We start from the raw sequence: 230,686 nt of genomic DNA, 5'->3' as shown, positions 1-230,686 counted from the left end.
TCAGTTCGGCGGCGACTTCTCCGGTGAGGCGATATCTCAAATAATCATGAGACATTAGCACGGCACCGATATTGCGGTAACGCTCAGCATCATTGTCTTTGATCCAGCGAAGAATGGACACTGGGTGTCCTGTCCAAAGCGTTTGCAAAGTCATTGGGTAAATGGTGTCGGCAATGCCTTGATCTAACCAATGTTTGACAATCGGTAACGAGCGCGAATCGGAAGACATGATGCCATAGCCTAAGTTTTCCCCTTGCTTGTCTAGCAGATACACTCCTTTGCCTTGCGCAGAAATACTTAGACCTTCGATACGGTTTGGGTCAACGTCAGTGGTTGCTAACAACTGTTGAATGACGTCAACTGCGTTTTGCCACAGCGCATTCAAATCACGTTCTACCCAACCTTGTTGATCGTTGATGACGCTTGCTGAAACGCGAGCGAGTCCACATTGGGTGCCTTTAGCGTCAAATAACGCGGCTTTCATAAAGGTGCCGCCAGAATCAATACCGATGTAATAGTTCATTATTTGGCTTCCAGTAGGTCGTTATGAATTTTCACCACAAGTTTCCTTACTGGTTGGTCATCATCATTTTGGATATTGGTAATGTGCACGATATTGGGTGTAAACAAGTAAAATTGGTTTGGGGTCGCGTGAATGAAGTTCAGAGCAATGCCGTCATGGTTGTAGAATTGCAGATCTCTTTGTTGCAAATAGGGCTCTGCGTTTGTGTGTTTTCCCGTATCGATTGACCATGCCATGGTCTCGCAGCCCTCTAATACGATTTGCAAATCAGAATGATATTTATGAACCTCAGGTTTGAAGTTCGCCAACGGTTCTTTGTGGTACTCCAGTACAACAAACCACGCTTTATCAGAGTCAAAACCAGGCAGTTCGTGACGACCTAAGGAGAGAGAGGCGTGATCTAGGCCATTTAAGTATTCCAAGACGTTTTGGATAACGACAGGATACGATTTGGTTATTGATGAGGTTTGAGTGTTTCCAACTAACATAAAGTTCTCGATTTCTATTAATGAGTATTGAGAAAAAGTTGCCCTAATAGCTGTGCCAAACCCTGCTTATCGTCATTGGTTTTTTCGGTGATAAGGTCGGCGGTGCTTTTCACGGTGTCGTCAGCGTTTTGCATGGCGATACCCATCCCCACGGTTTTCAACATCGAGATATCGTTGTGGTTGTCACCAACGGCCACACACTCATCAAGTTCGATGCCTAAGGGCAAAATATACTGACACAACGCATTACCTTTGCTATTGCCTGTTGCGGCAAAATCGACTCTGTCAATCCAAGAACGTTCACCATTAAAATGGTTTTTTATGAAAGGCAGTTTTGCAAAGCTATCTACTTCACCCTCGACGACAAACTTCCACACGTAGTCTGAGCGTTCTGCTTCAAGTTGAAAATCATCTACCTTTCGAATGTTCGGGCGCTCGTTTTCTGGGAATGTTTGTGACCAGGTAAGCAAAGCCTCCATATAGTCAATAGGACGTGTTCGTGAATAGAGCATGGCATTACGAACATACATCACCATTTTTAGATCATGTGCGTGTGATAGCGTGATGAACTGATAAGCTGTGTTTTTGTCGATGGCATTTTCTTGAATCACGGAGTTGTTTTGGTAGTCAAAGATATAGGTACCGTTGCAACAAATGATTGGCGTCGATAGACCGAGTTGGTCGTAGTATGGCTTCGCGGCGACATGGTGGCGACCTGTCACTATCACCACATGTGTGTTCACCGCGATTTGTTGTATGATTTCGATCAACTCTTCGCTGATAGTATGCTCTGAGTTAAGTACTGTCCCATCGAGGTCTAACGCCAATAATCTGTACATAGGATTACCCTTACTTCTGCCCGTAGTATGAATTTTTACCGTGCTTACGGTTGTAGTGTTTGTCGAGCAATTCGGGTTGAATGGCAACCTCTGGGCTGATAGCACGAGTTGCAGTTGCCATCGCTGCAATTTCCTCCATGACGACGGCATTGTGTACAGCGTCAGAACCATCTTTACCCCACGTAAATGGAGCGTGACCAGCTATGATGGCGCCAGGCATTGCTTGAGGGTCTATATCTCTTTGGTTGAACTCTTCAATGATGACGAGTCCAGTGTTTTTTTCGTAATCAGTCTCGATCTCTTCCTTACTAAGTAAACGTGTGCAAGGGACATCGCCATAAAAGTAGTCAGCATGAGTAGTGCCGAGTGCTGGGATATCTCGACCTGCTTGTGCCCAAATCGTCGCATTGCGTGAATGGGTATGAACAATTCCGCCGATGGTTGGGAAGGCTTTGTAAAGCTCAATGTGTGTTGCAGTATCGCTTGAAGGATTCAGACTGCCTTCGAGACGATTGCCTTCAAGATCGATAACGACAATATCGTCGACTGTCATAACGTCATATTCCACACCTGATGGTTTGATTGCAATCACGCCAAGTTCGCGATCAATTTCTGATACATTGCCCCAGGTGAAGGTTACAAGACCATATTTAGGTAGTTGTAAATTTGCAGCGAGTACGCGTTGCTTTAATTCTTGGTACATAAGTAAACTGCCGTTGTTCGTGTTTTAGGAAGAGGTTAAAAGAAGGGTTACTCAGATAAGCTCTAAGCAACCCTGACAATGGTTACTTAGCCGCTACCTTGATCTTGTTGATCATGGTGTCGCCATTTTTCTCGATATATGCACTCCAAACTGGTTGGATAGCTTGTTGGAATGCAGCGCCGTCAACATCACGGTTTACTTGCATACCCTGTGCTTCAAGCTCTGCAATCATCTCGTCTTCTTTCTCAATGCTGAGCTTGCGTTGCATCGCTACCGCTTCTGCTGAAACCTCTTCGATGATCTTTTGCTCTTCTGGGCTTAGGCCGTTGAACTTACGTAGGTTCATAGTTAGAACCAAGGGAGAATAAGCATGCTGAGTGAGGCTTAAGTATTTTTGTACTTCATTGAACTTGAACGAAAGCGTTACAGAAATTGGGTGGTCTTGAGAGTCGACAACGCCTGTTTCAAGTGCAGTATAAAGCTCAGATACTGGAAGTTGTTGTGGGTTAGCGCCAAGCTCGTTGAACATATCATTCAGTGCTTTAGAGCCGTTGACTCGCATTTGAAGGCCTTTTACGTCGGCTGGGGTGCGAATAGGCTTCTCATTATTGGTCATGTTGCGATAACCGTTTTCAGGGAACCCTAGACCTTTCAGGCCAAATTTCTCAAACTTCGCTAGAACTTCTTTGCCTGGTTCGCCATCAAGAACCTTATACGCAGTCTCGCGATTTGGGAACATGAACGGTAGGGTAAATGCTGCCGATTCAGGCATTAAACCGTTGTAGTTGTTTAGGCCAACCATAGCCAAATCCACTATCCCTGCGCGAGAACCGTCGATCATTTGCTTATCACTGCCTAGCTGACCTTGTGGATAGATGTTGACTTTAATGTCGCCGTTAGAACGTGCTTCTACTTCTTTTTTGAAGAACAACGACAAATCTTGTTGTAAATCAGATTCAGGTGCTGCATGTGCCAATTTCAGTGTTGTTGCAGCAAGTACGTTAGAGCTCATTGCGATAGTTGAAGCAAGTAACGTGAGTTTTAGTAGGGTTTTCATTATGATTTTCTCCGTCGAGGGTTAACCAATGACAAATGACATTGGCACAGTGATAATGCTTGGGAATATGACAAACAATGCGAGTAGGGCCATGTAAGCGCCAATGAAGGGCAATACACCTTTCACAGCAGTAGACATTGGCACTCTAGCTACACCACAAACTACGTTTAATACGGTGCCTACAGGAGGCGTAATCAAACCTATCGAACAGTTAATAACGAACAGTAGGCCGAAATAAGTTGGGTCAATGCCAGCCATTTTTATTACAGGCATTAATAGTGGAACGAGAATTAGAATAGTTGGGCTTAAGTCCATCACCATGCCTACACAAAGTACGAGTAGCATAATGACCGCCATTAGTAGACGAGGACTATCCACAAGTGGGCCTAACAGTTCTGCCAATTGCTGAGGGAGTTGAGCAACCGTAATCAGCCACGCTGCTACCATGGCACAACCGACCAAGAACATGACCATTGCCGTTGACCGACCTGCGTTGATGACGATGTCGTAGAACTTTTTAAGCGTCAGCTCTTTGTACACAAAGGTTGAGATGAAAATCGCGTACGCTGCCGCAACAACCGCTGCTTCCGTTGGAGTAAAGATACCGAAGCGAATGCCAACAATGATGATCACTGGTAGCAACAATGCCCATACACCATCTTTAAGCGCAGCTCGTTTCTCTGCTTTGGTTGCTTTCTCAGATGTTTCTAAGTTCTCTTTCCGAACTGTCATACGCCAAACGAACATCAATGTCAGACCCATTAATAGCCCTGGAACAATACCGCCAAGGAACAGGTTTTTGATAGAGATGCCGCCGGCAACACCCACTAAAATAAGCGGAATTGAAGGTGGAATAACGGGGGCGATGATGCCGCCTGATGCAAGCAAACCCATTGATGGAGCTTCTGGATATTTCGCCGCTTTCATCATTGGATAAAGGATACTCACTAACGCTGCCGCATCCGCTACAGCGGAGCCTGATAGGCCTGCCAGTAGAACCGAAGTCATGATGGCGACGTAACCTAAACCGCCTTGACGATGACCAACGTAAGTGGTGGCTAAACGAACTATGCGTTGTGACAAACCACCAGACGCCATAACTTCACCTGCAATGAGGAAGAATGGAATCGCGAGCAGTGTAAAGCTGTCTACACCATTAATTAAAGACTGCGCAAGAATGTCTGCACTAAAGAAGTCCATGTGAAGCATCAGTGCTATTGATGACAACAGCAAAGCAAACGCCACTGGAAGACCCAATAAGATTGAGACAATCAATACCGATAAGAAAATGGCTAGCGTCATTATTCTTTCTCCTCTTCTAAGCTATCTAGTTGCCAGTCTGGCTTGAAGATTCGCACAAACGCGATCACCCCCATAAGCACACCCGACACCACGCCAGCCAAGTAAAATAACGCTGAAGGAAGCCCCGTTAATTGAGAAATATCTGACCAGTTAGACATCATCTGACGGTAAGAACCGATGTAGAGCATGCCTACCGATACGAGTACTACTACCCAACAAAGTCGTCTTAATACGGGTACTGCTTTTGGAAATAGTCGTTCTGAAAACTCCGAGACAGCTAGGTGCTCACCTCGGCGCAGCACAACCGCGGCGCCGAGCATAACTACCCATACAAGACCAAGGCGAGATAGTTCTACAGAGGGACGAAGACCAGATGAAAAGCCGTAACGTAATACAACGTTGGTAAATACGAGAACAATCATGCAAGTCAGTATGACTGCCATGATGACGTCGATGCTTTTCCAAATACTCTTAAATACACTTTGCATAAAGCTTTCCCTACCTTAGGCGAATTACAGAGAAGTAATTTGATCCCATATGCCATCGTTGATTTCGATGCCACCGGCTGCTTCGTGTTTGTTGATAAAGTTCTGGATTTCAGAACCCGCGATCATTACAGAGCCGGTCTCTGCTGGCTCAGACGCAAGGACATAGTCGCGAATTCGCTTCATCTCTTCACCATAACGGCCCTCGTCCATGGTTTTACTGAGATCGATAGCGATCAGGAACTGAGAAACACCAAATTCGCCGCCCATATCTTCAGTTAAAGCTGGAACAGAGTGACCACCTGTGATTGCCGTTAACATCATGTCTAGAACAATGGCCATTGAAGAGCCTTTCCAGAACCCCATTGGTAGAAGACGTTTGTTTTCCCAAAGAACATGTGGGTCTTTGGTTAGTTCACCGTTGTCATCAAATCCGCCAACTACAGGCAGTTCTTTATCTGCCAGAACGAAATTCTGTAGTTGTCCGTAGGAGAATTGGGTCATTGAGCAATCAACAACTACTGGTGGATCACCTGCAATGGCCATTATCAATGGGTTAGAACCGACACGGTGATCTTTACCGCCCCAAGCTGGCATAACAGCAATAGAGTTAGTTGATGCGATACCTGCGAAGCCTTCGCGCGCCATTTTTAGTACATAAGCACCACCACGCATCCAGTGGTTGGAGTTACGCATACCGACCATGCCGATTCCATAGTCACGGGCTAGTTCCATTGCGCGCTCCGCGCAAATTAATCCGTTGAGTACACCTGGTCCAAAGTTACAGTCCCACTGCTCTAACGCTCCCATACTATTCACACACTCTGGCTCGGCATTAAGCTTGATTTGCCCTTTGTCTACTTGGTCAATGAACACTGGGAACCGGTTAATACCGTGTGAATACGTCCCTTCATTTGCCATCTCTACAAAACCTGCCGCTAGCTTAGTTGCCATCTCCGGTTTCATGTCGCGAGCTAAAAGAATTCGTTCATATTCTTGTTGTAGTTTTTCTGTGGATACCAATGGCATTTGAGCTCTCCGCTAAGTTAGATTCCATAATACGGAATTAATTATGCGAAAGATTCCAAAATAAAACTGTGAGCCAAGTTGAGAAAATTTCTGCTATTAAGTCTTTTGCCAATAACTGTTAACTGGTTAAAAAAAGGAATAAAAAGATTCTGAAATTCCGTAATGCGAAACAATTAATGTGTTCTAGATCGACGTTATGCAGTTTATTTTGATGAAAATAAGGATTTCGGGGAGAACTTTGGCAGAAGAGGTGGGACGTTTAAACCGTAGTTTTACGGCACGTTATAAAATTGAAGTGGGTTGGTTGAATTGAAAGTCGTGTTGGAGCAGCGACAAAGTCAGATCTTAGCTACCCCAATAGGTAATTCTTTGGGTGAGAGTTTTATGGGATATAGAGTGAACGGTTTTTTAGTAGCTATTATCTCAACATCCCAAACAGCTCTCGGCATAAACTAAACAAACAACTTTCTTGCACATCTAGGGTGATGTTGTTGCGATAGTAGGGGCTCAGGTCGACGCCCATGCCGACGCCGTAGATCTCGATGTTATTACGGTGGGATTCTCGCTCTATGGTTTGCTTTAGGTGGTTGTCTAGATAAAACTGATCATTGGCGGTGCTGGTGGCAGTGTCCATAGGGCAACCATCTGAGAAGATGATGAGGATTTTTCGTTGTGCCCCTTGTGATGTTAAACGTTGGGCGGCGAACTGGACGGCTTCTCCATCGATGCCCTCTTTAAAAATATCAGCCTTTCGCAAGCTGGCGATGCCGAGTCGAGCGCGTCGCCAATGTGTCTCAAAGTCTTTGAATACGATATGTTTAAGCTCGTTCAGACGGCCAGGGTGTTTTGGCTGGCCTTGCTGAAGCCATTGTCGATATACTTTTCCACCATTCCAGTTACCGGTCGTAAAACCAAGGATTTCGAAAGGGATATCGGCTAACCCTACCGATTTAAGCAAAGTATCCATCAACAAGCTCATTTTGTGACTGTGCTTTTGCATAGAACCAGAGCAGTCCATTAGAAAGGTAATTGCACATTGGTGGGAGGTGCCTAATTCTGGCTGTGAAAAGATGCTGCGTTCAAGAGGTGACGTAACCAGCTTCGTGAGAGTGTCGGCGTTGACTACCCCCTCTTCGAGATGGTCTTGGCGCTTATTGTGCTGAGGAATTTGTACAATACTAGACAAGATAGCGGCCAACCGGCGAGTGTTCACTTGCCTAGCCATCATGTCATCTGTGAGTTTTTGCCGCAGATCCAGTAGTAATGCTCGTCTAACCAAAGTGTCGGCTCTAACCTCTCTGTCAAACTCCCGACTAAACACTTGGTAATTTGATCCAGCCAATTGAAAAGCTTTACTGTTGCCAGTGATGTCTGCTTCGACGTCATGATCTTCAATATCGCCGTCTACAATCAAGGCAAGTTGCGCGAGGATTTTAATGTCTTCCTCTACTGTTGGTGTGGGCTGGTTGTTGGATTGTTCCTGCTCTTGTTTTATGAGTTCACTGGCTAGCGCGGCAAGCTCCTTAGCGTAAGCAGCATATAGTTGTTGATCGCAACGGTGTTTTTTAAGCTGAACTAAACAGGTGCCGATTATCGGCACGATCCCTGCGCGAGTAGATTCTATCGCTTCGGCGATAGGCTCTGAAACCGGCACGCCAATCATACGTGTGTAAATGATTTGCATAAGAGTGAAAAGAAGCATCCCGAGACGAGACTCGGTAAAGCCGTTTTGATGATACTGCTCACTCCAATAACTGAAATTAAATCGAGTGCTGGTCTGAATACCAGCTAAGTAAAGCGGGATTTGCGACTCGATACGCACTTGTTCGCAAAAGTCGAATAGGAGCCGTTCTACTTCATGACTTGGGCGCAGTGAGTAATGCAATTTTGCGTCAGAAATCAATAGTCGGAATGCTGAAGAGTCTATCTTTCCCTGCATCGCCATTTTACTTTTTGTTAACTCATGTCGAGAAACAAACGTGAGATCGTTAGTATGTGCTGAGAGAAAGTAGCAAGGTTGGTCGCCTTTATACAATCGCTCACCACGGTAGTTTAGCGTTGCATCACCGCTGATCGCGCGGGCAACAGAAACGCTTAGGTCAAGAATATTCTTCTGTCGAGACGACACATTAGCCATGGTTTGTCTGCTCCATAGTAGAGGAGGAGGAAGTGCTCGCAATCAAAGGTACGCCGAAGCATCGGAAGTAGTACTCGCTAACAAGTTGCTTTTCTTCTTCTTCACATCGATTTAGGAAGGACAGCCGGAACGCTGTTGCGACATCATTAAAGATTCGAATGTTCTCTGCCCAAGTCAGCACGGTCCTGGGGGACATAACGGTAGAAAGATCGCCTGCCATAAATCCATTGCGCGTCATTCCTGCTGTCGCAATCATTTGCTCGATGAGTGCTAAGCCAAGCTCATTATTAAGTTCCGGATTCTTGGATAACACGATATTAGCTTCGTGTTTAGGGTCGAGATAGTTCAGAGTCGCAATGATATTCCATCGATCTAGTTGGCTATGATTGAGTACTTGAGTACCGGAATACAAACCAGAGAAGTTGCCAAGACCTAGGGTGTTACAGGTAGCGAACAACCGGAAATAAGGATGCGGAGTGATGACACGGTTTTGCTCCAGAGACGTGTATTTGCCATCTTGCTCTAGTAATTGCTGAATCACAAACATCACGTCTGGTCGCCCTGCATCGTATTCGTCCAATACCAAAGCGATAGGTTGTTGGATACTTTGTGGCAGAATCCCTTCTTTAAATTCGGTCACTTGCATTCCATCTTTTATAACTATGCTGTCTTTGCCGATGAAATCTAATCGACTTAGATGACCGTCAAGGTTGATCCTCAAACAAGGCCAATTGAGTCGGGCTGCAACTTGTTCTATATGCGAAGACTTACCGGTACCGTGCGTACCTTGAATCAAAGTTCGGCGATTAGATGAGAAGCCAGCTAAGATGGCCAACGTTACTTCGGGATCAAAACAATAGTTGGGGTCGATTTGTGGAACGTATTCTCCAGCTTCCTCAAACGCCCACACTGTTAAGTCACTATCAATACCGAAGTACTCTCTAACGCTAACCTGTTTAGTCGGTACCCATTCCTTTTCTTTCATTGCTCATTCCCTCTATATAGCGTGCAAATTTCCGGTAACGGTTGGTAATGTTCATCGATTATGAACAGCGTAGCTTGAGTTAACGATACTTTTTGTACAAAAAACTATCAATAATGTGATCTAGTTTTATTAATTGGAATGAATTATTCCAATTTAAGATAAAAAATTGACGCGCAAAAATTCTACTACTAAGGTGAATGTGAATTTAAAAAAGAGACAATTCATTCCGAAAAATGAAATTTTAGTTCAACTCAAGGAGAAGGGAAGGATGAGCGAGCAAGAAAAACGCACGGTTGTTTCCGGCAATACAACGATGACACCATCAGAAGCGTTTGTTGAAACTATGGTCGCCAATGATGTTACTGACATGTTCGGCATCATGGGGTCAGCATTTATGGACGCAATGGACATCTTTGCTCCTGCTGGCATTCGATTAATTCCAGTGGTTCACGAGCAGGGCGCTGCTCATATGGCGGATGGTTACTCACGAGTATCTGGTCGTCATGGCGTGGTTATCGGACAAAACGGTCCGGGTATCAGTAACTGTGTTACTGCGATTGCAGCAGCTTATTGGGCACATAGCCCCGTGGTTATCGTCACGCCAGAAACCGGAACTAAAACAATGGGATTAGGTGGTTTCCAAGAGTGTAACCAGCTTCCTATGTTCCAAGAGTTCACTAAATATCAAGGTCATGTGACGCACCCAGACCGTATGGCGGAATACACGGGTCGTTGTTTTGACCGCGCGATGAGTGAGATGGGTCCAACGCAATTGAACATTCCGCGTGACTACTTTTATGGTGAGATTCAAACGGAAATTCCAAAACCTGCACGTTTAGATAGAGGGCCAGGTGGCGAAAAATCTCTGAATGAAGCCGCAGACCTTATTGCTGAAGCGAAGTTCCCAGTCATAATTTCTGGTGGTGGTGTGGTGATGGCAGATGCTGTCGAAGAATGTGCTGCATTAGCAGAAAGACTTGGTGCACCAGTTGTAAACAGCTACCTGCACAACGATTCCTTCCCAGCAAGCCACCCATTATGGTGTGGTCCTCTTGGATATCAAGGTTCAAAAGCAGCAATGAAGTTGATGGCGCAAGCAGACGTTGTTATTGCTCTTGGTACTCGTCTCGGTCCATTTGGTACTTTACCTCAGCATGGTATGGATTACTGGCCGAAAAACGCGAAGATCATCCAAATCGATGCAGACAACAAGATGCTTGGCTTGGTTAAGAAAATCTCCGTGGGCATCTGTGGCGATGCTAAAGCGGCAGCAGTTGCACTAACAGAGCGTCTGGAAGGTCGCGAACTGCTATGTGACGAAAATAAAGCGTCTCGCCAAGACACAGTCGCAACAGAAAAAGCACTCTGGGAGAAGGAACTGGATGAGTGGACGCACGAACGTGACCCATTCAGCCTAGATATGATTGAAGAAAACGCGCAAGAAACGCCGTTCTCCGGTGGTGAGTATCTCCACCCTCGCCAAGTGCTTCGTGAGTTGGAAAAGGCGATGCCAGAAGATGTCATGGTCTCTACCGACATTGGTAACATCAACTCGGTTGCTAACAGCTATCTGCGTTTTGAAAAGCCACGTAGCTTCTTTGCAGCAATGAGTTTTGGTAACTGTGGTTACGCATTCCCAACCATTATTGGTGCGAAGGCTGCTGCACCACATCGTCCAGCTATTTCTTATGCCGGTGACGGTGCGTGGGGAATGAGCCTGATGGAAACCATGACATGTGTTCGTCATAACATTCCTGTGACTGCAGTAGTATTCCACAACCGTCAGTGGGGCGCAGAGAAGAAAAACCAAGTGGATTTCTACAACCGCCGATTCGTTGCAGGCGAGTTAGATAACCAAAGTTTCGCGGAAATTGCACGTGCGATGGGCGCTGAAGGGATCACGGTTGATAAACTAGAAGATGTCGGCCCTACTCTTCAAAAAGCCATCGACATGCAGATGAACGAAGGCAAAACGACGGTTATTGAAATCATGTGTACACAAGAACTGGGCGACCCGTTCCGTCGTGATGCGCTATCAAAACCGGTTCGCTTCCTAGATAAATACAAAGACTACGTATAGGTCACGGGAAGACTGTCCGGCCAATGTTTGGCCGGACAATACGAACACACGGAAAGGTGAGCGCGATGATTTCGAAAACCATGAAAATGCCGAGAACGCTGTATGGAGAAGCGACGGGTATCGCACCTGGCTTATTACTCAGCATAGTAATAGCTGCGGCCGCGACGTTCGTCTCCGACCATTATGGTGGTCCCAAATTTCTTTATGCATTGTTGCTTGGTATTTCTCTGCATTTTCTTTCTGACCATGAAAAATGTGGTGCAGGTATCGAGTTTGCAGCTAAAAAATTGGTGCGCATAGGTGTTGCTTTATTAGGGGTACGCATTGCATACAGCGATGTCAGCACTATCGGATTAGATGGCGTTGGTATTCTTGCTGGTGCGGTGGTGTTGACCATCATGTTCAGCCTACTTTTTGCCAAGCTATTGAATGTTTCTGGCACATTTGGATTACTTGCAGGTGGCGCAACGGGAATCTGTGGTATTTCTGCGGCGATGGCCATTTCATCTACGATACCGCAAAACAAAGAGAATGAGCAGTACACGTTAATGACTGCAATTGGTGTGGCCTCGTTTTCAACGATTGCTATGGTGCTTTACCCATTAGTGGTGACCTCATTGCAGTTGTCATCCAGTGAAGCAGGCATGTTCTTAGGTGGTTCAATTCATGATGTCGCTCAGGTTGTTGGGGCAGGTTTTATGTTGTCGACAGAGATCGGTGATGCATCAACGTTGGCGAAAATGTTCCGAGTAGCCATGCTAATGCCAGTGATACTGCTAATCGCATTGTCATTTCGAGCGCAAAAACAAAGTGACGGAAAGGAAAACCATATTAATGCGCCAATAATCCCTTTTTTCCTATTGGTGTTTATTGCTCTGATTGTTGTCAATAGCTTTAATCTTGTCCCTGATTCTGTCTCGGAAGGTATGTCAGAAATATCTAAGTGGTGCTTGGTTATTTCAATTGCAGCCTTAGGCGTAAAGACATCATTTGAGAAGCTTTTCTCATTAGGGTGGAAACCAATCATATTGCTTTTACTAAATGCAATGTTCATTGCCGGGTATATGTTGGCGGTAATTTACACCCAGAGAATGATTTAATTAGCTAATTCATATTTCGGTAGCAAGAGTGTTCATTATGAATGATAAGCATTATATAAATACAATAGACGAACTATATGAAATAGTGAATTTATTTTCTGAATGCAATAATAATGACCCTTTGATATATCGAGCGGAAGAATGTTCAAAAGGCGGACTAATTCCAAGCTTGGGTAAAGTAAATAGTAATAATCTAAGGCGAGTAGAACAAGAGCTTCTTTCAACTATGAAAGTTTACGGTGTGCCGATGTTGGACTCTCGTGACATCAATGAATGGCTATTAATGTGTTTATCCAATCAGCAAGGGTTTCCAACGCGTTTACTTGAATGGACTGACAGTCTGTTTAACGTAATGTGGTCGGTTTGTAATAGCTCAACAGAGGACTGTGTAAATATTCTTAAGGTCCGGGACTGTCATAAGGTGAATTTTGTAAAATCTCCCCATGACATTGAAAATACGAAAATATTTAAAGCGACCGACTGCGATTTTAGAACGACGAAAAACGATGAATGGTACTCAATTCATCCATTTGAAAAGGAAAGAAATAGCAGCCTTCTTTCTCTTTATGATGATCAGCGATATGTAACGGATTTGATATCTATTTACATATCGCCATCGGTAAAAAATAACTTATTAAAGGAGCTAATATCTATGAGTGCATTAAACAAAACTTCAATAACAGTTGAAGAAAAAATGGCGAATATAGATTCCAAACATAATTTAGATAATAACGGTAAGACTAATAAGGGTGAAATAAATAACGACCTTGAAGTAATTGTTCATGATAGAAAACTGGAACAATATGGACGTAAGTATCATCAAGATTTTGATTTCGACTAGAAAAAATTAGCAGAGAAAGCAAACGAGCGTTTGAATTATCAGTGAGTGATAAATGCTTTTAAATCTAACGAGATCAATAATTAAATTATAAAAAAAACTAAATCTGTGAGCTTAAAGTTTGTACATACCATAACTCAAAGTTAGAGTTGGAGTGATGTTACAAACTTGTTAAGTTGCTGTAATTCTAGTTTAAATACTCTAATAAAACGGCAGTCTAAAACTGCTTTATATTAAATCAATAACGAAAACATAAAAGGACCCTGGAATATGAATATGCAAACCAATGCCGCGACATTAGTGCAGGAAAACCAAGTCGATACGACATTTTTACAGTCCTTTAGTGATGCGTGGAATAACCACGATATCGAAGCCTTAATGTCATTTATGACCGATGATTGTGTGTTCCACACTGTTGCAGGTGATGGCTTGCTAGGAAACACCATTGAAGGGTACGAAGCGGTTCGCAATAGTTTTGAGTTGGTATGGCAAAACTTTCCAGATGCAGCTTGGAGCGACCCTGTGCACTTTGTTTGCGGCGATAGAGCAGTAACAGAATCTACATTCTCCGCAACTAACCCAGATGGCACTGTTATCGAAGCTCGTATGGTGGACGTTTTCACGCTACGTGAAGGGAAGATCAGTGTTAAGAACGCCTTTAGAAAAACTCGACCAGTAATCACTCCCAATAAGTAAACGCGGCAACCATTGTTCGTTCACGTGTTATGACTAGGAGAGTCGAATTATGAGTTTAGTAATGGAACAACCAGCAGTAGATGCTGTAGAAGCTAAAGCGAAAAGTACCCAAGCCAAAGATAAATACGACCCGAAATATGATCCTCTAAAAGACAAAACGCCAGGTCACGGTAAAGAGTATGCGCCAACATACTGGGTTGATACGGCAGGTGCACCACCAGAAGATGATGGGCCAATAATGTCCGATATGGACGTTGATGTTGCCATTATTGGTTCTGGATTTACTGGGCTGAGTACGGCTATACACCTTGCCGAAATGTACGGTATTAAAGCAACCGTTATTGAGGCGAATCGCTTAAGTTGGGGCTGCAGTACTCGAAATGGTGGTCAGGCTCAATGTGCTTCAGGGAGGCTAAAGCGCTCTCAGTGGATTGAACGCTGGGGTCTAGAAACGGCTTTGAAAATGCACCGCGAATGCGTTGATGGTATGAACACATTCAAAGAGTTAATCAAAGATATCGACTGCGACCCACAGCCTGGTGGTCACCTCTATGTGGCGCACCGACCCAAAATGATGCCTGGTTTAGAGAAAGAAGCAAAACTGCTGCGTGACACCTTCAATTACGATGCGCAAATTTTGGACGCTGAGACAGTAAAACGCGATTACGTCGGCGATCAAGAAGCCGCAGGTGCAATGCACGAGCCAGAAGGCATCGGCATTCACGCAGGTAAACTAGCGTTTGGCTACTTGAGAAAAGCACGAGCATTGGGTGTGAAAGTTCATCCGTCAAGCCCTGTTATGGGATGGGAAACTCGCGGAGGCGTGCACTACCTCAAAACACCAGGTGGTGTGGTAAAGGCTCGTTCAGTGGGGGTTTGCACTGGTGGCTACACTAGTCAAGGTCTGCACTCTGAGCTAAAAAACCGTTTGTTGCCAGTGCTGTCCAATTCAATGGTTACACGCCCTTTGACGCAACAGGAGATTGCCGCGTGTAATTTCAAAACCAATCAGGTGATTACAGATACGCGTGTTCTTCGTCATTACTATCGCTTGCTACCAGACAATCGAGTTCAGATAGGAACTCGCAGTGCCATTACAGGTAAAAATGCGCCAGAGAAGAAATATGAAGATATGTTGCGCGCCGATCTCACGCGTAAATTCCCAGCCCTAGATCAGATCAAAATCGATTACTCATGGTGGGGATGGGTGGATGTAAGCCACGATATGATGCCAAGGATCTATCAGCCCAATCCATCGCAATCCATATTCTACGCCTTAGGTTACGGCGGTAATGGTGTGATGTATTCCGCACAAGCCGGCAAACGTCTGGCTCAATGGATTGGCGGAGAAGGACACAAACTGGATCTACCCATATTCGAATCAAAACTTCCGTTTCCAAACGTGAGGGAAGTGGTGGAATCAGAGATGTTTGCACCATTTCGACGAGTAGGACAGCGATTCCTTTATCAGTGGTATTCGCTAAAGGATGAGGTGCTGTGACACTCAAAATATGTTTCCAAAATAGGGAAATAATGACGACCAGGAAAGTTGTACCAGGTCACCTTGTGAGCAAAGTACAGAGCGGATGTCTGTACGATATTAAAGGTTAAGACTATGAAACTTATTAAGAACAAAATCATTGCGGGTATGACAATTGCGGCGACGGCAGTGTTCTCATATACGGCTGCGGCAGCAAATTTCAAAATGGCTATTGGCGATGCCGCTGGCGGAACGCAATGGGAGCTAGCCACGACGTTCTCCGAGCTAATGGAGAAAAAGACGGATGGCAAAGTAAAGATTGACCTATTTCCAAATGGACAATTGGGTAATGAACAAGACACCGTCAATGATGCGGCTATCGGTCTATTAGACTTCTCTGTTCTAGCTATAAACAACGTAACGCCCTTCTCACCAACGGTTGGCCTACTAACCATGCCATATGTAATTCAAAGTCCTGAAGAAGCTGTGCTATTGACACAAGGTCAGGTTGGTCAGGAACTGGTTGAAAACACCATTCGTGATGCAGGCGTTCGCATTGTAGGTTGGGCGTACTCAGGCTTTAGAGTCTTGACCAACTCGAAGAAACCAGTGGCTTCACCGGAAGATTTAAAAGGGTTGGTTATTCGTGTTCCTCGTAACGAAATCATGATCGCGTCTTATCAAGCATGGGGCGTAAACCCAACACCAATGGCGTGGTCTGAGACCTTTACAGGTCTGCAACAGGGCGTGGTAGATGGTCAAGATAACCCATACATCACAGTGTATGCGATGAAATTTAATGAGGTACAAAAGTATGTCACTAATATTCGCTACATCTTCTCTCTTGAGCCGTTGATTGTCAGTGAAACTGTATTCCAGCAACAGACTCCAGAGATGCAAAAAACCATTCTGGAAGCAGGCCAAGAGGCGACAGAGCACAGCTTTGCTTACCTAGAGCAAACTGAAAGCAAGATCCGTAAAGACCTTGAAGACAAAGGCATGGTGTTTACCGATCCAGCGAACGGCGAAAAAGAGTGGATCGAGAAAGTCACAACGTCTGTTTGGCCAAAATTCTACTCAAGCATCGGAGGTAAAGAGAAGCTAGACAACGTTCTTGAGCTACTGGGTAGACAATAACGATTAGTTACGCCCTATCTATTGGTGACCTGATAGATAGGGTTTTTGCATGGCTTTACTCGTTTATCTGTTCATACATATTGAGCGACTGGTTGTCATGTAAAAATCAACATTGGAGGTTATATGTCAGTCGCTAAAATAATTAGAAAACACCTAAACAACATTGAGGAGTACACCTGTTGTTTACTACTAGCGAGCTTTGTCTTACTGCTGTTCACGCAAATTTTATCTCGTCAGTTGTTTGACTATTCCATTCCTTGGGGTGATGAAGTCGCCACCTACATGTTTGTTTGGTTCGCTTATTTAGGTGCGGTGGTTGCAGCGAAAATGTCCGCTCATAACCGAGTAAGTTTCCACTTCAAGTTCTTTCCACCCATTGTTCAGACCATCAGTGAAACCATCGCAGATTTCTTATGGCTGCTGTTCAACGGTTACTTTGTTTACCTCAGTTACGACTTTGTTTTCAACAAAATGAATCTATTTTGGAAATCACAAACGACTGGCATCCCAATGAAGTACTTCTACATGATTTTGCCGATAGCCTTTTCCCTAATGATGGTTCGAATCATTTGGAACAATTATGAGCGTTTATTCAAAGGGGCTCAAAATGAAGACCCCGAAGTAAAAGAGCTTCGCAAAATGACCGCTCAAAAGTCACTGCCATAGTCGTAACAGAGAGATGTAATTATGGAATCCTATTTAACTCTAATCTTATTTGGTGGTTTTTTAACGCTGTTAATCCTTGGCGCGCCAATTACCGTATCGCTCGCAGGTGCCTCCATGGCCGCGTATTTGATATTGGATAAAAACCCGATTGCACTTGTGCAAATTGCGTTTACCTCAGTGGGTAACTTCCCGTTGATGGCATTGCCATCGTTTGTACTGGCTGGTGCTTTGATGGAAGCTGCCGGTATCTCCAAACGCTTGGTAGACATTGCCGAAAGCTTAGCGGGGCCTGTAACCGGCGGCCTCGGAGCGGCAACCGTTATGGCGTGTCTATTCTTTGGTGCCATCTCTGGCTCTGGACCCGCAACCACTGCAGCAGTAGGTATGTTAATGGTACCGGCTATGGTGAAGCGTGATTATGAAAAAAGTTATGCTTCCGCGGTTACCGCGGCCTCCGGCGGACTTGGGATCATTATTCCACCGTCGATTCCGTTGGTCATCTTCGGTATCTCTGCAATGGGTTTGATGGCGCCGCCTGAGGCTATTGCTCAGCACGGCCAGTTTGCCTCGCTGTCGATTCCTAAACTGTTTGTCGCGGGTGTTATTCCTGGTTTGATCATGGCATCAACCTTGGTGTTCACCAATTACATGATTGCCAAAAAACAAGGCTATCAAGGGCTGACTGAAAACTGGTCTTTTGGTGAGATTCGACACTCATTGCGTCGGGGACTTTGGTCAATATTAGCGCCATTTTTGATTCTCGGTGGTATCTATAGCGGTATGTTTACTCCAACAGAGTCTGCGGTGGTTGCTATTTTCTACTCGCTATTTGTTGGTTTATTTATTCACCGCGAACTGTCATTCAAAAATATCCTTAAGTCCCTGTCGACGACAACATGGATTACTGGGCGCGTCCTATTGATCTTATTCGCGGCAACCGTGTTTGGTCGCTTACTGATTGAGCAAAAGATTCCAGTAGTGGTCGCCGAGTCATTGCTTGGCTTTACCGACAATATGTATCTCGTTTGGGCATTAACTATCATTTTATTGCTGTTTATCGGCATGTTTATGGAAACGTTAGCGGCAATCATGATTATCGTGCCTGTTCTGCTACCTATTATGTACATGCTTGGCGCTGATCCAACTCACGTAGGTATTGTTGTGGTATGTACGTTATCGATAGGGTTTGCGACGCCACCTCTCGGGGAGAATATTTTTGTCGCCTCAGGGATAGGGGGAGCCACGGTGGAACAGATTACCGCGAAGATCCACCCATTTGTGCTGGCTTCGGTAATTGGCGTGTTTGTTATTGCCTTCTTCCCACAAATTACGCTATGGCTTCCGTCATTAGTCGGCTATTAGGAGAGATATCCATGAACGTATTGAAACTGATGGTGTTAGGCTGTGCCTTGTCCGGCATGGTAACGAGTTTTGTTGTAAGAGCTGAAAGCAGCCCTGCCGTCAATGTCTTGGATATTACCGAGCCTCATGTCGCCAGTGACGCAGAAAAGCGTGCCAAAACCTTGTTGGCGAAAGCGGTGATACATGTACAAACCGAAGGGGATGAGAGTGTTAAAGATTTCATGAGTGACCCCGAATACATTGATGGAGAGCTCTATGTCTTTGCCTTAGGTATTGATGGCGAATTTCTCGCCAGTGGAGGCTCGTCTATGGTGTTGGTTGGTGACAGTGTGCTCGATACTCAAGATGTTTACGGTAAGCCGTTTTTCCGAGAGATGATCACGAAAGCGGTACATGATGGTTACGGTGAAGTGAAGTACAACTGGGCTAACCCTACCGACCGTATGGGGGAGCCCAAAACTACGTTCTTTGAACGTGTAGGTGATGTAATCGTTGCTGTGGGCTATTACCCCGAGCGTTCCAGTGCAGCTGAGGCGAAACGATTACTGGCTAGGGCAATGAAAGCCATGGTGGAATCTGAACAGAAAAGTATCGATGAGTTTAACGACACCGACGGTAGTTTCGTGGAAGGGGATTTATACGTATTTGTAATGGATATGAATTCGGGTAAGTTTCTTGCTCATGGTGCGTCTCCTGAATTAGTGGGCCGCTCACATGATGAGATCCTAAGCCCAGATAACAAACCTATTCTCACCGAATTACTGACTCTAGCTAAGGAAAATGGACGCGGCGTTTATACCTATAAATGGTTGAACCCTCAGTCGAACAAAGTTGAAACCAAACACACATACTACCGTGTGATCGACAATAAACTTGTCGCTGTGGGCTATTACGTTAAAACTGCTTCATCTTAATCCCATCCCCCTTCTTCATCGCTATCAGCCGTGTTGTATTGGTTGGTAGCGAACCCTTTAAATTCCTTTTTTATATTCATATAAAGCACAATAGTGGAACAATTTGTTTCATATACATTGATTATGTAGATCTGTGTCATGGTATTTAAAACAAATTATAACAATTACTGCATTTTTTATTGATTGAATTCCATGAAGTTACTAACAATATAGATATGCTCAAAATATAGCCAGCTAGAGGTCGCTTCATGTCACAGGAACGAACTGTTTCGAATGAAAAGGAAATGCAACTCATAGGAGAAGTGACGTGGTTGTTACTGCAATCTCCCTTACACAGAGAATACCCCCTTCACGTCTTGGAGAGTCGCTTCCTTAACGCGATTCGACTGGGACAATGCCGCATTTACTACGATAGCAAGGGTCCAATTGGTCTAGTGACTTGGGCTCAAGTGACTGAAGTCTGGCATCAAAAACTGATGGAACAGGATGAGTGGCTACCTGAAGAAGAATGGAACCGAGGTAACTATTTATGGTTCATGGACTTCATTGCTCCATTTGGTAACTGCACATCTATTCGCCGTTCGCTCAGTGCTCAATTTCGACATAAAACCAAAGCATGGTGTCGCCGAATAGGTGATGAAAAGCGAGCGGATCGCGTGTTCTTGCACCGCAAAGGTCATTTAACGGATGAACAAGAAGGATATTTGAATTGATGGCACTCGATGAGATGTTTCATCGAGTGGCGACATCAATGTAAGGCAACTTAAAAGTAAGGGAGAAATATGGGTACTCGAAATTACCGAGGTGGCAACGGCGCGGATAGGCTCCATGCGGGTCACGCCACACACAAAAGCATCATCTCTGGCGGAGGTGGTAACGACGATTTGAATGCTGGACACACAACATGGGAGTCGTGGATTTACGGGGGAGATGGCAACGATGTCATTGGTAACTACAACAAGGCCCTTAATCAAATCTACATCTGGGATGGCGCGGGAGATGACTACGTTAATGTCGGTGCTGTCAACGTAAACATCTATGCTAGTTCGGGCAATGATACCTATAAAGTGACGTCTGGTAGCAATGTGTATATTGAGCTAGGTACAGGTGAGAAGGATGTTACGGTTAACTACGTTGGTTCGAAGGCTACCTTAGTTGAAAAGGGTTACTGGTATGACCGCGATATTAATGTGAAGTCTGCCAACACCAGTGTCACGACTGGCTATGGTAACGATACGGTGTACGCCTTTGGTCTGTTCTCATGCAAAGTGGAAAGTTGGGGTGGCAACAATAACATCATTGCTGAGGGTGCTGGGGTTAACGTTAAAACAGGCAGTGGTCACGATACCATCACAAGCAGCGCTGTTTCCTCCTATATCCATAGTGGTGATGGCGATGATTGGATTGTATCAAAAGGCGCATCGGTCAAGGCTCATACTGGCTGGAATGGTAACAACTATGTCTATGCTGGAGGGGCTCACGCTGACATTTGGACTGGTAATGGGCACGATGAAATAGATGCGAGAGGCATTTACGCCAAGATCCGCACTGAAGGCGGCGATGACATAATTAATATCAATGCTGTGGGTGCCACGGTCAATGCCGGAAGTGGCAATAACGATTTATATATTCGCGCAGCAGGAGCCAATATCACCGCCGGAAATGGTAATGATTATGCCTATGTCGGGGCAGGTGTTGGGTTAGTGGACCTAGGGCACGGTAACAATACGGTTGATTATCGAGCTGTTGGGGGCACGGTACGTGTTGGTAATGGCAATGACCGTATTAATGTTCGTGCCGTCGGTGTCAGCATGAATGTTGAAGAGGGTAATAACCACCTCGACGTTAGAGCCGCAGGCGCAAATATTACCGCAGGTAACGGTAACGATTATGCCTATGTTGGCGCTGCAGTAGGCCTGCTCAACTTAGGACATGGCAATAATACCGTTGATTTTCATGCGGTAGGCGGGGAAGTGCGTGTCGGTGATGGTAACGATCGTATTAACGTTCGAGCTGTTGGCGTCAATATTGATGCGAAAGGGGGCAATAACCATATTGATGTGAGAGCGGCAGGTGCTCGTATTACCGCAGGAAACGGCAACGATTACGCGTACGTTGGTGCGGGTGTAGGGTTGCTCGATCTTGGTCACGGTAACAACCATGTTGTCTTACATGCAGCTGGTGGCAATGTGTTTGTCGGTGATGGTGACGACCGCATTGAAGTGAAAGCGGTCGGCGTAAAAATCGACGCAAAGAATGGTGACAATTCGATTTTTGTCAGCGCAGCTGGAGCGGAGATCAGTAGTGGTAGTGGCAATGATGTCATTGAATCGCTGTCTATAGGTGGTCAGTCGATAGATTCAGGTAACGGTAATGACGCTATCAAAGCTTATGGCGGCGTTAACGTGGTCTCTGCAGGTTGGGGCAACAATACCATTGATGCTCGTGGTGGCCTTAATGTGGTTCAAGTGGCTCACGGAGACAACTCAATTTATACCGCTGGTGGTATGAATGTTGTGCTGTCAGGGCATGGCCAAAACAACATTGATGCCTTTGGTGGTGGAAACTTTGTCTTTACGGGTAATGGCAGAAACACCATTCACGCAGCGGGCGGTCTAAATATCGTCTTTGCTGGTGACGGTAAGAATATTATCCGTGCAGAGGGCGGCTTTAATATTATTGGTACCGGCAATGGCGGTGGTTCGGGGGCTTCTTCAGTCGGGCAAGTTGCGCATGGTGAAGTCGCAGGTAATGAAATCCGAGCTTATAGCTTTGGTAACTTTATTTTGTCTGGTGATGGCGACGACAAAATTCGAGCAGGTGGATTACTATCGATCGTGACCGAAGATGGTGATGACTTTGGCAAAGACACTGGTGTCGACCATCTAAAAAATCTCGCTAACGTTACCAGTGCTGGCAACATTGTTTTGGCTGGAGAAGGGAATAATGTTGTCAAAGCATATGGTGGCGGCAACTTAGTGCAAACGGGCTCAGGTAACGACCTCATTGTCGCCTTTGGTTACGCTAACCTGATTATTGCTGGTGATGGCACCAACGATATTACGACCTTGGGAATGTATAACATCATCTGGGGTGGTTCTGGCGATGATACCCTTTGCTCTATGGGTGATGCCAACATATTTATTGCAGGTGATGGCAATAACACTATGACGGCCATAGGCACCAATAATGTGTTCCTTGGTGCTGGTGGTAACGATGATGTAATGGTTGGCGGCGCCAATAACATCATGGTGATGGGGGGCGGCGACAATATTGCTATCGCAGTGGGCGCGAATAACTTCTTCCAAGGCGCGAGTGGTAACGATACCTTCGCCGGGTTAGGTAATCTCAATGCTATGCTCGCTGGCAATGGTGACAACTTCTTGCTGGGCGTGGGAGCTAAAAACTTATTCTGGTCTGGCGATGGTGACGATACGCTCATTGCGTTAGGTCAACTAAACGTGATGCTAGCCGGTGACGGTGAAAACAGCGTGATAGTGGCCGGAATGGACAATATCGTTTTGACTGGTAGCGATGATGACTCTGTTGCGGCGCTCGGTTCCAAGAACATTATTTCTACAGCATCAGGTAACGACACCATCTACGCGTTTGGTTACACCAACTTTGTCCACTCAGGTGGTGGTGACGATGTTGCTATTATGGGTGGCCGCTACAATGTGGCACTCACAGGGTGGGGTAATGACATTGTTGCTGCTGCAGGGCAACATAACATTATGCTTACCGAAGGTGGAGACGATGTCGTATTGACTATTGGTCAAAATAACGTCGTTATGTCTGGCAGTGGTAACGATGTTGTTGCCGCATTCGGCAAAGAGAATTGGATCGCCGCAGGTGGTGGGGCCGATATCATTCTCGCTGTCGGTAAGCGCAATATGATCGCCGCGGACAATGAGATTACTTTTTCTACGGAAGAGATTACCGAGCTCAAAAAGGGCACTGGCAATATGTTCCAAGATAAGGATGAGAAAGGTGAGCGCAGTGGTGATCCCGTTGAAGGCAGCTTAGGTTCTGCAAGTTTTGAAGCAGAACTGCAAGCGACCGCTAACTTCAATGTCCTGTTCCCTGAACTAGACTTCTCTGATCCGAGTGTGCCTGATTGGAAAACCCCTTCCTTCACTATTCCTCAATATGATTTTGAGATTCCACCTATTCCCGAGGTGAAGTCTGCACCATCATACAAATATGGTTCTCTTGGCAACTATGGATTACCGGAAATTCATCTGCCTACATTAAGTACTCCTGAAATTGAGATTCCAAGCATCACGCTTCCATCGCTATGTATGCCTTCATTAAGTGGCTTTGGTGTTGAAGTGGATAGGTTTGATCTTGAACTCACTTATGAGTTGGATGTGAATTCAGGGATATTCAGCGGTATGGATTCGTTGATTGGTGATATTGCTGGCTATGAGTCGGGAGGCGGTCAGAGTCGCAACATTCTCAACTCTCAAGCGGAGTTTAAACCGAGAATCAACGACAACGGTGTTTTCCTCAATACCTACACACACCAGTCGGCAGATTTGGGCAATATCGACACCGCAACTAAAGCGGCTTCAGACAATTACTTTTTGTACGGAGATGAAGACACTCCAGCAGAAGCGGGAACCAATAATCATCTAATTAATGACACCTCTGTGGGGACTTGGAACACGCCGGACGACTTTGAGCTTCGTCATAAGGATGATATTACCCTCGGTGAATCCTCGGACTCTACGGTGGACAGTTCTGGCGATTCCGCACCTACTCCAGAATTTACTACGGTTCAACTGCCTACCTTATTGCTGCCTGAAATTAAAGTGCCAGAGTTCAATTTGAATGGTTTTGATTTGTCGGGCTTTAGCTTGTTTGGAACGGCATTGAGTGGTCGCGAATTTTACGGTTTCCAAATCCCAGATTTTGAGATACCAGAGTTTGGCGTGCCAGATTTTAGCCTGGGCGATTATGTGGAAATGGACTCGTTGACGATACCATCTCAGACGGTGAATATCCCTGCGTTCTCCATTCCCAATGTGATTGGTATTGATTGGTCACAGAGGTTGCCATCGTTTAACCATGACTACTATCTGTTGCAACAAAATCAAGAAGGTGACTGGGGTGACTTGATGTTGGCGTTAGGAGATACCAACCGCATGATGGGCGGTCGTGGTGACGATGTAGCCATTGGTGTCGGACGCGAGAACGTAGTCTACACCGGACGTGGTAACGATATTGCGCTGATGGTTGGCGCGAAGAATATCTGGCGTGACGACTACGGCTCCAATGTGGCGCTCGCGATTGGTGCTGAAAATACCTTAGCAGGTGGCTTCGATAATGACGTGATGCTGGCGATTGGTAATGAGAACAACCTAGCTGGTGGCACTGGTGAGAACTTGATGGCAGCGATAGGTAACAAAAACACCATTAAAGGCGATACTGCACCCGGCCTTCCGGGGGTGACCTCGAAGAACGTCATTTTTGCTCTAGGCAATGAAAATACCGTGAAAGGTGGTTTCGCCGTAACAACCGCCGTTGTTGTGGGTCGTAAAAATAATGTCAGTACGACGTTTGAAAATGACTATGTGGTGTCCATAGGCGTGGAAAATACGGTCTCCTTACATAAAGGTAGTGACGTTGCTTTCGTGATGGGTATTGATAACAAAGTATATGGTGACTATGTCGATGAGTTTGGATCTGCAAGTGATGTGTTGTTTGCCGCAGGCGTGCGTAATCTAGTCGATGGTGGTGGAGGCAATGACGGTATATTTGTTGGTGGCCTGTTCAACCATGTTGTAGGTGGTAATGGTGATGACCTCATAGTTGCCATGGGCAGTAAGTCGGTTGTCAGCGGCGGTAGTGGTAATGATGTGATTGCTACTATTGGTGGTGCTAACACGGTGACCGCAGGTTTAGGTGATGACTTTGCGATTAACATGGGACTGGCCAATGTGGTGTCCATGGGAGATGGCAATGACACCGTATTTAATATCGGTTTAGCTGGTGTTAGCTCTGGTGGTGAAGGTAATGATGTCTTCCTCAACCTAGGTTGGGAGACCTTCGACTTACTAACCTCAAGCGGCGCAACAATCATCAATAATGTGTTAGGTGGTATTACCGACTTTATGGGTAACGTTGTTAGTACTTTTGGTGGTGATAAGCACGATAGTATCGCTTCTCTGTTCAGCTTTGATGATCAGTCTGTATCTTTAGGGAACTCAGGAAATGACGTGTTCGTGTCTGGATTCGGTAGTGCTCAAGTAACTGGTGGCGAAGGCAATGACAGCTATCGGTTTACATTGGGAAGCGGCCGTTTTGATATTTATGAGTCGGATATTGTGTCTGAAGTTGACTCGTTATTTATCAACAGCAACAACACTCAGAATGACCTGAATTTTACCTTGGATAACCTCGTTCTTTCTGAAGATTACTCTCAGCTCGATATTGTTTTTGGCAATGAGTCGCTTGGCGAAATTGGCTTAAACAACTGGGGCGATAACGACGTATTTGAAGTCGAAGGATTGTCCAGCCTAACCTTCGCACAGCTAAAACAGCACTGGGATAGTATGGATGCGTCGGCATCTGAACAGCTGCGTGGCTTTGCTGCTTTTGATTCAGTTGCAGCGTTAGAGGCAGGAGCTGAAGCAACGGTAGCTTGGTTACAAGACGGAGAGGCAAATAAGGTTGACTTTGGAGATGTAAACAACGAGCTGTCGAGCGTTGTGGAAACAATACTTGGCGACATGCACGATTCTAAATCCAAAATTGATAGCGCAGTAAGTCTTGCGTAATCGGGAGCCTGACTCAGTGATTGAGTCAGGCCTTTTTTTTCTAAATAAGGAAAGCAAAATCATGGCAGATCAACATTACATTGATGGTATTGAAAACGTCGCAATCATCGCGGGCAATATTCGCATGGATTTTTACACCTTTGCGGTGGATCCAGAGACTAGCGGTAAAGAGCCTCCAAAGGAGCATAACTTGCGATTGGTGATGTCTCCCGATGCGTTTTTACGAAGCTGGCAAACCCACACTCAGCTACTCGAAGAATTGAAAAGTAGAGGTTTGATTACTGAGAAGCCGGCCGAAGGTACAAGCAGCGACCAAGAGAAAACCACATTAGCGCCAAGTTTTAGCTAATTGAAAAATAGTAGGAATAGATATGAACACAGCATTGGAGGCGTACGTTCTTATCGCTAGGTATTATCAGGTTTATCACTCTGTCGATACTTTAAAGCGGGATCATGAAATCAAGGAAGATGACATGAGTTCGCTCGATTTAACGCTGCTGATTAATCAAACTGGGCTTAATGCCAAATGCGAAAAACTGCGTTGGCGACAACTATCTAAGTTGGGCGCTGCGTTCCCAGTTATTCTTAAATTGAAGCACGGTGACTTTGTTATCGCTGCTGGCGTTCAGTCTACGTCTGAAGGCAAACTAGAAGTTCTGATTCAAGACCCTAAGGCAGAATCAACAGAATTGTTGTCGGTTGATGAAGCTACCTTTCGTCGCTGTTGGAAAGGAGATGTGATTTTTGTTAGACCTCTCGGTGTGGATGTTGGCATCGAACAACCCTTTGGTTTTGGCTGGTTGTTCCACGAAGCACTTAAGCAGCCAAGCTTACTTTACACTATAGGAGCAGTGTCTCTTTTTCTGCATATCATCGCCTTTGTCGTGCCGTTATTTTCCATGATTGTTTTCGACAAGGTTATTGGCTATTCCGGCTACGCCACTTTACACGTGCTTTTCATCGCTGCTATTGCCGCTCTTGCAATCAGTGGTGTATTGGCATTCATCCGCAATCTGATCGTTTTACACTCAGTGGCACGATTGGATATCGAAATAGCACACTTGACTTGCCGTAGGTTGTTTCGGCTACCGCTGGCTTTTTTCCACAAGGTGGCATCCGGCAAGCTCGCCAAGCAAGTTCAAGAAGCCAGTGGCATTCGTGAGTTTATCACTGGCAACCTATTGTTTACCCTGATTGAACTCACGTCAGTGGTGGTGTTGCTTCCTGTGATGTGGTTTTTCAGCCCTACGCTCACTTGGATTGTGGCTGGGTTTTGCTGCGTCATTATGATGGCATTATTCGCAATTCTTCGGCCTTATCGACGCCAGCTAGAGGCGCTTTATCTCTCGGAAGCAGAGCGACAATCCATAGTGGTTGAAAATGTGAAAGGCATGGAAACCATAAAAAGTATGGCGATAGAAAAACGTCAGCAACAAGAGTGGCTGGATGTCACAGCTGATGTAGTGTCTCGTCAGCACACCGTTGGCCGTTGGAGTGGTTACATCAATGAGATCAGTGGCTTTTTGCAGAAAGTGATGTCATTGGTGATTATTTGGCTTGGTGCTCAGTTGGTATTAGCAGGGGAGCTGACGATTGGTACTTTAGTTGCCTTTAATATCATGGCGAGCCGTATTGCAGGGCCTTTGGTGCAACTCATTGGACTAACTAGCAAGTTTCAACAGATATCCATTAGTGTTGATATGCTAGGTCGAGTGCTTAATAGTCCTCCAGAGCGGGTGAGAGAAGGAGGAGTGACGTCGCCAATCAAGGGGGAAATCGCCATCAGTCAGTTGGGATTTCAGTATGCACCTGATTTACCTGCCGCGATTAATCAGCTCAGCGTACATATTCATCAAGGCCAGAAAATAGGCATTGTAGGCCCTAGTGGTTCAGGAAAGAGCACATTAACTCGCTTGCTACTCGGATTTTATCGACCGAATCAAGGCTCGATTCGTATTGATAATAATGAACTACGCGAATATGAACCAGGGTATCTTCGCTCCCAAATCGGCATTGTATTGCAAGACAGCTTCCTGTTTCGAGGGACGATAAAAGACAATATCGCTAAAGCCAACCCGAGCAAATCGTTGGAAGAGATCATCGATGTTGCCAGACTCACTGGCGCCGATAGTTTTATCGATAAACTCCCTATGGGTTACGACACGGTGTTGGAAGAAAATGGCAGCAATTTGTCGGGAGGTCAGCGGCAGCGACTCAACTTTGCGCGTGCGTTACTAAATAGCCCTCCAATATTGTTAATGGATGAAGCTACGAGTGCACTTGATGCCGACAGTGAGCAGCACATACTTAACAACCTTCATGCGCTTGCTCGTGGGCGAACGCTAATTAACATTTCTCATCGTTTATCTTCCATGGTTTACATGGACAAAATCCTTGTTCTCAAAGATGGTGAGCTAGTAGATTTTGCACCTCATCAGGAGCTGTTAGCACGATGCGATTTGTATCAGCAGTTGTGGCATAAACAGCATGCGTCCATTGAGCATAAGTCTGCACAACCTAGCTTCGAACAACCTGAGGAGATCGTGGCCTCATGAATATTAAGCACAAGGATGAGCTGTTAAACCATGCTCCCTTATGGCAACAAATTCGTCATTCTTACCCTAATCGGCTGGTTTCGCTTTCTGTTTGGGTGATTCTAGGTGCTTTATTTCTACTGATTATTTGGGCCAGTGTATCTAAGGTAAACACCTTTGTTGTTGCTCGTGGCCACGTTAAACCTATGGCACAAAATATAGTCATTCAAAGTCAAGCCGAGGGCGTTTTAGAGCAGTTTGTCATTCAAGTTGGCGACCAAGTAGCAAAAGGTGATCTTATTGCTGTTATCGATGGTCGAGCGATCGATTCGGATATTCACGTTACTCGATATCAAATGACGCGCCTTAAAGAACGCATTCGTCGCTTGGAGGCAGAGCTTGCCGAGACGCCTTACTTAATAGAAAACCCGCCTCGCTCAGCGCAGAAATTAGAAATGACTCTGTTTGACGCGAGAAAAGGGGCATACGGTGCCACTATTGCGGCCAAAAAAGAGACCTTGCTGTCGCTGGATGAACGAATCCAAAGCTTGCACCAAGAGCAATCGGTGGTCATCGAACAAATCAGTTTGCAAACGTCGCTGGTTAAAGAGAGGCGACGTTTATATGAGCAGGAAAAGGACAAGTACAGACGCACGGGACCAAAGCGAGAGGCATTTCTAGATTCTCAAAAACAACTCCTTGAACTGCAAAGAAAAAAGACGTCACTTCTCAGTGGCATTACCTCTCTGACTACTGAAGCAAAAACGACGCTTAGTGATCTCAAGCGCTACATCAGTCAGCACAAAGTGGACGTTTCCGATCAACTGGTTAGTGCTACGCGAGAGTACATTGCGTTGAAGCAGCAATTAGTGTCGGCGCAAAGTCAGCAGAGACTTTCAAAAATCCATGCCCCCATTGACGGTATTATCCTTAAAGTCGCAGATAAGACTTCGGGAACCTATGTGGCAACAAACGAATTCCTATATGAGATTGTGCCTATTAACACGCGAATGGAAATCGTGGTTGATTTGAATCCAGCCGATATTAACCAAGTTACATTGGGGGATGAGGTGACCATTAAGTTGGATTCGTTACCTTTTACCAAATACGGCACCATGCAAGGCAAGCTGCGCCAAGTAAGTGAGGATGTGTTAACTGACGATGTCTATGGGAAAGAAGGGTTAGCGTATCGAGGTTGGATTGATATCACTAGTGTTGATGGTATTCGAAATAAACCGGAGGAATTTCGATTACAGCCTGGTTTGTCGCTTGAGGCTAATATCCAAACCGACAAAAGAGCATTGATCTCGTACATTTTGTTCCCGATTGCGAGAGCGCTCGATGAGAGCTTTAGGGAGCCATAAATGAATAGATTATTGGTGGTAATGGTGGTGTTGCTTGCCGGGTGCTCAGTAACACCAGACAAAGTATCTGATGAACAAATAGAGTTGCGAGTACTGCAGCAACTTAACTGGATTCAAAACACGCAGATAGAAATTAACAAGCCTCTCACACTGTCGGATGCGGTGATTTTAGCGCTGAAAAATAATCTGGAGATTGAGCAAGCGAGATACAAGAATTTAATCGGTCAATCAGCGTTAAATAACGCCATGTTTGGCTTTTTACCCAAGCTAGATTCGAACTCCAATCGCTATGTGCGCAACAACGATGGTGGCGCAGTAGACGTACTTCCTCCTGCCCGAGACAAAAATTCGTCATCCACTACTATTTCTTGGTCCTCGTTAGATCTTGGTCAAGCATATTTACGCGCGCAGCAAGCTGGCAATGACCTGTTAATGGAACAGCAGCAACAAAGAAGGGTGATGAGCCGCATTGTTAGAGAAGTACTAAGTGCCTACCTAGTAGTTTCTGCCATGGAACAAGAAGTGTCGATCTCTCGCCAAACGCTGCAGACATTAGGTGAGATGTTAGACCAAGCAAAAGCGCTGGAGCAGACAGAGCTGGTTGACCCCTTAGTCCTATTGCAATATCAAGAGCAAATATTAAGCCTCAGGGTACAACTGCAAGATGTAGAGCAGGAATTTCTGAGCGCCAAGCAAGACCTCATGGTACTGATAAGTGCGCCAAGCCTAGATATTCCTCTTGAGCACAAAGGTGTCAACACGTTGGGGCTGAACATTGAGGATATTGCCCTTCCGGAGCTTGAACGATTCGCGCTCTATCATCGTTCTGACTTAATGGAGTCGATGTATCAAGTTCGCAACGCCGGTCTTGAGATCAAAAGAGCTTGGCTTGAGGCACTGCCAAATTTCTCAGTGGGTTATTCCAGTTACTACGACTCTGATCCTAACTTGCGTAATAATGAGTGGTTTCAGGTAGATTTAAATTTAGCGATTAAGGTGATCGAGTTGCTGACATTGCCTGCAAAACTGGACGAGTTGGAGCAGAAACAAGCATTAGAGAAATTAACCTCGCTAGCCAATGCGGTAGCGATCATCGGGCAAGTTCGTGCGGCGAATATTGATTACCAATCAGATAGGCTGCGATTGCAGATTCAATCTCAACGCGAAAAAACGTTAGAGGAAATAGTGCAGCTTCGTTCAGATCGTTTGAGTTACGAGTTAATGGATGAACTAGAAGTGTACAAAGCCAAGGTACAGCTGATCATCGCAAGAGTGAAAAAGGCACAAGCACATAGTCAATATCAAAGCTCGACTCTCAAAATGTTGGAGCAAGTTGGTGTCGACCTATTTCCCACCACATCCAATGTGGCAAGCAATGAACAGTTCAAACAAACCGTCGAGGCATGGCTCGATGACCTGCCAGTTCGAGTTTCTGCAATGCTCACACAACACACTCCACCTCTTACTTAAACACCAAACAATAGGATGTAACTTAGAGGCGAAATGTTTTTTTGAATTTGTGGCTAATTGAGTCACGGCCCTTTTTATTATTGAATAGAGCCGAGATAATTTTAAATCATTCGAATCTGAGATAAATATTTATCAGTAAGTTAAATAATCACATTCCATATATTATCTTTATTTTCAATGTATGCCGAATGACAATCGCGTTCCTATATGAGGGATGTGTATGAAAAATAAACTATTAATAACAATGTTAGGCAGTGCGGTTAGTTTGGTTGGTTGTAATTATAGCGATGATGGGTACTTTGATGCTCATAACAATCAAGGTAGTCAACACTCTAATTCTCATACGGGGCGAGCGATAAATGAAAAGAGTTTCAGCACTCAATATGAAGTTAGCCCTGCTCAACTTCCGCGAGTGGATATAACTCCACGAGATATCACACCAATTGCTACACCTGATACGTTCGCATTCTCCGAGATGAAAATAGAGCAAAAAGGCGTAGATGCTCTATTGACGAATAGCACTCCGCAGCCGGTAAATCGTTTTATAGCGCGGATAGGCGACGACCAGCGTCTTGTCACAATTGTTTTGGACCAAGAAATTCCAGCGTATAGCCAAGCGAGACTGACCTCCGGAACGACGACATTAGAACATATCAAGGTTGTGAACCAAATGCGACTGTTTACACCTGAAGTAACCATGAGCGGTGAAGATTGTTCTTTAAAGAGTCCTGGCCAGGCATGTTATGCCACGCCAACGAAAGAGCAAAGACAAGTTTATGAAACCATGCTAACGAATATGCATAATTCATTTAATCGTAAGAGCTTTTTAGACAACTTGAACAAATATTTCGCCACTCCAGAGGAATGCCAGAAATATGATTGTAAGTCATGGACAGACAAAAAACTTAGCTATTCAGAAATGGCATTTTTAAAGTATGGCTCTAAAGGCCATCGCCTATCAATGCGTGTGATGACCGCCCACTATGCTGCCCACGGTATGGGCGGAGGGACATCACCTGATATAACCAAAGCCTTGTCAAATAGGGGGGGATGGGCATCAGCTTGGTGGGAGGTAGTGGACCCAACGGTTGATTCTAATCGGCCTTATACGAATGAAGCTTACAATGTCATATGGCATGAAGTAGCTCATGCTTATGGTTTCAGTCATGAGTCTGGAATGACCTATGGTGCCCAAGCTTCATGGGCATGGAGTGCCATTACGGGAGATAAGTATGGGAAAGGCGAGTCTTATATGGAAACTCATGTTACAGATCATGATAGAAAGAACGTAACCGAAATGAAGTTACCTTCCGTTCTTATAGAGAAAAAGACACTAGCAAAGAACGAAGTGATGCTAACCTTTTCTCGACCAGTAGGTGAAGATGAGGATGACACAATTGATGTGGACTTTTTATCTGCGTCTGAAGTAAGTTTTCAATCTTCGTATTCCAAAGGAACTAACTCAGTAGTGCTCAAGTTCTCCAAACTACCGGAGGCTCCTTTGTATGTTAGAGCGAAAGGTAAGGAAGATGATTATATGGGGACTATTCTTATACACAAAGATGATCTTATACCTTCTAAGACATACCGAATTGGAGATACAAACTATAAGGTTCTGGCCGATGAACTTTTGAATTATAAAGCCAATGCCTGGGACATTCGAAATACATGTAAGAGTTATGGTGGAATTCTCGCAAAGAAGGCTGAGTATCAAAAGCTATGGGACTTCCTAGGGGCTCATCAGCTAATTGCAGAACTTCCCAAAAAAGTATTCTTATCTCGAGACGAGCCTCATGGGTATCGAGTTTGGCAATTGACTTTCGGTGATAACGCCATGGACGCAGTAGAGGTTCCTATGGGAGATCAATTAGGAGAGAGTCGAGGTATTGTTTGTTTGTCCAAACGATTCAATTAGGCTCAGGCACACACTCCAGCTTTTCTTAAACATCAACCACTACTTGGTAATCACTTCCACAATTTACCAGACTCAGGGTACGTAAGGTTCGTACCCTGAAAACCCATTCTGTCCCCAATACTTGTTATTCGATTTTGCGTTAAGGACCAAAGCCTGAATGGTTTCCACGCGACAGCCTAGCTGTTGTGCTAATTCAAAGACACTGCCCCGAATCACCTCAGAAGTAGAAGTGTTAATTAAGCAATGTTCTTGCTGGTAATGGTTTGATTGTAAATCCATACATGCTCTCCTCTACGTTTGTGGTTCTGGGCGTGAGATCTGACGTTACAAGTATTGGATCTCGCATGGGAAGTTGTATAAATAACATACTATTAAATTATAAAAAATGAAACAAAATATTCCATTAAATTAAATATTGGCTTAATTTGAGTGTGTTGATACGGTGTAGATTAAACTGTATCAGTAAGGACTTCATGAAAAAGCCCGAGTGTATGAACTGTACGCTCGGGCTTTGTTTGTTGGCTGGCTTACTAATATCCCATCAACTGCAAGAGATTCTCAGCGGTGCTGATTGCTTCCTTACGATTTGCGATATTGAGCTTCTGATACAAATTACGGATATGTGTTTTAATTGTTGTACCTGCGACGTCCAGCTCTTGAGCAATCTGCTCGTTACTGAACCCGGAATATATCAAACCAAGAACCTGCCATTCTCTTTGTGTTAGAGGGCTAGTGCGTACTAACTCAGGGATATTCGGGTGGTTGATTAACTTTTCCACAAACTCTTCGTTAAAGTGGACGGAACGGCTACGCTGCGTGGTATTGATGTCTTTCATCAATAGTTGTGCGCGATGACGCTCCAAATCCCCTAATTCAGACTTAGAGACCAGTTTCTCAAGCAGATGGCCGATGGTTGCACCGTCGACTAAGAAATTACCAATCATGCCAGTTTGGTTCGTTAAGACTAACGCTTCTTTTAGCAGAGCTTTGGCGGTCTCTTCATCCTGGTTTTGCACATTGAGTACCGCTTCCACAATCAAGTTGCGGTTGCGATCGGTCACTAACTGGTGGGCTTCTGCCTTGTCATTGAGATAGTTTAGAGTTTGCTGAGCTTGCTCGAACTGGCCTAGGTTGATTTGGGCACGAGCGATGTTTCGCCACTGAAGCTGCTCGAAGTGGTTACAAGCGTTGTCTGGTCGAATCGCAGTTTCTAGCCATTGTTCGATGGAGTCCACGTCACCGCGTGCTTGCCAGTAGAGGAGCAGCGATAATGAGGCGTTTGCGGTCCAATCAACATGGTAAGTTGACTGTTTCATCAGATGTTGGATCTGCTCAATGAACTTAGCGGCTTTATCGAGCTCCCCGCGACCAATTGCGATGCGTGCAATCATCGAGTAGCTATGAAGGTGCTTGCTCGGTGAATGGTTGCCAAGTACATCAAGTCCTTTATAAGCACACTCTTCAGCTTCATCCAATCGGTTCCAGCACCATAATACTTGCGCACGAACACGCAGCAAGAACTCATGCAATGGGACTTGATGTAGCTGCTGTTCTTCGATGAGTTTCAGTGCGCTATCCTGAATTTCGAACGCGGCTTGTACGTAGCCTTGTGCAATCAGAATTTCACTCTGCTGAAGCTGGGCCCAAAGTGCTTGGTGATAGACATGGTACTGACGCGCGAGCTTTTCAGTCTGCTGCATCATCGACAAAGCACGGCTAAGCTGACCGATGACGTGATTCACTTCACCCACCACCGAGGTTGCCACGATACGGCTGCGATAAACAGAATGGTCGAGTTCACTCAATGCTTGCTCGGCAAGCTCAAGCGCTTTTTCTGGTGAGTTTTGGTTAATGGCAACTTGAGCTAGCAGCGCGTGGAATTCACCTTCTTGCTTCTTCGAGCGCTCAACGTTGCGCGTTTCCATTTCTTTGTCGGCTTTAGCAATCAGCTCGCCAACATCGTTGTAGCGGTGCTGACTTTGCGCCAACCACGCCTGCAACATACACAGCTTTGGCTGGCTATATAATTGGTCTTGGGTCAGGACCGCAATGGCTCCTTCCAGAGTCGCAAGCTCACCTTGGTTGAACATTTTCCAGCCAAACTCGCTTAAGATTTTTGCAACCAACTCACTGTTATTGGCCAGTTGAGCATGACGCAGTGCTTGGTGCGGCACTTTTTGCTCTAGCCAAGCTTCGGCTGCTGCCAAATGAAGCTCGTGTTCCTGCTGAGGAATACGTGCTTTGCGCTCATGGGATAAGAACTCGGCAAACAGATTGTGGAATCTAAACCAGTTATTTTCTCCCTCAAGCGGATAGATAAATAGGCCGAATCGGTTAAGAGATTCAATCATGCTTAGCGCATCGTCGCGCTTGGTTAGGGCGATAACCAGACTATCATTGAAGTGATCGAGTACTGAACACTGCATCAAGAACTTGCGGGTATCTTTGTCTAACAGGTCAAACACTTCCTCAACCAAATAGTCCCAAAGGTGTGCATGGTTGAATTGAGAAATAGTCTCGACCGATTGGGCAAGAGTACGTTTTTGGTGCTGTGCTTGTAGTGCAAATAACTGTAATGCAGATGGCCAGCCTTCAACGTAAGTACGCAATGAATCGGCGGTCTCATTATCGATATCGCTAGCGAGTCGTTGGCTAAAGAAACGCGTGGTCTCTTCGGTATCAAAAGCGAGTAGCTCGTTGCCAATCTCAATCATTAAGTCGCGCACACGGAGGTTTGCTGTGCCTAAAGGAGGGTTGCCTCGACTGGTAACCACGAGAGTAACATTATCTGGCATGTGCTTAAGGAAAAAGCGCATCGCTTCGTGAATCTCTTCGTCAGTGATTAAGTGGTAGTCATCAAGGACGATATAGCACTCGTTATGATAGCTCGTCAGTTCTGCAAACACTTCACTAAACAGGGAGTGGAGTGAAGAGAATTGACGACGCTCTGCCAAGGTTTGTGCATTTGGACACGTGTTATTCGTGGCTTTGTTGATGGCCTGCAATAGGTAGTTGACGAAGCGGAACGGGTCGTTGTCACTTTCATCGATGCTGTACCAGCCAACGTTTGGTTTATCTGATAGCCATTGAGCTGCCATCGTTGTTTTGCCGTAACCGGCGGGCGAGCGAAAAAGTACAAGCTTATAAAATGGAGCCTGTGCTAGCAGGTCCAATACTCGTGGACGCACAATCGCGTTATGTAAGCGTCCAGGTCGAGTTAGTTTTGAAGGAATCCACATAGATATTTCCTACCAATTTATTATGTTCTACTCCGTCGGGGAGTAGGGAGCGAGTCACCAAAGCTTTTTATTGCACGTTCGATGGTATGAGAGAGTGAGCTCTACATTTATTGATCGAGGGCTATATTTTGATTTTTAAGCTTTTTTCACAGCTACTACGCCTTATAAATGTGATTGATGTCACTTTTACTGCTTAGTGTGGAGTGTGAATGGCCTGTCATGTATACAAAAAAAACCTGTGATTTGCGGCTTTTTTCGAGGCTAATTGTGATCTGAACAGCAGAATTTGTATTTAGTCCGATAAGGGATAGCAAATGTTTCTTAATTAACGCTTAGAGTGAAATGTGAGCTTGGCGTGATCGTTATCACCAGAAAAAACAGAATGGTTAACCGGAATGGGAGATCGATCACTAAGTGGAGGGGAGTACGCCCTCTACGCCCTCCTCACTCATCCTCCATGGAGTCGGAACTAGGAGGATGTTTATGGAAACGTCACCATGCACGATATGGGACAGATGGATAAAAACTTAAAGTGAGATTTCTTAATGAAACCTACTCAGCAAAAACAATTTGATAAAGCTTCTTTCCAAGAAAGTGTTAAAAAGCACCTGTCTGCTACCTATGCAACGACTGTCGAGGCTGCTTCTGAGCGCCAATGGTATCTAGCGATGGGTCGAGCGTTAGCGGAATTAACTACGTTTGACCTTCTTGCCACTGAAGCGGACGAGCGCATCAAAAAAGCAAAAAGTGTTAACTACCTATCTCTTGAGTTCTTGATTGGTCGTTTGACAGGTAACAACCTGATCAGCATGGGCTTGTATGAGCAAATCACTGAAGCAATGGCTGAACTAGGTCATAATCTTACCGACCTTCTTGAAGAAGAGCGCGACCCATCACTTGGTAACGGTGGTCTTGGTCGTCTAGCGGCATGTTTCATGGATTCATGCGCCGCTCAAGAATACCCAACGGTAGGCTACGGTTTGCACTATGAATACGGCCTATTTAAGCAGTCATTCAAAGATGGCCGTCAACAAGAAGCACCAGACGCATGGCGCGGTGTAGAAGGTTATCCATGGGAAGTGGCGCGTCCAGAACTTGCGCAAGAAATTGGCTTTTACGGTCACGTTGAAGTTGTCAACGAGAACGGTAAAGAAGTTCGTAAATGGGTTCCTGGCATGACAGTAAAAGCGATGCCTTGGGATCTACCTATCGTAGGTTACGAGTCAGAAACAGTGTACCCATTACGTCTTTGGGAATGCCAAGCCATTGCACCATTCTCATTGGCAAGCTTCAACAATGGTGATTACTTCGAAGCACAGCACGCGCTAATTGACGCGGGTAACATCACTAAGGTTCTATACCCGAACGACAACCATGAAAAAGGTAAGACTCTGCGTCTAATGCAGCAGTACTTCCACTCAGCAGCGTCAGTGCGCGATATCCTGCGTCGTCATGAAGCAGCGGGTTACACGCTAGCATCTCTACCTAAGCAAGAAACTATTCAGCTAAATGATACGCACCCAACGATCGCAATTCCTGAACTAATGCGCATCCTTCTTGATGAAAAAGGCATGAGTTGGGATGACGCGTGGGCGATTTCTTCTAAGACATTCGCATACACTAACCACACACTACTTCCAGAAGCACTAGAGACATGGCCTGAGTCCTTAATCCAGCGTCTACTTCCGCGTCACATGGAAATCATCTTTGAAATCAACCACCGCTTCCTGCAAGAAGTACGTGCAATGTGGCCTGGTGATGGTGAGAAGCAAGCGAAACTGTCTATCATCCAAGAAGGCTTCCATCGTATGGTTCGTATGGCGAACCTATGTGTTATTGGTTCATACGCGGTTAACGGTGTAGCTGCACTTCACTCTCAATTGGTTAAGAAAGACCTATTCCCAGAGTTCGATGCAATGTACCCAACGCGTCTGCATAACGTGACTAACGGTATTACGCCTCGTCGTTGGTTGAAGTTCTGTAACCCTGGTCTATCTGCTCTGATTACTGACAAGATCGGCGACGAGTGGCCTGCGAAACTGGAACAGCTTGAAGGCATCGCTAAGTTTGCTGATGACGCTAAATTCCAGAAGGAATATATGGCTGTTAAGAAGCAAAACAAACAGCGCCTTGCGGATTGGGTTTCTGAGAACATGGGTATCGAGCTAGATACTAACGCTATCTTTGATGTTCAAATTAAACGTTTACACGAGTACAAGCGTCAGCACCTTGACCTTCTACACGTACTCGCGCTTTACCACCGCCTACTGAAAGATCCTTCTTTCGACATGGTTCCACGCGTTGTGTTCTTCGCAGCGAAAGCAGCGCCAGGTTACCACCTAGCGAAAGAAATCATCTTTGCAATCAACAAGATTGCTGAGAAAGTGAATAATGACCCACGTATTGGCGGTAAGCTGAAAGTGGTATTCATCCCTGATTACCGAGTAAGCATGGCTGAGATCATCATCCCAGCAGCAGATGTGTCTCAACAAATCTCTATGGCAGGTAAAGAGGCATCGGGTACAGGTAACATGAAGATGGCTCTAAATGGTGCTCTAACTATCGGTACGATGGATGGTGCGAACGTTGAGATTCGTGAAGAAGTAGGCGACGAAAATATCTACATCTTCGGCCTAGATGTTGACGGTGTTAAAGAAGTGAAGGCGGCGGGCTATAACCCTTACGACTACTACAACGCGGATCCTCTACTAAAAGCATCTCTAGACCTACTTCTAGGTGATGAGTTTACTCCAGGTCAACCAGGTCTACTGCGTGCTACCTACGATAGCCTACTAGATGGCGGTGACCCTTACCTATGTCTTGCTGATTTTGCTTCTTATGTTGAAGCACACGAAGCGATGGACGCGCAATACCGTGACCAAGCGGGCTGGGCTAAGAAAGCGATTCTGAACACTGCTCTAGTTGGTAAGTTCAGCTCTGACCGAAGCATCAGAGACTACGTGAATAACATTTGGAAACTAGAAGCAGTTTCTCGTTAATCACGATGACCAAGGTGCTCAGAGAGTGCCTTGGTCGCTTTAATTGCTTCATCTCTGTTTTAGCGTCATCCCTGCGCGGGCAGGGATCTTCTAACAGCGATAATGAATACTTTGAGTAGATTTCTGCCTGCGTAAATGCGCGATGAGCAGGAATGACGTAAATAGACTGTCGAGCGGCATAATAAGCTCGAATCAAAAATTACACTAACCCTACCGTTTTGAAGGTTAAAGAAGTCCTTCGGAGAGAGCGATGACAGAACAAACAGCATTAAAACAAGTTGCTGAAATGGCAAAAATAGCCGACAGCTACGTAAGTGCGTGGGGCAGTCCAGCGAAAGTAGAAGACGAAACAATTCTTCGTCTGCTAGCGTCTTTAGGCTATGACACCACAAATGATGAAACTTTGCTTAAATCTGCTGAGAAAAAGCATAAAAAAGAAGTGATTGAACCAGTTCTTGTTGTTAAAGACGAGGATGCGGTTGAAGTCGAACTTCATTTAGGTGTTAGCGCTCGCGAAAGCGATTTCAGCTGGCGTTTAGAGACCGAGCAGGGAGAAGTACTTGAAGGCTATCTTCAATCTCAAATCGTTCGTGATGAGCGTGCTGAGGGTGGCCCTTTAGTATTTTCGTTACCTAGTGACCTACCATGGGGTTACCATAAGCTTTACCTAGAGCGTAAGCGTCGCAAAGCTCCTTATGAAATGACACTGATTCGTACGCCACGTGCCTGTTTCAAACAGAGTGCCATTGACCATGGTAAGAAACTATGGGGTCCGAGTGTCCAGCTTTATACGTTACGCACTCAGCACAACTGGGGTATTGGTGACTTCGGTGATCTAAAACAGTTGGTGGCAGACATTGCTGCGCGTGGTGGTGACTTTGTTGGTTTAAACCCAATTCATTCACTATTCCCAGCCAACCCAGAAGGAGCAAGCCCTTACAGTCCTTCTTCTCGTCGTTGGTTGAACATACTCTATATCGATGTGAGCTCTGTCGCTGAATTCGCTTTGAGCGCTGATGCTCAGCAAATGGTCGGCAGCTCTGACTTCCAAGCTCGCCTTCAGAAGGCGCGTGATTCCCACTGGGTTAATTACACTGAAGTTGCGGATCTGAAAATGAGCGTGTTACCTCTTCTTTTTGAAGAGTTTAAATCTCGTCATTTGGATAAGCAGTCTGAGCGCGCAAGATTGTTCTTAGATTTTGTGGAAGAGGGTGGCGAAAGCCTTCTGCATCAGGCGGCATTTGACGCAATTCATGCCGAATTGCACGCAGAAGATTCAAGTGTTTGGGGGTGGCCTGTTTTCCCTGAGAAATATCGCCGTTTTGAAAATAGCGCTACTCAGAAATTTATCGCTGATAACCGCGATAAAGTTCAGCTTTACATGTACTTACAGTGGATCGCTGATGTTCAAATCAACGAAGCACAAGCACTTGCCGAAGAAAAAGGCATGGCTGTAGGTCTATATCGTGACTTGGCGGTTGGCGTTGCAGATTCTGGCTCTGAAACTTGGGCAGACAATGGCAACCTTGTGATGGATGCAAGCATTGGTGCTCCACCTGATATTCTAGGTCCGTTAGGTCAAAACTGGGGTCTACCTCCACTGAACCCACAAGTACTGCAAGCGACGTCCTATGATGCCTACATCAAGTTACTGCGCGCTAATATGAAACATTGCGGTTCACTGCGTATTGACCACGTACTAGGCCTGTTGCGTCTATGGTGGATTCCAAAAGGTGAAAATGCCACTAAAGGTGCTTATATCTACTATCCAGTGGAAGACATGCTAGCCATCTTAGCGCTTGAATCACATCGTCATCAATGTAGTGTGATTGGTGAAGACTTGGGTACGGTGCCAGATGAAATCGTTGAAATCCTTCGTGAAGCAGGCGTCCACTCGTACAAGGTGTTCTTCTTCGAAACAGCAGAAGATGGTGGTTTCATCTCACCAGCGCACTACGCCGATCAGTCAATGTCAGCACTATGTACGCACGACATGCCGACATTACGTGGTTTCTGGCATTGTGACGACCTAAAAATGGGTAGCGAGATTGGTCTTTACCCTGATAAAGAGCAACTTGAAGGCTTGTTTGATGACCGCCTGGAATGTAAACAAGGCATTCTTGATAGCGTAGCATGGCACGGTTATCTACCAGAAGGTGTTGGTCGTGATGCTAGCCTAGTGCCGATGGACGCTTATTTAAGTGAAGCACTTCAGTTGCATGTTGCTGCGGGCGCATCAACGCTATTGAGTGTCCAGCTTGAAGATTGGTTAGAAATGGATAAGCCAGTTAACATCCCTGGAACGGTGAATGAGTATCCGAACTGGCGTCGCAAACTGTCGATGAACCTTGAGGAAATCTTTACTCAAGAAGGGGTGAATCGTATCGCGAAACGTCTAACGGAAGTGCGCGCTAACGCAAGCAAATAATCCGCCTCAAAATCGCTAATCAAGCACGGCTTCTTCAGAGATTTGTTCTGTCATCTCTGGGAGTCGTGCTTTTCTTTTTATCGCTTGTCACTATTGGGATTTATATTGTAAAGAAGTGCGTAAAAATACCGTATTGCACCCGAAAATTAGGGTTAAATCACTTCCCGTATAGGTGCAATCAAGTACAATGAAACCTTGCTGGTAGCCCGCGCTTTGCGGGCTTTTTTATAGTGCCTCAAACGTCAGTGAAACCAACTATTGGTTTCGAAAAAATAATCATGGGGCTATTTAAGGTCGAGGGAGATGAACGTTGAATAATAAAGGGCTTAAAAAACTAAAACAGGCGTACGATCGACTCTCGAGTGCATCGTTTGCTGATCCATTTTCATTCTTAGGACCTTATCTACAGGAAGAAGGTATTGCCTTAAGAGTATGGATGCCAGGTGCCGATGGGGTAGCCGTTGAACTAGCATCAGGTGAAAGACTACCGATGGTGAGAGATGAGGCGTCAGGTTTTGTTCTCAAATCTGATTTGGACCTGCGATTTACTCACTATCAGTTAGCGGTAGATTGGAATGGTACTGAGCAAATGCTGGATGACCCATACCAATATCACGCTTTGTACGCTGAATACGATGAGTTACATACACCAAAAGAGATGTATCACCATATGGGCTCACAGTTTATCTCGCTTGAGCGAGACGGTGAAAACGTTGAGGGAACACGCTTTTTGGTTTATGCCCCACATGCTACAGCGGTCAGTTTAGTAGGTAGCTTCAATGCTTGGGATGGGCGCCGTAATCCAATGCAGCGATTGGATTATGGAATTTGGGGTATTTTTATTCCAAATCTGCCAGAAGGAGCACAATACAAATTTGAATTGAAAGGACCGAATGGTGAAGGCTTACCGCATAAAGCGGATCCTTGGGGCTTCTACTCCGAGCAATACCCTTCTTTTTCATCAGTGACTTACAATCATAACCGCTACGATTGGCAAGATGAAAAGTGGCAATCTCGACCTGTCACCGAAAAGCGTAAAGAGGCGCTGTCGTTTTATGAGTTGCATGCAGGTTCGTGGAAGCGCAATGATAATGGCGATTTCCTGACTTATCGTGAATTGGCCACCGAACTTATCCCTTATTTGACCGATATGGGTTATACCCATGTTGAGTTAATGCCAGTGTCTGAACACCCATTCTACGGTTCTTGGGGCTATCAACCAGTCGGGTTGTTCGCACCGACGAGCCGCTTTGGTTCCCCAGATGACTTTAAGTATTTCGTAGATCAGTGCCACCAAGCAGGCTTAGGTGTTGTACTGGATTGGGTACCTGCACACTTCCCATCAGATGATCATGGTTTGGCGAATTTCGATGGTACGCCTCTATTCCACGATCCTGATCCGCGTCGCGGCTGGCACCAAGATTGGAATTCTTATATTTACGATTTAGGTCGTGAACATGTTCGTCGCTTTTTAGTGTCCAATGCGCTTTATTGGTTTGAGCAGTTCCATATTGATGGTATTCGCGTTGATGCCGTTGCGTCGATGTTGTATCTAGACTATTCGCGTAGTCACGATCAGTGGATTCCAAACGTCGATGGCGGTCGCGAAAATTACGATGCTATCGCAACCCTTAAGTGGATGAACGAAGAAGTCTACAAGCACTTCCCGAATGCGATGACCATTGCTGAAGAATCGACCGCATTCCCTGGCGTATCGGCTCCGACCTTTATGGGTGGTTTAGGTTTTGGGTTTAAATGGAATATGGGGTGGATGCACGACAGTCTTTCTTATATTCAAGAAGATCCTATTAACCGCAAATACCATCACGATACCATCACGTTCCCGCTTGTTTATGCCCATAGTGAGAACTATGTTCTTTCACTATCACACGATGAAGTGGTATACGGTAAGCACTCTATTCACAATAAAATGCCGGGTGATGAGTGGCAGCAAACTGCCAACTTACGAGCGTATTTAGGCTATATGTATGCGCAACCTGGCAAGAAGCTTAACTTCATGGGAGCTGAGTTTGGGCAAACCGGTGAGTGGAACCACGATGACCAGTTACAGTGGTTCTTGTTAGATTTTGACCGTCATCAGGGCGTGCAAGCGCTAACGCGTGACTTAAACAAACTGTATCGTAATGAGAAATCACTGTTCGAACTCGACTCAGAACCTAAAGGCTTTGAGTGGCGTCTTCAAGATGCGGCAGAAGCGAGTATTCTCGCTCATGAACGTATCAGTGAAGAAGGCGAACGTATGTTAGTGATCAGTAACTTTACCCCTGTACCCCATGAAGCTTTCCGCTTAGGTGTGCCATTAGCAGGTAAGTATGAGCTGATGTTAAATACCGATGATTCTATCTATGCTGGTAGTGGGTTTGGTGCGGTGCAAACTGCATTGACTGAGCAAATGGAAAGTGAAGCACAACCACAATCGTTGTCGTTACGCTTACCACCGCTTTCAACGGTATTCTATAAGTATCAAGGTTAAGAGTACAAAAGCCCCAGCAAATTGTTGGGGCTTTTGTTTTCCAGTACAAGGCAAGTTAAGCCTCGCGAGCGAGGCCTATTCGTAATTGAGTATGAAAACCCGAGACAAAATTATCCAAGCCAGCTTGAAGCTATTTAATGAAAAAGGTGAGCGCGTCATTACTACCAACCATATTGCTGCCCACTTAGGTATGAGTCCTGGTAATCTCTACTACTACTTTCGCAATAAAGAAGACATCATCAAATCGATTTTTGATGAATACATTACTTATGTGCGTGAATCCTTTGTGCCAGTATCTAGTGATACACCCGCCGAAGTATACTTACAGCGATATTGTGAAGAAGTGTTTGGTAGTATTTGGCGATTTCGATTCTTTCATGCCAGCATGCCTGAAATAGTAATGCGAGACAAATCTCTGCATAGGGATTACTTGCAAGCACACGATATTTTGGTTGCAAGAGCCCGTGAGTCAGTGCTCAATTTACGTCGTGATGGGTTTATTATTATCGACGATAGCCAGATTGATGAGTTGATTGAATTGATGCGTGTAGTTGGTGGCTTTTGGGTAAGTTACTTAATGGCAAATTCAGTAAGCAAATCGATCACTAAAGCAGATGTTAATCGAGGTGTTGGTAAGTTTATCGTCTTACTATGGCCTTATAGTACCGACAAAGGCAAAGTAGTACTCACTAAGCTGAAACTCAAATATCAGTCTCCAACTTAACGTTAGAACTCGAAGTTGCTCCTTTCCTTGCTATCGCAACTTCAGTGTATACATATAATTGTCCCTTTTCAGTCATTCCCAAGAATTTTTAGGTGGCTCAATGCCACTTTTTTACTCCTCCAATCATTCGTCTGAAAACTTTCTGTGAATCCGATCACAGCTTTATATAAACCTCATAGAGTTTGTGTGATTAGCTTAAAAAATCACCATCAACCTTAGCTTCCATTTTTGAAAACGTGAAAAAGATCTCAACATGTAACATGAAATGAAATTAGAGTAATTACTCAAACATAGAGTAAATGCTCTAGAGTAAGATATTGATAAATAAGAATAATAGTAATGAATTTTTAGTTAAATATTGGTTTTATATAAAAATAACGTGGAGGTATTATGGACATACCAACCTGGCATTACGTGGTATCTATGTCTTCGTATATAGTCTTTTTGCTACTACTCATCGAAGGCATGCGCCGGACACCCCGGCTAACCGCCTTTATTTGGATTGCAACTTTATTTACCGCGCCATTGTGGGTTGAACAGTTGGATGGCTGGTTCCGCTGGGCAAAAACAGTGAGTGTGCTTATTCCTACGGCTTTGGTGGTTGGCCTTGCTCGGCTCGCTTGGTACTACCGAGAGAACCCTAACGCGATATTACGTTTCTTTCGTGGTGACTGGGTATTGAAAGTACTGTACGGAGTGCTATTTCTCAATATTGCTGAAGCGACACTGAAAGATCTGGTAACCGGCAACTACTTCAACTTTATCTGTGGCGTGATTTTATGTATCACCATCCCTTTCCCACGCTACAAGAACGGAGTGCGACAATACTGGCTTATCTCGAAAGATAAGCCAAATGATCTGCTGTTCTATTCCACTGCCGCTTGGAACTTCCTATACACCACGTGGAATCTTGCGTTTGTGTATGGTGAGAATACCGGCTATTTCGCTAGCTCATTCTGTATTTTGATTGCTGCTGAGCTGTATCCCGTCATCAAAAAACGTCCAGAGCTATACATCATTGCTCGTGTTTATACGCTGGCGTTTCACATCTTCGTGCGGGCTATTCACGATGTGTTTACCCCAGTCATGGACTCCAGCGCGTGGCGTAACGAAAGCGTGCTTTATTGGTGGGGTGCTATCAACCTCGCAATGCACATTCCATTTGTCATTTGGTACTTCAAAAAGCAGCGCGAGCAGAAGGAGCCACCGTATGGCGACAATCAGCCTCCATTGAAAACGGACTGCGTCAATGAGTACGACGAAGCTCCCGACAAAGTGGCGCTCGCCAAATAGTTAAAAGCAGATTGCTTAGAGGCACATAGCTTATAGGCAAGTAGCTAAAGAGCTTTCCCCCGGTGGCCTAGTTGATGACGACGTTATTAGGCCACCACTTCAAAACCTGACACAGGTGATGGTATGAAAAGATTAACAACACAGATTTTGGCGTTGTTGGTACTACTGTGCGCGGCGTTTATGTCTCCGCTTGCAGTAGCCGACCAAGGCTATAACGAACAACAACTTATTGGCGAAACTTGGCAAGGTACTTTTGATGGCGACCCTGGCGAGGGCAGTCTATTTTATCGCCTTGAGTTCCTAGCGGACGGCAAAGTCAAAGTGCTTAGACAGTCTGGTGGCTTTAACAAGACCGAAGTTCAGAATTGGCATATTGAAGAGGGTCAAGTCATGATCCGCAGCAATGCTGGCGATGAGATCACGGACTTTGATAACGCTACTTTTGCGTATACCGATCGCGATCAGATGCGCTTTACCAAGGATGGAAATCATTGCAACTTCCATAAACTGTATCAAACCCGTGCTTATCTGCATGTGCTGTTTGTCCTGGTTGGCTTGATTGCACTCAATGAGCTTTGCCGTCATGTGAAGTGGGCGAACTACCTACTTTGGTTCGTACTGCCGATTGCACTAATTCCACTATTTAGTAGTTATGGTGTTACCTACTGGTTCAAGTGGGTCAAGCTTTACTCGGTAGTCGGTGCCGCCGCGCTGTTTACCCTTATCCGATTTACCCCTATTGGCGATAAAAAGTGGGCACGTTTTGGCGCCGCTGCGTTCTTGGCGCTGAATATTTCAGAAGCGGTGCTGCAAGATTTCACCATGGGCAACATGGCCAACATTCTCAATGCGATTGGTGGTTTGCTCTCCATCATCACTCTGGCGGGTTGGGCACAGATCCACGCTGACAAATCGAAACAAAGAGACATGGTGTGGCCTGCTATGACCACGTTTTGGATCATCGCTTACGACATCTGGAACATCGTGTTTGTTTACCTCAACTTCCCTGGCAGCGCTACAGCACAGGCTATGGTTCTGGTGGCGGCGACCTTGCCATCACTGTTTATCAAGAAAGGTACTTGGTTGCAGGCGCGCGCCTTCACGCTTGCGGGTTCCTTTATGTATTACTTCAGTTGTCCATTTATGTACGAAAGCAACGTGGTGGTGCTGCCGCGCAACGATGAGCTCATGTTATTAGCGGGATTGGCGAGCTTTGTGGCAAACGGTATCTATGCCTGGTTGTTTTTTAGAAAAACGCGCGAACAGCGCATAACGTCAGTTCTTTCCTAACTATAAAAATATTAAATAAATCAATTGTATGACTAAATATTGTAGTGGAGCCTAATTATGAAATCTTACCTAATTCCAATGACCTCAATCGCTCTTGTTTGTTCTGGTGCTGTGCTTGCTGATGAAAAGAGTGAACAGCAAATTGACATGTCGAGTCCAACCGAAGCATATACCGCACTCGGCGTGGGGTATGGCAACGAAGGAATGAACCTTAAAGCCATGTACATGTTGTCTGACCCGAATGCCGATCGTAAGTCGGGGTTCATTCTAGAGTTTAACGATGTATTCGACCAAGAAGGAGGGGCGCCTAAGTTTTCTGGTACAACGGTCATGGGGGGAATGGTGGTTCCTCAAATGAACGACAAAACGACTAATCGAAATTACCGTTTTCGTTATGGTTCGGTAAACACAACTAATGGTTTAGGACATATGGTCGATGCGGTCGTCAAAGATCACCCATTCTATGGTCAAACAGCAGTAGTACAAGCGGGTGCGGTGGCAACATTACCGATTGGTGATAACGCCTTTATCTGGCCAGTGTTGATGGCTGGAGGAGTAATTATGGAAGATAACACCAGTAAACTTGCTAGCTATGACCCGGGATTGGTTGCTGCCAATAACCTGAGCAGTAGCGGTATTGATTGGGCTTCTACCATCTACTCCGTCAAAGTATATGGGCGCTATAAGTTTAACGACACTTGGTGGATTTTAGGTGCATGGACTTATACCGATGCGTTTGGTGGTAAGAGCTGGGATGCTCCTGTTTCTGAGGGCGGTTTAGAACTCAGCCCGCAGCAAATTGAACTGACCCTAGGTTATCAGATCACCAATCGCCAAAATTTGCGTCTCAACTTCCATAGTTATTCGGAAAGTGGTTCATCTGACAAATTCTGGCTGGAGTATAACTACGCGTTTTAACTTTCGTAGACTTAATTCCACCACATGACCCCTAGGACTAGGGGTCACAAGGAGCAACCATGAAATTTCCGAGATTAATAACCTTACTTGCTGCTGTGGTATCGGTTACCGCCGAGGCAAAAATCGTTAGTGGCGTAGATGTACCAGACACTCTGGCGATTCAACAGACAGAACTACAGCTCAATGGGGCGGGGGTACGCAGTAAGTTCTTTATGGATTTGTACGTTGGATCGCTTTTCACCTCTTTGCCTTCTACCGAGGCCGCTTCACTTATCAGAGGCGATCAACCTTCAGCAATACGGTTAAATATTACTTCTAGCATGATCACCAAGGAAAAGTTAGCTGATGCACTTAATGAAGGTTTTAACAATGCGACTGATGGGAATACCACACCAATAGATTCCAGTATTAATCGGTTTGTCGAAATGACCTTTGCAAATGATATATCAGAGGGTGACCAATTCACCTTAGTAAGTGCACCTGAAATAGGTATTTATAGCTACAAAAATGGTGAAATGCTTGTTTTAGTGGAAGGTGACGCGTTTCGGCGCGCACTATTATCGGTCTGGTTGGGTGACAAACCGACTGATAAATCATTGAAAAAAGACATGCTATCTCAATAGGTTGTTGCATGCTAAATCAATAAATAACAATAACTGACCCTATCTGCTGGGCAGGAGGTAAAAATGGAACAACGACAAGTTATTGAGGGTATAGATGTTCATATTGAAGGTGAGGGAGCGCATACCATTGTAATGATACATGGTTGGCCTGATACCTATCGTTTATGGGATCACCAAGTAGAGCGATTCAAGTCGCGCTACCGTTGTGTGAGATTTTCACTACCAGGATATGAGCATGGACAACCACGTCAGTATTATGACTTGAATACTATGTTGATGCTCTTCGACAGCATCATTGACAGAATCTCCGAAGGTAAACCGGTGACGCTACTTCTTCATGACTGGGGCTGCGTATTTGGCTATCAGTACGCGATGAGAAACCCTGAGAAGGTCGAACGTATTATTGGCGTAGATATTGGTGATGCAAGCTCTAAGGATTTGCAATTATCGGCAAAAGCTAAAGTTATCCTGCTGGGGTATCAACTTTGGTTGATGCTTGCATGGAACTTGGGAGGAAAGCTTGGAGATTGGATGACACGTAAAATGGCGCATGTATTTGGGGCACCGGGTGAAGCATCACGGATTCATTCAGGAATGAATTATCCTTACCATTGGCGTTGGAGTTCTGCGTTTATGAGGCGCGAACTTGGTACGATTCCTTTGGATATTCAGGTGCCATTTTTGTTTATCTACGGGAGAGAAAAAGTAGGAATGTTTCATTCTAAGTCCTGGCAGAGAAAAATGGCGAATATCGAAGGAAATAAAGTGGTGGGATTGTCCACGCATCATTGGGTTATGGCCGAGCAACCTGAGACGTTTAATCGCATAGTCGAGCAATGGCTTGCGGAATCGGATGCTTTATTGGCGCCATTAGATTTACAGACTTCGGCCTAGCGAACGATGTAAGCATCCAATTTTAATGAGTAAATCCCCCTGTCTTTAACGCCGCTGCTCTTGAGCTTCGCGGCGTTTTTTTCTTTTGAGTCTTATTTAAAGCTGTTGGCATTACCAGTGGAGATACAGAGATTCTTGTCTACACTCAATAGACTTAACTTAATAAAAAATAAGGTTTATTGATGATAACTGCGTTGTACGGCTCTCTTCTTGCTTCTTTAATGATCTGGCTGTCATTTCAGGTAATCAAACAGCGAAGATCGAATCAGATCGCTTATGCCGATGGTGGTGTGGAAGCCTTGCAAATTGCGAGAAGCGCACAAGGGAATGCTGTCGACTATATTCCTATTACTCTAATGCTCATGGCTTTTGTGGAGTATAACGGAGCGCCCGCGATTTGGATTCATGTTATTGGGGTGAGCTTTGTTGTGGGGCGCTGCCTTCACGCCCACGGGATACTTAACAAACGCTTCAAAGGTAGAGTTAGGGGAATGCAAATCACTATTTTTGCTATGGCAGGTCTTATTGTCTCAAACCTTGTGTATCTTCCTTTTGATAAGCTTTGGTAGTGCAGCGATTTTACTTTCTATTTCCCGGTGATAAGAGGCTAAAACCAGTAGAGTACTTAGCCTCAATCTCGACAATTTTCTTTTTCATATCTTGAAGTTGCTGTTTGAGAGTAGTTGTCCCTCGAAAGCCTGCAGTATGTTGTTGTCGACTTTAAATACCGAATCCACTATAGCGTTTTCTTCATCTAAGTCTTGAGCAAGATCTAAGGTGGTTAGCAATTTCAATCATTCATCACAGCGAATACTGTAAGTAGTAAAGTTATCTTCGACCGTATCGCCAAATCCCATACCCTGTTGGTTTCGATACCTGTTGTGTGACGAATCACGATTGTTGCCTACACTGAATAAAAACAGAGGGAGATAAAGATGACAAGAGCATTACTGCCGCCAGCTTGGATGATGGTCTCCATTGGTCTTATCCTTAATGTAATGGCTATTGTGCTTTCAAGCCAAGTGCTAGACAAAATGTCGAGCGATATTGCTCTCATTCAAGAGCGTAAAGAGACAAATCTGTATTCGATACAGCTCGCGTGGAACCAAGTGGAAACGCTTGAACGAAAGCGCGAAGCGCTACTGCTGCATCTTGATGGCGATGATATCTATACTGATATAGCGGATATGTTGAGAGGGCAGCTATCTCAATGGGTCGCAGTTCATGTCCCTCCTATTCATCGTAAACACCTCCCTGAATTAATGACTATCATCAATAGCGCGCAGGACACGCAGCGTGATTTGATTGATGAGCTTTATCTCGACAATTTAGGGCTGTCCGAAACGTTAGCAAGCGTCGAAGAAGACATGGTGTACTACAAAAACATCGCGGTATTTCTGCAAATTCTCGGGCTGGCATTGATTTTAGCTCGTGATCTTTCTCGCAGATCATTGCCGAATTGATATACTCTAAGGCATAACTTTTGCAATTTATGAAATAAATATGCTCACTCGTTCCGATGATCTGGAAATATTACTTTCTGTCGTAGATAGTGGCGGTTTTTCCGCTGCCGCAGAAGTGCTCGACATTCAAGTGGCGAAGGTGTCTCGCAGTGTTAGTAAGCTTGAGAGTCAACTTGGTGTCACGCTTTTAAACCGTACGACTCGCCGCATTGAGCTCACAGACGAAGGTCGTCAGTTTGTCGACGGAGTCCGTGAAGGGCTGCGTGTTCTGCAGCAGACCGAAGAGGAGATTATGGCTAGAGGTGAGCTGCCAAAAGGGCGATTGAGAGTCGATGCTGCAAGCCCATTTGTACTGCATCAACTGGTGCCACTTATCGCTGAGTTTAATAGAGAGTACCCAGATATTGAGCTTGAGCTGACCTCCAACGAGGGTTTTGTTGATTTACTTGAGAAGCGCACTGATGTTGCGATTCGTATAGGTAAATTAACCGACTCAACATTGCATGCCAAGCCGTTGGGAAAGAGTCTATTGTATCTCGTCGCGTCACCCGATTACCTTGCACGGCGTGGTTATCCCAAATCAGCTACTGACTTGAGCACTCATAGTTTGATTGGTTTTGTCGGAGCGAAAGTACTCAACCAATGGCCACTACCCGGCAACCCTACGATTCGGCCAAGTATGGTGTCGAGTAACGGTGAGACGGTGCGCCAGTTAACTCTGGCGGGTAATGGGATTGCGTGTATGTCGGGCTTTATGGTCAAACAAGATATTGAAGAAGGGCTTTTGGTACCACTTCTAGAGTCAGAAAAACTCACTACGACAGGTCGCGAGCAAGTCAATGCCGTCTATTACCGTTCGTCGTCGGTAGCGCGCCGCATTACGGCGTTTATTGAATTTATTCAGCCTAGACTATCGCTGTAGTCTTATCTCCCTTTTTGTTTTTTGTCGCCGTGGCTTTTGCATTTTTGACAAAAGCCATTTGTGATTATTGCTCTCAATCTAGAGGTGACTCGTCGCTAGAATGTCCCCATTACGATATTGAGGGCATACAACATGATCTTTTCTCACTTCAACTACGGCAAACTTGAACTAAGCAATCGCATTGCGATGGCACCAATGACTCGTTCTCGCACCACTCAGCCAGGCGATGTGCCAAATGACATGATGGCGACTTACTATGCACAGCGTGCAAATGCGGGCCTTATCATCACAGAAGGTGCGCCCATCTCGGCTATTGGTCGTGGTTACTCTCTGACTCCGGGTATCTATACCCAAGCGCACATCGATGGCTGGAAAAAAGTCACTAAAGCGATTCATGACCAAGGCAGTAAAGTATTCATTCAGCTTTGGCACGTGGGTCGTCGCAGCCATGAATCCATCACAGGTGAGCAGGTTTTGTCGGCATCGGCCATTAAAGAGGCTGACCAAGTATTTGGTCCGCTACCAGAAGGTGGCTTCGGTATGATTGAAACCGGCGAACCACGCGCGATGACTGAGCAAGATATTAAGCAAACTATTGCTGATTATGTGCAAGCCGCGAAAAACGCTATCGAAGCAGGTTTTGATGGCATTGAAATTCATGCGGCGCACGGCTACCTGCTAGACCAGTTCATGCGACTTTCTAGCAACCAACGTACTGACCAATATGGTGGCTCTCAAGAAAACCGTATCCGTTTTCTTGTTGAGGTGATGCAAGCGGTAGTGAATGAAATCGGTGGTGACAAAGTCGCGGTTCGTGTTTCGCCGCACGTCATGGAAGGTTTTGCTGAAGAAGATCCAGAGATTGTGGAAGTGGTGAAAAAGGCACTTGTCGCGCTGGCTCCAATGAATCTTGCTTATGTGCATTTCTCTGAAAACATCTCGCGTTATGTTGAAGCACCAGAGTTATTCCGTAAAGAGGTACGTGACATTTACCCAAACCCAGTGATGATTGCAGGCAAGTTGACTAAAGAGAGTGCCATGGCACTGCTTGAAAACAATTACGCCGACCTTGTGGCGTTTGGCACACCGTATGTGACCAACCCAGATCTTGTGGCGCGTTTTAAAAACAACTGGCCACTTGCTGAGTTTGATGCCGATGCAAGGCTGAGTCTATATGGTGGTGATGAGAAGGGGTATATCGATTATCCCGAGTATCAATAAGCTAAGCTGCCTATAACTGAAAAGGCGAGCATTCATGATTGAATACTCGCCTTTGTTGTATTCATAACTGGCATTAGGAGTATCAGCCGTTCTTATATTCCCGACAAGTTTGTCTTTTAACCAATGACACTGAGACGCAGGTTCGAGTGACGGTATCACCACCTTCGTTTATTGATTGGATAAGGTTGTGAATAGCAACTTTGGCAATCCGTTTATGATCGGTACGTATGGTGGTTAGTGGTGGGGTAGACAGCTCGGCGATATCGACATCATCAAAACCCAGTACAGAGATATCGTCAGGTACACGTATGCCTTGGGTTCTCAGTGCTTCGATTAACGTCATCGCGACCATATCACAGATACAGAATATTGCCGTACAATCCGAAAACTCACCGTTTCTTATCATCTCTGGGATCCACTTATGTGCGCCAAAATCGGTACCTAAGTGTTTTACGTCTTCAGATAAATTGCCCGTTTCTAAAATGTACGGAGCTAGGTCAACAATGGCAGAGCCTGGGGAGGTAATCCCTCTGCTCCAAAGACTGCGTTTGAAACCTTCAGTTCGTTGATAGACGGTGGGTTTGATGTTGGCTGTGATGCATTTTATTTTCTTGTGCCCGAGCTCAAAAAGATAATCAGCTGCAAGTTGACCACCCAAGTAATAATCAGGAGTCACGCTGGGGAACTGCATTTTGGGGTCGTACCCATTGATGAGTAGAACAGGCAAGTGCGTTGCGCGTAACATAGTCAGCAGCTCTTCATCATCCATCCCCAGTACGATGATTGCTTGAGCTCGTGTGAGGATTTGCTCGGTATCAGTGATACTGAGCTGCGAACGAAATACCAGTTCGATGGTGATGTCTAAATCCATGCAATGATGTTTTAGATCTCGCAGTATCGATCCGAAGAAACTATGAGGTGAGTTGAGGTCTTGCTCGCCAAGAACCATTATCTTGCTGACAGGCATTGGGATATTGATCTTTGGTTGTCTGCGTCGATAACCATTGGCATGAAGAGCCTCACGAACCCGTTTTACCACATTATCACTGACCAGCTCACTTTGATTGATGACTCGAGAGACCGTGGCTTTCGATACGCCACACATATTAGCGATATCAGTCAGAGTAGTTTTGTTTCTTTTTGCCATGTTCTGCTTCTCTTATCGGCTACCTGTTCTCACTATTCGAATGAAAAATTCCAATGAGAATTAGTTAGTTACTTGCCAAAATTCGATCTTTTCCGAAGTACAAATAGTGTAACGCCTCCAAAACTTTGAAACAGAGCGAGAACACGAGGTTTTTACTGAAACAATTCATGAAACGTTTCAGTGGATCTCCTTGTTTCAAACTCACCGATAGTCACGGTTTATCGATAACGAAGTCACTAACCTAATAATCAAACCAATGAATCGATTAGGAAGTAGTGAATCATGAGTTCTTTATATGAAACGATGAGCCAAGATATTTTGGCGAGCATTGAGCGTAATGCGCCGCGCATTGGACTGCGCAATCCAATGGTGGGGATGAGCCCAACCGATTATCAATGGCGTTATCACAAAGACATTTTTTGGACCGATTCTTTTTGGACTGGGCAGTTATGGTTGGCTTACATGGTTTCCGGCGAAAGTAAGTATCGTAATTTAGCAAGAATGCGTTACGGCCATTTGGAGCGCATTCTGGCAACACCTATTCAAATGAACCATGACCTTGGATTTCAGTTTAGCTTGAGTGCTGTCGCGGATTACAAGTTAACAGGTAATAAAGAGTCACGAGCGTTGGCGCTGCGTGCGGCGGAAGCGCTGCGAAACCGTTTTAACTGGAATGGTAACTATTTAGTCGCGTGGACAGCGGGCTCTGAGGGCAAGGAGCACGCAGAGCAAATCCAGGGCAAGATTATTATTGATTGCATGGAAAACCTGCCGCTTCTTATGTGGGCGTATTCTGAGACTAACATTGAGTCATTTAAAACTGTCGCTATCGCTCAAGCAGAAACCACGATCCAACACATCATTCGTGACGACTGGAGCTCGTATCACACCTTCGATTTTGACACTACGACCAATGAGCCTATCCGCGGCTGCAATTATCAAGGCTACGCTGACGAATCTTGCTGGGCGAGAGGGCAGGCTTGGGCTATCCATGGCTTTGCTCAGTTGGCATTAATGTCGGGTGAAAAGCGCTATGCCGACATCAGTGCCAAGCTGCTTGATTTTGTTATGGAACATATTAGCGATGACTGTATCCCTATTTGGGACTACCGCTTGCCAGAGCATGAAGTACCTTACAAAGACAGTTCTGCCGGATCGGTGACGTCAGCAGGGGCGTTATTGCTTAGCCAAGTGTTGGAGAAATTCGGTGATGGTGAGCGAGCGCAGCAATACCATCAGTTTGGACTCAAGATGCTTGGTGCGCTCAGAGACGAGTGCGATCTCACTAATATTCCAGAAGCTCAAGGGCTACTCAATCAAGCGGCGTCGTTTGTTCATGTCGCGCATGATCTTGACCTCGATTATCTGGCCAACTCAATGTTGCCATACGGCGATTACTACTACTACGAAGCCGTATTGCGTGCTATGGGGCACACGAACTTTTTTTGGTGATAGTACAATCACTTACATCCAATAAGGAACATTATTATGAAATTTAAGAACCTAGCGACAGTGATTATGTCGACCCTACTGCTGGTATCAGCACCAAGCGTGATAGCCAAAACCTTTAAGCTGGCATCTAACGTACCAGCGGACAGTGCGACAGGTAAACTGCTGCAGGAGTTTGCTCAAAACGTCACCAAAGAGACAGATAAGCGCGTCAAAATTAAAGTCTTTGCCAATGGCACTTTAGGTGGACAAGCGCAATATCTGCAACAGATCCAAAGCGGTGTAGTGGATATGGGACTGGTTAATAGTGCGATGATGGAAAACATCGAGCCTAAGTTTGGCGTACTCAATCTGCCGTTCATCTTCCGTAGCTTTGATGAGTTCAAGCAGGTGATGAACAGTGATTTGGTGCAAAAGGATCTGTTCCAGACCACGAATTCGAAAGGTTTTGAAGTGGTTGGGTTTATGGATACTGGTCCACGCAGCATTTACTCAACCAAGCCTGTTGAAACCGTCGAAGATATCAAAGGTCTTAAGCTAAGAAGCATGGCAAGCCCGACTTATATGGAGATGCTTAAGCTGATGGGGGCATCTCCAACGCCACTCGACTTTACGGAAATTTATTCAGCAATGCAGCAAGGCATGATTGATGGTGGTGAAGGTGGCCTTGGCACGCTTTGGGATATCAAGTTTGGTGAGTACGCGAAGTACGGTGTGCTAACGGAGCAAACTCGCATGGTTGATCTCATTGTCATCAATGAGAAGGCGCTGGGCAAGATGTCTGAGGAAGATGCTGCGACCGTCAAACGAATCATGCAAGCGACCAGTGATAAATCGCTAGAAGTCATCATGGCTGACGCACAAGAGTCTATGGATCTTGCCGAGAAGAATTTAGGGGTTAAGTTTGTCGAAATTGATAAACAACCGCTGATCGATTCAATGAAGCCCATCTATGAAAGAGCTTTTGCAGACCCCGACAAAGGCCCATTCTTGAAAGAGATGTTTGAGCTTCAAGAGCGTTCTCTTTAACCCCCTGGGGTGGGGTCATTGTCAGCAATGGCTTCACTCCTTTTTCCTCTTTGCGCAATCTAGGAGTGTGTTATGCGTGAAAAGCTCATGAGATTAGACGATAACCCCAACGAATCTGCGCTGGCTCGATTTGAACGTGCTCTTTATCAAATGTGTCACGTCTGTGAAGTGGCGTTGTTAAAAACTGTCACTGTCATATTGGGCATCATGAGCGTTCTGATCATCTATCAGGTGTTTACCCGTTATGTGCTCAATGACCCAAGTGGGTTGTCACAGGAGATGCTGATCTACTTGATGATTTGGTTAAGCTTTATCGGTTCATCGATATGCTTTTCCAAAGGATTTCATTTAAGTCTGCCTATCATTTATGACGCGCTTTCTGAGCGTCATCAGAAATGGCTCACTATCTTTAGCGCGCTGTTAACCGTGCTGTTGGCGGCAATCATCATCTACGGTGGTTATAACGCGATGCAGAAGAACTCGGCGTTTACCTCTCCGATGTTGCAGATATCTATGTCGGTTCTGCAAAGCATTTTGGTGCTGTCTGGTGTGTTTTTTGTACTGATGCAGCTTAAAAGAGTGATTGAGCTGGTGGGGCTTGGACGCTCAACCGTGATCACCGCAGCGGTGATGATCTCCATTGGTATCCTTAGCTATTGGGTGTGGGGAGCTCTGCAGCAAACGCAGTGGTATGAGTATTTAGTTGATGAGCATTTAGAAGTGACCTCTACTGTCTTGTTATTTAGTGCGTTTTTCTTTTTGTTGGCAATGAATATTCCCATTTCTGTAGGACTCGCCTTCTCTGGCTTGTGGGTATTGTCGCTGCAAATTGATGCCGATGTCTTGATGGTGACCGCGAGTGAAAAGTTGTTCGGTGGCCTAGAAAGCTTTGGGTTCTTGGCTCTGCCATTTTTCATCTTGGCAGGCAATATCATGAACCAAGGCGGGATTGCGAGACGTTTGATCGATTTAGCGATGTTGCTAGGCCGACGTATTCCGGGAAGCCTGTGGCAAGCGAATGTACTGTCTAACATGTTGTTTGGTTGTCTATCCAGTTCGGGCATCGCGGCTTCTACCGCTATTGGTGGCATTATTTCACCAATGGCGAAAGAGAAAGGCTATGACATGCCTATCTCAACTGCGATTAACGCCGCATCCGCGCCAACAGGGATGATGATACCTCCGACGGGGATATTCATTATCTACTCCATGATCACCGGTGGAAGTGCATCGATCGCCGCTATGTTCCTAGCAGGTTACTTACCTGGAATCATGATGGGGTTGTCTGTGATGATTGTGGCTTACTTTTATGCCAAAAAGCTCAAATACCCCGTCGACAATACGCAGTACCATTGGAAGCAGATAGCATTGACGGTATGGAAGACGTTACCAAGCCTTACGATGATTTTCGTTATTATCGGTGGTATTTTGTCTGGTGTATTCACCGCAATTGAAGCTGGTGGTATTGCCGTGCTGTATAGCTTGGTTCTGTCGTTTGCTTATCGCACCATGAGCTTGAAATCGTTGCCAAAGGTACTGTTTGATTCGGCGCTGACTTCTTCTGTGATTCTGTTCTTAATCGCTTGTTCCGGATTGATGAGCTGGAGCATGACGTTTGCGAGCATTCCTGATGCGATTGGTGAGATGCTCATCGGTGTGACTGAAAACAAACTGTTGCTGTTATTGCTGATGAACCTAACTTTGTTGGCTGTGGGTATCTTTATGGATATGGCACCCGCATTGTTGATATTTACCCCTATCTTCTACCCTGTCGCGATGATGTTAGGTATTGATCCGGTTCAGTTTGGCGTAGTAATTGTTTATAACCTCTGTATGGGATTAATTACACCGCCAGTGGGAACAGTACTGTTTGTTTCTTGCAGCGTCACGGGAGAAAAAATAACAAATATAATTAAACCTTTATTACCTATTTTTGCGCTGCAATTTATTGGATTGATGTTAATAACTTATTTTCCATTCTTTACCATGTATTTACCGCAGTTGTTCGGTGTCAATTGAACACAAGCTTATGAAGTAGTTAACTAAGGTACATTCAATATAGACTCAGGGTTAGCTTCGAGATGCTGTAATCAAATGTATAATTCCAAATAGCTAAGCAATGGTTCAAAGCACGATTCATTAATATTGGTAGAATGAAAGTATATGAGCGTATTTGGATACCAAAAGCCCTCAAAGATTAAATGAGGGCTTTTTTAGCCTTTTTCTAAACAGGATAATTGTGATAACCCAACTGCTCAGAAATGGTCCTTCCGGCATTGTGTAGGAGAGTGATGTATTCTGCTTTCTTCTCTTCGTCGAAACGGATGATGGGGAAGGAGACTGAGACTGCAGCGATAGCATGGCCGAAACGGTCGTAAACAGGGACAGCGATGCAACGTAGTCCAGGCTCTTGCTCTTCGTTGTCTTCACCATAATGACATTCACGAACGGTATTCAGCTCTTCAATCAGTTGCTCTGTGTTGTCGTGGGTTTTGTCTGTGTGTTTGATGAATTCGACCGTGTCTAATATTACACGAACTTCTGCGTCAGGAAGGTGGGAAAGTAGCACTTTACCTATCGCTGTGCTGTAGAGTGGATTGCGGCGGCCTACCCGAGAATGCATACGTAAGTGATAGCTTGAATCTATTTTGTGTAAATAGATGATCGAACCATCGTCAATAGAACCCAAGTGAACCGTTTCATTAGTCACTTTGTTAATCTCACGCATTTCTTTATCTGCAATATCAATAAGGTCGACAAACTCCAATGATTTCGAACCAAGTTCGAACATTTTAAGAGTAAGTGCGTACTTATCTGCTTCTCCTTCTTGAGAAACGTAACCGAGTGTTTTCATGGTTTGTAGGAAACGATAGGTCGTCGCTTTTGACATCATGAGTCTTTGTGATAGTTCTGAAACGCCAATTTCCTTTTGCTCGCCCAAGGCTTGCAGAATATTGAACACTTTGAGTACCGAGGACACGGCTTCTGGCTGCGTGGACTTATCCATCTATCTTCCTTTGATTTTCTGTTGTGGGCGCGATTATAGCTTTGCAACCTTACCATGTCAGTAATTTCAAAAAGGCTTTTCATAAAAATCAGAACCGAATAGTGAGATTGCCTTCACAAACTTGCATAAGTTAAAGATAAAAATGAAACGGCATTTCAAAAATAACTTTAATGCGATTCATTTTTTGTGTATGGTTAATTTAACAACAGTGAGAACTTTCTAAGGTTCATCCTCGAATACATCTATGAAGGAATAAAAAATGATTCTTGATTCATTCAAATTAGACGGGAAAGTCGCAATCGTAACTGGCTGTGATACTGGTTTGGGCCAAGGTATGGCATTGGGTCTTGCTAAAGCGGGTTGTGATATTGTCGGTGTGAATATTGTTGAGCCGACAGAAACGATCGAGCTTATCGAAGGGACCGGCCGAAAGTTCATCGATATTCGTGCTAACTTGATGAAGCTTGATGATATTCCGAACATTGTTGACCGTGCAGTTACCGAACTAGGTCGAATTGATATCCTAGTGAACAACGCAGGTATTATCCGACGTAACGACGCTATCGATTTCTCAGAGCAAGACTGGGATGACGTGATGAACATCAATATCAAGTCGGTGTTTTTCATGTCTCAAGCGGTAGCTAAGCAGTTCATTGCTCAAGGCGAGGGCGGTAAGATTATCAATGTTGCCTCCATGCTTTCATTCCAAGGTGGCATACGTGTTCCATCATATACCGCTTCGAAAAGTGGCGTTATGGGTGTAACGCGTCTAATGGCAAATGAGTGGGCCAAAGAAGGCATCAATGTCAACGCAATTGCACCTGGCTATATGGCGACGAACAATACTGCGGCGCTACGTGCAGACGAAAAACGTAATGCAGAAATTCTAGAGCGCATTCCTGCCGACCGTTGGGGCACGCCAGAAGATCTTGCTGGTCCTTGTATATTCTTAGCTTCACAAGCATCAGACTATATTAATGGTTATACCATTGCAGTTGATGGTGGATGGTTGGCACGCTAACCGGAGACGATTAGGTGATGGACGCGTACATTGCTGGGCAGATTTTAGGGTTTGTAAGTTATGGTTTAGGTATTGCTACCTTTTACCAAAAAAACGATAAACGACTTAAAATTTTGATGCTGGCACTGAACGTTAATCACCTTGTCCACTTTTTATTGTTAGGTTCGTTAACTTCTGCGTTAGCTGCTGCGCTTTCCGCGGTCAGAACAACAGCTGCCATTTACACAAACTCCAAAATTGTCGCTCTGATTTTCATTGCGTTAAGTCTCCTCTTAGGTGGCATGATTGCCGAAGACTTATCGCAGCTTTGGCCAATATTAGGAGCGGCAATTGGTACGTATTCGCTGTTTATGCTTCAGGGCATTGCGATGCGAATCGGTTTTTTATTAGGCGCAATGTGCTGGTTAACAAACAACATTATGGTGGGTTCAATTGGCGGCGTCCTGCTCGAAGCTACGCTTCTATTAACCAATTTAATGACTATTTTTAGGTTAACTCGCGATGGTCAGCGTACGGCTCATGATGTTTGAGCTGCAGCATGGTCAATGTATTGGTCGACGACACAGTTATTTAGTTTTAGGAAAATTCGCGGCTAATAAGGCCGTTGGGGAAAGAACATGAAAATTGCACTAATGATGGAAAACAGCCAAGCGTCGAAAAATGCTATGGTAGCGGCTGAATTAGATACAGTAGCGGGCGGTTTAGGTCACGACGTATTCAACGTAGGTATGACGGATGAAAATGACCATCATCTTACCTATATTCACCTTGGCATTATGGCGAGCATTCTACTGAATTCAAAAGCGGTGGACTTTGTCGTGACTGGCTGTGGCACAGGCCAGGGCGCGATGATGGCAAGCAACCTTCACCCAGGAGTGATATGTGGTTACTGCCTAGAGCCATCTGACGCATTTCTTTTCAATCAAATTAACAACGGTAATGCGATTTCACTGGCGTTTGCGAAAGGCTTTGGTTGGGCCGGTGAACTGAACGTACGTTATATCTTTGAAAAGGCCTTCACTGGTAATCGTGGCGAAGGTTACCCTATTGAACGTGCAGAACCTCAACAGAAAAATGCTGCGATTTTGTCAGAAGTAAAAGCTGCAGTTTGCAAAGATGTTGTGGAGTCACTGAAGGCAATTGACCAAGAGCTGGTGAAAACGGCGGTCGGTAGTGCTCAGTTTCAAGAATGCTTTTTCTCCAACTGCCAAGAACCGGAACTGGCAGAGTACGTGCGCACACTTATCGACTAATATATTGTGCATTGAAGTTTCAAAAGCCGACGTTTGGTCGGCTTTTTTGTACTGAGAAGCTGCTCATTGTTTACACAATAAACGCTTGTGGACATGTAAGAAGCGTTTTACTTTGGTATTTAACTTAAAGAATAATAACGAGTAATTTGATGCAATCTATTTATTCGCTTTCGGAGTTATTCCCAGCAGTAACAGTCCATTCCCTTGAGCAAGGTGATGGATTTTCGGAACGCTCTCCAATGAAAGTAAACGATTCGCAAGCTCCGCTTCGCTATCCTCATCGGCTCATTTCCGAGATATCCCACCCTGAACTACTTGAATTTCATCCGGAGCGAAGCAACGGTCACGCCATTCTCATTATTCCTGGTGGAGGCTATCAAATTGTATCGATTGATAATGAAGGCGTAGAGGTGGCAAAGTGCCTTAGCGAAATGGGTTATCATGCGTTCTGTTTAAATTATCGACTGCCTATAAAAAACAATGGCTCTGACATAGAAAAGCTTGCGCCCATCGTCGATGCAAGAGCAGCATTGACTTTGATTCGCCAGCTAGTCCCCATGGCAAGGGTAGGTATCATGGGCTTTTCCGCAGGTGGTCATTTAGCAGGATGGTTAAGTACCGATACGCGGTCTAACCGACCAGACTTCACTTGTTTAATGTATCCTGTGGTGTCAATGACCTCTGGTGTCACGCATCTGGGCTCTTATGAGAATGTCGTTAATGCCTTAAACGATGAGCAGCAAATAAGTTTGTTGTCTATTGATGAACGTATTTCCCCAGATGTTGCCCCGATGCTCATTATGCACGCTAAAGACGATGATGTTGTTGTAGTCGAACATAGCCTTAAGCTGCACAATGCACTAGTAGCAGCATCTGTGTCTAGTGAACTCACATTATTTGAGCGAGGTGGACATGGGTTTGGCGTCTATGTCCGAGAAGGAAGTGATGCCGACGATTGGCTACGACGTTTTGATGATTGGGTACGCAAGTTGGATTATTGTTAGTAATGGTCCACGAGAGCGATGGTTCAACCTAACGTTATTTCTACAAAGTAGCGTTATTCACACAAAGGTATCGTTGCGCTAATACAGGTCACCAAATTCGCGTAAAAAAATGTAAAGTCGTCTCAAAGGCTATTGTGTGTTGCAACTTGGATAGGTATCTTCAGACTCAGAATTTTTAAGTGTTTTTTCTACTTACTTGAATGAGACGTTGTGATGCTCGCTAAAAGCGTATCTACAATCTGTAGCTTGCTCGCGATCCTGGTAATACTCGTATTATCCAGTGGTGCTGTGCGTGCAGATGTCTCGTCACCGCAATCAACACTGAGCATGGCGCAAGTCATGCATGTGAAGTTCTGCGGTATCACCTCCGATACATTGCAAACTGAGGACTCAGGCTGTTGTGAGCCTGGAGGAACCTGCTTCGAAAAGCAGTGTTGTTCCCATGGTCACGCATCAGGCTCTGCTTTAGTTGAGACGCCACAAGATTCTCGCCTTGCTCCGTATCGTTATGAACTCACACAAAGACTGGCTAGTCTTTATACGAGCGCAGATATGCACTCGCTCTACCGACCTCCCATCGCCTAGTTCCTGTCTTACAGCGCTTCGCTGTTAACAATTTTATTGCGTGATTACTCACGCGGACTTGTTGTGCGTGCAAATAAAGCTATTTGCACCATCCTGTGATGGGAATAAAAAATGAAAACTAAATCCAAAGCTTGTGGCAAGCTCAATGCCACGCCTCTGTGCTATCTCATTCGTTGTAGTAAATTAGGAGGTTGTGATGTCGCATAAACAGCTACCTATTTTACTGTTTGTCTCAGTGTGCCTTATTTGGGGAACGACGTGGTTTGCAATGGAAGTGGCCGTTGAGACTATTCCACCAATTTTCGCAACGGGCATGCGTTTTCTCATCGCTGCGCCTCTATTGGTGATGCTGGCGAAATACCTAAAACAACCGTTATTCTTTCCTAAAGGAAAGCGAGCGTGGATGTATGTGGTCGCAATTTTCTACTTTGCGATTCCGTTTACGTTGATGATATTTGGCGAGCAATATATTTCCTCTGGGTTGGCTTCGATTATCTTCGCCAACATGCCGATTGCGGTGATGGTTATGTCGAGCCTGTTTCTTGGTTTACGCCTGCGAAAAGTTCAAATCGCAGGACTGCTAGTCGCGGTGTTAAGCCTCATTCTGATTCTGGCGACAGAGATGAAATTGGGAGGCAAAAACTACTTGGTTGGCTTTGCTGCCCTTGGGGGGGCGGTAGCGATTCATGCAGTTATGTATGTGTTTGTGGAGCGGTTTTGCAAAGGCACGCCAGTGCTTACCTATAATGCGGTACCAAGCTTTCTTGCGTCATTGTTTTTGTTGTTCACTTCTTGGGTGATTGAGCAACCAGACATAAGCCTGTTCACATTGGACTCGATGACAGCGGTGTTGTACCTAGGGGTATTTGCCAGTGTCGGCGGCATTGTGGCGTATTTCAAATTAGGCCAGGTGTCTACGCCGTTTACTGCTTCGATCTGTTTTCTGTTCTTTCCGCTTATCGCATTGAGTATTTCTACATGGATTGCTGGGAACTCGATCTCGTTAGTATCTGTGGGTCTACTTTTACCTTTGCTTGGCGGGATTTTTGTCACCAAAGCCGAACCTGAGTTTTGGTTAAAGTATCAGCGAACAAGACTGAAACCACAGTTGTGTGAGATGTGTATGAAGGAAATGATGGACTAACTTTCACTTACGTTTAGCAAAAAAAAGCCGCCCAGAGAAGACTCTGCGCGGCTTTCTGTTGAGTTCAATGATTAGCTCGCAATTTGCGCTTTTTTCGTTGAACCAGATTTAGATGCGTTAACCAATAGGATTCCCACAGTCAGTACCATTGAACCGCATAGTAGGAACAATAGGCGTCCTGTTGGTTCATTTGGAATTAGAGCCATAGCAAGGATACCGAAACCAGCCACACTGATAAGTTTACCTAGCATTGAACGCTGTTTAGTATCTAGATTCTGCTGCTCTTCACCTTCTGCAACAATCGGGGTATTCCAGTTGGTAAATAATTGTTCTACTTCTTTTTCACGCTCAGGCGATAGTCCTCGGTAGAATTTAGTCGTTAGGATGAAGAAACCACCAGTGAACACAACGTGTGCTGCTAAGCTCAATCCAACTTTAAGATCTCCCCACTCACGACCTGTTAGAGCTTGCTCCAAACCGAACAGGTGCTCAATGTCTTCTGCTTGTAGTGAGATACCGAAGATGTAAGAAACGAAACCACCGACGATAAGTGTTGCCCAACCAGCCCAATCTGGCGTTTTGCGAATCCACATACCAAGTAGCACCGGGATAAGCATTGGGAAGCCGATAAGCGCTCCAACGTTCAATACGATGTCGAATAAGCTCAGGTGACGCAACGAGTTAATAAACAAACCGATACCGATGATGATAAAGCCCATCATGATAGTGGTAAGTTTACTTACTATAACTAGCTCTTTTTGAGACGCGTGAGGGCGAACAATAGGGCTGTAGAAGTTCATCACAAAGATACCAGCATTACGGTTTAGACCAGAGTCCATCGAAGACATAGTCGCTGCGAACATAGCTGACATAAGTAGACCCACCATGCCTGCTGGCATTACGTTCTGCACAAATGCTAGGTATGCCGCGTCACCGCCTACTGAACCATATTGCTCAGCAAAGTCAGGCATAAATGCTGCTACGTACCATGGTGGTAGGAACCAAATTAGTGGGCCAACGACCATTAGGATACAGGCTAGACCAGCCGCTTTACGCGCGTTCTCACTGTCTTTAGCACATAGGTAACGGTAAGCGTTGATGCTGTTGTTCATAACACCGAACTGTTTAACGAAGATGAACACTACCCAAAGGATAAAGATGCTCACGTAGTTCAGGTTATTACCCATCATGAAGTCGCCTTGGAAATTATCTACGATATTTCCTAGACCACCACCGTGGAAGTACGCTGCAACTGCACAGGTGATTGTCACAGCCATGATGACCAACATCTGCATGAAGTCAGATGCTACGACCGCCCATGAACCACCTGTTACTGCCATTAGCATCAGTACTAGACCAGTAACAACGATTGTTGCTTCCATTGGGATGTTGAATACAGCTGCCACGAAGATTGCTAGACCGTTCAACCAAATACCGGCTGAGATCAAGCTGTCTGGCATACCAGCCCAAGTGAAGAACTGCTCTGAAGTTTTACCGAAGCGTTGACGAATCGCTTCAATTGCCGTTACTACTCGTAACTGACGGAATTTTGGTGCGAAGTAGAGGTAGTTCATGAAGTAGCCAAATGCATTGGCTAAGAATAGGATTACAACAACGAAACCGTCGTTGAACGCGCGTCCTGCGGCACCTGTAAACGTCCATGCTGAAAACTGTGTCATGAAAGCGGTAGCACCTACCATCCACCATAACATCTTACCGCCACCTCTAAAGTAATCACTGGTCGACGTGGTGAATTTACGGAACATCCAACCGATAGCGATCAGGAAAAAGAAGTAGGCGAGTACTACAAGAGTATCAATAGTCATGTTTCAGCCTTATATCATTCATACTGACGATTATAGTAAATAATCCTCTTGTAGTTTTGTATTACAATAAGCTTAAAGTGTGATGGGAGACGCATCTTTATTTTGTGTGGAAAACGATACATAAATCCTCACAAATTAACTCTAATACAAATCAACGAGTTATGAACGAGTTATATTTGAATTTGCTTTGCCTATTGTGCGGTTGTTACGCCTATGCTTTTTCAAACGGTGAAGACTTCAAGCGAAAGTGGGCAGATATGCACTTATTGTGGGACAAAAAAAGCGAGCCAATGGCTCGCTAATTCCCGAATTAAACTGCAAGGTCAATACGGATTAGTTTACGTGTGCAACTGCATCTTTAACCAGTTGACCGAGTTCTTCCCAGCGACCTTCGTCTATTAGGTTGGTAGGAACCATCCATGTACCGCCACAAGCCAATACTGACTTGATAGACAGATAGTCGTCGACGTTCTTGAGGCTTACACCGCCTGTAGGCATGAATTTTACTGGGTAAACCGCCGTAAGTGCTTTTAGCATGTTTACGCCACCTGAAGGTTCTGCAGGGAAAAACTTAAGTGTACGTAAGCCCATCTCCATTGCTTGTTCAACAAGGCTTGGGTTATTTACGCCCGGTACAATTGGTACGTTTTTATCCAAACAATATTGGACTGTTCGTGGGTTAAAGCCAGGACTTACGATGAAATCAACACCCGCTTCAATTGCTTGGTCAACCTGCGCGTTAGTCAGCACAGTACCTGCGCCGATAAGCATTTCAGGGAACTCTTTACGCATTACAGCGATAGCTTCAGCTGCACACTCAGTGCGGAACGTAATCTCAGCGCATGGCATACCGTTGTCAACCAACGCTTTGCCTAGTGGAATAGCGTCTTCAACTTTGTTGATGGCAATTACTGGAATTACTTTCAAGCTTGCTAGCTGTTCGTTTAATGTCGTCATTTTATTTGTCCTACTAATCAAGAGTTGGTGTTGCGTTCTTGGGAATAATGGCACCGCGATGCTGAATAACCGTACCTGCGACTTTGTGACCCATTGCGGCTGACTTTAGAGCATCGCCGCCAGTTAGGCGTTTCGCTAGGTAACCTGCGCTAAACGAGTCGCCAGCTGCAGTGGTGTCGATAATATTGTCAACTGGTTTAGGTGCGACGTAATTAGCCTGATCGTTCACAATAACCAAACAATCTTTTGCACCTCGCTTAATAGCAATCTCTGAGACGCCAGCTTCGCTTGTGCGTTCAATACATTGCTCAACAAACATGTCACCAAACAAGGCCTGTTCATCTTCAAATGTTAACAAGGCAGTATCGGTATAGCTAAGCATCGCTTTGTAAGTATTGATTGCTGTGAGCTGATCTGCCCACAATTTCGGGCGGAAGTTGTTGTCAAAGAAGACATGCCCGCCTTTTTCTTTAAATGCTTTTAGGAAGCCGAACAACTTATCGCGTCCTGAATCAGTCAGGATCGCAAGGGTAATACCACTTAAGTAAACCGCATCGTAACCTAATAAGGTGTCGATGAGTTGTTCTGATTCTTGTTGGTCGAAAACGAATTTGGCCGCTGCATCATTTCGCCAATAAAAGAAGGTACGCTCACCAGTTTCATCGGTTTCAATGTGGTATAGGCCCGGCATTTTGTCATTAAGGCGCAGAATTAAGCTTGTATCGATACCTTCTTGATTCCAGCCCTCTATCATCTCAGCCGAGAACGGATCGTTACCTAGTGCTGTAATGTAACTTACTTTAATGTCGTGAGCATGAGTTAGCCGAGATAGATATAGTGCAGTATTGAGCGTATCACCGCCAAAGGCTTGTTTTAAAAGGTCACCTTTGCGCTGTAGTTCTACCATGCATTCGCCGATGATGGCGATTTTGTATTGGTTCATTGTGTGCGATCCCACTTTGGAGTGATTAACTTAAAAAGTCTTCACGTGAAGGAGAAAAAATATCGAGTAGAACACTATCTTGTTCTAGTGCGGTGGTGCCATGGTCAAGAAGCTTTTTCACCATAAATGCATCACCCGCCTTTAACTCACGCTTTTGCCCATCGACGATGGCTTCAAAACGGCCACTGACGACATAAACAATCTGATCGTGTATTTCATGCCTATGTATCGTACCGCTTGCTCCTTTGTCGTAACAAAGATGCATCGCCATCAGATCATCGGTAAAGCCGACAATCTTACGTTTGATGCCTTGACTCACCTGTTCCCACGGGTGTTCATCAGCAGAGAAAAAACGGTGCACTAACTGCCTCCTAGACCAAGTTAATGTCTACTCTTAAATTCGTTGACGTCATAATAAGCAGATTTATTAATTTGTAATACAATAAGCTTACTGCAATGTGATCTTGATCTGTTTTATTATTAAAACGCCGTTTTAATAATGTGTAATTTACCAGTTTGTGCCCGTGAATAGTAGTGTTCATATCGCACATCCTTGGTTAAATGTGACTAATGTCCACTTTTGTCTGATTTCTTGTATGACAATAATGCATATTGTATTACTTTATATGGGTCGGATTTATAGATTCAATAGATTTTGAGGGTGAAAATGTCCACATTGGTTCAACCCATACTGTTAAACGAAGACGAAATAGAGCAATTACGAAGAGAGCTCGGTCGCGATACCTTAATGGGTAAAGCGATTGCAAAAGCCATCAAAGATGTTGAAGCATTCATGAAGCTTCCTCTTGAAGTACCAGGTCACGGTGAAGCAGGTGGCTACGAGCACAACCGCCACAAGCAAAACTATACTTACATGAACCTAGCGGGTCGTATGTTCCTCATTACGGGGGATGATCGTTACGCTAAGTTTGTGCGTGATTTACTGGCAATGTATGCAGACCTATATCTCACCTTCGATTTTCATGTTCAAAAGAACACGAACCCAACAGGGCGTCTGTTCCACCAAATTCTAAACGAACACGTATGGCTAATGTTTACTAGCCTTGCATACTCATGTGTTGCCGCAACCATGAGTGAAGAAGAACGCCAGAACGTGGTTGACCGTCTGTTTAACCCAATGCTGGACATGTTCACTGTGAAATACGGCCATGATTTCGACCGTATTCATAACCACGGTGTTTGGGCAGTAGCGGCCGTTGGTATTTGTGGCCTAGCGGTTAACCGTCGTGAGTTCCTAGAGAAATCCGTATTTGGTCTTGAGAACAACGGCACGGGTGGTTTCCTAGCGCAGATCACTCAGCTGTTTGCTCCGTCGGGTTACTACATTGAAGGTCCTTATTACCACCGCTATGCGATTCGTCCACTGTGTGTGTTTGCTGAGGTTCTTCATCGTCATATGCCAGAACTCGACATCTTCAATTACAAAGATGGTGTGATTGGTAACACGGTTGAGGCGATGCTAGCAACGGCCTACCCAAATGGTCAGTTCCCAGCACTTAACGATGCATCTCGCACGATGAGCATCAATGATGCGGGTGTGCAGGTCGCAGTAAGTCAGTACGCCAAGCACTATGGTATCAACGATAACCTACTCGGTATGGCGAAGATCCAAGACTCTGTGTGGGTGCACGGCTGTGGTCTGGAGCTATCACAAGCGTTTGAAAAAGCGACGGATGTGGGTCTTCCATTCTGGCCAAGCGTTGAGCTCAACGAAGGACCAAATGGTGACCGCGGTGCGCAAGGCTTTATGCGCGTGCAGGACAAAAACAAAGACGTATTCCAGCTAGTGATGAACTATGGTCAGCACGGTATGGGACATGGCAACTTTGATACGCTGGGTATTTCTTACTTCAACCGAGGTAAAGAAGTGCTTCGCGAATACGGCTTTGGCCGTTGGGTTAACGTTGAACCTAAGTTTGGTGGACGCTACCTAGACGAGAACAAAACCTATGCTCGTCAGACGATTGCTCACAACGCAGTGACGGTTGACGAAACGTGCCAAAACTACTTTGACGTAGAGCGTGCTGACAGCGTACACGGTCTGCCACACTTCTTTGCTGCAGACAACGAGCAGATCGTTGGTATGAGTGCTTTTGCTAATGAGCACTACGACGGTGTACAGCAGCAGCGCAGCGTGTTCATGTTGAAACATGACGATCTTGAAGCGCCATTACTCATCGATCTATTTCGCCTAACAGGCGAAGGTGAGCACCAGTACGATTATTCGCATCAGTTTGATGGTCAGGTGATCCGCACCAACTTTGAATACCAGGCACATAAAGAGCTCAACATATTGAGCGAAGAGCTTGGCTATCGCCACCTTTGGAATGTAGCACAAGGCGAAGCAAACGAGACGGCGCTAGTCAGCTGGCTACAAGAAGACAGCTACTATACTTGGCTAGGTACCAGCTCGAATGACAATGGCGAGGTTATCTTCACTCGCACGGGCGCCAATGACCCAAGCTTTAACCTACGTAGTGAGCAAAGCTTTATTCTTCGCACTAAGGGTGAAGACACTCTATTCGCATCGGTAATTGAGACACACGGTTACTTCAACGAAGAGTTTGAGCAATCGGTCAGTGCCCGTGGCAGCGTTAAAAATATTCAAGTTGTTGGTCACAACGCGCAAGCGTCAGTGGTAGAGATTGAGACGGAAACCTCTCGCTTTACGCTAATGGTGAGCAACAACCCACAAGTTACTAAAGATACAACCAACAATGCTGAGATCGCAGGCAAAACCTACTCTTGGGTTGGCTGTTTCGCGATTGAGCAGGAGACACTATAAATGAGCTATCAACCACTACTATTGAACTTTGAGGAAGCAGCGGAGCTGCGCAAAGATCTAGGTAAGGAAACCTTGCTAGGTAAGAAACTAGCGCGTGATATTGCTCAAGTGAATGACTACATGGCTGAAGTGGGCATTGAAGTCCCTGGCCACGGTGAAGGCGGCGGTTACGAGCATAACCGTCATAAGCAAAACTATATTCATATCGACTTAGCTGGTCGTTTGTTCCTTATCACTGAGGAAACTAAATACCGTGACTACATCGTAGAGATGCTAACCGCGTACGCGAATGTTTATCCAACACTGGAAAGCAACGTTAGCCGTGATACTAACCCACCGGGTAAAATCTTCCACCAAACGCTAAACGAAAACATGTGGATGCTTTACGCATCTTGCGCATACAGCTGCGTGTACCACACGCTTTCGGATGAGCAAAAGCAACACATCGAAACAGACCTATTCAAACAGATGATCGACCTTTTCGTTGTGACTTATGGTCACGACTTCGACATCGTCCACAACCACGGTTTGTGGGCAGTAGCCGCTGTGGGTATTTGTGGCTATGCGATCAACGATCAACAGTCTGTTGATAAAGCGCTTTACGGTCTGAAGCTTGACAAAGTAAGCGGCGGTTTCCTAGCTCAGCTAGACCAACTGTTCTCGCCAGACGGCTACTATATGGAAGGTCCTTACTACCACCGCTTCTCGCTGCGTCCAATCTATCTGTTCGCAGAAGCGATTGAGCGTCGTCAACCAGAGATCGGTATCTATGAGTTTAACGACTCAGTGATCAAGACGACTTCTTACGCGGTATTCTCTACAGCTTTCCCAGACGGTACGCTACCAGCACTAAACGATTCGTCGAAAACCATCAGCATTAATGATGAAGGCGTTATTATGGCGACAAGCGTGTGCTACCACCGCTATGAGCAAAGCGAAACGCTGCTTAGCATGGCAAACCACCAACAAGACGTCTGGGTTCAATCTGCAGGTAAAACTCTGTCTGATGCAGTTGATGCTGCGGATGAAATTAAGCCGTTTAACTGGGGTAGCTTGTTTGTCACTGACGGTCCTAAAGGTGAGAAAGGTGGACTTACTATTCTCCGTCATCGCGATACTCAAGACGATGATACGATGGCTCTTCTATGGTTTGGTCAACACGGCTCTGATCACCAGTATCACTCTGCTCTTGACCACGGTCATTACGATGGGCTTCATCTAAGCGTATTTAATCGTGGACAAGAAGTTCTGCACGATTATGGTTTCGGTCGTTGGGTAAACGTAGAGCCTAAGTTTGGTGGTCGCTATATCCCTGAGAACAAGTCGTACTGTAAGCAGACGGTCGCGCATAACACAGTAACAGTTGATCAAAGAACGCAAAACAACTTCGACACGGCAACCGCGGAGTCTCGTTTTGGCTCGAAGCAGTTCTTTAAAGCTGATGATGCAAAACTGCAAGGTATGAGCGGTAAAATCAGCGAGTACTATGAAGGCGTGGATATGCAGCGTTCAGTGCTACTGGCTGACATAGAAGAATTCGAGAAACCATTGGTTATTGACGTTTACCGTATCAAAGCGGACAAAGAGCACTCTTACGATCTCCCCGTTCACTTTTCTGGTCAAATCATTCGTACCGACTTTGAATACAGCACAGAATCTACATTGCGCCCAATGGGTGAAAACTTTGGTTATCAGCATCTATGGAACTTAGCTAGTGGTAACGTTGAAGGTAGCTCTCTTGTATCTTGGTTACACGGCAACAGCTACTACAGCTTGATAACAAGTGCAGTAGCAGATTCAAAAGTGTACTTTGCGCGCCTAGGTGCTAACGATCCAGACTTCAACCTACGCAGCGAGCCTGCACTTATCTTGCGTCAATCTGGTCAGAATCATGTATTTGCTTCTGTACTTGAAACTCATGGTTATTTTAACGAAGAGTTTGAGGCTTCAGTGGGAGCCCGTGGTCTTGTCGAAGCGGTGACAACGCTGGCTGATAATGACGATGCGACTGTCATTGAAGTGACAACCACAACAGGTAATGCATATCGATTTGCCATCAGTAACCGCGAAGCGGGGCAACAAGAGTTATTACATGAAATGACGATTGGCGACGAAAGCGTGAGCTTTACTGGCTCGTTTGCTCAACTCTAACTCTATATCTATTTCTAGCCGGGCATTGCCCGGCTTTTTGCGTTGACGATTTTAGCAATTTAAAAGGGGAACTATGGACACTCTTGATGGTGTGATTGTCATTGGCTATTTTGCTTTTGTGCTGTTCGCTGCGTTAGCTTTCAAGCGTTTTACTACTGACTCATCTGGCTTTATTCGTGGTGGTGGAGCGATGATGTGGTGGATGGCTGGCGCGACGGCCTTTATGACTCAGTTCTCCGCGTGGACATTTACTGGTGCTGCGGCAAAAGCTTATGAGGATGGCCTAACTGTGCTATTTATCTTCTGGGGCAACGCACTCGGTTTCTTTGTAGCGGCTTGGTATTTTGCCGAACGCTATCGAAAGCTACGCGTTGAAACGGCGATGGAAGTGATTAAGGTTCGTTTTGGTCGTAGTTCAGAGCAGGTCTACACTTGGATTTCTTTTCCTCTTACCATTTTATCTGGTGCAATATGGCTCAATGGCTTAGGGATCTTTGCTTCTGCGGTATTTAATATCGATTTAATGGTTACCATTATTGGTGTTGGTTGCTTGGTGACGTTTATTGCGGTGAGTGGCGGCTCATGGACGGTATCAGCGACGAATGTGATTCAACTGATTTTGCTGGTGGCTATTACGATGGCGGTTGGTGTTTACGCACTCATTGAAATTGGTGGTCCATCTGAACTAATTAATCAATACCCGACTGAAACGTATATGGGGCATGACATCAGTTATTGGCAGATCTTCTGGTTATGGGTCGTGGTTATGATGATGAAGCAAACCATGAACACCAATAACGCATTATCCTGTTACCGCTTTTTGGTGACAACCAATGAGAAAGAAGCGAAAAAAGCGGCTCTGGTTACGGGTATTCTTTTCATTGTTGGACCTGTTATGTGGTTCGTGCCGCCATGGGCAACAGCAGCAATGGGTGTTGACTTGATGGCGTATTATCCAACGTTAGGCACGAGTGCCAATAACGCTGCATATGTTTACTATATTGACCACTTCTTACCTGCTGGGATGTTAGGTTTGGTATTAGCTGCAATGATTGCTGCGACGATTTCTCCAATGACAACAGCATTGAACCGTAATGCAGGTATTTTCGTGCGTAATGTCTATCAATCCATTATTAAACCTCAAGCTAACGAAGTAGAGCAGCTTCGCGTGGGGCAAGTAGCCACATTAGTGAATGGTGTGCTTTGCGTTCTTGCTGCCTTGATGTTTGCGTCGATTAAAGAATACAGTTTCTTCGATATCATGATGTTATTTGGTGCGCTACTACAGACACCACTTTCTATTCCATCGCTGTTGGCGTTTGTGACGTTAAAAACACCAGACTGGTCTGGCTGGGCGACTATTGCTGTGGGACTCTGTGTGTCAGCATTTATGCAGTTCATATTCCAAGTGGATTGGTTGTTACCACTGTTCGATACAGCAAGCTTTAGCCATCGTGAAACAGTGGATCTGCAAGTCGCAGCGACCATGTTAGCTCACCTCTTTATTACCGGCGGGTTCTTCATGATGACACGTTATTTTTATCAAAAGCCGATTGGTGCGAGATTAGGTGAGTTGAATACGCTGAAAAAGAATTTACTCACGCCGATTAGTAAAGAAGAAGAGGCACCTGTAGATTTTCGTCAAGGCGCTTATCTAGGAAGAATGTGTCAAGTTCTAGGATTGCTGGTGGTGCTTATTTCAATGACGACTGACTCGTTACGTGATGGCAGTATTTTTGTTGTCATTGGTGCTCTTATAGTGTTGGCTGGTACTCATTTATATCGAACCAGACATAATGACGACAAGTTAGAAGATGCGACTTCACATTAAAATTACCGTATTAACAATACATTAGTTGAATTTTCACTCTAGGATAGAATTTGAGTGAATTTTATTTATCAGAGTGGCTAGTGTCGGTAAAGATCTATCATCTTGAGGGGCTGAAATAGTTGCTTCACTATTGAGATCCTTTTCCTCATACAGTTTTGGCATTATGGAAATATTTCAGCAGCAACACGAAGCGATTGCTTTCATTGGATTAGCGTTAGCTTTTGTTTGTGGATTTTCAGCAGTGTTTTGGCAAGCTCATCAATAAGGCAAATACATGTTCGATGTCCCGACTCTAGAAGCGCTAGCATTGGTATTGGTTGTCTTTATCGGCGGTTTTGTTTACCGCTCGAAAATTGAAGACTAATACGCATTGTCACGACGATCCAAAAGGCCCTAGTCATCACTGATTAGGGCCTTTGCTTTTATACTTGATTAGGTGTTTAGCTTAAATAGAGAAACTTCCGACACTAACTCTTCCATTCTTTGTTTCACAATGTGCATTTCTTTGTTCATTTTCTGAATATTACTATCGGTTTCCTCCACCATAGAGAGCAGGTTATCGATATCTGATTCAACCGATTGTGTGGTTTGTGCTTGTTCTTCAGTCGCTGTCGCGATACTGCTGTTGTAGTCTGTGATCTTCTTGGTGGTGCCAATAAGTGTTTCGATCATGGCATTGGTTTCCGATACCATAGATTGTGCCGAATAACTGGCATCACGACTTTGCTGCATGTTCTCAAATGAGGTTTTCGCGTTACTAGAGATATCATCCAGAAGGTTGCGGATGACTTCAGTTGATTCTTTGCTGCGCTGAGCAAGTGAACGAACCTCGTCTGCTACCACGGCAAACCCACGCCCTTGCTCACCCGCTCGTGCTGCCTCAATAGCGGCATTCAGCGCCAGCAAATTGGTCTGCTCTGAGATGGCATTAATGTTGTCGAGAATCTCAGACACGTTCGCCATCTTCACTTCCAACTGTTCTAGACACGTGTAAGTGTCGTCAACACTCGAAATTAACTTGGTCGTGGTCGAGAGTGAATGTTCCCCATGGCTTTGACACTGCATTGCATCATTCTGAGCGCTATCAGCGCTTTGTTGGGCTTCTACGGTAATGCCCGCCATTTCTTGACTGGTTTGGGCCATTTCTGTCATAGCCGTTGCGATATTGTCACAACGCAGATGAGTTTGCTGACTCACGGTTTGAGTCGAGGCGACCAACCTACTCATTTCTGCCATTTCTTGCTCAGTTTTTTGTGCGACATCGAGAGAGGTTTGTAATGCCGATGCAAAGCTGTCCGTTAGCTGATTAAAGTGGTGAGCGATGTTGCCAAGTTCATCTTTTTGCTCACAAGGCAGTTTTAGGCTCAAATCCTTGCTGCGCGCAATGGTATCGATTTGTTCGACAAAACGACTAACACGGCGATGTAGGCGATTGGTTGACATGAATGCGATGATGGAGAGAGGTAGCACCACAAATAATGTTAAAGCGATATACGCATAGACTAGTTGCTGTGCTTGTTGCTGGTTTTGTAACGCCAGTGCTGTCATATCGTTGGCAATGGAATCGGCCATAGACTTAATCTGTCCGATACGCTTAGTAGCAAGTTCAAACCAAAGAGAAGCACTTGGTCCTTGCAAGTTGTCCAGCGTTGTTTTCTGTGACAGGTAATCTTGTTGAATGGCATTCACGTCACGCCAGTTTGAACTGTTAGTCATTGCGGATAGCTGATGAGCTTGCTCGGCGGAAAACAGAAGCGTTGCTTGACGAAGGGCATAGGCTTCGGTTGCGATATAACTGGTGATGTTGGCGTATGCATCCAGTGTTGAACGTTGTCCGGCAAATGCACCATTGAGAGCGCCACGAGCTTTACCGGCTTCCTCTTTCATAGCTAGTAAGGCGTGTAGACCACGTAACTGCTGTTCAAGTTTTGGTGCGTCAACCTGAGTTAAAATTACCGATAGATTATCAAGCGCCATGCGGTTGATATTGGAGTAAAACGCAAAGGGTGAATCCTTGATATTCAGAGTATCAACTTGCTGGCGAATGCTATTGCGTTGTTCCAACTGTTGTCGAACATCCTGGCTTAAACGGTCTATCAGTTGTTTGTCCAACACTTGTGGTGCAAAGGCCAATAGACTTTGATACGCCTGATCGGCTTTCACCCTTTGCTGTTTAAGTGCTGTGACTTGCGGCCCTTGTCCTTTGGATGCTACCACACCTGCCGTTAATCCTCGTTCAACAGCAAATTGATGAGCAATGTTATCGAACAGATGGAACAGCTCGACTGCTTCTTGTGATGCTTGGGCATGGTCGGCACGTTCTTGGGCTTTGAAGATCTGGGTAGCGATGAGTCCCATCAAAAGTGTTGTTGGAATTAGAAAAACCAAGAGAATGGTGTTTTTAATATTAAGTAACTTAAGAAGGTTAGGCATTGTATAAACCGTGTATAAAAAACTGGATGCGTAACCTAAAGATTTTACAGAGTTCAATACACGTATTACACGTCAGGGTATTAGAACTTTGATACGATACGAGAAGCGTCAATGGTTTGATGAGTGTCAATTTTTTGGCTACCACTTTGTGGTTATAAAACAAAGTGATAGCCAATAAAATTGAGAGATTCTTCCAAGCTTCAACAAGGAGGAGATCATTTCTTGGCCATGTTAGGCTGCCTGGTGAGTACTAAAGTTACCTAACAATGCGTCATAAAATTCGCTGTCATCGAGAATGCCAACGACTCTACCAGACTCAACCAACAAAATCGGTAACCCACTACGCTGCTTAAGTTCTATTGCTTCTCTCATACCGATGTCTGGACTGGCGACCACGACGGTACTTTGATCAATATGGGTCAGATCACCTCGATTTGCATCCCAGTGGACGAGCTTTAGTTCCTCGTCTTTAACGATGCTGAGTTTGCCATTCGATTGATTGACCCAAACCGATTGATCGGAACAGATCTGCAAACGATCATGTTCTTGCTTTAACTCACTTGCCGGTTGCATTAATGAGCGGCCTTTAAGTACGTTAAGCGGGTTAGTGTGAGCAACAAAATCACGGACGTAGTCGTTTTCTGGTGTGAGGATAATTTCTTCTGGCTTCGCATGTTGAATTAGTTTGCCAGATTCCATAATGGCAATATTGTTGCCTATTTTTAGAGCCTCATCCAAATCGTGACTGACGAATAGAATCGTCTTATTGAGTTTCTCTTGGAGAAGAATCAGCTCATCTTGAAGCTGGGTTCGAATCAATGGATCTAGGGCAGAAAAGGGTTCGTCCATCAATAAGATGTCAGTATCCATGGCAAATGCACGAGCGAGTCCAACACGCTGCTGCATACCACCTGATAGCTCATGCGGGTACTTATCTTCCCACTCAGAGAGACCAACAAGCTCTAGCTGCTCGCGTGCTTTGTTTCGCCTTGTCGACTTCGACATGCCTTGCAGTTCAAGTCCAAAAGCTACATTGTCCAACACGGTTAGCCAAGGCATCAAAGCAAATTTCTGAAAGACCATAGAAACACGATGAGTACGTAGGTGACGTAACGTTTCGTCATCACAAGTGGCTAAATCAACATAATCGTCACCATTTTTCAGCGCTAATGAGCCTCGGGAGATGGTGTTTAAGCCGTTGACTGCACGGAGTAAGCTTGACTTACCTGAGCCTGAAAGTCCCATCAGGACGCAAATCTCACCTTCTTTTACGCTCATCGACACATTGTCGACCCCGACGACTTGTGAAGTTTGGTCGATGATTTCTTGACGAGTTTTACCTTGGTCAAGTTGCTCAAGCGCTAATTGCGGCTTATCACCGAAGACAACGTCTAGGTTTTTAATCGTAATGGCATCCATGACTAGGCTTCCTTTTGATTCGGCGATTTACAGAGTCGGTCTAGGATAATAGCAACTAGGACAATCGCTAATCCGGCTTCAAATCCTTGAGAAATATTGACCGTATTTAGGGCTCGAACGACGGGTTTACCCAGTCCATCCGCACCGACGAGAGCGGCGATGACCACCATGGATAAAGACAGCATGATGCATTGGGTCACGCCAGCCATGATGCTGGGCATGGCCGCTGGCAGTTCTACTTTAAACAACAGCTTCATTCGTGTGGCACCAAATGCCTTGCCTGCTTCCACCAACTCTTCCGGTACTTTGGTGATGCCAAGGTAAGTTAGTCTAATTGGCGCGGCGATGGCGAAAATAATGGTGGAGATCAATCCAGGAACAATACCCAGCCCAAACAGAACCAAAGTTGGAATCAGATAGACGAAAGTGGGGACGGTTTGCATTAAGTCGAGAATGGGGCGCAGCAACGTATACAGCCAAGGGCGGTGTGCTGCCATGATGCCAAGAGGTACGCCAATTAATACAGAAATCGTTGTCGCGGCAAACACCAAAACAAAGGTTTCTAGCATTTCTTGCCAGTAGCCAAGGTTCAAAATCGTCAGCAAAGCACCAATGACAAATAGTACCAAAGGGATACTACGGTGCAGATACCAAGCAATGGCTGCGGTCATAATGATCGGCATTGCAGGTGGCATCCATTTAAACACATCAACGACGAACAAAATGATGGTTTCAAGGAAGATAGAAATTGCGTCGAACAGGCCTGCGGCATTGAATGTCAGCCAGTCGACACCTGCTTCCATCCATTGACCCAGAGGGATTTTGTTGTCAGTAATAAAATTCACAATACAACCTTAGTGTTTTCGAGTGGACAGTTATGCCCACTCATTTTGAATTACGCTTTTGAGTCGATGTAGCTTTGTACTGCTGCGTTTGCGTTTTCACCCGATAGAGTTGTTACGCCAGATAGCCAAGCTTCTACTTGCTTTGGATTTGCCTTCATCCATTGCTGTGCCGCTTTTGACGGTTGTACATTTTGATTTAAGATGGCTTCCATCAATTGGTTTTCCATCTCAAGGCTGAACTCTAGATTTTTCAGCAGTTGCCCCACGTTTTGGCATTCAGATAGATAGTTGGCACGCACGTTGGTGTAAACGTTGGCACCGCCGTAGTTAGGACCGAAGTAATCGTCGCCGCCAGAGAGATACTCCATTTCGATATTGCTGTTCATTGGGTGTGGTGCCCAACCCAAATACACAATCCATTGGTTGCGGCGTGCAGCGCGAGAAACCTGAGATACCATGCCAGCTTCACTAGATTCGACTAAGTTAAAGTCCTTGAGGCCGAAAGCATCACTGTCGATCATGGATTGAATAAGGCGGTTACCATCGTTGCCTGGTTCTATGCCGTAGATACGATCGCGGAATTTGTCGGCATGTTTGGCTAGATCAGCAAAGCTTTTTACGCCAGCGTCATAGACATATTTAGGCACGGCTAGGGTGTACTTAGCACCTTCTAGATTGGCACGAACGGTTTCTACGGTTTTGGCTTCACGATATTTAGCGATATCTCCCTCCATCGTAGGCATCCAGTTGCCAAGGAAGATATCGATATCACCGTTCGCCATTGAAGAGTAAGTGACAGGTACTGACAGAAGATCGGTTTTGGTTTTATAACCCATCCCTTTTAGTAGTTCCGTAGTGACCGCAGTGGTTGCAGTGATGTCTGTCCAACCAACATCGGCAAAACGTACCGTTTCACATTGGTTGGCATAGGCGTTCATCGCCAGACTACTAAGAGCGAGTGCTGAGAGTGTTTTTGTCATCGTTGACATGCTATTTCCTTTTTATTTTTGGCTGACTTTGGTGGACTTAGTCCAGCTCTCTCAATGGAGAGCCAATTCGTTGTGTTTGTTCCCAGTTCGGAGCGAGCCAAACGGGTTGCTTGTCTTGTTGAAGAGGTTTACCCAAGATGATGTCGGCAGCGCGCTCGGCAACCATGATGGTTGGACCGTTAAGATTGCCGTTTGGAATCGTTGGGAAAATGGAAGAATCGACCACGCGTAGTGCTTTGATACCGCGAACGCGGCACTGCTCGTCGAGTACGGCTAGTGGGTCATTATCGGCTCCCATTTTGCAGCTGCAAGAAGGGTGATATGCGCTTTCTACGTTCCGCTTTACCCACTCATCGATAGCGTCGTCGCTTTGAATATGGAGCCCAGGTTGAATCTCATCACCGCGGTAGGCATCCATTGCGGGTTGATTTAGAATCTCACGAGTCAGGCGAATGCAGTCTCGCCAATCTTGGCGATCTTGCTCGGTCGAGATGTAATTGAACTCAATTAATGGCTTGTCATGTGGATTTGCCGAACGAATCTCTACGGTGCCACGGCTCTCGGGTTTATTAGGCCCCACATGCACTTGGAAACCATGCCCATCAAAAGCCGCTTGTCCGTCATAGCGCATAGCAGCTGGAAGAAAGTGGTATTGAATGTTGGGCCACTTAAGCCCTTTACGAGAACGAATAAACGCGCAAGATTCAAAGTGGTTGGTCGCACCTAAGCCTTTACGAGTAAGAATCCATTCTGCGCCAATAAGCCCTTTGCTCACCAAACCGAGTTTGCTGTTTAGCGTGATTGGCTGAGAGCAGTGGTATTGGAAATACACTTCAAGGTGGTCTTGAAGATTAGCACCTACACCAGCGAGGTCATGTTCTACCGTCACGCCTGCGCGCTCCAACACCTTCTTAGGACCGATTCCGGAAAGCTGCAAGAGCTGCACTGAGCCGATAGAACCAGCGCTAGAAATGACTTCCTTGTTCACTTTGGCATCGACGACAATACCAGACTTTTCATACTGGACGCCGACAGCTTGCTTTGCTTCCAATAAGACTTTATGAACCACGACACCTTTAATCAGCGTGAGGTTAGGGCGCTTGAGGGCACGTTTTAGATAGGCATTGGATGTAGAAGCTCGGACCCCACCATCAACGGTCATATGCATCGGACCAAAGCCTTCTTGCTGATAACCGTTATAGTCTTGAGTTTCAGGGTAACCGGCTTCTTTGCCTGCATCGATAAAGGCTTGATAGAGTGGGTTACGAGTCATGTTATTGCCATTGCAAGTGCCAACTGGGCCGTCCCCACCACGATACTCATCGCTGCCACCATCCCAAGACTCTGCGCGGCGGAAATAGGGTAAACAAGACTGGTAGTTCCAACCTTTTGCACCTTGTTGTTCCCATTGGTCGAAATCACAAGCATGCCCGCGAACATACACCATTCCGTTAATGGATGAGCTACCGCCAAGCACTTTACCGCGAGGACAATGTAGCTTGCGTCCATCTAGACCCGCCTCTTCAGTGGTTTCAAATTGCCAAGCGTATTTTTCGGTGTTCATTGGGTAAGAGAGGGCTGTTGGCATCTGAATAAAAATACTTTTATCGCTGCCACCTGCTTCTAACAGTAATACAGAGTGCTCACCGCTTTCCGTTAGTCGGTCTGCCAAAACACAGCCAGCCGATCCCGCGCCGACGATAATATAATCGTAGCGTTGTTCCATAATCTGTCTCCGTAAACTCATCGTTAGGCGTAAGGGCTGACGTATTCGCCAAGCTCGATTAAAACACTCTTAGTTTGGGTGTAATGCCTTAAGGTCTCAGGTCCATTTTCACGGCCAATACCAGAATGCTTATATCCGCCTACGGGCATTTCTGCTGGAGAATCACCCCATGTGTTCACCCAGCAAATACCAGCTTGCATTTGATGAATAACGCGATGTGCTCGCGATAAATCTTGAGTGAAAAGTCCAGCGGCCAATCCATAATCGGTGTCGTTAGCGCGTGCAATAACGTCTTGTTCGTCATTGAAAGTAAGTACTGACATTACAGGTCCGAAGATCTCCTGCTGTACATGCGGCATGTTGTCGTCACAATCGACGAAGACAGTTGGCACGACGAAGTTACCTTTGTCTAACCCATTTTCAGTCACCTGATAACCGCCAGTCAGTAGGGTTGCGCCACTTTTCTTAGCACTTTCAATGGCGTCTAAAACTTTAGATAAATGCGTTTTTGAAATGAGGGCACCAACTTGAGTTTTGCTGTCCATCGGGTCGCCAACGATCAGTTTTTCAGTGCGGGATTTCAGCTGCTCAATAAAGGCTGAGTATATAGATTGATGTACAAAGACGCGGGTGCCGTTAGTGCAGACCTCGCCTTGGGTATAGAAATTCGCGACCATAGCGGCAGATACTGCGTCATCCAGTTTAGCGTCTTCAAAGATGATCATTGGAGACTTACCGCCAAGCTCCATGGTGACGTGTTTAAGGGTTCGAGCACTATTAGCCATGACTTTCTTCCCTGTACCTGATTCACCGGTAAAGGAAACTTTGGCAATATCAGGATGTGCTGTCAGCATCTGACCAACCCGATGATCACCTTGAATCACATTGAACACACCATCTGGTACTCCCGCTTCACTATAGACTTCCGCAAGCTTTAGTGCGCTTAGAGGCGTTTCTTCCGAAGGCTTGAAAATCATGGCATTACCCGCAGCAAGTGCCGGTGCAGACTTCCACATAGCAATTTGAATCGGGTAGTTCCAGGCGCCAATTCCCGCGCAGATGCCTAAAGGTTCACGTCTGGTGTAGAAAAACTGATTCTCGCTAAGTGGTTGTTGCTCACCTTGCAATGCTGGAGCGAGACCAGCGTAGTATTCAATGACATCGGCACCAGTGGCAATATCCACTTCAATGGCTTCTTGTAGTGGTTTTCCGGTGTCAGTAACTTCGAGAGCAGCGAGTTCAGAATTGCGTTCGCGCAGCAATGCCACTGCCTTGAGAAGAATTCGACTGCGTTCAATGGGGCTCATCGCAGACCAAATGGCGAAGCCTTTTTTAGCAGATTCAATAGCAAACGCTAAGTCCTCAGAATTTGCTTGGACGATTTCAGCTAAGGGCTCACCGTTAGCAGGATTATAGGTCGTAAAGTATTCGTCGGATGAGCCTTGTTGAAGTTGTCCGTCGATGTAGAGTGTTTTCATATCCATTTGAAAGTCTGACTTATGATTATTTTAATGAGTAAAAAGTGAGTTGCTTATCTAGATAATCGTTGATGATGAAACGGGCTTTTTCAGCGTCAATACCTTCTGGGGTCAAGGTGCCTCTTAGCCAAATTCCATCGATAAGCGCAGCGATACCGTTAGCAACGACATCGGCTTGTTCCGGTGTGAGCAAAGTGTTGAGTTCAATCTTAAGGTGCGATAACAGGCGTTTTTCATTGACACGTTGTAGGCGTTTCAACTGGGCGTCATGCATTGAATAAGACCAAAACGCTAACCAAGTTTTCGCCACTTTATTTTCTGCCTGAAATCCTACGAAATTGGCGTCAATAATGGCATTGATACGTTTGACGTGTTCTGTTTTGGGGATTTGACTTAGGTGAGATGTCACGGTTCTAGAAAGCTGCCTTAGGATCTCTCGCATGGTCTCTTCGAGAAGGCCGTGTTTACCACCAAAATAGTGGTTGATGATACCTGTAGAGACGCCGGCTTCCTTGGCAATTAACGAGATACTCGCGGCGTGCAAGCCCACACGATCTATAACAGACATGGCTGCTTGAACTAGCTGTGGTTTCCTGACTAATGGCATGCCAACCTTCGGCATTTGAACTCCCTTTTATTTTTAATTGAACGTTCAGTTAAATATAAAATGCCTGAAAAAAGATTTGAGTTCAAATTAAATGTCTCTTTTTGCGTAACCAGTAAGTAAACATTTTTTAACACAACCAAAGAGTGGGTCTATCATTCGACACCAAAGAAACAGGTCAATAAAAGTGCTAAACCAAGCTGTATAGTTGATTTGTTGTCATCTAATTCATTGATTTAAAATGATTACTTTGGCTTTTAATTTGTCTGGGATTGAAAGGTTTGGAATTTCGGTTCAGCGGAAAAACAATATTGAGTAGGCTGACTTGGCTCAATAAATATTTAGAGTACGAACTATTAAGAAATAACAACGCAAGAGAGTCACTAAGAAGGGGCATTTGGAGAAGCGCAATGGGCAGTTAAGAGAGTCTCTACTGCCCATTGCGTTAGCGTTTAAATGAAGTCTTTACGCATTGGGGTAAAGTTATCAATTAAGATACCGGCTTTTAAGCACTTACAGCCGTGCATAATGTTTGGCACTTTATAAACAGTATCTCCCGATTTGACGATTTTTGTCTCTTCACCTACTGTGAATTCAAATTCACCAGAGACAACATAGGTAATTTGCTCGTGAGGGTGGTTGTGCATTGGTGCAACCGTTCCATCTTCGAAGTGTACTTCGACGGTCATCATGTTTTCACAATGCGCCAACACTTTGCGGCGTAGGCCGCCACCTTGATCTTCTAATGCTACATCTTTGTTGTATACGAACATTGCTGTTTCCTCTAAATCAGGTTTAAACTGCCTCTAATAGGGCAAGTCTTTGGTTGTGATCATCTAATAATTGGCGTGATGCGACTTTTGCAGAGTCTGCATCGCCAGTCATAATTGCGTCGTAAATATCCCCATGCTCTTCAATACAGAATCGCCCGCCCACGGCAGCTTCATCGATAAAAGTCTTAAAAAGCGATTCAAGAATATTGGCAAAAGGGACGTAAAACGGATTAGCTGTCGCTAAGAATATCGTTTTGTGAAAGGCATGATCGTTATGTGTCCACGCTGTGTAGTCGTGATTAAACGCGGCCTGTTTCATGTTTTGAAAACAGACAGACAGTGCCTTGCGATGCTCGATAGAGGCATTTCTCGCTGCCATGGAGCAGGCTTCTGGTTCAATCGCTTTTCGAAGTCCCAAAAATTGGGTGAGGAAGCGTTGGACATTATCAGTGTCTTTTACCCAGTCAAGAAATTGAGGGTCGAGAAAGTGCCAATGGTGACGAGCTGTCACATTGGTCCCGACTTTAGGTTTTGACTCGATTAAGCCTTTGGCAGAAAGCAGTTTAGTGGACTCACGAAGTGCAGTACGGCTGATGCCAAACTTCTCGCAAAGTTCTAACTCGCTCGGCAACTTTTCACCTTCTTCTAATTCACCGGTAAGGATTTTGCTGGCGATTTCTTTTGCCACTTGAACGTGAATTCTTCTGCTAGAGTCTGCCACGGTATGGAACGTAGCCATAGTTCTGACCTTGTTGGTTGTTAGGTTCACACGTCAATTAAGTTCACGTGTGTTTGTGTAATAACTATATAATCATACAATATCACTTAATGGCGTCAATGGACAAAATAGTAAAAAAACAATTCTAGGTCGCAAACTGAGCATGAGACTCGGATTATGTGATGGGTAACACGTAAATTAGCCGGTTATTGGGTAATAGGGTGGTTAATTGGGGCAAAACGTAAGACATTTACACTGAATAAATGCGATGTATCACATCTATTATGGAAAGTTTAGTGATAGAATAGCTGCTAAAATAATACATAAACACTTTAAGTAAGCGATAAAGATATGTCAGGTAAGTTTAATTCTATTACGGGTTCAAAGCGCAGTATCCACGTCCAGGTCGCTCGTGAAATTGCTCGAGGTATTCTCTCTGGTGATTTGCCGGAAGGTTCAATTATTCCAGGCGAAATGGCGTTGTGTGAACAATTTGGTATAAGCCGTACTGCACTTCGTGAAGCAGTTAAGCTATTGACGTCAAAAGGCTTGCTTGAATCTAGACCTAAAATTGGTACACGTGTTGTCGATCGCGCGTACTGGAACTTTCTCGATCCACAGTTGATCGAGTGGATGGATGGTCTTAACGATGTAGAACAGTTCTGCGGTCAGTTCCTTGGACTGCGCCGTGCTATTGAACCAGAAGCATGTGCGTTAGCGGCCAAATTCGCGTCTGCAGAGCAACGAATTGAGTTGTCTGCGACCTTCCAAGAAATGGTCGAAGTGTCTAAAGAAGAAAACTTTGAACAGTCTAAATGGTTAGATGTTGATACTCGTTTCCACAGTTTGATTTTTAATGCGACGGGCAATGACTTTTATCTCCCGTTTGGCAATATTCTTACCACTATGTTCGTTAACTTTATCCAGTTCTCTTCAGACGGCGGGTCGACGTGTATCAACGAACACCGAGCTATTTACGAAGCGATCATGGCAGGGGATAGTGACAAAGCTCGTGAGGCGTCAGCAAACCATCTACGCGAAGAAAACCACAGGCTTCCTGTAGCAAGTTAACACCAAGAGATGAGCGCGCTTGTTAACAATTTGAAGAAAAAGGCAGCATATAAGCTGCCTTTTTTGTATCCAAAGTGCACCATTGTGAAATTTCTATTGATATAATAATACAAAATGTCAGTTGGAGACTTCACATGCCTCACGCGCTTCTACCCAATATCACGCAATTTCTATGTAGCGTTGATCCGTTTGATAAACTTCCCAAAGAGCTGGTTCGTAAGGTAGCCGCGGAAATAAAAATCACTTATTTGGGTAAGGGTGAGGTGATTGACCCTTGTAACGGGCAATCTGGGCTTAGTGGAGAAGGGGAGAATTTGCCGAAAAGCCAACAGAAGTTTCTATATGTCATTCGAACTGGCTCTATGGAGCAACGCAAACCCGATGGCGTTCTTCGCGCAAGACTGGGAAGTGAAGATTTGTTTGGCTTTACTTTTCTCGATGATCAAGTTTCTAAAGAGTCGGGTTATCAAGCGGTTGCCATCGAAAATACGCTTCTATATTTAATCCCTCATTCTACGCTTGAAACCATCTTTAAACGTAATCCAGAGTACGCGGAACACTTTGCTTCTCAAGCGCAAGTTCGCCTTAAATCTGCACTAGATGTTGTTTGGTCCAATAAAGAAAAAGGTCTGTTTATTAAAAAGGTGTCTGACGTGGCGAGTGGAGTCATTGCGATTGTTGATGCCTCTATGTCGATTAAAGGTGTCGCACACGAAATGCGAGTTGTTAAACGATCTTCAACTGCGGTGGTGTGCGACAACGGCAAGTTAGTTGGCCTAATGACGGATCGTGATATGACCAAACGAGTCATCGCAGAAGGCCATGATAACAGCGCTCCTATTAGGGATGTGATGACGCCTAATCCACTAACAGTCAGCCCAAACGATCTGGTTTTGCATGCCGCATCATTGATGATGCAACATAATGTTCGGGGTTTACCCGTTGTTTCTGAGGGTAAAGTGGTGGGCCTGCTGACCACTTCGCACTTGGTGCAGAATCATCGCATGCAAGCGATATTTCTTATCGAAAAAATCAAATACGCTACCAGTGTTCGTAACATGGCGAGTTTCACCACGGAACGTCAGGCCATATTTGAAGCTCTAGTAGAAGGAAATGTCGCACCTGAGACCATAGGTCGGGTAATGTCGATGATTATGGATGCGTACAATCGTCGAATTATTCAGATTGCGATTGATAAACTGGGGGAGCCACCATGTCATTTTTCGTGGATAGTTGCAGGTTCTCACGCTCGAAATGAAGTTCACATGCTTTCGGATCAAGACAATGCAATCATTCTTAGTGATGAGGCGACCGAGAATGACAAAGTCTACTTCCGCCACTTATCACAGTATGTCTCAAATGGGCTTGCTGCTTGCGGATATCCCTTGTGTCCGGGTAAATATATGGCAGCTACGCCCAAATGGTGTCAGCCATTGTCGACATGGAAACACTATTATAAAAAATGGGTATCGAACCCTGAATACGAAAGACTTTTGAATATCAGCGTGTTCTTGGAAATTCGCTGTGTTTATGGTGAAGCGAGCTATGCCGATATATTACGCGATGAACTTCACTCCAACATTCGTAGCAACCGTGAGTTTTTAGGGATTTTGACTCGAGATGCTATTAATACGTCACCTCCTCTTGGTGTTTTTAACAGCCTAGTGCTGGAAAAAACAGGCGAGAACAAGAAAACTCTGAATATAAAAAAATACGCGATAAACCTCGTTATTGATTTAGCGCGTATTTACGGTCTTGCCGTAGAATGCGACTCGTCGAATACCGACGAACGATTCACTCAAGCCAATGAGCAAGGCATGTTAAGTGATGACTCATATAAAAACATTATCAATGCTTACCATTACATTCTTATGTTTAGACAGCATCATCAGCTACAAGCGCTAAAACGAGGTGAGCAGCCGGATAATCACATCAATCCCGATTCATTTGGCAGTTTTGAACGTGGCAACTTGAAAGATGCATTTAGAATCATTTCTACGTTGCAAGATGCGGTTAAACTCCGGTTTGGTGGGAGGTTGTAACTAGTGGCTGGTGTTTTGAAAAGCGTGATGAATCAATTTCACGTTTATAACCATTATCTCAAGCAAAGGCAGCGATATCTCGCCAATCAAAAGATACCCAATGAGTTGAGAAACTTGTTAAGTGAGCAACCGCCGAGAATGGAGGTATTAGCAACAGAAGTCGAGTACCTAGTGTTGGATTTTGAAACGACTGGGTTAGATGCCAATACCAACACCATTCTTAGTTTAGGTTGGGTAGAAATTGCCAACTTTACGGTCAATGTTGCTAGTGCAAAACAGCTGTTTATTGAGTCGCCAAATGAGGTTAAGGCGGAAACCGCGGTCATAAACCATATCATGCCTGAAATGTTGCAAGATGGAATTTCATTAGATTCTGCGATGACACAGTTATTTCAAGCAGCAAAAAACAAAATACTGATTGCACACGGTTCGATGATTGAAGCGGCATTCGTTGATGAATATTTAACTCAGAAGTATGGAGTGTCAGATCTGCCAGTGATGTGGTTGGATACACTAGCTATTGAAAAGTCGATGGCGTTAGCGGTGAATAAAGATGCTGAGATCGACGTTCGTCTGTCTGAGACTAGGAAGCGATACGGACTACCTGAGTATAATGGGCATGAGGCCTTAATTGATGCTATTGCAACTGCAGAGTTGTTTTTGGCTCAGTCGACTCGACTTTTCAACAAACAGCACCCTTGTATTGGAAAATTGTACCGACTAAGCCAATAAGGGGGTAAAAAAAGAGGTGCCTATCAAGACACCTCTTTTTACTGATTCTTGAATTACGTCTTAGAAACTGTATGTGACACCCAGTCGGCTACGTAGTTCGCGGCGATCTGTAACAGAATCGACGTTCACATCACCAAACTCAACGTACGGTGCCCATTGGCCGAAGCTACGACGTGCTGTGGCGTTTAGCTCGTAGTTTGTGTCTTTGCCGTTGTACAAGATATAACCATCTGTCGCTGCTTTATAATAGTTACCTTCAAGTCCAAAGCGCCACTCGTTTACTGAATAATTGATGTTAGCCGTTAGACGATGACGGCGTTCATTTTGTGCGTCTTCACCGTTGTTTTGACGAATGTCATAACGATAACGACCACTTAAGCTGAGTCCTTCAACACTATCCAGTGCGTAAGTCACGCGAAGCTGTGGTTTGTAAGTCATACCCGCCGAACGAGCTTCGATAGGCATACCTGGTTGGATAGTCCAGTTGTCGTTAATCTTAAAACGATAACCTAAATCCAGCTCCCAACCATTATTTTGCAAGTCTTTAAGAAACGCGCCATCTTCTCCTTTGAACTTTAACTCACCGCTATAGTAGAAGTTACCGATGCTGTCTCCCATTTTGATGCGCGTCGCATGTTGCTCCGTTGTGTGCTTGTACTCAGTACGTATATCTAAAGAAGCTGCGCTTACCGCTGCTGTCGCGAACACAGAAACTAATGCCACTGTTACTTTGTTTAAAGTGCTCATCTTATTTAACCCTTAAGATTTTTAGTTTGTGGTAATGTATGACAAATATGATAAGGGGTTTTCTATGTTTTTAATGTGATACGGATCGAGATTGGCCGTCCTTTGGCAATGCCTTTCATACGGCTTACTGCAGGAAATTGACTTATGCTATTGATATATAAGTTTTTATATGTTGTTGTGTAGTTGTGCCTCTATCGAATTTAACAATAAGATATGTGATGTAGGTAAAGTAATTTTTATATATATTTATACTATAAAATCACAATAACGATGTGATGCGGTTGATTTTTATCCAATTAAAGCCTTCGAATTATCCTATTGAGGGAGGTTTCTACTTCCAACTCAAATACCATTAAAGTTGGAATGTTGTCGAATAGATTTGGTCTCAGACCACAGCAACAAACTGTTGGTGATTTAGTTTGTTGTTAATGATGGGATAGAGACAGAGTATGCACAAAAATACACTCATGACTTTTATAAATACTACAAATATGCAAATTTTGACGTATTGAAAGAGAGGCGACAGTATTGAAAATACTTGGAAGGAAGTCTTCTATCGAGACTTAGGTTACGAGATTTGAGAATTAAATTGTTTTATTTCAGTATTTTAATGTGGTTTTTGTGGTGTGGTAGTCGCGAGAGAGTTCTACACCTTTCCAAAATATGATCTATGTCGCATTAATTTTATTTGTAATACATTAATATTAATTTGCTTTTGGTAGAGCACGGCACGAAGTGTCAGAATTAGCTTGGATGTGGCAAAGCAGCCAAGCGTTCAGATTATTCCATACGACCCCAAGCGAATGGGATGATTCTCCAAAACCTACTTGATAAGTATAAGAGTGTTGTTTACCACCTCACTCAAACACCCCCGGAGTTAATGTCGACGTCACTCTACATTGACAATGGATCTCCTAATGTCGTTTTAACCCTCGCATTATTACAGGTGATGCGAGGGTGTTTTTTTATGTCTTACAATAAATTGTCTCACTTACTTATGCTTTCCTTAATTTATAAATCATTAGTTTCGATTATGGTTTCATTTAACTGATTGTTTTTGCTTTTAAATTGTGGATTTGTCTCTCGGTTGTGATGTAGATCTCGATATTCTTTAAAACATGATACGGATCATATGTAATACAATAATGATGGTTAAATAAACGATCTTGTTCACGTAATAATTATATTGTACTACAAATTGTAAGGTGTGGACGTATAGTTAACGTAACCGAATAACATATCAAAAGGTTTCAAGATGGATCTCAATACCCTAATTGTAGGCATCTATTTCCTATTTCTTATAGCAATAGGCTGGATGTTTCGAACATTTACTAGCACTACAAGTGACTACTTCCGTGGGGGCGGTAGCATGCTTTGGTGGATGGTTGGTGCAACGGCATTTATGACGCAGTTTAGCGCTTGGACATTTACCGGAGCTGCGGGCAAAGCGTTTACCGATGGTTTTGCCGTTGCCATCATTTTTATTGCCAACGCATTTGGCTATTTAATGAACTACCTATACTTTGCTCCTAAATTCCGTCAGTTGCGTGTCGTCACTGTCATCGAAGCGATACGTATGCGTTTTGGCAAAGTAAATGAACAGGTATTTACGTGGTCAGGGATGCCTAACAGTGTTATCTCGGCAGGTATTTGGCTGAATGGTCTAGCCATCATCGCTTCTGGTATTTTTGGATTCGATATGACCACAACCATTATTCTTACCGGCCTTGTGGTTCTTGTCATGTCTGTGACCGGTGGTTCCTGGGCCGTCATTGCCTCTGACTTCATGCAAATGGTCATTATCATGGCCGTAACGGTAACGTGTGCAATTGTTGCGGTTTATCATGGTGGTGGTGTTTCCAATATCGTTGAGAACTTCCCAACCGAGTCATTTGTTACCGGTGATAACCTCAACTATTTAAGTATCTTCAGTATCTGGGCTGTATTTATTTTCCTAAAGCAGTTTAGCATTACTAACAACATGTTGAATTCATACCGCTATTTGGCTGCAAAAGACTCAAATAACGCTCGTAAAGCTGCACTTTTGGCATGTGTGTTGATGACGCTTGGGCCAATCATTTGGTTTATGCCTTCATGGTTTATTGCAGGTCAAGGTGTGGACTTGGCGGCACAATACCCAGAAGCTGGCTCTAAAGCGAGTGACTTTGCGTACCTTTACTTCGTTCAAGAGTATATGCCAGTGGGCATGGTTGGTCTTTTGATTGCAGCGATGTTCGCAGCGACCATGTCTTCCATGGACTCTGGTCTGAACCGTAACTCAGGGATTTTTGTTAAGAACTTTTATGAGCCGATTCTGCGTCCAAATGCCAATGAAAAAGAGCTAGTCGTGGTTTCTAAGCTGACGTCTACTTTCTTCGGCATTGCTATTATTCTAGTCGCGCTGTTTATTAACTCCCTTAAAGGTTTAAGCCTTTTCGACACTATGATGTACGTGGGTGCTTTGATCGGCTTCCCAATGACTATTCCTGCATTCTGTGGTTTCTTCATTCGTAAAACGCCAGATTGGGCGGGTTGGGGAACGCTAGTCGTCGGTGGCTTTGTCTCTTATTTCGTCGGTTTTGTCATTACGGCAGACATGATTCAAAACTGGTTCGGTCTTAATGAGTTGACTGGTCGTGAATGGGCTGATTTAAAAGTCGCTATTGGTTTGATTGGTCACATGATTTTCACCGCAGGTTTCTTTGTACTCTCAACGTTGTTCTATAAGCCTTTACCTGAGCATCGTGAAAAAGACGTCGACAAGTTCTTCAACAATCTGGCGACACCTCTTGTGGCAGAAAGTACTGAACAGAAGAAGCTTGATAATAGACAGCGTCGTATGTTGGGTTCATTGATCGCCGTTGCTGGTGTTGGTGTAATGGCGATGTTCGTCTTGCCAAATCCATTGTGGGGGCGTTTCGTGTTTGTTCTGTGCGGCAGCATCGTCTTTGCAGTCGGCTTACTGCTCGTCAAAGCAGTGGATGACAAAGTGGAAAGTGCGGCTGAAGCCAACGTAGCTACCGAAAACTAGAGTGCTTTATTCATAAATATTGAGCGGCTGATTCCAGCCGCTTTCAACCTTTCTAATGCTTGCAACGTTCAAGCAAGTCCATTGTTAAATCTAATCCAACAAGAATTCATAAAGAGAATCACATGAAAAAAAATGTCCTCGCTTTATCTTTAACGGCAGTATTCGCCTCAGTTGCGCTGGTTGGTTGTGGTAACACGAATGTTGACACTACTCACGCTAATAAAACAATGCTTCAAACGTCTGTGCCGATGGCGTTTAATGAAGTGACACGCGATTACCTTTTGTCGAGTGACAGATTGGTTGATGTTGATGGTGCGACACTGGAGTCCAAATCAGACCAACAGGTTAACGCACTTAAATCTCAACTTGAGAATGCAAAAGATGGTGAGGTGATTACGATTCCAGATGGAAAATATACCAATTTGGGGCATGTAACAATTGCGGCAAATGGTGTGACGATTAAGGCCGAAACTGCAGGAGCGGTTTGGTTTACGGGTCTGGTTCAATTTGAACTAACAGGTAACAACGTGACGCTAGATAGCTTGGTGTTCACCGAAGGCGGCCCGGCGGAACGTTTCGGCGGAGTTCGCATGATGGGTAACGGAAACACACTGCAAAATTCCACATTCTATTACTTCAATCATGATTATGCGTACGAACCTGATGAGCGTCGTTCTGAATATCCTAAATATCTGTGGGTGTCCTTATGGGGTAAAGATGGAAAAGTCATCAATAATCGATTTGAAGGAAAGCAGAAACGTGGCACTTTGATTGGTGTTCAGAAAGATGAGACGCCAGATAACCACCTTATTGCTCATAATATTTTTGTTGATCAGAAACAGAACCAGTTTAATGAGTTAGATATAAAAGAAGCCGTTCGTTACAACGGTAACAGCTGGGAAGCGATTCGAATTGGTGACTCGAAATCTTCGCAATGGGATTCTAGTTCTAAGTTTGTCGATAATTTGCTCGTAGATATGGATGGAGAACGTGAACTTATCTCGATCAAGTCGGGTGATAACGAGATTTCGGGTAACACAATATTCGAAAGTGCAGCGTTGATTTCATTGAGACATGGTAAAGGTAATAAGGTAGAGAACAACGTTATTCTTGGAAACAAGAAATTGCTAACAGGTGGTGTGCGCATCTACGATGAAGATCATGTGATTCGCAATAACTACTTTGCTAACACACGTGGGCGTGATGGACTAATTGAAGGTAACGCTGATCTTCGAGGTGGTATTGTCATTAATACAGGGATTATCGACGTAAAAAACGGCGAGCAGCTTGACCAGTCTGTAAAAGGAAAAGAGCTAAACAAGCAATGGACACCTAAGAACATCGACATAGAGAACAACACGTTTGTTGATACCGAGTGGGGCATTGTCTACGGTAATCAATCTCACCGTGTTAGCTTGTTCAATAATGCCGAAGTAGACAATATTTTTGCTGGTGTTGATATTCGATTTAACAACAATGTCGTCGACAATTCACAAAACCCAGAGTTTGTGAGTGTACGAGCTACAGAGCAGTTTCCTCTGGTTGATGCCAGTTACCATAATGAGTTTTACACCTCAACTATAGTAGGGCAAGAGCAGTTAGAAAATTACTCACTAACACTTCCAAACATGTCCTTGGAAAACGGGTTTAATCAATACCAAGGAGCAGGGGCAAACACCTCTGAGTTGCAATTGATTACCGCTGATAGTGCGGGGCCGACTTACGTATTAGTGAATAGCAACAAGTAACCTGTCAGGAAATTTCGTAAGGTAAAGTCAAAGCGGTCAAGTGGCCGCTTTTTTAGTGGTCGAGTACTCTGTTCTGATCGGCTAACTTAATACCATACTTTGATTTCTACCTCGGCTCTTTGCAATGTACAGCGCGTCATCCGCTCTTGAAAAAATATGATTATTTCGCTCCTGATAGCGAGCTTGGGTTATGCCAACGCTCAATGTTATCGAAAAGGTTTGCTGTTCATAGTGGAAAGGAGTATCGGCTATGGTACAGCGAATGCGTTCCGCAATCTCGTAAGCCGTGTGCTCTTCAATATCAGGTAGAAGCAGTGCGAACTCTTCGCCACCTACTCGGGCGAAAGTATCATCCGGCCGAATGATATCTTGTATTCGAGCAACCACTTCTTTTAGCGTGTTATCCCCAGCTAGGTGTCCATAGGTATCGTTGACCTTTTTGAAGTAATCAATATCCATCAACAATAAACAGTGTGGGGTCGTGCTTTTAGTTATGGTTGCTAATGTGGAGAAAAAATAGCGGCGATTAGCTATTTGTGTGAGTGGATCGGATTCACTCTGTTTACGGAGCTTTAGTTCAAGGCGATGGCGCTTCGATATGTTTCGAGTGAGCCAACAAACTACCCTTTGGTTTTTACAGGTAAAAGAAAGCGGAAAGATCTTGCCCTCAAACCTTAATGTGCCTGCTGGACCCGATTTGGGGTCAATGCCGTTAAGATCTTCAACGCATAGATCATATTCGACAGTCATGACCTGATTATTATCGAGTGATGTGATGATTTGACTGATATACCAGTCGGCTTGCTCGGAAGGCATTACCGAGTGCAGAGTTTGCCCAATCAGTACACTGCCGTCATGATACGACTGAGTATCAGTCCCGCCAAGAAAATCAACATATTCTCCTTCTTCACTTATTATGAAGACAGGGTCAGGTAAACAAGAAAGCACCTCATATACTTCGTCTAATTCAGTAAGCATGCTCTTCCACGAATATTTTTATAATTTACTTTATTAACAATAGAGTATATAAGCAAAAAATAAATAACAAAGGTGATAGAAAAAGCTGAGGTTGAGATCGAGAAATAGGTTTAAAAGCTATATGTGACAGCTAGTTGTATAAGCTATCACATATATTTACGACAAGCTGGAGAGCCTTGGTTTCCCTGTAAAACTAGTTGTCAGAATCTATATTCTCATCAGTTATGTCATCACTGAGCACATCTGAATCGTCATAGTCCACATCTTCATTGATTGTCTCTGGCTCAGATTTCTTACCATTTAATGCATGAAACCTTTTCCTATCGCGTGCAAGGTGTATGTATTTCAACCATGTTTTTTCTAGTTTGCTCTCTGCATGACTTTCGTCTTGGAGCACTTCTAGAAAGTGTTTTTCTGAATCCGATTCCGGAGATAGCTCGCCACTTTCTAGCAAACTCATCGTATCTCCAAAGCGAATCAAGATATCTTCTTCAGCTAAAGTAAAATCGCCAGATTTAGCAAATCCACGTCGAAACCGCTTGTTATCGTAAAAAGGTCTCTTTCCAAGACGAAAATCTACATTTGACATAGTCACCCTCATAAAATGACGTTAATCATCGAACTCAGCCTCAGTATAGACAGAGGATGTAAGGTTTTTGAAATTCTACCCATCGATTTTTTCAACGTTTTTTGGTTTGTTCATTAACTCATTGGTTAGACGCTACTTTTACTTGGGTTTTTTAATATTGTGTGATGGTTTGATGAAGATTTCATGTCGCCCTTGAGTTCCGAAAGTGGCTAGTAAGATGCAAAATGTGCGTTACACTGGCGATAGAGTAGGCAAGGTTAGAGGCATGTATGGAGTCACTTAGTAGAGAGCAATGTTCTGTTGCCCGATTATCAAGGGATCCAAGGTTTGATGGCGTATTTTTTGTGGCAGTGAAGACAACGGGCATTTTTTGCCGCCCTATTTGTCCAGCAAACTTGCCACGAGAGGAGAATGTTGAGTATTTCTCTACGGCGCCTGTAGCGTTGCAGGCAGGATATCGACCTTGTTTGCGCTGTCGTCCGGATAGTGCGCCTAATTCGTGGGCCTGGCTTGGTAAAGAAACCAGTTTTCGACGAGCATTAAGTTTGATCGAGCAGGGGGCGTTACAGCACTCCAATTTGGAAACGTTGTCAGATAGGCTCGGCGTTACCAGTCGATACTTGAGACAACTATTTCAAAACCACCTGGGTATGTCACCCAAGGTGTATGCTCAATATCATCAATTAATGTTTGCCAAACAACTGCTTCACAACAGTTCACTATCAATAACTGATGTTGGTTTTGCCAGCGGTTTTAATAGTACTCGACGATTCAATGATGCCTTTAAGAAGTATCTTAAATTGACGCCTTCAGAAATGAGGCGTCACCATGCAAGGCAAGATGACAGCGGTCGCAATGTGATTCATTTGGCTTACCGAGGTCAATATCACTGGGAGTCGTTACTCGATTTTTATCGTTTAAGAGCAATAGAAGGCGTAGAAGAAGTGACGCAATACAGCTACGCTCGTTATGTGGAGATTGATGGTAGTTTAGCTTGGTTCAAGTTACACGCTGATGTGGAGGGCAAGCAAACAATCAAAGTGGAATTTGAATTGGAAGATGTCACAAAACTGTCTTGGTTGATGAGCAATATAAAAAGAGTCTTTGATTTAAACACCGATGTGGCTTTGATTGAAGAGTTGCTATCGAAGTACGACGACCAATTAGTTATTAAATCAGGGCTGCGGCTTCCTGGTGTGTGGTCGACTTGGGAAGCGGGTGTTCGAGCTGTAGTTGGGCAGCAGGTTTCGGTAAAAGCAGCTATAGGGCAGCTTAACTTGCTGACTGACACTTTGGATCATACGGTATCTGGGCAGCGAGTTTTTCCTAGTGCGGATGTCGTCGCCTGTTCCGACCTTAGTTTTCTTAAAATGCCAAACAGTCGAAAAGAGACATTAGCCCGGTTGGCTCATCATATTACCAATTCGCCCGAGGACACACCAGATAACTGGTTGGCTCTAAAAGGCATAGGTCCATGGACCATTAGTTATGCAAAGATGAGGGGAGCCTCCGAGCCCAACTTGTTTCTTGATACAGATTTGATCGTTAAAAAATACCTTGCTGAGCACCCACAATTGAACGCTGCGAATGTGTCACCTTGGGGAAGCTACGCTACATTACATTGTTGGAGTCATTTTTCATGAACTACTACCTAATAACACCAAGCCCACTTGGGAATGTCACTATTCAAGCGAACGATGATGGTCTGCTAGGACTTTGGTTTGAAGAGCATACTACATTGCCCGATGTTCTGGGCTCACTAGCTCCCGAGCATCCAATTTTGGCTGAAGCTTCTAAACAGCTCTCTTGTTACTTTGAAGGCAAGGTACAGTCATTTGATCTCCCCTTAGCAGCTGAAGGAACTGATTTTCAAAAGCTTGTTTGGCGAGCGTTGTGTGATATCCCTTTCGGAGAGTCGATAAGTTACCAAGAGTTAGCGAATCGAATAGGCAAACCTAAAGCCGTAAGAGCCGTTGGAGCTGCAAATGGAAAAAACCCCATCTCAGTTATCGTTCCTTGTCATCGCGTAATTGGGAAAAGTGGTACATTGACAGGCTATGCTGGCGGAGTTGAACGAAAAAGAAAGCTGCTGGAGCTTGAAGGAATTAAGCTCTAACACAACAGAGAACCTAAAATGTTGGAGCATTGTAGGGTATTTAGTCTCTTATCTATTGGTACTGTTTTATAAATAGCAGGTTGCTTAGATACTGATTTCATATTGCTATGGTTTTTTTAATGCGTTTTTGCAAATATAGATAAGGGCTAATTGCAAAATGCATCTGTATTTGCAAAATGAAAATACTATATGAGTATGGTTTACATGAAATCGATACTTATCTGACCAGAATTATCTGAAAACAACGATTTAAAAAGTTGGCACGCTTGATGCATTATTTAGAGCGACCCTTTTTAAGCCGAGGGTCACCTAGCCAACTGACGTTGTTAGTGAACCTCTATTGTTCACACTTGTATATAGCCAGTCACACTATTTGGTGGCTGGCTTTTTTTATTTTTAGGCTAAGAGCTAAATCACTAAGGCTTACACAATATCGCCTAGTTCAACTCCCTTACTTTCAGCACAGCCTTCATAACAGCTTGGTTTTCTCGGACATGCTGCTCCTCTCGAACAAATTAACCGTGCATCGCCTTCAATACCTCGTTCAACCCAATTGATATTGAGGATTTTAGCCACTGTTTGCAGATCCTTTTTGATAGAACGAGGAATGCTGACACTGCCACCCCCTTCGACACATGATCGTTTTAGTTCACTGGCTATCTCCAATGCGTTGCCGCCTTGAGCATCTATCGCAGGATTTAGATCAATACCCGCGCAGAGTACTCGATTATTTCCAGCCGGGTCGGTCATGTTGATGGATTCACAGCAATAAATACGAGGTTCATCACCCACATTAAGAATAGAGATTTGTGCAGAAGAGCCGTTTTGAGGTTCAGATAAGCGCCTAAATACCGCCCAGTGTTGACACGGGTCGTTCACCATCCGCATATTTCCCCATGGCAGCGGAATACCGTTTCCTCGGTAGACGGCTTTGAGCTTTCCAGGCCCGTAGGCGTCGAAATAGTGCCAATGTGGATAGGGAGATACCACGGTCATACGACGCATGGCGACAGACGGAGATACGCCTGCACGTTTGTGAACGTCGATTTCATACCCACTTCTGTCTAGTAGTTGTCTAAATGGGACTTTAGGGCAAAGTAGGGCTCCTGCAAAAAAGCTGGATTCAAAATCTCTCCATGCTTGCAAAATATCTTGTGAGTTGAGAGCAGATGTGGACTGGTTGGCTGCAGAGTCTTCCCAGCTATTGTGATGACCAACACTGAGTACGCTTTTCAGCCCTTCTTCACTGTGCAAAATTCGGTGTCCGATATAAACCGCTAGATCATATTTGAGTCTTGTTGGGTATGCTTTGAGTATTTCGTTTAGGTAGATGGTACCTGGAGGCTCAAAAAACGAGGTAACGAGTTGCTTGGCATTAATTCCTAACTCATCCACCACATCTTTCGGTGTGCGATTGACCCATTGAACTCGCAAACCTAAATCGCCAGCAATATCGATCAGATCTTCTACAGATAGATTCAATCGCTTCAGTCCCACTTCTTCTGCAGCCCGTTCTAGATCGGGAAAGTGGTTTTGCAAACTTTCTTGGTGAGCGCGTATCAAAAGATGGGCGAATTGTCTTCCGGTGATTCCGGTTTGCGACAACATTTCCGGAATGGCAATTTGCAGTATGTCGTTTGAAAATAAAAAGCTTGGCTCTAAAGCCATGCCACTGATGCCTCCGCGATTGCCTTTAACCGGAGTAATTTCTTCTTGCTCAGGCTCATTATCTAAAAACCATGCTGGATCTTTTTGGAAAACTTCGGCGATAACTTCAAGCATATCGATGCTTGGGACGCGTTTTCCTCGTTCAATCATCGATAGATACGAAACAGAAGGAGCGTACTCTGGGTTGATGCGAATACAACGCGCAGAGAGGTCTTCCATTGTTAAATGGTTGCGTTTTCTAAGGTTTCTTACCTTAGTGCCCAAAAAATGGGACTGACGGATTAGACTTTTTGACAGAGGCATTTTGTAAAATTCACATTGTAAAATTTTTGTTGTGAAATTGTAGTCAAAAACAGGCTAGTCTACAAAGTATACAAATCACAAAACGAATATAAATTTAAACACTTGTTTAGGATATTTGCTCTAAATAGAACAAAAGGCCGTATGAGGGAAAGACTATGAACATGCTGACATTCGATAAAACAGAACTACATAAAAACCACTCAACGTTTATCGCAGAAGCTGTCTTTGCCGTGGAAATGGTGAAAGCCGACGAGCAAATAGAGAAACAAAAGATGGCGAAACAGCTGCTTGATACTTTGTTTCCACTAGAAAATGGCTCACACGAAGACGTGGTAAGTTACGAAATAGATTATCGTCACGTGCAAGCTTATTTTAAGAATGGTGAGCATACGGGGCTGAAGCGCGCAAAACACTTTGTGGCTTACGCCGGTGATAAATGTGCTCCTGAAGCAATTCTATTCCGTGATGAGAGTGGGACACACGTAGAAGTGATGATGGGTAAGCGCAAAGGAACCGGTAATCTAGAGCTTGTGGAAATTGAAGATATCCAACTAGAAACGTGCACAACCTTCGGCCAAACAGAGCAATGCCATGCGTCTGGTATTCGCCACTGGGTTAGCCTAGTTCAAGGTGATGATCAAGGCCGCCCTAGAGCTTGTAGTGAAGACAAAGAATTTACGGCGAAAAACGGTGACGATTATAACCTCGGATTTAGTTTCGCCTTTTAATACCCGCTAGCACTTTTACTTAAATACCGTTTTCCTTTGGTAGTGAAGCCCCACTTACGAGCAGTGGGGTATTTTTTTATATTATTTTTCTATATTTAACTTCTCGTCAATAGCTAACTCGACTAGTCTTATATTGTGTCAATTCAAAGTGTTAGTCGATATGCCAACCAGCTCGCAATCCAGTAAAAAGTTCACTCTGCCTTTGCATATTCATATCTCCGCAATTTTCGTCATTTTGGTGTTGGTGATAAGTGGTGTTCAGATATGGATTACTCAAACGAGCATGAATAAAGTTCTATTGAATGCGAATGAAAACTTATTTGAACGTATCGCCGGCGAGACACGCAGTAATATGTCCTATCACTTCGGCCCAGCATTTAGCATTGTCGATGCCTACTCAGCTGGAGAACTGGTTCGGGAAGTAGACCCAGAGCAGCGTTTTGCATTTGTCCCGGAGTTAGTGTCGCTCTTAAGAGCAAATAGACATATCTTCTCGCTAAAAGCGGCGTTTCCTGATGGTGAGTGGTTAGCGGTTGTTCGTTTAGCGGATGATCGGATGCGGACTCATTTAGGGATTGACCACAGCGCAGAGTATGCGGCGTTAAACTTTAATACAGATACAAATAAGCTAGAGGTCAGAACTTACAGTGCTCACCTTGCCTTGCTGCAATCTCGTGAAATGAGTAGTCCGCTTCGCGACCCACGAAAATTAGATTGGTTTCGCACAGCATCGCTGGTACACGCTCACGTATCTAAACCATATTTTATGCCGGTACTGTCGCGAACCGGTATCACTATTCATCGAAAAGCAGCTAATGGAGCGGTGTTTGGAGCGGATATTTTATTGGATCAAGTATCTGAAGTATTAAGGGACAGTGATGAAAACCGCGATGCACTTAGAGTGTTGTATGACGACGACTTTAATGTATTTGCTTACAGCCGACCTGAATTATTTGAAGTAAGAGATGCTTTAAGACAGTCGACACCTCTCAAGTTGGGAGAAATTAACCACCCTTTAATCTCAGGAACAACAAACATCGTTGAGTTCGGTCCGCAAGCCAAAGAAATCAACTATCAAGGAGAAAAGTGGGTCGTTAAAGTCGATAAGCTGCGCGGCACTCGTGACCAGCTATTTAACCTAGTGATGGCAGTAAAGTCAGAGCAGCTCTTGAAAGATGCCAATATTGTAGCGAAACGCTCGCTGATAGGTTCGTTCTTCGCATTATTAATCGCATTACCCTGCATTTACTATCTTTCGCAGTGGCTAGCACGGCCAATTCGTCAGGCTACTCAGAAAGCACGAGCCATACAACATTTCAACTTTGATGATGGTGGTCAGGAGCACTCTAGAGTCACTGAAATCAAAGCTATGTCGGATTCATTGACGGTGATGCAGGCGACAATAAAGCGTTTTCTTTCTCTGACCAATTCAATGGCAAAAGAGAATGACCTAGAGCGGATACTTGAATTGGTTTGTGTCGAAACCGCAGATGCAACGAGCGCAAACAGTACATATTTGTATTTATTGAGTAAAGATGAGAAATATCTCGAACCTAAGTTTATCAAGCTCAAAACCAAAGGCATTATTGATATCACTACACAGCCGCGATTACCCCTAGATGAACCTAGGCTTGCTCAAGATGTAGAGGTGTTTTTTAATCAAAAGCAACCGGTTTATTCTAAGTATTACGAGGCTAGGCCTTTTGTTGTTAAGGAAAATGAAACCGACAACTTATTGTTTATTCCTTTGATAGACCGCAACAAAAAAGTAATTGGTGGGCTGGGTTTAGGCTTTGATGAAGAGCATGAATCTCAAGTATTAATGGATAACAAAGAGTATCTAGAGACGTTGGTCGCATATGCCTCTGTTACCATTGAAACTCAAACAATGTTGGCTGACCAGAGAGCGCTATTGGACTCATTCATTCAAGTGATGGCAGGAGCTATTGATACCAAATCACCCTATACCGGCAACCATTGCCAGCGTGTTCCAGTGTTGACTGAAATGCTGACTCAAGCAGCTCAGGACTCTACTAGAGGGTCTTTCGCCGATTTTTCAATGAGTAAAGAACAGTGGGAAGAGCTGCATATTGCCTCTTGGCTACATGACTGCGGGAAAGTGACCACACCTGAGCATATTATCGATAAGTCCACCAAACTGGAGACCATCTACAATCGAATTCATGAAGTCAGGACTCGCTTTGAGGTATTAAAGCGCGATGTAGAACTAACCACTTATCGAGCTAAATTTAGTGGTCAAATAGATAATCAGGACTTGGAAGCGATTCGCTTGGCTCAGGAAGAGTTAGATAAGGAATTTGCACTGATTGCTGAAATCAATTTGGGCTCTGAGTTTTTAGATGACGACAAAGTAAAACGTTTAGAAACTATTGCTCAAAGAACATGGCAGAGCACGATTGATCCTAGATTAGGTCTTTCATGGGAGGAGCTCGCACGTTATTCGGACAATCCTTTTGTTGAAGGTAAACATGTTCCCGTGTTGGCAGATAATGAATCGCACTTGGTTGCGTGGGAAAAAGCGCCTCTTCGGGAAGAACGTTTTGTTTTAAAGGCTGGTGAGCATCAAAATAACCAAGGTGAGATGTACAACTTATCGATTCGCAAAGGCACGTTGAACCCTGAAGAACGCTACATCATAAATAGCCATATGATAGAGACACTGCGAATGCTAGAGAGCTTGCCATTCCCAAGACATATGAAAAATGTGCCTCTTTTAGCTGGTAGTCATCATGAGAAAGTGGACGGAACCGGGTATCCATTAGGTTTGAAAGCCAGCGAACTTCCCCTCCCTGCTCGTGCCATGGCTATCGCTGATGTTTTTGAGGCACTAACAAGTTGTGACCGACCATACAAGAAGTCAAAGATGCTTTCTGAAGCCATCAAAATCATGAGTTTTATGGTAAAGGACGGACATTTGGACCCAGCTTTGTTCAAACTGTTTTTAACCTCTGGTGTCTATCGTGATTATGCGCAGGCGCACATTGATAGTAAGCAAATAGATGACGTGGATATTTCTCAGTATGTGGATGAGTTAAGCTACTAAAATCGGTGGCGTAACCTATTATTAATTATCAGTTAATTAGTTTTAGGTACGTGAAATGGATTTCAAAAGGGCGGGCAAAAGCTGGTTCCGTTACCCACTGCACATCCACATATCGAGTTTGTTTATCATCATTGTGATGTTGGTGTGCGGTGTGCAGTTATGGCTTACGTATTCAAGCTTAAATAAAGTATTGGTTGACGCTAATGACCATCTATTTGACCGAATCTCTGGTGAAGCGAGAGCCAATTTGCTTCACCATTATAGTCCTGCATTTTCAACCGTTACTGCATTTTCCAAAGGGCAGTTGAGTCGTTTTTCAACGCATGACGAACGTCTCGGTTACGTTCCCGAAATCAGCTATTTATTATCTGCTAGCCCTTCTATTTTTTCCTATACCTTAACGCTACCTAATGGTGACCATTTCAGTGTCTATCGAGTATTTGACCGTAAGATCCAAAAGGGGTTTGAGGTTTCTCCTGAGGCACACTATGTGGTGTTTAGTTACTATGCTGACCAGCAACAATTACATAGATACGAGTACGATGAAGAGCACGAATTGGTTAACTTTACCTCACAAGATGGATATCAGACCGACTTAAGAGAGCGAGAGTGGTTTGGTATTGCTAACTCCGACTCCGTATCTATGTCTGCACCCTACTATTTCCAAAAGTTAGGAAAGATTGGTGTCACAGTGTCAAGGCGTTCCGAGAGTGGCGCAGTGGTCGCCGCGGACATCACCTTGGATCAAATTTCTCAGGTGCTTGCTGAAACCATCAGTCGTAAATCTTCATTTCGGGTGCTCTATGATGAAAGTGGGCGCTTGTACGCCTACAGCAACCCAAAACAAGTAATTATTCAAGAAGGCGCCTTGGATAGTGCCACCATTCTTATTGAAGATATTGATAACCCTGTTGTTCACGAAGCCGTTCTATTATTTGGCAATACGGTAGATACCGTACATGAATTTTATGTCGACGGTGAAAAATGGATAGGTAAAGTAACCAAGTCGGTCAATAACTCCGGTCATGACTTGTATTTGATGATGGTGGTGAAATCCACAGAGTTGTTGGATAAGTCTCAAGTTATCGCCAAGCGATCAATCCTGACCTCACTCATCGTTTTATTGATTGCCCTTCCTTTTGTGTATATTGCAGCGCAGCGTGTTTCTGCGCCAATTCGAAGGGCAACGCTACGAGCACAGAAAATAGAGAGCTTTGACTTTTCTAGAAAGACACCGCAAAAGTCACATATCAAAGAGATTCATGACTTATCTCAAGCTCTGTTTGGGATGCAGCAGACACTATCTAGATTCTTGCTATTGACCAATGCGATTGCAAGGCAAGACGAGTTGAAACCTTTGTTGGATTTAGTGGCTAACGGAGCACTAGATGCGACCAGTGCGAAGCGTGCTTTGTTGTATCTAAGTGATGATGACAACGTGTTGATTCCGCACAGTGTGGTTTCAAAAACGGACGATAAGTTTGATCTCTCTGAACTGTCACCACTTGATGCAAAGAACCGCGATGTAGCGTATTTATTCGAATCTTTAAATGGCACCCGACCAAAAGCGTTAGCGGTCGAATATCAGGACATCAAGCATGCTATTCCGCAAATAGGAACCCATGACGTGTTCTTGTTTTTACCGTTGTTAGACAGAGGTGGTCAGGTGTTAGGTGGCTTCGGTTTGATTATTGAAAGTGAACAGCTTGATACGTTGTCGACCACACGTTTGCCATTTATTGAATCATTAAGCGAATACGCTTCTGTTGCCATTGAGTCTCAGCAAATTCTTGCTAATCAAAAAGCGTTGCTTAACTCGTTTATTGAGGTCATGGCGGGCGCGATTGATACGAAATCTCCATACACGGGTAATCACTGTCAACGTGTTCCAGTACTAACAGAAATGTTGACCAAAGCCGCCGAGCAGTCTGAAACTGAGCCATTTAAAGGCTTTAAGCTGTCATCTGAAGAGTGGCAAGAGTTGCAGCTGGCAGCTTGGCTACATGACTGTGGCAAGGTAACGACGCCAGAACATGTGGTTGATAAAGCAGTGAAGCTAGAGACAATCTATAACCGCATTCACGAAATAAGAACACGATTCGAGGTGCTTAAACGTGACGCACATATCTTGATATTACAGCAGGCCCTAGGTGAACCTTTATCGTTTGAATTACAACAACAGCTTGACGCTAAATGGCAGCGCATTGATGACGACTTTGCCTTTATTGCCGCCACGAATGTAGGCGGTGAGTTTATGACGGATGATGCGGTGACACGTCTTCATTCTATCGCTCAGCGGCAATGGACTAAAACTATTGATGAAGGCCAAGGGTTGTCTTGGGAAGAGCGTCGACGTTATGAGCAAGCTGAAACAAAACCTGGTGAAAGTGAGTCGGTGTTGGCCGATCAGCCATATCATGCCATTCCATGGGCAGTTGAAACAGAGCCTTCGACTCGATTTACGCTTAAAAAACCGATGTATCAGAATAATTTGGGAGAGCTGTATAACTTATCGATTCGCAAAGGCACGTTAAACGATGAGGAGCGTTATGTGATTAACAACCATATCGTTGAAACCATTAAGATGCTGGAGAGTCTGCCATTTCCAAAAGGAATGCGTAATGTTCCTGCTATAGCTGGCGGTCATCATGAAAAAGTGGATGGAACGGGATACCCTATGGGGCTCAAAGCCGATGAAATGCCGCTTACTGCCAGAGTGATGGCGTTAGCCGATGTCTTTGAAGCGTTGACCAGTGCAGATAGACCTTATAAAGAACCCAAGACGTTATCAGAGTCGATTAAGATCATGTCTTTTATGGTCAAAGACCAACACCTTGATGCAGAGTTATTTAAGCTATTCTTGACGTCTGGGGTTTACCAAACATTTGCCATGAAGTTCTTAAACCCTGAACAGATTGATGAAGTAGATATAGAGCAGTATTTATCGTGACGTAATAAAAGGGGCAGAGAGTGAATTATCTGCCCTTGTTATTCTAATTTATGACTAGGGTTTTTACTGAGCGATTAAAAAGGCATAACTCGGTTGCGGCCTGCTCGTTTGGCATCATAAAGCATCTTATCTGCGCGATCGACCAGTGAGGTGTAGGTATCACCTGCTGTAAATTCAGCGACACCAAAGGAAGCGGTAATATTGCCGACCTTTGAACCATTTTTTCGATCTTTAATCGTCATTTTTTCAATGGCCAGACGCAGTGCATCCGCCATTTGTCTTGCCACTCTCAAGGACTTATTAGGAATGATCAATGCGAATTCCTCTCCGCCAAAACGGTAGGCAGTTATCCCACCTCGACAAGCTTGTTTTAGACGTTGTGAAATGCCTTTTAAGATCGTATCACCAAATAGGTGCCCGAATTCGTCATTGAATTTCTTAAAGTGGTCAATATCCAAAAAAATGAGGCTCATTGGCTGCTTAGCATCGCAGAACATGTTGAGGTCGGCGTCAAACGCTCCGCGATTATACAATGACGTCAAACTATCGAATAACGCATTGCATTGAACCTTAGCCAACTGTGATTTTAGGCGTGCTATCTCATCACTGGCGTTTTTTAACTGGTTATGAATGAAGTCGGTTGAATGGCGAATATCGTTTGCTTCGTCAACCAACTGTTGAATCAAAGGCATTACTTCATCAAGTGTCGGATCGCGCTGCGATTCTATTTGCGTGCTTAATCCGTCAAAACTTTGCTCAAGTACTTTGGAGAACTGTGATGTATCGGCGATGGCATCCGTCATTGAACTTGAAACTTCAGTAACTAGGGCTTCCATATTGTGCTTGAGATCTTGCAAATTGACTTCGGCTTTGCCGGCAATATGGTCGCGATAAAGTAGATTGGTGTTTGCGGGCGGTAAAATGTCGAAATCTTTGAGAATAGCGTCAACTTCAGCGTTCAGTTCTGGAATGGTCTGATCGACATAAGTATACCAAAGTGCATAATTGGCAGGCGTCGCGGGAACGTGGTGTTTTACCATCAATGGTACTGCTTTTTTTAAATTAGCCGCCGATTTCTGAAAATCGTTCTTTTTCATGATCTAACTATTGTCCTTGGCTCATTCTGATTGGCGAGGCTTGCACTTAATTTGAACTCAGACTCTTCTGGTCCGATTATTTATAATTATCCAACGAGTTCAGTAGTTTGTCACTTTAGAAAGTTCAGTTTTTGAAAACGGACTCAAATATTAACGTGATTTTGGTTCAATAATGGCGCTATTTATAAAATGCATTAAAATTAACGCCATTATTTGTTGGCTGTGTAAATTTGTAGCGCCTAATTGCTAATGCGTCTCTCTCGCCGTCTAACTACGGCCTCTTTCACGAAGTGGTCGAATAGCGGTGCGAATAAATTAGCAAATAATATGGCGAGCATAATACCTTCCGGATAGGCTGGGTTGAGCACTCTGATACCAACAGTCATAACTCCTATCAGTAAACCATAAGCCCATTTCCCTGTATCAGTAAACGCAGCGGACACTGGGTCGGTTGCCATAAAAAAGGTACCAAAAGCGACACCACCAATGACGAAATGCCAATAAACGGGCATCGAAAACATAGGGTTGGAATCCGAACCAATGGCATTCAGTAAAGTGGCGGTTACGGTGAGGCCAATTAAGACTCCCGTCACAATTCGCCAAGAGGCGATTCCGATTGCTATCAAGAATATACCCGCCAACATAATCAGTAATGTTGATACTTCGCCCATAGACCCAGGCAGGTTGCCAAAGAAAGCATCCCACCACGTTAATGGCTGCCCGGTTAGGGTACTATAAAGGGCACTCTCCCCACCTTCATACCATTGGCTTAGCGGTGTAGCGCCCGAATAACCATCTGCGGCGACCCATACGGCCCCTCCAGACATTTGAGCGGGGTAGGCGAAGTAAAGAAATGCCCGTCCAGCGAGAGCCGGATTTAGAAAATTGCGCCCTGTACCGCCGAAAACCTCCTTAGCGACCACAATACCAAAGGTTATCCCTAATGCTGCTTGCCAAAGCGGGATAGTTGGCGGGAGGATGAGAGCAAACAAGATTGAGCTGACAAAGAAACCTTCGTTAACTTCGTGCTTGCGGACGATAGCAAACAGGACTTCCCAAAAACCGCCCACAATAAATACGGTGAGGTAGACAGGTAAGAAGTAGCTAGCGCCAAACAACATTTTACTTGCCCAGCCCGCCGCAATCAGATCATTGGCAGAGCCAAATGCCAATGATAGGCGCCAGCTTTCGGCGATCATTTGATTGATTTCTTCTGGGGAATAGGTGACCGATAGCGCTGCGACAGTCTGGTTGCCAATATTAAACATCCCCCAGAACATTGCGGGGAATACAGCGATCCAAACCATTATCATGATGCGTTTGAGGTCAATACTATCCCGCAGATGTGTTTGTCCTCGAGTGACGTGCCCAGGCGTGTAAAACAACGTAGCGACTGCCTCATAAAGTGGATAAAAAGTTTGGTATTTGCCTCCAGCTTCAAAATGAGGAGCGAGTTTATCGAGGTTTTTTTTCAATGACATCCCAAAGCCCTCCTTGAGGTGTTGTTTATAGCTTCAACAAAGTTTCTACGTGATGGAATCACAGAATGACCAACTCTCTTCTAAGCTATCAAGGGTGTTACTGCGTATCAGATGTCTGGGAAAAGATGACGTTGGGAAATGGTATGTCAAAAAGAAGAGGAATTTATTGGTTCAACCATGATCTCCGGTTGCACGACAATAAGTTATTGCAAAAGGCCAGTGAGCACGTCGACAGACTGCATTGCGTGTACTTTGATGAGCTGAAAACCATGTATGACAGACGCTTTCTGCCGGTAGAGATAGACGATTCAGCGAAGCGAGAGTTTAAGATGCAGGCGCTGGGTGAGCTGAACCAATCTCTGATGCAACTCGGGCAAGTACTACATCAAGTTTCAGTAACCAGCCTTGATGAGGCCGTGAGCCAGCTAGAACAGATGTTCGACTATTATTCGATTACTGACCTGTATGTAGCGAACAGTGCAAGTTGGTACATTGACTATGTGGTCACTAAAGCGCTCCTCAAGCGCACCGATATCGTTTTGCATCGTGATGATACCGAGTCCTTATTTCACCAAACGTTACTGCCTTTTGACTTAGAAGACTTGCCACACTCTTTCACTCGTTTTAAGAATAAAATGGAAAGCATTGTAGTGCCGTCCCCATCTCAAACTACGACCCAGCTACCACGTCCAATGAATAATCGAGATGGCCTCCCTGCCAGCTATGGGTGCGAACCTTCTTCTTTGAAGCTTCATAGCAGCGTTCGTGGAGGTGAACTGGCGGGCTTAGGGCATGTGCGAGACTACTTTGCTACTCAGGCGGCGCTTAGTTACAAATCCACACGCAACGAACTCGATAACTGGAGCAGCTCGACCAAATTTTCTCTCTGGTTAGCCAACGGCAATGTGTCGCCCAGAGCAGTGGTGAATCAACTACACCGTTTCGAGCAAAAGCATGGTAGTAACGAGTCCACTTACTGGATTCTGTTTGAGCTACTCTGGCGCGAGTACTTTCATTGGTACAGCCACAAATATGGCGCCAAGCTGTTTGCATTTGGTGGGATACAAGACAAGCGTCCCCTGACCACTTTTTATGCCTCAAGATTACGTCAGTGGGTCGAAGGCAACACGCCGTTTCCCATTGTGAATGCTTGTATGAACCAACTCCGTGAGACAGGCTACATGTCTAACCGAGGGAGGCAACTGGTCGCGAGCTGTTTGGTGCACGAATTGTCACTCGATTGGCGTTATGGTGCGTGCTATTTCCAGCACGTGCTTATTGATTATGATGTCGGGTCGAACTGGGGAAATTGGCAATATTTGGCTGGGGTGGGTGCTGACCCAAGGGGGAACAGAAAGTTTGATTTAGATAAACAGAGCCAACTCTATGATCCTGAAAGTGTTTTTATCCGTAAGTGGAAGGGTGACCGGCCTAATTCCAGTTTGAACGCGGTGGATATGACGGATTGGCCAATTCAGGACTGATAGGAATGAAAATGGGATACAAAACGCTGAGACTCGTCTTGGGTGACCAATTGGATAGCCAACATTCATGGTTCTCTCAACTGGACAATGATGTCCTCTATCTAATCGCCGAACTAAAGCAAGAATCTGAATACGTGACGCATCATATTCAAAAGCAAGTGGCGTTCTTCCTATCGATGGAAAGTTTTGCGCAAAGCTTAATGCAGCAAGGGCATCACGTTCACTATCTCACTCTAGATGACACTTGCGACTTTGACTCTTTAACGGAGCTGGTTGCCTCAGTTGGTGAGCAATACAACATCGTTAGATTTGAGTATCAAAGGCCAGACGAATATCGTCTGCTTGACCAGTTGTCTCGCTTTTCTCACCCACAATTTTCAGCCACCTTGGTGGAGTCTGAACACTTTTTACTGCCTTTTTCAGAATTAGAAACCTATTTCGTTAGAGGCAAAGCATTAGTCATGGACCACTTTTATCGCAAGATGCGCAAGAAACATGGCATGTTGATGGAAAGTGATACCAAACCACTTGGCGGTAAATGGAGTTATGATGCTAATAATCGCAACAAACTAAAAAAATCCGACATAGAAGCTCTACCCACACCGTTATTGTTTGCGTCACCGACGAAGGAGACGGTGTCTCGGATAGAGCGTCACAACCTAACTTCGATAGGACGAATTGGTGAACAACTCATTTGGCCGATTAATCGTTCTCAATCTCTCACTCTACTGGCACACTTTTGCCAAGTTTGTTTGCCCAATTTTGGCCGTTTTCAAGATGCGATGACGGAACAGCATGAGAGTCAGTGGAGTCTGTACCATAGCCGCCTTTCATTCTCGCTTAACTGTAAGATGCTTTCCCCTTTAGAGGTGCTGTATGCAGCCATCGAACAGTATGCTCACTCTGATGGGCAGATCACGCTTGCACAGATTGAGGGCTTTGTCCGACAGATACTTGGTTGGCGTGAGTATATTCGAGGCATGTATTGGAGCAATATGCCAGACTACTCGACGGCCAATGCGTTAAAAGCCTCTAGGGCGCTACCTCAATATTTTTGGAATGGCGAGACAAAGATGAGTTGTATGAAGCGAGCCATCACTCAGTCTCTTGATTTCGCTTACGCTCATCATATTCAGCGTTTAATGGTGACTGGTAATTTCGCGTTGCTCACAGAGTTGGACCCAGACCAAGTAGAGCAATGGTATCTTGGTATTTATGTTGATGCGATTGAGTGGGTAGAAATGCCCAATACCCGAGGTATGGCTTTATACGCAGATGGAGGACTTATTGCGACCAAACCTTATGGTTCCAGTGGTGGTTATATCAACAAAATGAGTGATTATTGTAGTGGGTGTTTTTATAACGTCAAAGAGCGTTCAGGTCGACAGGCCTGTCCTTTTAACGGATTCTACTGGCGGTTTATGCATAAGCATCGTGAGTGGTTGAGTAAGAACCCCCGCACAGCGATGATTTATCGGACTTGGGACAGATTAGCTCCCGAAGTACAGGATGAACATCTTACAACGGCCGAAGCAAATATAGCTCGAATAGAGCGCCTGTGAGGTATAGATGCAGCCATTGAATGTTTTGATCGTTGGTGCTTCTGGAGGGATAGGGAGTGCGTTAAGCCAACATATTCTGACTCATACCAATGCCAATGTTTTTGCTACTTATCGCCGTGCTCAGCCTAGAGTGCAGCACGCGCGATTGCGCTGGTATGCTTTAGATGTCACCGTAGAAGATGACTATAGCTCGTTAACGACGTCACTCGATGCTGAGGCTGACCATCTAGACTGGGTCATCAATTGTGTTGGTGTCTTGTCGATAAATGAGCTTACTCCTGAAAAGAGTTTAAAGGCAGTTACCTCAAACAACCTTATGACCAGTATTCAAGTCAATACTCTGCCTACTTTGCTGTTAGCAAAGTACATTTTACCTTTTATCAGAAGGTCGGATGCTCCCCGCTTCGCTACTATCTCCGCAAGAGTAGGTAGCATTGACGATAATGAATTAGGTGGCTGGTATAGCTATCGCTGCTCAAAAGCCGCGTTGAACATGGCAGTGAAGAACATAAGTATTGAATGGGGTCGCTTAATCAAACGTTCCTGCACGATAGCTTTACATCCTGGAACGACGGACACCGAACTTTCTCTGCCTTTTCAAGCCAATGTGCCAGAAAAACAGCTATTCGCGCCAGATAAAACCGCAGGATTACTGTTCCACGTTTTGGAAAATCTTAGACCAGAAGACAACGGTCGGTTCATTGCTTACGATGGCAGTGATATTCGGTGGTGACAATGTTTAACATTCTGACGTTTTCTTAGCTCCACGCGCTTTACTTGAGCATCGCTTTGAGCAATAGCGAACTTGCTCCCAGCAGCGTTGCCATTTTTTTCGCCAAGTGAAAGGCTTGTCACAATGACCACAGATTTTTCTCGGAAGATGTGATTTTCGATGCATATTGATCGCGTCTTGGTTCTTTTTGATATCTACGAGTTGATAACAGACGAGATCATCACCCATAACATTTAAACTCTTCTCGCGATTATTTTATCTATCCTTTAAAGTAGTAACGGTCCATAAGGAGTCGTCATGCAGTTAGATATTTATCAGGTAAATGCATTTTCCAGTGAGCCCTTCAAGGGCAACCCTGCTGGTGTGTGTATTACTCAAGAACCGTTACCCGCATCGTTAATGTTGTCTATCGCTAAGGAAATGGCGATCTCAGAAACCGCATTTCTATCATTATCCGATAACCGCTTGCGTTGGTTTACACCTCAACTGGAAGTGGCGCTTTGTGGCCATGGCACACTAGCTACTGTTAATGTACTAGATGAAATAGGGCTGTTAGAAAAAGATGGAAAATGCAGTTTTCATACGCTTTCTGGGGAGCTTCATGCGCAGAAAGTTGGTGAACGTATTTCCTTAGATTTTCCACTTTATCCTGCCAATGAGGCTAACATGTCGCTTGCGAAATTGGAGGCTCTGGGTCTGAAAGAAGAGGATATCGAGTTCTGGGGTGAATTCGAAGGTGGTAAAGACTTATTGGTGATGAAAAGTGAAGAACGCCTGCATCATCTAACTCCAAATTTTCACGCTCTTAACCAATGTGAAGGTCGAGCATTGGCGGTAACGGCTAAATCTGAGCGTAGTGATGTGGATTTCATCGTTCGCTATTTTGCTCCTTGGGTTGGAGTCAATGAGGATCCTGTTACGGGGTCTGCCTATTGTGCATTGGCTCCTTATTGGGCCGATAAACTCAATAAGTGTTCATTAATTGGCTTCCAAGATTCTGAGCGCGGAGGCTACGTTGGTATGATGTTGAAACAAGACCGTATTGAGCTTAGTGGTCAAGCGATTACGCTTATCAAAGGTACTATCAGTGTTTAATGAGAAATGGGTTCCTCAGTTTCTGGACTTTATTCGAGCGGAAATGATCACTGATGCGGCGCATGATCTTAACCATGTATTACGGGTCGTTAATTGTGCTAAACGCTTATCAGTGACAGAAAATGCTAATTTGGATGTGGTTATTCCAGCGGCCTATTTGCATGATTGCTTTACTTATCCTAAAGATCATCCAGAACGTGCGAGCAGTTCAACTATCGCGGCACACAAGGCGTGTCAGTTTTTGAGATCAATAGGTTACCCAGAGTTGCATATTGATGCCATCCACCATGCGATTGTCGCGCACAGTTTTTCCGCTAATATCGCAACCGATTCTATTGAAGCTAAAGTAGTACAAGATGCCGACAGATTAGATGCATTGGGTGCTATAGGTGTTACGCGTTGTATTCAGGTTGCGACCAGTCTAGGTCGAACTTTGTATAGTACTGATGACCCTTTTTGCATTGAGCGTTCTGCTGACGATGCCAAGTTCACCATTGACCATTTTTACATCAAGCTATTTTCCATTGCAGACACAATGAAAACCGAAGCGGGTAAACAGGAAGCAATCAGTAGAGTGGCGTTTATGAAACAATATCTAGCGCAATTAGGGCATGAAATATCATGATTGAACATCAACAAGATAGACAGAGATTTGTACTCTCTTCGAACGGGCAAGACTCGGTATTGGATTACAAGCTTTCGGGTAATACGGTTAATTTTACTCGCACCTTTGTACCAGAATCACTGCGTGGAAAGGGCGCTGCAAAACAGTTAGTCGATCAGGGTCTTGCGTGGGCTAGAGAGCAAGGCTATCAGATTGAAGCCGACTGTTGGTATGTGGCTAGATTCTTGAGTAGATAACCGTACCTTGGGTTAGCTTAGCGACGGTTTTCTCACCGTCGCTGCAAGAGTGACGAAGGCTAACGTTCTGTGTCAAATGGATACGGGTCTAAGCCATTACTTTTACCGTCATCGTCACTGTCATTATAGATACCATCCACGGGGGAGCGTCCCCAAGCATCCAACTCTCTATTAATGGCTTTAGAGACAGAAACGTTGTCGAAATAGATTGTCCTAGGACTGCGAATTTCTGTATACATTCCGATCTTGGTGTAGCCATTATTGCTAATCAGCATGTTTTTACCTTTCCGGTCGAGCTTCAGCTCACCATTGACCCAGACTTTTACTCGTCCATCGTCGGCTAAAGACTTTTTAAAGTAGATACGAATATCAGTCCATTGGTCTTGTGGTGCAACGCCTAAATCGATCACCGGATAGTTAGGTGCGTGGAAGCTGAGTTTGAAAAGCCCATCATTGCTTAGACGCACTGCGGCGTGAGGACCAGAACTGAATGACTTCCACTGTGCCAAGATAATGGAGTACTTAGTGATGGTCTGCCAAGATGCATCGGGGCGAATACTGGCACTAAAATAGAAGTCATCTCCCGGTGCGTACTGATAGCGGCCATCCATAAAGGCTGTCTCGCTTCGATAAGCTGGTGGCTCGCCGTAAAACTTCATCACATGATTACCTGTGCGAGCCCAGTCTACTTGAGCTACCTCGTAATAGTGATAGCTGGCGGGTATTTTGGTGAGTGAGTCGTAACTACTAGAAAAAGAGGGGGTGAGTTCCCCAGGTAAGCCGGAATCTGCTAGACCGTTTTCCCAACCAGCAGTGTATATGGTGGCTGGATTTTCGATTGTCGTGGTTCGGTCGATTTGAATGTCGACCCAAGCTGGTTGCGATCGGTTAAATCCGTCTTCTACATGATAGAAGAAGCCATCTAAGCCGACAAAGTCAGCATTTGGCTGATATAGTATTTGTCCTTCGACAACGGTAACTGTTCCATAATTTGGTTCAGATGCAATGACGATGGTTAGTTCATCACCTTCAGGGTCTAGGTCGTTTGCTAACACATTGCATAGTAGCGCTTGGTTCTCTAAACCATTGCAGCTATCTGGAGAGATAATGGTGACCTCATTTTTCCACCTTTCTGGGTCAAGTGGATAATCATCGTCTATATCGACAACACCATCACCATCATCATCAATGTCCTTGTTATTTCCAATGCCATCGCTGTCCGTATCGACAGATTCGTTGGGGTCATAGGGAAAGGCATCTTCGGCATCAACGACACCGTCGTTATCAGAGTCTTTGGAAAGGGGCGATAAGTCAAACTGCAAGCGATCAATACGGATTGAACCTTCTACTGCTGCGAGCGTAAACGTATGTTCCCCTTTAGTTAACCAAATGGTTTGAGGTGAGGTTTGCTCAAATTCGCGAGTAATCTGGGTGGAGGAAAGGAACGGAATCCGGAACAACACCTCTGTGCCCTTACGCAGTTCTACATGTTTGGTTTTGTCGGCAGAAGAACCCAACCAAGCAGAGAATTCATAGTAGGCATCCTCTTCGATTTGTACGGTGTAGTTGATCCATTCGTCGCGCGCAAACCAGCCAACGTGTACCTGCCCATCACTGTGAGTAGAGATGTCCACACCATCGTTACGGTATTGCTTTCCCCCTCGGTTCTCTGGTTCTTTGTCGAAGTAGGCGATGCCTTGTCCACCAAGGTCATAATCTTCCGCTTCCACAATGGAAGGTAATCGGTGAATAGGTAAGGCAGACTTGGTGTCGTCCCAAGGATAAATATCTTCAAGGTCGGGAACTCCGTCGCCATCAGAATCGACATTGGCGAAGGTCAGTGAGGTATTCAGCAGCATCCCCAACATCAATGCGGGGAGAATCATTGTAGGGTAACTTAATCTTGTTCTCATAATATATTCCTTAGTTATTTACGCCTGTTACGAGCTCTGGTCGCAACATGTAATAGGCGGAGCAAATTGGAATTAAATGAGTGCACTCTTCAACACCTTAGAAAGTTTGGAATGCATATCAAACAGGTTTTATATTGATGAGGTGAATGTATGTTGGGAAAGAAAGGCTATTTCTACGCATTAGATAGAAAAATAGCGACTAAGGCTCAAAATTTACGAATAAGTTCTTTAGCCAATATATACGTGATACCAAGGGTTAATACGGCAGTAGTTTTGTTAGTGATGGACACATAAAAACAGTGAATATAATAAGATTTCTTTGCGTTCGGCGAGTAATGAGCGCATAAGTTTTAAATTGTTAGCTTTCACACTGCAGCATATTGAATAGCCGATTAAAAACTCAGCGGTACAGTGGTTTTTGGTTTTTTGTAAATTTACTTAGAATTGGAATGAAAGTCTTACAGAGATGGTGTAGAAGTGGTTAAACCACTTTGATATTCTGGGGGTGGTATCGAGGTTAGGAGGCGTGGAATGAAGTGGAAAGTCAGTATGGCAATATTGACCGCTCTTGCTCTAGTGGGTTGCAGTAAGCCGGAGATAGAAACCGTCGATAATGAACTAAATGCACACCACTTAGATCAAGTTGTTGTAGTGCACGGCTTAGCGAGAAGCGCTTGGTCGATGCAGAATATGTCAAAAGGTATTGCCAAACAAGGCTATCAAGTCTGTGTCGTGGATTATCCAACGCTTCGCCAGCCTATTGAAAATACGCTTGCCGAGAGTGCCAAGGAGCTCTCTCGATGTATTGACGAATTTAATCACTCAAAAAACCTTGTCACTAATCAGTCGAAAATTCACTTTGTTGGGCATTCATTAGGTGGATTGGTGATCCGCTCGTACTTGGCACAGCACCCTGATTTTGTCGACTCATCGGAGATGGGAAAAGTGGTGTTTGTTGGTACTCCCAACCATGGTAGTGATGTTGCTGATTTCTTTTCGGACACTTGGATGCTATCTCTAGTGGGTGGTACCGCTGAATCGCTAACAACCAGTCCTAATTCATTCCCAAACAGTTTGCCAATTCCAAACTACGATTTCGGTGTCATAGCAGGTACGCAAAGCTACCCGGTTTTTAGTGGCATGTTTAGCAAGAGCAACGATGGGCTAGTCTCAGTGGAATCGACAAAACTTGATGGTATGCGAGACTTTATTGAAGTAGATATCAAACACGATAGGCTACGTCGTGATCCTTATGTAACCTCATTGGTACTGAACTTTATTGAGACCGATAAGTTCGAATCGAAATAACGTAGCATTATAGAACGATACGATAGTGTTAGTTCTTTAGTGCTGCGGCATTTTGTCTCGTGACTTCGTTAGCTAATCGCATTTTGAGTGACATTCTTCAAAAAATAGAAAATTCATTTCATTAGATATTTATAATTATATATCTGAATAAATATCCAAATTCAAAAGTAGTTATCATTTGATATTGTTTTGTTTGCGAATATTCTTCAAAAATATCTAATTATTAATCCAGACAAATAATTCTATTTCAGCGGCCATTTAACTATTGCAAGAATAAGTGTGAACAAGGCACAAGAATAACAGTAAATAAAGGCGTATATTTTCTTTGAAATTATGATTAGTAATTCTTATGGCTTCAATGTGGTGATTGAATGTAAAACATACAGCTAAAGTAGCAGGATAGCCCTTCTACTAAGGAGAATACTATGACTACCCACGTCGTTCACGAGCCGAAAAAGTCGGGAGGCTTTTTTGCAAATTTCAAGTTTCCCTCAGCCTATACCATTTTATTTGTGTTGATTGCTATCGTTGCAGTCATGACCTGGATTATTCCTGCGGGTCAATATGAGAGAGTGATGAATGAAGATCTGGGCAGAGAAGTTCCAGTGGCTGGAACTTATTCTAGCGTAGAAAGTAATCCACAAACTCCAATCGACGTCTTAATGGCTCCTATTGATGGCTTCTATGATCACAATAGTTATGAAGCAGGTGCAATTGATGTCTCGTTATTTGTATTAGTCATTGGTGGCTTCTTGGGATTAGTGACTAAGACCGGAGCGATAGATGCTGGAATTGAGCGTGTAACTCACAAGTTAGAGGGTAGAGAAGAGTTGATGATTCCCATCCTTATGGCCTTGTTTGCCGCGGGTGGCACTGTCTATGGGATGGCAGAAGAATCTCTACCATTCTACACACTTCTCGTCCCAGTAATGATGGCAGCTCGATTTGACCCACTTGTTGCGGCCGCTACCATCTTATTGGGAGCTGGGATTGGAGTTCTGGGTTCCACAATTAATCCATTTGCTACAGTGATTGCTGCGAATGCATCCGGTATTCCTTTTACCGATGGTATTTTATTGCGTCTAGCCATGTTAGTGCTTGGGTGGATCATCTGTGTTGCTTATGTCATGAGATATGCTCGAATGGTCAAGGCCGACCCGTCTAAATCCATTGTTTATGATAAACACGAGGAGAACAAGGCTCATTTCCTCGGTAATAAAGGAGAGGAAAAACTCGATTTCACTACAACGAGAAAAGTGATTTTAGCGATCTTTGGTGGTTCATTTGCTGTAATGATATACGGTGTTTCGGTTGCTGGTTGGTGGATGGCAGAGATCTCTGCGATGTTCCTAGCCTCGTCAATCTTGGTTGGGCTTGTCGCTAGAATGAGTGAAGAATCTTTCATCAATAGCTTTATTGAAGGAGCGAGAGACTTACTCGGAGTAGCTTTGATTATTGGTATTGCTCGAGGCATCGTTGTTGTGATGGACCGAGGGATGATCACTGATACCATATTGAATTCTGCGGAACATATAGTCACTGGTCTTTCTTCGATCGTGTTTGTTAATGTTATGTTTTTCCTAGAAATATTATTGTCTTTCTTGGTGCCTTCGACTTCTGGACTGGCTGTGTTGACGATGCCGATAATGGCTCCTCTAGGTGATTTTGCCGGTGTTGGTCGAGAGTTGGTTATTACAGCGTATCAATCCGCTTCAGGGCTGGTGAATTTGATAACTCCAACCTCTGCTGTTGTGATGGGAGGTCTTGCTATAGCTCGGGTTCCTTACGTGAGATGGCTGAAATGGGTGGCTCCACTAATGGCTATTCTGACCGTATTCTGCGTGGTAATGCTTAGTATTGGTACGCTTGTCGGTTAAATGTTCGTTTGCCTAGTCTTTATACTGGCCCATTGCTATTAGCAGTGGGCTTTTTTTGTTGCAGTTTCTGAGTTAGCTGCGAAAGATAGTCGTCACTTCTATGCCCTTGTGACGAAATACCAATTTTTCTCCTTTTTGTTTGAATATGAGCAGCGTTCTATCGCTTATGTCCGACGGTCTCTTGAATGTGATATTTATCACGAAAATAGACTAAAAATTGTTAATGGATACAGAGGAGGTGAGCTAGGAATAGGTAACTAACAAAAGCCAATGCATATTCCTTCCAAGTAATCATATCCATTAGAATTAATAATGCGAATCAAGTTTCTTAAAAGAACGTAACTATGACTGCTTCACGAATAATCCATGCATACTATTTCATTTAATATGCGAGATTAATTCTCGGTAATTATATTTATCAAGGAATAAATATTGTTAACAGCCACTTTTATGACGTCTTTGTTTACATATATATTTGTGTGATCGGTGTCCAATATTATTTTGAATGATTGGTACATATTAATTACACCACAACGAAGCTATTAATATATTCCATAAAGAACGATTTTGGTTCTTATAATATTAGAGAGACATGATTATGAATAAACTATATGTTGGTTCTGAAGTTGGTCAGTTACGCCGTGTCTTAATACATCGTCCACGACGTGCTCTCACTCACTTAACGCCTTCTAACTGCCATCAACTGTTGTTTGACGATGTACTAGCGGTAGAGAAGGCTGGCGAAGAGCATGATGTTTTTGCCAAAACACTAGAATCACAAGGTGTTGAGGTTTTACTTCTAACAAATTTACTTGCTGAAACTCTCGCTATTTCAGAAGCAAAAGATTGGCTGCTAAATATTCAGGTTTCAGATTTTCGTTATGGCAATACCTTTGCCAACGATGTGAGATGTTATTTGAGTGATATGCCAAACATCGAATTAGCTAAAGTACTTACTGGGGGCTTGTCATTTGGTGAAATGCCGCTTGAGTCTTCGTCAATGTTGCAATCTTTATATAAAGCTAACGATTTCATTATCGACCCGTTGCCAAATCACTTATTTACTCGTGATACATCATGCTGGGTTTATGGTGGTGTCTCTATCAACCCGATGGCGAAGGTCGCTCGTCAAAGGGAAACAAATCATTTACGTGCAATATATCGCTGGCATCCGACCTTTGCTGGACAAGACTTCATTAAATACTTTGGTGATGAGCAGCAATCGTATGATCACTCGACTATCGAAGGTGGAGATGTACTGGTCATAGGTAAAGGCTCTGTGTTGATCGGCATGTCTGAGCGTACCACGCCACAGGGTGTAGAGCATTTAGCATCGAGCTTATTTAAGAATAACCAAGCTAAGCAGGTTATTGCTTTAGAACTACCGAAAGATCGCTCATGCATGCACCTAGATACGGTTATGACACACATGCGTGAGGATACGTTCTCCATCTACCCTAATGTTATTCCTGATGACGTGAAATGTTGGAGTCTTACTGGTGATGAATCCGGTCGAGTAACGGCTACGCAGCAGAGTTCGTACATTACGACGATCGAAAAAGCGTTACAGGTCGACAAGTTAAAACTTATCACTACTGGAGGCGACAACTTCGAAGCTGAACGTGAACAATGGAATGATGCAAATAACGTCCTGACGGTCAAAACCGGTGTTGTTATTGGTTACGAACGCAATACCTATACCAACGAGAAGTACGATAAAGCCGGCATTACCGTACTACCAATCCCTGGTGATGAGCTTGGCCGCGGCCGCGGTGGTGCGCGTTGTATGAGTTGCCCAATTGAACGTGATGGTATTTAGTCACTTCGCTTTTCATTACCTGTATTGGATAAAAGATTATGAAGAAACAAACTATCGTTGTTGCTTTGGGTGGTAATGCCTTACTAAAGCGCGGAGAGCCACTCGAAGCAGAAGTACAACGCCACAATATTGAAATCGCGGTTAAAACCATTTCGGAAATTGCCCTGCAATATAACGTCGTATTGGTGCACGGAAATGGCCCTCAAGTCGGGCTATTGGCATTGCAAGGACTGGAGTATAAGAAAGTGAGTCCTTACCCACTTGATGTATTGGGTAGCGAGACACAGGGCATGATTGGCTACATGTTGATGCAAGAGTTCAAGAATCAAATGCCCAGCAAGAATATCACCTGCATGTTGACCCAAATGACTGTGGATCCAGCCGATCCGGCATTCAAAGATCCTACCAAGTTTATTGGCCCTGTCTATGACAAGCAGGAGGCATGTGAACTGGCTGAGAAATATAATTGGACTGTGAAACCTGATGGTGATTATTTCCGCCGTGTGGTCCCAAGTCCATTACCAACTGGCATTGTTGAGCACGAAGCTATCACCTCCCTTATTGATGAGGGGCACCTTGTTATTTGCACTGGTGGGGGTGGTATTCCGGTCACGCATAAAGATGGCAAGCTGGTTGGAGTTGAGGCGGTGATTGATAAAGACATGTCGGCAGCTTTCCTTGCCAAACAACTTCACGCAGACCGATTACTGATATTAACTGATGCCGACGCCGTTTACCTAGATTGGGGTAAACCAACTCAACATGCGTTGAGAGCCACGACACCATCAGAACTGTCACGTTACCAGTTCGATGAAGGTTCAATGGGGCCTAAAATTGATGCCTCGTGTGAGTTTATTAATCAAGGTGGGCAAATGGTGGGGATCGGCGCGCTACAAGATGGTCTTCGCATTCTTGAAGGGACCGCAGGTACCACGATTTCAAAACACTAATTTTGTCGTCGAATACGTATTTAAATTAAAGCACGAGCGTGTCAGTAGCAGAGTGATGTCGTGACTGACACGCATAGATAGAAAAGGAACACAATATGGCTTTCAATCTTCGCAATCGCAACTTCCTTAAACTTCTAGATTTTACTCCTCGTGAGATTCAGCACTTGCTTGAGCTGTCCATTGAACTTAAAAAAGCCAAGTACAACGGATACGAACAACCTCGTTTAAAAGGCAAAAATATCGCGCTCATCTTTGAAAAAACATCGACCCGCACTCGTTGCGCTTTTGAGGTGGCGGCATTCGATCAAGGAGCACAAGTTTCTTATCTTGGGCCTACGGGATCGCAGATCGGCCATAAAGAATCAATGAAAGATACCGCTCGGGTACTTGGGCGTATGTACGACGGGATTGAGTATCGCGGCTATGGTCAATCTATCGTTGAAGAGCTTGGTGCTTATGCAGGTGTACCGGTTTGGAACGGCTTAACAGACGAATTCCACCCAACTCAAATTCTTGCAGACTTTATGACCATGATGGAGCATGCTCCAGGTCGTCCATTGCAAGATATTCGCTTTGCCTACTTAGGGGATGCTCGTAATAACATGGGTAATTCGTTAATGGTAGGCGCGGCAAAAATGGGTATGGAAATCCATTTAGTTGCGCCAAAACAGTTCTGGCCTGAAGAAGCACTTGTTGCGGAATGTCAATCCATTGCTAAACACACCGGAGCGAAAATTATACTCACGGAAGACGTACGTGAAGGTGTTCAAGGGTGTGACTTCCTATATACAGACGTTTGGGTTTCTATGGGTGAAGCAAAAGAAGCCTGGGCTGAACGTATCAAGTTGATGCTGCCTTATCAGGTCAATATGGAAATGCTCAAAGCGACAGGCAATCCAAACGTGAAATTCATGCACTGCTTGCCTGCTTTTCATGGCGAAGATACGACGGTGGGTAAGTCTTTATCAGCCGAATATCCAATGTTAGCTGATGGCTGCGAAGTGACCGACGAAGTGATTGAATCCGAGCATTCTATTGTCTTTGATGAAGCGGAAAACCGTATGCACACGATTAAAGCGGTAATGGTCGCGACCTTAGGTAGCTAAAGGGCTAGCATATTGCATGAGAGGAACAGGAATGTCCTCTCATCTTAACTAAAGTAGCAATAAGTTGCCGTAACAATGCGATTGGATCGGGATTTTTCAGAACGATTAATTGTTACGTTATACCAGCGAAACAAATACAAGATCACGAACCCACTCATGGATGAGTTTCAATATTTTACAGGTGATAACATGTATGAAACTCCAACTTGTAACGACATGCTCGATGTTGATCAAAAACTGACAGATGTATGTAAGAAGCTTCTTCAGCAGCAGAGCTTTACTACACAGAATAAGCTCCGCGAAGCACTGGTAGACCTTGGTTATGATGGGATTAGTCAATCGACGGTCTCTCGTCTATTGACCAACCTGGGAGTAGTCAAAGTTCAAAATGCCTGCGGTAAAAAGGCGTATTGTCTAACGTCGGAGAACAGCCCTGTTCGTGTTGACTCTTCTATTTCGTCACAGATCGAGCTGATCACTAACAATCAGTCTCTCGTTGTCGTGAAAACTCACCCTGGAAGTGCCCAGCTTATTGCTCGCTTGATTGATATTGACCCGCACGCTGATATTTTGGCGACTATTGGTGGCAATGATACGATTCTAGTGATCCCGAAACAGGCTTCTGAAGTGAGTCGATGTGAGCGTGTCGTTAGAGCCAGGCTTGGTGCACTGTAGCCATATTGATACAACACGATAACTGTTGTACCCCAACAAAAAAGCAGCGATGTTGTTAATCGCTGCTTTTGCTAAATTTGCCTTAGTTATTCAATATCAATGATCATGGCTTGATAAGGCTTCAATACTAGCTCGTGTAGTGAGCTTGGTGCATCATCATAGTTATTTAGTACGACTTGTTTCACACCGTATTGGTAGGTTCTCTCTAAGGTACTATCAGTAAAGTTAGCAATGATAAGCAAAGATTTTTCGCCGCTCGAGCGAATATATGCGTAGACTTCACTGTCTTGTGGGTCGAGTAACGTATGATTGCCATAAACCACAACATCCCCATATTCTTCACCTTGGCGCAGTTGGATAAGCTGGCGATAATGATGATAAATGGAATCCTCGTCGTTAACCGCTTGTTCTGCATTGATCTCCACATAGTTTTCATTCACTGGGAGCCAAGGCGTGCCTGTAGTGAAACCTGCATGAGCTTTTGTATCCCACTGCACTGGGACACGGGCATGGTCACGAGAGAAGTAGTTTAAAAACTCAATGGCATCATCATTGGAAACACCACGTTCAATCATTTTCTGGTAATGGAACTTCGCCATGAGGTCATTAAACTCTTCGATGTTATTGAAGTGCTTATTGGTCATGCCGATTTCTTCACCTTGATAAATATACGGGGTGCCGCTCATCATATGTAAAACCGTGCCGAGCATTTTTGCACTGATGATGCGATATTCAGGAGAGTCAGAGCCATAACGCGATACAGTACGAGGTTGGTCGTGATTACTCCAATACACACTATTCCAACCTTTCTGGTATAAGTCTTCCTGCCAGCGCGACATGATTTCTTTGTACTGAACTAAGTCAAAATCTTTTTTCACTGCATTGTGTTCTTCGCGGTCGATGCTGACATGTTCGAATTGGAAGATCATACTAATTTCATTGCGATCAGGGTGAGAGTAGTAACGGCCATCCAGTGTTGTGGTGAAGGGAGTTTCACCTACGGTGAGTACATCGTAATGCTTCAGAACTTTATCGTGCATTTCACGTAGATATTGGTGCACAAGTAGGTTATTTGACCAATGCTCCCAACCTGCTACTCCTGCGTCAAAAATAGTTGCATCTGGATAGTCTGACGGTTTGCCGATCATATTAATGACGTCCATTCGGAAACCACCTAAGCCCTTTTTCAGCCAAAAGTGCATCATGTCGTAGACCGCTTCACGTACCTCTGGATTTGCCCAGTTTAGGTCAGGTTGTTTATTGCTAAACAGGTGCAGATAGTATTGGCCGGTCGCTTCATCAAGTGTCCACGCTTTAGGCTTGAAGAAAGATTCCCAATTATTGGGTTCACTGCCATCTTCTTTGGGATCTTTCCAAATATACCAATCGCGTTTTGGATTATCCTTACTGCTTTTGGATTCGATAAACCAAGGGTGTTCATCTGAGGTGTGGTTTACCACGAGATCCATGACAATTTTGATACCGCGTTTATCCGCTTCGAATAGCAGCTTTTCCATATCGGACATGGTGCCAAATTCTGGTGCAATTTCACGATAGCCAGAAATATCATAGCCGTTGTCATCCATCGGAGATTTATACACAGGACTGAGCCAAATGACGTTCGCGCCAAGGGCTTTGATGTAATCCAATTTTTCTATAATACCTGGGATATCACCAATGCCATCTCCGTTAGAGTCGTTGAAACTTCTTGGATAGATTTGATAAACGACAGCGTCATGCCACCAACGCTTTTCCAGTTGTTCCGTACTCATGGATCAATTCTCCTTAGCAAGTGAGGTAATGTCTAACTGCTGGTACGAATAATAAGCTCCGTATCCAGTTGGATAGATTCGTAGGGTAGTTGGCCGAGCGCCATCTTTGCAGCGATTCGGCCTTTATTCTCAATAGGCTGCTGAATAGTCGTTAAGCCGGCTTCTGCAGCTTTGGGTATTCCGTCAAAGCCAACAATTCGAATATCGATGTTGATTTCTCTAGCCACTTCCAGAGCGGCCAAAGCGATTTTATCGCTCATACAAAGCAGTACATCCACGCGCTTAGGGGCCGTTAGTGTGCCACGCAACATGGTTTTTAACGTTGTTTCGTCAAGATCGTGAATTTGCCAGACATTTTCGAATGACAATGGTATGCCGTTTTCCTCGAGAGCTTTTTTGTAACCTTCAAAACGACAACGAGAAACGGACTCTTCGCTGGTATAAAGATTGTCGAGGTTGGCAAGCGATAACGATGTTGATGGCTCAAGACGCAGCCCCAAGATAAGCACATTGTCGTCGGATGAATGAATGGCATGCATGGCTATGTCGTAGCTTGCTTTGCGGTTGTCGACATTGATGGATGGAATGTCAGGCAAGGCGAAATCGACTGCCACGACAGGCTTATGTTGGCGTAGTATCAGGTTGATTATGCTTGAGTCCACAGGTTTACCATAAACTATGAAACTATCGGGGATAGTTTCAACCTGCGTATTCTGATAGTTATCACTGCTTGATGGCAGCAACAGCATGTTGACATGAGACTCGTCTAAAGTCTTTGATATTCCAGCTAAAAATTGAGTAGCTACTGGGTCGGTAAAGTTATAGGCGAGGTTGTCTGCGAGCAAAACTCCGATTACGCCGGTCTTTCCGGTGCGTAAGCTTCGTGCAGTGATACTTGGGCCGGTGTAACCGAGTTTTTCACATTCAAGCAGAATGTTCTCTCTCAGCGCCTTCGAAAGTTGGTTTGGACGGTTGAAAGCGTTTGATACGGTAGCCGTTGATACACCTAGGTGAGCGGCGACGGTTTTCAATGTAGGTTTCTTCCGTTCCATATCAGTCATTGTCCATATTTATATTATCTGCGATCTAGAATAGCGAAATTTATCAGTTGAGTCTAAATCGATTAAGAAGGAATGCGAAATTAAAATTTCATAGCCATTATAATTTGTTTGATGCTTGTCACTTAATTGTAATCAGGGTATTTCAAAACATGATCAAAGGCACAAGATTTGGCAAGAAAGTGGTCGAATTGTCAATAAGGTTTTATGGTATTCATTAACGGCTTAACCGATTAAGTAATTAAGTAAGAAGTTAAGTCGAGGACATAAGAACTGACTATAAAAACGAAACAAAGTATCTGAATACATGGAGTCTTACTGATGAAAACCTCTCTACTTGCTAGCGCAGTAGCTCTTGCTGTTTCTGCATCCTCCGCATTCGCCGCTGATTTAAAATTCGCACCTGGCGAAGACGCACGCTTTAACTGGCAAAGCTACGAAGAGCTGAAAAATATGGATCTGAAAGGTGAAACGGTCACCATTTTTGGTCCTTGGTTAACAGAAGATAAAGAGCTTGTTGAAAGTGTCATTGCGTATTTTGAAGAGGCAACTGGTGCCGATGTGAAATATTCAGGCTCTGACTCATTTGAACAGCAAATTGCGATTGATGTGCAAGCAGGTAGTGCACCTAACATTGCGATTTTCCCGCAGCCTGGTTTAGCGGCAGACTTAGCCTCTAAAGGTTTCCTAACTCCACTTGACCCTAAAATGGGTGATTGGATCAATGACAACTACGCCGCTGGTTCTTCATGGGTTGACCTAGGTACATTTGCTGGTAAAGACGGTAAAGATCATCTGTATGGTTTCTTCTATAAAGTCGATTTGAAGTCACTAGTATGGTATGTGCCTGAAAACTTCGAAGATGCCGGTTATGAAGTACCTCAATCAATGGAAGAGCTAAAAGCACTGACTGAACAGATTGTTGAAGATGGCGAAACACCGTGGTGTGTTGGGCTAGGTTCTGGTGGTGCAACGGGCTGGCCTGCAACGGACTGGGTGGAAGATATGATGCTTCGTACTCAATCGCCAGCTGATTACGATAAGTGGACTACAAACGAACTCAAGTTCAATGATGAGAAAGTTGTTGGTGCTATTGAAGAGTTTGGATGGTTTGTACGTAACGATAAGTTCGTCGACGGCGGTGCACGTGCAGTAGCTGCAACGGACTTCCGTGATTCACCAAAAGGTTTGTTTACATCGCCAGCTAAGTGTTACATGCACCGTCAGGCATCATTCATTCCAAGCTTCTTCCCAGAAGGTACAGAGCTAGGTGCTGACGTTGATTTCTTCTACTTCCCAGCGTATGAATCAAAAGACTTAGGTAAGCCAGTACTTGGCGCAGGTACTATGTGGAGCATTACCAAAGATTCTAAAGCCGCACGCGCATTTATGGAGTTCTTACAGTCACCAATCGCACATGAAATCTGGATGGCTCAATCGGGCTTCCTGACTCCGCATAAAGGTGCCAACGTTAATGCTTATGGCAACGACACTCTGAAGAAACAAGGTGAAATCTTGTTGGATGCGACGACGTTCCGTTTCGATGGTTCAGACTTGATGCCAGGTAAGATCGGTGCCGGCGCATTCTGGACAGGTATGGTCGACTACAGTGGCGGCAAACCTGCGAAAGAGGTCGCTGATGACATCCAAAAAACTTGGGATGCACTTAAGTAACCAAGGAAGTAAGTAACTTGGCGAAGTAACGCGATGCCGGTAGACGTAATTTCATTGGGTCGTCTATCGGCTTTCGCAATCTTGATATTCGTTAAGTCTCTCTATAAAGCGAGGTAATGATGGAACAGCTTTATTCCTCTTTATTTATCATGGCACTAGGCGTCGCTGGATGTGTGGTCTACTTCGTAGGCAGCAACTGGCTTCTCACTATCCTATTTCCTACCAGAAATGTCTCAAACCAAAAGATGGCACAAAACCTTAGACGAGCGGCAGCGATTCGTCCTTGGTTATTCCTTGGGCCTGCTTTGGCGTTTTTAGGCCTCTATCTTGTCTATCCAGTATTTGAGTCATTCTATCTGTCAATGCACGACAGAAATGCTGACAAATTTGTAGGATTAGGAAATTACATTTGGCTCTTCAACGATCCTGAGTTTAGAGAGTCACTATTTAACAATCTATTGTGGTTATTGGTTGTGCCTGCCGCCTCCACATTTTTTGGCTTGGTTATCGCAGCACTGACTGACAAAGTGAGCTGGGGGAATATTGCTAAGAGTTTAATCTTTATGCCAATGGCTATTTCATTCATTGGTGCATCGATCATTTGGAAGTTTGTCTACGACTACCGTGCGCCGGGGTCGGAGCAGATAGGTATTTTGAATGCCGTGGTTGAGTTCTTTGGAGGTACTGCACAGGCTTGGATAACCATCCCGTTTTGGAATAACTTCTTTTTGATGGTCATTCTTATTTGGATTCAAACCGGCTTTGCAATGGTTATTTTGTCTGCGGCTCTGCGCGGTATTCCAGAAGAAACGGTGGAAGCGGCGGTACTGGATGGAGCCAATGGAGTACAAATATTCTTTAAAATTCTCATTCCACAGATATGGGGAACGATTGCAGTAGTGTGGACCACAATCACCATTCTGGTTCTGAAGGTCTTCGATATCGTGTTAGCGATGACGAACGGCCAGTGGAGTACTCAGGTTCTGGCAAATATGATGTTTGACTGGATGTTCCGTGGTGGCGGTGACTTTGGCCGTGGCGCAGCGATTGCGGTCGTGATCATGGTGGCGGTAATTCCTGTCATGGTATGGAACATGCGCCAAGCTAGCGCTCAAATGGAGGGGCGATAATGACTGAAAAAGCCCAAACAGCGCCAAGTCTTGAAGAGAGTAACGCACGCTTTAGCTTAAGCAAATTACGACGTTCGCCACTGACTATTTTGGTTCACGCTTCGGTGTTGCTGATTGTGATTCTATGGACTCTACCAACAGCAGGTCTTTTTATCTCATCGTTTAGGGACAAAGATCAGCTTGCTTTATCAGGCTGGTGGACGTCATTAACCGCTTCCGAGCAGAACCTTGTAGACCGCACTGGAGCGCCCGACACCCAAGTTCAGGAAGGTGACGTTTATGTTCTCAAGGGGCAATTACTCGTCGATGGTAAGCCTGCTGAAGTCCATGCCTTTGGTTTCTCTTCTCGCGAACCGACAAAATTCGTCCCTGGTGATGTTGCTGAAATGAGAAAGGGTGGCACGCTAACGGTAACGGAAGATGGCCACTACAAAATGACAGCACTCGAACCGTTCAAAGGCAAACGAGGGAAACGAATTTTCTTTACCGCTGTGGTGCCACCGAAGTTTGGTTTAGACAACTATCGTGAAGTACTTACGGCAGAAGGTATTGGTCGTTCGTTTATTAATTCTTTAACCGTTACTATTCCCGCAACAATCATCCCAATTCTTATTGCGGCGTACGCGGCTTATGCGTTGTCTTGGATGAGAATGCCGGGTAGAAACCTACTTATTGCAGTTGTGGTTGGTTTGTTGGTTGTACCTCTGCAAATGTCTTTGATTCCTCTTTTAAGACTCTATAACGACATTGGGGCTTTCTTCGGTGTCGGGGCGAAAACCTATTTGGGAATATGGTTAGCGCATACTGGGTTTGGATTGCCATTGGCGATTTATTTGCTGCGAAACTACATCTCCAGTTTGCCTAGAGAGATTATCGAGTCGGCGAAAGTGGACGGTGCGACTGACTTCGAAATATTCATGAGAATCGTTCTGCCGCTGTCGTTCCCGGCACTAGCATCATTCGGGATATTCCAGTTCTTATGGGTATGGAATGACCTTCTTGTTGCAACGGTATTCTTGGGCACTGGCGAAGAGCACATGGTACTCACAGCACGATTACGTGAACTATTAGGCTCTCGTGGTGGTAACTGGGAGATTTTGACGGCATCTGCATTTGTTTCGATTGCTGTGCCTTTGGGCGTGTTCTTTACGCTGCAACGTTATCTAGTTCGTGGCCTACTTTCTGGTTCTGTTAAGTAAGCAGTTCCTGATTCAACGATGAGAAGAAAGAAATGACAGGATTATCTCTAACAAACGTTAAAAAATCATACGGTGAAACTCAGGTACTGCACGGCATCGATCTGGACATCGACCAAGGCGAATTCATCGTATTCGTTGGGCCTTCAGGTTGCGGTAAGTCTACTCTGCTTCGAATGATTGCGGGCCTTGAGGACATCACTTCAGGTGAGCTTTGTATTGAAGGGGCTCGAGTGAATGAGTTGCCAGCCGCGATGCGGGGCATTGCCATGGTGTTCCAGACTTATGCTCTCTACCCGCATATGACCGTATACGACAATATGGCTTTTGCGATGCGCATAGCGAAGGAGCCGAAAGACGCTATACATGAGCGCGTTATGGAAGCCGCTCGTATGCTGCAACTTGAACCGTATCTTGATCGTCTGCCTAAGGCGCTCTCCGGTGGTCAGCGACAAAGGGTAGCGATTGGTCGAGCGATTGTTCGCCAACCTAAGGTGTTCTTATTCGATGAACCGCTTTCCAATTTAGATGCAGCGTTACGTGTTCAAACGCGAATCGAAATTGCCAACTTGAAGGAAGAGTTAACGGAAACCACGATGATTTACGTGACTCACGATCAAGTAGAAGCAATGACGCTCGCTGACAGAATCGTTGTCTTATCAGCAGGTAAGATTGAGCAAGTAGGCACGCCACTTGAGCTTTATACCAATCCGGCGAATGTGTTTGTGGCTCAGTTTATTGGCTCTCCGGCGATGAACATTAGTAAAGCGCGTATGGAGAAGGCAGGTGAGCACTCCTTGGTTACTGCAGAGAGTGGCCACAACGTAGAAATACCAATTGCAGCAGCACAAGAGCTCAATGGCTGTATGTTACAATTGGGAATCAGACCGGAAGACTTTTTAGTCGCTGAAGAGTCCGATGCACTTATGTCTGGGAAAGTGTTATTTGTCGAATCCTTGGGTGAAGTGACTCTCCTACATATTAATGTTGAAGGACATGATGAAACGGTCGTGGCAAAGTTACCAGGTATCCTTGATTTCCACAAAGGTGAAACCATTCACTTAAAAGCGCAACCAGAGAAAATTCACTTATTTAATGAAGAGGGTATTTCTTTGAAATATCTTTAAATAGAGGTTGTTAGCAATTATTCAAAGAGCTCCTTTCAGGGGCTCTTTAACTTTTAAGAGGTGAACCTAAACCGTTTCTTAAAGCAAATTGAATGAGCTCCGCCTTGCTATCCAAACCAAGACCAATCTGCATACGGTACTTGTGTGATTCAATGGTCCTTGGGCTTAGATGAAGTAATTCACCACATTCTTTAGCGGATTTACCTTGAGCAAGTAACGATAAGATGGTCGTTTGCTTTAGCGTCAGTTTAATGAGTCGTTCATTGTCGGACTCTTGAGCAATACTGCCAGCATTGCCATGTAAACTTAAACGTAAATCAGCATGCTGCCAATAACACAACCACATTTCGGCGACCATTTTTATCTGTCGAGCTAGAGTCTCTGTGAACTCATCATAACCTCGTTCAAAGTTGGTTAACGATATTGCTCCCCACGGTTTGGCAAAGAAACTTAGGGGAATAATGGCGTGCCAACGTCCGCCTTGACGAAAAATACGTTTTAAAACGTATTGACTGGATGTCGCTAATTCTACTTCATCAAATACTCGATAAAGTGATTTCGTTTTGAGCAAGCGCAAGTAGTGTAAATGACTATCATCATCCGACAGATAATCGAACTTATGCAGAGGGGGAATAGTTTCACGAGCACTGGAGAGAGTTTTTTGATCTCGGAGTAGTATTGGAGAGTTTGGATAAACCGTTAGTCTATCCAAACCATAAAACTCAAGTAGTTCTAAGGCGCAGGCATTCCATGTGCCAACAAATTGCTCGATTTCTCCAGCATGCAGTTTTTGGGACTGAGATAAAATCAAAGACTCAAAATTCATTTTCGACATAAAGACTTATTAGCTTTTCAACATACACTAAAAATAATTATAGGCACGTAGATGAAATTAGTGATCGTAACTTTGTTCTAAACAGAAAACTTCTTGAATCGTTTTTGTATTAGCTTGTACAGCGCGCTGAATAATCTCTTCATTTTCATAGCTTACTTGATTGAATGACCCATTCAGTAGACTGAATAGTGACTCAATATCAATCATCTGTTTATAGCTTCTGGTTTTCAGGTAATACAGACGGCGATATCGGGATAGTACACCAAGTATTGTCTTAAGCAGTTGGTGAGAAATAGTTTTTGATTTTTCTTCAGTGAGAGTCAGCAGAAATCGCTGATAAAGTTGCTCTATTCTATCGATATGGTTGAGTGTTAATGGTGATTCTAATAATGCGTGAGATAACTCAGTAACCAAGGTCTTCGCTTTTTTCAGCTGTGCAGGTGCTAGGGGGTATTCTCGTTGAGATAAAAGCTGTGACAAGATGAAGTTTGCAGTGGAAGTGGATTCGATGAACTCTTTCCATGTTAGGTTTGAAACAAAACCTCCCAAATGCGTTTTATATTCGACGAAACCTTCGCTACTTAATGCAATTATGGCTTCTCGCATTGGAGAAAGGCCTACATCATAAAGTTCTGCTAATTCGTTTACTCTGAGTTTTTGACCGGGTGGAAATTGATAATTAATGATATCGGATTTTAAGCGAAGTTTGGCTCGCTCTTTTGCTAGTGACATTCAGTACTCCTTAACCTGAACTACTTTGTAACTAATAATTGCCCGACTGAGTACCGTAAAACTACTGCATTATCGTTGAAAAACGATTAATTATATAAGTGAGGTGTATGGTGGTCGATTAACCACTCCATCAGTTGAATGTTTACTCGAGATTTAGACTACTAGTTAATCGCCATATTCGACGTGCTACTGAGGTTTTGAAATCTTCTTTACGCCGTAAGGGAGTTCAGAGAACAGCTTTGGAACTGTGACTGTGCTTGGTCCCTCTTTGGGCGGTTGCCAATCGAGCAGCATAATAGCAAGGACATTTCGATGTTCCCCATAAGCAAAATCAAAGTCGCCGGAAACTGATGGGATCATGCCTTTATCTTTGTCGATGGCTTTTTGTATCGACACTCTTGTTTTCGCTACAACAGGATCATCATCTAACCCAGCAAGCAAGAAACTTAACCCGACTTCTGCTACGACGTCTTCTTTAGTATGCAAAATGATGTCATCGATGTTTTTTCTAAAGTAGTCGAAGATCCACTGGTGCTCTTTTTCGTCGACCAATCGTTGGTAATAACCCGAGTCTGCGAGGATAATATGCGTCATGCCGTAAAGTTTATTACCGAATTGCTGATTGCTTAATCGGTAGTCCTCACCATCAGGGTAAGTTTTTCTAAATGCAGCGATAAATTCATCAACAAGATCTTGTTCACCGATTTGCTTCAGCCAATAGGCTTGATTTGCTAGTTGAGCAGCCCAAGCTGTAATCATTTCTGGGTCAGTTAATACAGTTTCAAAATCGTATTGCTGTAAAATCGACCTTAGTTTCTTATCGTCTTTATGAACTACACCGTATTCATTCAGTCGTGCCAAATAGCGCAACAAGTCCAGTCCCATATAGAAATATTCAGGTTGCTCTTTAGTTGCTTCGTAGCGACGTTGGCTGCGTTCATCTTTGCCTTTTTTATAGTCGTTAAGTCTTTGCAGAGAATACGCTCGAATGGCTTTAGGCGTGGTTACATCAGCCGCAATTTCATTCACTCTAGAAGTTACGTTGGCAAGATCACCTAAAACGACAGCATTGTATCTAGGGTCTTGTGTTTGCCTATACATACGCAGTCCGAAGTGACCTTGTTTGTAGGCAGACAGAGTAAATAATTGTGACTCGTAGGTGTCTTTAACCACGTTTGCTGACGCCTGAAAATGTTGCTTAGTTGGTGGGGTATCAAGAGTGATGATACTAGCACCAGTTAGCAAAAATACGCTAACAAATATTGCAACGATCGCCTTGTTCATTTTCATAACGTGCAGCCTAAATGGTAAGTGAAAGGTGGATTGTAAAAAGTTATTAATAAACGTGTGTGATTTTGAGGTTAATTTTTATTCAGAATATTTATGAACACTTGATTTTAGATCCCTCACTTTTTCATTTAGCTTGGTTGTAGAAGCGCATAATTTGAAATCGAATTGTTTTTTCCTAGTCTATGTTATGCAGAGGCAGGGAGGCGGCGCTTCTGTCTAATTCTAGTACAGAAGGAGTGACAAAATGAGAACATTATTAGTGACACTTAGCTTGATATTCGTATCATTCTCAAGCTTTGCTGAAAATGGTGGTGCGCCAGGTACCATCTGTCAGATGGAGTCAGGACAAGTGATTACGACTCATCTGGAGCGTTGTCCTAAAAACACAACCAAACTCTGATCATATGTATGATTGAGAAGCTAACACGAACCAGCGATATATCGCTGGTTCGTTTGGTTTTAAAGTGGAGAAACGGTTTATACGGTAAAACGGGATACCAGTTGCTCTAATTGCGTTGCGCGTTGATTTAGATTGTCACTCCCGCTCTTATTTAGACCTGCAAGTTGTGCGGATTCACCACTTTGGTCTGAAATCACCACGATACGTTGAGCTATATCTTTACCGACAATCGCTTGTTCTTCCGTTGCCGTTGCAATTAGCGCGTTCATATCGTGAATATTAGCGATTGCTCGTTGTATTTCTTCGATGGCGGTAGCGGCATCATTGGTTTGACGTACCGTTTCATCTCCTCTAGTTCGGCTGGAGTCCATCGCTCTGACGGCTTCATCGGAAGCGCTTTTGAGTTGCTCGATCATCTGATGGATTTCGCCTGTGCTGTCTTGTGTGCGGCTAGCTAACTGTCGAACTTCATCCGCTACGACGGCGAAACCTCGTCCTTGTTCACCCGCTCGAGCTGCTTCAATAGCTGCATTTAATGCCAGTAAATTAGTTTGCTCGGCAATATCTTGAATAACGGTCAAAGAGGTAGAGATGTTTTTGACATCTTCTTCTAACTTACTGATAACTGAACTTGCTTGGAGGACTTCATCAGCTAGAGCTTGTACCGACGTTGCAGCTGTATTCACCGTTTGTTGGGCATCTCGGGCATTTTCGTCTGCTTGCTGTGCTGATGTTGCAGCGCTAGTGGCGTTAGATGAAATTTCAGAGGATGTTGTCGTCATTTCAGTCATAGCTGTGGCTACTTGTTCGGTCTCTTCTCGCTGATTGGTAGCAAGGCTATCCACCTGCATTGCTCTTCCTTTCATTGCGCGAGTTTCTTCCACAACAATATGGCTGGTCTCCGAGACGTTGGTAATGATCTCCTGGAGACTACTCACAAACGCATTGAAGTTCTCTCCAAGACGTTTAAATTCAGGTGCATCGAAGCTCTCCATTCTTGCAGTCAAGTCGGCATCACCTGTCGCAAACGTTTTTAGCGAAGCATCGAATTTATCAAGTGGCTTCATAATGCTTCGGTTGATGAAGGTAGCCATACCAAATACCACAACCAGTGTCAGTCCAGATAATAAAATGATAGTGATAATTTTCGCATTAAGCGCTTCTGTTGCTTGCTGCTCCATAGCAGAAATAGTGGTGTCTATATCGTCTATGTAAAAACCAGTACCGAGTATCAAATCCCACTCAGGTATATATATCGAGTAGCTTAATTTAGCTTCAGGATTGGTTTGTCCTGGTTTAGGGAAATAGTAGGTAGTAAATGCATTAGATTTGGCGTTATTAATAAGATCTTTAATAAACAAGTTGCCTTTGCTGTCTTTAGCATCGATAAAGTTTTGGCCTAGACCTGAACCATTTTTGCCTACAAGCAGACGATTGCCTTTCGAGTCATAGCCAAATAGATAGCCATTTTCTCCATATTCAAGATTTTTAAGTAGCTGAAGCACCTCTTCTCTCTGGCTTTTTTTCTCAATTAGAGGGAGAAGTGAGGACTTAGCAAGTTGTAAGTAGTTGCGCAGTTCTTGTTTCTTATTAACCAGCAAGCTTTCTCGGGTATCATCAAATTGTTGTTGGTTGAGTTCAGAAACCTTTGAGTAAGTGACTCCTAAAATTCCTAATGTAACGAGTAGTAAAGGAAGTATCGTTAAGACATACAACCGCTTTCGAATAGACAAATTCATAACATTCGTATCCTAATTATTATAATAAATACGCAATTATTGAGTTGCGTATCAATAACAAAGCAAGTGGTGTGCCTAAAATTTATTCAGGGAATGATGTTTGGAAAATAGTTCTTCTACCTGAATGGTTTATAAAGGTTGTGCCCTCAAGTCAGCTAATTTGAAGAAGTGCTTGTCAAATTTTCTATAACGGCTTTTGTTCCGTAACCGGAGAACGATTGCCGCTGAAATTACCGATTATATGATTCAGCGGATAAATCTTGCCATTTAACATATTGATATGGTTTATCTATCTGAAAAATAAAGATAAAAATCAGTTTGCGAGTTGATTTCTTCGACTAAGCTATAAATGACGAAGTAAAGGAAATCGTCATTTTTGAACGTAATGACATGGAGAATAATATGAAAGCAGTCTTTATTTTTATGCTAGGCGTTATGTGTTCGTTCGCTTCTATAGCTGAGGAAGGAGGCGCACCGGGTAATATTTGTCTAACGGAAGCGGGTTTAGTTGTCACTACTCACCTCGATACCTGTCCGAAAACGATGACGAAGCTTTAATAACTTTAGGCAAAGTGTTGAACCAGCATTTATGCTGGTTCGTGTTTTTTCATGCACAAGCGATATATCGTGGTGGTATTAGCTATCAGAAATGTACCTTCGACTAGTGAACCGCCGATAGAGCCAATCCATATATTATGGGTAAACCAACATGCGGAGTTGAATAAAATTAAACTCCGCATTTTGATACCAGATGCGGAGAATAATGCCCATGTACCCACTGCGGAACCAATAATTGGTAAGAGCTCTACAGGAGAGGAGACATTGGGGAGTGTCATGCCAAGTAGAATAACAATGAAGAACCACATAGCGCGCTTAGAGCGAGTTTTAATGGAGACGAAAGCACGAATACCATTGATAGCGACACCTATTGCACCAACCACGGCCCCCATCATGGCAAAATGTATCATCATGATGAAGCAAAATGCGACCATACAGTAACGGAACCGAAGGTCGTCTTTTTGTAAAAATGCCATGATCCCAAAGACAAAAGCAATACCACCAACAAGTTGGGCGAATAGCATTAACGTCATTCTAATTGCTTCTCCAGATAGTTCAGGCAACTTTGTGGGCTGGATAAAACGGTAATGTCAAACTGACACTCCGCTAATGCATATGCCATCGACGCTTGCGCTAACACGATAGCATCATAACGGTTTGTAGAATGTATACGATGCTCAGTGATAGTGTTTGCAATGCTTGAATTGAAAGCCAGCATTGAGCCCGCGACATAATGTTCCCACGCCGCTGGAATAAATAAAAACTCGAATTGAGAATGGTTGTTGGAGCTTTCTAGTAAAGATCGAGTGGGTTCTATCGTACTTTCAAGCGTAACAGCAACAAGTATCCGACTGTAGCCAATGGTTTGTTCTGCCATCGGTCGGTCGACTCGAAAAACACGGTTATCAGGGTAAGCATCCACAATTGGGCCCAGGGTTGAACAAGTGCAGACAATAAAGTCATAGCCTTGAGTAAGCTGATGGTTTAAATAACCTTGAATCTGCTTGACGATAGAGGGAGTTGGCCCTGTTTTGCGTATGTTGCTTAGAAATGATTCTTGGACATCGTGGAATATGTCATGTTTAGGGAGCGATGTTGCGGCTAGAGGTTTAAAGAGGGTGATGTTGCTCGCTAAAGTGTGCAGGAACAAAATCTTCATAAAAATCCTTTTCGTTATTGCTTGGGAGGCTCCTTCTGGAGCCTCAACAATACAGATTAATTATTCACTAATGCAACCGCTTCACGGGTAAGTCGAGCAAGTTCTTCCCATTCCCCAGCTTCGATTAGCTTTTTATCAACCATCCATGTCCCACCACAAGCGAGTACACGAGGGATCGCTAGGTAGTCTTTGATATTCTTAGGATTGATTCCGCCAGTTGGCATTAAGCAAACATCACCGTAGGGTGCCAACAGTGATTTCACCATACTAACGCCACCAGATGCTTCCGCTGGGAAGAATTTTAAAGTAGTGAGCCCCATTTCTAGCGCCGCCTCAACCGTACTTGGGTTGTTGACTCCGGGTACAATGTCGATCTCAAGCTCTTGACACGCTTTAACGGTATTTGGGTTGAAACCAGGTGAAACAATAAATGTCGCTCCTGCTTCTTTTGCTGCAATCACTTGCTCGCGATTTAAAACCGTACCAGCTCCAATCAACATGTCTGGTTGCGCTTCTCTTAGCAAACGAATCGCTTCGACTGCAGCCTCAGAACGGAAAGTGATCTCTGCAGCAGGTAGGCCGTTTTCAGCCAGCACTTTGCCTAAAGGGATGATATCTTCCGCTTTGTCGATAGCGATAACAGGGATGACTTTAAGCGCCTGTAGTTGTTCGTTGATAGTCGACATGTAAATTCCTTAATTTTTTTTGGTCACGACATCAGTCGCAGTCTTGGGGATTATTGCCCCTTTATGTTGAATTACGATTCCCGCGAGGCGATTGCCTCTCTGACAAGAGTGCTCCATTGAGCCGCCAGCGAGATAACAAGAGAGGAAGCCGCCGTTAAATGAGTCGCCCGCCGATGTTGTATCTACAACATTTTTCACGGGCTGCGTGGGAACGGTTAGGGATTGCTTGCCAAAGTTTTCTGAAACTAAGCAACCCTCTGAGCCCAGTTTTAGCACAACATTTTTGATGCCCTCACTATGAAGTCGTTCTATGGTTACTTGAGGGTTGAGGTCTCCCCAAATTAGCTTTTCATCATCAAAGGTGACTAATGCTATATCAGTAAGTTGATACATCTGGCGGTAGTTTTCTTTGACGGTAATAAGTTCATCTGAAGGCCACAAAGCTGGACGATAGTTGCTATCAAAGCTTATTTCGACATCATTTCGTTTTAGCTCGTTAAGTAAGCCGAAAAGTTTGACTCGATCCTCAGTGGGTAAAATAGCTAAGCTGATGCCGCTGAGAAAGACCATATTTGTCGACTTTAGAGCGTGAGCAATGGTGTCAAAATTAGGGTGTTGTAACAGGTATTTTGCTGCTGACTGGTTACGCCAATAGAGAAACGTCCGTTCCCCTTGTTCGTCTAGCTGAATAAGATAGAGACCGGGCGTTCGATCCCCGTCACGCAACACGAACTGCGTATCGATATTTTCATCTTGCCAACGCGCAATCATTCCTTCGCTGATCGCGTCGGTTCCCAAAGCGCTGACAAAGGAGGTTCTTATTAAGGTGTCCTCAGAGTTAAGCTGACAGCCACGGTTCAAATAAACCGCGGCATTAAGCGTATCTCCACCAAACGTCTGATGCATCTCACCAAATGGTTTCCCATTTAGTTCAATCATACATTCACCAATGATGGCGATATGTTTCATCGTAAGTCTCCCAATTACTTGATGGAAAAATAACGCTTGGCGTTGTTAAAACAGATATCTTCAACCATAGGACCTAACAGTGATAGGTCGTTTGGTACTTCGCCATTTTCCGCCCAGCGACCAATCATGTCACACAAGATACGACGGAAATACTCGTGGCGAGTGTAAGAAAGGAAGCTGCGAGAGTCTGTCAACATACCAACAAACTGGCTTAGTAAACCCAGTTGAGACAACTGTTCCATTTGTCGCTGCATTCCATCTTTTTGGTCGTTAAACCACCAACCAGAGCCAAATTGAACTTTGCCCGCAATGCCGCCACCTTGGAAGTTTCCAATCATCGTCGCCATCATTTCGTTATCACGAGGATTTAGGCAGTAAAGAATGGTTTTAGGTAGTTCATTACTTTGATCCATTTCATCAAGAAGATGAGCTAATTCGAATGCGAAGGTACGGTCACTGATGGAGTCGAAGCCGGCATCTGCACCAAGCATTTGGAACATGCGCGTATTGTTGTTTCGCTGTGCGCCAATGTGCAGTTGCATTACCCAACCTAGCTTGGCATAGCGTTTACCTAACCAGACTTGTACCGCAGTAGAAAACTGTGCGCACTCTTCTTCTGTGAGTTTTTCTCCGCTTAAGCGGCGTTTTATCAGGTGGTCTAATGCTTGCTCTGATGGAACTTGTGCGTAACGAACGATTTCAATGCCATGATCGGCTGCACGACAGCCGTGAGCATCGAAGTGAGAAAGACGTCGATCAAGTGCGTCAAGCAGGGTTGCGAAACTGTTAATCTCAACATCTGCTGCGCGGCCTAGTAACGTCATATAGTCTGCAAAACCATCCAACTCAATTTTGAAGGCTTTATCAGGACGCCAACTAGGCAGTACTTCAATATCGAAACTTTCATCATCAGCAATCGCTTTATGATGTTCAAGCGTATCGACTGGGTCATCAGTTGTCCCGGCCATGACAACATTCATTTGCTTCATAATACCGCGTGCTGAAAACTCAGGCGTTTGTAGCAGCTCGTTACAATGGTTCCAAATGGTGTCAGCCGTCTCGGGACTAAGTCGCTTCCCTGTAATACCAAATGGTCGACGCAACTCTAAATGCGTCCAGTGATAGAGCGGGTTACCTAACGTCATAGGCACTGTCTTTGCCCACGCTTGAAATTTGTCGTAATCAGAGGCAGAACCTGTGATCAATTGCTCTTGAATACCAGCTGAGCGCATACCGCGCCATTTGTAGTGGTCGCCTTCAAGCCAAATTTGACCGAGGTTATCGAACTTACGATTGCTTGCAACTTCGGCTGGATTTAAGTGGCAGTGATAATCGTAAATTGGCTGGTCCGCCGCATGCTCATGATAAAGGCGGCGAGCAGTTTCATTACTCAGTAAAAAATCTTCACATAGAAAGTCTTTCATCATTAATTCCTTAACTCACCCTTAAAGTGCCGCGACGGTCGCTTTTGCACCATTGTCGATTAGTGATTGATAAGCGCTCGAAACGGCGTCTATAACCTGAAGGTCACGGCCAATATCAGCTGGGAAAATTGCTTCGATGCCAAGTAATGCTGGGACGACAGTGACATTCAGACCGTGCTGTTCGCAGACACTACGAAGCATCGTCGCCATTGGGTCGCGGACGTCGATTTCGTTACCTTGCTCATCAACACCAGACACATAGCGCATCCAGCCAGCGATACCTGCGGCAAGCCATTTAAATTCAGAACCTTGGTCTAGATGGAATTTTAGGCTTCCCCCCATACGTTGAGGGATCTTTTGGCTACCGTCCATCGCGATCTGCCAAGTCTTATGTTTTAAGCTAGGGTTAGTGAAACGATCAATGAGCAGCTTGGCGTAAGCTTCTAAATCTGTCCCTTCGGGCATCTTAAGCGATGGGGCTTGCGCTAACATCATCATATCGAAAGCGGCTTTGCGATAACCGGCATCTGTCATCGTGTCTGAGATATGAGCGTAACCACCGAGGTAACCTAAGTAAGCTAAGAATGAGTGACTACCGTTGAGCATTCTTAGCTTCATCTCTTCATAAGGCACAACGTCTGCGACAAACTCTGCACCAGCAATGTTCCAATCTGGACGACCAGCTACGAAGTTGTCTTCAATTACCCATTGACGGAAAGGTTCACAAGCAATACCACATGGGTCTTCAACGCCGAGTAGTTCAGTAATCTCACGTAGCGTTTCTTCCGTTGCTGCCGGAACGATACGGTCTACCATAGTGCAAGGGAAAGTTACGTTTGCTTCAATCCAGGCACCTAGCTCAGCATCTAGTAACTTGGCGAATTCTAAAATAGCCGCTTTCGCCACGTGACCGTTTTCTTGTACATTGTCGCAAGACATGACGGTAAATGGCGATAGACCACGTTCGCGACGAACTTTCAAAGCTTGAACTATGTAGCCTAGTGCTGATTTTGGAGAAGATGGGTTTTCTAAGTCGGCAATGACTAAAGGATTGTTCTTATCTAATCGACCAGTAGCAGGGTCTGCGCAGTAGCCTTTTTCAGTGATAGTCATTGAAACAATGGCGACCTGTGGTTCGGCCATTTTCTCAATAACAGCATCGATGCCGTCTAAACTTGGGTGTAGAGATTCTGTTACTGAACCAATGACCTTGACGTCTGTCGATAGAGCGCCTTTTTCAGCTACACTATATAAATGATCTTGCGCACGTAGCGAAGTAATTAATTCTTCTCCACCGAAAAGGTTGATTTCACAAATACCCCAGTCGCTTTGTGATTTTCGCGCAACTTCATCAGTAAAGAGTCCTTGGTGTGCGCGGTGGAATGCACCGAAGCCTAGATGAACGATTCGTGATTTCAGCTCAGAACGCGGGTAGTTAGGTTGGCTTACAGATGCGTTCAGTGTGTGGTTACTGATATTTGTCATTGAATCGGTTCCTTATTTAGCCGCTGAAAGTGGAAACGCATCACCGTTTTGATATGTGTTTCCGTTAACGATGAGTTGACGTTTTTCGCTGTTTGGAAGGTTCAGCGTTAATGTGTCATATGCCGGTAGGAAGTCACCGGTACGAGTAATATTCAAAGTAATGGTGTTGTTGTCGCAAACCATTTCGATATTCAGAGTAATATGGTTGCCTGTTAGATAACCGTTAGACTCACCGTCATCATCAAAAATGCTACATTGACTCTGTCCTACCCCTTGAAGTGGGTAAATATTTAGGCCACGACTGTCATCTTTTTGGGCGTTGGCATTAGCGATTCTCGCACTTGTCGGGATCACTGCACCTGCACGAGCAAGCAGAGGGATGCGCTCTAGTGGTGCGGCGACGGAAATGGTGTTACCAGCGCTATACCATTGACCTGTGTAGAAGTCGTACCAACCATCCTTGTTATTTGGAAGATAGATGTCACGTTCACGTTGTCCTTCTTCTACTACGGAAGCGACGAGTAGATCTTTGCCTAGTAGGTAGTCGTCATTTTCGATAAACGTATTTTCATCATGCTCATGGTCCAGGAACGTAGGGCGAAGCATTGGTTCATCATGAGTATGAGCTTGATACAACGAATCATAGATGTACGGAAGAAGCTGGTAACGAATCTTCATAGCGTCACGAATAATAGGAGTGACAGTTGGATGCATCCAAGGTTCGTTAACGCTACCATCGTCATTCCAAGAGTGGATGGTGAAACGTGGGTGCATAACACCGTTCTGTACCCAACGAGCGAAGAGTTCAGGATCAGGCTTGTCACCCGAGAAACCACCAACATCATGACCAAGGTTATACAAGCCAGACAAGCTCATACCTAAACCCATTTTGATATTGTATTTTAAGCTGGTCCAGTTGGTTCTGTTGTCACCACTCCAAGTTTGAACGTAGCGGTTCATCCCAGGGCACCCTGAGCGTGAAATCAAGTATGGGCGAAGTTCTGGAGCAAACTCGGTTTGCGCTTCGTAAGAAGCACGCATCATGAGTAATGGTTGCAGCGGGCGAATCAAGCCAACAGGAATCTCTTTGCCGAACCCGAAGCAACGTGCACTCTTGTCCCATATCTCGTATTCGTTGTTGTCATTCCAAGTAGAATCGATGCCTTTCTCTAATAACTGCTCTTTAACATTGTCCTGCCACCACTTGATAGTTTCTGGATTGGTAAAATCAAGGTGTGAGCCGTCCGCGTCCCAGAACACCGAGTTTTCTGGTACGTCATACTCGGAATCTTTAATGAACAAGCCTTTCTCTTTGACTTCATCGAAACGAGGGTGATCATGTAGCAAACAAGGCTTAATATTTGCGGCTAGCTTCAGCCCATGAGCATGGAAATGGTCTGACATTGCATTTGGATTAGGAACTTTTTCGTAGTTCCAGTTGAAGACATAGCGTTTGTCCCCGATAGACGTATAACCCGAAGAAAGTTGGAACGAGTCACAAGGAATACCGTGCTCTGCACATTGGTCTACAAAACCTTCTAGTAGCTCCTGAGAATTAGGTGCGTCTGTGTATTGCATGGTTGAGCCGCTGTAACCCAAGCTCCATTTTGGACCAAAGGCAGTGCCACCAGTTAAACGGACAAACTGTTGAGTCACATTTTTGATGCTTTCGCCGTACATGAAATACAGATCTAGGTCACCGTCTTCGGCACGATAGCTACGGTATTTGATGTGGTAGTTATCCAGCTCATTTCCTAAATCAAACCAGCAACTTGCTAAGTTGTCATAAAAGACACCAAACGATGCGCCACTTTCATCAGAGGTCGTTTTAGTTATATAGAAAGGAACATGTTTGTACAGAGGATCGGTCTTGCTTGCGTCATAACCCATTGCATCGAGGTTGCGCATCTCAAAACGACGACCTTCACGATTGAGGTTGCCAGTCTTCTCTCCAAGACCGTAGTATAGTTCGTTGTCACCACGATTCATAAAGTGGGCAATACCTGGTTCACTAACACCCAATTGGTATGCACCTGTTTTGCGATCTTTAGTTAATGGTTTCCACTCACCGTTTACTTTATGTTCCCACTCCATCCATAGAGGCTGGTGGACGGTTAAACGCAACTGCTCTGTCTCGATGTGTAGAGTATCTTGGTTTTCATAGAGTTCGAAAGTAGGTAAGGTGAACCCCTCTAGTGACATTCTGTCGCGACCTTCCCATGGTACATCGTTACCATCGGGTGCCACCATCCAAGTTCTGTCAAGGCGAAGAGTATTGTGACGTTGGAATAACACACGAATTAGATGGTTCTCTAGCACGAATAAATGAAGAGTGTGTTTGTCGTCGCAGCTTAGAATGATTTCGTTATTATTTTGCTGCTTAAATTGCCAGTTTCTAATGGTCTTCACTTTAGAATTCCTTTCAATAGAGAGAGCCCAAACGGGCTCTCAGAATGATATTTGGTGAGATTAGTAGCCTAGGAATAGTTGAGGTAGTATCAGGCTTACTTGAGGTACGAAAGTCACTAGCATTAGTGCTAGTACCAATACAGCGTAGAAAGGCAGTAATGGTTTGATAACTTTGTCGATCTTCACATCGCCTACAGAACAACCGATAAACAGTGCACTACCTACAGGTGGAGTACAGATACCGATACATAGGTTGAAGGTCATCATGATACCGAAGTGAACTGGATCCATACCTAGGTCCATCGCGATTGGAAGGAAAATAGGTGTAAAGATCAGTAGCGCTGGCGTCATATCCATGAAGATACCGACAATAAGCAGAATCAAGTTGATGATCAGTAGAATGATCAATGGGTTTTCCGATACGGCTAATAAGGCATCACTTATCATATAAGGGATATCAGCGTTCGCCATTGCCCACGACATGCCCATTGACGCACCGATAAGTAGTAAAACAATGGATGTCGTAACGACAGATTCAAGAATGATGCCCGGAAGCTGTTTGATTGATACTTCACGATAGAAAACTACAGCCAGCAATAGCGTATAAACAACAGCAATGGCAGATGCTTCAGTTGCTGTGAAAATACCGCCGATGATACCGCCCATGATGACGATGATTAAGCTCAGCGCTGGTAAAGCATCAAGTGTTTTCTTAATGACGACAGAGGTAGATGGCTTAGCGGCAACAGGATAGCCTCGTTTCTTCGCAATAATAGCGGCAACGATCATAAGGCCAAGGCCCATAATCATTCCTGGGATGTAACCCGCTAGGAAAAGTGCGCCGATTGATGTGCCACCGGAAATAAGAGAGTAAACAATGAATGTGTTACTTGGTGGAATCAATAGGCCAGTTGGACACGAAGTAATGTTAACAGCTGCAGAGTAGGCTGGGTCATAGCCTTCCTTCTTTTGTAGCGGTGCCATAGTGCCACCAACAGCTGCGCCAGAGGCCACGGCTGAACCTGAAATAGCACCAAACATCATGTTAGCAAGTACGTTTACGTGAGCTAATGACCCTGGGAGGCGGCCACCAAGTACTTTTGCGAACTCAATAAGGCGAAGTGCAATACCGCCTTGGTTCATGATATTACCCGCTAGGATAAAGAATGGTATTGCTAGTAGAGCAAAGCTATCAAGGCCGGATGCCATTTTCTGAGAAATAACGGCGATAGCGGCATCAAAAGGTAGTGTCATCATTACCGTTAATAATGACGCAATACCAATAGCGAACGAAATAGGAACCCCTAATCCTAGGAAAAGGAAAAAGCTACCAAATAAAACAATAATTATTTGCCATTCCACAGTAATATTCCTTATTAATTATTGGTTTGAAAGAGTGGAAGAGTTGGTATTTTTTGAGGTCATAAAAGCGATATTCTCAAGAATATCTTGGACCAAATAAATCACCATAAATAAGCCCGCAAGAGGAATTGCGGCATACACTAAACCCATCTCTATACCTAGAGCGGGAGATACTTGACCTGTCGCTAGAGTTTTTAACATTAATCTACCGCCACCATAGACCATAATGATGGAGGCGAAAGACATGCTGATCATATTAATCAGTAACTTCAACTTGTTATGTTTAGCTTCGTCGTGTTCGATTTTCATTGCTAATAAGTCAATAGCAAGGTGGCGTTTTTGTCCTAGCGTATAAGCTGCACCCATCAAACCGACCCAGATAAAGAGAAAACGGGCAACTTCATCAGTGAATGTACTTGGCGCGTTTAATACATAGCGAGAGAACACCTGCCAAGACACGCAAACAACTAAAACACTACTCAGCGAAATACAGAATAAGGATAAAACCTTATTCATTATCGTAATGAGCTTATTCATAACATCTCCTAGTTGACGAAATCCTTCGTCTTATAATTTGGAAAAAGAGCAAGAGGTAAGGTTGAGCAGATTTAAACACAGTAAATTGAAACCGCTTGTGACAAATCTCACAATAAAATTGGTCCAACCAATTTTAGCGATGAAAGTATGACATTGGTCAACCAATTCGATTTTTTACGTTGATTATTGGTTGGTGATGGTTCAGATTGATAGCGTAGTTAATAAGAAACGGAATTTAGCCATAATTGGTTAACCGAATTGTAATAATTAATCCTATAACTGAACATAAATTGAATGGAGACTCCCCTATGCGTTGGAACAAAACAGCACTAACAACTTTCGTTACTTGTGCTCTCGCTGCATCGACTTCTTTTACCGCTTCTGCAGTAACCACGCTAAAACTTAGCCACAACCAAGACCGTAATCACCCTGTGCATAAATCAATGCAGTACATGGCTGATGAAGTGAAAGAGCTGACAGATGGTGAAGTTCGTATCCGTATTTATCCGAATGGACAGCTTGGCACTCAACGTGAATCGATGGAATTGCTACAGAATGGTGCTTTAGACATTGCGAAATCAAATGCGAGTGAAATGGAAGCGTTTGAACCAGCTTATGGTGCGTTTAACATTCCTTATATCTTCCGTGACCGTGACCACTACTACCGTGTAATGCAAGGTGAAGTAGGTGAAAAAATCCTAGATTCCTCTCACGATAAAGGTTTTGTTGGTTTAACTTATTATGATGCTGGTGCTCGCAGCTTCTACGCCTCAAAAGCCATTAAAACACCTGCTGATCTTAGTGGTATGAAAATCCGCGTTCAGCCAAGTCCAACTGCTGTTGAAATGATTAAACTGATGGGTGGTTCGCCAACTCCACTATCTTACGGTGAGCTATACACAGCAATGCAACAAGGCGTTGTTGATGGTGCAGAAAACAACCCTACAGCGCTAACAACCGCTCGTCACGGTGAAGTTGCTAAAGTATTTAGCCAAGATGAGCATACGATGATTCCAGATGTTCTAGTAATCAGCTCTAAAGTTTGGGACAAGCTGCCGAAAGACCAGCAAGAAGCTCTTAAGAAAGCGGCTAAAGATTCCATGATGTATCACAAAGATCTATGGACCAAAATGACGAACGAAGCTATCGAGAAAGCAAAAGATAGCATGGGCGTAGAGTTTGTAACTGTAGAAAAACAACCATTTGTTGATGCAGTGAAACCAATGCACGATGCGGCGTTGAATAACCCTGCAATTGCAGACTACGTACGCGATATCGATGCGTTAGCAGTTCAATAATTAATGAGTTTTTGGGAGCACGATTTGTGCTCCCGCTTTCGGAGTTTAAGTAAGATGCTAGAACGTTCTGAACTTGCTGAGAATGCGATTAATTGTTTGCATGACGAACAATACGATGTGCCTTTCAATCTACAGAATTTAAACCATAGCAATATGTTGTTTATGGGGGGACGCAACACTGAGTCTCTTAATGGACATTGGAACTTTGCGGTTGACCTTTTAGATACAGGTCTTCGTCAACGTTGGTATGACATGAAGCCGATGCCAGCAGAGCAAAGAATTGAACCTTGGGACTATGACCCATACGTCGGCGAAACCATTCCAGTACCTTCGTGTTGGCAAATGCAAAAGGAGAAGTGGTATTTCTTCGAAGGCAGTGCTTGGTATACCAAATCTTGGGACTATGAAGAGTCTAATACGGATGAGCGTGTATTCTTACGTGTTGGTGCTGCACAATATGACTGTAAGGTATTCTTAAATGGCGAGTTTCTAGGTAATCACTATGGTGGTTCCACGCCATTTTTCGCTGAGTTTACGGGTAAATTAAACCAGGGCCGTAACTGGATAATGTGCTGCGTAAACAATACTCGCACCCTAGACCGAGTACCAATGCGCAATACCGATTGGTTCAACTACGGTGGTATATACCGTGATATCGAGATTGTAAGAACCCCAAAAGAGATCATTCGAGATTTACATGTCTACTTAGTACCAAATGGTCAATATAACTTGGTGCATGTTGACGTAGAAGTTGAAGGTTCACAGTCTGAAATAACCTTTGCAATTGAAGAGCTGGGTATCAATGAGAGACTGTCAATTGTAGATGGAAAAGCAACAATAGAATTAAGCGTTGAGCCTGAGCTTTGGTCTCCAGAAAGTCCGAAGCTGTATGATGTTTCAGCAACCTACGGGAATGATGTCGTCACAGATCGTATCGGTTTTAGACAGGTCGAAGTTAAAGGTACTGAAATCTTTGTTAATGGTGTGAATACTTTCTTACGTGGTATCAGTGTCCATGAAGATGACAAAGAGATAGGCAAGGTTGTTACACCGGAAGACCTAAAGCGTCGATTCCAGCATGCGAAAGAGCTGAACTGCAATTACATGCGATTTGCGCACTATACGCACCACGAAATGGCGACCAAAATGGCTGATGAGCTTGGTTTCCTTATCTGGGCTGAAATACCAGTATATTGGGCGATAGATTTCGAAAATCCAGCAACTTACCGAGACGCTGAAAACCAACTACTAGAGATGATTAAGCGTGACCGTAACCGCGCAAGTATCATTATGTGGTCAGTGGGCAATGAGAACGCTGATACGGATGCGCGCTTAGAGTTTATGTCTGGTCTAGTTCGTACCGCGCGTGACAATGATCCTTGTCGTCTAGTTTCTGCTGCTTGTTTGGTTAACCATGCGAAGAACAAGATTGAGGACCGTTTAGCTGAGCATCTAGATATTATTGGTATCAACGAGTACTACGGTTGGTATGAAGAAGTGTTTGATGACCTTATCGAAATCGGTGAAAACTCTAATCCAGGTAAACCGGTTGTTATTTCGGAGACTGGTGCTGATGGCTTCATTGGTGAGGGTGCGCCGAAAACCGGCTTCTTCAGCGAGTCATACATGACAGATGTATACAAAAAGCAAATCGAATATCTGGAAAAACTGGATTACATTAAAGGCATTTCGCCATGGATTCTTTATGAGTTCCGTGTGGAACGTCGCCAGAACATGTTCCAGAAAGGTTGGAACCGTAAAGGTCTCATCTCGAATGACAAATTTACGAAAAAAGAGTCATTTACGCTACTTGCTGACTTCTATGGCAAGTTGAAACAAGAAAGCTTGAAATGACATATAATTGGTCAACCAATTGGTTGACCAATTTAAACCAAGTGATATTATTAACCTAAGACCAATTTATAAGACGATGCTATGAATATCGCTATTACTGCACCTAAAAGACTGTATCAAGAAATCGGACTTGCGCTTCAAGAGCGTATTCAATCAGATGAATTCAAAATAGGGGACAGACTGCCTCCTGAACGTGATATCGCTGAAGAGATGGAAGTGAGCCGATCTGTGGTGCGTGAAGCGATTATCATGCTAGAGCTGCAAGGATTAGTTGAAGTTCGCAAAGGCTCAGGCGTTTACGTCAACGCAAAGCCCTCTGCTGATGCTCAGCAATCTCAATTGGCAACGCTTAGGGCAAATTCTGATATTGGTCCTTTTGAATTACTTCAAGCTCGACAAGTACTCGAAAGCCAAATCGCCAGTTTTGCAGCGATGCATGTGACGAAAAACGATATCAGTCGCCTCAGAGAGGCATTAGATACTGAGCGTCAACAGTTGGAAACAGGTCATGGGGATTACGATGGTGATGAACTATTCCATTTAACCATTGCAGAAGCGTCTCAAAACAGTGTTCTTAGTGATATTGTTAAAGATCTTTGGATGCGCCGCGATGAGAGTTCAATGTGGAGACAGTTGCACTCACGTATCACTAACATGAATTATCGTACCGCTTGGTTAGACGATCACGAAAAAGTGTTGCTTGCCCTTCAACGTAGAGATCCTGAAGGTGCAAGAGAAGCAATGTGGCAACACTTGGAAAACGTAAAACAAACGTTATTTGAATTATCTGACGTAGATGATCCGCAATTTGACGGCTTCCTTTTCCGTTAGTTAAAAATAACAATTTAGCTCTTCAATAATAATAACGACTAGTGAGTATGAAATTATTCGCTACGCACTAGTCTTGTCCAAAGATAGGTAATTAATATGGAACAAACATGGCGTTGGTATGGCCCTAATGACCCTGTATCACTAGATGATATTAAACAGGCGGGAGCAACTGGTATTGTAAATGCTCTGCACCATATTCCAAATGGTGAAATTTGGACAAAAGAAGAAATACTAAAGCGCAAAGAAATAATTGAAGCAAAAGGCTTTGTTTGGTCGGTTGTAGAAAGTGTACCAGTACATGAAGAAATTAAGACTCGCTCTGGTAATTATCAACAGTGGATTGATAACTACAAGCAATCGCTAATCAATCTTGCTGAATGCGGTATTGATACGGTGTGTTATAATTTCATGCCGGTATTAGATTGGACGCGTACAGATTTGGAATATGAATTAGCTGATGGCTCAAAAGCACTGCGTTTCGACCAAATCGAGTTTGCAGCGTTTGAACTATTTATTCTAAAACGTCCAGGCGCGAAAGCTGAATATACCGAACAGGAGCAAGCGGATGCCAAGGCGTGTTTTGACGCTATGTCTCAAGCTCAGATCGATAAGCTAACGTCTAACATCATTGCTGGATTGCCTGGTGCCGAGGAAGGGTACACACTTGAAGAGTTTCAAGCGCGCCTAGATACCTATAAAGGCATCGATAAAGAGAAGCTGCGCGAACACATGGTGCTGTTCTTACAAGAGCTGATTCCAGTTTGTGAGCAGTATGGACTTAAGTTGGCGGTTCACCCTGATGATCCACCGCGTCCGATTCTTGGCCTACCACGCATTGTGTCGACGATTGAAGATATTGAAGCGTTAACGACGGCAGTGCCGAGTAAAATGAACGGTATCACGATGTGCACAGGTTCGTATGGTGTTCGTGGTGACAATGACTTGGTGAAAATGATCGAATCATACGGAGATCGCATTTACTTTACGCACTTACGCTCTACTCAGCGTGAAGATAATCCGATGAGTTTCCATGAGGCAGCTCATCTGGAAGGCGATGTCGATATGTACAATGTGATCAATGCGTTGTTGAAAGAAGAGAACCGTCGACTAAGCACCGGCGAGACTCGCATGATTCCAATGAGACCAGACCATGGTCATCAAATGATCGACGATCTGAAGAAACAAACCAACCCAGGTTATTCTTGTATCGGTCGTTTGAAAGGGCTGGCTGAGATCCGTGGTGTGGAACTCGCTTTGAAGCGCGCATTTTATATGTAATGGCTCCATCATTCGTATACTAAAAAAGAAGGAGGCGTTTGCCTCCTTTTTTGTTTTGTTGTTAATGAATTAGACCTTGAACAATAGCGGTAACACCACTGAGTGAACATAATGCCAGTGCGCCAATACGGATCTTCTCTTTTGGTAGAGAATGAGTAGTCATTAAAGCCAATTTATAGCCTAACCATGCTGCTGGGATAAGCGGTACTGTGATATACAAATGATGTAGTGTTAGGAAGCCTATCGGCGCTTGCACGACTAATGACATGATCGAACTGAATACAAAGAAAGCGGACAAATTGCCTCTTAATTGGTTCGCCTCTTGGTGCTGGAGTAACAAAGCCATCGGTGGCCCTCCAATGGCACTGCTGGTACCAAAAAAGCCGGAGAAGAATCCAGCGACCCCCATTCTGGTAGGTGTTGGCTCTATTCTGAATGGTAGCAGGCTAACTACAACTGCGAATACTACTAATACCCCTAACCACAGAGATAGAACCTGTGTGGAAACGTACAGAAGCAGCGCAGCTCCTGCAATCGAGCCCGGTACACGGCCAATCATGGCCATTTTTAATCCGCCGATTGCAATATTAGAGCGATGTTTCGCAGCATTAAGTAAAGAGATAAATAATGCAACCAAGCAGATAGGGGCCGGTACATAGTCAGGAGATACTTGGAACAGCAGTGGTGCAGCAACGATCGCTAACCCAAATCCAATGGCAGTTTGTACAAACGAACCCAAAAAGATCAGCAACATCGCGATAAGTGCCGTGTGACTAAACCAGTCAGCGAGCATGGGACTTCCTTTATAAAGAACAACAATACAACAGCGGTGCTGCTATTGTATACAATTGTCATCGCGCAGACACGCTAAAAGTAACAAAATATTTAAAATAGATGATGTTAAGAATTATTATATGAAGTGATATAGATAATAAAAAAGGGAGCAGTAATGCTCCCTGAAATATTAAGCAACTAAAAGAAGTTAAAAATGAATGCCGCTAATATTCCCTCATTCCTTGCGAAGTATTATTATGTCCTATTCAGAGCTTTCTAACCCAGTGCAGAGCAGTAATTCTGTCGCTAAAGCACCAGTACTGAAAGTAATACCAGCTACAAGTAGTACAATGGCATATTTGCTTGCTATGATGCAGAGGCCAATGGTATTAATTATCTTCTCCATATCGCTTCTCCTTTGAAACGTGAACAGTATTTATCTGCTATTTATTTTATGTCATTGGTAGAATATTAATTGCGACGTCAAGCTATATATTGAACTTTATCTTTGAACTAATTGTATAAAAAGCGAGTAGGTCATAAATTTACAACTACTTACAATGACAAGTCTGGGAATGTAATTTGATATATTGAAATGTTTGTACGTGTTTTGAAACAAATATCTTATAATTAAATCATCAATCAACAAGGGATACGTTGTATGTTGAATATGGATTTCTCCCAAAGAGTTGTTATCGATACATTGACTATGGAATGGATCGCTTCTCCCGCAAATGGTGTTAATCGGAAGCCTTTAGAACGAGAAGCCGCTGAGTCAGGTCATGTTACTAGCATCGTTGAATACCTCCCAGGAACTCGGTTTAGTCAACACTCGCATCCACTGGGTGAAGAGATATTGGTATTAGAAGGTGTGTTTTCTGATGAAACGGGAGATTACCCAGCAGGCACATACCTTCGAAACCCTCCGGGTAGTTCACACGCGCCATTTAGTAAGCAAGGGTGTGTCATCTTGGTGAAACTCAATCAGTTTGATGAGAGTGATCTCAAGTCTGTTAGAGTTGATACGACCCAAGCAGAATGGCTACCGGGGATAGGTCAAATGGAAATTCTGCCTCTGCACTCCTTCAATCAGGAGAATGTTGTGCTATTGCGTTGGAATGGTCCGGATAACTACCATCCACATGGTCATTTTGGTGGTGAAGAATTGTTCGTTATAGAAGGGACCTTGATAGACGAGCACGGAGAGTACCCCAAAGGAACATGGACGCGAAGCCCTCACGAAAGCCAACATACACCTTATGTAAAACAACCGACAACTATTTGGTTTAAGACCGGCCATTTACCAATCAAAAAATAAGGCGACAATAGATTGCCGCCTTACGCTTTTCAACAGCAAGTCTTATTAAGGCTGTTGACGTGTTGGTGCTAATACGATTTCACGAATACAGACGTTTTGAGGTTGTGAGTAAGCAAACTCAACCGCACGAGCCACATCATCTGCAGCTAACACGCCACCCATCACTTCTTTCCACTCATCGTAGCCGTCTTTAATTTCTTGAGAAGTAGTATGTGAAAGAAGCTCAGTTTCTACAGCGCCGGGTGCAATAGTAACAACACGTACGTCTGATTCTGCTACTTCTTCACGTACGTTTTCTGATATTGCGTGAACGGCAAATTTAGTACCACAGTAAGCAGCGTGATTGCCGAACGTCTTGCGACCTGCAATGGAACTGATGTTGATAATAGTGCCAGAGTTACGAGCTTTCATTGGTGCTAGCACCGCTTGCATGCCGTTTAGTAGACCTAGTACATTAACGTCAAACATGGTTTTCCACTCTGCAGAGTCTTGCGTATCGATCTGGCCAAGTAGCATCATGCCGGCATTGTTGATAAGAGCATCGGCAGGACCAAACTGCGCTTCAGCTTTAGCGATTGCAGCTTCAAACGTAGCTTTGTCAGTGATGTCGACTTTTTCACACAGTGTGTTAGGAAGTTGCAGTGCTTCAAGTTTTTCTACACGACGAGCCAAAAGCAATAGTGGGTGACCAGCGTCACTTAAACGACGAGCAATCGCTTCACCAATACCAGAACTCGCACCTGTAATTACAATCAGCTTTTTCATTTGTTCACCCTCTAAGTGTTATTTGTGATTAGACTTCTTTTTCGAAGATGTGTGTATTGTAGTAGATGAATTATTGTTGATATATGGGGATTTAATTGAAACTGTGTTGTCATATAGCAACAATGAAAACTAACCTTCTGTTCCTATACTAAAAAAGATATGCACCTAAACACCTCGTTGGATCGTGTGTCAGAAAGGGTTAAAATTCCTGTCAGTTGTTAGGGGACGAACTGATGTATAAGTGGTTATTAGTTGTATTGGTTATAGTGGGGCTGCCATTTCGGTCTTTTGGTCTGGAGATCTCTCCAGATGTCAAAATTGATAGAGTAGAGGTAAAGAAATCAGCAAGGCGAATGTACTTGATGGATGGCGATACTGTTATCCGTGAGTATAGGATTGCGCTTGGTAAGAATCCTAGAGGGCATAAAATCCAAGAGGGTGATAATCGAACGCCGGAAGGAAAGTACTATCTCGATTTTGTTATGGACGATTCCGCTTTTTATCGCTCCATGCACATTAGTTATCCTAACCTGAGAGACAAAAATCGTGCAAAGAGTTTGGGTGTCGCGCCTGGCGGCAACATTAAAATTCATGGGTTGAAGAACAACAATACTAAGCCACCTCAATTCGTACAAAGTTTTGATTGGACTAATGGTTGTATTGCCATTACTAACGATGAGATGGATGAGCTTGTTTCTTTAGTGAAAATAGGCACGCCTATTTATATTCGATGGTAATGAAGTTAGTCGGAATAGCGACAGCAAGCTTATGGTTGCGGGGGTGGAGCATAAACATAATGGATCTTACCGTCGCTAAATTCTTGGTTACATGTAGTTGCAGGTTTGGGCCAGTCGAATCAACGTTTCTGATTTGAATTTGGATCTACTGCCGGCAAGTTGAGCCAAGTAGTAGTCTCGCAATGGACGTTTTGCATCTTGTTTTGCTTTAGGCTTAGTGTGTTTCATCATGTTCCTCCAGCCTGAGTTTGCTTCAGAATCTGAACTCATTGTCGGTTAAAATGCGGCAGTTAAAAACAGAGTTATTTTTGTCTCAAATGTTCCTTATAAGTAAAGCTCTGGCGATTAATCTATGAATGCGGGCTTAAATTGCTAAAATAAGGAACATTACTAAGACGAATTGGTACCTGTTTTTGGAAAGTATTAACCTTTACCGTTACTTTAAGCGCCTAGAGGCTTTTGAAGTCGGTCATCAGCATGCAGTGACACTTTCTGACGTCGCAGAGCGTTTCTTTTCTAGCCCGAGGCACACGCGTTCGATCCTAAAACACCTAAGCCAAGCGGAATGGATTACTTGGGTGCCCAGAGCGGGCCGAAACCAGCGCTCTACACTCATTCGATTATTGTCTGAAGGGGAGGTTAAACGTCGTATTGCTTCTCAATGGGTTAAAGAGGGTAAGTATGATCGGGCTCTGGAATTTTTAGATAATGATCAAGTGGCGTTTGGTCAACTGCTACAACAAACCTCAGGTGCAAAAATCACTGAAGGACGTGTCAATGTCCAACTGACCTATAACCGACCATTAACTCGATTAGTTCCTCATATTCCACATCGAAATAGCGAACGATTCTTGAATCGCCAGCTCTATAGTTGTCTGGTTTCAATGGATAAAGCTGGCGAGCTCAAACCAGATGTGGCGCATCATTGGGAAGTGGACCCGTCGTTTCAAGTTTGGACGTTCTACATTCGACCTTCCGTGTTTTTTGACAACGGTGACCAGATTGATGCAAAGACGATTAAAAGCTTATTGTTGCAACTTCAGCAACATCGCTACTATGCGAATGAGCTCGACCATTTGGAATCCATAGACGTTAAGCCCCCCTATGTGATGACCATCAATCTTAGCCGTCCTGACAGAGGGTTTGCCGCGCTGCTCACCGATCTTAAGTATTCGATACAGCCACCAGAGCGATTGGCACAGAATGATCGAAACATAGTCGGTAGTGGTGTCTTTTCACTTAATAACCATTCAGAACAAGTACTCTCCCTCGTTGCTAATGAACAGTATTTTGGGCTAAGAGCCTTAACCGATAATGTTACGATTTGGTCTTTGGATGGCAGTATAGAGAAAGTGACTGAGCGTGATGCAGCATGTGCGCACCGTGTTTCACCCACAATTAAGCGTATCGAGCCCTCATCTAGGTCGACTATATCCCATCCCGCCATCGACTTTGATCAGAATGAATTGCTCAGTGCCACATCACGAGCAAGAATTGAAGATGGTTGCCTGTTTCTCCTCTTTAATCAGTATGGTAGAGCACTTACTTACCCTCAACGACGTTGGTTTAGTGAAACCTTATGCGGTGAAAATGTCTGGCACCAGTTAACGCTGGATCAGCGTACCTTCGGTGCGGAAATAGCGAGTAATTTCTTTCCTTTCTGGCACAACGTTAAGCGAATTCATACCGCTCAGCCCGTTGACCTACCTGAAACTATTCAGATAGCTTTCTATGCTCATCCCGGTGTTTTACGAAGCGCTGATGCCGCGAAGAAGATTCTTGAGCGACAAGGGGTGAAAGTAGAACTCAACTTGTACAAGTTTCATGAGTTTATTGAAAAAGCTATGGCAGAAGGGTTTGAAGAAGAGCTTATTATGAGCAGCTTAAACTTAGATGATAATAGGCAGGTGTCGGCTTTATTGTTTTTCCTTAGTGACCCCGTACTTCATTCTGCAATTGGTAAACAAGCCAGTGATTGCCTTATTTCGGAGATTGACAAGATTAGGGCGAGTTCAAAGCCAAGTGATTATTTAAAACAGTTAGAACAGCTAGGTTCGCTTTTGATACATGAAGGGTTAGCCAGCCCAATGTTTCATCATCGTCAAACATTGAGCTTTCATGGCATCTTGAAAGGTGTGGAAATCACGACTTGGGGCTGGCCTCAATTACGTGATGTTTGGTCTGTAGATTGAACCTCGTGCGCTGCTAAGCGTTCGGTTAGCACCTTTTGATTGGCTGTGGTCGTTTCTAACGATTCTGCCGTTTGATGGATCGCACTGGCCATTTTGGACACGTTTCGTGTGGCGTGAATAATGGTGCCTTGCATTGGACGAAGAATTAACCAGTACGCTGCAATCAAAGCCAGAACAATGGCGAAGACAAGTAGAGCAAGCAATAACAACACATTAAATCGAACGTCGTAGGCAAATTTTTTGGTGCTGTTGGCGATGGAGTTTTGTGATTGTTCTAAAGCGCCCGGTAAGGCAATAAGTGATTGTTTGGACATCTCAGTGAGTTCGTTGATGTTATCCATGGTATCAACGAGCACTTGTCGTTGTTCCTCATTCAAGCTTTCATTTTTTGACAGTAAAGTTAACGATGTCGCCAAATTATCGATGGCAACTGCAGAGCGTTCAATGGACTGTTCGATTCCCTTAAGATCTAGCATCATTTTAATATTGACTAATGGCTCCTCTAGCTCGCTCGGCTCTGTAGTTTCTGAGGTCGCGGCAAAGACGCTTTGCAATGGTAATAGAAGGGTCAGGGCGATAGTTAATAACGTTTTCATGGGTATCCCAAGCAGAATAAGTGACTATTTTAATGCTACTAACTTAGTTCAACTTTAAGGTAGATACCAATTAACGTTTTGTATCCTATCTGTATTTTCTATTTACGTTGCAACTTAAACCAAGACACTAAACCTATTCCGCCCAATATAAGAAAGGTTGATAGGAGCGACATGGCAGACACGGTTTCACCGATAAATAGCCAACCAAGAACCATAGCAATAACAGGGACTGTTAGCTGCAGTAATGACGCATCAAGCACATCGATCTTCGGAAGCAGTGAGTACCATAAAAAGTAACCTACAGCAGAGGCGAGCGAACCCGATAACACGGCGTAAAGAGCACCGGATGCATTGAATAGAATCGACTCTGAGCTAACAAATAGGCTCAAAATAAAATAGAGAATCATGAATCCACTGGCCACGAGAAAACCTTGTTTAGTGGCTAAGATAGGAGATGGGACGCTTTTCCCTAATATTGTGAAGATACTCCAACAAACCCCAGATAAGACCATCAGCACAGTGCCGACAACAGAAGGTTGAGATGCGGACGGTAATAGTAATGAAGCAAAACCGGTTAACGCGATGGCAATACCCACCATCTCTAACTTGGATATTTCATGGCCACCGATTCGGTGATAAGCGATCAGTGCCAATTGTACGGTGCCAAACAAGATTAAGGCGCCAGTCCCAGTATCAAGCGTGATGTAAGCAAAAGAAAATAGCAATGCATAGCCAAAAAGTGACAAGCCTAGGGAGAGTGATTGACATTGACTGAGCTTAAGTGAGCTTTGGTTTTGTCGTTGGTCGTCCAATAGATAGCTAAGGGCAACCAAGGTGACTGCTCCACTGACTAAGCGAATTAAAGTAAACCCTACTGGATCGATGACCTCGGTTCCCAAAGCGAATCGACAGAATAGAGAGTTAAGCGCAAATGCCGTCATGGCGGTGAGCGCCAAAGAGAAGTTTTTGTTCATCGGGCTTCAATCAGTTACAACCGAGTCATTATCCTAACGGTCAGAGTCCTTTCACGGAATAACCAATAACTTATATATTATGTTTTTCACTTCCATCTAATCAGAGTTACTCTGCATAATTGTATAACTATCACTTTTTATCATGATTAACTAAACTAAATATCACTTTTATAGAGCTTTAAAGCGGCATACAGTGAAAAGGCATTTAATAGAAGTAGAGAACATTATGAAAGTCGAAATAGTAAATGCGATGCCAAAGTACGATGAGGCGTTGTGTGCTGTGATTCAGTCCGTGGGAGCCGAGTTTGGCGCAGTGGGCGAAGGGTTTGGTCCTTCGGATCCAGAAGTGTTAGCAATGAGCGAAAACTACAGTGAAGTAAATCGCAGTTTGTATCTTGTTGCGTTAGTGGATGGCAAGGTAGTTGGAGGTTGCGGATTAGCACCATTTGGTGATCATCAAGACGTATGCGAGCTAAAGAAACTTTTCTTACTACCTGAAACTCGCGGGCTTGGATTAGGTAAGGAGTTAGTGCAGCAATGTTTAGCGTTCGCGACTGAACAAGGCTACGCATCTTGCTACTTGGACACACTCACTTCCATGTCGGCAGCAGTGAGATTGTACGAGAACTTTGGTTTCACACATTTAAACGCACCCTATGAAGGTACGCTGCATAACGGTTGCGATGTTTGGATGCTTAAGTCTCTACCGTAAAAAAGGAAATCGCGTTACGGATGATAGGACACAACTACAAGTTATTGCGACCACTGCAAGCTCTACTTGAAACACGTAGCCTCACTGAAGCTGCAGAACGGTTGCGAGTAACTCAGTCGGCGATGAGTAGAAATCTCACTCAACTAAGAGCGGAGTTTTCTGACCCTCTGTTAATTCGAGAGGGAAAAACATTCGTGCTCACGGCGCGTGGGGAGTCGCTTAAACGAGCGCTACCTCATGTTCTTAGCGCCATTGAAGGCTTATATTCAGACAGTTCGATTGAGCCCAGTGAAATAAAGCGCACCTATCGAATAGCGTATTCAAGTTTTAGTTCATTATCGCTGGTAAAAGACTTGAGTTTGGCGTTGATGAGTCAAGCGCCGAATGCCTCCTTCAGTATGGAATTGTGGCAACATCGGGATATTGATGAGTTGTCCACGGAGGATGTCGATATACTGATCACCCCAGCACACCGGATCCCGGACAACATTTATGGGAAGCGCATTGCTGACAACGACTATGTTGTTGTTAGGTCTAAAGAGCATCACAAGTCTCAACAGACGCTTTGTCTTGAGCGATACCTTGAGTCTCGGCATGTCTTACTGCATTTGGTGGCGAATATTGATCTTGAGGTGAACGAGTTTTTTGCCAACTTATCGGTAAAAAGAAATGTAGCGTTAACGTTGTCGAGCGCTCGCGAAGCTCTGGACGTTGTACGAGAAAGTGATTTATTGGTAACGCTGCCTAAGTATCTTGTAGAAAGATTGCCAGACAAATCCGACTTTGACATTCACCCGCTGCCATTTTCATTGCCGTCACACTGTTACTATTTACTGTGGCATGCTAAATGGCAAAATGATGTGGCTCACCGTTGGTTACGCGACACAGTGTTTTCGCTGTTGTAGACGCTGCGTGTCTTCTGTGATTTGGTTATCCTTTTGCTTGCTCACATAGTAGATGCAACCATTGTTGGTGATGAGCCGCCACTTGTTTGGTCACGAATCTACCGGTTAGCCAACGGAGTCCACCTCGCTGAGTTGATTCAGTGACAATGCGGCAACCGTTGTCGCAAGGACTTAATAGCCAAGCGTGGTACATATCAACGCCTCCACATTTCCCTTTCCAGGCAATACGCTCGTGAGGGATATATTCCACTACCGTACATTCAAAGCTCATGGTCTTAGTGATCCAGTTGAACATCGTTCCTTTGTGAAGCTCACGCGTGTCACCTTTTGTTATCTGAACCGCAGTTTTTCTATGGTGCCAATTAGGCCAACAAGGCGCTTGAACGATACAAGCCCATATCCGTTCACATTCTGAAGGTACGACAATCTCTTCCTTAACGTGTACGGATGAGTTTTTAGGATGGTAATAGTCAGGCCAATGAATCTCTGTTAACTCGCTCATGCCTATCTGTTTTCCCGTGTTAATGAGCCTTTGTTAACTATAGTCACGATATACAGGCCGTCATAGAAATTGGCTAACGTTGAACGGAGTCTTCATAAAGATTCTGTTATCAGAACGTAATGAAAAACTGCTTTTGTATGATTATATGCTCAATTTTCGAGTGGTAGATCTCATTATCTAGCATTGATCACAAAATCTCACCGGAGATTGATTGCTTAACCCAAACAGAGCATATATGATTAACTCAAATAGTCATACAATAGTATTTTAGGAGTCACACATGACAAAACCAGTCATTGGTTTCATCGGCCTAGGCCTTATGGGCGGTAACATGGTTGAGAACCTTCAAAACCGTGGTTACGAGCTAAACGTAATGGACCTAAACAAAGACGCTGTTGCTGCTTGTGTAGCTCGTGGCGCTAAAGAAGCAACAACGGCAAAAGAGCTGGCTGAAAACAGCGACATTGTAATGCTGTGTCTAACCACTTCTGCAGTAGTAGAGAGAGTCGTTTATGGTGACGAAGGCATCCTAGCTGGTATTAAAGAAGGTTCAACACTTATCGACTTTGGTACCTCTATCCCTGCTTCCACTCGCAAGATTGGCGAAGAGCTTGCAGCTCGCGGCGCTGGTATGATCGATGCGCCACTGGGTCGTACTCCTGCTCACGCGAAAGATGGTTTACTAAACATCATGGCTGCCGGTGATATTGACACGTTTAATAAGGTAAAGCCTGTTCTTGATGAACAAGGCGAAAATGTATTCCACCTTGGTGCGTTAGGCTCAGGTCACGTGACTAAGCTAGTGAATAACTTTATGGGTATGACCACTGTAGCAACGATGTCGCAGGCATTCGCTGTTGCGAAACTAGCCGGTGTTGATGGCCAACAGCTATTCGACATTATGTCAGCAGGCCCATCTAATTCTCCATTTATGCAGTTCTGTAAGTTCTACGCCGTAGACGGCGAAGAGAAATTGGGTTTCTCCATTGCTAATGCAAACAAAGATCTAGGCTACTTCCTAGAAATGGTATCTGACCTAGGTACTGAGTCTTTGATTGCTGAAGGGACTTCTAAGAGCCTACAAGCAGCGGTTGACGCAGGTCTAGCTCAAAACGACGTGCCAGTAATCTTCGACTACTTTACTCAACTTAAGAAGTAACGGTTTGCGACTAAGTTAATTGAGCCCCGCTATCAAGCGGGGCTTTGTCATTTTTACTTGGGAAATAATACAGACTCCACCTCTAGCAATTGTTACAGTTTGGTCAATTTAACGACATATAATGTTCGTGTATTTTGCATCTCGATGTCATTTTGGCAGGCAACACTGAATGAACATAATCAGCTACAAGGAAAGTCATGTATGCCAGTGTTGTTATCTCGCAGTGTAAAAGCGCTGCCATTTACCCGCAAAGCTAAGCTTCAACCATTCACCAATACCGAACTCATCTACAATCCCTCTTTCAAAGATACGCTAGCGACACTGCGTTCATATTTAAATGTGGATAAGCTAATCTACTCTCAGGTTCCTAGCATTCCGGTTGAAACGATTAGACGTGAAAGCATTGAGTCAGATACAGGCGATTGTGTATTTCGCTTAGGACACTCTGCGGTGTTAATGAAAATAGACGGTAAAGTGTTGCTCACTGATCCTGTATTCAGCGACAGAGCATCGCCTTTGTCTTGGGTTGGTCCTAAGCGTTTTCACCCCTTACCTATCTCTTTAGAAGATCTTCCTCGCATTGATATCTGTTTAATCAGTCATGATCATTATGATCACCTTGATAAACAAACCATTAAACAACTTCATGAACGAGTTGATCAATTTCTTGTACCGAAGCGTGTTGGACACTATTTACTTGGCTGGGGGGTGGCGCGAAATAAAATCCAAGAATTGGATTGGTGGCAGTCGGAGAGAATTGGGACATTGACGTTTGTTTTCACTCCAACTCAACATTTCTCTGGTCGTTCCTACAAAGAGCGTGATTTGTCGTTGTGGGGAAGCTGGGTGATACAGGGTAGTGAATCAAATATTTACTTTAGTGGTGACTCTGGTTATTTCAGTGGTTTTCGCGATATTGGTGAACGTTATGGTCCCTTTGATTTAACGTTGATGGAAACGGGGGCTTATGATGATAGGTGGGCCGGTATTCACATGTTTCCAGAGCAAAGTGTTCAAGCGCATATCGATGTAAAAGGGAGTGTCATGTTGCCCATTCATAACAGCACGTTCGACCTCTCTTTCCATGCTTGGAATGAGCCGTTAAAACGCCTAGTTCGAGAAGCTAGTGAACGCAATGTAAATGTCGTATGTCCGAAAATTGGAGAAAAGGTACTCATACGAGAGTTGAGTGCAACTGAGAATCAACAGGTTTGGTGGGATTAACCAATGGTATCTTGGTTGACACCATTGGTTTGCGTAATCACCGACGTTGTTTAAGAACTCGTTTGGCTACGAATGAGGTCGGTGACCTGTTCCAATGACTCGAATAAATAGTCAGCTATTTCAGCGATGTCTTTTTGGGGTGGTGTGATGTCTGGAATCATCGCTGCCTGGCATCCAGCATCTTTTCCTGCGCGCATGCCATTATTCGAATCTTCCAGTACCAAGCATTCACTTGGAATCAGGTTAAGGCGTTGGCATGCCATGATGTAGCAATCTGGCCTAGGTTTACCATTTTGTACATCTTCTGCGGTAATTATGGTATCGAATTGCTCAAGGTAGTCTGAGTTTTGAAAGTTATGTTTTACTTCAGGCAAATGGGAGGAGGTGACGAGTGCAGTGATAAGATTGAGTTCCTTAGCCGTTTTGAAAAGCTGGTGGAACCCATGTTTGTAGTCTATTCCTTGTTCTCTTGTTTCATGAAAATGTTGGTCGCGAATGACCTTGTATGCGGCTAAGTCAAATCCTTCACCAAAGTGCTCACACAACATTCGTTCACAGTCAGGGTCTTGCACGCCAATAAAACCTTGATAGTAGTCGTCGGTTAATTCATACCCCATCTGGGTAGCCGCGTATTGCCAACTCTTTTTGTAGACCGTTTCCGTATCGAATATCAATCCGTCCATATCAAATAAAAGTGCGGAGATCATTTAGGTAATCCTCTTAGGTTTCACGTTTTGTTTTTATAGCGCTACTTTGTCAGAGATTAAATGAAAGTCAAAAAACATATCTGTAATAAAATTACATTATGGCGATTTTTGACTGTTTGTTGAGCTATATTGGTCGGCTTTAAGTAGGGTTAGATGAGCATTCTGAGTGGTAATTTAATCAAAATGTGACTTGAGTCTCTAATTATTTTATGTGTGACGGGTCAATAAGTGTGACGCTGATCAACAATAAATGAGATTCATTATCAATAAAGCTGCTGTGTAATTTATCAACGCTGTAATTACGTGATCCATATCACTTGTTATTGTTGTTTGTGGTTTTTGTGTGGTGATTTGGATCACAAAAATGCCGTCATGCTGACTTTTGGAAATCTTGTGTTACTTTTTAATGGACTTTTGAATAACAACTTTTGGTCCAAAGGGACTACTTTTTCTGATAACGAGGATGACCTTATGCTATCTCCTGAAGCGAAAATCAAAGTACAGAACTTTGGTCGTTTCCTCTCCAACATGGTGATGCCAAACATTGGCGCATTCATCGCTTGGGGTTTGATTACGGCACTATTTATTCCAACCGGATGGATTCCAAACGAAACTTTGGGTTCGATGGTCGGTCCGATGATTACTTACCTTTTACCGCTATTGATTGGTTATACCGGCGGTAAAATGGTTGCTGGCGACCGAGGTGCGGTTGTTGGTGCTATCACAACAATGGGTGTGATTGTTGGTACAGATATCCCAATGTTTATGGGTGCAATGATTGTAGGTCCACTTGGCGGTCTAGCGATTAAGAAGTTTGACCAAGCAGTTGAAGGTAAAGTTAAGAGTGGCTTTGAGATGTTGGTTAACAACTTCTCGGCTGGTATCGTTGGTATGCTTTGTGCCATCCTTGCTTTCCTAGTTATTGGCCCAGCAGTTAAGGTACTCTCTACTGCACTTGCTGCGGGTGTAGGCGTAATGGTTAACGCAGGTCTTCTGCCTCTAACCTCTATCTTTGTTGAACCTGCGAAGATCCTGTTCCTAAACAACGCGATCAACCACGGTATCTTCTCGCCACTTGGTATCCAACAAGCCGAAGAAATGGGTCAATCAATCTTCTTCCTGATTGAAGCGAACCCAGGTCCAGGTCTAGGTCTACTACTTGCTTACATGTTCTTTGGACGCGGTAATGCTAAAGAGTCAGCACCAGGTGCGGCGATCATCCACTTCTTTGGTGGTATCCACGAAATCTATTTCCCATACGTGCTAATGAACCCACGTCTGATCATCGCAGTGATTGCTGGTGGTATGACGGGTGTGTTCACACTAACGATGTTCGACGCAGGCCTAGTATCTCCAGCGTCTCCAGGTTCAATCTTTGCTGTACTTCTGATGACTCCTAAGTCTTCATTTGTAGGCGTGATTCTATCTGTAATTGCCTCAGCAACAGTGACATTCTTCATCGCATCGCTACTAATGAAAACATCTAAACAAGATGACGAAGAAGAATCTCTAGAAAAAGCTGCAAGCCAAATGGCAAGCATGAAAGCGTCTTCAAAAGGTCAAACTGGTGCAGCTCTAGACTTAGCAAAAGTTCGCAAAATCATCGTAGCGTGTGACGCGGGTATGGGTTCAAGTGCGATGGGCGCAAGCATGCTTCGTAAGAAGGTAGATGCTGCTAACTTAGACATTTCGGTAACTAACTTAGCGATCAACAGCCTACCGGATGACGCTGACATCGTCATTACTCATAAAGATCTGACTGACCGTGCACGTAAACATGCCGCAAACTCACATCACATTTCTCTAAGCAACTTCCTAGATGGTGCTTTGTATGATGGTCTGGTTTCTGACCTTGTGAATGCACAACAAGCGGGTGCTGAGCCAAAAAAGCCTGAAGCACCAGCAGACACTAGCTCAAGCGAAGAAGGAACGCTTAAGCTTTCGAATGAAAATATCTTCTTAGGTATGGAAGCAAAAACCAAAGAAGAAGTTATCAAGTTTGCTGGTGAGCAACTCGTAAAACTTGGTTATGTAGAACCGCAGTATGTTGAAGGCATGTTGGCTCGCGAAGAGTTGGTTTCTACGTACCTTGGTGAGTCGATTGCAGTACCTCACGGCACTATTGAAGCAAAACAGTTCGTCAACAAAACCGGTATCGTGTTCTGCCAATTCCCTGAAGGTGTTCAATGGGGTGAGGACGAAGATGATGTTGCGAAGATGGTCATTGGTATCGCAGCGCAAGGTGATGAACATATTCAAGTTATCACAGCGATTACGAATTCACTTGATGACGACGAAGCTGTTGAATGTTTGAAGTCTACCACTGACGTTGAGGATGTACTTCGCATCCTAAGTGGTAAGTAGCATAAATGGTGATGATCACCATGGCTTTAAGTCATAGCTCCTAAGTGAAACGAGACCAACGCTCCCCCTGTTGGTCTCATTTTTGATTTTGTTTTTTTCTTTTTTTAATGAGTTATTTAGGAAGACGTCTTATGAAAGCACTACATTTTGGCGCAGGTAATATCGGTCGTGGCTTTATTGGTAAACTATTGGCAGATGCGGGTATTCACGTAACATTTGCCGATGTAAACGAAACAGTGGTTAATGCCCTAATCGAACGTCAATCCTACCCAGTAAAAATCGTTGGCGAAGATTGTATTGTAGAGCAAGTTAACAATGTGACTGCCGTAAACTCAACGAGCACAGACATCATTGAGCTCATCGCGACTGTTGATATGGTAACAACCGCTGTTGGCCCTACGGTTTTAAAAATTATCTCTAAATCTGTTGCTCAAGGTATCGAAAAACGTCTAGAAAGTGGCAATACTGCACCTCTTAATATTATCGCATGTGAGAACATGGTTCGTGGCACTAGCCAGCTCAAAGAGATGGTGTTTGAGCATCTATCAGCAGATGCCAAAGCGTTTGCGCAAGAGCACATTGGCTTTGTAGATTCTGCGGTAGACCGTATCGTTCCTCCTGCTGAGGAAGGCGAAACCGATCCTCTGGCAGTAACGGTAGAAACGTTCAGCGAATGGATTGTTGATGAAACTCAGTTTGTTGGCGACATCCCTGCTATTAAAGGCATGGAATGCACGGACAACCTAATGGCGTTCGTAGAGCGTAAACTGTTTACATTGAATACTGGCCATCTAATTACGGCTTACTTGGGTGTGCTTGCAGGCCATGAGACAATTAAAGATTCTATTGAAGACCCTGCGATCTTTGCAGATGTTCAAGCAGCTATGCAGGAAAGTGGTGAAGTATTAATTCGTCGTTACGGCTTTGATGCAGAAGCGCACTCGGCGTACATTCAAAAAATACTTAACCGTTTTGCCAACCCATACCTACGTGATGAAGTAGATCGTGTTGGTCGTCAACCAATTCGTAAGCTAAGCCCACAAGATCGTTTGATCAAACCACTAAACGGTACGATTGAATACGGTTTACCTAACTCTCACTTAATCAAAGGTATTGCGGCAGCATTTCTTTATAAGAATGACGATGATCCACAAGCAGTAGAGCTTCAAGCTATGTTTGCTGAACAAGGCTTTGCTAAAACACTCGCTCATTATTCAGAGCTGAATGTTGATTCAGAAGTTGTTACACTAGCGCACGAAGCGTATCTAGCGCTCAAATGATTCAAGCTGTTGGTGCCACGCAAGTGGCACCCTTTGTATTAAGAGATGTTATGCCACTGCACCCACCTAATGAAACTGAACTTTTAGAGGCGCTGTCTGAAGCGAAAGACGCGAGTGAGTGCCTTATGGCGGCTTATGATGCGATTGATGATACGTTAGATACGCTGATCAATAGTATTTTTCATAAAGACGACTATGCAGTGAAGTACGTGGTGGATCCTCTTCTGACCAACGATGGTCCGCTAGGGGATATTCTCGTTCGGGCTAAGCTACTTTTAGGTCTAGGTGTTATCTCCAAGGAAGTATTCGATGATATCGATATCTTCGTAACACTGCGTGAATGGACCAAGCATCAAGAAAATGATGTGAGCTTTACCGAAAGAGACGTGTTGTTTGAGTTGAACAAAATCAGTGCTATCCAAAAAATGATGCCGATCGAATACGATGAAAGCATGACAGATGGCCTAGATGCGGTGATGCTGGAAATGTTTTTAGAACGCCACTATCAACGCGTTAAATCCACCATTATTCTGGCGATTACCGAGTTGGTTGAAACACTGTGTCGAGATAACCCACTGGTTTAAATAGTGACGAACTTCGGCACTATCCTGTGCCGAAGTTATATTTTTATTTCTATCTCTCCTTCTTTTCTTCTTAGTTTATTCTCAATTTTCCCTCGGCTTTTTTTCAAAATACTACCCATTCTTCGTGATATTATCTTTCGAAACGAAAGTTTTGTGTGTGTTTTTTCATCAGATGAACCCTGTCTTAGATATAATACAGCGGATTTCTTGCGTGATAACTTACGTTGTGAAATAATTTTGCTATCAGTTAAGTTTTGAATCGAAATTAAAATGCGAAAGCGAAATACTCAAGTCAGGCGTCATTCCATTGCTCAACTTGTTAAAGAGCGTGGAGAGGTGAGCGTAGAAGAGCTATCCGCTCTATTCGACACTTCTGAAGTGACGATTCGTAAAGATCTTACTTCTTTAGAAAAGAACGGCCAGTTACTAAGACGCTATGGTGGTGCTGTAGCACTACCTCAAGAAGCCGTAGATGAGGTGCTGAATGAGTCGAGTTTGACGTCCGCCTCGAAAGAGAGCATCGCAGAGGCCGCAGTTGGTCTAATCAATGATCATTATCGAATTGTTATCGATTGTGGCAGCACAACAGGCGCTTTGGTTTCAAGGCTTGGTAGTAAGAAAGGTTTGGTGGTAATGACAAATTCACTGTCATTGGCGAATGCCATCAATGACTTGGAAAATGAACCAACACTATTAATGACAGGCGGTACTTGGGATAGTCATTCAGAATCATTTCAAGGGCAGGTTGCTGAGTCGGTACTTCGTTCTTACGGCTTTGACCAGTTATTTATCGGTGCCGATGGTGTCGATTTAGCGCGCGGCACCACCACATTTAATGAGCTAATCGGTCTTAGTAATGTTATGGCAGAAGTCGCACGCGAAGTCGTGGTAATGATTGAATCCGAGAAAATAGGCCGAAAAATTCCTAATCTAGAATTAGCGTGGGATGCCATTGATGTCGTCGTTACAGACAAAGGTTTAACTAACGAGCAGAAAGCTCAAATTGAATCGAACGGCGTAAAGGTGATTTGCGCTTAACAAAATTACTCCCTCCATCATTGATTTGCTTGCACTCAGAGAGGGAGACAGAAATAAGAAACGGAGAATTGATATGTGTGGAATCGTAGGTGCGGTAGCACAGCGAGACGTAGCGGAAATTTTGGTAGAGGGTTTACGCCGTCTGGAGTACCGTGGATATGATTCAGCGGGTGTAGCCGTTGTTGATGCAAATTCAGAACTGAAACGCGTTCGTCGTTTAGGTAAAGTTCAAGAGCTCGCGGATGCGGTTGACTCTCAAGATGTGACTGGCGGTACGGGTATTGCTCATACTCGCTGGGCAACACACGGCGAGCCGTCAGAAGCGAACGCTCACCCACACGTATCTGGTGATATCGCTGTGGTTCACAATGGCATCATTGAGAACCATGAAGAGCTACGTGCAACGCTTCAAGAGCGTGGCTATGTATTCCAATCTCAAACCGATACAGAAGTTATCGCACACTTAGTTGAATGGGAACTGCGTACTTCTGCAACCCTAGTGGAAGCACTGCAAAAAACGGCGGCTCAACTTGACGGTGCGTACGGTACGGTTGTGGTTGACCGTAAAGACCCAAGTCGTATTGTGGCAGCTCGCTCTGGCAGTCCAATAGTTATTGGTTTTGGCGTTGGTGAGAATTTCTTGGCTTCAGACCAATTGGCTCTATTAAGTGTGACACGCCGTTTTATGTATCTTGAAGAAGGCGATGTGGCAGAAATTACTCGTCGCGAGGTTACTGTTATCGATGTAGACGGCAACCCAGTTGAGCGTGAAATCACTGAGTCTAATGCGGAACATGATGCTGGCGACAAAGGTCAATACCGTCACTTTATGCAAAAAGAGATCTTCGAGCAGCCTCGTGCGTTGATCAACACTATGGAAGGTCGTATTACCGACAAAGCGGTAGTCACTGAAGCAATTGGTGTTAACGCGGTAGATATTCTTAAGAAGGTCGACCACGTTCAAATCATCGCTTGTGGTACGTCTTATAACTCAGGTATGGCAGCTCGCTATTGGTTTGAGTCGATCGCAGGCGTAAGCTGTGATGTCGAAATCGCTTCTGAGTTCCGCTACCGTGATTTTGTGGTTCGTCCAAACAGCTTGTTAGTGACATTGTCTCAGTCTGGTGAGACGGCTGATACTTTGGCTGCTCTTCGTTTAGCGAAAGAGAAAGGCTACATGTCGGCAATGACTATCTGTAACGTTGCTGGTTCATCGTTGGTTCGTGAGTCTGACTTTGCCTTTATGACTCGTGCAGGGACTGAGATTGGTGTGGCATCGACGAAAGCCTTTACGACTCAACTAGCAGCAATGTTAATGATGGTAGTGTCTATCGCTCGTTTGCAAGGTCGTATGACTGAAGAACGCGAAGCCGAAATCGTAAAATCTCTACATGAACTTCCTGCAAATATTGAAAAAGCGTTAGCGTTCGACAAAGAAATCGAGGCATTAGCAACTGACTTTGCAGATAAGCATCACACACTATTCCTTGGCCGTGGTGAGTACTACCCAATTGCTATGGAAGCGTCGCTGAAACTCAAAGAGATCTCATACATTCACGCAGAAGCTTATGCAGCAGGTGAACTGAAACACGGTCCTCTAGCACTTATTGATGCAGACATGCCAGTTGTCGTTGTTGCGCCAACTAACGACCTCCTAGAGAAGCTGAAATCGAACATTGAAGAAGTACGTGCACGTGGTGGTCTACTGTATGTATTTGCTGATGAGAAAGCAGGCTTTGAAGGTGATGAAAACATGAAGATCATCCAAATGCCAAACGTTGATGACATCATCGCTCCAATCTACTACACCGTACCAATGCAGCTACTGTCTTACCATGTTGCATTAATCAAAGGTACCGATGTGGACCAGCCACGTAACTTAGCGAAAGCGGTAACTGTTGAGTAGGGGCATTTAAAAGATCGACAAGAGCTGTCGGAAGACAATGAAGATTGATCGTTTTTAACCTCCGGCTAATTTTAGCTTAGTCGGAGGTTTTTTATGTCAGATGCAGATAAGCTTCTCAAAAAGAAAGGCCAGAAACGTTTAGATGAAAAAAAGGGAGAAGGGAGGGAAAGATTACGTTCCTTTTAATAAGGTCGGAGAGTTCAGCAGTTCAGGTGAAAGCATTCGTGTTAAGAGTTCTACTGTTGGTCGCGTTCACCACTTTCATTCAAAAACGATCTTGTGGTATTTTGGGTGTTCGACTGGTGTAAAGAGGTCATCGACATTCGTGAGCAAGTACTAGTACCTCTTCCTTGTTTTTCCAGTTTTAAGAAAGCTTAGGTTAGAGGCAATGAAGTGCTACCTCCAACCTAAGTTAAATTGCAGATTATAGAATGACTAATTGAACACTACCTATTGAGAATTGCATACCTTGTAATGTATCGGTAGCTCCAACCCACTCAGGAAGAATTGATACTGCTGTTTCAATGTTTTTCAATGTGTTGATATCAATGCTTCCATCCGCCTTTGAGAAAAGATCGCGAAGTGGAACTTGAATCTGTTGCCAGCCCATACCTACGTCAAGTATATAAGGCTGTGAATTACCGAACTGGCTCGATTCCATTTGAATTTGAAAGCGTTGTGTTGGATGAGAACCATAGTTGTCGACATTAAACATAAACTGGAGAACTCCACGGTCTATATAATTAGACAAGTCACGAGTACTATCATCGACAGTTTTTAAAACCAACCCCCCATTTTCACCTATCGGTGCGTTGTCATAATCGATACGAATATGGTCTCCACCCCAGTGGAGCGTTGAACTTCCCCCTGTCATCCAGTTAGTGATGCCTGTTGCCCAGCCTTGTACACCTCCGGACACGAAGAAAACTTTGGACGCAGCGTAGGAATCGTTTTGATCATCTCCAGCAAGCGGCGTACTGGTGGTATCACACTCAAGTACATTGCTTTGCTCGTTCGAGCTGCCAATTATTCGAGCGTTACCAAATTCAAAATTAGAGTTTGTTGAAGACTCCAGTGCTAACGGGGAAATTGTATTTGTATAGTCCATACCTTCGTTAGAGAAACATGAAAGTGGAACCTTGATGGTTTGTGTTCCCTGATTGTAGTTGGCAAGTAATGCGCTCGTTATTGACACTTTCCCCTTGTCGACACCGACTTCATTTTGAGTCGTGATGTAGATCTCTTGGTCTAATGCTGGTTTACTAATTGCTGAGACATCAAATTGTATAGTTGCACTGGATGGGTCAACATCAATATTTACATGACTTGAATCGCTACTACGTAACAATATGCGACCTAAATTGTCATCTGAAATAGTGACGTTAAGTGTACCTCTTGGTGTGCCTAATGGGTTTTGGGTTTGGATGTTACCTTGTGCACTATTGCCATTTTCATCGACTATCGCTTCTACACTATCACTATCTATGACGATAACATCAAAGCGTTGGTCATCATTTGGGCCGTATAGCACTATCTCTTTTGTAGGATCACTCATAGTGATTCGAATGTCGCGAACTGAAAAGTCAATTCCTTGCAGCGTATCTGTAGATTCTACCCATTCCGGTAAAATAGAGAGTCCTTTATCAATGTTTTTAACTACATTAATGTTCACACTACCATCATCACGAGTGAAAAGTTCACTCAATGGAATCTTAACCTCTGTCCAGCGATTCTGAGCCGCGTTTTCTCCGAGTAGATATGACTTTGAGTTTCCGAACTCGCTTGACTCCATTTGGACTTGGAGGCGCTTAGTTGGATGGGCGGCATAACTTGATACTTTGAGCATGAACTGAAGCATGCCTGTCTCGATGTAACTGGAAATATCTCGATCGCTTCCATCTGTTGTCGCAAAAACTAAACCTCCATTTTCGCCAAGTGGTGCGTCAGTATATTCCAATCGGACATGATCTGACCCCCAATGAAGAGTCGTTTCTCCAGATGTCATCCAGTTGGTTATACCTGTAGCCCATCCGCCAGTACCGCTATCATCTATGTTAAACAAAGTTGAAACTTGGTAACTATCGTTAGAATCGTCAGCTTCAACTTTTTCGCTCGATGATTGACATTGCAATACATCTTCAGCATCAGCAGAGTTGGCAACGATTTGAATGCTACCAAGCGTAAAGTCGAGGTTGTTCGAAGATTCTATTGCAAAAGGAGTTACGGCTTGAGTAAAGTCCATGCCTGAAGTTGTAAAACAAGATAGCGGAACCTTAACTGTTTGTGTTGCGCCGTTATAGCTGGCTAGGAAAGAGCTAGTTAGTGACACTTGGCCGACATCATTATCTATTGACTTTTGAGTGGTCAGATATATTTCCTGACCCGCAATAGGTCTACTCTTCATTTTGCTATTAAATTGTAACGTAGCCTCAGAGGTGTCGATGTCTAAGAGAACAGGAGACCCGTCCTTGCTTTGAAGCAAGACGCGCCCTTTTTCGTCGTTGGTGATAGTGATATCGAGGTCACCATTGAGATTTCCTGTCATACTTTGTGTATTTCCCGTCACACTTCGTGTATGAACATTACCCTGGCTCACTGACCCGTTAGCGTCTACAAACGCTTTTGTGTCCGAACTATCGACAACAGCCATTGAAAATGCACCTGTATCGCCCGAGCCATAAAGAACAATTCTATCGACAGGCTCATTTGGTTCTTCGTATGGGTCATCCAAGCAACCCACTAATGTTAAGGTGCAGAGAGATGCAATAAGTGTTTTCTTACTAAGGGGAAACTGTTCCATGGCTTTATTTCTCGATCCTATGGCTACTTAACAACTGATTTCAGTACTTAGTTAAACGTTTAATCCGTGATCAGCATGATATTTAAATTTCAGTAACGCAAGTAAAATGATAAAGCCAATGTAATTTTTGTGAGTTTCGACAGGTACAGGGAACATATTTACCTTATCAATGCTTACTGACTTTTTTGTGATTTAGTGAGCAATTTATATTAACCTGTTGTATTTAAAGTACTGTTTTTTGATTTTTCGATGCTCATTTCTCTATTTTATAGTTAATACAAAAATTATCATATCTGGATCACATTTGCGTATTGCCCACTATTGACGACCCAGTAAATCTGCCGCACTGTTATATAAACGTTTAAGCAGACCCTTAATCAATTGGACATGATGATGAGTAATAAAAAGTATGCCTTTGCAGCAGCATTGATAAGCTTCAGTGTTGGCACTTTTGCCAGCGACATTGTTTTAGATGAATTGACGATCAGAGATCATTTGTATCCAGAAAGTTTTAGAGCTGAGCTCAACAACAATTTGAATTTCTTCCGCGACGGCGTTGGTGTTGACCCAGTTTCTAAAGTTCCTTTTGACACCGTATCGATAGTCGATGGTGAAGTTGTCCCTTTCTACTACGTAAACACTACCGAAATTGGTCTGTATCTGAATATTTTGGTAGAAGTGGAAAAAGCAGGCAATGCAGATGCTTTAGTGAGAATTGGGGAAGTTCTTGATGTGCTTGAAGAAACACCGACATGGAAGGGGCTATATTTCTGGCCATATGACATTGTTGATGGAAAACTTCAGCCAACTGAGGAAGGCATTGTTCCTGCAGTTGATAATGCCAACTTAGCGTTTTCTCTTGTTGGGGTAGCGGGAGCGTATCTTGATTCAACGTCGTCAGAGAAACAAGCTATTGTTTCCAGAATCGAGGCTATTCTTGAGGGACAACTAGATGGCTGGGCTGCTATTTATGATAAACAGCGCGGATTGATGAGTGCAGGATGGAGTACAAGAGAAAATGCTCCACTGCCTTACTTTATTGACCGAAAAGCTAACGAAAGTCGGTTAGCTCCACTTTGGGCTGCTCTAATTACTCGTGACCAAGGTGAAAATGCAGTTCCTCTTAGTGCATTTAATGATATGGAGTTATATACCTATCCATTCACATTTAATGGTAAGCAATACAACCCAATGTTAACTTGGAATGGAACCTACTTTCAGGGAATGTTGCCATCTATTTGGATGAACGAAAGTGAGCTCATGCCTGATTATAGCCTTGTAAAGGATATGACCTTTGCTCAAATGGTTTACGCAGCCAAACACAACATCCCATTGTTATCATCCTCTGCAACCGTCGACGACGGGTACGCTGAATTTGGTGTTCCTCACCTTTCAGAGAGCAAAATGATGTTTAACAACGAAATGCATGGTGGATTGACCGGAACACCGCATGCAACGGCCTTGTCTTACATTGTTAGCCCAGAAACCTCTGTGGCTGCGTTAAAAGCGCTGAAAGATTACTACCCGAAAATAGAGTCTGAGTTTGGTTGGTATGACGCTGTCGATACTGAAGGTCGCATGTCAACAAAAATACTCTCTTTGGATCAAGGTATGTTTGTTGGAGCGTTTATTGCTGACGAGATCAATGCCGACGTACAAACTTATTTGGAAGCTCGCGACTACATGGATGATGTAAAAGAAATGTATCGTAGCTTTGTTCCCAATAATCGCTAGTTGGGGAGAACGTGAACATGAGAAAACTCTCTGCAACGTTGTGGTTAAGCTTTGCGTTTATTTCGCCAAATTTGTTGAGTGCCGAACATAAAGCAGGTATGTGGGAAGGTATTTCATTACCTGGCTATGGTGACGTGAACGCTAAACCTGGAATGTGGGACGGGATCGAACTACCCGGATATGGGGGGGTGACAGGAGCTCAGGTAGAGTTTCAGTCAACGGATGAATCATTACGAGATATTGGCGGCTTTGGTACCGTACTTATGACAACGAGCTCTGATAGCTCAAAAGAAAAACGAACTCGTATGCTCACAGGGTATGAGTATGAAGAGTACGTCTATAAGAATGCACCTAGCCAGTTATTCAAATCGTTTATTTTTGCTGACGGTTCAACTAAAGTCAGTGAAAATTTCCGACTCGCATACGTGATAAAAGAAACACATGCATATCGTGGTAAAGACAGAGTATCAGAAGGTAATGCGTTGCTTACTATAGATCTGATGCCTCGCTATGAAAAATGGGTGAACGAGAATTTTAATTATGCAGTCGAGATTGGATATGAAAAGGTATCGGGCTTCGAAGAAAGTACTCAGTATCAAATAACACCCGAGCTTAACTTTTCATTTGGAAAACACTTCCTCCACTTAAATCTAGAGTCTGGTTATTGGAAAGAAGAAAAGGCGATGTTTTACGAATCGGAACCTTTGTATGTATATCGATTTAATGACTGGATCAACTTAGGTGGAAAATTCTTGTTTCATGAGGACAAAAACGATTTTGCTTGGAAGGAAACTGCATTCAAACCCTTGGTTCAGTTTCGGTTTGACAACAATGTGTATCTGGAACTTCGATATGAAAAAGGAGAAACTGAAATCTTTGATGGAACGGGGTACGATTACAGTAATTATGCCTTATACACAGAGATCCCTGTTAATTCAAGCATGAGCCTATTGGCTGATCTAGCATACCGCGATCACAAGCAAAGAAACGCCAACGAGTACACCTGGGGCGATAAAGAAGGTGTGTTTGCCAAAGTGGGCATTATTTGGAATTTCTAAATAGTTACCTGCGATGTTTATAAGCCCCTCGGGGCTTTTTTTATGAGGCGCCTATGAAATTTAGATACTTACCTCTTCTCGCTTTATCGATTTTTGCTTTTACTGGGTGTAAAAGCGGTGGGAGCAACCAAAATGATGATCCAACAGAGCCAATTGTTCCTGACCAAGACGTGATTTCTCAAATTCGCATAGAATCAAAATACTATCCAGCTGGATTTGAGCAAGCTCTCCAAGACAATATGGACTACTTTCTTGATGGTGTTGGGGTTTCAAATATAGCTCATATTCCCTTTGACCATGTTTTGGTTAATGACGGAGATGTAATTCCTTCCAGCTACACAAATATATCGGCTATAGCCTTGTACATTAATGTTCTCATTCAGATGATAGAGTATGGTGATGAGGCAGCGATTACTCGCTTGGGTACTGTACTTGGTAAACTAGAGCAAGCCCCTAAATGGAATGGGCTTTTTTACTGGCTATACGAAGTAGAAGGTTCGAGTTTAGCCATTAATGACACAGCCATCGCATCGGCGGTAGATAACGGCATAATGTCTTTTACTTTGGCTGGTCTTTATGGTGCGCTTAACAACCACACAGATGAACGCTTAAATCAACTTTCTTTAAGAGCGGAAGCACTAATAAATCAGCAAGTTCCTGGCTGGAACGTTCTATATGACTCTAATCGGGGCTTTTTGAGGGCAGGTTGGAGCCGAGAAGAGCACGCGTATCTTAGTTATCACGTGGACCGGAAAGCCAATGAAAGTCGACTTGCGACGCTTTGGGCAGTCATGATAACAGATGGGCAGGTACCTTACACCGCGTTTACAGACATGACCTTAGTGAGAGGAGGGGCCTCGATTGCCGGCTCTAATATAACGCCTATGCTCACTTGGGATGGTTCATATTTTCAAGCTACTCTTCCTGCGCTATGGCTTGATGAACGGTCATTGATGCCCAGTTACGAGATGGTTGAGGAATTCACTCAAGTTCACCTTCAATATGCTGATGATCATAGTATTCCTTTCGTTTCAGCATCATCAACTGTGGATGATGGCTACGCAGCATTTGGACTAGAAGCGACGTCTGAAAGTTACCGTAAATACGGCGACTCCATTGAGACTGGTACCACAGGAACTCCTCATGCTTTGGCTTTGTATTATATGCTTTCACCGACTGATGCAATTCAGCGTTTAAATCAATTGAAACTAAACTCCCCTCAAATTGAAACATTGGCTGGTTGGGCAGACGCCATTGATAGTAGTGGCCGGGTATCAAGTCAAGTTATCGGCCTTGATCAAGGGATGTTTGTTGGTGCTTTTATCGCGGAATCTGTACGTGAGAATGTAGCGTTATACCTTGATTTAAAAGGACATACGTCAACGTTGCAGTCGTTATACAACTCTTTTGTGGCGGACGAGATATTGTAAACTCTTTCAAGAGCGATAGAGATCACGAAAACGTAAAACTAACGATATGAATTCATTGCGTTGAACTGGTTGTTTCGATATTCTTTGTTGAAACGTTTAACTTGATTTGGATAGGATGTTATAGCCCATGGCAAAGGTCACTCTTGAAGGGATTAACAAGGTTTACGATAATGGCTTTCATGCCATTCATGATGTCAATTTAGATATCAAAGATGGTGAGTTTATGGTTCTCGTTGGCCCATCAGGTTGCGCTAAATCAACGATGCTAAGAATGATTGCAGGTCTAGAGAGTATTACTAGCGGTCAATTATTTATCGGTGACCAGGTTTGTAATGATTTGCCACCAAAAGACCGTGGAATTGCTATGGTCTTTCAAAACTATGCGCTTTACCCACATATGACCACCTATGAGAATATGGCCTTTGGTCTAGAAACTGCAAAGAAACCTAAGCAAGAAATTGAGCGACGAGTATCAGAAGCTGCTGAGCTATTAGAAATTACGGATTTGCTTGATCGTAAGCCCAGCCAAATGTCGGGGGGACAATGTCAGCGCGTAGCTTTAGGTCGAGCTATGGTAAGGAAACCAGACGTTTTCCTTTTTGATGAACCGCTTTCAAATCTTGATGCGAAGTTGCGCGTTTCAATGCGTATGCGAATCACTCGTCTGCACCAACAGCTTCAAGACACTGGTAGCCCAGCAACGATGGTTTATGTTACGCATGACCAAGTAGAAGCGATGACAATGGGTGACCGGGTATGCATTCTTAATAAGGGGCACATTATGCAAGTGGACACACCGATGAATGTGTATCACAACCCTAAGAACCGTTTCGTCGCGGAGTTTATTGGCTCGCCAGCAATGAACATGCTTACCGGAAAAGTGAGTAAGTCTGGAAATAACATTGGTATAGATTTCGGCGGTAAACTACTTGAGCTGCCAAAAGAGCGCCAGGCTCGAGCTGAGCTTTGGACTGATAAAAAAGTTCACGTAGGTATACGTCCAGAATACATAACCGTTCGGTTAGAGAAAGGTCCCAATTCGCTGTCTGCGGAAGTAGAAGCTATTGAGGAGCTTGGCTCAGAAGTGTATGTGCACCTGAACGTACTAGGATGTCCGGTCATTTGTAAGCAGTCAGACCGCGAGCAGGTTCCTTCTGTAGGTTCTCGCTGTCATATCGAATTACTCATGGGTAAATGCCATCTGTTCGATGACTCAACTGAAAACAACATTTTCTACTCTTAACAATTCATCGTCTGGAGATTAGTTACGATGCACCAATTTATTAATCAACCGACCTTGCTCGTCGGTGCGAATGAACTCAACATGACCTTCAGCCCAACTGGTGTGCTGTCTGCGATTCGCAGTAAAGAGCTAATGGTCTCTCTTTTTGATACACCGATGAATGAGCTCTCTATTAGCAACGTTTATCTACGTGCATTCGAGAATGATGCTATTACAGCAACACCGTTACTTTTTTTTAATGAAGAAATTGAAACGTTTAAACAGTCGAATGGTTCTTTAGCTTGGAAAACTACGACTGATAAATTTGAAGCGCTAGTATCGATTAGAATTGTAGACAGTGCTTTTTTCTATGATATTGAAGTGAGTAATGTCGGCAACAAAGAACTGAGCTTTGACTTAGTTTATGGACAAGATCTTGGATTGGCTGATGAAGGTGCAGTTAAGACTAATGAAGCGTATTGCTCGCAGTACTTAGATCACCAAGTCTATCAGTTAGATGATTACGGGTTCACCGTATGTAGTCGTCAAAACCTTCCACAAAGCGTTGGCAACCCAAGAATTCAGATTGGTTCGTTTTCACCGGTTGTTGGCTTTAGTACGGATGGTTACCAGTTCTTCGGTCGAGAATACAAAATCACTGGTGAAGCTATCGCTTTGAAAAATCGCGAACTAGCCAATGAAAAATATCAGTATGAAATGGGTTATGTCGCTCTTCAAACGGAACTCGTTAATCTAGAGCCAAACAAGAAAAGTGTTCAGACCTTCTACGGGGTTATTGAAGATCATTGTGAGGAGTCAAACCTAAAGCAGCATATTGATGTCTCGTCCATTAAGGTTTTGCATGAGCGTGGCAAACATGTCGTAAGTTGCGACAACTTGCTGCCTTATAGTGCACAAGCTAAAGCACCTTACATCGTAGGTGAGCCTTTAAATGAGACAGAACTAAGTGAGCTCTTCGGCACTGAAAGACGTTTTTCAGAATCTAAAGACGGTGAGCTACTTTCATTCTTCTATGGGGATAGTCAATACGTAACCTTGCCTGCTAAAGAGCAGAATATGGAGCGTACGACTGGGCACGTAATCGCAACTGGTAATAATACCGATTACCAAAACTCAATCATGAGTGCTACCCATCATATATTTGGTGTATTTAACTCACAGTTGACGTTAGGTAACACCTCGTTCAACAAATTGCTTGGTGTTTGCCGAAATCCGCTCAACCACTTCTCCAATGGCGGTCAACGTATCTGGATCAAGCAGGGTGAGACATACCGAGCTTTAGGTATGCCTTCGGCTTATGAGGTGGGAACAAATTACTCACGTTGGGTTTATAAATATCTTGATGGTTTTATCGAAGTCCGCTCATTTGCCGCTGCAGATACACCGATTATTCAGTTGGAAATTGAAACGCGTGGCTTGGATGTAGCGTTGGATATTGCGGTATCTCATCAGCTTGTCTTTGGTAACAATGAGTCAGACAGCGTGATTCGTGTAACTCAAGGTGAAGAGGGGCTAACTATTCAGGGCCACAACGAACTGATTGAAAAGTTCTCATCTGAATTGAGTTTTAGTCTACTACCAAGTTTGGAATTGTCTGAGTGGGACATCATTTCTAACCCTGATACGGGGTCGATAGATTACTTAGTTCTGAAAGGGCTTGTACACGATAAGGCAAGGGTCACAATTGGCGGTGAATTGGCTGGCGAGAATTCTAAAGGCCAACGCATTGAATTTGATGAAGAGACAGCAAAGTGTGAGTCACAACGACTGAAGCTAACCAAAGGATTTAAACTGCATTTTTCAGATGATGAACTAAACAGCCAACGTTTAAATGAAACTGTACATTGGTTTACGCACAACGCGCTGGTTCACTATAGTACGCCACATGGTCTAGAGCAGTATTCAGGCGCGGCGTGGGGAACTCGGGATGTATCTCAGGGTCCATTTGAGCTATTCATGTCAATGCAAGAGTATGGAAAAGCGAGAGATCTACTTAAAGAGATTTACAGCCATCAATATCAAGAAACTGGGACTTGGCCTCAATGGTTTATGTTCGATCAATATTTCCAGATCCAACAAGAAGATGCCCATGGCGATATTATTGTTTGGCCACTCAAAGCGCTAAGTGAGTACTTAACGGTTACCGCTGATTTTAGCGTGCTTGATGAGATGCTTCCTTATACTCTGGCCGAAGAGGGCTTTGCCAAGAGTTCTGAAAATTACTCGCTGTTCACGCATGTTGAACGTCAAATTCAACACATCATCGATAATCTTGTTCCAGGAACTTCTCTCTCTTGCTACGGGGATGGGGATTGGGATGATACTTTGCAGCCTGCAAATCAATCTTTGCGTGAGAACATGGTCAGTGGCTGGACGATTCCTCTGACGCTGCAAGCGCTTAAATCTATGGCGGCCATTTTGAAAGGAACGGAAAAGTTTGAGGTTTTCTGCGAGAGGCTGACCAAACTTGCGGCTGATATGGAGCATGATTACCACCACTATCTGATTAAAGATGACACTATCGCTGGCTTTATACACTTTGATCGAGACGAGCAAGGTGAAGTTGAGCAAGTAGAGTACCTTCTTCACCCATCGGATAACAAAACTGGCATCAAATATCGCCTGTTGCCGGCAAGCCGTTCAATCATTTCCGAGACGTTTACGCCTGAAATGGCGAATGAACATATGTCGATGATTAAAGAGCACTTAGTCCATCCAGATGGGGTGAGATTGATGGATTGCATGGCAGAGTATAAGGCAGGCAAGCAGACTTATTTCAAACGCGCAGAGCTAGCAGCAAACTTAGGTCGAGAGGTTGGTTTACAATATTGTCACGCACACATTCGATTCATAGAAGCATTGTGTAAATTAGGTGATGCAGAAGCGGTATTTGACAACTTATATAAAATTATTCCTGTGGGAATTCAGGACAGCGTTCCTAATGCAGAAATAAGGCAGTCAAACGCTTACTTCTCAAGCTCTGATGCAAAATTCAATGATCGTTATTCTGCATACGACAACTTTGACAAAGTGAAAGCAGGAGAGGTGTCGGTCAAAGGCGGGTGGCGTATTTACTCTAGCGGCCCGGGTATTTATTTGAATCAATTAATCAGCAATGTGTTTGGCTTGCGATTTGATGGCGGGGATCTAGTGCTTGATCCAATTGTATCTTCTCGACTAGGCACGATTTCATTGGATTATGAAATTGAAGGTAAACCTGTACAGGTGGTCATCAATTCGATGGAAGGTCAGCACACACCCAAAACGGTTCTTCTAAACGGAGAAGAAGTTCCGTTTAATTTACAACCAAACCGTTATCGTTCAGGCGGAGCGATAGTTTCATCTAATTATCTAAAAAGTAACCTGAAGAACTCTGACAATATTCTAGAGATAACGGTGTAAAGCGAACTTGTTAACCCGGTTCGCCGGGTTAACTTTATGAGTAGCAGTTCTGGTTTTGTAATAATTGTTGTGTCTTCAATAACTTTGTATAATCGTTTCAACTGTCACTGTGGTGACCTAATTAATTGAAGCAAGGAATCTGTAGAAAATGACCGTGACGATAAAAGATGTAGCAAAGAAGGCGAATGTGTCAATTGCAACGGTTTCATACTCTATCAATGGAAGTCCACGTATTAGTGAAGCGACTCGAGAGCATGTATTAAAAGTTGCATCTGAACTTAATTACGTTGCAAACAATAACGCCAAGCAACTTAAACAAAAGAAAAGCAATGCAATAGGCCTGTTTTTTAACTCATGGTTTGGACCTATATACAGCGAATTAGTGAAAGGAATAGAACAGGCATGTCATCAAAATGGGTATGACCTAGTAGCTTGCAGTGTTTACGGCAATGAAGGTTCAACTGCGCATAAATACATTCGAGATAGAATGGTAGACGGTGCGATTGTTTTGACTAATTCATTTGATGATTCGTTTATAAAGTCGGTCGCAAACAAAGACTTTCCCGTTGTTGTACTCGATAGAGAAGTTTCCGGGCCACATATCTATAACATTCTTATTGATAACTTTGGCGGGGCGTTTTCAGCTACAAAGGCTTTGATTAACGCTGGGTTTGAAGAAATATATTATTTCGGGGGGCCTTCTGACTCCTATGATGCTCAAAAGCGTTTTGACGGATATATCTCAGCTTTGGGTTATTACAAAATCAATGTTGATCAATCATTATTAATTGAAGGGGACTTCACTGAGCGGTCAGCGTACCAGAAAATGAAGGAGTTAATCGAAGAAGGTAAGCAGCCAAAGGCGGTATTTGCATCTAATGACGAAATGGCAATTGGCATAATCCGAGCCGCAAAGGAAAAAGGCATCGTAATCCCAGACCAAATGAAGCTAATCGGATTCGACGATATACAGATGGCAGAACTCATGATTCCAAGACTCTCTACTATTTCTCACCAAAAAGTGGGTATGGGCGAGTTAGCTGCGAAAACACTGATTGACGCAATGAACAGTAAAGATGACATGGAAGATCTGAGAATTCTACCGACTAAATTAATTTTAAGGGAAACATTGTAGGTGGGGTAATGAAAAAATGGTTGATTGGGTGTTTGCTAGCAATGAGTTGCCAGACGGCTACGTTTGCTGGAACCAAGCTAGAAGTGATGACACCGGTAGGCAACTATATGGAGTTTGTTCGAAATGTGGTTGTACCTGAGTTTCAAAAACTATATCCAGATGTTGATGTAGTTGTCTCAAATGATGAGAACTTAGAAACACGAATGGCTGCAGGCGACTTGCCAAACTTGTATGCAGGTGTATTTGGATATCAACCTGCAAAATACGCAAAAATGGGAAAGCTTGCATATTTTGAACAATTTGATGGTTACCAAGAGCTCATAGAAAGAATTGAGCCGGTATTTCTTAGAAAGAATTTTGGTCGCACATACTATATTCCATGGAATGCTACCACCCAATTAATGATTTACAACAAAGAGCTGTTCAAAGAGGCGGGATTAAACCCAGACAGACCCCCTAGAACCTGGGACGAGTTTTTAAGTGCGGCTGAAAAAATCAATCAGCTTCCCCCTCGTGAAGATGGTAGTCCTGTTTACGGAACAGTTTTTTGGAATGATGTATTGTCCTCAGGTAGTTGGTATTGGGGGATGCTTGCCCAGTTATATTACAACTTTAATAAAGGTGAATTTACCTTACTTAACCGTTTTGGAACGCATCCTGTTTTTGACAAAGAAGAAGCTAACATGGCGACATTCCTATCTACAATGCAGGAAGCTCAAAAGTTTGCTCCTTTGACGATGGAAAAAAGTTTCTTTTCTCGCAACATTGGTATGTGGACACAATTTGGATTTGGTTGGAAGGCAAATTTAAGTGAGGCTGCTCATAAACCTATGGTGATTGGAGAGGATGTTGGGCTAGCACCGATTCCAACAGTTAGTAGAAATGATGTTTCATATTCTACCCTAGATGGTCGTGCTTTGATGATTTTTAAGAATTCTATTGAAATCGAGCAACTGAGCTGGGCATTTGTGCAACTATTGATGGACAATGAGCTCAATCACAAAGCCAATGTTGCGCTGGGTCAGTTACCAGTGTTGACCGAACTTTTCGATCGTCCTTACTACCAAAGTAATGAAGCGAAACCATTTGTAGACCAGCTTCCCTATACTATTATGAGCGAACCTTTTTCTCAGTCTTCTGATGTCGCAAATATATTGCTTCAACAATACTCTAGGGTAGTGCTTAAGAAAGAAATTACTGCGGAAATGGCTGTTAACTCAGCTAGCGAACAAGCAAAGAAAATATTTGCCCACTAATAGCTAAACTTGAGTGATAAATAAATGAAAAAGAATAATCTCATTATGGGGTATGTTTTCCTTGCGCCTTGGATAATATATTTCATTGTTTTTCTAATGTATCCTTTCTTCCTGTCTTTTGAGAGTAGTTTCTTAAGCGTTAATATTCTCATGCCGGAAAATACTCAATTTGTCGGGTTGGCGAATTGGCTATCAGTAGTGACGGATTTTCTTTTTTGGAAGTCCTTGTTTAACGTTATTTTTAATCAGGTGATTTTCGTTTCACTTAGTTTTTTGATTGGTCTAGGTCTAGCTTTATTACTAAATGAAATTAAATTTATGGCCAGCTTGTTTAGAACGATAATGTTTATTCCTGTTATTACCTCTATAACAGTAGCAATGGTTATCTTCGATTTTGTTTCAGGTCCGACAGGGCCAATACAGAGTTCTATGATGAGCGCTAACATGTTAACAGAGCCTGTTTTTTGGAAGTTTGAGCAGTGGCTACCAATGCCGGTTATTGCAGTATTCAGTGCATGGAAGTGGTTTGGTGTTCAGATGATCATATTCCTAGGAGGAATCGCCAGCATTAATCGTTCTCTATTTGAGGCAGCAGATATCGATGGCGCATCCTGGTGGCGAAAGACTCGAAAAATCACTCTCCCTATGATTATGCCACAGATTATCTTTGTCATGACGATGAACATTATTAATGGTTTACAGATGTTTATTGAAGTATTTATGAATTTTGACTTGAGTGGTGGGCCTTATCAATCTGCTTTGACACCTGTTCTATACCTATATCAAGTAGGTTTCGAAAAAATGCAGATGGGTGAAGCTTCGACTATTGGCTTGATGCTTGCTGCCGTTATTTATCTATTAACAATGATGCAATTAAAAATTACAAGCAAGGAGGACTAGGTATGAATAAGAGTAAAAATACAATACTCCTGATTTATGTAACATTGATTGTTGCCTCTATAGTAGTGCTGTACCCTTTCTTTTTTATGTTGATTAATTCATTTAAGGCTGGGCCGGAAATAATGCACTCGCCTAATAGTCTACCGGCGGAGTGGTCATTTAAAGGTTACATAGAAGTATTTGAATCGATAAATTTGGCGCGAGTTTTCTTTAATACTATATTTATTTCTGTGTCAGTAACTTTTCTTAACGTATTATTCTCGTCAATGGTTGCTTACGCAATTGTTAAGACTAATCTTCCCGGCAGAGAATTTTGGCTGAAAGTTATTTTGGGTTCGATGATGATTCCTGCGGTACTATTCACAATACCAACATATATGATGATGTATGAGTGGAATTGGATTAATACATACCGGGTGTTGATCATTCCGGGCTCCATCAGCGCTTACAATATATTTCTTCTCGTTCAGTTTATGAAACAAATTGATAATGCGTACTTGGAGGCGGCTCGAATTGATGGAGCCAATGAGATTCGCATCTTTAGAAAAATTGTTTTACCTATGTTAAGACCTGCTTTGGCGACAGTCGGTATTCTGACATTTATGGGAGCTTGGAACGACTTTATGGGCCCGCTTCTTTATGTGAGAGACGAATCTTTAATGACTTTGCAACTGGCTCTTTACAATTTCCAAACCGAAGTCCCGGGAACCAACTTAGAGCAGCTTTGGGCAATGACAACCATGATTGCTGTACCTGTAGTTATCGTGTTTTTTTGCTTACAGAAAAACTTTATTAAAGCGTTTACGGGTGTTGGAGTTAAGTAATGAGTAAAGGTATGAAATTTGCGCTCTTTGCGTTGTTAGTGGTAATTGCTTACGGCACAGCTTGGTTCAAAGCGTATCAACTTTCTAAGCAATATAGTGTTTACGCTCATCAACAACTAAACGAACATAACTTGCTGATCGCCCTCAAAGGCATGAATAAACTCGAACTGCGTCAAGGTGATCATTATCTCGGTGGGTTTCAACAGGTACTCGAAACTTGGGAAAGTTCCAAGCTTGGGCCTAAGCCGTCATTCTACGAGGAGGCATTGATAATGCCTCAAAAAATTATCACTCAGCTTAATCAGCAACAACTCGAAGCATTCATAGAAACCTATGTTGAGTTAGATGTTCGATATGTACCAGAGGCTGTAGAGCAGTTACGTCTGGTCGCATTACAAAATGGAAATACTGTGTTAGCAGATGAAATGAACGAGTTCTTGTTGGAAGCTTTTCCCAACTATCAACCTAGGCTAGAGATGGAGTGATAACCATGGAAAAGTATAAAGACTCATCCTTATCTGTTGATATCCGAACGGAAGATCTGTTGTCGCGGATGACGTTAACAGAGAAAGTTGGACAGTTATGCCAGACTCCAATGTTAGAGTATGAGGCTCATAAAGCCGCTTACTTAGAAACAATACGCAAAGGGTTGAGAGGTTCACGGATTTTAGCCGACACTGCATGGGCCGGGAATATGCCTGGCGAGACAGTTGACCCCAATCAGTTGAATGAAATTCAAAAAGTAGCAGTAGAAGAAAGCCGGCTTGGTGTACCCATTATTTTCGCTCGTGATGTTATTTACGGTCAGAAAACAGTGTTGCCGATTCCACTTGCACAAGCTTGTTCTTGGAATCCATCGTTGATAGAGGAGGCCTATCGTTACATTGCCGCTGAAGCAGCCTCGTTAGGGATTAATTGGACGTTTGCACCGATGCTAGATATTGTCCGTGATCCTCGTTGGGGACGAGTAATAGAGAGTAATGGTGAGGACCCGTATTTAACGAGTCAAATCGCCACAGCTGTTGTTCGTGGCTTTCAAGGAGATGACTTAACTCAGCCAGAGAGCCTTCTGGCATGTGCAAAACATTTTGTCGGCTATGGCGCTTCGGAAGGAGGAAGAGATTATGATACTACTGAGATTTCCGAAAACAGTTTACATAACGTCTATTTACCTCCCTTTGAAGCTGCAATTGATGCGGGTGTAGGTTCGTTGATGACTGGATTCAATGATCTTGGTGGCACCCCTGTGACTGGGGCTAAATCCTTAGTTCGTGGTTGGCTTAAAGATAGACATGAGTTTGACGGATTGGTGGTGAGTGATTGGGGATCAATTGCTGACCTAGAGTACTTCGGTGTTGCGCGTGATACTGTTCATGCTGCCATGTTGGCACTTGAGGCGGGCGTAGACATGGCTATGCCAGATGAAGCCTATGAAAAGAATTTGTCTAAAGCAATAGAAATGACCCCATCGCTCCTAGAGTACTTGGATGACGCGACTCGAAGAGTTCTCCGAGCCAAGTTTCGTCTTGGTTTATTTGAGAACCCTTATGTTGATCCGAAGCGTCACCTCAGTGTGCTTGGTCGACCAGAACATTCGAGCAAAGCCTTGGCACTCGCTGAACAAAGCCTAGTAATGTTAAAAAATAAGGACAACATCCTTCCAATCAGTGACTCTGGTCTAAAAGTGGCGGTTATAGGCCCACATGCTGACTCAAAACGACAACATTTGGGATCATGGTGCTTAGATGGAAGCAGTGATGATGTCGTTTCAATTGTTGACGGATTAAAGGCTTATTCAAAGCAAAATACCATCCTTACTGATAGTAGCGCATTTAGTGACGAGATGGTCGAATGTGCACATCGCTCTGATATTGTGGTGTTGTGTGTTGGAGAGAGCCACAGAAGAACGGGCGAGGCACGTAATATAGCAGAACTAGTGTTGCCTGCAGGTCAAGAACAGCTTATTTCAGCAATAGGTAAAACTGGTAAGCCACTTATTGTTGTTCAATGTACGGGACGCCCAATCCCTTCTCCGGCAATAGAGCAATACGCGGATGCTTTAATTTATGCATGGCAAAGCGGTACTCAAACTGGAAATGCCGTGGCACGAGTTATTAACGGGTTGGTCAATCCATCAGGTAAGCTTACTATGACAATTCCGCGTACGACTGGTCAGGTACCAATCTATTACGCGCGTAAAGAGCTTGGAAAAATGCGGGCATATCAGGAGTATCAACCATATAAAGACTGCCAAGACACACCGCTGTATCCATTTGGCTATGGGTTAAGCTATAGTCGCTTCACTTACAGCGATATGCACGTAACACAAAATCTTATCACTGTGGGTAAAAATGTTCATGTTTCAGTGAGAGTTTCCAATGAATCTGAACTAGATGGGAGCGAAGTGGTACAATGCTATATCTCCCAATGTGGTACTTCAACTACTCGTCCACGTAGAGAGTTGAAAGCATTTGAAAAAGTAGATCTAAAGGCTCGAGAGACAAAAATTGTTGAATTTGTTTTGACCCCTGATGAGTTTGCGTTCTATGGTAACAAAGGTGCGTTCATGCAAGAAACAGCTACAGTAACAATATACATTGGGGGGGACTCAGAGGCTCAGTTGCAAGCTCTGATTGATGTTATCGACAGCCAGTAATTTCTTCTCCGTTATTAACGCCAAAATGAAATTCATGCCTTTATGTAGACAGAGACGAATATTGAGATTGTTTCCTCTACAGTAAGGTACAATCGTTCAAACCAGTTATATATGTCTAAAAAACAAAAGCCTCTTTTAAAGCAGAGGCTTTTGTTTAATTGCGAAAATAGTAGGGGAACTAAACTTGGATGAGTTGGCTCATCTGTTCTCTAACTTGTGGTACGGTCAAGCCAACAATAATTTGGAAACTCTCTCCATTGCGAACCACGTTAACAGCACCTTGTTGTTGGAAATAGGATGTCGGTTGAACCAACTCAGCGTTTTTGACTTTCACACGTAAACGTGTAGCACAGTTAGTTAATAACTCGATATTGTCGCACCCACCTAAGCCTTGGATGAATGCATTGGCTTGGTCGTCTTCGCTGCCATTTACGGTATTTCCTTTTTGAGATGCGCGATACTCTGCCTTTGACACAAATTTCACTTCCGCATCATCGCGCCCAGGAGTCATTAAGTTGTACTTCAGAATAATTGCACGGAAGCTGAAGAAATATATAGCCGTGAAGGTGAGACCTAGTGCTATCTGAATCACATACGTACCCATGTGGTTTGCACCTAATGGCAGCCAGTTCTGGAAAACAAAGTCGATTAATCCAGTTTGGAAGTTACCCGATACACCAAGCATAAAGGCAAGCGTCGCCATTGTTGCTGAAAGTAGTGCATGTAAAACAAATAAAGCAGGCGCAATAAATAGGAATGTGAACTCAATAGGTTCGGTAATCCCTGTCAGAATTGCGGTAATGGCTGCACCTAGAACAAGTCCTAGTACCATCTTCTTCTTTTCTGGTTTCGCGGTTGAGTAAAGGGCTAGTGCGATACCTGTACATCCAAACACTTTGCCCATACCAGTTAACATGAGGCCGCCCTGAGGGAATTGTTCAGTTAAGGGTGCGCTGCTTTCTGCAAATTGTTGAATGTGTTGAATCCAGTAAGCAACAGTACCGCCGTCAACCGCGACTGGACCATAGAATACAGGACCATAAACAAAGTGATGCAAACCAGTAGGGATCAATAGACGCTCAAGAAGAGTAAATGCCCAAACACCGAACGAACCTGAGTTGACTAAGAACGTTTGTAGACCATTGATACCACCTTGGATAGTTGGCCATACAAAGCATGTGATAACAGCAAGTGCAACCATCATAGGGAAGCTAATAATAACCACTAATGGGGTGCCATTGAACACAGAAGCCCAGTCCGGTAGTTTACGGTCAAAGTATTTGTTATGAACCCAAACCGATACACTCGCGATAACGATAGCACCTAAAAGGTTGGTATCCAGTGTTAAGATACCGCCAATTTCAGTTAGACCACGCTCACCAGCAACATAATTGACGCCAAGATCAGCCCCCCAAAATTGTAGTATTCCACCAATAACGTAGTTAAAAGTGATGTAAGAGACGAGGGTGGCCAGTACCGCACGACCTGACGCTGATTTTGCTAGCGCGATGGGTAAGCCAACTGCAAAAATAAGAGACATATTTTTGAAAACAGCTAATGACGCTTGTAGCAAAATGGTGGAAACACTGTGCCATGTTGAACCAGGAACTGCCCAAGGGAACAGATCTTGGTTTAGGAGCATAACGGTAAATCCAAGCAGCATACCTGCCGCAGGGAATAGCAAAACAGGGACAAACATGGCTGCCCCAAATCTTTGTATCATGTCTTTCATAGTGACCTCAAAAGTACCTCTAAACAGGAGTTCCTTCCTGCTTAGAGGTGGTTCAAGTTATTGGGAAAATTGTGGCAAATAGTTTTTATTTTCTTCTAGAAGATCGTTAACGATAGCTTTAGCTTTAGGGACATTAATAACGGTACGGTTGAGGGTTAATGCATTGATTAACTTCTGTCTATTACCTTCATACCATGCATCTACGACTAATTTTTCGTATCCTAACTGACTTTCAATCATGGCCTTCTGGAATGTTGGAATGGTGCCAACTGCAAACGCTTTAGGGCCGTCATTAGTTAGGGCACAAGGCACCTCAACCATGGCATCATCCTGAAGATTTGAAATCGCACCATTGTTTGGCACGATGACCAAATAAGTGTCGCCCATGTTGTATGCTAGGGATGCTGCTACTCGAACCATATAGCGCCCATGAATGTCAGCGTGTAAGGTCTCATTAGCGGTTGTCCCAGCATCAATAATGCGTTGGTTTAACTCAAACACTCTCTTTTCACGACCGTTGATCACTTGGCGTGCTCGAGTGTTGTTGATCTGCTCTTTTGCGACCATTTTTTCTGGATACAAGTAGTATTGGAGATAGGTATTTGGCAGATACTCTGGGTTATCCTCAAGCATCGTTTTCATATTTTGGAATGTGGCTTGCCATGACGGATCATCAGCAATTTCAGGATCAACGGCACTAATTCCTTGGTGTAGGATAATGTTCTTGATTTCATCCGTCAGATCTTGGCCTTGTTTATTTTTGATCTTGGTAAACCAACCATAGTGGTTTAGGCCAAAGTACTCAGGTACTAGATCCCAGAACTCACAACCTAATAGGTTTGCGTAGCTCACCATGATAGCGGCTGGCATATCGCAAATATTCAGGATGCGCTTATCATCTGGGAATTCACGGTTAAGTGCTTCTGCAACAATCGCTGCTGGATTGGTGTAATTAAGGATCCATGCTTCTTTTGAGTACGAGCGGATATCGTTAACCAACTCAATCATGTCACCAATAGAACGAAGGCCGTAAGCCATACCGCCAGCACCACATGTCTCTTGACCGACACAGCCGTGAGTGAGCGGAATTTGCTCATCTCGTTCGCGCCCTTCTAAGCCGCCAGTACGAATCTGAATAAAGAAGAAGTCTGAGTTTGAGAATGCGACACTTTTATCTGTTGTGTAAATGAATTCTTCAACTTCCGGATAGTGCTCTTTAAATAGAATCTCTGTCGCTTTGGCATTTGATTCTTGGCGCTCAGCATCAATGTCATAAAAAACAACACGCTTTAAAGGAAAGGTATCTTTTTCTGCAATTAGGCTGTTCATCATACCCAGCGTGTAGGTACTGCCTGCGCCAACAACGGTTAGGTTTTGCTTGTTCATTGAAATGTCCTGATGTTTAACTTGATGACATAAAAGTATCTTAAAAGTATCATTTTGGGCAATACATATAAGATACTTTGAGTGTGAATTATAATATCCTTCACAATAATCGAGCCTAAAAGTATTTTAAATGTATCGTCGATCACAGTTTACTTTTATTATGCATGGAGATTAAGGAGATGAGATGAGTAAACCTAGATACTTGCAGATAGCTGATACTTTGATTGAAAAGATCAGTAATGGTGAACTGTCAGCAGGCTCTATCTTGCCAACTGAAGGCGAGCTGCAAAAAGAGTTTGATGTAAGCCGAGTGACTATTCGTAAAGCAATGCAACTACTGGTGGATAAAGATTTATTGTTTCGCCAAAGGGGCAGCGGTACTTATGTTAAAGCGCCTAAGGCGCAACATAATGCTCTACAGTTGAGCGGCTTCGTAGAAGAGGTTTCAGCACAAGGCAAGACGCCAAGCTCGAAGATAATTACGTTTGAACTTATTGAATGCAATGAGCTAGTGGCAGATAAGCTTAACGTTTCAATTGGAGAAGAGGTGTATTCAATCCGCCGTTTACGAATGATAGATGATGAGCCTGAAGTGCTAGAACACACGTATTTACCCGTTTCTCTATTTCCCGATCTTAGTATTAAAGCCATGCGTAGCTCCAAATACGACTACATAGAAAAGACGAAAGGACTAAAAATCAAACTTTCTCGTCAATCGATCAAGCCCGAAATATTGAATAAAAAAACCGCCGACGAACTCAATATGGATATGGCCGATCCGGTTATTCGCGTTGATTCTGTTGGTGAGCTAGAAAGTGGTATCGTGTTTGAGTATACGGTGCACTATTTTAGAGTAAATCAGTACAGCTTTGACTATATAGCTTATCGGTAATTTAAGAAGCAAATTGTGTGGCAGTATTATCATGTTTGAAACCCTTTAGGGATATTTAGTTTGCCTAAATAATCAACAGTTATGTCGCCAAATGGCAATTCACTAACCTTCGCTTTGTCTATGATGCCTCCATCAACTTAATAGTGTTCTAGAGGAAGCCATCATGAAAAAAGTGATTATCAATACAAATGTATTTAACGGTGTCGATGACAAGCTGATAGAGAATGTGTCGATTCTCATAGAAGACAATTTGATAGTAGAGATTGGTGATATCGATCTTTCAGTTGCTGATGAAGTTATTGATGCGAAGGGTGGCACAGTTATGCCTGGTCTGATTGATGCCCATGTACATATTACTCTCTCTGCGCCGTTTAATGTTATTGATACCATGACACGTGAGGAAGTGGCGATTCGTTCGGCCAAGATTTCCGAAGAGATGCTAATGCGTGGGTTCACCACCATTCGTGACGTGGCTGGTAATACGCTTGGACTCAAAACCAGTATCGATAATGGTTACGCATTAGGACCTCGCATTTTGCCGTCTATGGCGGCTATTTCTCAAACGAGTGGTCATTCTGACTACCGCCAAAACCGAGCTCAAGAACGCAAAGGTGACCACGAAGATTCACCGATGATGAAGCTGGGAGCGATGAAAGTCGCGGATGGCCGTGCTGAAGTATTAAAAGCAGTACGCGAGCAGTTGTTTATGGGCGCCTCTCAAATCAAGATTATGGCCGGTGGTGGTGCTTCCTCAACATTCGATCCACTAGATACATTGCAGTACACGTTGGATGAAATGAAAGCGGCTGTTGAGGCGGCCTCTGATTATGGAACCTACGTAGCGGCGCACATTCATACCGCAGATGCGATGCGCCGAGCTGCTGAAGCGGGAGTCATGTCTTTTGAACATGCGACAATCATGGATGACGATATCGCACAAACTATCAAAGAAAAGGGGATTTGGGTTATCCCGTCATACTTCACGTCGTCCTTAATTGCAGAGCGAAAAATACCGCTGCCAAATGAAGAAACTTATCGCAAAACTGAGCGAGTTGGTAAAGCGATGTTTCACTCCGCTGAGCTTATTAAGAAATATGACATCCAAAACTTGGCATTCGGTACCGATTGTGTGGGTGAGAAAGATGTGCACGCGACTCAACTTAATGAGTTGGCGGCTATCGAGCAAACGTTCGATACGATAACAGCGCTGCGTATGGCAACTTCAAACTGTGGGCGCTTGTTTGAGATGTCAACGTACCAGCACCCATACCCGCAGGGGAAACTGGGTCAGATCGTTGAAGGGGCTTACGCGGATCTATTGATTATCGATGGTAACCCGCTCAATGGCGTAGATTGTGTTATGAATTGCGATAGACAAAAAACCATCATGAAGGATGGTGTCGTTTACAAAAACACTCTTTAGCCTTATGAAAGCGGGACTTTCTTCAATGTAAAAGAACGAGCAAATATACAAAAAAGGGCAGTGAAGTCATCATTCATTGCCCTTTTTATTACCGATAACTTGCAGTCAGGCTTTCTTCTTCACTTTTCCTTGAACCGCTTTAAATCTTGGGTTGGATTTGCATATTACATAAATACGACCGCGGCGCTTAACGACTTGGCAATCATGGTGGCGCTGTTTAGCACTTTTGAGTGAGCTAAGTACCTTCATTTGTGTTCCTTACTTGTTGGTAGCGACATGGCCGAAGCGGCGATTGAAATTAGCTACTCGTCCTTCTTTATGAATAACTCTTTGTTTTCCTGTGTAATAAGGATGTGATTCCGATGACACTTCAATAGTCATATACGGATAGGTTTTACCATCCTTCCACTCGATAGTTCGGTCTGTTTCCAGCGTTGAGCCAACGATAAAGTACTTGTCTACGCTCGTATCGTGAAAAATAACCTGACGATAGTTTGGATGAATATTCGGTTTCATAATACCTCTAATTGTTATGTTATAACATTGCAAATGATAATCGTTATCGAATGAAGAATGCAACAGAAATTTCAATGGTGGTCTGTGTGATGACTAATCCATAACAAAGTTACGGTTGATATTTAAATGATAATCAATATCATCTAATTTCTTGGTAAGGAGAGTTGAAGGTTAGACCGATGGATATGAAAAAATGGGAAAGACATACACTGTTAGCCGACGAAGCGGAGAAACAAGGGGAGTTGATGGCAGCGGTCGCCCATTACCAAATCGCGCTGTCTGAATCACAGCAGATGAAATTTGATACATCAGACCTTGAAGAGTTGGAAGATCTGCTGGCAGTTAAAGTGATGTCCTGCCATAACCTTGCTGACTTTTGGCGTGCACAAGGAGACAGTGAGTATGAACTGAAGTACTTACAACTAGCTTCAGAAGAAGTGATGACCTTGTTACCCCAATGCCCGCGCACTAGTTGTGATCGTTTTATCTCTTCGTTGGGGTGTTGTAAGTCTGCATTGGTCGAATTTCTTAAACGTCATCCGAATCCAAAGGTTGCAAATCATATAGCTAACATGCAAACGACAAATGATTGTGAGTTGATCGTGAAGTTTAAAATTCACTGAACGGTTTAAGTTGTCTCTCCTATATGCAATTCTCTTTTAATCTTTGACTACATATGAGATGTGATGATAGTTCGTTGTTCTCAATGCAAAGAAACAACGACTTATGAAAATGTATCAGTTTGCCTGATGGTACGTGTTTTTTATTGGTCAAAAAAACACCTTATAGTATTCGACATGAGCAGAGTAAAGGAGTATTCGGCTATTCGCTAACGATTAACGTCAAGGGGAATTACCATGAGCAAACTTACTCAAATCATATTGGCTTCGGTCCTTCTTTCACTTTCATCATTCTCATTTGCTAACGAGCAAACGCCGCGACATGGTGAGTATGTTGGTGAAGCGGAAGTATTGGTTAGGAATGTGGTCAGCACAAAAGTAAAAACCTGCCTTTATAAAGGCAGTACCGAAGAGCCCGTAGAGCTTAAATGGGGCAAAACGTTGACCTGTCCAGACTCGATAACCATCAATGGCAATGTGATTCATGAAGGTGATGGGCTTAATACATCAGGCCACAAGCGAATGTAAGGCGAAATCTATGTTCGTTGAATGAAAGAAACCGAGATTTGATATCTCGGTTTCGAAATCTTGGGGGAAAACTAGCAGACGTTATGTTTCAGAAACAACGCTAACACAAGCAAGGCTGACGTCTTGATCGATATAGGCCATGCCGAGCTTATTTAAGTAATCCATTCTATCCGCGGTTCGCAGGTCAATATCGGGACCTTCAATATTGTTGCTTTGATAAATCTGCGCTAAGTGCGCCATAAACCGCTCACCTACGCTCATCATTAGTAGGCTCATCGCCCCCACATCGGGCTTTACTTTGGCACGTTGTTTTTCTGATAAATTCACCGCAAGGACAATAGGTTCTTCTTCACCTTCAAAACGAACGCTGCGGTCTCGAACGGTTTGCTGCGCCCAATAATAAGCCAATTCTTTACTTTGAGTCAGAAAAACAGGCTCGACAGATTCGGTGTAATTGTTACCTATCGTTGCCATGGTCTTTTTCGCGGCTTGGTTAAGAGCTTTGTCGCCGGAGCGCTTAAGCCCTTGTCCTTGGATTGAACTTAGTAGCGCCGATGAGGTGCCGTGGTACCAAACATCACTGGTTGCAAAGCCATCTTGGGATAGCAACTCTTTAGCATCTTGAAGATAGGAAGGAACTGTAGTCATAGGCATTCTCAACAAACATGAATGAATTTAGTCTAACAGAAGTGGAGAGTGAGACTGCGTCTTGGGGCGCAATTCTCACTCTCTAGGTGTGTTATCTATTTACTCTCATGAGTGTGTAGAGAGCAAATCGCCACCTTAATTAGTCGAACTGGTGAGAAGTATTCAGTTCACCGGCTGCTTTCAACGCATTTTCACCTGCAAAGTATTCTTTGTGGTCATCACCGATGTCTGAACCAGACATGTTTTGGTGTTTCACACAGGCAATACCTTGACGGATTTCTTTACGTTGAACATTGGCTACGTAGCCCAACATGCCTTGCTCACCGAAGTACTCTTTCGCTAGGTTGTCAGTTGACAATGCAGCAGTGTGGTATGTTGGTAGCGTGATTAGGTGGTGGAAGATCCCCGCTTCACGAGAGGCATCCGCTTGGAAAGTGCGAATCTTTTCATCAGCACGCTTAGACAGTTCAGTTTCGTCGTACTCAGCGCTCATTAGGTTAGCGCGCTCGTATGCTGATACATCTTCACCTGCTTCAACCATTGCATCATAAGCTTGCTGACGGAAGTTAAGTGTCCAGTTGAATGATGGTGAGTTGTTATAAACTAGCTTAGCGTTCGGGTGAACTTCACGTACGCCGTCCATCATCTCTTTGATTTGACCAATATGTGGTTTCTCAGTTTCAATCCACAGTAGGTCGGCACCAGCATTAATCGCCTCGATACAGTCAAATACGCAACGGTCTTCACCAGTGCCTTGACGGAATTGATATAGACCTGAAGGTAGACGCTTAGGACGTACCAGCTTACCTTCACGGTTGAAACAAACGTCGCCTTGCTTCATATCTGCTACATCGATCTCTTCCACGTCTAGGTAAGAGTTGTAGATGTCGCCTTGGTCGCCTGGCTCTTTAACTACTGCGATTTCTTTTGTTAGGCCAGCACCTTGTGAGTCAGTACGTGCAACGATAACACCGTTATCGATACCTAGCTCAAGGAAAGCGTAACGTAGTGCACGAAGTTTGGCATGGAAATCAGCGTGGGGTACCGTTACTTTACCGTCTTGGTGACCACATTGTTTCTCATCCGCTACTTGGTTTTCGATTTGAAGACAACAAGCACCAGCTTCGATCATCTGTTTCGCCATTAGATAAGTTGCTTCTGCGTTACCAAAGCCAGCATCGATATCCGCGATGATAGGTACAACGTGCGTTACGTGATTATCGATTTGGTCTTGAATAGAATCTTGTAGATCCACATCACCCGCTTCACGAGCAGCATCTAGAGCACGGAATAAACCACCCAGCTCACGAGCATCGGCTTGACGTAGGAATGTGTATAGCTCTTCTACTAAACCAGCAACCGACGTTTTCTCGTGCATTGATTGGTCAGGCAGTGGACCAAACTCTGAACGAAGTGCTGCAACCATCCAACCTGAAAGATAAAGGTAGCGACGGTCGGTTTTACCACCGAAGTGCTTTTTAATAGAAATCAGTTTTTGTTGGCCGATGAAACCATGCCAGCAACCCAATGATTGAGTGTACTTAGAGCTGTCTTCATCGTAGGCCGCCATATCAGCACGCATAATATCTGCTGTGTATTGCGCGATATCTAGACCCGTTTTGAATTTGTTTTGAGCACGCATGCGAGCAGCAGATTCTGGATTAATAGCATCCCATGGAGCACCAGCAGCGCGTTTTGCAACTTCTATCATTTCGATATCTTGAGTGATTTGCGACATAACTATTCCTTAGTTTCACGTTGGATATTATTGGCCAAATGGCTTAGTCATCTTTCTCCGAGGGCTTCATGTTTCAGATGGGACGACCCGTTTAATTTGTTGTTATGGACAAATCGTAGCCGCATGTGTGATAATTTTGTTAATTTATAGTTATTATATTCGGTATTTTTTATATGAATATTGCTCGTATTGACCTTAATTTGCTTGTGTATTTAGACATGTTGCTACGGGAAAGAAATGTCACCAGAGCAGCAAATCAGTTGGGCATTACCCAACCCGCAATGAGTAATGGTTTGCGCCGATTACGTGATCTGTTTGAAGATCCGTTGTTGGTTAGAACGAGCGAGGGAATGATACCGACAGAGCGTGCACAAAAGCTGCAACCAGTGATTCGCAATATCTTGGCAAACGTTGAAAAGACACTACAGCCGACCACGGAATTCCATGCTGATGACAGTGAACGCGTGTTCCGCATCATGGCAAGTGACTATGCGGAATCCACCATCATCCAACCTTTGCTTAAACGGCTAAGTGAAATAGCGCCGAAAATCCGTCTAGATATCATGACGCCTAGTGATGTTAGCTACCAAGATGTAGAGCAAGGAACGGTGGATATCATCATCAACCGCTTTGATGATATTCCTCAGTCTTTCCACCAAATGAGCTTATGGCATGACGGGTTCTCATGCTTATTCAGTTGCGATAACCCGATTGCAGATAATTTTGACTTGTTGTCGTATTTGAAAGCGCAACACATTTGGGTGAGTAAAACCGGGATGGGGACTGGGGTTGGGATTAATCCAAGTGAAGCGCAAAAGCTTGGTTGGATTGATGAAGCGCTGATGCGTATTGGTAAGACCCGCAACATTACGGTGTTCACTCGACACTATTTGTCGGCCATCCTATTTGCCCAACAGAAAAACTTGATCCTTACCATTCCAACCAAAGCGGCGCAGCTTCAGCGTCATAATCCTAAGCTTCTGATAAAGCCAGCACCATTTGCGATTGAGCCTTTTGAAGTGAAGATGGCCTGGAGCCCACTTCTGCAAAGTAATCCGGATCACCAATGGATGAGACGCTTGATTAAGAGTGTGGCAAACGAGTTAGAAAGTGGTGTAACAGAGTAGTGAATTTTGATATTTATTATGTGAATGTTCACTATAAATGGCATAAATTAGCTAAATTTTCGTCTGTTACGTAAATTTATTGAATAGTCATCGATTAATTCGAGAGAGATTTTATGAGCAATCGTATTCAACAGGGAAGCTTGAACATTGATAGCACCCTCTACCAATTAGTTAATGAACAGGTGATGCCAGGCACTGGCATTAATGCTGACGACTTTTGGCAATCTTTTGAGTCCATTCTTAAAGACTTAGCGCCTAAAAACCGCGCGCTGTTAATTAAGCGTGATGATCTACAGCATCAGATTGACGCTTGGCACCAAGAGCGGACAGGGCATGCAATAGATGCAGCAGAATACAAACAGTTCCTACAAGAGATTGGTTACCTAGTACCAGAAGGCAATGACTTCCAAGTCACCACTGCCAGTGTTGAACCTGAGATTGCGACGCAAGCAGGTCCTCAGTTGGTTGTTCCTATTATGAATGCTCGCTTTGCCTTGAATGCTGCTAATGCTCGTTGGGGAAGTCTTTACGACGCGCTTTATGGAACAGACGTCATCAGTGAAAATGATGGTGCAGAGAAAGGTGGAAGCTTTAATCCGGTTCGTGGAGCAAAAGTGGTGGCTTATGCCCGAGAGTTTCTTGATGAAGCAGCACCGCTAAATGGTGTTTCTCATAAAGACGTGACTAAATACAGTATCAGCAACGTCAGTATCGGCAATACGTTAACCGCAACGTTGGAAAACGGTGAGGAAGTTACGTTGATCGACAGTGATCAGTTCATTGGATACCAAGGGGATGCAAGCGCACCATCTTGCATCTTGTTGAAGCATAATAATCTGCATATTGAGATTCAAATCGATCCGACAGCTCCTATTGGAAGTGTTGATGCTGCGGGTATTAAGGACGTGCTGGTAGAAGCGGCACTTACTACAATTATGGATTGCGAAGATTCAGTAGCTGCAGTGGATGGTGAAGACAAAGCGCTTGCCTATCGAAACTGGTTAGGGCTGATGAAAGGCGATCTACAAGAATCGCTTGAGAAAAATGGTAAAACCATTGTTCGTAGTCTTAATCCTGACCGCCATTATACTAGCGTGTCTGGCGGAGAAATTTCGCTCAAAGGCCGCAGTATGTTGTTTATACGAAATGTGGGTCATTTGATGACGAACCCGGCCATTATTGATGCGCAAGGTAATGAAGTGCCTGAAGGTATTATGGATGGCATGATTACATCGTTAATTGCAATGCATGACTTAAAAGGTAACAGCAAGTATCAAAACTCAACCGCTAACAGTATTAATATCGTTAAGCCTAAGATGCACGGCCCTGAAGAGGTAGCATTTACCAATGAGCTGTTTGGTCGTATTGAAGATGCCCTCGGTTTAGAGAGATACACCATCAAAGTTGGCATCATGGATGAAGAACGCCGTACATCGGTTAACTTGAAAGAGTGTATCCGCGCTGCGAAAGATCGTGTGGTGTTTATTAACACTGGGTTCTTAGACCGAACTGGTGATGAAATTCATACCAGTATGGAAGCTGGTCCCTTCGCTCCTAAAGCACAGCTGAAGAGTATGACTTGGATTGGTGCATACGAAGATCAAAACGTCGACCTTGGTCTTGCCTGTGGATTGCAAGGTAAAGCGCAAATTGGTAAAGGGATGTGGCCTGAGCCTGATAATATGGCCAAGATGATGGAAGCTAAAATTGGTCACCCGCTAGCTGGTGCTAATACCGCTTGGGTTCCGTCACCAACAGCAGCAACACTCCATGCGCTGCACTACCATAAAGTGAGTGTGCCTAGCCGCCAAAAAGAATTACGCGAGCGGGTTCGAGCGAATGTAGATGATATCTTGACGATTCCATTACTAGGCAATCAAAAGTTGACGGCGAAAGACATTCAAAGCGAGTTAGATAACAATACGCAAGGTATCTTAGGTTATGTTGTACGCTGGATTGACCAAGGTGTTGGTTGCTCTAAAGTACCTGATATCAATGATATTGGCCTGATGGAAGATAGAGCGACACTACGTATCTCTAGTCAACATATCGCCAACTGGCTACGTCACGGCATCTGTGATGAGGCGCAGGTTATGAAAACCATGAAGCGTATGGCGGCGGTTGTTGATGAGCAAAATGCAGGTGACCCTAACTACAAAAATATGGCGCCTGATTTTGAAAGTAGCATTGCGTTTTCAGCCGCATGCCAGCTTGTATTTGAAGGCTGTGCACAACCTAATGGTTACACGGAACCTGTTCTTCATGCGATGCGTTTGAAGCTAAAAGCAACCCAACACTAAACAATCAACTATAAAAGATACACCCCCAATTAAACCGAGCCCAAGGTGCCGCGCTTTATAGCGCGGTTTTTTTTATCTTGCGATAAAGGGTTTTGAACGTCGGGTGGAAAAATGACAGATAAAAAAACACCGAGAACATAGTCTCGGTGTGAAAGATAGTAATAGTAAACTCGGGAGGGCTGAGTCTCCCAATACAAAAATCTTAAGGATCGTTGGCTACATAATGATGTAGAAACAGTTTGATCATATATTCACCACTCCGATTGGAACATTAGACTAAAGTGGTAAAGCGAATGGCAAACTTGAAAACTGATTTTTCATTTTTATTTCACAGAATTTTTTGCGTTTGATGAGATTTTTGCTACGACGCACTTCAAAACTGCATAGTCGTAGTTCTGCTCTAGGTGCTCATAGAGCGGCTTGAGTTTGAAATCTTGTAATGTATTTAAGCTAATTGCCGCTGTTGTGATGGTATCAAACTCTGCCTCACTAATATCGACTACCTGTTCGAGTCGGCAGGCATTGATTTCTATCGCTTTGGCTAAATGGGCCAATACCGTTGCTGGTTTAATATTACGCTCAGTCGCAATCTGTTCAGGCGCCAATCCTTGTTGAAGTCGTGTTAGTGACTCAAGCTCAGTCTCATTTAAGACGATTTCTTGCTCTGTTTTGGGTTCGATAGCATCAATAAAGCGCTGACCATATTTACTGATTTTAGTCTCGCCAAACCCTGAGATTTGATGCAGCTCGTCAAGTTGTTGAGGTCTCTCAATCGATAGCGCTTCTAGTGTTGCGTCGCTACAAATGATATAGGCCGGAACTTGTTGCTCTGTCGCTAAGGATGAGCGCACCTGTTTTAATACATCAAACTGTTTGATGTCTCCTGTTGAAAGTCCAGTACGGCGACCTTTAGTACTAGAGCGAGCTTTTGAATTAGAACTACGAAGCTTTCGTAATTGGATGGGGGCTTCACCTTTTAAGTATGGTCGACAATGTTCGGTCAAGCGGAGGCTGCCATGGTCGCCATGTACCTCTAGCAGGTTCATTGCAAGCAATTGACGAAATACGCCTTGCCATTGTTTCGCATTTAATTCGGTGCCGATACCGAACGTAGAGACGTTATGGTGCTGGTTCTGTTCAATTCTTTGGTCTGACTTGCCAAGTAGAATATTAATTAAATAGCTGGCACCAAAGCGTTGCTCGGTACGAAACACGGTAGAAAGTGCTTTTTGAGTCGCTTTGAGTCCATCCCAAGTCTCGGGTGGTGTAAGGCAGTTATCACAGTTACCGCACGGCTGTTCCAGGGATTCTCCAAAATAAGCCAAGAGTGCTTGGCGTCGACAAGTAGCAAGGTCGCAGTAGCCCAGCAGTGCATTGAGTTTTTGAATGGAAGTAAATTTGAATTGCTCCGAAGCGTCGGAGTTTTGCACCATTTGGCGTTGTAATACCATATCTTGCATGCCAAATGCCATCCAGGCATTGGCTGGCTGACCATCACGTCCGGCACGTCCTGTTTCTTGATAATAGGCTTCGATGCTCTTCGGAAGACTTAAGTGTCCAACAAAACGTACATTAGGCTTATCAATCCCCATACCAAACGCAATCGTGGCAACTATGATGATGCCATCTTCTCGTAAGAACCTTTGTTGATTCAACGCTCGCTGATCCGCAGACATACCCGCATGATAAGGGAGGGCAACTTTACCTAACTCATTGAGCCATTGAGCTGTTTCTTCCACCTTTTTTCGGGACAAGCAATAGATAATACCTGCATCTTCTGGATGATGAGCTTGGATAAATGACCAGAGTTCTTGCTTGGCATTACTAAGGTCTGAGACGTGGTATTGAATGTTTGGTCTATCAAAACTGTGAACAAAGACCTCGGCGTTCTCCAAGGCCAGCTGTTCGATAATTTCTTGCTGTGTCCGACTATCCGCAGTCGCGGTAAGTGCTATTCGTGGAACAGAAGGAAAGCGCTGCTTTAGGACATCTAGCTTTTGGTATTCAGGACGAAAGTCGTGTCCCCATTGGCTAACGCAGTGTGCTTCATCAATGGCAAATAACGATAAATGGCACTGCTCTAGCAGACCAAGCGTTCGCTCCAGCATCAGTCGTTCTGGAGCTACATACAAAATATCGATATCGCCAGATCTTAGCTGTTGTTCGACAATCTGCTGATCATAGGGCGTTAAAGTTGAGTTTAAATATGCGGCTTTTACACCTATCTGATGAAGGGCATCGACTTGGTCTTGCATCAAAGCAATGAGTGGTGACACAACAATCCCAACCCCTTGCCGCAAAATGGCAGGGATCTGATAACAGATCGATTTACCGCCTCCAGTAGGCATTAAGGTCAGTACATCGTTTCCTGATATAAGAGTGTTGATGATGGACTCTTGCTGATGACGGAACTCATCATAACCAAAAAGGGATTTGAGTAATTGTTGTGGAGTCATTGGTTTGGCTATATTCGGATAGGTCGACACAGTTTCTCAATCGTGACGATCGTTTTCAAGCGCAGTCTGTTGTCACTTGAGGTTACTCGGGTTAACTCAATGAAAGGATGCAATAAAAGTTGTAGTCGATGGTTTAGAAATCAAAAAAACGGATTAAGTAGGAAAGAAGGGGAAGAAGAGATAGTCGGGCTTAGCTTGGCATATAAGCCCGACTTATACGGAGCTTTGGAATACGTTAGCACTCCATTGCTAGTCACTTTTTGTTGCAAGTGACGTCTTTTTAGAACAAAGGGTAACTAAAAAGTTCCATTACCCTTGTTCAAAAAGTTGGTTTATAGACCTTTGATGTTCTCAACTTCAAGTTCGTTGAAGTAGCGAACAGTCTTCACTTTAAGCTCTTGCTGAGCTGCATCGTCAGCAACGATGATCGCTTTGCGGTGCATTTGAAGTGCTGTCACTGTCCACATGTGATTTACAGAACCTTCAACTGCCATTTGTAGAGCAAGTGCTTTGTTGTGACCTAGAGTTAGGATCATTACTTCTTCAGCATCTAGAAGAGTCGCCACACCGATAGTTAGTGCGTACTTAGGTACTTGATTGATATCGTTATCGAAGAAACGAGAGTTAGCGATACGAGTATCTTCTGTCAGAGTTTTGATACGAGTACGAGATGCTAGAGAAGAACCTGGCTCATTGAATGCGATATGACCATCAATACCCACACCACCCATGAATAGGTTGATCTTGCCGTATGAACGAATCTTTTCTTCGTACGCAGCACAGTGAGCATCGATGTCATCAGCAAGACCGTCAAGAAGGTTGATGTTCTCTTCTTGGATGTCTACATGATTGAAGAAGTTGTTGTACATGAACGAACGGTAAGATTCTGGGTGCTCAGGGTCGATACCAACGTACTCATCCATGTTGAAAGTAACAACGTTTTTGAAGCTTACTTCACCAGCGTTGTATAGTGCGATCAGCTCTTTGTATGTAGAAAGAGGTGTTCCACCAGTTGGCAAACCTAGAACAAATGGTTTTTCAGCAGTTGGTTGGAATGCATTGATACGCTCTGCGATATGGCGTGCTGCCCACTTACCTACTTGTTCTGCGTTTTGTAATGGAATAAGTCTCATGTTGATCCCCTAATAATAGAATTTAGTTTGTTCTGAAACATTAATTCGCATTATAAAATAAGTTTTTCGAGTCGGCTATTACTTTTCTGTGAATTTTGCGATTTTTCTTGATCGGGATCGCTTTTCATTAGCTTTATGTCGACAAAATCGACAAAGTGAAAGGGATGAAAGTTAAAAATTTCGATAGGTAAATAAAGTGGTTACAACACGTAAGCTAGGTCATTTTTGAGGGGAAAAGCGAAGAGGGCGCGATGCACCCTCTAGAATTTTTTAGATAGCTTGACCGTTTGCAGTAACTGCAACATCGACATTGCCTCGTAGAGCGTTTGAATATGGGCATACTTGGTGTGCAACACGAACCAGTTCAATAGCTGCAGCGTCTTCCATATCTAATGTCACATCAAGCGCAACATCTAAAACAAATCCGCCTTGTTCGTTTGCTTTTAATGCAACCGTTGCCTTTGTTGGCGCTGCTTTTAGGCCAAGCTTCTGCTGCTGAGCAACATGAAGGATTGCGTTCGAAAAACACGCTGAATAACCAGCAGCAAAAAGCTGTTCTGGGTTAGTCGCCGTTCCCGTGCCGCCAAGTGCTTTAGGATATGACAATGCAAGATCTAATAGACCGTCATCTGTAGTCACTTGACCGTTGCGTCCAGCAAGAGCAGTAGCAGAAGTTGTATAAAGTGCAGACATGATTCATTCCTTATGTATTAATAATGATTGTGCATAATTAGATTGTGCACAAATCATATTGCCAAATAAGAGTGATTACAAGTATATTGTGCGCAATATAAATAAATGGTTTGGAAAGATATGAAGTTCGACCAGCTAGAGTCATTAGATATCGATAAGCAAGTTTGCTTTGCACTTTACAGCGCTAGCAATGCGCTGACGCGTGCTTATCGACCAATTTTGGAACAGATTGACCTGACATATCTGCAATACATGACCATGCTTGTATTGTGGAAGAAAGCCCCGATGAACGTTAAAGACATTGGTGCAGACTTGAAGTTGGATTCTGGAACGCTCACTCCTTTACTCAAAAGACTTGAACAGAAAGGGCTTGTGGAGAGAAAACGCAGTGAAACAGACGAGCGTGCGAGAATGATTACTGTCACAGAACAGGGCTTTGCTCTGCGTGACAAAGCCATGTCAGTCCCAAACTCCATTGCATGTAAGGCTCAATTGGACCTGGAAGACGCGCTGACATTGAAACGAATCTGTGAGCAATTAACCAATAACCTAATGGATTAGTACTTGATGGATATCGAAGGATTATCAAAAGTAGGCTTTAAGCACCTTCTGGCGCTTCATGTCATGCTTGACACAAGCAGTGTCACCAAATCAGCAGAAGTACTGTCGGTTACGCCATCCAGTGTGAGCAAAACCATCACTCAGTTACGTGAAATATTAGACGATGAATTGTTCTACCGTGATGGTTCTCAACTCACGCCAACCCCTTATGCCGTAAAAATCGCGCCATTGATTCACTCTATGCTGGCAAGTATGAACGGTTTATTGAACCAAACACGATTTGAACCAAACTCATTTGAAGGCCGATTCAGCCTATCGATGAGAGAAAGCACTTTTGAGTTGTTCGCGCATTCCTTGGCGCGGCTGACCATAGAGTGCACGCCAAAGGCCAAACTCCAAATCATGACAAAGGCTCGATTTGGCTTCGACGCTTTGCACAGTGGCCAAGTAGATTTCATTATTCTCCCTCACGATGTGAGCCAAGCCCCAACCAATACCAAAGAGTTGATTTGGGAAGTGATTCTGGAAGATGAATTGGTTTGCCTAATGTCTTCTGACAACCCGTTAGCAGGACGTGAACTGACAATTGATGATTACCTAAATAGTCAGCATATCGGTATTTCAGATGCCGAACTTAATCGCCCTTATTTTGAGCAGACTCTACGCCAGAAATATCGCGCTAGAGATGTAAAAGTGAATGTTTCAGACTTTGGTGCGGCAGCTGTACTGTGTCATCAATCCAATTTGCTGTTTACTTGCTCTAAAAAATGGGCCGATATTGCGCTTCAAGCAAAAGGATTGGTAGCAAAACCCTTGCCTTTTGAATACGGTAAGGTGGCATACAGTTTGGTGTGGAACCGAGCTAGCATTAACGATCATGCCATCGCATGGCTATGTAATTATCTTCGAAATCTCGCTTAACCCTTAGCTGCTTGTTTATGAAAACCGTATTGGCAGTTGCATATTGATAGGTGATGAAATAGTCTGTTATTTCATCACTAAGGAAATTCATATGTTTGCACAGTCTAACTACCTCTGGCTTCTACTCGATATACCAGTAGCTCGGTAGGTTTTTCTGTGCCTGGCTACGAGTAAAGCGTAGCCAGTCCACACCGCTTATTCTCGTAGCCTTTATTGAAAGGGAGTAAGAATGAGCAACGCGATAGAATCATCCCAAACGTCATCGAAGCCCCAATATGTTAAAGGGTTAATGTTCGCTTTATCTGGAGCGGCGCTTTTCTCACTCAAGCCGATATTGATTAAAATCGCTTTTCAATATGGTGGCGATGCTACAACCATCATGTCGTTGCGCGCATTTAGCTCGCTGCCTTTTTATTTATTGGTGCTTTGTATTCTTTGTCGTTCAGCGGAAAAGCGCCAGCACGTTAGACGTCATGGGTGGCAAGCCGCATTAGTAGGCGTTTTAGGTTACTACGTTGCCAGTTATCTAGATATAGCCGCATTGGAGTACATCAGTGCTCAACTCGAACGGTTACTTATATTCCTATTCCCCAGCTTCGTGGTGCTATTTTCTTGGGTATTTTTGGGACAAGCGCCGTCCAAGCTTGTTCTTAAAGCCGTTGGTATAGGGTATTTAGGTATTGGTTTTATTATCGCTCACGACTTACAGTCTTTTGGCGGAGAAGTATGGAAGGGGAGTGGCTTGGCTATAGCATCGGCCATCGTGTTTGCCGCTTACTTAATGTTAAGTAAAAACATCATAAGTAAGATAGGAAGCGAGCTGTTTACCAGTATTGGTATGGGTAGCGCCGGATTAGCGATCCTAGTGCATTTGTCCTTATCAGGGATTAGTCCGAGTGACTGGTCGTTTCCTCTAATTTTGCTGGGTATTATATTAGGAATCTTCTGCACAGTGCTTCCCTCTTACCTTATCGCAGCTGGAATGGCACGACTAACCGCGACCGAATTGAGTGTCACCTCAAATATAGGTCCCGGCATTACGGCATTAGCGGCGGTGTTTGTTCTAGGAGAGGCATTTACTGTCTATCACGCCGTTGGGTTATGCTTAGTACTGTACTCGGTATACAGTATGAAACAGGCAAACTAAGATATCACTGTGGCTAGATTGGTTACCCAACTAGCCACATCTAGCCACATTAGACATAGCGGAGGAAAGGTTTATTTCCATGCGCTACCGAACTGAATATAGGTTGTCCACTCTTCAGGTCCTTTTGCGACGTCGATACCCATACGCAAACCAAGCTGACGGGCAAGCAAGTATCGAAAACCGGCACCTTGGGTATAATATACTTTGCTTCTAGAGATGCTTTCATCATGATTGAATGCAGTACCTGCACCAGCAAATCCAAGAATCGTCCAGCGATTATCAATGTCATAGCTCAGTTCGATTTCACCCAAGGCCGTATTGTCGCCACGATAACGCATGGCTACTATGCCTCTCATTTCAATAAATGGTTTGGCGTACACTTCTGCTCGTGGGTCAACGTTGTCCGAAATAGATTTTACATCTGCGCGCAGGCCTAGCCCCCATTGTGATGAAAGTCTCGAGTAGTTGAGGAAATAAGCATTGTATTTTTGGTAGTCAAATTGACCCCCGAAGGCTTTTCTATGGTAATCCAGTTTGATACCCGCTTTAGTCCCTTCTCTTGGGGAAAACTGGTTGTTGCGACTATCGTACATCGCTCGAATGCCCACTCGTCCATCTCTAGAGTTTAATGCTAGCTCATTCAATTGGTCGAAGGTCGATGTCGAAGACATATAGCTGTAAGCGCCACCAAGGAAGAAGTTTGACTCTCCTAATCGAAAATCAATCTCCTGAAAGAAATACAATCCTTTTAAACTTAGATCGAGAGGGGTATCTTGTTCGTACATTTTCAAGTTGAACTGTGCGCCAAACAAACCGCCAAGATAACGGATTTTGTCGTTACGCCAGTTGCCAGAATGAAAACCACCATAAAGATGGGAGGCGTTGCTTGTTCCAAGCGCCATCAACCCGGAAGCACTGGCTGGAATATCTTCAACTTTTTCACCGGCCAAGCGTTTCGCTTTACGTTCGTCTGATTCGTGGAAGAAAAGCAACGCTGCACCACCACCGACGCCAACTGCTGGGTCAGTGACTGTAAGGGGAACTGGCAAAAAACCAGCGGCGTTATCCAAGATAAATTGGCTGCCATCCAGTCTGCCGTCCGTAGGGTCGATAAAACTGTCCATCATTCCCGCACTGGTGTTTTTTGAAATGAAAACAAGTGGTAGTGACAGTAAAGCGAATAGGTGGGTTCTATTAGGTATTTGCATGTTTTGTTACTTAGTTAGGCCTATTAGGTGAAAGTTGACTCCCTATTTTTCCTTTATTCTATAAAGGATTCTGGTCTTCCTAAGTCAGATTTGTGTAGTTTAACGATGAATGAGTAAATACTCCAACTGCCATCTATTCGAATGCTTTATGAGTCTTAGTTGGACATTAGAAGGTTTACTCTAGTGGCCTTGAGACTGTGCTCTAATTGAATCAATAAATTCTAGTGGGCTGAGTAGAGCGAGAAAGGAAGCAAAAGATACAAAGTAGTGATAATTATCACAGCAAACAGTGCATAAAAAGTGAATCAGACATCGAAAAATCCTATATAAAATAGGCTCAAAATGCGGTAATGTCCGCGTGTTATTCCTAACAAATAAAAAGCGTCCAATGATTAATAAGTTCTTAAGCTTGTCCGACACAGCGAAGGGGATTAGCGCGTCGATTTTAGCCTCATGCTTGTTTGGCTTATTGCCTCTTTATGTTCAATTTCAGCCCGAGTTAGAAGCATTTAATGTTGCGGGAGGCGAAGGGCATTGGATCGCGGCACAGCGTATTATCTGGAGTGTGCTTGTTGTGCTCTTGTTTCTTACACTGAGCCGAAGAATTGGTATGCTTTTTAGCGCGCTAAAGCAAGTCAACCGCTGGCATCGGTATTTGTTCTCTGCGTTACTCGTTGGGCCGCAATACTGGATTTTTGTTTGGGCACCTCTATATGGGGAGACCTTGTCAGTCGCTTTAGGCTACTTCTCTCTACCTTTAGTGCTGGTGGTGGTTGGGCGATTTGTTTATGGCGATAGACTGACACCGCTACAAACTCTGGCTTGCTGTGTGGCTGGTGCCGGGGTGATATACGCTTATATGATGGCTGAAGGGTTATCGTGGATAGTGCTTTTGATTGCGCTTGGCTATCCAGTTTATTTCGTCCATAGGAGGACTTTGGGTGTCAAAAGCGATGTTGGTTTTGCGCTCGATAATTTATTCCTGTTGCCATTTGCGTTAGGGGCCACACTCTATCTTCAACCGTGGAGTTATATCCAGCAATTGGATGCATCGGTTTGGATTTACTATGTTGGCTTGGCGGTAGCTGGCTCAGTTCCTATGTTGCTCTTTTTGTTTGCGTCACAGTCTTTATCTATGTCGCTCTTTGGCTTGTTAGGGTATGTTGAACCTGTTTTAGTATTCTGTGTAGGACTACTGTTAGGGGAGCGTGTGGCTGCGAGTGATATGCCGACGTATTTATTGGTGATGGTTGCTTTACTAATATTAGCCATAGATGGGTTAAAACGCGCCCGTTCTCACGGTGCGGTGAAGTAATCAGTTTACCAAGTATTAGCATAGAGAATTGATGATGTTAGAAAGGATTTGGTCAGAATATCAAACTGGCTTGCGAAACTTCTTGAGAAGTAAGATTTCCAACGAATCGGATGCGGAAGATGTGCTGCAGGAAATTTTGATAAAAACGTATCAGAATCTCGATAAGCTACAGAATCCAGACAGCATCAAATCTTGGCTATTCCAAATCGCTAATCGTTCCGTAATCGATTTTTATCGAGCAAATGGTAAAGCTTCTTTGGCAGAGGGAGAAACTTTGTGGTACGAAAGCTCAGAAGAAGATGCCAAGCAACAACTCGCGAGTTGCATTCAGCCACTGATGAGCTCATTGTCTGATTCTTCGGCCGAGCTTTTACAGTCGATAGATATTGAGGGTAAGTCGCAGAAAGAAGTTGCTGAGGAACTAGGTGTTAGTTACTCAACACTGAAGTCGCGAGTGCAAAAAAGTCGCACAGAATTGAAAGCTGTGTACGAGCAATGCTGCCGTTTCTCCTTTGACTCTCAAGGCGCTGTCATGGATTACGAAGCGAAACAATCGAAATGTAATAAGTGTTAGGTATTCAGTCTCAATTGAATTCAGTGCAGTGCCGATTGCGTGGCACTGCACCCTACTTTATTCGCGAGATATTACATTACCGAGCTAAAACTTCCCAAGGGCACTTCTAAAGTGTTTTCACCCACTCTAATCGGGCTTCCAATCATTTCGTCATACGCATTATCTTGTCTTAGAACCACTTCTTTTGCCTCAATGTTGTGGCACAATCTGCGCATATCAACGATATTGTGGCTGCGTATCAGTCGCCCATTTTCTTCAGTAATGTAGTGTTCGTCACCATCAATAATCACCGATGCTTGATATAGCGACATTTCAAGTGAGTGTATGACCAACTTATCAAACTGAGAAAACTGTTCCAAAGCGCTTAATTTTGTGTTCATGCTAACTCCTCCTTGCTAGACAAATCTCATACGATGCTAGTTGGTAAATTGTTCAAATAATGGTCTAGTAGGCTTTGGGTACATCAGGTTGAGAAGGTGTTTGTTAGTGATTTTTAATTTGGTTTACAATGTAAATGCAAGGCGTAGCAGGGATGCTATGCCTTGTATCTATGGTTTGTGACTACTTCAATTTTCCTACCATGCCGCTTGGAATATTTCCGCGATTTCTTGTTTAGTCGCCTGACGAGGATTGGTTAAACAGCAAACATCATTCAGTGTACTTTCTGATAGTTTATCAATATCACCTTGGTTAACGCCTAGTTCTGCTAACGTCGCAGGAATGTTAACCTTTCTTGCAAGCTCATCCATCGCTTCAATTGCCAGCTCAGCTGCCTCCTCTGTCGTTAATCCATGAACCTCTTTGCCCATTGCTTGCGCAATATCGACGAATTTTTCAGGGTTAGCCGTGAGATTAAAACGTTGAACATGAGGAAGGAGTACGGCATTACAAATACCATGTGGAAGGTGATAAGTTGCCCCTAACTGATGAGCCATCGCATGTACGTAGCCAAGAAGCGCATTGTTAAATGCGATACCTGCCATAAACTGAGCGTAAGCCATCAGCTCCCGAGCTTTGAGGTTACTTCCGTTGCTGACACACGTTGGCAAATGTTTGTTAATCAGCTCAATTGCTTTTAATGCAACCGTGTCTGTGATCGGGTTCGCGGCAACTGAGACGTAAGCTTCAATAGCGTGAGTAAGTGCATCCATGCCTGTTGCAGCGGTCAGTGAGCTCGGCATGGCAAGCATTAATTCAGGGTCGTTGACCGAAATCAATGGGGTTACCTTTTGATCAACGATCGCCATTTTGATTTGTCTGCTTTCATCCGTGATGACACTAAACATCGTCATCTCAGAAGCGGTACCAGCTGTGGTATTAATCGCAACTAAGGGGAAGGGTGATTTGCGTGCTTTGTTAATTCCCTCATAGTCGGTGATTTTGCCACCATTAGTTGCGACCAAGGCGATACCTTTCGCACAATCATGAGGTGAGCCACCACCAACAGAAATAATAAGATCACAATCATTGTCTATTAACGTAACTAGACCTTGTTCTACATTGTCGATTGTAGGGTTAGGCTGTGTTCCATCGTAAATGGTAAAAGATATGCCTTTGGCGGCGAGTTGATCAGTAATCGTTGCCACTAGGCCAATTTGAGTTAAAACGGTATCCGTCACGATCAGTGCTTTATTGAAGCCTTGCTGGTGAATGGTATCAACGGCTTGAGACAAACAACCGCTGCCTAACAAATTGGTAGAGGGAAGGATAATAGAACTGCTCATTTGGATGCTCCTTGCTATTCGACTTGATGTATATGATGGCGAGAAGCTAACATGGGTAAGAGTAAGTTCTTATGATGTAAATCAATGGGTTAGTATGAAGTAAAATTAGTGCGAATAATGTACTAAACCTTTTAAAACAATTGGTTAAGACTTTTTGGTGAAGTGATTTATCGCTATTTGTGGTAATGAGCACCTTGAGCTATTAACAATACAGATGGTTAGATGTGACCAAGTTCACCAAGTGTTACTTTAGATAAGGCTCTATCAGCTTCAAGAGTGTGAGCAATTAACTTTCGTGCATCATCAAGTTCAAAGCCCTGATCTAATGATCGGTCCGCTTCTTTAGTGACCATTTTTAGGAGCTCAATAGAGGAAGAAATATCGTCAATTGACCCTTTTAGCTCGCTCAGTATCTGAAGACTAAAAAGCTGCTCAGTGAGCTTTTTAATCGCAGATTCGAGATCATAGGCGTCCTCTCTCAAATACATCGTAGTTTTGTATTTTTCCAGTCGCCGAAGTGTGTCGATTAAGCACTCTTGAAGAGTTAACTGATCCATAGTCATTCCTCAATCAGGGTCGTATTCTCCTAGCTTGGGATATAATTACCTAATATCGAACTTTATAAGTACTTTTGTGACCAGTTTCCGATTTTCTAAGGTATCAAGCCTTTCATTTTGGTCAGTCCCCATGCGCCCGTGGTAACGATATCCTGGATCTTTCCTTCGATGATCATGGTTTCAAACTCTTTGATCGTGAAGGCTTGAGTGATGAGATCTTCTTCTTCACTATCAAGGCGTTGTTGCTTTTGAGTCAGTTCAGTGGCGAAGTAAATGTGGCAAGTTTGATTGAGGAAACCGTACGCGATGAGTTGCTTGCCTACATATGTCATATTTTGAGCTTCAAGTCCGGTTTCTTCTAATAACTCACCCTTGGCGAGATCCAGATGATCGGCGTCGGGATTAGACTCCCAGGCCCCCTGAGGAAGCTCCCAAAAGCGATCGCCCACCGAATATCGGAACTGTTGAACTAAGTGAATGTTCTGACCGTCAAGAGCAATAATAACCGCGCAATCTGGTTTATCTACTACGCCATAGATTCCTTCTTTGCCACTGGGTCGCTCTATTCTATCTTCGCGAACGGTCATCCAATTGTTCTTATAAACGACTTTTGAATCTAGCGTTTTTATGGTCATGCAATTCTGGCCTTTAAATTGTTCTAGGAGAGATAAATCACATTACCTCTATCTCTTACAATTTCAATAAGAAAAAACGAGAATTCAAAGAATTAGATCCTATTCTTATAGAAAATCATACTGTTAATGGATGACCAAATGAAACAGTGGCTGATAGTATTTTTGAGTTATTGTGTCGTCATGACTTCTTGGGCAGAGAGTGCTTTTCCATTAGCCCCCCCGGATACCAGTACGCCAAAAGCAACTTATGAAAGCTATCTTAAGCGAGTGACTGAGGCGAATTTGGCTCTGGGAGAAGTATATGGCGATATTGCTAATGTAAGTGTGGAGCAAAAGCAGAATATCTTCGCGCTGTTCGATAAAGCCTCACAAACTTTCGATCTTTCTGCCATTTCCGATCTCAATCGTCATAGAGTTGCGATGGAATCGGTAATGTTAATGAAAGAGGTTCTGGATCGTATCCCAAGCTTTGACCCGGCAATGATACCCGATTCTAAAGACGTTCAAAGTTGGACGATTCCGAACACCAATATACAAATAGTAAAACAAGAGTCTGGTAATTATCTGTTCTCAAGACAGACGGTAGCGAATCTTCATTATTATTACTCGTTAGTGAAACACTTACCTTCGAAGTTGGAATCCACGCCTGATTATTATCAATATTATTCATTGAGTGCAGGACGATTGATTCCGCCAACGTGGTTTTCACTCATTGACTCGTTACCTCCCTCGATGATGTCTGAGATCGCCGATCAAGCTGTATGGCAATGGGTTGCGTTCCTATTATTAACCGCTCTTCTTACAGGTTACGCGTATTTGGTCTATCGACAGGTGCACCATGCGCTGTTGAAGCCCTCTTTGATGGCACTAGGATTGTTTGGCTATACATGGATTGCTGATTATCAGCTCAATCTAACTGGTGGTCTGATGAACCTTCTTAATGTGGCAGGGGAGTTATTGTTCTGGCCTTTGATTGCACAAGTCGCATACATCGTCGCATCTTCAAGTTGTAAAGTGTTATTCGCAGGCAATGGCCAGGTTAGCGGCTTGAAAAAGAGTTTGAGTCAAATCACGGGAACCATTGTTGGGACCTTATGTGGGGTGGCCATTCTTGGGTTCGGTTTACATCGCTTGGGTGTTCCAGTTTATGGGATTGTTACCGGGCTAAGTCTAGGTGGTATGGCAATTGCTCTGGCGATAAAACCTACAATGGAAAACCTGATAGGCGGGGTCATTCTATTTATGGACAAGTCTTTGTCTGTTGGCGACTTTTGTAAAGTAGGTAGTGTTTCTGGAGTAGTTGAGCAAATTGGTGTTCGTTCTACATTGATTCGCGCTAAAGACCGAACGCAAGTCACTATCGCTAACGGCGATCTAGTGAAAATGCAAATCATCAATTTCAGCCGCAGGGACCGTTATCCACTTTTGGTGACTCTCAATCTTCGCTATGAAACTCCAATGGAAACGATGGTGAGCTTGACCCGCGATATTCGTTCAATGTTGGAAGCGCATGAGTTGATTTTGGCATCACCACTCAGAGTACACTTTTCTTCGTTCAGCGATTACAGTCTGGATATTGATGTATTCGCCCACATTGATACCCAAGAGCGGGAAGCGTTTTTGACCATCCAGCAAGAGTTATTGATGAAGATAAATCAGATAGTCGCTGAGCATGAAGCCAAATTTGCCTTACCATCGAATACCACGTATCTAAAGCCCGACTTTCAGTTTAACAATCCCGATCAGCTCAAAGTCGCGGGCGATAGAGACTGAATTCTTCGCAGATTATTCAATAGGGGCGATTCTCCGTCCCTTGCTTACATAATTTGTCCTTCAAATTGTTAATCAGCGCTAGCACCCTAGCGCTGATTTTGTTACAACAGTGCCAGAAAATTACCAACCTTAATTGATACAAAAAGGACATGAACGTGGCACAACCTATTCAGTTTGAAAAGTTCGTCGATCTAGATTTTGATTTGGCGGAATGTCCACGCTGGGACTGGCGTAATGAGTCTTGGATGTGGGTCAACATCTGTGACGGAGAGCTTTGGCGTCAAAAAGATGGTGTGAACGAAAAACTTGAGTTTGGCGAACCTATTGGTTGTTTCGCAATGCATGGTGAGCAAGGGTTCATCGTAGCGCTTAAGTCAGGTATGTATCACATTAGCAATTGGGGTGCAGAAAAAACGTCTTTGGCACCGTTAGTCTCTGAGTTTCCACGCATGCGTTACAACGATGGTCGCACTGCACCTGGCGGACGCTTTATAGCAGGTACGCGCAATGGCGCCAAGGTTGGTGACCAAGGGCAATTCCATCAGTTACATCTTGATGGCACGATTGAAGCGCTACCAATGTTCGCTTGGACATGCAATGGCCTAGCGTTTTCACCAGATGGTCAATGGTTGTACTGGGCAGATACAGGTTCAAGTAAAGTGTATAAACACAGCTACAACGCTGAAACAGGTCAATATGGTGAGCAACTAGTGCACTGTGACCTTACTGAACACAATGGTCGTCCTGATGGTGCAAGTGTAGATGCTGAAGGGAACTACTGGGTAGCTATGTATGCAGGTCAATCCGTGGTTAAAATCTCACCTGATGGCGACGTTATTGACGTGATTGCTGTGCCATCAGAAAACCCTACAATGGTTGGTTTTGGTGGTGAAGAGTTAACGGATCTTATTGTGACTTCAGCAGAAGGCAGTAATGAGAAAGGCAAGCTTCTGATTGCTAAAAACGTAGCACAAGGTTTAAAAGAAACACTAGCAGCCGTGGTGGTATAAGCTCGCTACGGCGCCTACCGAATGTAGTCATGGCGGTGCATCTGAGTGCACCGCTGTTAACAACTCATCGACATCTGCTGTTGGCGATACGCTGCTCGGTTCATGTCACTTAAGTCATCTTCTGTAATATACTTTTTGGCGACCACGTTGCCAGACACCACCAGGTGAGAAATGTAATCTCGGCAACTCGTTGTGGGCATATTGCTCCACATAAAGTCTGCTTTGGTAGTATCGCTAAAGCCGATATTGAGCACGATAAACCGCTGCTTATTCCTCATATCGTATACGTTGATCTCACACTGTTGCATACTGCACCCCCTTGTTTTGCCCACCGTTATTCAAGGCTAACCTACTATTCTCAGTAAGGAATGCTTTTGAACATCGTGTTATTCAAAATCTCATCATTGCAACATATTCTAAATTTTGTTTAACAGTTAAGTTACACGCTACGCGTACGGTAAACTTTGAAGCAGTTCAAAGAGTTAATTTTCGAAAGGTTGGGATTCGTATTTCTGGAAGGTTGATCAAAAAAATCTACCACTAATGTAATGATTTTGTTAATAAAAACAAGAGTGCGGAGTGCACCCTTGTCAATTTAGAGCTGAGTTACTTTAGAATGAGGCGGGCGTTATGTGGTTGTATAGGACGTGCATTATTCCCCATGGTATCAGATAAGTTATCCAGAGGTGCTTGTTCAATAAATTGTGGGTCAGTTAAGACAATCCAACGTACTCCTTCGCTACATGGTGGGGTGGTTAGTGAACCGTTGTAACGATAATAGCTATGAACTCTTGGAAGTAGGGATTTAAGTTTTACATCGGATTCCACTTTTATCGACTGGCCATTTGCTGGCAGTGTATTCAGAAGAGCCGATAGGGTGGAGTCTTCTCGTTTCCCTATGTCGTACATAACGGCAACAACCGCGAGTTCACCATTGTCATTGGCGTGGACGAAATGTGCTTCAAGTGGGGCGTGTTTACCGTTAATGGTATTCTCAGACGGCGTATGAAAGTGGAACTGTTTCAACGTGAACGTTTGTTCGTCCAGTTTCAAGGTGTTGCTACCAGTGACATTGATTTGAATGGTATGCCCATTATTAACAACGTTGCCAATGCTACCTGAATAGTCAAACTCAAGTGGCGTCATCTCTGCTGCGGTAAGCGATTGTATTTCTATATCGATGGGGCTTTGATTTTTACCTTGGCTGCATGTGCTACTGAATGAGCCCCAGTGTGCGGGGCCGTTATCCGCGCCGTATCCCCAACTTTGCGCGACTACCGCTTGAGAGAATGGCAGTAGTGATGTGAGAGTTAGAGCGAGTGTTATCTTATTTTTCATCTGATGATTATCCTTGTCTGACGTAGAGAGTGTGAATACTCTGGCGCTAGAATAATGGATAATTTCAAAATGCAATTATTTGCATATTTAGTTTGCGATTCTGCTCCAATCTTAACCAAAAAGACTATGTCTTGAGCTGTCGAAATGTAAGTAAAATCATCAAACCAGCAAGCAAGATGCTAAACCCTATTGGAGCAACGTCTAAGTAGGCGCTCAATGACATGATAAGGCCTGCCAATCCAAACCCAATAGTGTGTCCTGTTGCAATAAGCCCACTGATCTGTCCCTGATTTTCACTATGATGTTGCATTGCTTTTGCTGTGTAGGCTGGAGCCATTACAGCATTACCTGAAGAAAGAACGATGATAGCAATTAGGTACGTGGTAATGCTAGGTACCAGAAACAGTCCGTAGCCAATGAGTGTGAGAGTGGCACCCAGAGTCAGCATCTGATTGACTGAGAACAGCTTTTTCTTTACGACAAATAGCTGCGTCAATAACGTTGCCACTGCACTGGTTGTCAGCAAATAGCCAACCCAATCTGACCATTGTTCGGGTGTTAACTCAGGTATGCTTTGCAGCAACGGCGTTAACGAGTAATGCAGTACACCAACGGCTGCACAGAGACAAAGCCCAATGGTGATATAGTTCTTAATGCTGCCGAGAAGCGCGCGACTTTTTATCTTCTTGGGACTTACTGTCGACGGTATGGAAGGTTGCAATAGACATAGTGTCACCAGGAATAACGCGGAGGAACCGACGAAAGCGAAAGGAAGTAACGGATTTAACTTTACTAAGGCGACGGATAGCAATGGTCCACCAATTCGGCCAACGCTAAGTGCGGCGCTGACAGAGGTAATCGCACTCAACCGATTTTCTTTCCCAACAGTTTGTATTGCCCAGTGTTGACTGGCCGGAACTAATCCTGACACCGTCAAACCATAGATTATTCTCAATGTACCCAATAACAAAATACTTGTCGTCGTTGAAATCCAGCTCTGTTCTAGGGCATGGATGATCAAAGCAAAACCGATAAAGGTAACAGCAAGACCTAGCAATCCGATAGAGACCACTTTCCTAGGTCCGGATTTATCGCTCTGCTTTCCCCAGAATGGAGCGCTAGGTAGAAATAGAACACTTCCAATGGCAATTAGTATCGACCATGTGCCTAAGCCAATATCTGTAGTCATTACTAGTATCGGTAGGGAGACAAGTAGCGCATTTTGTCCGAAACCGATCAGTGAAGCGAATGTGCCAATTAGCCATAGAGTGCGGGTCGGACGTTGTTGCGCTTGAATGGTACGAGTATCGAGCATAGCAATGAGATTTTATAGAGTGGTGACAGAACACTCTAAAGTAATTACAATGCGCATACAAATCTTTCTCATTTGCAATTATATTAATTGCTTTAATAATAAGATGCTCAATTTATTATGTTTTCATTAAAGCAAGCAAGCTTCCAAATAGGCTCACTTGAAATCTTAGTCCCTTTTGATTTGGACTTTGTCGCAGGGGAAGTCACATCACTGTTAGGTCACAATGGTAGTGGCAAATCAAGCTTGATTAAAATGCTTAGCCGCCAGAATCAAACTGCATCAGGAAAGGTGACCTTAGAAGGCAAAATCATTGATGATTACTCACCAAAAGAGTTTGCTAAGAAAGTGGCTTACCTTCCTCAACATCCACCTATCACCGATGGTGTGACAGTTCGTGAACTAGTGATGTTTGGCCGTTATCCGTGGAAAGGAGTGTTAGGCCGATATACCGCTGAAGATTATCAGCTTGTCGAAGATGCAATTAAACGTGTTGGCTTGCAGCCGTTCGCTGAGCGTTTTGTGAGTACGTTATCCGGTGGTGAGAGGCAGCGTGCTTGGGTTGCTATGCTATTGGCTCAACAAAGCGAATGTATCTTGCTTGATGAACCAACTTCCGCACTCGATGTTACCCATCAATATGAGTTACTGAAACTGATTCGAGAATTAAACCAGAGCCTAGGTTTGACGGTGATTATGGTAATCCATGACGTCAATATGGCTGCGAGGTTTAGTGATCGTCTGGTGGCTCTTAAACGAGGACGAATTGTTGTTGATGGCTCGCCAGAAGCGGTGATGAATGAAACATCACTATCAGAAATCTACGGGATGCCTCTCTCTACCTTTACTGATCCACAAACTCAGAACGTCATCAGCTACGTTCGTTAACCCAATCAAGGAAAGCTCACTGTGTTAAACCGAACTCAATCAAAATTCATCATTACTACGCTCATGGCATTTATGCTGAGTGTGGTGTCAACGTTGTCCATGGCAAAAACAGTTCAGCATGAATTGGGAACCGTGACATTCGAGCAAACTCCGAAGCGTATCGTGGTGCTAGATTGGGCATTAGCTGAGTCGGTGCTAGCGCTTGGTGTGCAGCCGATTGCTGCGGCTGACGTCAAAGGCTATCAAGATTGGGTAGGGTCGCCGGCATTACCCTCAGACACGATCGATGTCGGTTCACGCCGTGAGCCAAACTTAGAACTTATCGCTAGCTTAAAACCTGACCTTATTCTGATGAGCGGTCATTTAGCGCCTGCTTATGAAAAACTGAATGCTATTGCTCCAACCATTGCGATGAGTATATACAACGACAAGCAACAACCTTACGAGAATGCTAAATCATTAGTGACTATGTTGGGAGAGGTATTTAATAAACAAGAACAAGCCAAGTCGGTGATTGCACAGACAGAGAAAAAGCTGGCAGATAATGGCGCTAAGGTCGCGCAGTTGAACAACGGTAAACCATTCCTAATGGTGCGCTTTATTGGCGATAAACATGTTCGAGTCCACAGTACAGGTTCTCTGATGAATGACACTATCTCGGCTATGTCGCTTAAAAATAGCTGGAATGGTCCAACTAACAGTTGGGGGTTTTCTTCTGCAAGTGTTGAACAGCTTGCCAAGTATCAAGACAGTAACGTACTTATTTTTGGTCCGCTTACCCAGCAAGAGCAAACGCAACTTAACGCGTCTCCATTGTGGGGAGCCATGGCATTTTCACGAGAACATCGCGTGAAGATTATTCCTAAAGTTTGGACATTTGGCAGTTTGATAGCGATGCAGAGACTCAGTGATGAAGTCGTCAATCAAGTATCAACACTTGGTCATTAACAGGTTCGCAGATGCAGTTAACAGCAACACAGCGCACTTCCTACAACATTAAAACTCTTGTTTTAGTGCTCCTTGGATTAGTGGCGTTGACCTGGCTAGTAGATAACGCGCTACCCTACCAATTATCGGCGACAGAGTGGCAGACCTACTTTTTTCATCGAGATGATAGTGATTACCGTCAACTGATCCTCCATTTTACCTTTTTCCCTCGCTTATCGATGGCGCTGCTATGTGGCGCCGCGTTGGCAATTGCGGGATGCTTGATGCAGCATCTTTTGCAAAATCCGTTGGCCTCTCCAACAACACTTGGCGTGGCTGCTGGAGCAGAACTTGGCATGACGACCAGTCTGCTGTTTGGTATCGCTGGTGGCAGTATTGTTCAGTACTCCTTTGCTTTTGGTGGCGGTATGGTTGCCGCCGCGTTAGTGTTCTTGTTGACCGCTAAAAAAGGGTTCGCTCCTTTGCAAATGGTGCTGGCTGGTATGGTGGTGACTTTGTTTTTGGGGGCGACCAACATGATGTTGGTTATGCTTAATGAGCAGCAGCTAACTAGTCTGTTTGTATGGGGAGCTGGCGCGCTCGCCCAGCAAGGTTGGGACAATAGCATCACCATTTTAACTGTGTTGAGTGTGATTCTAGTGGTGGTCATGGCAATGCTACGGCCGCTTTCTGCCTTAGAACTAGGTAGTGAAGTTGCTGAGTCGGCTGGCGTGAATGTCGCTAGAGTTCGAGCCATCGGCCTGACGCTCGCGGTTATCGTGACATCGGTTGTTGTGGCGACAGTGGGAGTGATTGGCTTTGTTGGTCTTGTCGCTCCCACTATTGCAAAAATGTTTGGTGCTAGACGGTTCGTGCATCGAGTGTTTGTTAGCGGTGGTGTTGGCGCATTGCTGCTGTTAACCGCTGATCTGATCATTCAACCATTCTCAGGTGTCTCAAGTGAACTATTGCCAACCGGTGCCATGACGGCGTTGTTTGGGGCGCCATGCCTTCTTTGGTTGCTGACTAAACACAAATTTGCTTCCAGTTTTAAGGCAGAAGAAGTTGCTAGCAAAGCTTACAATCCAAAACCTTTTGTTCTAGTTTCTTTGATTCTTGCTGCGATATTACTCACGATAGCAAGCTGTGCGCTGTTCTTGGGGCGAACTCATTTAGGTTGGAGTGTTACAGCGGACCTTAATATTCTCAACCTTCGTCTTCCTCGTGTTTTAGGCGCAATATTTGCGGGCTGTGGACTGGCTTTAGCGGGGACCATGGTACAACGAATCACAGTTAACCCAATGGCGAGTCCAGAGGTAATGGGTATTAGCTCTGGTGCAGCATTGGCTTTGGTGCTTTGCGCGTGGTTTGGCTTCACACCAACAAGAGGCGAACAAATCCTTTATGGGGGAGTGGGTGCGGCACTAGTAATGATGGTGATCTTGCAATTTAGTAAACGCTCGAACTATGCCCCATCGCAGTTACTTCTCACGGGTATTGCTGTAAGCGCGGCGCTAGATGCTATCCTTCGAGTGGCGTTATCATCTGGTCAAGATAATGTACAAGCACTATTAACCTGGTTGTCTGGCTCAACTTATTTGGCGAGTTATAGTGATGTGTCGGCATTGGCTATTGGTGTTGTGGTATTGGGAGGCGGGACGTTTATCGCGAGTCGTTGGTTGGATATTCTAAATCTAGGGCAGGTATCTGCTGTCTCGGTTGGAGTGAATACCAAGCGCACTCGATTGTTCTTGCTAGTGATGGCGTCTCTGCTGACGGCTCTGTCGACACTGGTTATTGGTCCACTCAGTTTTGTCGGACTGCTTGCCCCTCACATCGCTCGTGCATTAGGCCAGTATAAAGCGAAGAACCAACTTATCGTTGCTTGTTTTGTAGGGGCGATATTGATGGTATCTGCTGACTGGCTTGGTCGAACTCTTTGGTTTCCATGGCAATTTCCTGCGGGCTTAATGGCTTCTGTTGTTGGTGGTGGTTACTTCCTCCTTCTACTACGAAAGGCTTAAAAAATATACAGTGAAATGTGACTGGTATCATAAAAATGGCACATTTTAGTGCCATTTTTCATTTCTGCTTTCTGATGATTCTATCATCCTGTTCCACGTCATTTCCCCGATCTTATCTGCACACTTATTCCTTTTCACGTTCGTCCTTTGTTAGGTGATGGCTATTTCTCTATTTGATGCCGTTTCAGTAAAAATTCAATATATTGATGTTGATTGTGATAATCATTAGCATTCTCATTTGATTGTCAGGGTTACGGAAGAGGTAAGAAAAATGACAACCCATCATGCCCATTTTACTGATGTGGCGGCGAACTGTTTTTGGAATGGACTGTATCGTGAGTCTGCTCTGGTTGAGATTGTGAGTAAGGAAGGTACCAAGTACCTTTGCACTCCAATTCGTGACAGCAAGTTAATTCTTGTTGAGGTGTTGAGTGAGTCTAATACCGGTATTAACCGTTATTCGCCATCAATTAAGCTGTGCAATTCACGTGGAGATTATGCAGAGACATTAAGCTTCCAGCAGGCCTGTGAACTCATCATTGCCAATGATGACATTGTAGGTAGCATCGACACTACGCAGCGCAAGCATTTCCTCGGAGCTGTATCGGAGAGTCACCGCAATACTTGGGTGGCACTTGAGCAGTATGGTCAAAGCCTAGGAGAGCAGCAAACGTCGTTTGAGGAATCTGAGCAGAGTTTGTATGTCGGGCATTCATTGCACCCAGCGCCAAAAAGTCGCTCCAATCTTAGCCTTGAAATCAGTAAACAATTATCTCCAGAATTAAAAGCCAATTTTGCTTTGCATTGGTTTGCAGTGCGCAATGAGTGTGTATTTGGTGGCTCGGCAACAGGTAGTGATTGGCGAGAGTATGTTAAGCAACTTCAGGTGAGCGAAACGACATTACCCGACACCGCCAAACCGTATTTAAATAGTACCAGTTGGCAGGTTCTCCCGATGCATCCTTGGCAAGCGACACAGCTATTAGCGCTTCCTCAAGTTCAGAAGCTGACAAACTCAGGAAAGCTAATTGATCTTGGACTAGGACACTCTACATGGTTTGCAACGTCATCCACTCGCGCTATTTATAATCCGGCTGCACCATTTATGCTCAAGTTCTCGCTGAGTGTGAAATTGACCAATTCGATTCGCTTGTTATCTGAGAAGGAAGTGAAGAGAGGGACAGCACTTGCAGATATTTGCCAATCACTCTCTGATGATACGAAGAAATATTTTACCAATGGATTGTCTATCATCCATGAGCCAAGTTATTTTGGTTTAAAGGACTGCAAGGGAGAGATTATCGATGAGTCCTTGGCGACCGTACGCGACAACCCGTTTATG

Annotated in this window: 189 protein-coding genes (2 of these 189 cut by a window edge); 113 read left to right on the top strand and 76 right to left on the bottom strand. The window is 44.0% G+C overall.

Annotated features, from left to right (window positions below; translation table 11 throughout):
• The 10 genes from OH456_RS11400 to OH456_RS11355 form a co-directional block, all read right to left on the bottom strand.
• On the bottom strand, positions 1 to 523 hold the beginning of the coding sequence (locus OH456_RS11400) for an FGGY-family carbohydrate kinase (RefSeq protein ID WP_124941555.1). The gene continues 971 nt to the left of window position 1, outside the view; only the first 523 of its 1,494 coding nucleotides appear in the window; it begins with the start codon at positions 521 to 523; its stop codon lies beyond the left edge, outside the window.
• Positions 523 to 1,011 carry a YhcH/YjgK/YiaL family protein gene (locus OH456_RS11395; RefSeq protein WP_124941554.1) on the bottom strand — a complete coding sequence of 163 codons (489 nt, stop codon included), beginning with the start codon at positions 1,009 to 1,011 and terminating at the stop codon, positions 523 to 525. Before OH456_RS11395 ends, OH456_RS11400 begins: the two co-directional genes overlap by 1 nt.
• 17 nt (positions 1,012 to 1,028) lie before the next feature.
• On the bottom strand, positions 1,029 to 1,850 hold the full coding sequence (locus OH456_RS11390; protein WP_252039293.1) for a Cof-type HAD-IIB family hydrolase: 822 nt from the start codon (positions 1,848 to 1,850) through the stop codon (positions 1,029 to 1,031).
• A 10-nt stretch (positions 1,851 to 1,860) separates the two neighbouring features.
• Entirely contained in the window at positions 1,861 to 2,553 is a 693-nt protein-coding gene (locus tag OH456_RS11385) for an L-ribulose-5-phosphate 4-epimerase (protein ID WP_088877877.1), read from the bottom strand.
• 82 nt (positions 2,554 to 2,635) lie between these two features.
• A complete protein-coding gene (locus OH456_RS11380; RefSeq protein ID WP_088877878.1) occupies positions 2,636 to 3,610 on the bottom strand; it encodes a TRAP transporter substrate-binding protein in 975 nt (324 codons plus the stop codon).
• Between the two features lie 21 nt (positions 3,611 to 3,631).
• Positions 3,632 to 4,912, bottom strand: a complete 1,281-nt coding sequence (locus OH456_RS11375) for a TRAP transporter large permease subunit (RefSeq protein WP_088877879.1) — start codon at positions 4,910 to 4,912, stop codon at positions 3,632 to 3,634.
• Positions 4,912 to 5,400, bottom strand: coding sequence for a TRAP transporter small permease (locus OH456_RS11370; protein WP_063602943.1), 489 nt, complete (start codon positions 5,398 to 5,400; stop codon positions 4,912 to 4,914). The genes OH456_RS11375 and OH456_RS11370 overlap by 1 nt, the downstream gene beginning before the upstream one ends.
• A 24-nt stretch (positions 5,401 to 5,424) precedes the next feature.
• The gene (yiaK, locus tag OH456_RS11365) at positions 5,425 to 6,426 is read right to left on the bottom strand and encodes a 3-dehydro-L-gulonate 2-dehydrogenase (RefSeq protein ID WP_088877880.1); all 1,002 of its coding nucleotides are present in this window, start codon (positions 6,424 to 6,426) and stop codon (positions 5,425 to 5,427) included.
• Between the two features lie 418 nt (positions 6,427 to 6,844).
• On the bottom strand, positions 6,845 to 8,563 hold the full coding sequence (locus OH456_RS11360; RefSeq protein ID WP_270033482.1) for a cobaltochelatase CobT-related protein: 1,719 nt from the start codon (positions 8,561 to 8,563) through the stop codon (positions 6,845 to 6,847).
• Positions 8,556 to 9,548, bottom strand: a complete 993-nt coding sequence (locus OH456_RS11355) for an AAA family ATPase (protein ID WP_270033481.1) — start codon at positions 9,546 to 9,548, stop codon at positions 8,556 to 8,558. The genes OH456_RS11360 and OH456_RS11355 overlap by 8 nt, the downstream gene beginning before the upstream one ends.
• Positions 9,549 to 9,816: 268 nt before the next feature.
• Here OH456_RS11355 and xsc point away from each other — a divergent pair, with 268 nt between their 5' ends.
• From xsc to OH456_RS11275, 16 genes are all read left to right on the top strand, one after another.
• Entirely contained in the window at positions 9,817 to 11,628 is a 1,812-nt protein-coding gene (gene xsc / locus OH456_RS11350) for a sulfoacetaldehyde acetyltransferase (RefSeq protein WP_006069821.1), read from the top strand.
• Positions 11,629 to 11,693: 65 nt separating this feature from the next.
• Positions 11,694 to 12,728, top strand: a complete 1,035-nt coding sequence (locus OH456_RS11345; RefSeq protein WP_270033480.1) for a YeiH family protein — start codon at positions 11,694 to 11,696, stop codon at positions 12,726 to 12,728.
• Between the two features lie 28 nt (positions 12,729 to 12,756).
• Positions 12,757 to 13,569, top strand: a complete 813-nt coding sequence (locus OH456_RS11340; protein ID WP_270033479.1) for an FRG domain-containing protein — start codon at positions 12,757 to 12,759, stop codon at positions 13,567 to 13,569.
• 267 nt (positions 13,570 to 13,836) lie between these two features.
• Complete coding sequence (locus tag OH456_RS11335; RefSeq protein ID WP_006069824.1) at positions 13,837 to 14,262, top strand: nuclear transport factor 2 family protein; 426 nt, start codon at positions 13,837 to 13,839, stop codon at positions 14,260 to 14,262.
• A 49-nt stretch (positions 14,263 to 14,311) separates the two neighbouring features.
• Positions 14,312 to 15,763, top strand: coding sequence for an NAD(P)/FAD-dependent oxidoreductase (locus OH456_RS11330; protein ID WP_006069825.1), 1,452 nt, complete (start codon positions 14,312 to 14,314; stop codon positions 15,761 to 15,763).
• A 114-nt stretch (positions 15,764 to 15,877) separates the two neighbouring features.
• Positions 15,878 to 16,879 carry a TRAP transporter substrate-binding protein gene (locus OH456_RS11325; RefSeq protein WP_006069826.1) on the top strand — a complete coding sequence of 334 codons (1,002 nt, stop codon included), beginning with the start codon at positions 15,878 to 15,880 and terminating at the stop codon, positions 16,877 to 16,879.
• A 123-nt stretch (positions 16,880 to 17,002) separates the two neighbouring features.
• A complete protein-coding gene (locus tag OH456_RS11320; RefSeq protein ID WP_006069827.1) occupies positions 17,003 to 17,545 on the top strand; it encodes a TRAP transporter small permease in 543 nt (180 codons plus the stop codon).
• Between the two features lie 21 nt (positions 17,546 to 17,566).
• Entirely contained in the window at positions 17,567 to 18,907 is a 1,341-nt protein-coding gene (locus OH456_RS11315; protein WP_006069828.1) for a TRAP transporter large permease, read from the top strand.
• A gap of 29 nt (positions 18,908 to 18,936) precedes the next feature.
• Positions 18,937 to 19,821 (top strand): cache domain-containing protein, encoded by an 885-nt coding sequence (locus tag OH456_RS11310; RefSeq protein ID WP_438827599.1) that lies wholly within the window; start codon positions 18,937 to 18,939, stop codon positions 19,819 to 19,821.
• A gap of 248 nt (positions 19,822 to 20,069) precedes the next feature.
• Positions 20,070 to 20,534, top strand: coding sequence for a toxin-activating lysine-acyltransferase (locus OH456_RS11305; protein WP_171393399.1), 465 nt, complete (start codon positions 20,070 to 20,072; stop codon positions 20,532 to 20,534).
• Between the two features lie 69 nt (positions 20,535 to 20,603).
• Positions 20,604 to 26,603 carry a hypothetical protein gene (locus OH456_RS11300; RefSeq protein ID WP_270033478.1) on the top strand — a complete coding sequence of 2,000 codons (6,000 nt, stop codon included), beginning with the start codon at positions 20,604 to 20,606 and terminating at the stop codon, positions 26,601 to 26,603.
• Positions 26,604 to 26,664: 61 nt separating this feature from the next.
• On the top strand, positions 26,665 to 26,952 hold the full coding sequence (locus OH456_RS11295) for a hypothetical protein (protein ID WP_031493268.1): 288 nt from the start codon (positions 26,665 to 26,667) through the stop codon (positions 26,950 to 26,952).
• 22 nt (positions 26,953 to 26,974) lie between these two features.
• Positions 26,975 to 29,158 carry a peptidase domain-containing ABC transporter gene (locus OH456_RS11290; RefSeq protein ID WP_270033477.1) on the top strand — a complete coding sequence of 728 codons (2,184 nt, stop codon included), beginning with the start codon at positions 26,975 to 26,977 and terminating at the stop codon, positions 29,156 to 29,158.
• Positions 29,155 to 30,501 (top strand): HlyD family type I secretion periplasmic adaptor subunit, encoded by a 1,347-nt coding sequence (locus OH456_RS11285; RefSeq protein WP_252039287.1) that lies wholly within the window; start codon positions 29,155 to 29,157, stop codon positions 30,499 to 30,501. The genes OH456_RS11290 and OH456_RS11285 overlap by 4 nt, the downstream gene beginning before the upstream one ends.
• Complete coding sequence (locus OH456_RS11280) at positions 30,502 to 31,971, top strand: TolC family protein (RefSeq protein WP_270033476.1); 1,470 nt, start codon at positions 30,502 to 30,504, stop codon at positions 31,969 to 31,971.
• Between the two features lie 220 nt (positions 31,972 to 32,191).
• Complete coding sequence (locus OH456_RS11275) at positions 32,192 to 33,886, top strand: hypothetical protein (protein ID WP_270033475.1); 1,695 nt, start codon at positions 32,192 to 32,194, stop codon at positions 33,884 to 33,886.
• Between the two features lie 72 nt (positions 33,887 to 33,958).
• Here OH456_RS11275 and OH456_RS11270 read toward each other — a convergent pair whose 3' ends face one another.
• Complete coding sequence (locus tag OH456_RS11270) at positions 33,959 to 34,165, bottom strand: hypothetical protein (RefSeq protein WP_038227536.1); 207 nt, start codon at positions 34,163 to 34,165, stop codon at positions 33,959 to 33,961.
• A gap of 251 nt (positions 34,166 to 34,416) precedes the next feature.
• A complete protein-coding gene (gene malT, locus OH456_RS11265; RefSeq protein WP_038227535.1) occupies positions 34,417 to 37,125 on the bottom strand; it encodes an HTH-type transcriptional regulator MalT in 2,709 nt (902 codons plus the stop codon).
• A 545-nt stretch (positions 37,126 to 37,670) separates the two neighbouring features.
• Here malT and OH456_RS11260 point away from each other — a divergent pair.
• From OH456_RS11260 to OH456_RS11200, 13 genes are all read left to right on the top strand, one after another.
• Positions 37,671 to 40,124, top strand: coding sequence for a glycogen/starch/alpha-glucan phosphorylase (locus tag OH456_RS11260; RefSeq protein WP_038227534.1), 2,454 nt, complete (start codon positions 37,671 to 37,673; stop codon positions 40,122 to 40,124).
• Positions 40,125 to 40,374: 250 nt separating this feature from the next.
• The gene (malQ, locus tag OH456_RS11255; protein WP_006069833.1) at positions 40,375 to 42,552 is read left to right on the top strand and encodes a 4-alpha-glucanotransferase; all 2,178 of its coding nucleotides are present in this window, start codon (positions 40,375 to 40,377) and stop codon (positions 42,550 to 42,552) included.
• Positions 42,553 to 42,862: 310 nt separating this feature from the next.
• Entirely contained in the window at positions 42,863 to 45,046 is a 2,184-nt protein-coding gene (gene glgB / locus OH456_RS11250) for a 1,4-alpha-glucan branching protein GlgB (RefSeq protein WP_270033474.1), read from the top strand.
• A gap of 91 nt (positions 45,047 to 45,137) precedes the next feature.
• On the top strand, positions 45,138 to 45,770 hold the full coding sequence (locus OH456_RS11245; protein ID WP_270033473.1) for a TetR/AcrR family transcriptional regulator: 633 nt from the start codon (positions 45,138 to 45,140) through the stop codon (positions 45,768 to 45,770).
• A gap of 390 nt (positions 45,771 to 46,160) precedes the next feature.
• Complete coding sequence (locus tag OH456_RS11240) at positions 46,161 to 47,063, top strand: hypothetical protein (RefSeq protein ID WP_006069840.1); 903 nt, start codon at positions 46,161 to 46,163, stop codon at positions 47,061 to 47,063.
• 123 nt (positions 47,064 to 47,186) lie between these two features.
• The gene (locus tag OH456_RS11235; protein ID WP_270033472.1) at positions 47,187 to 48,353 is read left to right on the top strand and encodes a DUF5692 family protein; all 1,167 of its coding nucleotides are present in this window, start codon (positions 47,187 to 47,189) and stop codon (positions 48,351 to 48,353) included.
• Between the two features lie 57 nt (positions 48,354 to 48,410).
• Positions 48,411 to 49,271, top strand: a complete 861-nt coding sequence (locus OH456_RS11230) for a hypothetical protein (RefSeq protein WP_006069842.1) — start codon at positions 48,411 to 48,413, stop codon at positions 49,269 to 49,271.
• A gap of 59 nt (positions 49,272 to 49,330) precedes the next feature.
• Positions 49,331 to 49,894, top strand: coding sequence for a chalcone isomerase family protein (locus OH456_RS11225; RefSeq protein ID WP_270033471.1), 564 nt, complete (start codon positions 49,331 to 49,333; stop codon positions 49,892 to 49,894).
• A 63-nt stretch (positions 49,895 to 49,957) separates the two neighbouring features.
• Positions 49,958 to 50,788 carry an alpha/beta fold hydrolase gene (locus OH456_RS11220; protein WP_198559256.1) on the top strand — a complete coding sequence of 277 codons (831 nt, stop codon included), beginning with the start codon at positions 49,958 to 49,960 and terminating at the stop codon, positions 50,786 to 50,788.
• Between the two features lie 182 nt (positions 50,789 to 50,970).
• On the top strand, positions 50,971 to 51,357 hold the full coding sequence (locus OH456_RS11215) for an MAPEG family protein (RefSeq protein WP_006069845.1): 387 nt from the start codon (positions 50,971 to 50,973) through the stop codon (positions 51,355 to 51,357).
• 366 nt (positions 51,358 to 51,723) lie between these two features.
• The gene (locus OH456_RS11210; protein ID WP_006069846.1) at positions 51,724 to 52,251 is read left to right on the top strand and encodes a hypothetical protein; all 528 of its coding nucleotides are present in this window, start codon (positions 51,724 to 51,726) and stop codon (positions 52,249 to 52,251) included.
• A 40-nt stretch (positions 52,252 to 52,291) separates the two neighbouring features.
• Positions 52,292 to 53,173 carry a LysR family transcriptional regulator gene (locus OH456_RS11205; protein WP_031493939.1) on the top strand — a complete coding sequence of 294 codons (882 nt, stop codon included), beginning with the start codon at positions 52,292 to 52,294 and terminating at the stop codon, positions 53,171 to 53,173.
• A 132-nt stretch (positions 53,174 to 53,305) separates the two neighbouring features.
• The gene (locus OH456_RS11200) at positions 53,306 to 54,394 is read left to right on the top strand and encodes an alkene reductase (RefSeq protein ID WP_270033470.1); all 1,089 of its coding nucleotides are present in this window, start codon (positions 53,306 to 53,308) and stop codon (positions 54,392 to 54,394) included.
• An 82-nt stretch (positions 54,395 to 54,476) separates the two neighbouring features.
• Here OH456_RS11200 and OH456_RS11195 read toward each other — a convergent pair whose 3' ends face one another.
• A complete protein-coding gene (locus OH456_RS11195) occupies positions 54,477 to 55,541 on the bottom strand; it encodes a LacI family DNA-binding transcriptional regulator (RefSeq protein WP_270033469.1) in 1,065 nt (354 codons plus the stop codon).
• Between the two features lie 282 nt (positions 55,542 to 55,823).
• On the opposite strand from OH456_RS11195, the gene OH456_RS11190 reads away from it, so the two are divergent.
• From OH456_RS11190 to OH456_RS11180, 3 genes are all read left to right on the top strand, one after another.
• On the top strand, positions 55,824 to 56,993 hold the full coding sequence (locus OH456_RS11190) for a glycoside hydrolase family 88 protein (protein WP_252039275.1): 1,170 nt from the start codon (positions 55,824 to 55,826) through the stop codon (positions 56,991 to 56,993).
• Positions 56,994 to 57,029: 36 nt separating this feature from the next.
• Positions 57,030 to 58,019 carry a TRAP transporter substrate-binding protein DctP gene (gene dctP, locus OH456_RS11185; RefSeq protein ID WP_270033468.1) on the top strand — a complete coding sequence of 330 codons (990 nt, stop codon included), beginning with the start codon at positions 57,030 to 57,032 and terminating at the stop codon, positions 58,017 to 58,019.
• Between the two features lie 72 nt (positions 58,020 to 58,091).
• On the top strand, positions 58,092 to 60,038 hold the full coding sequence (locus tag OH456_RS11180; protein ID WP_270033467.1) for a TRAP transporter large permease: 1,947 nt from the start codon (positions 58,092 to 58,094) through the stop codon (positions 60,036 to 60,038).
• A gap of 205 nt (positions 60,039 to 60,243) precedes the next feature.
• On the opposite strand, the gene kdgR is transcribed toward OH456_RS11180, so the two are convergent.
• On the bottom strand, positions 60,244 to 61,026 hold the full coding sequence (gene kdgR, locus OH456_RS11175; protein WP_006069853.1) for a DNA-binding transcriptional regulator KdgR: 783 nt from the start codon (positions 61,024 to 61,026) through the stop codon (positions 60,244 to 60,246).
• A gap of 259 nt (positions 61,027 to 61,285) precedes the next feature.
• Here kdgR and kduD point away from each other — a divergent pair, with 259 nt between their 5' ends.
• The 6 genes from kduD (at position 61,286) to OH456_RS11145 (ending at position 66,033) form a co-directional block, all read left to right on the top strand.
• Complete coding sequence (gene kduD, locus OH456_RS11170; protein WP_006069854.1) at positions 61,286 to 62,047, top strand: 2-dehydro-3-deoxy-D-gluconate 5-dehydrogenase KduD; 762 nt, start codon at positions 61,286 to 61,288, stop codon at positions 62,045 to 62,047.
• A gap of 17 nt (positions 62,048 to 62,064) precedes the next feature.
• Positions 62,065 to 62,577, top strand: coding sequence for a YgjV family protein (locus OH456_RS11165; RefSeq protein WP_006069855.1), 513 nt, complete (start codon positions 62,065 to 62,067; stop codon positions 62,575 to 62,577).
• Between the two features lie 87 nt (positions 62,578 to 62,664).
• Positions 62,665 to 63,300, top strand: a complete 636-nt coding sequence (locus OH456_RS11160; protein WP_270033466.1) for an RpiB/LacA/LacB family sugar-phosphate isomerase — start codon at positions 62,665 to 62,667, stop codon at positions 63,298 to 63,300.
• Positions 63,301 to 63,449: 149 nt separating this feature from the next.
• A complete protein-coding gene (locus tag OH456_RS11155) occupies positions 63,450 to 64,304 on the top strand; it encodes an alpha/beta hydrolase (protein WP_270033465.1) in 855 nt (284 codons plus the stop codon).
• A gap of 213 nt (positions 64,305 to 64,517) precedes the next feature.
• Positions 64,518 to 64,889, top strand: coding sequence for a hypothetical protein (locus OH456_RS11150; protein ID WP_006069858.1), 372 nt, complete (start codon positions 64,518 to 64,520; stop codon positions 64,887 to 64,889).
• 196 nt (positions 64,890 to 65,085) lie between these two features.
• On the top strand, positions 65,086 to 66,033 hold the full coding sequence (locus OH456_RS11145; RefSeq protein WP_270033464.1) for a DMT family transporter: 948 nt from the start codon (positions 65,086 to 65,088) through the stop codon (positions 66,031 to 66,033).
• A 71-nt stretch (positions 66,034 to 66,104) separates the two neighbouring features.
• Here the strand turns inward: OH456_RS11145 and OH456_RS11140 are convergent, their stop codons facing one another.
• The 4 genes from OH456_RS11140 to OH456_RS11125 form a co-directional block, all read right to left on the bottom strand.
• Positions 66,105 to 67,859 (bottom strand): sodium:solute symporter family transporter, encoded by a 1,755-nt coding sequence (locus tag OH456_RS11140; RefSeq protein ID WP_006069860.1) that lies wholly within the window; start codon positions 67,857 to 67,859, stop codon positions 66,105 to 66,107.
• Positions 67,860 to 68,192: 333 nt separating this feature from the next.
• The gene (locus OH456_RS11135) at positions 68,193 to 68,816 is read right to left on the bottom strand and encodes a bifunctional 4-hydroxy-2-oxoglutarate aldolase/2-dehydro-3-deoxy-phosphogluconate aldolase (protein WP_006069861.1); all 624 of its coding nucleotides are present in this window, start codon (positions 68,814 to 68,816) and stop codon (positions 68,193 to 68,195) included.
• Positions 68,817 to 68,829: 13 nt separating this feature from the next.
• Positions 68,830 to 69,759, bottom strand: a complete 930-nt coding sequence (locus tag OH456_RS11130) for a sugar kinase (RefSeq protein WP_006069862.1) — start codon at positions 69,757 to 69,759, stop codon at positions 68,830 to 68,832.
• A gap of 25 nt (positions 69,760 to 69,784) precedes the next feature.
• Positions 69,785 to 70,120 (bottom strand): cupin domain-containing protein, encoded by a 336-nt coding sequence (locus OH456_RS11125; RefSeq protein WP_031496039.1) that lies wholly within the window; start codon positions 70,118 to 70,120, stop codon positions 69,785 to 69,787.
• Positions 70,121 to 70,426: 306 nt separating this feature from the next.
• Between OH456_RS11125 and OH456_RS11120 the strand changes: the two genes are divergently transcribed.
• The 3 genes from OH456_RS11120 (at position 70,427) to OH456_RS11110 (ending at position 76,547) form a co-directional block, all read left to right on the top strand.
• Complete coding sequence (locus tag OH456_RS11120) at positions 70,427 to 72,565, top strand: heparinase II/III domain-containing protein (RefSeq protein WP_270033463.1); 2,139 nt, start codon at positions 70,427 to 70,429, stop codon at positions 72,563 to 72,565.
• Entirely contained in the window at positions 72,566 to 74,716 is a 2,151-nt protein-coding gene (locus tag OH456_RS11115; RefSeq protein ID WP_236109277.1) for a heparinase II/III domain-containing protein, read from the top strand.
• A gap of 73 nt (positions 74,717 to 74,789) precedes the next feature.
• Positions 74,790 to 76,547 carry a sodium:solute symporter family transporter gene (locus OH456_RS11110; protein ID WP_006070261.1) on the top strand — a complete coding sequence of 586 codons (1,758 nt, stop codon included), beginning with the start codon at positions 74,790 to 74,792 and terminating at the stop codon, positions 76,545 to 76,547.
• A 432-nt stretch (positions 76,548 to 76,979) separates the two neighbouring features.
• Here the strand turns inward: OH456_RS11110 and OH456_RS11105 are convergent, their stop codons facing one another.
• The 9 genes from OH456_RS11105 to OH456_RS11065 all read right to left on the bottom strand — a co-directional run bounded on the left by OH456_RS11105 (position 76,980) and on the right by OH456_RS11065 (position 87,553).
• Positions 76,980 to 78,980, bottom strand: a complete 2,001-nt coding sequence (locus OH456_RS11105; RefSeq protein ID WP_006070263.1) for a methyl-accepting chemotaxis protein — start codon at positions 78,978 to 78,980, stop codon at positions 76,980 to 76,982.
• A 231-nt stretch (positions 78,981 to 79,211) separates the two neighbouring features.
• Positions 79,212 to 80,399 (bottom strand): choline ABC transporter ATP-binding protein, encoded by a 1,188-nt coding sequence (gene choV, locus OH456_RS11100; RefSeq protein WP_006070264.1) that lies wholly within the window; start codon positions 80,397 to 80,399, stop codon positions 79,212 to 79,214.
• A gap of 2 nt (positions 80,400 to 80,401) precedes the next feature.
• Complete coding sequence (choW, locus tag OH456_RS11095; RefSeq protein ID WP_006070265.1) at positions 80,402 to 81,244, bottom strand: choline ABC transporter permease subunit; 843 nt, start codon at positions 81,242 to 81,244, stop codon at positions 80,402 to 80,404.
• A 50-nt stretch (positions 81,245 to 81,294) separates the two neighbouring features.
• Positions 81,295 to 82,233 carry a choline ABC transporter substrate-binding protein gene (locus OH456_RS11090; protein ID WP_270033462.1) on the bottom strand — a complete coding sequence of 313 codons (939 nt, stop codon included), beginning with the start codon at positions 82,231 to 82,233 and terminating at the stop codon, positions 81,295 to 81,297.
• 37 nt (positions 82,234 to 82,270) lie between these two features.
• Positions 82,271 to 83,959 carry a choline dehydrogenase gene (gene betA / locus OH456_RS11085; RefSeq protein WP_270033461.1) on the bottom strand — a complete coding sequence of 563 codons (1,689 nt, stop codon included), beginning with the start codon at positions 83,957 to 83,959 and terminating at the stop codon, positions 82,271 to 82,273.
• A 23-nt stretch (positions 83,960 to 83,982) separates the two neighbouring features.
• Positions 83,983 to 85,443, bottom strand: a complete 1,461-nt coding sequence (betB, locus tag OH456_RS11080; protein WP_270033460.1) for a betaine-aldehyde dehydrogenase — start codon at positions 85,441 to 85,443, stop codon at positions 83,983 to 83,985.
• A 19-nt stretch (positions 85,444 to 85,462) separates the two neighbouring features.
• Positions 85,463 to 86,059 carry a transcriptional regulator BetI gene (gene betI / locus OH456_RS11075; RefSeq protein WP_006070269.1) on the bottom strand — a complete coding sequence of 199 codons (597 nt, stop codon included), beginning with the start codon at positions 86,057 to 86,059 and terminating at the stop codon, positions 85,463 to 85,465.
• Positions 86,060 to 86,493: 434 nt separating this feature from the next.
• Positions 86,494 to 86,814 (bottom strand): cupin domain-containing protein, encoded by a 321-nt coding sequence (locus tag OH456_RS11070; RefSeq protein WP_270033459.1) that lies wholly within the window; start codon positions 86,812 to 86,814, stop codon positions 86,494 to 86,496.
• A 22-nt stretch (positions 86,815 to 86,836) separates the two neighbouring features.
• Positions 86,837 to 87,553: a FadR/GntR family transcriptional regulator gene (locus OH456_RS11065; RefSeq protein WP_006070271.1), complete on the bottom strand. Its 717-nt coding sequence runs from the start codon at positions 87,551 to 87,553 to the stop codon at positions 86,837 to 86,839.
• A gap of 330 nt (positions 87,554 to 87,883) precedes the next feature.
• Here OH456_RS11065 and OH456_RS11060 point away from each other — a divergent pair, with 330 nt between their 5' ends.
• From OH456_RS11060 to OH456_RS11050, 3 genes are all read left to right on the top strand, one after another.
• Positions 87,884 to 88,603 carry a FadR/GntR family transcriptional regulator gene (locus OH456_RS11060; protein ID WP_006070272.1) on the top strand — a complete coding sequence of 240 codons (720 nt, stop codon included), beginning with the start codon at positions 87,884 to 87,886 and terminating at the stop codon, positions 88,601 to 88,603.
• A 134-nt stretch (positions 88,604 to 88,737) separates the two neighbouring features.
• On the top strand, positions 88,738 to 90,645 hold the full coding sequence (locus OH456_RS11055; protein ID WP_270033458.1) for a DUF294 nucleotidyltransferase-like domain-containing protein: 1,908 nt from the start codon (positions 88,738 to 88,740) through the stop codon (positions 90,643 to 90,645).
• A 27-nt stretch (positions 90,646 to 90,672) separates the two neighbouring features.
• The gene (locus tag OH456_RS11050; protein ID WP_110165266.1) at positions 90,673 to 91,377 is read left to right on the top strand and encodes a 3'-5' exonuclease; all 705 of its coding nucleotides are present in this window, start codon (positions 90,673 to 90,675) and stop codon (positions 91,375 to 91,377) included.
• A gap of 60 nt (positions 91,378 to 91,437) precedes the next feature.
• Here the strand turns inward: OH456_RS11050 and OH456_RS11045 are convergent, their stop codons facing one another.
• Positions 91,438 to 92,124 carry an oligogalacturonate-specific porin KdgM family protein gene (locus OH456_RS11045; protein ID WP_006070275.1) on the bottom strand — a complete coding sequence of 229 codons (687 nt, stop codon included), beginning with the start codon at positions 92,122 to 92,124 and terminating at the stop codon, positions 91,438 to 91,440.
• Positions 92,125 to 93,379: 1,255 nt separating this feature from the next.
• On the opposite strand from OH456_RS11045, the gene OH456_RS11040 reads away from it, so the two are divergent.
• Positions 93,380 to 95,155, top strand: a complete 1,776-nt coding sequence (locus tag OH456_RS11040) for a sodium:solute symporter family transporter (RefSeq protein WP_038222000.1) — start codon at positions 93,380 to 93,382, stop codon at positions 95,153 to 95,155.
• A 122-nt stretch (positions 95,156 to 95,277) separates the two neighbouring features.
• Positions 95,278 to 96,903: a polysaccharide lyase 6 family protein gene (locus tag OH456_RS11035; RefSeq protein WP_240206250.1), complete on the top strand. Its 1,626-nt coding sequence runs from the start codon at positions 95,278 to 95,280 to the stop codon at positions 96,901 to 96,903.
• 81 nt (positions 96,904 to 96,984) lie between these two features.
• Here the strand turns inward: OH456_RS11035 and OH456_RS11030 are convergent, their stop codons facing one another.
• Both OH456_RS11030 and OH456_RS11025 read right to left on the bottom strand, forming a co-directional pair.
• Entirely contained in the window at positions 96,985 to 97,881 is an 897-nt protein-coding gene (locus tag OH456_RS11030; protein WP_124941506.1) for a GGDEF domain-containing protein, read from the bottom strand.
• A 193-nt stretch (positions 97,882 to 98,074) separates the two neighbouring features.
• Positions 98,075 to 98,470, bottom strand: coding sequence for a DUF413 domain-containing protein (locus OH456_RS11025; RefSeq protein ID WP_031493109.1), 396 nt, complete (start codon positions 98,468 to 98,470; stop codon positions 98,075 to 98,077).
• A 269-nt stretch (positions 98,471 to 98,739) separates the two neighbouring features.
• Here OH456_RS11025 and OH456_RS11020 point away from each other — a divergent pair, with 269 nt between their 5' ends.
• Entirely contained in the window at positions 98,740 to 100,113 is a 1,374-nt protein-coding gene (locus OH456_RS11020; RefSeq protein WP_252039244.1) for a DNA-3-methyladenine glycosylase 2 family protein, read from the top strand.
• Positions 100,110 to 100,586, top strand: a complete 477-nt coding sequence (locus OH456_RS11015; protein WP_236109284.1) for a methylated-DNA--[protein]-cysteine S-methyltransferase — start codon at positions 100,110 to 100,112, stop codon at positions 100,584 to 100,586. The genes OH456_RS11020 and OH456_RS11015 overlap by 4 nt, the downstream gene beginning before the upstream one ends.
• A gap of 423 nt (positions 100,587 to 101,009) precedes the next feature.
• On the opposite strand, the gene OH456_RS11010 is transcribed toward OH456_RS11015, so the two are convergent.
• Positions 101,010 to 102,557 (bottom strand): DUF3612 domain-containing protein, encoded by a 1,548-nt coding sequence (locus OH456_RS11010; protein ID WP_081411533.1) that lies wholly within the window; start codon positions 102,555 to 102,557, stop codon positions 101,010 to 101,012.
• 155 nt (positions 102,558 to 102,712) lie between these two features.
• Between OH456_RS11010 and OH456_RS11005 the strand changes: the two genes are divergently transcribed.
• The 3 genes from OH456_RS11005 to OH456_RS10995 all read left to right on the top strand — a co-directional run bounded on the left by OH456_RS11005 (position 102,713) and on the right by OH456_RS10995 (position 109,299).
• Positions 102,713 to 103,285, top strand: coding sequence for a malate synthase (locus OH456_RS11005; protein WP_006070283.1), 573 nt, complete (start codon positions 102,713 to 102,715; stop codon positions 103,283 to 103,285).
• Positions 103,286 to 103,445: 160 nt separating this feature from the next.
• Positions 103,446 to 106,349, top strand: coding sequence for an HD domain-containing phosphohydrolase (locus OH456_RS11000; RefSeq protein ID WP_270033457.1), 2,904 nt, complete (start codon positions 103,446 to 103,448; stop codon positions 106,347 to 106,349).
• Positions 106,350 to 106,404: 55 nt separating this feature from the next.
• A complete protein-coding gene (locus OH456_RS10995) occupies positions 106,405 to 109,299 on the top strand; it encodes an HD domain-containing phosphohydrolase (RefSeq protein ID WP_198559236.1) in 2,895 nt (964 codons plus the stop codon).
• 74 nt (positions 109,300 to 109,373) lie between these two features.
• On the opposite strand, the gene OH456_RS10990 is transcribed toward OH456_RS10995, so the two are convergent.
• Both OH456_RS10990 and OH456_RS10985 read right to left on the bottom strand, forming a co-directional pair.
• The gene (locus OH456_RS10990) at positions 109,374 to 110,396 is read right to left on the bottom strand and encodes a GGDEF domain-containing protein (protein ID WP_063602991.1); all 1,023 of its coding nucleotides are present in this window, start codon (positions 110,394 to 110,396) and stop codon (positions 109,374 to 109,376) included.
• Between the two features lie 239 nt (positions 110,397 to 110,635).
• A complete protein-coding gene (locus OH456_RS10985; protein WP_006070287.1) occupies positions 110,636 to 111,877 on the bottom strand; it encodes an NADH:ubiquinone reductase (Na(+)-transporting) subunit B in 1,242 nt (413 codons plus the stop codon).
• A gap of 143 nt (positions 111,878 to 112,020) precedes the next feature.
• Here OH456_RS10985 and OH456_RS10980 point away from each other — a divergent pair, with 143 nt between their 5' ends.
• Genes OH456_RS10980 through OH456_RS10970 form a run of 3 tightly spaced genes read left to right on the top strand, consistent with a single transcriptional unit; the run spans position 112,021 to position 115,656 of the window.
• Complete coding sequence (locus OH456_RS10980; protein ID WP_270033533.1) at positions 112,021 to 113,361, top strand: DASH family cryptochrome; 1,341 nt, start codon at positions 112,021 to 112,023, stop codon at positions 113,359 to 113,361.
• 11 nt (positions 113,362 to 113,372) lie between these two features.
• A complete protein-coding gene (locus OH456_RS10975; RefSeq protein WP_270033456.1) occupies positions 113,373 to 114,923 on the top strand; it encodes a cryptochrome/photolyase family protein in 1,551 nt (516 codons plus the stop codon).
• 7 nt (positions 114,924 to 114,930) lie between these two features.
• Positions 114,931 to 115,656 (top strand): SDR family NAD(P)-dependent oxidoreductase, encoded by a 726-nt coding sequence (locus OH456_RS10970; RefSeq protein WP_443088630.1) that lies wholly within the window; start codon positions 114,931 to 114,933, stop codon positions 115,654 to 115,656.
• A 6-nt stretch (positions 115,657 to 115,662) separates the two neighbouring features.
• On the opposite strand, the gene OH456_RS10965 is transcribed toward OH456_RS10970, so the two are convergent.
• Entirely contained in the window at positions 115,663 to 115,821 is a 159-nt protein-coding gene (locus OH456_RS10965) for a DUF2256 domain-containing protein (RefSeq protein WP_006070291.1), read from the bottom strand.
• Positions 115,822 to 115,953: 132 nt separating this feature from the next.
• Between OH456_RS10965 and OH456_RS10960 the strand changes: the two genes are divergently transcribed.
• Genes OH456_RS10960 through OH456_RS10950 form a run of 3 tightly spaced genes read left to right on the top strand, consistent with a single transcriptional unit; the run spans position 115,954 to position 117,612 of the window.
• Positions 115,954 to 116,751, top strand: a complete 798-nt coding sequence (locus tag OH456_RS10960; protein ID WP_006070292.1) for a PhzF family phenazine biosynthesis protein — start codon at positions 115,954 to 115,956, stop codon at positions 116,749 to 116,751.
• 43 nt (positions 116,752 to 116,794) lie between these two features.
• Complete coding sequence (locus tag OH456_RS10955; RefSeq protein ID WP_050798594.1) at positions 116,795 to 117,376, top strand: HD domain-containing protein; 582 nt, start codon at positions 116,795 to 116,797, stop codon at positions 117,374 to 117,376.
• On the top strand, positions 117,373 to 117,612 hold the full coding sequence (locus OH456_RS10950) for a GNAT family N-acetyltransferase (protein WP_252039234.1): 240 nt from the start codon (positions 117,373 to 117,375) through the stop codon (positions 117,610 to 117,612). Before OH456_RS10955 ends, OH456_RS10950 begins: the two co-directional genes overlap by 4 nt.
• Before the next feature lie 59 nt (positions 117,613 to 117,671).
• Here the strand turns inward: OH456_RS10950 and OH456_RS10945 are convergent, their stop codons facing one another.
• Entirely contained in the window at positions 117,672 to 119,525 is a 1,854-nt protein-coding gene (locus OH456_RS10945; RefSeq protein WP_270033455.1) for a heparin lyase I family protein, read from the bottom strand.
• A gap of 531 nt (positions 119,526 to 120,056) precedes the next feature.
• On the opposite strand from OH456_RS10945, the gene OH456_RS10940 reads away from it, so the two are divergent.
• The 6 genes from OH456_RS10940 (at position 120,057) to OH456_RS10915 (ending at position 127,260) form a co-directional block, all read left to right on the top strand.
• Positions 120,057 to 120,833 carry an alpha/beta fold hydrolase gene (locus OH456_RS10940; protein ID WP_031494072.1) on the top strand — a complete coding sequence of 259 codons (777 nt, stop codon included), beginning with the start codon at positions 120,057 to 120,059 and terminating at the stop codon, positions 120,831 to 120,833.
• Positions 120,834 to 121,258: 425 nt separating this feature from the next.
• Positions 121,259 to 122,710: a YfcC family protein gene (locus OH456_RS10935; protein WP_171389933.1), complete on the top strand. Its 1,452-nt coding sequence runs from the start codon at positions 121,259 to 121,261 to the stop codon at positions 122,708 to 122,710.
• Positions 122,711 to 123,308: 598 nt separating this feature from the next.
• Positions 123,309 to 124,529 carry an arginine deiminase gene (gene arcA / locus OH456_RS10930; RefSeq protein WP_270033454.1) on the top strand — a complete coding sequence of 407 codons (1,221 nt, stop codon included), beginning with the start codon at positions 123,309 to 123,311 and terminating at the stop codon, positions 124,527 to 124,529.
• A 38-nt stretch (positions 124,530 to 124,567) separates the two neighbouring features.
• Positions 124,568 to 125,479, top strand: coding sequence for a carbamate kinase (gene arcC / locus OH456_RS10925; protein ID WP_031495405.1), 912 nt, complete (start codon positions 124,568 to 124,570; stop codon positions 125,477 to 125,479).
• Positions 125,480 to 125,574: 95 nt separating this feature from the next.
• A complete protein-coding gene (locus OH456_RS10920; RefSeq protein ID WP_006070300.1) occupies positions 125,575 to 126,585 on the top strand; it encodes an ornithine carbamoyltransferase in 1,011 nt (336 codons plus the stop codon).
• A 189-nt stretch (positions 126,586 to 126,774) separates the two neighbouring features.
• Positions 126,775 to 127,260 carry an arginine repressor gene (locus tag OH456_RS10915; protein WP_050798595.1) on the top strand — a complete coding sequence of 162 codons (486 nt, stop codon included), beginning with the start codon at positions 126,775 to 126,777 and terminating at the stop codon, positions 127,258 to 127,260.
• Positions 127,261 to 127,346: 86 nt separating this feature from the next.
• Here OH456_RS10915 and OH456_RS10910 read toward each other — a convergent pair whose 3' ends face one another.
• Positions 127,347 to 129,032, bottom strand: coding sequence for a glycoside hydrolase family 13 protein (locus OH456_RS10910; protein ID WP_006070302.1), 1,686 nt, complete (start codon positions 129,030 to 129,032; stop codon positions 127,347 to 127,349).
• A gap of 32 nt (positions 129,033 to 129,064) precedes the next feature.
• Positions 129,065 to 130,084: a LacI family DNA-binding transcriptional regulator gene (locus tag OH456_RS10905; RefSeq protein ID WP_006070303.1), complete on the bottom strand. Its 1,020-nt coding sequence runs from the start codon at positions 130,082 to 130,084 to the stop codon at positions 129,065 to 129,067.
• Between the two features lie 327 nt (positions 130,085 to 130,411).
• Between OH456_RS10905 and OH456_RS10900 the strand changes: the two genes are divergently transcribed.
• From OH456_RS10900 to OH456_RS10885, 4 genes are all read left to right on the top strand, one after another.
• Positions 130,412 to 131,764: an ABC transporter substrate-binding protein gene (locus OH456_RS10900; protein ID WP_006070304.1), complete on the top strand. Its 1,353-nt coding sequence runs from the start codon at positions 130,412 to 130,414 to the stop codon at positions 131,762 to 131,764.
• 116 nt (positions 131,765 to 131,880) lie between these two features.
• A complete protein-coding gene (locus OH456_RS10895) occupies positions 131,881 to 132,894 on the top strand; it encodes a carbohydrate ABC transporter permease (protein WP_235225472.1) in 1,014 nt (337 codons plus the stop codon).
• Complete coding sequence (locus tag OH456_RS10890) at positions 132,894 to 134,093, top strand: carbohydrate ABC transporter permease (protein WP_006070306.1); 1,200 nt, start codon at positions 132,894 to 132,896, stop codon at positions 134,091 to 134,093. The genes OH456_RS10895 and OH456_RS10890 overlap by 1 nt, the downstream gene beginning before the upstream one ends.
• Before the next feature lie 32 nt (positions 134,094 to 134,125).
• The gene (locus tag OH456_RS10885; protein WP_270033453.1) at positions 134,126 to 135,217 is read left to right on the top strand and encodes an ABC transporter ATP-binding protein; all 1,092 of its coding nucleotides are present in this window, start codon (positions 134,126 to 134,128) and stop codon (positions 135,215 to 135,217) included.
• A gap of 46 nt (positions 135,218 to 135,263) precedes the next feature.
• Here the strand turns inward: OH456_RS10885 and OH456_RS10880 are convergent, their stop codons facing one another.
• The 3 genes from OH456_RS10880 to OH456_RS10870 form a co-directional block, all read right to left on the bottom strand.
• On the bottom strand, positions 135,264 to 136,052 hold the full coding sequence (locus tag OH456_RS10880; protein WP_270033452.1) for a helix-turn-helix transcriptional regulator: 789 nt from the start codon (positions 136,050 to 136,052) through the stop codon (positions 135,264 to 135,266).
• A 57-nt stretch (positions 136,053 to 136,109) separates the two neighbouring features.
• A complete protein-coding gene (locus OH456_RS10875; RefSeq protein ID WP_006070309.1) occupies positions 136,110 to 136,784 on the bottom strand; it encodes a GntR family transcriptional regulator in 675 nt (224 codons plus the stop codon).
• A 186-nt stretch (positions 136,785 to 136,970) separates the two neighbouring features.
• Positions 136,971 to 138,074 carry a DUF3541 domain-containing protein gene (locus OH456_RS10870; protein WP_006070310.1) on the bottom strand — a complete coding sequence of 368 codons (1,104 nt, stop codon included), beginning with the start codon at positions 138,072 to 138,074 and terminating at the stop codon, positions 136,971 to 136,973.
• Positions 138,075 to 138,318: 244 nt separating this feature from the next.
• On the opposite strand from OH456_RS10870, the gene OH456_RS10865 reads away from it, so the two are divergent.
• A complete protein-coding gene (locus OH456_RS10865; RefSeq protein ID WP_006070311.1) occupies positions 138,319 to 138,474 on the top strand; it encodes a hypothetical protein in 156 nt (51 codons plus the stop codon).
• Between the two features lie 77 nt (positions 138,475 to 138,551).
• Here the strand turns inward: OH456_RS10865 and OH456_RS10860 are convergent, their stop codons facing one another.
• Positions 138,552 to 140,213, bottom strand: a complete 1,662-nt coding sequence (locus tag OH456_RS10860; RefSeq protein WP_031493454.1) for a methyl-accepting chemotaxis protein — start codon at positions 140,211 to 140,213, stop codon at positions 138,552 to 138,554.
• A 402-nt stretch (positions 140,214 to 140,615) separates the two neighbouring features.
• Between OH456_RS10860 and OH456_RS10855 the strand changes: the two genes are divergently transcribed.
• Complete coding sequence (locus tag OH456_RS10855) at positions 140,616 to 140,771, top strand: hypothetical protein (protein ID WP_006070313.1); 156 nt, start codon at positions 140,616 to 140,618, stop codon at positions 140,769 to 140,771.
• 29 nt (positions 140,772 to 140,800) lie between these two features.
• Here OH456_RS10855 and OH456_RS10850 read toward each other — a convergent pair whose 3' ends face one another.
• The 9 genes from OH456_RS10850 to OH456_RS10810 are packed head-to-tail and all read right to left on the bottom strand — an operon-like array spanning position 140,801 to position 150,802.
• Entirely contained in the window at positions 140,801 to 141,304 is a 504-nt protein-coding gene (locus OH456_RS10850) for a YgjV family protein (RefSeq protein WP_006070314.1), read from the bottom strand.
• Positions 141,301 to 141,930: a hypothetical protein gene (locus OH456_RS10845; RefSeq protein WP_198559225.1), complete on the bottom strand. Its 630-nt coding sequence runs from the start codon at positions 141,928 to 141,930 to the stop codon at positions 141,301 to 141,303. The genes OH456_RS10850 and OH456_RS10845 overlap by 4 nt, the downstream gene beginning before the upstream one ends.
• A gap of 56 nt (positions 141,931 to 141,986) precedes the next feature.
• Complete coding sequence (locus OH456_RS10840; RefSeq protein ID WP_006070316.1) at positions 141,987 to 142,616, bottom strand: bifunctional 4-hydroxy-2-oxoglutarate aldolase/2-dehydro-3-deoxy-phosphogluconate aldolase; 630 nt, start codon at positions 142,614 to 142,616, stop codon at positions 141,987 to 141,989.
• Positions 142,617 to 142,625: 9 nt separating this feature from the next.
• Positions 142,626 to 143,585, bottom strand: a complete 960-nt coding sequence (locus tag OH456_RS10835; RefSeq protein WP_198559224.1) for a sugar kinase — start codon at positions 143,583 to 143,585, stop codon at positions 142,626 to 142,628.
• A gap of 14 nt (positions 143,586 to 143,599) precedes the next feature.
• Positions 143,600 to 145,009, bottom strand: coding sequence for a glucuronate isomerase (gene uxaC / locus OH456_RS10830; protein WP_038227453.1), 1,410 nt, complete (start codon positions 145,007 to 145,009; stop codon positions 143,600 to 143,602).
• A gap of 21 nt (positions 145,010 to 145,030) precedes the next feature.
• Positions 145,031 to 146,494: a fructuronate reductase gene (locus OH456_RS10825; RefSeq protein ID WP_096443167.1), complete on the bottom strand. Its 1,464-nt coding sequence runs from the start codon at positions 146,492 to 146,494 to the stop codon at positions 145,031 to 145,033.
• Positions 146,495 to 146,506: 12 nt separating this feature from the next.
• Positions 146,507 to 148,903: a glycoside hydrolase family 31 protein gene (locus tag OH456_RS10820; RefSeq protein ID WP_198559222.1), complete on the bottom strand. Its 2,397-nt coding sequence runs from the start codon at positions 148,901 to 148,903 to the stop codon at positions 146,507 to 146,509.
• A gap of 60 nt (positions 148,904 to 148,963) precedes the next feature.
• Positions 148,964 to 150,265, bottom strand: coding sequence for a TRAP transporter large permease (locus OH456_RS10815; protein WP_006070321.1), 1,302 nt, complete (start codon positions 150,263 to 150,265; stop codon positions 148,964 to 148,966).
• An 18-nt stretch (positions 150,266 to 150,283) separates the two neighbouring features.
• Positions 150,284 to 150,802: a TRAP transporter small permease gene (locus OH456_RS10810; RefSeq protein ID WP_006070322.1), complete on the bottom strand. Its 519-nt coding sequence runs from the start codon at positions 150,800 to 150,802 to the stop codon at positions 150,284 to 150,286.
• A 308-nt stretch (positions 150,803 to 151,110) separates the two neighbouring features.
• Here OH456_RS10810 and OH456_RS10805 point away from each other — a divergent pair, with 308 nt between their 5' ends.
• The 4 genes from OH456_RS10805 to uxuA all read left to right on the top strand — a co-directional run bounded on the left by OH456_RS10805 (position 151,111) and on the right by uxuA (position 156,063).
• On the top strand, positions 151,111 to 152,100 hold the full coding sequence (locus OH456_RS10805) for a TRAP transporter substrate-binding protein (protein ID WP_006070323.1): 990 nt from the start codon (positions 151,111 to 151,113) through the stop codon (positions 152,098 to 152,100).
• Between the two features lie 54 nt (positions 152,101 to 152,154).
• Positions 152,155 to 153,954 carry a glycoside hydrolase family 2 protein gene (locus tag OH456_RS10800; protein ID WP_236109304.1) on the top strand — a complete coding sequence of 600 codons (1,800 nt, stop codon included), beginning with the start codon at positions 152,155 to 152,157 and terminating at the stop codon, positions 153,952 to 153,954.
• A gap of 81 nt (positions 153,955 to 154,035) precedes the next feature.
• The gene (locus OH456_RS10795; protein WP_006070325.1) at positions 154,036 to 154,785 is read left to right on the top strand and encodes an FCD domain-containing protein; all 750 of its coding nucleotides are present in this window, start codon (positions 154,036 to 154,038) and stop codon (positions 154,783 to 154,785) included.
• A gap of 96 nt (positions 154,786 to 154,881) precedes the next feature.
• Entirely contained in the window at positions 154,882 to 156,063 is a 1,182-nt protein-coding gene (gene uxuA, locus OH456_RS10790; protein ID WP_038227448.1) for a mannonate dehydratase, read from the top strand.
• A gap of 61 nt (positions 156,064 to 156,124) precedes the next feature.
• Here uxuA and OH456_RS10785 read toward each other — a convergent pair whose 3' ends face one another.
• The gene (locus tag OH456_RS10785; protein WP_006070327.1) at positions 156,125 to 156,856 is read right to left on the bottom strand and encodes a sulfite exporter TauE/SafE family protein; all 732 of its coding nucleotides are present in this window, start codon (positions 156,854 to 156,856) and stop codon (positions 156,125 to 156,127) included.
• A gap of 243 nt (positions 156,857 to 157,099) precedes the next feature.
• The gene (locus OH456_RS10780) at positions 157,100 to 157,243 is read right to left on the bottom strand and encodes a hypothetical protein (RefSeq protein ID WP_006070328.1); all 144 of its coding nucleotides are present in this window, start codon (positions 157,241 to 157,243) and stop codon (positions 157,100 to 157,102) included.
• A gap of 255 nt (positions 157,244 to 157,498) precedes the next feature.
• On the opposite strand from OH456_RS10780, the gene OH456_RS10775 reads away from it, so the two are divergent.
• Positions 157,499 to 158,155, top strand: a complete 657-nt coding sequence (locus tag OH456_RS10775) for a cupin domain-containing protein (protein WP_270033451.1) — start codon at positions 157,499 to 157,501, stop codon at positions 158,153 to 158,155.
• 45 nt (positions 158,156 to 158,200) lie between these two features.
• Here OH456_RS10775 and OH456_RS10770 read toward each other — a convergent pair whose 3' ends face one another.
• Positions 158,201 to 158,920 (bottom strand): SDR family oxidoreductase, encoded by a 720-nt coding sequence (locus OH456_RS10770; protein WP_062456181.1) that lies wholly within the window; start codon positions 158,918 to 158,920, stop codon positions 158,201 to 158,203.
• A 233-nt stretch (positions 158,921 to 159,153) separates the two neighbouring features.
• On the opposite strand from OH456_RS10770, the gene OH456_RS10765 reads away from it, so the two are divergent.
• The gene (locus OH456_RS10765) at positions 159,154 to 159,657 is read left to right on the top strand and encodes a L,D-transpeptidase family protein (protein ID WP_006070331.1); all 504 of its coding nucleotides are present in this window, start codon (positions 159,154 to 159,156) and stop codon (positions 159,655 to 159,657) included.
• Between the two features lie 87 nt (positions 159,658 to 159,744).
• Here OH456_RS10765 and OH456_RS10760 read toward each other — a convergent pair whose 3' ends face one another.
• A complete protein-coding gene (locus tag OH456_RS10760; protein WP_270033450.1) occupies positions 159,745 to 159,888 on the bottom strand; it encodes a hypothetical protein in 144 nt (47 codons plus the stop codon).
• Between the two features lie 182 nt (positions 159,889 to 160,070).
• On the opposite strand from OH456_RS10760, the gene OH456_RS10755 reads away from it, so the two are divergent.
• On the top strand, positions 160,071 to 161,849 hold the full coding sequence (locus tag OH456_RS10755) for an SgrR family transcriptional regulator (protein WP_270033449.1): 1,779 nt from the start codon (positions 160,071 to 160,073) through the stop codon (positions 161,847 to 161,849).
• On the opposite strand, the gene OH456_RS10750 is transcribed toward OH456_RS10755, so the two are convergent.
• Together OH456_RS10750 and OH456_RS10745 are read right to left on the bottom strand one after the other, a co-directional pair.
• Positions 161,819 to 162,445, bottom strand: coding sequence for a hypothetical protein (locus OH456_RS10750; protein WP_006070334.1), 627 nt, complete (start codon positions 162,443 to 162,445; stop codon positions 161,819 to 161,821). The genes OH456_RS10755 and OH456_RS10750 overlap by 31 nt on opposite strands.
• A 98-nt stretch (positions 162,446 to 162,543) precedes the next feature.
• Positions 162,544 to 163,419 carry a DMT family transporter gene (locus OH456_RS10745; RefSeq protein WP_270033448.1) on the bottom strand — a complete coding sequence of 292 codons (876 nt, stop codon included), beginning with the start codon at positions 163,417 to 163,419 and terminating at the stop codon, positions 162,544 to 162,546.
• A gap of 226 nt (positions 163,420 to 163,645) precedes the next feature.
• Here OH456_RS10745 and OH456_RS10740 point away from each other — a divergent pair, with 226 nt between their 5' ends.
• Together OH456_RS10740 and OH456_RS10735 are read left to right on the top strand one after the other, a co-directional pair.
• Positions 163,646 to 164,131, top strand: a complete 486-nt coding sequence (locus OH456_RS10740) for a GNAT family N-acetyltransferase (RefSeq protein ID WP_252039215.1) — start codon at positions 163,646 to 163,648, stop codon at positions 164,129 to 164,131.
• A gap of 20 nt (positions 164,132 to 164,151) precedes the next feature.
• A complete protein-coding gene (locus OH456_RS10735) occupies positions 164,152 to 165,036 on the top strand; it encodes a LysR family transcriptional regulator (protein WP_270033447.1) in 885 nt (294 codons plus the stop codon).
• Positions 165,037 to 165,061: 25 nt separating this feature from the next.
• Here OH456_RS10735 and OH456_RS10730 read toward each other — a convergent pair whose 3' ends face one another.
• Positions 165,062 to 165,538 (bottom strand): SRPBCC domain-containing protein, encoded by a 477-nt coding sequence (locus tag OH456_RS10730; protein ID WP_031493465.1) that lies wholly within the window; start codon positions 165,536 to 165,538, stop codon positions 165,062 to 165,064.
• 280 nt (positions 165,539 to 165,818) lie between these two features.
• Between OH456_RS10730 and OH456_RS10725 the strand changes: the two genes are divergently transcribed.
• Complete coding sequence (locus OH456_RS10725) at positions 165,819 to 166,697, top strand: NAD(P)-dependent oxidoreductase (RefSeq protein WP_270033446.1); 879 nt, start codon at positions 165,819 to 165,821, stop codon at positions 166,695 to 166,697.
• Between the two features lie 201 nt (positions 166,698 to 166,898).
• Positions 166,899 to 167,921 carry an MBL fold metallo-hydrolase gene (locus tag OH456_RS10720; protein WP_270033445.1) on the top strand — a complete coding sequence of 341 codons (1,023 nt, stop codon included), beginning with the start codon at positions 166,899 to 166,901 and terminating at the stop codon, positions 167,919 to 167,921.
• Between the two features lie 50 nt (positions 167,922 to 167,971).
• On the opposite strand, the gene OH456_RS10715 is transcribed toward OH456_RS10720, so the two are convergent.
• A complete protein-coding gene (locus OH456_RS10715; protein WP_031493809.1) occupies positions 167,972 to 168,628 on the bottom strand; it encodes an HAD family hydrolase in 657 nt (218 codons plus the stop codon).
• A 471-nt stretch (positions 168,629 to 169,099) separates the two neighbouring features.
• On the opposite strand from OH456_RS10715, the gene OH456_RS10710 reads away from it, so the two are divergent.
• The 5 genes from OH456_RS10710 to glmS all read left to right on the top strand — a co-directional run bounded on the left by OH456_RS10710 (position 169,100) and on the right by glmS (position 175,800).
• On the top strand, positions 169,100 to 170,992 hold the full coding sequence (locus OH456_RS10710; protein ID WP_006070342.1) for a PTS mannitol transporter subunit IICBA: 1,893 nt from the start codon (positions 169,100 to 169,102) through the stop codon (positions 170,990 to 170,992).
• Positions 170,993 to 171,123: 131 nt separating this feature from the next.
• Complete coding sequence (locus tag OH456_RS10705; RefSeq protein WP_270033444.1) at positions 171,124 to 172,272, top strand: mannitol-1-phosphate 5-dehydrogenase; 1,149 nt, start codon at positions 171,124 to 171,126, stop codon at positions 172,270 to 172,272.
• 50 nt (positions 172,273 to 172,322) lie between these two features.
• Positions 172,323 to 172,856, top strand: a complete 534-nt coding sequence (locus OH456_RS10700; RefSeq protein ID WP_088879014.1) for an MltR family transcriptional regulator — start codon at positions 172,323 to 172,325, stop codon at positions 172,854 to 172,856.
• Between the two features lie 270 nt (positions 172,857 to 173,126).
• Entirely contained in the window at positions 173,127 to 173,894 is a 768-nt protein-coding gene (locus OH456_RS10695) for a DeoR/GlpR family DNA-binding transcription regulator (protein ID WP_270033443.1), read from the top strand.
• A 73-nt stretch (positions 173,895 to 173,967) separates the two neighbouring features.
• A complete protein-coding gene (gene glmS / locus OH456_RS10690; RefSeq protein WP_270033442.1) occupies positions 173,968 to 175,800 on the top strand; it encodes a glutamine--fructose-6-phosphate transaminase (isomerizing) in 1,833 nt (610 codons plus the stop codon).
• 424 nt (positions 175,801 to 176,224) lie between these two features.
• Here the strand turns inward: glmS and OH456_RS10685 are convergent, their stop codons facing one another.
• Positions 176,225 to 178,600 carry a putative glycoside hydrolase gene (locus OH456_RS10685; RefSeq protein WP_270033441.1) on the bottom strand — a complete coding sequence of 792 codons (2,376 nt, stop codon included), beginning with the start codon at positions 178,598 to 178,600 and terminating at the stop codon, positions 176,225 to 176,227.
• A 393-nt stretch (positions 178,601 to 178,993) separates the two neighbouring features.
• Between OH456_RS10685 and OH456_RS10680 the strand changes: the two genes are divergently transcribed.
• The 11 genes from OH456_RS10680 (at position 178,994) to OH456_RS10630 (ending at position 194,238) form a co-directional block, all read left to right on the top strand.
• The gene (locus tag OH456_RS10680) at positions 178,994 to 180,334 is read left to right on the top strand and encodes a hypothetical protein (protein ID WP_236109317.1); all 1,341 of its coding nucleotides are present in this window, start codon (positions 178,994 to 178,996) and stop codon (positions 180,332 to 180,334) included.
• A 17-nt stretch (positions 180,335 to 180,351) separates the two neighbouring features.
• Entirely contained in the window at positions 180,352 to 181,392 is a 1,041-nt protein-coding gene (locus tag OH456_RS10675; protein WP_236109318.1) for a hypothetical protein, read from the top strand.
• 53 nt (positions 181,393 to 181,445) lie between these two features.
• On the top strand, positions 181,446 to 182,822 hold the full coding sequence (locus OH456_RS10670; protein ID WP_270033440.1) for a glucoamylase family protein: 1,377 nt from the start codon (positions 181,446 to 181,448) through the stop codon (positions 182,820 to 182,822).
• A 127-nt stretch (positions 182,823 to 182,949) separates the two neighbouring features.
• Positions 182,950 to 184,065, top strand: coding sequence for an ABC transporter ATP-binding protein (locus tag OH456_RS10665; RefSeq protein WP_270033439.1), 1,116 nt, complete (start codon positions 182,950 to 182,952; stop codon positions 184,063 to 184,065).
• Positions 184,066 to 184,092: 27 nt separating this feature from the next.
• Positions 184,093 to 187,467 carry a GH36-type glycosyl hydrolase domain-containing protein gene (locus tag OH456_RS10660; RefSeq protein WP_270033438.1) on the top strand — a complete coding sequence of 1,125 codons (3,375 nt, stop codon included), beginning with the start codon at positions 184,093 to 184,095 and terminating at the stop codon, positions 187,465 to 187,467.
• A 148-nt stretch (positions 187,468 to 187,615) separates the two neighbouring features.
• On the top strand, positions 187,616 to 188,602 hold the full coding sequence (locus OH456_RS10655; protein ID WP_270033437.1) for a LacI family DNA-binding transcriptional regulator: 987 nt from the start codon (positions 187,616 to 187,618) through the stop codon (positions 188,600 to 188,602).
• Positions 188,603 to 188,610: 8 nt separating this feature from the next.
• Complete coding sequence (locus OH456_RS10650; RefSeq protein WP_236109323.1) at positions 188,611 to 189,858, top strand: extracellular solute-binding protein; 1,248 nt, start codon at positions 188,611 to 188,613, stop codon at positions 189,856 to 189,858.
• Positions 189,859 to 189,882: 24 nt separating this feature from the next.
• A complete protein-coding gene (locus tag OH456_RS10645; protein WP_236109324.1) occupies positions 189,883 to 190,758 on the top strand; it encodes a carbohydrate ABC transporter permease in 876 nt (291 codons plus the stop codon).
• Positions 190,759 to 190,760: 2 nt separating this feature from the next.
• Entirely contained in the window at positions 190,761 to 191,582 is an 822-nt protein-coding gene (locus OH456_RS10640) for a carbohydrate ABC transporter permease (RefSeq protein WP_270033436.1), read from the top strand.
• Entirely contained in the window at positions 191,582 to 192,067 is a 486-nt protein-coding gene (locus tag OH456_RS10635) for a hypothetical protein (RefSeq protein WP_236109326.1), read from the top strand. The genes OH456_RS10640 and OH456_RS10635 overlap by 1 nt, the downstream gene beginning before the upstream one ends.
• Before the next feature lie 5 nt (positions 192,068 to 192,072).
• Complete coding sequence (locus OH456_RS10630) at positions 192,073 to 194,238, top strand: glycoside hydrolase family 3 N-terminal domain-containing protein (RefSeq protein WP_270033435.1); 2,166 nt, start codon at positions 192,073 to 192,075, stop codon at positions 194,236 to 194,238.
• A gap of 178 nt (positions 194,239 to 194,416) precedes the next feature.
• On the opposite strand, the gene OH456_RS10625 is transcribed toward OH456_RS10630, so the two are convergent.
• On the bottom strand, positions 194,417 to 195,970 hold the full coding sequence (locus OH456_RS10625) for an alpha-glucoside-specific PTS transporter subunit IIBC (protein WP_236109328.1): 1,554 nt from the start codon (positions 195,968 to 195,970) through the stop codon (positions 194,417 to 194,419).
• A 57-nt stretch (positions 195,971 to 196,027) separates the two neighbouring features.
• On the bottom strand, positions 196,028 to 197,356 hold the full coding sequence (locus tag OH456_RS10620; RefSeq protein ID WP_038227418.1) for a 6-phospho-alpha-glucosidase: 1,329 nt from the start codon (positions 197,354 to 197,356) through the stop codon (positions 196,028 to 196,030).
• A 184-nt stretch (positions 197,357 to 197,540) separates the two neighbouring features.
• On the opposite strand from OH456_RS10620, the gene OH456_RS10615 reads away from it, so the two are divergent.
• Together OH456_RS10615 and OH456_RS10610 are read left to right on the top strand one after the other, a co-directional pair.
• Positions 197,541 to 198,248, top strand: coding sequence for a GntR family transcriptional regulator (locus OH456_RS10615; RefSeq protein WP_038227417.1), 708 nt, complete (start codon positions 197,541 to 197,543; stop codon positions 198,246 to 198,248).
• A 163-nt stretch (positions 198,249 to 198,411) separates the two neighbouring features.
• Entirely contained in the window at positions 198,412 to 199,671 is a 1,260-nt protein-coding gene (locus OH456_RS10610) for a metal-dependent hydrolase family protein (protein ID WP_270033434.1), read from the top strand.
• Positions 199,672 to 199,776: 105 nt separating this feature from the next.
• On the opposite strand, the gene ykgO is transcribed toward OH456_RS10610, so the two are convergent.
• A complete protein-coding gene (gene ykgO / locus OH456_RS10605) occupies positions 199,777 to 199,920 on the bottom strand; it encodes a type B 50S ribosomal protein L36 (protein WP_006070348.1) in 144 nt (47 codons plus the stop codon).
• Positions 199,921 to 199,929: 9 nt separating this feature from the next.
• The gene (locus OH456_RS10600) at positions 199,930 to 200,187 is read right to left on the bottom strand and encodes a type B 50S ribosomal protein L31 (RefSeq protein ID WP_006070349.1); all 258 of its coding nucleotides are present in this window, start codon (positions 200,185 to 200,187) and stop codon (positions 199,930 to 199,932) included.
• A 179-nt stretch (positions 200,188 to 200,366) separates the two neighbouring features.
• On the opposite strand from OH456_RS10600, the gene OH456_RS10595 reads away from it, so the two are divergent.
• Both OH456_RS10595 and OH456_RS10590 read left to right on the top strand, forming a co-directional pair.
• Positions 200,367 to 200,810 (top strand): DUF2753 family protein, encoded by a 444-nt coding sequence (locus OH456_RS10595; protein ID WP_124941471.1) that lies wholly within the window; start codon positions 200,367 to 200,369, stop codon positions 200,808 to 200,810.
• 234 nt (positions 200,811 to 201,044) lie between these two features.
• On the top strand, positions 201,045 to 201,335 hold the full coding sequence (locus tag OH456_RS10590) for a hypothetical protein (protein ID WP_006070351.1): 291 nt from the start codon (positions 201,045 to 201,047) through the stop codon (positions 201,333 to 201,335).
• A gap of 81 nt (positions 201,336 to 201,416) precedes the next feature.
• Here the strand turns inward: OH456_RS10590 and OH456_RS10585 are convergent, their stop codons facing one another.
• Together OH456_RS10585 and OH456_RS10580 are read right to left on the bottom strand one after the other, a co-directional pair.
• Positions 201,417 to 201,983 carry a hypothetical protein gene (locus OH456_RS10585; protein WP_270033433.1) on the bottom strand — a complete coding sequence of 189 codons (567 nt, stop codon included), beginning with the start codon at positions 201,981 to 201,983 and terminating at the stop codon, positions 201,417 to 201,419.
• A gap of 139 nt (positions 201,984 to 202,122) precedes the next feature.
• Positions 202,123 to 203,721, bottom strand: coding sequence for an isocitrate lyase (locus OH456_RS10580; protein ID WP_006070353.1), 1,599 nt, complete (start codon positions 203,719 to 203,721; stop codon positions 202,123 to 202,125).
• A 173-nt stretch (positions 203,722 to 203,894) separates the two neighbouring features.
• Between OH456_RS10580 and OH456_RS10575 the strand changes: the two genes are divergently transcribed.
• Entirely contained in the window at positions 203,895 to 204,848 is a 954-nt protein-coding gene (locus tag OH456_RS10575) for a LysR family transcriptional regulator (protein ID WP_038222008.1), read from the top strand.
• A 113-nt stretch (positions 204,849 to 204,961) separates the two neighbouring features.
• Entirely contained in the window at positions 204,962 to 207,148 is a 2,187-nt protein-coding gene (locus tag OH456_RS10570) for a malate synthase G (protein ID WP_270033432.1), read from the top strand.
• Between the two features lie 323 nt (positions 207,149 to 207,471).
• Here OH456_RS10570 and recQ read toward each other — a convergent pair whose 3' ends face one another.
• The 3 genes from recQ to OH456_RS10555 all read right to left on the bottom strand — a co-directional run bounded on the left by recQ (position 207,472) and on the right by OH456_RS10555 (position 211,430).
• Positions 207,472 to 209,604, bottom strand: coding sequence for a DNA helicase RecQ (gene recQ / locus OH456_RS10565; protein WP_270033431.1), 2,133 nt, complete (start codon positions 209,602 to 209,604; stop codon positions 207,472 to 207,474).
• Between the two features lie 332 nt (positions 209,605 to 209,936).
• Positions 209,937 to 210,737 (bottom strand): glucosamine-6-phosphate deaminase, encoded by an 801-nt coding sequence (gene nagB, locus OH456_RS10560; RefSeq protein ID WP_031493925.1) that lies wholly within the window; start codon positions 210,735 to 210,737, stop codon positions 209,937 to 209,939.
• Between the two features lie 270 nt (positions 210,738 to 211,007).
• The gene (locus OH456_RS10555; RefSeq protein WP_031493924.1) at positions 211,008 to 211,430 is read right to left on the bottom strand and encodes an organic hydroperoxide resistance protein; all 423 of its coding nucleotides are present in this window, start codon (positions 211,428 to 211,430) and stop codon (positions 211,008 to 211,010) included.
• A 105-nt stretch (positions 211,431 to 211,535) separates the two neighbouring features.
• Between OH456_RS10555 and OH456_RS10550 the strand changes: the two genes are divergently transcribed.
• The 3 genes from OH456_RS10550 (at position 211,536) to OH456_RS10540 (ending at position 214,059) form a co-directional block, all read left to right on the top strand.
• Positions 211,536 to 211,991 carry a MarR family winged helix-turn-helix transcriptional regulator gene (locus tag OH456_RS10550; protein WP_031493923.1) on the top strand — a complete coding sequence of 152 codons (456 nt, stop codon included), beginning with the start codon at positions 211,536 to 211,538 and terminating at the stop codon, positions 211,989 to 211,991.
• Between the two features lie 6 nt (positions 211,992 to 211,997).
• On the top strand, positions 211,998 to 212,912 hold the full coding sequence (locus tag OH456_RS10545; RefSeq protein WP_006070360.1) for a LysR family transcriptional regulator: 915 nt from the start codon (positions 211,998 to 212,000) through the stop codon (positions 212,910 to 212,912).
• A 229-nt stretch (positions 212,913 to 213,141) separates the two neighbouring features.
• The gene (locus OH456_RS10540) at positions 213,142 to 214,059 is read left to right on the top strand and encodes a DMT family transporter (RefSeq protein WP_038227399.1); all 918 of its coding nucleotides are present in this window, start codon (positions 213,142 to 213,144) and stop codon (positions 214,057 to 214,059) included.
• Between the two features lie 71 nt (positions 214,060 to 214,130).
• Here OH456_RS10540 and OH456_RS10535 read toward each other — a convergent pair whose 3' ends face one another.
• Complete coding sequence (locus tag OH456_RS10535) at positions 214,131 to 215,267, bottom strand: glyceraldehyde-3-phosphate dehydrogenase (protein WP_270033430.1); 1,137 nt, start codon at positions 215,265 to 215,267, stop codon at positions 214,131 to 214,133.
• A gap of 388 nt (positions 215,268 to 215,655) precedes the next feature.
• Here OH456_RS10535 and rarD point away from each other — a divergent pair, with 388 nt between their 5' ends.
• Entirely contained in the window at positions 215,656 to 216,582 is a 927-nt protein-coding gene (gene rarD, locus OH456_RS10530) for an EamA family transporter RarD (protein WP_006070363.1), read from the top strand.
• Between the two features lie 34 nt (positions 216,583 to 216,616).
• Entirely contained in the window at positions 216,617 to 217,156 is a 540-nt protein-coding gene (sigZ, locus tag OH456_RS10525) for an RNA polymerase sigma factor SigZ (RefSeq protein ID WP_270033531.1), read from the top strand.
• Between the two features lie 71 nt (positions 217,157 to 217,227).
• On the opposite strand, the gene OH456_RS10520 is transcribed toward sigZ, so the two are convergent.
• The 4 genes from OH456_RS10520 to OH456_RS10505 all read right to left on the bottom strand — a co-directional run bounded on the left by OH456_RS10520 (position 217,228) and on the right by OH456_RS10505 (position 220,072).
• Complete coding sequence (locus OH456_RS10520) at positions 217,228 to 217,536, bottom strand: DUF6482 family protein (RefSeq protein WP_270033429.1); 309 nt, start codon at positions 217,534 to 217,536, stop codon at positions 217,228 to 217,230.
• Positions 217,537 to 217,731: 195 nt separating this feature from the next.
• Positions 217,732 to 218,880 carry an iron-containing alcohol dehydrogenase gene (locus OH456_RS10515; protein ID WP_270033428.1) on the bottom strand — a complete coding sequence of 383 codons (1,149 nt, stop codon included), beginning with the start codon at positions 218,878 to 218,880 and terminating at the stop codon, positions 217,732 to 217,734.
• A 218-nt stretch (positions 218,881 to 219,098) separates the two neighbouring features.
• Positions 219,099 to 219,437: a hypothetical protein gene (locus OH456_RS10510; RefSeq protein ID WP_062456122.1), complete on the bottom strand. Its 339-nt coding sequence runs from the start codon at positions 219,435 to 219,437 to the stop codon at positions 219,099 to 219,101.
• Between the two features lie 95 nt (positions 219,438 to 219,532).
• On the bottom strand, positions 219,533 to 220,072 hold the full coding sequence (locus OH456_RS10505) for an NUDIX domain-containing protein (protein WP_006070368.1): 540 nt from the start codon (positions 220,070 to 220,072) through the stop codon (positions 219,533 to 219,535).
• Between the two features lie 138 nt (positions 220,073 to 220,210).
• Between OH456_RS10505 and OH456_RS10500 the strand changes: the two genes are divergently transcribed.
• Both OH456_RS10500 and OH456_RS10495 read left to right on the top strand, forming a co-directional pair.
• On the top strand, positions 220,211 to 221,845 hold the full coding sequence (locus OH456_RS10500; RefSeq protein WP_270033427.1) for a mechanosensitive ion channel family protein: 1,635 nt from the start codon (positions 220,211 to 220,213) through the stop codon (positions 221,843 to 221,845).
• Positions 221,846 to 222,000: 155 nt separating this feature from the next.
• On the top strand, positions 222,001 to 222,855 hold the full coding sequence (locus OH456_RS10495; protein WP_081836327.1) for an SMP-30/gluconolactonase/LRE family protein: 855 nt from the start codon (positions 222,001 to 222,003) through the stop codon (positions 222,853 to 222,855).
• A 56-nt stretch (positions 222,856 to 222,911) separates the two neighbouring features.
• Here the strand turns inward: OH456_RS10495 and OH456_RS10490 are convergent, their stop codons facing one another.
• The 3 genes from OH456_RS10490 to OH456_RS10480 all read right to left on the bottom strand — a co-directional run bounded on the left by OH456_RS10490 (position 222,912) and on the right by OH456_RS10480 (position 225,508).
• Entirely contained in the window at positions 222,912 to 223,163 is a 252-nt protein-coding gene (locus tag OH456_RS10490; RefSeq protein WP_006070371.1) for a hypothetical protein, read from the bottom strand.
• 298 nt (positions 223,164 to 223,461) lie between these two features.
• Entirely contained in the window at positions 223,462 to 224,193 is a 732-nt protein-coding gene (locus OH456_RS10485) for a carbonic anhydrase (RefSeq protein WP_270033426.1), read from the bottom strand.
• Between the two features lie 124 nt (positions 224,194 to 224,317).
• Positions 224,318 to 225,508 (bottom strand): MFS transporter, encoded by a 1,191-nt coding sequence (locus OH456_RS10480; RefSeq protein ID WP_270033425.1) that lies wholly within the window; start codon positions 225,506 to 225,508, stop codon positions 224,318 to 224,320.
• A 117-nt stretch (positions 225,509 to 225,625) separates the two neighbouring features.
• Between OH456_RS10480 and OH456_RS10475 the strand changes: the two genes are divergently transcribed.
• The 4 genes from OH456_RS10475 to OH456_RS10460 form a co-directional block, all read left to right on the top strand.
• Positions 225,626 to 226,393, top strand: a complete 768-nt coding sequence (locus OH456_RS10475; protein WP_062456110.1) for an ABC transporter ATP-binding protein — start codon at positions 225,626 to 225,628, stop codon at positions 226,391 to 226,393.
• 63 nt (positions 226,394 to 226,456) lie between these two features.
• Entirely contained in the window at positions 226,457 to 227,341 is an 885-nt protein-coding gene (locus tag OH456_RS10470) for an ABC transporter substrate-binding protein (RefSeq protein ID WP_252039993.1), read from the top strand.
• 11 nt (positions 227,342 to 227,352) lie between these two features.
• Complete coding sequence (fhuB, locus tag OH456_RS10465; RefSeq protein ID WP_270033424.1) at positions 227,353 to 229,344, top strand: Fe(3+)-hydroxamate ABC transporter permease FhuB; 1,992 nt, start codon at positions 227,353 to 227,355, stop codon at positions 229,342 to 229,344.
• Positions 229,345 to 229,615: 271 nt separating this feature from the next.
• Positions 229,616 to 230,686, top strand: partial view of an IucA/IucC family protein gene (locus OH456_RS10460; protein WP_270033423.1) — the 5' portion only. The gene runs 672 nt beyond the window's last position; the window shows 1,071 of its 1,743 coding nt (coding positions 1–1,071); the start codon lies at positions 229,616 to 229,618; its stop codon lies off the right edge, out of view.

Source organism: Vibrio sp. La 4.2.2 (genome assembly GCF_027586995.1).
Classification (GTDB): Bacteria; Pseudomonadota; Gammaproteobacteria; order Enterobacterales; family Vibrionaceae; genus Vibrio; species Vibrio mediterranei.
This window is presented reverse-complemented; position numbering and strand designations above follow the sequence as displayed.

Bases quoted from the DNA above. Each gene is read 5' to 3' on its own strand.
- OH456_RS11395 (WP_124941554.1), bottom strand. From the start codon at position 1,011: ATGTTAGTTGGAAACACTCAAACCTCATCAATAACCAAATCGTATCCT.
- OH456_RS11390 (WP_252039293.1), bottom strand. From the start codon at position 1,850: ATGTACAGATTATTGGCGTTAGACCTCGATGGGACAGTACTTAACTCA.
- OH456_RS11385 (WP_088877877.1), bottom strand. From the start codon at position 2,553: ATGTACCAAGAATTAAAGCAACGCGTACTCGCTGCAAATTTACAACTA.
- OH456_RS11380 (WP_088877878.1), bottom strand. From the start codon at position 3,610: ATGAAAACCCTACTAAAACTCACGTTACTTGCTTCAACTATCGCAATG.
- OH456_RS11375 (WP_088877879.1), bottom strand. From the start codon at position 4,912: ATGACGCTAGCCATTTTCTTATCGGTATTGATTGTCTCAATCTTATTG.
- OH456_RS11370 (WP_063602943.1), bottom strand. From the start codon at position 5,400: ATGCAAAGTGTATTTAAGAGTATTTGGAAAAGCATCGACGTCATCATG.
- yiaK (WP_088877880.1), bottom strand. From the start codon at position 6,426: ATGCCATTGGTATCCACAGAAAAACTACAACAAGAATATGAACGAATT.
- OH456_RS11360 (WP_270033482.1), bottom strand. From the start codon at position 8,563: ATGGCTAATGTGTCGTCTCGACAGAAGAATATTCTTGACCTAAGCGTT.
- OH456_RS11355 (WP_270033481.1), bottom strand. From the start codon at position 9,548: ATGAAAGAAAAGGAATGGGTACCGACTAAACAGGTTAGCGTTAGAGAG.
- xsc (WP_006069821.1), top strand. From the start codon at position 9,817: ATGAGCGAGCAAGAAAAACGCACGGTTGTTTCCGGCAATACAACGATG.
- OH456_RS11345 (WP_270033480.1), top strand. From the start codon at position 11,694: ATGATTTCGAAAACCATGAAAATGCCGAGAACGCTGTATGGAGAAGCG.
- OH456_RS11335 (WP_006069824.1), top strand. From the start codon at position 13,837: ATGAATATGCAAACCAATGCCGCGACATTAGTGCAGGAAAACCAAGTC.
- OH456_RS11330 (WP_006069825.1), top strand. From the start codon at position 14,312: ATGAGTTTAGTAATGGAACAACCAGCAGTAGATGCTGTAGAAGCTAAA.
- OH456_RS11325 (WP_006069826.1), top strand. From the start codon at position 15,878: ATGAAACTTATTAAGAACAAAATCATTGCGGGTATGACAATTGCGGCG.
- OH456_RS11320 (WP_006069827.1), top strand. From the start codon at position 17,003: ATGTCAGTCGCTAAAATAATTAGAAAACACCTAAACAACATTGAGGAG.
- OH456_RS11315 (WP_006069828.1), top strand. From the start codon at position 17,567: ATGGAATCCTATTTAACTCTAATCTTATTTGGTGGTTTTTTAACGCTG.
- OH456_RS11310 (WP_438827599.1), top strand. From the start codon at position 18,937: ATGGTGTTAGGCTGTGCCTTGTCCGGCATGGTAACGAGTTTTGTTGTA.
- OH456_RS11305 (WP_171393399.1), top strand. From the start codon at position 20,070: ATGTCACAGGAACGAACTGTTTCGAATGAAAAGGAAATGCAACTCATA.
- OH456_RS11300 (WP_270033478.1), top strand. From the start codon at position 20,604: ATGGGTACTCGAAATTACCGAGGTGGCAACGGCGCGGATAGGCTCCAT.
- OH456_RS11295 (WP_031493268.1), top strand. From the start codon at position 26,665: ATGGCAGATCAACATTACATTGATGGTATTGAAAACGTCGCAATCATC.
- OH456_RS11290 (WP_270033477.1), top strand. From the start codon at position 26,975: ATGAACACAGCATTGGAGGCGTACGTTCTTATCGCTAGGTATTATCAG.
- OH456_RS11285 (WP_252039287.1), top strand. From the start codon at position 29,155: ATGAATATTAAGCACAAGGATGAGCTGTTAAACCATGCTCCCTTATGG.
- OH456_RS11280 (WP_270033476.1), top strand. From the start codon at position 30,502: ATGAATAGATTATTGGTGGTAATGGTGGTGTTGCTTGCCGGGTGCTCA.
- OH456_RS11275 (WP_270033475.1), top strand. From the start codon at position 32,192: ATGAAAAATAAACTATTAATAACAATGTTAGGCAGTGCGGTTAGTTTG.
- OH456_RS11270 (WP_038227536.1), bottom strand. From the start codon at position 34,165: ATGGATTTACAATCAAACCATTACCAGCAAGAACATTGCTTAATTAAC.
- malT (WP_038227535.1), bottom strand. From the start codon at position 37,125: ATGTGGATTCCTTCAAAACTAACTCGACCTGGACGCTTACATAACGCG.
- OH456_RS11260 (WP_038227534.1), top strand. From the start codon at position 37,671: ATGAAACCTACTCAGCAAAAACAATTTGATAAAGCTTCTTTCCAAGAA.
- malQ (WP_006069833.1), top strand. From the start codon at position 40,375: ATGACAGAACAAACAGCATTAAAACAAGTTGCTGAAATGGCAAAAATA.
- OH456_RS11245 (WP_270033473.1), top strand. From the start codon at position 45,138: ATGAAAACCCGAGACAAAATTATCCAAGCCAGCTTGAAGCTATTTAAT.
- OH456_RS11240 (WP_006069840.1), top strand. From the start codon at position 46,161: ATGGACATACCAACCTGGCATTACGTGGTATCTATGTCTTCGTATATA.
- OH456_RS11235 (WP_270033472.1), top strand. From the start codon at position 47,187: ATGAAAAGATTAACAACACAGATTTTGGCGTTGTTGGTACTACTGTGC.
- OH456_RS11230 (WP_006069842.1), top strand. From the start codon at position 48,411: ATGAAATCTTACCTAATTCCAATGACCTCAATCGCTCTTGTTTGTTCT.
- OH456_RS11225 (WP_270033471.1), top strand. From the start codon at position 49,331: ATGAAATTTCCGAGATTAATAACCTTACTTGCTGCTGTGGTATCGGTT.
- OH456_RS11220 (WP_198559256.1), top strand. From the start codon at position 49,958: ATGGAACAACGACAAGTTATTGAGGGTATAGATGTTCATATTGAAGGT.
- OH456_RS11215 (WP_006069845.1), top strand. From the start codon at position 50,971: ATGATAACTGCGTTGTACGGCTCTCTTCTTGCTTCTTTAATGATCTGG.
- OH456_RS11210 (WP_006069846.1), top strand. From the start codon at position 51,724: ATGACAAGAGCATTACTGCCGCCAGCTTGGATGATGGTCTCCATTGGT.
- OH456_RS11205 (WP_031493939.1), top strand. From the start codon at position 52,292: ATGCTCACTCGTTCCGATGATCTGGAAATATTACTTTCTGTCGTAGAT.
- OH456_RS11200 (WP_270033470.1), top strand. From the start codon at position 53,306: ATGATCTTTTCTCACTTCAACTACGGCAAACTTGAACTAAGCAATCGC.
- OH456_RS11195 (WP_270033469.1), bottom strand. From the start codon at position 55,541: ATGGCAAAAAGAAACAAAACTACTCTGACTGATATCGCTAATATGTGT.
- OH456_RS11190 (WP_252039275.1), top strand. From the start codon at position 55,824: ATGAGTTCTTTATATGAAACGATGAGCCAAGATATTTTGGCGAGCATT.
- dctP (WP_270033468.1), top strand. From the start codon at position 57,030: ATGAAATTTAAGAACCTAGCGACAGTGATTATGTCGACCCTACTGCTG.
- OH456_RS11180 (WP_270033467.1), top strand. From the start codon at position 58,092: ATGCGTGAAAAGCTCATGAGATTAGACGATAACCCCAACGAATCTGCG.
- kdgR (WP_006069853.1), bottom strand. From the start codon at position 61,026: ATGGATAAGTCCACGCAGCCAGAAGCCGTGTCCTCGGTACTCAAAGTG.
- kduD (WP_006069854.1), top strand. From the start codon at position 61,286: ATGATTCTTGATTCATTCAAATTAGACGGGAAAGTCGCAATCGTAACT.
- OH456_RS11165 (WP_006069855.1), top strand. From the start codon at position 62,065: ATGGACGCGTACATTGCTGGGCAGATTTTAGGGTTTGTAAGTTATGGT.
- OH456_RS11160 (WP_270033466.1), top strand. From the start codon at position 62,665: ATGAAAATTGCACTAATGATGGAAAACAGCCAAGCGTCGAAAAATGCT.
- OH456_RS11155 (WP_270033465.1), top strand. From the start codon at position 63,450: ATGCAATCTATTTATTCGCTTTCGGAGTTATTCCCAGCAGTAACAGTC.
- OH456_RS11150 (WP_006069858.1), top strand. From the start codon at position 64,518: ATGCTCGCTAAAAGCGTATCTACAATCTGTAGCTTGCTCGCGATCCTG.
- OH456_RS11145 (WP_270033464.1), top strand. From the start codon at position 65,086: ATGTCGCATAAACAGCTACCTATTTTACTGTTTGTCTCAGTGTGCCTT.
- OH456_RS11140 (WP_006069860.1), bottom strand. From the start codon at position 67,859: ATGACTATTGATACTCTTGTAGTACTCGCCTACTTCTTTTTCCTGATC.
- OH456_RS11135 (WP_006069861.1), bottom strand. From the start codon at position 68,816: ATGACGACATTAAACGAACAGCTAGCAAGCTTGAAAGTAATTCCAGTA.
- OH456_RS11130 (WP_006069862.1), bottom strand. From the start codon at position 69,759: ATGAACCAATACAAAATCGCCATCATCGGCGAATGCATGGTAGAACTA.
- OH456_RS11120 (WP_270033463.1), top strand. From the start codon at position 70,427: ATGTCCACATTGGTTCAACCCATACTGTTAAACGAAGACGAAATAGAG.
- OH456_RS11115 (WP_236109277.1), top strand. From the start codon at position 72,566: ATGAGCTATCAACCACTACTATTGAACTTTGAGGAAGCAGCGGAGCTG.
- OH456_RS11110 (WP_006070261.1), top strand. From the start codon at position 74,790: ATGGACACTCTTGATGGTGTGATTGTCATTGGCTATTTTGCTTTTGTG.
- OH456_RS11105 (WP_006070263.1), bottom strand. From the start codon at position 78,980: ATGCCTAACCTTCTTAAGTTACTTAATATTAAAAACACCATTCTCTTG.
- choV (WP_006070264.1), bottom strand. From the start codon at position 80,399: ATGGATGCCATTACGATTAAAAACCTAGACGTTGTCTTCGGTGATAAG.
- OH456_RS11090 (WP_270033462.1), bottom strand. From the start codon at position 82,233: ATGTCAACGATGACAAAAACACTCTCAGCACTCGCTCTTAGTAGTCTG.
- betA (WP_270033461.1), bottom strand. From the start codon at position 83,959: ATGGAACAACGCTACGATTATATTATCGTCGGCGCGGGATCGGCTGGC.
- betB (WP_270033460.1), bottom strand. From the start codon at position 85,443: ATGGATATGAAAACACTCTACATCGACGGACAACTTCAACAAGGCTCA.
- betI (WP_006070269.1), bottom strand. From the start codon at position 86,059: ATGCCGAAGGTTGGCATGCCATTAGTCAGGAAACCACAGCTAGTTCAA.
- OH456_RS11070 (WP_270033459.1), bottom strand. From the start codon at position 86,814: ATGTTCGTATACAACAAAGATGTAGCATTAGAAGATCAAGGTGGCGGC.
- OH456_RS11065 (WP_006070271.1), bottom strand. From the start codon at position 87,553: ATGGCTACGTTCCATACCGTGGCAGACTCTAGCAGAAGAATTCACGTT.
- OH456_RS11060 (WP_006070272.1), top strand. From the start codon at position 87,884: ATGTCAGGTAAGTTTAATTCTATTACGGGTTCAAAGCGCAGTATCCAC.
- OH456_RS11055 (WP_270033458.1), top strand. From the start codon at position 88,738: ATGCCTCACGCGCTTCTACCCAATATCACGCAATTTCTATGTAGCGTT.
- OH456_RS11050 (WP_110165266.1), top strand. From the start codon at position 90,673: ATGAATCAATTTCACGTTTATAACCATTATCTCAAGCAAAGGCAGCGA.
- OH456_RS11045 (WP_006070275.1), bottom strand. From the start codon at position 92,124: ATGAGCACTTTAAACAAAGTAACAGTGGCATTAGTTTCTGTGTTCGCG.
- OH456_RS11040 (WP_038222000.1), top strand. From the start codon at position 93,380: ATGGATCTCAATACCCTAATTGTAGGCATCTATTTCCTATTTCTTATA.
- OH456_RS11035 (WP_240206250.1), top strand. From the start codon at position 95,278: ATGAAAAAAAATGTCCTCGCTTTATCTTTAACGGCAGTATTCGCCTCA.
- OH456_RS11030 (WP_124941506.1), bottom strand. From the start codon at position 97,881: ATGCTTACTGAATTAGACGAAGTATATGAGGTGCTTTCTTGTTTACCT.
- OH456_RS11025 (WP_031493109.1), bottom strand. From the start codon at position 98,470: ATGTCAAATGTAGATTTTCGTCTTGGAAAGAGACCTTTTTACGATAAC.
- OH456_RS11020 (WP_252039244.1), top strand. From the start codon at position 98,740: ATGGAGTCACTTAGTAGAGAGCAATGTTCTGTTGCCCGATTATCAAGG.
- OH456_RS11015 (WP_236109284.1), top strand. From the start codon at position 100,110: ATGAACTACTACCTAATAACACCAAGCCCACTTGGGAATGTCACTATT.
- OH456_RS11010 (WP_081411533.1), bottom strand. From the start codon at position 102,557: ATGCCTCTGTCAAAAAGTCTAATCCGTCAGTCCCATTTTTTGGGCACT.
- OH456_RS11005 (WP_006070283.1), top strand. From the start codon at position 102,713: ATGAACATGCTGACATTCGATAAAACAGAACTACATAAAAACCACTCA.
- OH456_RS11000 (WP_270033457.1), top strand. From the start codon at position 103,446: ATGCCAACCAGCTCGCAATCCAGTAAAAAGTTCACTCTGCCTTTGCAT.
- OH456_RS10995 (WP_198559236.1), top strand. From the start codon at position 106,405: ATGGATTTCAAAAGGGCGGGCAAAAGCTGGTTCCGTTACCCACTGCAC.
- OH456_RS10990 (WP_063602991.1), bottom strand. From the start codon at position 110,396: ATGAAAAAGAACGATTTTCAGAAATCGGCGGCTAATTTAAAAAAAGCA.
- OH456_RS10985 (WP_006070287.1), bottom strand. From the start codon at position 111,877: ATGTCATTGAAAAAAAACCTCGATAAACTCGCTCCTCATTTTGAAGCT.
- OH456_RS10980 (WP_270033533.1), top strand. From the start codon at position 112,021: ATGTCAAAAAGAAGAGGAATTTATTGGTTCAACCATGATCTCCGGTTG.
- OH456_RS10975 (WP_270033456.1), top strand. From the start codon at position 113,373: ATGGGATACAAAACGCTGAGACTCGTCTTGGGTGACCAATTGGATAGC.
- OH456_RS10970 (WP_443088630.1), top strand. From the start codon at position 114,931: ATGCAGCCATTGAATGTTTTGATCGTTGGTGCTTCTGGAGGGATAGGG.
- OH456_RS10965 (WP_006070291.1), bottom strand. From the start codon at position 115,821: ATGCATCGAAAATCACATCTTCCGAGAAAAATCTGTGGTCATTGTGAC.
- OH456_RS10960 (WP_006070292.1), top strand. From the start codon at position 115,954: ATGCAGTTAGATATTTATCAGGTAAATGCATTTTCCAGTGAGCCCTTC.
- OH456_RS10955 (WP_050798594.1), top strand. From the start codon at position 116,795: ATGATCACTGATGCGGCGCATGATCTTAACCATGTATTACGGGTCGTT.
- OH456_RS10950 (WP_252039234.1), top strand. From the start codon at position 117,373: ATGATTGAACATCAACAAGATAGACAGAGATTTGTACTCTCTTCGAAC.
- OH456_RS10945 (WP_270033455.1), bottom strand. From the start codon at position 119,525: ATGAGAACAAGATTAAGTTACCCTACAATGATTCTCCCCGCATTGATG.
- OH456_RS10940 (WP_031494072.1), top strand. From the start codon at position 120,057: ATGAAGTGGAAAGTCAGTATGGCAATATTGACCGCTCTTGCTCTAGTG.
- OH456_RS10935 (WP_171389933.1), top strand. From the start codon at position 121,259: ATGACTACCCACGTCGTTCACGAGCCGAAAAAGTCGGGAGGCTTTTTT.
- arcA (WP_270033454.1), top strand. From the start codon at position 123,309: ATGAATAAACTATATGTTGGTTCTGAAGTTGGTCAGTTACGCCGTGTC.
- arcC (WP_031495405.1), top strand. From the start codon at position 124,568: ATGAAGAAACAAACTATCGTTGTTGCTTTGGGTGGTAATGCCTTACTA.
- OH456_RS10920 (WP_006070300.1), top strand. From the start codon at position 125,575: ATGGCTTTCAATCTTCGCAATCGCAACTTCCTTAAACTTCTAGATTTT.
- OH456_RS10915 (WP_050798595.1), top strand. From the start codon at position 126,775: ATGTATGAAACTCCAACTTGTAACGACATGCTCGATGTTGATCAAAAA.
- OH456_RS10910 (WP_006070302.1), bottom strand. From the start codon at position 129,032: ATGAGTACGGAACAACTGGAAAAGCGTTGGTGGCATGACGCTGTCGTT.
- OH456_RS10905 (WP_006070303.1), bottom strand. From the start codon at position 130,084: ATGGAACGGAAGAAACCTACATTGAAAACCGTCGCCGCTCACCTAGGT.
- OH456_RS10900 (WP_006070304.1), top strand. From the start codon at position 130,412: ATGAAAACCTCTCTACTTGCTAGCGCAGTAGCTCTTGCTGTTTCTGCA.
- OH456_RS10895 (WP_235225472.1), top strand. From the start codon at position 131,881: ATGATGGAACAGCTTTATTCCTCTTTATTTATCATGGCACTAGGCGTC.
- OH456_RS10890 (WP_006070306.1), top strand. From the start codon at position 132,894: ATGACTGAAAAAGCCCAAACAGCGCCAAGTCTTGAAGAGAGTAACGCA.
- OH456_RS10885 (WP_270033453.1), top strand. From the start codon at position 134,126: ATGACAGGATTATCTCTAACAAACGTTAAAAAATCATACGGTGAAACT.
- OH456_RS10880 (WP_270033452.1), bottom strand. From the start codon at position 136,052: ATGTCGAAAATGAATTTTGAGTCTTTGATTTTATCTCAGTCCCAAAAA.
- OH456_RS10875 (WP_006070309.1), bottom strand. From the start codon at position 136,784: ATGTCACTAGCAAAAGAGCGAGCCAAACTTCGCTTAAAATCCGATATC.
- OH456_RS10870 (WP_006070310.1), bottom strand. From the start codon at position 138,074: ATGAAAATGAACAAGGCGATCGTTGCAATATTTGTTAGCGTATTTTTG.
- OH456_RS10865 (WP_006070311.1), top strand. From the start codon at position 138,319: ATGAGAACATTATTAGTGACACTTAGCTTGATATTCGTATCATTCTCA.
- OH456_RS10860 (WP_031493454.1), bottom strand. From the start codon at position 140,213: ATGAATTTGTCTATTCGAAAGCGGTTGTATGTCTTAACGATACTTCCT.
- OH456_RS10855 (WP_006070313.1), top strand. From the start codon at position 140,616: ATGAAAGCAGTCTTTATTTTTATGCTAGGCGTTATGTGTTCGTTCGCT.
- OH456_RS10850 (WP_006070314.1), bottom strand. From the start codon at position 141,304: ATGACGTTAATGCTATTCGCCCAACTTGTTGGTGGTATTGCTTTTGTC.
- OH456_RS10845 (WP_198559225.1), bottom strand. From the start codon at position 141,930: ATGAAGATTTTGTTCCTGCACACTTTAGCGAGCAACATCACCCTCTTT.
- OH456_RS10840 (WP_006070316.1), bottom strand. From the start codon at position 142,616: ATGTCGACTATCAACGAACAACTACAGGCGCTTAAAGTCATCCCTGTT.
- OH456_RS10835 (WP_198559224.1), bottom strand. From the start codon at position 143,585: ATGAAACATATCGCCATCATTGGTGAATGTATGATTGAACTAAATGGG.
- uxaC (WP_038227453.1), bottom strand. From the start codon at position 145,009: ATGAAAGACTTTCTATGTGAAGATTTTTTACTGAGTAATGAAACTGCT.
- OH456_RS10825 (WP_096443167.1), bottom strand. From the start codon at position 146,494: ATGACAAATATCAGTAACCACACACTGAACGCATCTGTAAGCCAACCT.
- OH456_RS10810 (WP_006070322.1), bottom strand. From the start codon at position 150,802: ATGAATAAGCTCATTACGATAATGAATAAGGTTTTATCCTTATTCTGT.
- OH456_RS10805 (WP_006070323.1), top strand. From the start codon at position 151,111: ATGCGTTGGAACAAAACAGCACTAACAACTTTCGTTACTTGTGCTCTC.
- OH456_RS10800 (WP_236109304.1), top strand. From the start codon at position 152,155: ATGCTAGAACGTTCTGAACTTGCTGAGAATGCGATTAATTGTTTGCAT.
- OH456_RS10795 (WP_006070325.1), top strand. From the start codon at position 154,036: ATGAATATCGCTATTACTGCACCTAAAAGACTGTATCAAGAAATCGGA.
- uxuA (WP_038227448.1), top strand. From the start codon at position 154,882: ATGGAACAAACATGGCGTTGGTATGGCCCTAATGACCCTGTATCACTA.
- OH456_RS10785 (WP_006070327.1), bottom strand. From the start codon at position 156,856: ATGCTCGCTGACTGGTTTAGTCACACGGCACTTATCGCGATGTTGCTG.
- OH456_RS10780 (WP_006070328.1), bottom strand. From the start codon at position 157,243: ATGGAGAAGATAATTAATACCATTGGCCTCTGCATCATAGCAAGCAAA.
- OH456_RS10775 (WP_270033451.1), top strand. From the start codon at position 157,499: ATGTTGAATATGGATTTCTCCCAAAGAGTTGTTATCGATACATTGACT.
- OH456_RS10770 (WP_062456181.1), bottom strand. From the start codon at position 158,920: ATGAAAAAGCTGATTGTAATTACAGGTGCGAGTTCTGGTATTGGTGAA.
- OH456_RS10765 (WP_006070331.1), top strand. From the start codon at position 159,154: ATGTATAAGTGGTTATTAGTTGTATTGGTTATAGTGGGGCTGCCATTT.
- OH456_RS10760 (WP_270033450.1), bottom strand. From the start codon at position 159,888: ATGATGAAACACACTAAGCCTAAAGCAAAACAAGATGCAAAACGTCCA.
- OH456_RS10750 (WP_006070334.1), bottom strand. From the start codon at position 162,445: ATGAAAACGTTATTAACTATCGCCCTGACCCTTCTATTACCATTGCAA.
- OH456_RS10745 (WP_270033448.1), bottom strand. From the start codon at position 163,419: ATGAACAAAAACTTCTCTTTGGCGCTCACCGCCATGACGGCATTTGCG.
- OH456_RS10740 (WP_252039215.1), top strand. From the start codon at position 163,646: ATGAAAGTCGAAATAGTAAATGCGATGCCAAAGTACGATGAGGCGTTG.
- OH456_RS10735 (WP_270033447.1), top strand. From the start codon at position 164,152: ATGATAGGACACAACTACAAGTTATTGCGACCACTGCAAGCTCTACTT.
- OH456_RS10730 (WP_031493465.1), bottom strand. From the start codon at position 165,538: ATGAGCGAGTTAACAGAGATTCATTGGCCTGACTATTACCATCCTAAA.
- OH456_RS10725 (WP_270033446.1), top strand. From the start codon at position 165,819: ATGACAAAACCAGTCATTGGTTTCATCGGCCTAGGCCTTATGGGCGGT.
- OH456_RS10720 (WP_270033445.1), top strand. From the start codon at position 166,899: ATGCCAGTGTTGTTATCTCGCAGTGTAAAAGCGCTGCCATTTACCCGC.
- OH456_RS10715 (WP_031493809.1), bottom strand. From the start codon at position 168,628: ATGATCTCCGCACTTTTATTTGATATGGACGGATTGATATTCGATACG.
- OH456_RS10710 (WP_006070342.1), top strand. From the start codon at position 169,100: ATGCTATCTCCTGAAGCGAAAATCAAAGTACAGAACTTTGGTCGTTTC.
- OH456_RS10705 (WP_270033444.1), top strand. From the start codon at position 171,124: ATGAAAGCACTACATTTTGGCGCAGGTAATATCGGTCGTGGCTTTATT.
- OH456_RS10700 (WP_088879014.1), top strand. From the start codon at position 172,323: ATGCCACTGCACCCACCTAATGAAACTGAACTTTTAGAGGCGCTGTCT.
- OH456_RS10695 (WP_270033443.1), top strand. From the start codon at position 173,127: ATGCGAAAGCGAAATACTCAAGTCAGGCGTCATTCCATTGCTCAACTT.
- glmS (WP_270033442.1), top strand. From the start codon at position 173,968: ATGTGTGGAATCGTAGGTGCGGTAGCACAGCGAGACGTAGCGGAAATT.
- OH456_RS10685 (WP_270033441.1), bottom strand. From the start codon at position 178,600: ATGGAACAGTTTCCCCTTAGTAAGAAAACACTTATTGCATCTCTCTGC.
- OH456_RS10680 (WP_236109317.1), top strand. From the start codon at position 178,994: ATGAGTAATAAAAAGTATGCCTTTGCAGCAGCATTGATAAGCTTCAGT.
- OH456_RS10675 (WP_236109318.1), top strand. From the start codon at position 180,352: ATGAGAAAACTCTCTGCAACGTTGTGGTTAAGCTTTGCGTTTATTTCG.
- OH456_RS10670 (WP_270033440.1), top strand. From the start codon at position 181,446: ATGAAATTTAGATACTTACCTCTTCTCGCTTTATCGATTTTTGCTTTT.
- OH456_RS10665 (WP_270033439.1), top strand. From the start codon at position 182,950: ATGGCAAAGGTCACTCTTGAAGGGATTAACAAGGTTTACGATAATGGC.
- OH456_RS10660 (WP_270033438.1), top strand. From the start codon at position 184,093: ATGCACCAATTTATTAATCAACCGACCTTGCTCGTCGGTGCGAATGAA.
- OH456_RS10655 (WP_270033437.1), top strand. From the start codon at position 187,616: ATGACCGTGACGATAAAAGATGTAGCAAAGAAGGCGAATGTGTCAATT.
- OH456_RS10650 (WP_236109323.1), top strand. From the start codon at position 188,611: ATGAAAAAATGGTTGATTGGGTGTTTGCTAGCAATGAGTTGCCAGACG.
- OH456_RS10645 (WP_236109324.1), top strand. From the start codon at position 189,883: ATGAAAAAGAATAATCTCATTATGGGGTATGTTTTCCTTGCGCCTTGG.
- OH456_RS10640 (WP_270033436.1), top strand. From the start codon at position 190,761: ATGAATAAGAGTAAAAATACAATACTCCTGATTTATGTAACATTGATT.
- OH456_RS10635 (WP_236109326.1), top strand. From the start codon at position 191,582: ATGAGTAAAGGTATGAAATTTGCGCTCTTTGCGTTGTTAGTGGTAATT.
- OH456_RS10630 (WP_270033435.1), top strand. From the start codon at position 192,073: ATGGAAAAGTATAAAGACTCATCCTTATCTGTTGATATCCGAACGGAA.
- OH456_RS10625 (WP_236109328.1), bottom strand. From the start codon at position 195,970: ATGAAAGACATGATACAAAGATTTGGGGCAGCCATGTTTGTCCCTGTT.
- OH456_RS10620 (WP_038227418.1), bottom strand. From the start codon at position 197,356: ATGAACAAGCAAAACCTAACCGTTGTTGGCGCAGGCAGTACCTACACG.
- OH456_RS10615 (WP_038227417.1), top strand. From the start codon at position 197,541: ATGAGTAAACCTAGATACTTGCAGATAGCTGATACTTTGATTGAAAAG.
- OH456_RS10610 (WP_270033434.1), top strand. From the start codon at position 198,412: ATGAAAAAAGTGATTATCAATACAAATGTATTTAACGGTGTCGATGAC.
- ykgO (WP_006070348.1), bottom strand. From the start codon at position 199,920: ATGAAGGTACTTAGCTCACTCAAAAGTGCTAAACAGCGCCACCATGAT.
- OH456_RS10600 (WP_006070349.1), bottom strand. From the start codon at position 200,187: ATGAAACCGAATATTCATCCAAACTATCGTCAGGTTATTTTTCACGAT.
- OH456_RS10595 (WP_124941471.1), top strand. From the start codon at position 200,367: ATGGATATGAAAAAATGGGAAAGACATACACTGTTAGCCGACGAAGCG.
- OH456_RS10590 (WP_006070351.1), top strand. From the start codon at position 201,045: ATGAGCAAACTTACTCAAATCATATTGGCTTCGGTCCTTCTTTCACTT.
- OH456_RS10585 (WP_270033433.1), bottom strand. From the start codon at position 201,983: ATGACTACAGTTCCTTCCTATCTTCAAGATGCTAAAGAGTTGCTATCC.
- OH456_RS10580 (WP_006070353.1), bottom strand. From the start codon at position 203,721: ATGTCGCAAATCACTCAAGATATCGAAATGATAGAAGTTGCAAAACGC.
- OH456_RS10575 (WP_038222008.1), top strand. From the start codon at position 203,895: ATGAATATTGCTCGTATTGACCTTAATTTGCTTGTGTATTTAGACATG.
- OH456_RS10570 (WP_270033432.1), top strand. From the start codon at position 204,962: ATGAGCAATCGTATTCAACAGGGAAGCTTGAACATTGATAGCACCCTC.
- recQ (WP_270033431.1), bottom strand. From the start codon at position 209,604: ATGACTCCACAACAATTACTCAAATCCCTTTTTGGTTATGATGAGTTC.
- nagB (WP_031493925.1), bottom strand. From the start codon at position 210,737: ATGAGACTTATTCCATTACAAAACGCAGAACAAGTAGGTAAGTGGGCA.
- OH456_RS10555 (WP_031493924.1), bottom strand. From the start codon at position 211,430: ATGTCTGCACTTTATACAACTTCTGCTACTGCTCTTGCTGGACGCAAC.
- OH456_RS10550 (WP_031493923.1), top strand. From the start codon at position 211,536: ATGGTTTGGAAAGATATGAAGTTCGACCAGCTAGAGTCATTAGATATC.
- OH456_RS10545 (WP_006070360.1), top strand. From the start codon at position 211,998: ATGGATATCGAAGGATTATCAAAAGTAGGCTTTAAGCACCTTCTGGCG.
- OH456_RS10540 (WP_038227399.1), top strand. From the start codon at position 213,142: ATGAGCAACGCGATAGAATCATCCCAAACGTCATCGAAGCCCCAATAT.
- OH456_RS10535 (WP_270033430.1), bottom strand. From the start codon at position 215,267: ATGCAAATACCTAATAGAACCCACCTATTCGCTTTACTGTCACTACCA.
- rarD (WP_006070363.1), top strand. From the start codon at position 215,656: ATGATTAATAAGTTCTTAAGCTTGTCCGACACAGCGAAGGGGATTAGC.
- sigZ (WP_270033531.1), top strand. From the start codon at position 216,617: ATGTTAGAAAGGATTTGGTCAGAATATCAAACTGGCTTGCGAAACTTC.
- OH456_RS10520 (WP_270033429.1), bottom strand. From the start codon at position 217,536: ATGAACACAAAATTAAGCGCTTTGGAACAGTTTTCTCAGTTTGATAAG.
- OH456_RS10515 (WP_270033428.1), bottom strand. From the start codon at position 218,880: ATGAGCAGTTCTATTATCCTTCCCTCTACCAATTTGTTAGGCAGCGGT.
- OH456_RS10510 (WP_062456122.1), bottom strand. From the start codon at position 219,437: ATGGATCAGTTAACTCTTCAAGAGTGCTTAATCGACACACTTCGGCGA.
- OH456_RS10505 (WP_006070368.1), bottom strand. From the start codon at position 220,072: ATGACCATAAAAACGCTAGATTCAAAAGTCGTTTATAAGAACAATTGG.
- OH456_RS10500 (WP_270033427.1), top strand. From the start codon at position 220,211: ATGAAACAGTGGCTGATAGTATTTTTGAGTTATTGTGTCGTCATGACT.
- OH456_RS10490 (WP_006070371.1), bottom strand. From the start codon at position 223,163: ATGCAACAGTGTGAGATCAACGTATACGATATGAGGAATAAGCAGCGG.
- OH456_RS10485 (WP_270033426.1), bottom strand. From the start codon at position 224,193: ATGAAAAATAAGATAACACTCGCTCTAACTCTCACATCACTACTGCCA.
- OH456_RS10480 (WP_270033425.1), bottom strand. From the start codon at position 225,508: ATGCTCGATACTCGTACCATTCAAGCGCAACAACGTCCGACCCGCACT.
- OH456_RS10475 (WP_062456110.1), top strand. From the start codon at position 225,626: ATGTTTTCATTAAAGCAAGCAAGCTTCCAAATAGGCTCACTTGAAATC.
- OH456_RS10470 (WP_252039993.1), top strand. From the start codon at position 226,457: ATGGCATTTATGCTGAGTGTGGTGTCAACGTTGTCCATGGCAAAAACA.
- fhuB (WP_270033424.1), top strand. From the start codon at position 227,353: ATGCAGTTAACAGCAACACAGCGCACTTCCTACAACATTAAAACTCTT.